The sequence below is a fragment of the Mycolicibacter heraklionensis genome, from assembly GCF_001021505.1.
Lineage (GTDB): Bacteria > Actinomycetota > Actinomycetes > Mycobacteriales > Mycobacteriaceae > Mycobacterium > Mycobacterium heraklionense.
Map to the genome: position 1 here is coordinate 1 of NZ_LDPO01000004.1, position 226,393 is coordinate 226,393.

Below are 226,393 nucleotides of genomic sequence, written 5' to 3' on the forward strand. Positions count from 1 at the left end.
CGACGGGCCTCAAAAATCAAACGACTCATCGCGACTCTCCAACACTAGAAACCCCACCCAACTCAGCGGTGGCACGACGACCCGGACGCGCATCCGGCGCCAACCCGTCATGCGCCAACAACGCATCCGAACGCGACAACGCAGGACCAACAGCAAACTGCGACAACACCGACCACGGAATCGGCACAGCCGGCTCACTCAAACCCAAAGCAGAAACCGTGTCACCACCACTCTCGCTACTGATTCCGTAGCGCACACCGGTGTCCGAAATCCAGAACAACGACCCAGCCGGCGACGATGCTGGGCTTTGTCCCACGCTTTGCGCGACGTAGCCACTGCCCGGCGTCAAGGCGACCCGGGCGGCGGTCCCGCCCACACCAGCACCCACCAGATCCAAGGTCCGCACACCCTCACGCAACGGCAACGTCGAACCCGACAACAACGTCAACGAACTCGTACTCGCCCCCGCAGGCTTACTCCAATGCGCGCACGTCACCGGCGCCGACACCGCATCCACCACCTTCACCGGCTGCTCAGGAAAACGCGACACATCCAACTGCCGCGAAACCGGCAACCGCGCAACATCATCCGCACCCAACACCGGCGGCCGCTCCAAACCCTGCGAATCCGTATTACGCAACACCGCCGCAACCACACCCGAAATCGGCTGCAACCCATCCTCCAACACCGCGTAATAGCGCAACGCGCTGTCGGAACTGCCGTCGATCTCATGCGCGACGACCACCGAGCCGACGGGTACCGGCACCGGCAATGCGAACGGCAGCGGGGTCCCCGCACCGGGGATCACCGGCGCCACCAATGCCGGCGCCTCCGGAATCACGTTGAACAGTCCGGGAGCGATCGGCCGCGGCTTCGACGCAGCCGTGTCCAAGCCCAGCGCGGCAGTGACGGCCCGGTCGCCGAGGTCGACTCGGCTGCGCTTGCCGTCCCACAACAGCCATGCGCCGGAACCATTATCGACCAGCACCGCATCCTGCGCACCTAAGGCGTCAGCGCGACTTCCGTCTGTGTCCAATCGCCCGGCGATCAACGTCACGCCCGAGGCGCTGCCGGACACCGCGTCGCACACCGTCCAGTTCGCGTCGGTATCAGCGCTTTGCACCAACCGTTCCGGTGCACCCGGAATGCCCAGGAGGTTGCCTCGCGGGAAGTTGTCCAACACAGCAGCTCTCACTGCTGTGGGGTTCACCGCGCGGCCCGCAACCAGCCGCGCGGAGGTCAGGTTCAGCACCGGGTGCAGCTGGTCTCCGACCCGCACATACAGCGCCGAGGTGGAACGGTCCGCCAGCACCGGGTCGTTGCCGGCTGATCCTCCTGGGCGGATCAGAGACAGGGCAAAGCTGCCGGCCAGCCCGGTGGCCAGCAGCACCACCCCCATCAGCACCGCACGGGACTGGGATCGCAGCGGCTCCACCAACATCCGGGTGTCGTGCAGGGCAAGGCCCGCGGCGATGCGCCGCATCACGAACCGCCAACCGCTGACCTGATGCTTGGTGACGAACCCGCGCCGGTACTCGACCCGATCCGGGTTCTCGTTGACCGGGGTGCGCGACGCGAACGAGCGCCGCCCGTCCTCTGCGAAATCGGACCGGTCCGGCTGTGCGCTCATACCTTGGCCTCCAGGCCCAGGCCACGCAGCAACGGCGCCACCGAGTTACGAACATCTTCGGCAGTAATGGTCATGAGCTCCTCATCGGTGAATGCCTCGGTGCCGGCTTGTTCGGAATGGTCAAGCCGGAATTCGCGCTCCTCCTCGGAGCGTTCGACGAGGTTTCGCACGAACCGGCCGTTGCCCGCGATGTCCAGGCTGCGCCGGGCGATGCCGTTGGCGTCGGGATGCGACGCCTCGGCCAGCTGACCGAACAGCGCCTGCAGGTCTTCTCGCGCACTCGGTTCGAAGACACTGTCCCGGTGCTCCGCCATCACCGTGGCGATCTCGACCAACTCGGCCGCTGTGTAGGACGGGAAGTCGATGCTGCGGGTAAAGCGCGACCGCAGACCTTCGTTGGTGTCCAGGAACCGGTCCAGGTCGGCGCGGTACCCGGCGATGATCACCACCAGCCGGTCACGGTCGTTCTCCATCCGTGCCAGCAGCGTGTCGATGGCGATCAGTCCGAAGTCGTTCTTGGCGCCGGTGGCCACCAACGCGTAGGCCTCATCGAGGAACAGCACCCCGTCCAGCGCACTGTCGATGACCGCGTTGGTCTTGGCCTCGGTCTCTCCGATGTGCTGGCCGATCAGGTCGGCACGGTGCACCTCGCGCACGTTTTCCTTCTTCAGCAGCCCCAGGCCGCAGTAGATCTTGGCCACCACGCGGGCAATGGTGGTCTTACCGGTCCCGGGCGGACCGGCGAACACCAGATGGTGGGCGCGCTGGGCTACCGCCAGACCGTGCTGCTCACGCCGGATAGCCATCGCCACCGAGCTTTTCAGCCGCTGCACCTGATCCTTGACCTCGTCGAGGCCGATGAATTCGCCGAGCTCACGTTCGGCCTCGGCCAGCAGTTCGGCCTTGCGCTCATGCGCACCGGGATCGATGAAGTCGGCTTCGGTCGGCTCGGTGCCGCGGTCCCAGGGGTCGGTGCGCGCGGCGATCCGATCCGCGGTGGTGGTGATGATCCCGAAGCTGTGGTCCAACAAGGCCTGTTGAACCTGCTCGTTCTCCGGGTTGGCGGCATAGAGATCCTGCAAGACCTCGGCCGCGGTCTCCTCATCGTCCTGAGCCCGCAGGATCAGCCCCTTGGCCAGCGCCCCGTCGGTGGCGGCCGCCGCGATGGGGCCCTCGGGCTCCTCCAGGTAGGACAACGCCGGGGCATACATGCCCAGCCGCGCCAGCGCAGTTCCCAGGGCGATCTTGGCGGCGTGGGCGAACAACTCGTCCAGCTCGGGGTCGTTGACGATCGGAGTCAGCAGCTTCACGACATCCGACCACCGCTCGGCGCGATAGTGGATCACCGTGGCGATCCAGCGCGCGTCGCGGAAGCCAGGCCTGCGCTCGGCGATTTCGATGACGATCCGATTCGCTTCGCCATATCGGCCGGCCGCAACCAGCGCGCTGGCGTATGCCAGCCGAAAGTCATCGGGTTCGGTGGCACGGAACTGCAGGTAGAGACCCGAGTCGTAATGGAAGCCGAGCGCACCCGGCTTCAGGTCGAGCTGCCGCTGCAGGGCACCCACCGTCGGCACGGTTCGCCAGACTTCCTCGATCACTCGTGGCGACGTGTCACCAGCGGCCGCCAGGCCGATCCACGCATCGCATTGTTCGTGTGCGATACGGGTCAGCGCGGCGAAGCCGGTACGGGCCGCGGCCAGGTCGGCGGGCCGTTTCCGACCATGGACCGCGATGCCCAGCGCCCGACTGCAGGTGGCGAACCGGCTGACGATGTCGCCATCCACCCTGGATGTGAGGGTGCGTGCCTCCAGCACACCCACGTCTCGATTACTCATCCTCGAATCACTTTCCACTCAAAGCTGTACGGCCCGAAACGATTTGGTGGCGGCTTACGCCACCGCTCGAGGCTCCCCGATGACGGAGTACGCCGAAGCGTCGCCTTGGATGACGCGGCTGTGTTCACCGTGGACGCTGACCGGAATGTCGCCGGCAAGGGTGATTCGGTGCAGCCGCCGGTGCTCCTGCCCGAAGTCGGCGACTCCGTAGTGCTGGGTGGCCCGGTTGTCCCAGATCGCCAGGTCGCCCAGCTGCCAGTTCCACCGGATGGTGTTCTCCGGCCGAGTGATCCGCTCCTGGAAGAGCTGGAAGAGCAGGCGTGACTCGGAGTGCTTGACGTCGGCGATGCGTTGCACGAAGTTGCCCAGAAGCAAGGAGCGTTCCCCACTCTCTGGGTGCACGCGCACCACGGGATGCTGCGTCTCGTACGTGGTGGAGTTGAATGTCTGGACGTATGCCTGGAACTCCTCCGACTGCAGCAGATCGGCGTACTTCTCGAGCTGCTTGGAGTCCGTCAAGTCGAGCTGCGTGTAGTCGAAGGCGTTGCTGTGCACCGCCCAAAGCTCTTCCGCCAGCCGAGCCAGCGGGTCGGGCAGCTGCTCGTAGGCGGTGACGGTGTTCGCCCAGAGGGTGGTTCCGCCGTAGGACGGCAGCTCCACGGCCCGCAACAGCGACGCCTTGGGAACCCGATCCACGAACGTGACGTCGGTGTGCCAGCTGTTCGCGCTGGTGCCGCCGAACGAGTCGATCGGAAGAATGGCGCCCTCGCCCTTCAGCAGCGGGTGCGGGGCCGTCGGGGTACCCAGGAGCTGAGCGAACTCGAACTGGCTGACATCGTCCAAATGATGCTGCCCGCGGAAGAAGATGACCTTGTGGGTGACCAACGCGTCGTTGATCGCGGTGACGGTCTCGTTGTCCAAGTCACCGCCCAGCTGGACTCCGTCGACTCGGGCGCCGATGTATTCACCGAGTTTCACCACATCCAAGTCGGAACGGGCGGACAGCGATTGGCTGGACATGAGACTTCTCCTTTATTGGTCTAGCTAGTTTTTGAGAGGTTGAAGCCGACGTGCGGATGTGGAATCCAGCACGCCAGCCTGCCGAGTTTGTTGCGGCAAAGTTCTTTTCGGTCAGATGAATGTTCGGTGGCGGGCGTCTTCGACGCGCCCGGCCCTACGTCAGCCCCACTTGGCGGCTTCGGCGGTGTCGCGGGCGAGCATCCCCAGGGTGTTGGTCTCGTGTGTGGTGGCCATCGCGTGATAGGCCCGCACCAACTCCTCCATCGCCTGATTCCACTGCGCCTGCCACGCCTGATACGTCAGACCGGTATCGCCCTGCCACGCCGCCGACAACGCCGCCTGCTCACTGGCGATATCGGCACCCACCGCCTGCAACGTGCCCGCATAGCCATTCATCTCCGCGGCATGCGCCAGCATCGCCGGGTAGTTGTACAGAATCTGTGACATCAGATCATCCCTTCTCGTCAGAATCCGGTGTAGGTGCTCGCCGCGGCCGCGTCGGCAGCCACATACGTCGAACCGGCATCCGCCAAATTGACCTGCGCCACATCCAGCAACGCATTCACCCGCGCCGCCAACGCCACAAACCGCGCATGCGACCCCTGAAACGCCGCAGCCGCCTCACCCACATGAAACGCCTGCGCCGACAACGCCGCCTGCTCCGCCTGCGCCATCGTCGACCGCATCAACGCCGCCTTGGCACCAAACGCCGACTCCGACGCCACCAACTGCGGAATATCCGCATCCAACAAACTCATCGCTTATCTCCCTATCCAGATCGATTGCCTTGTGTTCACCGACGATCAGCTCTCTGCGTTGTGATCCACTCCTTCGGTCGACTGGCCGGTCCAGCTGGCCGGCAGCAGCGGCTCACTCGGAACGCCATTGAACGAGTCGCCGGCCAGGGTGGCCAATCCCGCTTCTCGCACACCGTGTTTGACGACGTTTCCTCCGAACCCGAGCCCGCCCGCGCTGCCCTGCGAGGCGATCGGGCCGCCCCATTGGGCGTCCACGTCGACGTTCATGTCGGCGTACTGCTCGCCGTGCTCGCGAATCTGCGTCCGCCGCCGGCGCCGCGTCCGTGACGCCCGTCGCGCGGCCGATTCCTCCGAGGCAGATGCCGCTGCCGGGCTCTTCGCCTGTGAGCCGGTGCCGCTTCCGGTCTTGTTGCTCGAATCGAAGCCGGCGTCTGGGCCGCCGCCGAATCCGATCATGTACGGAAAGGCGAATCCCGGGGCGGTGGCAGGCGCAGGCGGCGCCGGAGGTGACGCACCGCCGGGCACGCTGGCCGGCGGGCCGGCTGCGGGAGATCCGGTGGCCGGCACTGACCCGGCCACACTCACCGCGTGCAGGTTCGACGCGGTCGTGGCCGGTGCGGTAGGCGCCGCGACGGCTTCGGGAACCGCGTCGATCACCATGGGCAGGTCGAACGGCCGTGGCAGCGCTGCCAGTGCCGCAAAGGCGCTCATGCTGGCCAACGGCGCGGCGAGGCTGGAGGAGACCGCGACACTCACCTCGATGAGGGTCAGCGGATGCGCGAGCAACCACGGCGCGAGGGTCACCGGGTTCAGGAGCAGCAGGCCCACTTCCGGCTTCGTCGAAAGATTGGCGACGATGTAGTCGATCTCCTGGATCTGGGTCAACGTGTTCTTGAGCCACCAAGCCAGCGACAACGGGTTGGTGTAGCTGCTATAGGGCAGCCCGTCGATGGTGCCCGTCACCGGATCCCAGCTGAGTCCGAAGACCGAACGCACCACATCCGCGACGCTTTCCAAGAATGGGTCATTCCAGGTGTGGGCAGGGCCCCACGGGTCCGACGAATCCGCGGGCCCCGCCGAAGCCTCGGACTTCAGGACTGCCGGCGCTGCCGGGGTCGGCGGGATTGACGCGGCAGCCAAGCCCGCGACCGCCTGGTAGGTGCTCATCGTGGTAGCGGCCTGGACCCACATCCGTGCGTAGTCAGCCTCGTTGAGTGCAATCGGGACGGTGTTGACCCCGAAGAAGTTCGTCGCCAGCAGCACCCCGTGAACGGCGTGATTGGCAGCCAGTTCAGCCATCGTCGGCATCGCCGCCAACGCGGTGACGTAGGCGGCCGCCACGGTCTCATGCTGGGCGGCCGCCGTGGCACTGTCGGCGCCGGCCTGCGTCAGCCACGCCAGGTAGGGCGCGTTGGCGGCCACGTAGGATTCCGCGCTCGGTCCTTGCCAGGCACCGGCTTGTACCGCTGTCAGCACCTCGCTGAGTTCCGCGGCCACCGCGGAGTACTCGGCGCTCAGTGTGTTCCAGGTCCCGGCCGCCGCCAGCACCGAGCCCGGGCCCGGCCCACTGCTCAACAATGTTGAATGGACCTCCGGCGGCAACGCCATCCACGCCGGCGCGGTCATGCTGGCCACCCCGGTTCGGCTAGCTCAGCGCGGCCCTTGGCCCCAAACGCCGATTCCGCCACCAACCGCGGAACAGGCGCATCCAACAAACTCACGGTCCATCTCCATTTCGACATCGATTGCCTTGCGTTCACCGACGATCAGTGGTCGGGTCGGTGATCCACCCCTTCGCCCGACTGACCGGTCCAGGTGCTCGGCATCAACGGTTCAGTCGGAAGACCACTGAACGAATCACCGGCGAGGGTGGTCAAACCCGCTTCTCGCACATCGTGTTTGACAACGCTGCCTCCGAACCCGAGCTGTCCTGCGCTGCCGTGCGAGGCATTCGGGCTGTCGTCCGGCGACGCCCATTCGGGGTCCACGTTCATGTCGGCGAACTGGTCGCCGTGGTCGTGCAACTGCGTTCGCCGGCGGCGGCGCCTCCGTGCCTGCCGGCGTGCGGCGGATTCCTCTGCCGCGGAGTCTGATGCCGGGCTTTTGGCTCGTGCGCCGGTGCCGCTTCCGGTCTTGTTGCTCGAATCGAAGCCAATCCCAGGACCGCCACCGAAGCCGATCAAGTAGGGCAACGCGGCTCCCGCTCCCCCGACTGCCGCAGGCGCCGGTGCCGGCGCCCCTGCGCCGGCGGAAGCGCTCGCCGGGAGCCCGGCCGCGGGGGATCCCGTAGCGGGCACCGACCCGGCAACGCTCACCACGTGCAGGTTGGAGACCGTCGTGACCGACGGGACGGGCGCCGCGACGGCGTCGGGAACCGCGTCGACCAGAATGGGTACGTCGGACAGCCATGGCAGAGCTGCCAGTGCCGCGAACGCGCTCAGACTCCCCAAGGGAGCGGTGAGGCTAGAGGATATTGCGGCACCCAGTTCGATGGCTACCAGCGGGTGCGCGATCAGGAACGACGAGAGGGTCGCCGGGTTGAGCAGGAGCAGGGCGACTTCCGGGTGAGCCCCCACGTTCGCAATGACGTAGTCGACCTCTTGGATGAGGGTCACGGTGTTCTTAACCCAATACAAGCCGGTCAGTGGGTTGGTGAAGGTGGAGTAAGGCAGCCCGTTGATAGTGCCGGTCCCAGGCTCCCAGTTGACCCCCACGTACCGCAGCACCTGCGCGATACCTTCCAGGAAGGGATCGGTCCAGGTATGGGCGGGGCCCCATGGGTCCGCCGGATCCGAGGTCTCCGCCGACGCCGCCGACTTGAGGATCGCCGGTGCCGCAGGGGTCTCCGGCGTTGAGGCCGCAGCGGAACCCGCGACCGCCTGGTAGGTGCTCATCGTGGTGGCGGCCTGAACCCACATCCGCGCGTAGTCGGCCTCGTTGAGCGCGATCGGGACGGTGTTGACCCCGAAGAAGTTCGTCGCCAGCAATACTCCGTGAACCGTGTGATTGGTGGTCAATTCCGCCAGTGTCGGCATCGCCGCCAAGGCGGCGGTGTAGGCGGCGGCCACGGTCTCATGCTGGGCGGCCACCGTGGCACTGTCGGCGCTGGCCTGCGCCAGCCACGCCAGGTAGGGCGCATTGGCAGCCTCGTACGATTCCGCGCTGGGGCCTTGCCAGGCACCGGCTTGTACCGCTGTCAGCACGTCGCTGAGTTCCGCGGCCACCGAGGCGTATTCGGCGCTGAGCGCATTCCATGTCCCGGCCGCCGCCAGCACCGGACCCGGGCCCGGCCCACTGCTCAGCAATGCGGAGTGCACCTCCGGCGGCAACGCCATGAAAGCGGGCGCGGTCATGTCAACCGCCCCAGTTCGGATAGACAGACGCCGCTGCGGCGTCACCGACGGCGTAGTTGACGCCCGCCTCGCCGACGCCGAGACCGGAAAGCCCGAGCTCCGCTGTGCCCTGGGCCGCGACCGCAGCATGCCGCCCACCGAAGGTGCTCAACGTGGCCGCGCTCTGCAGCGATACCGGGTCAGCGGCCGGGGGTACCACCGCGGTGATCACGGGCACCGCACCGGCATGCGCTGCGGCGAGCCTCGCGGTGAGCGCCTCTACCCGTGCGCAGGCGGCGGCCAGTCCTTCGGGGACGACATGTAGCGGCATGACCAATCTCCTTCCGAACTGGGTGACAAATCCTTGGCAACTGCCTCGTGGGTACTCATACGACCACCAGCGCCGAATACGTGTCGACCACCGACGCGAGGCGGCCTACCTGTCGGCGCCAGACACCCGACATACATCAACTGCGTCAGACTAACGAATTATGTTGCTGTAGAAGTCTTTTCATTATCCAACACGGTTATGTTAATCCCTGGAAGCAACTTGCGTCGAGTTTGAATCAGCAGTCTCCGAAAGGCCCACCGGCACTTGGCGATCGGCCGCGATGAGCGCGGCGCTCTTCGTGCCGATCCCCATGTCAGGGCAGCCTTAGTCGAACCGGCGGATGAACATCGGGAAGAAAGATGTGACGAATTATGCTGTCCCGCAGCGTTTTAGCGCCGTCACGCGACTATCTGTCGCATGTCGATCAGCATGTCAGGTTCGCGGACAGTGTGATGCCCTCGACGGCATGAGGGTGCCCGCCAAGGAGCTGCGCGGCGCCGCCGATCTCAGCGGCGAGCAAGAAGATCCGGCCGCCTTCGCTATCAGACCCGTCGGGCAGACCGCGAAGATGGGCGTCGAAAGTAAGGGCCGCGAAAGGCCCGGAGAATTGGCAGCGCAGTCAGGGCGCGGGGTGCCGGACACGGCGATATTGGTATGGGTGCCCGCTTGCGGTCAACGTGTACCCGCCCCGTGACGTCACCCGAAGCAGCGGCGACATCGCCCCTGGCGGTTCAGCTGACGATCCCGCGATTCCTGGCCGTCCGGCAGGACTCGGCCGGCGGCCCGCCTCGGAGCGGCCATCAGGACCTCCATGAATTGGCGGATCAATGGCGAGCCCGCCGCGGCTCGCCGCGACGCGCGCTCGCTAGTCAAGCGACTACACCGATGTAGTGCGGCTAGCGTAGCTATGTGGCTGACAAGAATGCAACAGGTGCCCGAGTCGACGAGAACGCCTCGGCGGCCCGCGAAGAAGCCGTTGCCGCGGTGCTGATCCATGCGGCCGACCTGTTCGCCGAACGTGGGCCGGCGGCCACGTCGATTCGCGACATCGGCACTCGGTCGGGGGTCAACCATGGCCTGGTGTTCCGGTACCTGGGAACGAAAGATCAGCTGGTCAAGGCGGTTCTGAATCATCTGGCCGACGAGGTTTCTGCAGCGGCGCAGGCCGGCGCGTCGGCGGAGGTGATCGCGGCTAAGGCCGAGCTGCAGTGGCGAGTGCTGGCCCGCGCCATCCTCGACGGTTTCCCGGTCGGGCAGCTCCAGGAGCGATTCCCCATCGCAGCAAATCTGGTGAAGCACGTCCGACACAGCTATGACGAGGAACTCACCGGTCGTCTTGCCGCCGCCAATGTCATAGCGCTCCAGCTGGGTTGGCAGTTGTTCGAGCCGTTCCTGCGCTCGGCAGCGGGGATCGAAGACCTATCGCCAGCCGACCTACGGCAAAGCCTCAACGGTGAGATCGCGCGAATGCTGAAAGCCAGCCCCAAAGACGTGTACCGGATTGCATTCCCGGTGAGCTAAAACCGGCGTGCCCCGGGATCGCTTATTCGGTTTCGAGGGCGGCGAGCACTTCGTCGGACAAATCGACGTTGGTCCACACGTTCTGCACGTCGTCACTGTCCTCAAGGGCCTCGACCAACTTGAACACCTTGCGGGCCCCCTCGACATCGACCGGGACGCTGACCGACGGCTGGAAACTGGCCTCGGCGGAGTCGTAGTCGATCCCGGCCTCCACCAGCGCACTGCGCACCGCCACCAGATCCCCCGGCTCCGAAATCACCTCGAAGCTCTCCCCCAAATCGTTCACATCCTCAGCACCGGCATCCAACACCGCCGCCAACACGTCATCCTCGGTCAACGCGTTCTTCTCCAGGGTCACCGTGCCCTTACGGCTGAACAAATAGGCGACCGAGCCAGGATCAGCCATCTGACCGCCATTACGCGTCATCGCCACCCGCACCTCACTGGCAGCACGATTGCGATTGTCGGTCAGGCACTCAATCAACACCGCCACCCCATTGGGCCCATACCCCTCATAGGTGATGGTCTGATAATCCGCCCCACCAGCTTCCTCACCCGCACCACGCTTCCGCGCCCGCTCAATATTGTCATTGGGCACCGAACTCTTCTTCGCCTTCTGAATGGCGTCATACAACGTCGGATTCCCCGACGGATCCCCACCACCAACCCGCGCCGCAACCTCGATATTCTTGATCAACCGCGCAAAATTCTTGCCACGACGAGCATCAATGACAGCCTTCTTGTGCTTCGTGGTAGCCCACTTGGAATGGCCACTCATCGATTGCCTACCTCACTGTTGCGTCAAAACTTTGCGCGACGAGTCTACGTGTCAGTCCTGGTCGCGCGCCGGGGGCTGACCGGGCGGGAAGAACCCGGGCGCCCATCGCTCGATCAGGGCGGCGTAGTCGACGTGCGCGTCGAGCTGCACCGCGACCCCCAGTAAGCCTCCCAGGGTGCGCAGCAACATGACGTAACCGGCCGGAATGGTCAACCGGCGAGCCATCTTGAATCGGTCGGCGAAGCCTTCCGCCATCGGGTCGGTGGTGACGAGCGCGGATTTCTGGAACCACTTGCGGGTGAAATGGAACTCCCCCGAGCGCAGCGGGTCGATGTAGGGCCACAGCGGCTGGATGTACTCCACCAGCTGCTCGGCGGTCAGGTCATAGTCGGCCGGCATGAACCCGAGTTGCTTGAGCAGCCGGATCGCCTCGTCCCACTGCTCGTCACGCGCCCAGCACAGCAGTTCGGCGAATCCCGGGGGGATGCCGCCCTGATGTTCGGCCACCGCGCCGAAGTCAATCACGCCCAGCCGGCCGTCGGGCAGCACCATGAAGTTGCCGGGGTGCGGGTCGGCATGCACCAGCCCGACCCGCGCCGGTGAGCTCAGGGTGAACTCCAGCAGCAGCGCGCACGCGGAGTCCCGCTCCTCCTTGGTGCCACTACGGATTATCTCCGACAGGCGCCGGCCTTCGATCCACTCCGACACGATCACTTTCGGCGCGCTGGCGATCACCGCCGGCACGAAGAACTTCGGGTCCCCGGCGAAGGCCTTGGCGAAGGCCCGCTGGTTGTCGGCCTCCTGACGGTATTCGAGTTCGGCTTCCAGGGTGTCGTTGATCTCCGAGACCAGCCGGTCCACGTCCGCGCCGGGAACGACTTGCTTGGCGACCCAGTTGAACCGCTGAATCAGTTTGAGGTCGGCGCGCAGCGCCTCGTCTGCACCGGGATATTGGATCTTCACGGCGACGTCACGGCCGTCTTTCCAGACCGCCCTGTGCACCTGCCCGATACTCGCCGAGGCGGCGGGGGTGTCGTCGAAGGACGCGAACCGCTCGCGCCATTTGGTCCCGAGCTGCGCGTCGAGCACCCGATGCACCTTGGCGGCCGGCAGCGGTGGAGCCTCGCTCTGCAACTTGACCAATGCCTCGCGGAATGGCTCGGCGAACTGCGGAGGAATCGCGGCCTCCATCACCGACAGCGCCTGGCCGACCTTCATGGCGCCACCCTTGAGCTCGCCGAGCACCTTGAACATCTCGTCGGCGGCCTTCTCCAGGAGTTCGGCGTTGACCTCGTCTTTGGTCTTGCCGGTCATCCGTTTGCCCACACCGAGCGCCGCGCGACCTGCTACCCCGGCCGGGAGGCTCGCCAGTTTTACTGCGCGGCGAAATCCGCCCCGCGCGAGATCTGCCATGCGCACATCATGCCTGGCCGGTCCCGGCAACGGTATTCCCGGTCGCCCCATGGCGGCCGACTGCGGGTGCGACGGTCAGGCCTGGCCGGTGACAATGTCGACGAAGAGCCGGTGAATACGCCGGTCGCCGGTCACCTCCGGGTGAAACGAGGTGGCCAATACGCGACCTTGCCGCACCGCAACCGGATGCCCGGCGGCCTCGGCGAGCACCGCAACACCGGGGCCGATCCGCTCCACCCAGGGGGCCCGGATGAACACCGCGTGCACTGGCTCCTCCAAACCGTCGAAGGCAACGTCACCCTCGAAAGAATCGACCTGGCGGCCGAAAGCGTTGCGCCGCACGGCCATCTCGATCCCTGACAACGGAATGGCAGCGCGCCCCGGCGCACCGGCATCGATGATCTCGCTGGCCAGCAGGATCATTCCCGCGCAGGACCCGTAGGCCGGCATCCCGTCGGCCAGCCGGGCCCGCAGCGGGTCCACCAGCTCCAGCTCGCGCAACAGATGACTGATGGTGGTCGACTCGCCGCCGGGAATCAGCAGCGCGTCGACCGCGTCCAGTTCGCCGCGGCGGCGTACCGGCACCGGATCGGCACCCACCGCGCTCAGGGCGGCGAGGTGTTCCCGGACGTCGCCCTGCAGTGCGAGCACGCCGATGTGCGGGCCGCTCACTGGCCGGTCGGCTGGTATCCGGACGGGTATCTGGTCAGCCCCTCCTGCATGACGGCGGCCACCATGTCCCCGGATCGGTTGTAGATCTTGCCCTGAGTCAACGACCGACCGGCTCCCGCCGACGGCGACGACTGGTCATACAGCAGCCATTCGTCAGCACGGAACGGGCGCATGAACCACATCGCGTGATCCAGCGACGCCACCTGCAGGTGGTCGCGCTCGCCCGGGTGGATCGCCCAGGAGGTGCCGAGCAGGGTCAGGTCACTCATGTAGGCCAGGGCGCAGATGTGCAGTACCGGGTCGTCGGGCAGCGGGTCGCGGTGGCGAAACCAGACCTGCTGCTCGGCGACCTTGCCGGGTATGTGCGGCAGCTGCTCGCGGGGCACCTTACGCAGATCCCACTCGGCGAACGCCTTGAAGCCTTCGTCGTCGAAGGCCTTCATCGCACCGATGTCGGGCAGATCCCTCGGGTCGGGTGCGTCGGGCATCACATCTTGGTGCTCGATGCCCTGTTGCTCCGTCTGGAAGGACGCCGACATGTTGAAGATGGTTTCGCCGTGCTGGATGGCGTTGACCCGCCGAGTGCAGAACGAACCGCCGTCGCGGACCCGCTCCACCAGGAACACCGTGGGCGCCTTGGCATCTCCGGGACGCAGAAAATATCCGTGCAGCGAGTGGACCCGATAACGCGGGTCCACGGTGCGCACCGCCGACACCAGTGCTTGACCGGCGACGTGCCCGCCGAAGGTGCGCTGGTTGTCCGCGGAGAGCGGGCTGAACACGCTGCCGCGGTAGATGTTGACCTCGAGTTGCTCCAGGTCGAGGATCTCTTCGATCGCCACGCTATGAAACTTCTACCAGCCGCGTTCGGCAAGCCGGTGCGGTTGCGCGATGTCCTCCACATTGATGCCGACCATCGCCTCGCCCAGCCCGCGCGACACCTTGGCCAGCACGTCGGGGTCGTCGTAGAAGGTGGTGGCCTTGACGATGGCCGCGGCGCGCGCCGCCGGGTCGCCGGACTTGAAGATGCCGGAGCCGACGAACACGCCCTCGGCGCCCAGCTGCATCATCATCGCCGCATCCGCGGGGGTGGCGATGCCGCCGGCGGTGAACAGCGTCACCGGCAGCTTGCCGGCCCGGGCCACCTCCGCCACCAGCTCGTAGGGCGCCTGCAGTTCCTTTGCGGCGACGAACAATTCGTCTTGCGACAGCGATGAGAGCCGGCGAATCTCGCCACCGATCGACCGCATGTGCGTAGTGGCGTTGGACACGTCGCCGGTGCCGGCCTCGCCCTTGGAACGAATCATGGCCGCACCTTCGGTGATCCGGCGCAGCGCCTCACCCAGGTTGGTCGCCCCGCACACGAACGGCACGGTGAACTGCCACTTGTCGATGTGGTGGGTGTAGTCGGCGGGGGTGAGCACCTCCGACTCGTCGATGTAGTCCACGCCGAGGCTCTGCAGGATCTGCGCCTCGACGAAGTGCCCGATCCGCACTTTGGCCATCACCGGGATGGTGACTGCGGCGATGATGCCCTCGATCATGTCCGGGTCGCTCATCCGCGAAACCCCGCCCTGGGCACGGATGTCGGCGGGCACCCGCTCCAATGCCATCACCGCGACAGCGCCGGCGGCCTCGGCGATGCGGGCCTGATCCGGGGTGACGACGTCCATGATGACGCCGCCCTTGAGCATCTCGGCCATGCCGCGCTTTACTCGCGCAGTACCCGTTTGTCCGTCGGGTGCCGAACCGTTCTGCGCCGCGCTGTCCACTGAATGCTTCTCCTTGCTGGCCTGTAATACCCGCTCAGTGTAGTGGGCCGACGGCAGCCGTTTTCCCGCTCAGTACCGCTGCGCGGTGAACACCGGCCCCGCCGGCGGCGGATCGGCGAGCAGCGCGGGCAATACGAACACCCGCACATAGCGGCGGACCTGGTCGGCGTCATGGACGCCGGGGATAAGGCCCAGCAGCAATCCGAGTGCGGTCGAAAGCACGAACCGGGCCGCGTCGCCCGAATGCAGGCCGGCCCGCAGTTGCGGGCCGGCCTGCCGGAATCCCATCTCGTAGAGTCCGGCCAGCAACTCGCCCAGCGTTGCCGACCGGGCGATCAGGGCGGCGACGTTGCCCTCGTCGGTGTGCTCGGAAATGACCCGGAGCAGTGGGTCATGGCCAACTTCGGTGGCCACGATGACCAGCGACTCCGTCACCAGCGTGGCGGGATCTGTCGCCGCCTGCAGCCGGGCGGTGATCTCGGCGATCTTGCGTCCGGCCACCCGCACCACCAAAGCGTCCAGCAGCTCGTCACGGGTGGCGAAGTGGCGGTAGATCACCGCGCGGGTGTAACCCGCTTCCCGTGCGATGGCCTGCATCGTCGAGGCTCGGTAGCCACGTCGGGCGAAGGACCGCTCTGCGGCGTCCAAGAGCAGTTCTCGGGCGTGCTCGGGCGCATTTCCACCACCGGGCGGTCGACCCCGCCGCCGGCCCGTCATCCCGGCCCCGCCCCGCATATATGGACATTCTCACCCATATGTCTATTATTAGCCCCAGTGCATTCCGGCGCATTTCCGATGAGGGGATTCGGCATGGCTGCAACGATCACCGGTGTTCCCGAGCAACGCGACTGGCGGGCCGTGTTCGGCTCCTGGCGTCTGCTGGCCAATCCCGGCAAGAACGGCGGATCCGCCTTCGAACTGATCGTCGGCCTGGCGGCTCCGATCCTGGCCCGTAGCTATCACCAATTGCGGGCACATCCCAATGGCCGGCGGCTGCTCGCCGAGAAGCCGGATCTGTTGGCGCTGCTCGGTGATGACGACTACCTGGCCTCACTGCCGGAAGGCTCGCTCGGCCACGCCTACCGGTCGTTCCTGCGCACCAACCGGTTGGATGCCGGCGTGTTCGACGTGGACACCGTGATCCGGCCGATCGCTGAGCGCCGCGGCTGGGACGACGATTTCTTCTACATGATGCGGCGCGGCACCGCCCTGCACGACATGTTCCACACCTTGGGCGGTTACGGCCCGGACATGGGCGGAGAGTTCGGCAATCTCGGGTTCCACTGCGGCCAGATGGAACCCTCCGGTGCCCTGAAAACGCTGACCCTGGGGCTGCTCGGACCCCTTATCCCCGCTTCGCCGGGGCGCAAGATCCGTTACTTCCGCGAAGCGGTCCGGCGCGGCCAGCGCGCCGACAACTTGATGGCGGCCCCCTACGAGGAGCTGCTGGACCAGCCGATCAACGAGGTTCGGGAGGCGTTGGGCGTCATGCCGACGCGGCGCGCCCACCCGGCCGGTCACATGTTCATCGGCTGGATGCCGCCGGGCATGAAACCCCCCACCCGCTGGGACTACGACGCGACGCTGCCCGCCGCCTGAACCCGGCCGTCGGTCAGACCGTCAGAACCATGCGGTAGCGCGCCCGCCCCTCCGCCATGGCGGCGTAGGCCTCGGCGGCCTGGGCCAGCGGCCGTTCTTCGATGCGGGCCCGCACCCCGGACAACACCGCGAAGCGCATGGTCTCCTCGATATCGCGAGCGGTGCCCGACGGGTGGCCGGTGACGCTGAGCCCCGGGGTGATCAGCTGCACGGGCGCGATCGGTAGCGGTTCGGGAGTGACCCCGATGATGACGAGTTCCCCCCGCGGCGCCAGACCGCCGAGGGTGTCAGCCATCGCTCGTGAATTGGCCGCCGTGGCCAGCACCACCGACACACCCCCGAGTGCCGCCATCGCCTGCGCGACGTCCCCGGCGGTCGAGTCGATGTAGTGATGGGCGCCGAGCGCGAGGGCGTCGGCTTCCTTGGCGGCTCCACGCGCGATCGAGATCGTCTCGAAGCCCATCGCCCGGGCGAACTGCACGCCCAGGTGCCCCAATCCACCCAGGCCGAGCACCGCGACCCGGTCCCCCGGCCGCGCCCGGGTCGATCGCAGCGCGTGGTAGGTGGTGACTCCGGCGCAGCCCATGGGTGCGGCGTCGACGAAGGACAACTCATCGGGTATTCGGGCCAGTGCGTTGGCCGGAACCGTCACCGATTCGGCGTAGCCGCCCGGGTAGTGCCAGCTGGGCACCTGGCCATTGGCGCAGTGGATGAAATCGCCTTTGCGGCAAGGGATGCAGTGGTTGCAGTGCCCTCCGAACCAGCCGACCGCAACCCGCTCGCCGACCTGCCAGTCGGTCACGCCGGACCCCAGTTCGGCGATCGTGCCGGCAATCTCGTGCCCGAGCGTCAGCGGCCACGTGATTCCGGGGAAGTCACCGTTGACGAAGGCGTGGTCGGTGCCGCAGACACCGCAGGCGACGACAGCGATACGGACCTGGCCGGGGCCCGGCTGGGAGGTGTCGACATCGACCAGAGTCAGCGGTGCGCCCGCGGACGCTACCTGGACAACGCGGTGAGAGGCCATGGCCGGATCCTATGCCGCGACCGGACGCCCATCCACGGCGCGAGCAGACACAAAAGCCCCGTATTCGGACACGGTGGCGCTGGTGCGGGGGCACCCTCCCACCCGCTCGCGGTGGCCGACCCGCGGTCAGGAAATGCGGCGCAGCACCGGTTGCCGGTCTGCGCCGTCGGCCGACTGAGCGGCCTCGGCCAGGCGATCGCCCAGTTGCAGCGGGTAGACCTTCTGACCGCCGGCCGCCAGCGCCGCGATCTCTGCGGCACCGCACCAGCGGTGACCGTGCAGGTAGCGATGCTCCAGCCCGGTCCGGCCGACCCCAGACGGCTCGAACCGCGCCGTGCGGTAGACGAAGAAGAACTCCTGGCTGTCAATGCGCTCACCGTTGAACTCGAACACCGCGTCGCGGCGCCAGATCGGTCCGATCAGCTCGGCCGGGTCGACCTGCAGACCGGTCTCCTCGGCCAGTTCGCGGGCCGCCGCGTCGGCGAGCGGCTCGTCAGGCAACACCTGCCCGCCGACGGTGAACCACCAACGTGGCGCGGGGCTTGCCGCATCATCCGGCAGCGCCGGATCGTGACCGCACAGCAGCAGCACCGATCCGGCTTCGTCGAGCAGCACCACCCGCGCCGAGACGCGCGGGTCCAGCACGCCGCGACCACCGTGGGCAACCATTCCCGCCCGCTCGACGATCTCGAAATACGTTGGCATCGGCGCTGTTCCACCCAAGTGCAGGGCTCTGACCAGCGGACGTTCCCGCAGTGCCACGGTGTCGCGGACCGCGTCGTTGTGGAACCGGCGTGCCAACAGAACCCGAGCTTCGGCGTCGGCCAACTCGGCAACCATCACATGCGGCAGCGACTCGGCATCGACCATCGCCAGCTCGGCCGACAGCGCATTCTCGGCGGCCTCCCGCGCGTCGCGCGGTGCCCGCTCGGCAACATCGGCCAGGGCAGCCAGTCGGCGGCCGGCCACCGCATCCCCGTAGGCATCGATCGCGACGGCCCGGGCGACCACCGCGCGACGAGCCAGCGCCCCGTCCAGCGCCTGCCACGACAGGTCGCAGCGCACGTGCAGCCGGTTGAGCCGGCTGGCGGTCTGGTATGCCCAGGCCACCGCGGCGGCCAGCACCGCCACCCCGACCAGCACCAATACGGTCGCCACGATGGTCAGCCCCATCAGTCGCCCACCGTCACCTTGCTGCCGACCCCGGCGACCGTCTCGTAGACCCGGATGATCTGATCGGCCACCACCGGCCAGTCGAAGCGGCGCACCGCCTCGGTGCCGGCCGCCACATACGACGCCCGCAGCGTGTCGTCGTCGAGTACCTCGATCAGGGCGGCGGCCAGTGCCGCGGAGTCGTCGACCGGCACCAGCTGGCCGGCCGCCCCGTCGTTGAGCACCCGGCGGAAGGCGTCCAAGTCACTGGCGACCACCGCGGTGCCGGCGGCCATCGCCTCGGCCAACACGATGCCGAAGCTCTCGCCGCCGGTGTTGGGCGCGCAGTACACGTCGGCGCTGCGCAGCGCCGACGCCTTCTCGGCGTCGTCGACCTGCCCCAAGAAGCGCAGATGGCTTGCCAGTTTCCCTGCGTTACGGCGTAATTCGTCTTCGTCGCCGCGGCCGACTATCAGCACCTGGACATCGGGGAACTTCTCGACCAGCGCCGGAAGTGCTCCCAGCAGCACCGCCATTCCCTTGCGCGGCTCGTCGTAGCGGCCGAGAAACAGCACCGTCCGCCCCGCTCGCGGATAACCCGGCAGGGGCTGCGCCGTGGCGAACGCCGCCACGTCGACCCCGTTGGGGATCTCCACCGCGTCAGACCCCAGGGCCTCCATCTGCCAGCGCCGAGCCAAATCCGAGACCGCGATGCGGCCGATGATCTTTTCGTGCATCGGCCGCAGTAGGCCCTGCACCACGCTCAGCGTCAACGATTTTGTCGTCGAGGTGTGAAAGGTGGCCACGATGGGCCCCTCGGCTATGTTCAGCGCCATCATCGACAGGCTCGGGGCGTTGGGCTCGTGCAGGTGCAATACGTCGAAATCGCCTTTGGCCAACCATTTCTTGACCTTGCGATGCGCGGCCGGGCTGAACTGTAGTCGGGCCACCGAGCCGTTGTACGGGATCGCGACGGACTTACCGGCCGACACCACGTAGTCGGGAAGTGCGACGTCCGGCGATGCCGGCGCCAGCACGCTGACCTCATGTCCGCGGGCGCGCAGCACCTCCGCCAGCTGCAGCACATGGGCCTGCACCCCGCCCGGTACATCGAACGAGTAGGGGCAGACCATGCCGATGCGCATCAGGTCTCCCCCAAGCGCGCCCGTCGCGATTCGGGAAGATCTGCCATCCACTGCGGCTGCATCATGTGCCAGTCCTGCGGGTACGCCGCGATGCCCTCGGCGAAGGTGTCGGCCAGCGCCTGGGTGATGACGCCGACATCGCCGCTGGAGCAGTCCAGCGGCGGCCCGATCCGCACCGCCCACCCGGCGCCCTCGAACCAGCAGTGCGCCGGCAACAGCGCCGCACCGGTCGCAAGAGCGAGTTTGGCCGGCCCGGCCGGCATCCGGGTGGACTCACCGAAGAAGTCGACCGGTACGCCGCTGCGCGTCAGGTCGCGGTCGGCCATCAGACACACCAGGCCGTTGTCACAGAGTCGCTCGGCGAGGATCTCGAACGGCGGCCGGGGTCCACCGGACAGCGGCAGCACCTCGAAGCCCAGGCTCTCCCGGAAGGCGAGGAACCGCCGATACAGCGACTCGGGTTTGAGACGCTCGGCGACGGTGGTGAATCCGCCGTGGGTCTGGGCCAGCCACACCCCGGCCATATCCCAGTTGCCACTGTGCGGCAGTGCCAGCACGGCCCCGCGACCGGCCGCCAGCGCCGCTGTCACGTTGTCACGGCCACGCACCGACTCGTGCAGCTGCACCGCCAGCGCCGCATGGTCCATGGTCGGCAGCCGGAACGCCTCCCGCCAGTACCGGGCGTAGGACGTCAGCGAGGCCCGCATCAGCTCCGACGGCACGTCGTCGGGCGCCGTCCCGATCACCCGGGCCAGGTTCTTGCGCAGCTGCTCGGGACCGCCGCCGCGGGCCGCGAAGAGGGCGCCCGCGTCGAACGCGTTGCGGGCGAGGAATTCCGGCATCGCACGCACCAACATCCAGCCCGCGGCGAATCCGGCGTCGGTGGCCCAGGCGTCTAGCTGACTGAGCCCGGGAACTCGCAACCCGCTCGGGATGAAGGTCACGGTCCCGTGGTTTCCTGGCCATCGGAGCCGTCGGCCACCGGTGGCAACGGCTCCACGGCGCCCGGCGAGGTCCGCACGGTGTGCAGCCGCTGGGCGCAGGTGATCAGGCTGGCCACCGCCAGCAGCCACATCGCCACGGGCAGCGCCCACGGCAGCGGGAAGACCGGCAGGCCGGACAAGCCGGCGCCGACCAGCACGATGATCAGCCGTTCGGGACGTTCGATGTAGCCGCCGTCACCGCGCAGCCCGCTGGCCTCCGCGCGGGCCTTGATGTAGGAGATCACCTGCGAGGTGACCAGGCAGATCAGGGTCGCCACCACCAGTGGCGGGTCGTCCAGACCGAACGCCGCCCACCAGGCCAGCCCGCAGAACACCGCGCCGTCGCTGATCCGGTCGCAGGTGGCATCCAGGACGGCGCCGAACGCGCTGCCGCCGCCGCTTTGCCGGGCCATCGCCCCGTCGACCATGTCGAAATGCACGAAGAACCAGACCACCAGGGTGCCGGCGAACAGCTGACCGGTCGGGAACAGCGTCAGCGCTGCCAGCACCGCGCCGGCGGTGCCCACCATGGTGACGATGTCGGCGGTCAGGCCGGCGCGCAACAGGACGCGCGCCACTGGCGTGGTGATGCCGGCGAACGTTGCCCGCGACAGGAACGGCAGTCTGCTCATTGCTGTCTGGCCCACTCGTCGGCGAGCAGCCGGCGGGTGTCGCGCAGCAGTTGCGGGATCACCTTGGAGCCGCCGACGATCGTGATGAAGTTCGCGTCACCGCCCCAGCGGGGCACCACGTGCACGTGCAGGTGTTCGGCCAGCGACCCGCCGGCCGACTCGCCGAGGTTCATCCCGACATTGAAGCCGTGTGGGCGTGAGACGGCCTTGATGACGCGGATCGCCTTCTGGATGAACGCCATCAGCTCACTGCCCTCATCATCGGTGAGGTCTTCGAACTCGGAGAACCGTCGGTAGGGCACCACCATCAGATGTCCCGGGTTGTACGGGTAGAGGTTGAGCACCGCGTAGACGTGCTCGCCGCGTGCCACCACCAGCCCGTCCTCATCGGACAACGTGGGGATATCGGTGAACGGTTGAGTGGATCGGGCCGACGACCCGGAATCCGCACGCTTCAGCGGCGCCTCGGCCAGATAGTTCATCCGGTACGGCGTCCACAGCCGCTCCAGCCGGTCGGGCTCACCGGCCCCGGTGTCGACGATCGTCTCCTCGCCCGGCTGGTCGCCGCTCATTGGGCCTCACCCTCCCCGAGACCCACCTTGAGCGTCTCCGCGGTCGGCACGGTGTTGTCTCGTGCCGCGATCCAGCCGGCGATGGCGGCCACCGCCTCGTCGCGTGGCACCCCGTTGATCTGGGTGCGGTCACCGAACCGGAAGCTGACCGCACCCGCCTCGACGTCGCGGTCGCCGGCCAGCAGCATGAACGGGACCTTCTGGTTGGTGTGATTGACGATCTTCTTGGGCATCCGGTCGTCGCTGGCGTCCACCTCGACCCGCACCCCGTGGCTGCGCAGTTGCGCGGCAACGTCTTCCAGGTAGGTGATGTGCTGGTCGGCGACCGGGATGCCGACCACCTGCACCGGCGCCAGCCAGGCCGGGAAAGCACCGGCGTAATGCTCGGTCAGCACACCGAAGAAGCGTTCGATCGAGCCGAACAGCGCCCGGTGGATTAGGACCGGCCGCTGGCGGGTGCCGTCGGAGGCGGTGTACTCCAGCTCGAAGCGATCGGGCATGTTGAAGTCGAGCTGGATGGTCGACATCTGCCAGCTGCGGCCGAGGGCATCCTTGACCTGCACCGAGATCTTCGGCCCGTAGAACGCCGCGCCGCCCGGGTCGGGCACCAGGGTCAGCCCGGACGCCTCGGCGACCTCGCGCAGGGTGTCGGTCGCCTCCTCCCACACCTCGTCGGAGCCGACGTACTTCTCCGGGTCTTTGGTGGACAGCTCCAGGAAGTAGTCGTCCAGGCCGTAGTCGGCGAGCAGGTCCAGCACGAAGCGCAGCAGCGAGGTCAGCTCGTCGCGCATGCTCTCCCGGGTGCAGTAGATGTGCGCGTCGTCCTGGGTCATCCCGCGCACCCGGGTCAGCCCGTGCACCACGCCGGAACGCTCGTAGCGGTAGACGCTGCCGAACTCGAAGAGCCGCAACGGAAGTTCCCGGTATGAGCGCCCACGCGACCGGAAGATCAGGTGGTGCATCGGGCAGTTCATCGGCTTGAGGTAGTAGTCCTGGCCGGGTTTGCGCAGGGTGCCGTCCTCGGCGAATTCCGCGTCGATGTGCATCGCCGGGTACATCCCCTCGCGGTACCACTCAAGGTGCCCGGAGGTCTCGTAGAGTTCGGACTTGGTGATGTGCGGGGTATTGACGAACTGGTAGCCGGCCTCGATGTGCTTGCGCCTCGAGTACTCTTCCAGCTCCCGGCGGATGATGCCGCCCTTGGGGTGGAAAACCGGTAGGCCCGAACCGATCTCGTCGGGGAAGCTGAACAGGTCCAACTCGACGCCGAGCTTGCGGTGGTCGCGGCGCAGCGCCTCCTCGATCACTTCGAGGTGGTGGTCGAGAGCCTCCTGCGATTCCCACGCGGTGCCATAGACGCGCTGCAGGCTGGCGTTCTTCTGGTCACCGCGCCAGTAGGCGGCCGAGGACCGGGTGAGTTTGAAAGCCGGGATGAACCGGGTGGTCGGAATGTGCGGGCCACGACACAGATCACCCCAAACCCGTTCCCGGGTACGGGGATTCAGGTTGTCGTAGGCGGTGAGCTCGTCGCCGCCGACTTCCATGATGTCGCTGTCGCCGGACTTGTCGTCCACCAGCTCCAGCTTGTAGGGCTCGCCGGCCAACTCGGCGCGGGCGGCGTCCTTGGACTCATAGACCCGCCGGGAGAACAGCTGCCCGTCTTTGATGATGGCGCGCATCCGCTTCTCCAGCTTGGCCAGATCCTCGGGAGTGAACGCCTCGGGTACGTCGAAGTCGTAGTAGAAGCCGTCGGTGATCGGCGGGCCGATGCCGAGTTTGGCGGCCGGGAACAGGTCTTGGACCGCCTGGGCCAGCACGTGGGCGCAGGAGTGCCGGATCACGCTGCGGCCGTCGTCGGTGTCGGCCGCCACCGGGGTCACCTCGACGTCGGCCTCGGGAATCCAGCTCAGGTCGCGCAGCCGGCCCTGGGCGTCGCGCACCACCACGATGGCATCCGGCGCACCCCGGTCGGGCAGGCCCGCCGCGCGCACCGCTGCGGCCGCGGTGGTCCCGGCGGGAACCCGGATCGGGCTTGCCGGGGCGGGGATGGCGGGCGCGCTCATGACGTGGTCTCCAAGGGGGTGCTAGGGGGTAGAAACGTCCGCGACCATGCTATCGGGGCGCTGGTGGCGAACCGTTCGGGAGTACACCGGCGTCATGGTTGGCCGGGTTTGAGCACCACGAACAACGCTTCCCCGTCGGTCAGCACGGTGTCGCCGTCGCACAGCCTGGTCTCGACGAAGATCTTGCGTCCCTCCGTCCGGCTGACCCACGCCTCGACCTGCAGCTCCTTGTCGATCGGGACGATCTGACGGTAGTTGAGGTGCAGGTAGGCGGTGCGCTGATAGGGGCCGCCGGTGAGCAGCCAGGATGCGGTTCCCAGCACCGAGTCGAACAACAGCCCGATGGCCCCGCCGTGCGCGGCGCCGTTGCGTCCCAGGTGGAATCGCCGGAACCGGGCCCAGCCGCGCAACCGTCCGTCGCCGTCTTTCTTCAGCTTCATCGGCACCGCTAGCAGGTTGCCGCGCATCGGCAGGTCCAGCCGCCGCCCGGACGGTGAGGACCATTCGTCGGTGTCGAACGGGGCCAGCAGGTCGCACACCTCTTGCAGCGCGTCGGCGGCCCGGCTGATCACCTCGGCGGGGGCGTCGGCGGCGCGCGCGTGGTCCTGCAGGGCGCGCACGTTGTCCAGGAACCGGCCGTAGTCCGGCCCGCCCTTGTCGGTCGGTTCGGGCGGGTTGAAGCCACCGCCGGCGTGTGAGGCACTCACCCCCCTATTTAACGTTCCGGCGATTGCGGTGCCGGCGGCGCGCCCGCGATGGCATGGTTGGGCCGTGGACTTGAGCACGCTGCGTGACTTGCCGCTCACCTACGCCGAAGTGGGCGCCACCGCGACAACACTGCCCGCCGGGTATCACCACCTCGACCTGACCGCCCCGATCGGTAAGGGACGGCGGCGTTTCGAGCAGGCCGGCGACGCGGTGCTGCGCTGGGGCATGCTGCGCGGCGCCGGGCTGGGTGTGCGGGTGGACGCCGACAGCGATATCGCCGCGGTGGATGCGGTGGCGCGGGTTCGGCTGGGTGTGCTGAGCGCGCCGTGCCGGGTGGTCTACGTCGTGTCCGAGCCCGACCGGCGCGGCTTCGCCTACGGCACGCTGGCCGGGCATCCCGAATCCGGCGAGGAGCTGTTCTCGGTGCGCTACGACCCGGCCGATGAGACGGTGTACGCGCAGGTACGCGCGTTTTCCCGGCCCGCCACCTGGTGGATCAGGGCGGCCGGCCCGCTCGGACGGTTGGCGCAGCGCACCATCGCCAAACGCTATCTGCGAGCGGTGTGACGCTCCGGTGGGTCAGTTCCAGCGCGACAGCAGGCGTTGCGCTCCAGCGCACAACTCGTCGAGGACCACTGCCACCGGACGGCTGCCGGTGAGCATGCCCACGCCCTGACCCGCATCGACCGGGGCGACGCGCTGATCGCCGGTGGCAATCCCGGCGGCCAGTTCCGCACCCGCTTCCCGATCACCGGCCAGCGCGTCCTCGCGGCCGGTCCAGCGCCCGGCGAAGTCGTTGCGCAGCACCCGCGACGGGAACCGCGCTGGCCAGTCCAGCCGCTGTCCGACGTCGAAGACCCGGGTGGTCATGGTGTCGGTGCCGGCAGCCGCGATCAGCGCGTTTCGGGCACTGTCGCCGGTCAGGGCCTCGGGGCATGCCGAGAGGACCGTGCCCAGCCACGCCCCGGCGGCACCGGCGGCCAACACGGCCGCCAGGCTGCGCGGACCGGCGATCCCGCCGGCGGCCAGCACCGGAACCTCGACGGTGTCCAGGACCGCGTCGAGCAGTGGCAGCGTGGCCAGCCGGATCTCGCCGTGGCCGCCGCCCTCGGCCCCGCGCGCCACCAGCACGTCCAGACCGGCGTCCTGGGCACGTCGGGCGGTCTCGGGGTCATAGACCTGAGTGGCAGCCAGGATCCCGGCCTCGTGGGCGCGCTGAACCCAGGACAGGTCGGCTCCGAAGCTGACCGAGAGCAGCGTCGGGCGGGCAGCCAGTGCCGCCTCGAGCAGGTCAGGCCGATCGCGGATCACCCAGTCCACCAGGCCGATCCCGAACCGCGGTACGTCCCCGAGCGCGGCCAGCTCGGTGGCCAGCGACGCCGCCGTGGCGGTGCTGCCCATCCCGATCATGCCCAGCCCGCCCGCCGCAGTGACGGCGGCGGCCAGCCGACCACCGGCCACCCCGCCCATCGGGGCATTCAGGATGGGCAGCCGCAGACCGGTCCCCTGCGACCAGGGTGTGCTCAGCGGCACGCTCAGTGCGAGGCGCTCTTGGCGACAGTCAGCAGCACCACCGAATCTTCCAGCGACTCCAGCGCGTGACGGGTGCGCGGCAGGGTGACGAACTCGCCGGCCACGCCCTCCCAGCTGTCGTCGCCGGCGGTCAGCCGCACCCGACCGCGCAACACCTGCAGGGTCGACTCCCCCGGGCTGTCGTGTTCGGCCAACGACTGGCCGGCCTGCAGTGCGACCAGGGTCTGGCGCAGGTGATGCACCGAACCGCCGTAGACGGTGTGGGCCGCGCGACCGCTGTGGTGCTGAGTGGCCTCGGCGAGCTTCTCGTCGGCCAACACATTCAGCGAGGTCGATTCCATCGGTACTCCTTCGGCTCGGTGAGTGGGTGAAACGGTGTGGGACAGTTCAGCGAGACAGCAGCAGGATGCCCAACGGCACCAGCGCGGCGACCTTGATCAGCTCCAGTGCGACATAGGCGTAGTGCGCACGCGAGCGGGGCCCTTCCAGCCCGGACAGCACCTGATCAGCGCGGCGGCCCAGGGCCGGGCGCACCGCGAACACCTGAGCCACCAGCATCGCCAGGGCGACCGCGTACGTCACAGCGATGCCGGCCGTCGGCCGCTCGCTCACGAACGCGACCGCGATGACCGCGGCCAGCACGAATTCGGCGGTGTTGAGCGCCCGAAACACCAACCGGCCGATGCTGAGGCAGATCGGGACGGTCGCGTTGGGCGCCCGGAACTTCAGCGGCGCCTCCATGAACGAAATCGCGGTCACCATCCCCAGCCAGACGAATGTCGCTGCGATCGCAACCGAGGCGCCGACACTCACCCGGTGGCCCCTTCCGCACGCACCGCGGTGGGAGGTGACGGGTCGACCGGGATTCCGTTGAGGGTCGCCGATTTCAGATGCGCCACACACAGATCGGGTTTGGCGAACGGGTCGAGTCGGTCGACGGTCACCGGCGCCTCCCAAGCCTCCAGCGCGCCCTGCATCAGCCCCAGATGGATCGGGCAGATTACGTCGGCGGCGTTCTCGGCGAGCTCCAGGAACGGGCAGTGCCGCAACCCGAGTTGCTCTGCTCCGGTGGCATCGGGTTCCAGGCGTTCGGGTTCGAAACCCAACTCATCGAGCATCTCGAGCAGATGGCCGGTGGATTCCTCGGCGTCCACCGGCCCGGACGGCTGGTGCAGCGGCCGCAGCCGATGACCCCATTCCCGGCCGGCAGCCAGCGCCTTGCCGCTGGGATCGGAGTCAGCGGCCAAACCGATGGTGAGGATCTCGGCGAGCAGCCGGAACCGGCGGGTTCCGCCCCGGTCCATCTGCCGAATGGCCCGGAACATCAGCGCCGGCCGTCCCCGCCCCTTGTGGTCGGGTTCGGTGTGCTCGACCCGGCCTTCCTCAACCAGGGTGTCCAGGTGAAAACGCACCGTGTTCGGGTGCACCCCCAACTGGTCGGCGATCTGCGCGATGCTCAGTGGTTCGTCGGCGGCCTGTACCAGCCGCAGAACGTCGAGGCGACGTCCTCCAGGTGGCACAGGCGGCTTGGCGATGTCGGTCACTCCCCCTGGGGAGGAAAGCTGGCCACCAGCGGGGTGTCGATGCCGAGCGGACCGATCTTGGCGGCGCCGCCGGGTGAGCCGAGCGCCTCGTCGCGTCCCGGCAGGGCCTCGGCGAAGAACGCCGCGTTGTCGGCCTGGTGCGGTTGGAGCTCGTCCGGGAGGTCATCTTCGTAGTAGATGGCCTCGACCGGGCACACCGGCTCGCAGGCTCCGCAGTCCACACACTCATCCGGGTGGATGTAAAGGGCTCGACCGCCTTCGTAGATGCAGTCAACCGGGCACTCCTCCACGCAGGCCCGGTCCATCACGTCAACGCACGGCTTCCCGATCACATATGCCATGGGCACAGAGTTTACACAAGGGATTTTGTAGAAACTAGAAAGGCGAACCTAAATCTCAAGGGCCGAAGACGACACCTCGACGCCGCCCCCGAGCCGCTGCCCTACCAACCCGAGAACGATTGCGTTCGTTGAGGATTCACTCAAATCAGCAGCTCCGGTGGAACGGTTCCCCGGGCGCGACAGGCGAGACCTGGCGGGGGCGGCGCGCAAGCCGTCGAGTAGAAACGAATGATGACTGATGCACCCCGCTACCGTGCCTCCTCCGACTTCCCCAGCCTTCGGTTCGAGCCCGGCGACAACGGCGTGCTGCAGCTGGTGCTGGACGCGCCCGGACTCAATTCGGTGGGCCCGCAGATGCACCGCGACCTCGCCGATGTGTGGCCGGTGATCGACCGCGACGACGACGTGCGCGCGGTACTGGTCCGCGGTGAGGGCAAGGCGTTCTCCGCCGGCGGCAGCTTCGAGCTGATCGAGAAGATCGTCGGCGATCACGCCGGACGGATGCAGGTGCTGCGGGAGGCCCGCGACCTGGTGCTGAACATGGTCAACTTCTCCAAACCGGTGATCTCGGCGATCAACGGGCCCGCCGTGGGCGCGGGCCTGGTGGTGGCACTGCTCTCGGACATTTCGGTGGCCGGGCGCACCGCCCGGTTGATCGACGGCCACACCAAGCTCGGGGTGGCCGCCGGGGATCACGCGGCGATCTGCTGGCCGTTGCTGGTGGGCATGGCCAAGGCCAAGTACTACCTGCTGACCTGCGAGACGCTGCACGGTGAGGAGGCCGAGCGGATCGGCCTGGTCTCCACGTGCGTCGACGACGACGAGGTGCTGGCCACCGCGACCCGCATCGCCGACGACCTGGCGCACGGCGCCCAAGACGCGATCCGCTTCACCAAGCACAGCCTCAACTACTGGTATCGGCAGTTCGCGCCGGCCTTCGAGACCGCATTGGGGCTGGAGTTCCTCGGCTTCTCCGGTCCGGACGTACACGAGGGCCTGGCCGCCATCCGGGAGAAGCGCAAGCCGCAGTTCGGCTGAGTCAGCCGGCGCCGCCGCTCAGACTCGTTGCGCGGCGAGCGCCTGCTCCTTGGCCCAGCGGTAGTCGGCCTTGCCCGACGGCGAGCGCTGCACCTGGGCGCAGAACACCACGTCTTTGGGCAGCTTGTAGCGCGCGATGTAGTTCGCCGCCTCGGTGACGATGTCGTCGGCGCCGGCGTCGGCGCCGGGCGCCAACTGCACCACCGCGACCACCTCGTTGCCCCACCGCTCGCTGGGCCGGCCCACCACCACCACGTCGTAGACGGCCGGATGGTGCGCAATCGCGGCTTCGACCTCCTCGGCGAAGATCTTTTCGCCGCCGGAGTTGATCGTCACCGAGTCTCGGCCCAGCAGCTCAATCCCACCGTCGGCGTCCCAGCGAGCCCGGTCACCGGGAACCGAGTGCCGGATCCCCTCGATGACCGGGAAGGTGCGCGCGGATTTCTCCGGGTCGCCCAGGTACCCCAGCGGCACATGTCCCTGCTGCGCCAGCCAGCCGATCTCGTCGTCGCCGGGCTTGAGAATGCGGGTCATGTCCTCGCTGACCACCACCGCGCCCGGGTTCGGGGTGAATCGGCCAGTGGAGGCCACATCGCGGCTGGTGGTCTGTCCCATCTGCGCCCCGGTCTCCGAAGAACCGCCGGCGTCCAGGATCGACAACTGCGGCAGCAGATCCACCATCCGCTGCTTGACCGGGACGGTGAGCGATGCACCGCCGCTGGCCAGCACGAACAGTCCCGACAGGTCGTCAGCCAGCTGGGGGCCACCGGCTGCCAGCGCGTCGGCGAGCGGACGTGCGAAGGCATCGCCCACGATCGACAGCGAGATGACCCGCTCCTTGGCCGCCAGTTCCCACGTGCGCACCGGGTCGAACCGGTCGGTGGTCGCCGACATCACGAACGGCCGCCCGCCCAGCAGCGTGATGAAGGCGGCCCACTGGGCTGCGCCGTGCATCAACGGCGCCACTGTCATCGAGCCCGCCGGCACGGCGGCGCAGGCGCGGTCGACGATCTCCTCCACCGTGGTGGGCACGGCACCGGTGCCGAACTCCCGGCCGCCCATCGCGCCGACGAAGATGTCGTGCTGACGCCACAGCACCCCCTTGGGCATGCCGGTGGTGCCGCCGGTGTAGAGCAGATACAGGTCGTCCGGGGACAGCGCCAGGCCCAACGGTTCGGCGGAAGTGGCGGCCAGCAGCTCCTCGTAGCGGACCGCACCGGGCAGCGGCTCGTTGCCGGAGTCGTCCTCGACGTGGATCAGCGGCATCGCGGGCAGCCGGTCACCGGCCTGCTGCAACGCTTCGGCCAGCGTGGGCGCGTACCGAGCGTGGTACATGATCGCCTCGGTGGAGGCATTGGTCAGCAGGTAGACCAGTTCGTCGGCGACGTAGCGGTAGTTGACGTTGAACGGCGCGACCCGGGCGTGGTAGGCGCCGAGCATGCCTTCCAGATACTCGTTGCCGTTGGCCAGGTACAGCGCGAGGTGGCTCTGCCCGGATTCGTGGCCGGCCAGCTCGGAGCGTTCGCGGCGCACCCCCAGGCCACGCTCGTGCAGGGCCCGCGCCAGCCGGCGGGACCGGTCCTCGATCTGCTGGTAGCTGAATCGACGGTCGCCGAAGACGATGCAATCCCGCTCTGGCACGGCCGCCGCCACGGCCGAGAACACTTGGGCGAGGTTGAATTCCACTGCCGCTCCTCGATTCGATCGCAACGCCTGGGTAACGCTACTAGGTGATTCCTATTCGGCCGCCGACGGTCGCGACGGGCTTTCCCGCCCGACGTCAGGCATGCTTGGCCGCATGTCGGTGGATGTCCTGCTGTACTCGATCCCGCCCGTGCTGGTCTATCTGCTCGTCGGCGCGGTTATCGGGATAGAGAGCCTGGGCGTGCCGTTGCCGGGCGAGCTCATGCTGGTCGGAGCGGCGCTGTTGTCGTCGCGGCATGAGTTGGCGGTCGACCCGGTCGGGGTCGCGGTGGCGGCGGTGATCGGCGCGGTGATCGGTGACTCGATCGGCTATTCGATCGGCCGGCGATTCGGTATGCCGCTCTTCGACCGCCTGGGCCGGCGATTTCCGAACCACTTCGGTCCCGGCCACATCGCTTTCGCCGAACAGTCCTTCGGCCGCTGGGGCGCCAGTGCGGTGTTCTTCGGCCGATTCGTGGCACTGCTGCGCATCCTGGCCGGCCCGCTGGCCGGAGCGTTGAAGATGCGTTACCCGCATTTCCTGGTCGCCAATGTGACCGGCGCGATTTTCTGGGCCGGGGGGACCACCGCCCTGGTGTACTACGCCGGGGTCGCGGCCGAGCACTGGCTGTCCCGGTTCTCCTGGGTGGCGCTGCTGATCGCGCTGCTCGCCGGGCTGATCGCGGCCCTTGCGCTGAGGGGCCGCGTCGGCGCCCGGATCGCAGAACTGGACGCCCAACATCGGGCCGAGCCGGACCCGGTCACCGAATAGCCAGCGAATTGGGGGCGAATAAGGGTTGTCCCCGCACCGAAGCGAGAGCATGGTGGAAGGGAGACCGGCGGCGCCGCCGGGGCGTCGCCCCGATCACTCGGAGGCCCCTATGTTCGCGCGCGCAACCACCATTCACGCCCATCCTTCCTTCCTCGATGAGGGGATCACCCACGTCCGCGGCGTGGTGATGCCGGCCCTGGCCGATATGGACGGCTGCGCGGGAATGTCCATGCTGGTCGACCGCGACGCCGGCCGGTGCATCGTCACCTCATCCTGGCTGGATGAAGACACCCTGCGAGCAAGCGAGGCCGCCGCTCAGCAGATGTGCGACCGCGCCGCCGAGATCTTCCACGCCACCGCCGAGATCACCCGCTGGGAGATCGCCGCGGCGCGCCGCGATCATCGGTCTCGGCGGCATGCGGGCGTGCGCGTCACCTGGCTGCGGACCGACCCGGCGGGCTGCGAGCGGATGATCGACACTTACAAGCTGGCGCTGATGCCTGAGCTGGAGGATCTGAACGGCTTCTGCAGCACCACCCTGCTGGTGGACCGCCATTCGGGCCGCGCGGTGTCTTCGGTCAGCTTCGACGACCGGGCGGCGCTGGTGGCCAGTCGCAGCGGCGAGCAGGCGATCTGGGCCCGGGCCGTCAACGATGCCGGCGCAGAGATACTGGAAGTCGCCGAATTCGATCTGGCGATCGCCCACCTGAACGTGCCCGAGATGGCGTAGGCCCCATCAGGCGCGAGGACTGACCCGCGAAACTTCGGCACGCCCGAACGCGTGGCGCTGGCTACGCTCGGCCTCATGACACGCCGACGGCGACCGCGCCCGGCCCCGAGTTATCCGAAGACTCGGCGGATCCGTTTCCGCTTCGACGACGGCTTCGACAGCAGCGACGGCTACGGCAAGTATTTCGCCGACGACGACATGGTGCTCAGCCACTTCCTGGCCGGGTTGTCCGGTGGCTTTCCGGCGGGGGAGGAATCTTTCATCCGCTCGGTGCGCCGCTTTGCCGATCGCGTCACCGACCCGGTGCTGAAAAAACAGGTGGCAGGGTTCATCGGTCAGGAGTCCACCCACGGCCAGGAGCACCGCCGGCTCAACGCGGTGCTCGCGGCCAAGGGCTATCCGATCCGCTGGCAGGACTCGGATGCGGTGCACCGCTGGCGGATTCGCGCCGAAGAACGCACCCCGGCCATGGTGCACCTGGCCCAGACCGCGGCGCTGGAGCACTACACCGCGGTCCTGGCGGAGCGCATTCTCTCCACTGACGAGATCCAGGCCATCCCGGGGACGCCCGAGGTATGGAACCTGCTGAATTGGCATGCGGTGGAAGAACTCGAGCACAAGTCGGTGGCCTTTGACCTCTATCGCGCCGTCGGGGGTTCCGAGACGATCCGGATCGCGGCGATGGCGGTGGTGATCGCCGCCACGGTTCCGCTCATCGCACTCGGACTGCTTGTCTCGCTGGGCCGCGACCCGGTGGCACGCCGGCAACCGCGGCGGGCGTTGCGGGGAATCGCCGACCTGTACCGCGGGCCGTTCTTCCGTGGATTTCTGCGGGACGCGGCGGTGTACCTGCGCCCGGGATTTCACCCCGACGACGTGGATACCGTTGCACTACTTGACCATTGGCGCTCGCGCCTGTTCGGCGCCGGGGGCACCCTCAACGACCATCTGCGCTGAAAGCTCATGGCGGCCTGCGTCGCTAGCCGTCGTTCGCTTTCAGCGCCGCAGCCAGTCTGGCGCGCGAGCGGATGCCGAGTTTGCGGTACACACTCGACAGCGTGCTCTCGATGGTCTTTTCGGACAGAAACAGTTCGGCGGCGATCTCGCGGTTGGTCAAACCGTGAGCCGCGAGAACGGCGGCGCGTCTTTCGGCGGGAGTCAGTCGCTGGCCATCACCGCGCGCGCCGCTCAGTCGAGCTAACTCCGCCCGCGCCCGCTCCGCCCAGAACGGCGCGCCGAGCTCCTCAAAGGCATGGAGCGCGGCGGTGAGAGTCGTGGTCGCGCTCCCCCGTTGGCGCCGGCGGCGTTGAAGTTGGCCCAACAGCAGCTGCGTGCGCGCTTGCTCGAAGGGCATCGGAAGCCGCTGGTGGTGCGCCATGGCGCGCTCCAGGGCGCGGAGTGCTGCGGCAAGGTCGCCACGAGCGGCCAGCACCGCGGCCCGCCCGCGTGCCCCGACCGCCAGCATCCAGGGACGATCACGGTCAGCGCCGTGCGTCTCGAGTGCGTCGACCAGCACTTCGGCCTCTGCGACGTGATCGAGTGAGGTGAGCGCTTCGATGGCGTCGGGAAGATGTTCGCCGCCCTCGATCTCCAGTTCGTGGGGCGGATCGAATTCGTCGAGCAGCGGCCGTAGGACGGCCAGCGCCGCAGCGTAGTCACCAAGGGATACCTCGAGGAAGGCCAGGACTCTGGTCGGTTCCTTGAGTTGGCGAAGCGCGCCGACGGAGCGGGCCGCCTCGATCGCAGCGCCGGCGTCGGCGCGGGCATCGACAGCGCGCCCCTGGAATGCCGCGACGGCCGCGCGCTTGGTCCATGCGGTTGCGCAGGACAGCCGCCCACCGAGTTGTTCGGCACGCTGCACAGCCGCGTGCGCGGCGCGGCCCGCGTCGTCGTACCGGCCCGCCCAGATCGCCACCGCGGCAATGCGATTGTCGACCCAGACGAGATCCACCTCGCTGCCGTCGGTAGTCATGCCGTGGCGAACCGCGTGTATCTGGGCGTCGGCGGTCTCGAGGTCACCGACGTACGCCGAGATCACCGCTTCGGTGGCTCGAGCGCGCAAGAACGTGGTGGCACCGCTGCGGGGGTCTTCGAGCTGCACGGCCAGCTGCAGCGCCTGACGGTCGACACCCCCGCCCCAGATGAACGTCGCTGTCACCCAAATCGCCAATGCCTGGCTGCGCAGCCCGGGCGCGTCGAGTTCCTCAGCCAACGCGATGGCGCGCTGAGCGTGTTCGATCGTCGCGCTCATCCGGCCGGCGATGGCCAGCGCCAAGGACAAACGCAAGAGGCACACGAGTCTCAGCATGGGCGCATCGGCAGCCTCATCGGCGGCCGCCGACAGCGCCTCGATAGCGCCGGACAAGTCGTCGTCGTAAGCCTTTACCGCGCCCAGGTGCGCCAGCGCCAAGGCACGCAACGGCCCAGGTGGCTGATCGACGAGTACGGACTGCAGATGGGTGCGCGCCAGCACTATCGATCCCGAGCGAAAGTGCAGTTCCGCCGAGCGGATACGACGCTGCGGACTATCACCACCGCGGTCCAGGACCAAGTCGATCAGCTCGGCAGCGGCGGCCAGCGCGCCCCGCGCCGCCAAGGTGTCGGTAGCCGCGTCTATCTCAGCCAGGGTGCCCGCGTCACTGGTTGTCGCCGCCAACGCCAGGTGACGTGCCCGTAGCCCGGAGTCGGCGACGACACCAGCCAGGGCTCGATGGGTGGCGCGACGGCGCGCCGGAGAAGCGTTGGCGGACACGCCATTGGCGTAGAGCGGATGGGCGAATCGGACGTGGTGACCGTCAAGGGTGACCACACCGAGTTTCTCGCAGGCTTCGATCGACTCCACCACACGTTCGGGTGACAGCGTGGTGACCCGACTCAGCTCCTCCGCCGTCGGCGATGCAGAGCAGGCCGCGGCCAACAGCACCGCGTGCGCGTCGTCGCCTAAGCGTTCGAGGCGGCGGCACACCAGGGCGGCCAGACTGTCCGGCAGATCGGCCGCGGCTCCCGGCATGTCCAGCTCGGCGCGGGCCAGTTCGAGCGCAAACATCGGGTTGCCGCCTGAGATGCCATGGACCCGCTTAAGTGCCGGGCGCGGCAGCGTGCGGCCCCACCGTGCGGCGATCAGATCGTGCACGCCGTCCAGATCCAACGGGCCCATCCGGACACGCGTGGCGACCGCGGGGTTGCGAAAGGTCAACCACTGAGCCAAGTCAGCGAGATTGGACTCACCGACGCGGACCGTGACCAGAAGCGCCGCCCCCTTCGGCAGGCGCCGGGCGGTGAACCCGATTACCGCACGACTGGAAGGGTCGAGCCACTGGACGTCGTCGACCGCCAGCAACACCGGCGATCTCGCGCTGAGGCGCTCGACAGCCGCGCAGAACGCAACGGCGAGCGCCCGTTCATCGATGCCCGGCACACCCGGGGTCAGGTCGCCTCGTGCCCGGTCCAGCGCAAGGCGCTGCTGACTGGGCAGTTCACCCAACACCGTGTCATCGATCCCGTCGAGCAAATCAGCAACCGCGGCGAACGCATACTCGACCTCCGTCACTGATCCCTGCGCCGACAGCACCGAAAACCCTTGAGAGCGAGCTGCTTCGGTGGCGCTCAGCATCAGCGTGGTCTTGCCGATGCCGGCCTGTCCCTCGACCACCAACGCCGCAGGCCCCGGTCGAGCACGTGCCAGCAAATCCGACACTGCCCGCGTCTCCGCGCGCGGCACCGTCGTTGACACCGTTTCATCCTCGCACCGCGGGTTAATCTTTGGGCACGGCGCGTTGCCGCGTTTGCTAGGAGGTATCACCCATGCGCTCTTTCAGCCTGGCCGTGGTCGCCACGGTTGCCGTCATGTTCGGTTGCGTGGCCGTGGCTGTGGCGGCCCCGAAGGATTACTGCGCCGAGCTCAAAGGCGGCAATACCGGCCGCACGTGTGAGATCCAGCTCTCCGACCCCGGGTACAGCGTCGACATCAGCATGCCGCTGAACTACCCGGATCAGAAGTCGGTTGCCGAGTACATCGCCCAGACACGCGACGCGTTCCTCAACTCGGCCAAGTCTGGCGCGCCAGGCAGCGCACCAGCCAAGTTGAGCATCAAGCCGACGGAGTACACCTCGTCGATTCCCCCGCGCGGCACGCAAGCGGTGGTGTTCACGGTGGACCAAAACGTCGGCGGGGCCCAGCCACAGACGACGTACAAAGCGTTCAACTGGGACCAGACCTATCGCAAGGCGATCACCTTCGCGGCCGCATCGGACGACAAGGAACATGCGCCGTTGTGGCAGGTGGATGATCCGCTCAAGACCGTCGCGCCGATCGTCCAGGCGGAACTGCAGCAGCAGCTGGCACCGGCGCCCACGCAATCAGGACAGTCGACTACCTCCACGTCCACGTCCACCACGGCGCCACCACCGTTGCCGTTCGCGCAAGCCGCGCTGTATGACCCCGCCAACTATCAGAATTTCGCGGTGGTCAACGACGGGGTGATCTTCTTCTTCGACCAGGGCGTCTTGTTGCCCGCTTCGTCGGGGGCGTTACACGTGCTGGTGCCCCGGTCGGCGATCGACCCGATGATCGCCTAACAACTCCGGACTCGAGTTTGCCGGAAGGGACACGAACCGTATCAACCTCCGGTGCAAGCGGATTACGAAGCTGATGTGTCACATTGCGTCAGCTTGCGACACCTGGCATACGCCCGCAAAACAAAAAAGCCACCTGCTTGCAGGTGGCTTTTTTGTGGTCCCGGCTGGGATCGAACCAGCGACCTTCCGCGTGTGAGGCGGACGCTCTCCCCCTGAGCTACGAGACCGGATGAACGAGGACGAACACTAGCACGCCGTGCCCGCTAAGCATCAATGCGCAGGCCCACTTTCGCGCGACTCGCCGCTCTGACATGCAAAGTTGTGTTGTCTCACATGTGTCCGCTAATGTTCTGCATCGCGACGGGCGACGATCTCGCCCGTGGCACGCGGATGTAGCGCAGTTGGTAGCGCATCACCTTGCCAAGGTGAGGGTCGCGGGTTCGAATCCCGTCATCCGCTCGAGGGTGTCAAGTGGCATCAACCCCTTGCGGTGGAGTGGCCGAGTGGTGAGGCAACGGCCTGCAAAGCCGTGCACACGGGTTCGATTCCCGTCTCCACCTCCGTCCCAAGGCTCTAAGCGCGGTTAGCTCAGCGGGAGAGCGCTTCCCTGACACGGAAGAGGTCGCTGGTTCAATCCCAGTACCGCGCACCAGGCTCAACCCAGCAAAAACCCCTGCCGCCACCGCGTGACGACAGGGGTTTTTCGGTTCAGCGGACTAGCTCTTGTTGGCCTTGACCACCATGCCGACGAGCGCGGTGACGATGGTGCCCAGCACCCCGCCGCCGACCAGGCTGCCGGCCGCGTTGGCGAGGTCGAACCCACCGGCAGCACCGCTGGTGAGAATGCTGTTCAAGAGGCCACCGCCGGCCAAGCCACCAAGGCCACCACTGATCAAGCTCCCGAGCCCGCCCGGACTGGGGATCTTTGCCGACATGTCGGCCCCTTTGCCCCCGAGCGCGCCCCCGATAGCCCCTGCGATCAGCGATTCGAGCATGGTGTACCCCTTTGTGAACGGTGCGCCGCTTTGTTAGCTGCGCCTACAGATCAGTTATAACGAAGATCACACTTCGCGAAGCTGCATTTGCGCAGATCTACCGGAATTCTGGGCCGGGCCGAGACCACGAGCCGGCAGGCACCACAATCGGTAGCACCGCACGAACCGGGAAAAGTCGCGAAAGGTGGTCCCATGAATCGACCCATCGTCGCCCTGTCGGTGTTCGCCCTGGCAGCCTCCGCTTTGTCGGCGGCGTGTTCGGGCCACACCGATCAGACGAGCGGGCCTCCCTCGGCCGCCACATCCGGCGAATCGGGTACGGCAACCCCGAAACCCGCCGGGCACGCCGGCGACGCCCTGACCCTCACCCGCGTCGACGGCAGCACCGTCACCGTCACCTTGGAGAAGGTGATCAACCCCGCGACCGTCACACCCGGCCCCGGCGATCCGGGCGTCACCTATGTCGCGACGCAGTTCACGATCGCCAACCCGGGAACCGCAACCATGAACGGCGACGTCAACACCAACGTCTGGGCGTTCGGTTCCGACGGCCGGCGCTACGCGCCGGATCTGAAAGATGTCGGCGAATGCACGAACTTCGACTCCGGCATGTTCCACGTCGCCCCGGGCGAGTCCGCGACCGGTTGCGTGGTCTTCGCGCTGCCGGCCGGTGTGAGCCCTGCGAAAGTCAGGTACGCGCCGTCGTCGGGATTCGCCGAAGGCTTCGGGGAATGGCTGCTTCCCTCCCCCACCCGAGCCACGCCGGCCCCCAACGTCAACTAACGGTTGACGCAAACCATGCCGTCAACCTAGAGTTGACGTCATGGTCGATCCCACCCCGCTCACCCAGTCGGTCCGTCTCGACGACCTCATCAACGCCATCACCGGCGTGCACGACAACCCGCTCGAGCGGTTGACCGACGCCGTGCTGGCCGCCGAGCACCTCGGCGAAGTCGCTGACCATCTGATCGGGCACTTCGTCGACCAGGCACGCCGATCGGGAGCGTCATGGACCGATATCGGCAAGTGCATGGGCGTCACCAAGCAAGCGGCGCAGAAGAAGTTCGTCCCGCGCCCCGAGGCCGCCACGCTCGATCCCGAACAGGGCTTCGCTCGCTTCACCCCACGGGCACGCAGTGCGGTGGTGGCGGCCCAGAACGCCGCCCACCGGGCACGCAACGCCGAGATCACCCCCGACCATCTGGTGCTGGGGCTGCTGCACGATCCCAACGCACTGGCCACCGCATTGCTCACCGCCCAGCGCGTCGACCCCGACGCCCTCGCGGCCTCGGTCACCTTGCCGCCCGGCGGTGCCGAATCACCCGCCTTGATTCCGTTCAGCGGTCCGGCCCGCAAGGCCCTGGAGTTGACTTTCCGCACCGCACTTCGCCTCGGCCACAACTACATCGGCACCGAGCACCTCCTGTTGGCGCTGCTGGAAGCAGAGGATGACACCGGTCCCCTGCATCGCGCCGGGGTCGACCGCGAGCGGGCGGAAGCCGACCTGGCCAAAGCCCTGGAGGCGATCACCGCGAACCTGGCCGCCCCCGGCACGGAAACCACGAACTGACCGGCGAAACCGCCTGTCTGCGAACCCGCCAGGCCAAGGCTGCTGCACCCGCGATCCCGATGTGCCATCATGCCCAGATGCATCGCTGGATTCTGGCCCTGGTCACTTCCGTCGTCACCGCGTTGGCTGCCCTGCTGACGCCCGCCGCCGGACACGCCACGCCGACCACCACCGCGGAGGCGCCGATCGGGCGCCTCGGCGACACGCTGCGCATCCAATACCACGACGAGGCATTCGGCCCGATCGTCGCCGATGTCACCGTCCACGACGTGGTGCCCAGCGAGATCCCCCCGGGCTGGGGCGCGAACGGCACGCCGCGCTGGCGCAACCAGGGCGGTCCGTGGCGGGCGAACGTGACCATCCACCCGATCGCGGTGCCCAACCCCTACATCATGGCGGCCTCGGTCACCTTCGACGGTGTCACGCCCGGCGGCGACGCCTACGTGTCCAAGCACACCGACGACCCCACCACCCTGGATGCGGTGCTCACCAACGCTCCCGCGGGCTCCACCGTCAACGGCGGTGTCTACTGGGATGTCTACCGCGGCTTGGTCACCCACGTGGTGATGCTGTCGCGCAACACCGGACTGCGCCTGGCGCAGTGGAATCTGTGAGCTAACCCCCCGGGTTTGATGCGGTGGTCGAGCCTCGCTAACCCCCGCTGCTCAACGCGAGCAGTCGCGAGGTGGCCCGCAGGTACTTCTTGCGATAACCGCCGGCCAGCATCTCGGCGCTGAAAATCTGGTCGAGTTTGGCGCCGGAAGCCACCACCGGGATGCCCGCGTCGTACAGGCGATCGGTGAGTGCCACCAACCGCAGCGCCACATTCTGGTCCTCAATGGCGTGCGCACCGGTGAGGAACACCGCGGTGACGCCCTCGATCAGCGTCAGGTAGCGCGACGGATGCATGGTGGCCAGGTGGGCGCACAGGCCGTCGAAGTCGTCCAGCGTCGCTCCCGGCCGCGCCGCGGCGCGCTGCGTGACCTGTTGCGCTGAGGGCGGTTCGGGCGCCGGCGGCAGGTCCCGGTGCCGATAGTCGGGGCCGTCAACCCGAACCGGGGTGAAAATGCTTGCCAACGCACTGATCTCGCGCAGAAAGTCCTGCACAGCGAAGCGGCCTTCGCCGAGCTGCTCGGGCAACGTGTTCGATGTCGCGGCAATCGAGACCCCGCGCGCCACCAGTTCGGACAGCAGCCGCGACACCAAGGTGGTGTTGCCGGGATCGTCGAGTTCGAACTCGTCGATGCACACCACGGTGTAGCCGCCGAGCAATTCGATGCACTCGGTGAAACCGAATACCCCGGCCAGCTGCGTCAGTTCCATGAACGTCGCGAACGCCGTGCCAGGCGCCTGGGCAGCGCCATGGCCGCTGCCGGTATCGGTGATCTCGTGGTAGACGGAGGCCAGCAGGTGGGTCTTGCCGACACCGAAGCCGCCGTCGAGGTAGATGCCCACGCCCGGCAACACCTCGCGTTTGCCCAGCAGCTTGCGCCGTCCGGCGCGCCGGGCCACCGCCTGAGCGCAGAACGCGGTGCACGCCGTCACCGCGGCGGCCTGGCTGGGTTGCGCCGGGTCCGGGCGGTAGCTGGCGAAGCTGGCCCCGGCGAACGTCGGGGGCGGTTTGAGCTGCGCGATCAACCGTTCCGGAGAGACCGCCGGCTGCCGGTCCACCAGGTGGTCGATCGACTCGGCGGCTGGATTGGGCACGCACGAACTGTAGTCACATGGTGCAATCGAGGCCATGTCCGACCTCAGCGCAGACCCCGGATTCACCCTGCTGGGCTCCACGGCGCCCGTCGACGACGCCGAACTGGGCCGGCTGTACGCCTATCCCGAAACCGGCGAGCCGCGCGTGTGGGTGCGGGCCAATTTCATCGGCAGCATCGACGGCGGCGCGACGGTCGCCGGCACGTCCGGTGGACTGGCCGGGCCCGGCGACCGGTCCCTGTTCATGCTGCTGCGGGCGCTGGCCGACATCGTCGTGGTCGGTGCGGGCACCGTACGGGTTGAGAATTACGGCGGAGCGCGGCTGAGCGTCGCGCAGCGCCAGGGCCGCCGCGACCGCGGACAATCCGAGGTACCCCGGCTGGCGATCGTGACCCAGTCGGGACAGCTGGACCGCAACCTGCGGGTGTTCAACGACACCGAACTGGCGCCGCTGGTCTTGACCTGCTCCGCAGTCGCCGACGACACTCGGCGGCGGCTGGCCGGGCACGCCGACGTCCTGGACTGCTCCGGTGATAACCCTGGGCGGGTGGACGAGGCCGTGCTGCTGGCCGCGTTGGCGCAGCGCGAGCAGTTCCGAGTGCTCACCGAAGGCGGACCGACCCTGCTGGGATCGTTCATCGAACGCGAGCTGCTCGACGAGCTCTGCCTGACCTTGGCCCCCTATCTGGTCGGCGGCCTGGCCCGCCGTATCGCCACCGGTCCGGGCGAGCTGACCACGCCGATGCGCTGCGCGCATCTGCTCGCCGACGAATCCGGCTACCTCTACGGCCGCTACGTCAAAAGCGCGCGCCTATAAGGTGACAGGCATGACCAGCTCTTCGAGGTTCGCCCGGATCGCGGTGGTGACGGCTGCGGCCGTACTGGCCGGGTCCGCGCCCCTGCTGGCCGGATGCGCGCCCGGGCTGGCCGCCAACCCGCGGTTTGCAACCAACTCCGGCGCTGGGGCCCAGGGCCAACCCGAGTCCACCTCGGACCACGCCGGACCCCCTCCGGTGGAGGTGCCCAAGAACGACCTGCCGTGGCATGACTGCACCGCCCGGGTCTTCGGCGACGCCGCGGTGCCCGCCACGCCCGGTGTGCGGCTGGACTGCGCCAGCTACGACGCCGACATCGATCCCCTCGGCGGCGGCTCCGGGGCGATCAGCATCGGGGTGGTGCGGGCCCGGTCCGTGCAGACCCCGGGCGACGCCGGCCCCGTGGTGTTCACCACCGGCTGGGATCTGCCGTCGTCGCTGCAGCTGCCGATCTGGCTGGCGCGGGCCGGCGCGGACGTGCTCAAGAGCCACCCGGTCGTCGCCGTGGACCGGCGCGGCATCGGAATGTCGAGCCCGGTGGACTGCCGCAATCGCAGCCAGCGCGACGAAATGTGGAACCAGGCGCAGTTCACCCCCGGCGACGACCCGGTGGCCAGCCTGGGCACGGTCACTCAGGAGGCCACCACCGACTGCACCGACTCCATCTCGCCGGGTGAGTCCTCCTACGACAACACCCACGCCGCCACGGATCTCGAACGACTGCGCAGCATCTGGGACATTCCCGCGCTGTCGCTGCTCGGTATCGGCAACGGCGCCCAGATCGCCTTGGCGTACGCCGGCTCTCATCCGGGGAAGGTGGCCCGGCTGGCACTGGATTCCCCCATCCCCCTCGGAGTCGCCGCCGAGGCCGCGGCCGAGGAACGGGTCAAGGGCCAGCAGGCGGCCTTCGAGGCGTTCGCCGCGCAGTGCGTCGCAGTCAGCTGTGCGCTGGGCCCGGACCCGAAGGGGGCCGTCGACGCGCTGCTGGGCGCGGCGCGCTCCGGGCATGGTCCGGGTGGCGCCTCGGTGGCCGCGGTGACCAACGCGATCGTCACGGCCCTGGGCTATCCCACCGGCGATCGGGTCAACACCACCAACGAGTTGGCCAAGGCACTGGCCTCGGCCAACTCCGGCGACGCCAATCTGTTGAACAACTTGATCAACCGGTCCCAAGGCACCACCGGCAGCGACGGGCACTTCATCAACTCGTGCGCCGACGCGCTCAACCGGCCCACGCCCGATCGGGTCCGGGAGCTGGTGGTCGCCTGGGGCAAGGAGTACCCACAGTTCGGCGCGGTCGGCGCGCTGGCGATGGCACAGTGCCTGAGCTGGCCCAGCAGCAGCACCCCCGACCTGCCGAAGGAACTCAAGATCGACGTGCTGCTGCTCGGCGCGCAAAACGATCCGATCGTCGGAGAGGAGGGCGTGGCGGCCACCGCCGCGGCCGTCATCAACGCCGGGTCGGCCAGCAAGCGGGTGATGTGGCAGGGCATCGGCCACGGCGCCGCGGTGTACTCGGCGTGCACGTTGCCGCCGCTGATCGGCTACCTCGACAGCGGCAAGCTGCCCGACACCGATGTGTACTGCCCGGCCTGACCCAACCTGATCCGGGCCCCCGGGCCCGGTCCGGGGTACGGTTCGCTGGTGACGGCAGCCGACTCCTTGATGCACCGGGCGAGCACCGCCCTGCTGGCCGCATTCCGGCCCCCCACGTCCCCGCCGAGCACCGCGACGGTACTGCGTTCGGTGCTGTGGCCGGTGGCCATCATGTCGTTGATCCACCGCGCCGTGATACTGCCGCTGAACGGCAACATCACCGACGACTTCAAACCGGTGTACCGGGCGGTGCTGAACTTCCGGCACGGCTTGGACATCTACAACGAGCACTTCGACTACGTCGATCCGCACTACCTGTACTCCCCCGGCGGCACCCTGCTGATGTCCCCGTTCGGGTACCTGCCGGAAACCCTGTCGCGGTACACCTTCATCGCCACCAACACGATCGCGATCGTCCTGGCCGCTTACCTGCTGCTGCGGATGTTCGGCTTGCGCCTGACCTCGGTGGCGGCCCCGGCCCTGCTGGCGGCGATGTTCCTCACCGAGAGTGTGAGCAGCACACTGGTGTTCACCAACATCAACGGCGTCATCCTGCTGGCCGAAGTGCTGTTCTTCCGCTGGCTGCTCGACGGCCGGGAGAGCCGCCAATGGTGGGCCGGTGTCGCGGTCGGGCTGACCCTGGTGGTCAAACCGGTGTTGGCGCCGCTACTGCTCTTACCGCTGCTGAGCCGGCAGTGGCGGCCGTTCGTCGGGGCGATCGGGGTGCCGGTGCTGTTCAACGTGGCGGCGTTCCCGCTGACCAGCGATCCGCGCAGTTACTTCACCCAGACGGTGCCCTACATCCTGGGCACCCGCGACTACTTCAACTCCTCGATCCTGGGCAACGGGGTGTTCTTCGGGCTGCCCTCGGGTCTGATCCTGTTCATGCGGGTGCTGTTCACCGTTCTGGCCGCCGTCAGCCTCTGGTTGCTCTACCGCTACTACCGCACCCGCGACCCGCGGTTCTGGATGCTGACTTCTTCGGGGGTGCTGCTGACCGCGTCGTTCCTGGTGCTGTCGCTGGGACAGGGCTACTACTCGATCGTGTTGTTCCCGTTCCTGATGACCGTGGTGCTGCCGAACTCGGTGCTGCGCAACTGGCCGGCGTGGCTGGGGGTCTACGGGTTCATGACCCTGGACAAGTGGCTGATCTTCCGGTGGATGAACATCGGGCGGCCGCTGGACTACCTCAAGATCACCTACGGCTGGTCGCTGCTGCTGATCGTGGTGTGCACCGTGCTGTGCTACCGCTACCTCGACGCCCGCGAACAGGGCCGCCTGGACGACGGAATCGATCCGGCGTGGCTGGCGCCCGAGCGTCAGCGGGCTAACGTGGAGGCATGACCCCCGAACCGACGGTGTCACTCACCGACGACGAGTGGCGCGCGAAACTGACCCCCGAAGAATTCGCCGTACTGCGCCGCGCCGGAACCGAGCCGCCGAACACCGGTGAATACACCGACACCACCACCGAAGGTGTCTACGAGTGCCGGGCGTGCGGTGCCGAATTGTTCCGCAGCACAGAGAAATTCCACTCGCACTGCGGCTGGCCGTCGTTCTTCGACCCGGCCGACTCCGACGCGGTGATCCTGCGCGCCGACAACTCGCTGGGGAGGCAGCGCACCGAGGTGTTGTGCGCGTCCTGCCACAGCCACCTGGGCCACGTGTTCACCGGCGAGGGCTACCCCACCCCCACCGACCAGCGCTACTGCATAAACAGCATCTGCCTGCGGCTGGTGCCGTCGTCATAGCCGCCGGGCTCACCACTGCCCGGTGAAGATGTCCTCGAAAACGTTGTAGGTCAACAGCGGAACCTGCTCAAGCGATGCACCGATGTTCTCCGCGCCGTCCACGAAGGCGTTTCCGATGCTGGTCGGGTCCCCGGACAGGGTCGCCTCGAGGAGGTTGTACGCGGCGAGCTGCGGCGGCAGGACCAGCTCGCGCCAGAGCAGGAACCCGTCGCCCAGCAGGCCCATGTCCGTCGAGACGGGTTGTCCGGCCCAGTTGACCAGCGTCCAGCCGTCCTCGGGGTTGCCGGTCAGCTCGACGATGCCCGCGTTGGGCAGCGGCTGCGGCACGCCGGTCGAGGAGACGTCGAACAGGCCCTTGAGCAGCACTTCGATGTCGGGGTTCTTGACGGTGTTCATCACCCAGATCATGGTGACCGCGGAGCTGCTGAAGACGGCCTCGTTGATCGCCCCGTTGTCACCGATGACGGGGTTGTCCATCGCGTGGTTGTACACGGCGTCGATCGCTTCGTTGTACTTCTCGAGCACGATCAGGCCGTTGTAGTCCAGGGCGCCCGGGATAGGCAGCACCGACGGCAGGGCCAACGTCCACAGCGCGCTGGACAGGGCGTAGAGGATCCCGGCGGGGCTGAGGTTGGGCAGGTCGGAGTAGATGCCACCGTCGACCTCGGTCAGCCCGTACAGGATTCCGATGTCGTCATGCGAGATGCCCATGAGGTCGGCAAACGGGTAGGCGGTTTCCTGCGCGTCGGTGTCGGGACCGGAGAAGATTCCGGCGACCTTGCCCAGGCCGATCTCGTCGAGGAGTTTCTGCGCCGTGTCGAGCGCTTCCTGTTCTCCATTGGCGCTGATTCCGGCCCCGGGAAAACTCGGGGCGAACGTGACCCGCTCGTTGCCCGGCGGCGCGTCTTCGGCATGCCGCACGATGTCCATGACGATGTCTTGGGCGGCCAGCAGAATATCGGCGAGCTGGACCGCGGGGAGCTGGACTGCCGCCGGGTTCGCGGCGAGCAGGCCGGCGGTCAGCAGCGCGGGGCCGGCGGCCGCGAAGCGGGGTGTCGAGCTAGCTGTCTGGGATCGACCGAGCATCGTTCGACACCTCCGTGAGGACGGGACCAAGGCGCAGCCTTAGAAAATAATTAGCGTCCCGGAAGATATCTTATGTTTGCTATCTACACAAGATGGCGACAGCTGTCGCGTCGGCTGTTATGGAAGTGCGGCCACCAGCTGCTCGACCTCGACCCGGGGGCCGGTGAAGAACGGCGTTTCCTCCCGCGCGTGCAAGCGGGCCTCGGTGTTACGCAGGTCGCGCATCAGGTCGACGATCCGGTCGAGTTCGGGCGCCTCGAACGCCAGGATCCACTCGTAGTCACCGAGCGCGAACGCGGGTACGGTGTTGGCCCGGACATCCTTGTACTCCCGGGCCGCCATCCCGTGCTCGGCCAGCATCCTGCGACGGTCCTCTTCGGGCAGGACGTACCACTCGAGCGACCGCACGAAGGGGTAGACGCAGACGTAGGCGCCGGCCGGTTCACCGGCGATGAACGCCGGGACATGACTGCGGTTGAACTCGGCCGGCCGGTGCAACGCCACGCTGCTCCACACCGGCTCGCAGAGCCGGCCCAGCGCGGTGCGGCGGAACCCGGAGTAGGTGGCCTGCAGGTCCTCGATGCGCTCGGCGTGGGTCCAGATCATAAAGTCGGCGTCCGCACGCAGACCGGCGACGTCGTAGATACCGCGGACCACCACGCCGCGCTCTTCTTGCTGCTTGAAGTAAGTGGCGGCCTGGTCGGCGATCGCCTCGCGGGTCTCAGTACCTGCGTCGAGTCCACCCGGATTCACCGAGAACACCGAGAACATCACGTAGCGGAGGGTGGAGTTCAGCTTGTCGTAGTCGAGGTGCGCCATGGCCCATATGCTGCCACGATGCGCTGTGAAGGTCGCTAGGGCGCCGGGGTGGCGCTGATCACGGCCGCCACCGCCCGATCAGCCGCAGCGATGCAGGCCGGTACTCCGATGCCGTCGAGATAGTTGCCGGCGACCGCCACGGTCGGTGGCAGGGCGGCGCGCAGCCCGGCGACCAGGCCGGCATGGCCGGACCGATATTGCGGCATCGCCGCAGGCCAGCGCTGCACGCGCACGTCGATCGGGTCCACCGTGACGCCGAAGACGGCCTCCAGGTCCTGCACCGACCACCCCACCAGCTCCGCGTCGGAGGCGCTGGTGCGGGAATCGCCGAACCGGCCGAAGGACAACCGCAACACCTCGACCCTGCCGCCGTAGCCGCGGTCGCCCCATTTGCGCGAGGTCAGGGTGATCGCCTTGGCGTGCAACCGCTCCCCGGTGGCAACCAGCACCCCGGAGTTGTTCGGGAACGCCGCGCCGGCGGGTACCGCCATCGCCACCACCACCGACGACGCGTTGCCGATCCGGCTGGCCGCCGCCGCGGCACGCGGAGCGAACCCGGTGGCCAGCCGGGCCAGCACGGGGGCGGGCACCGCGACGACTACCCGGTCGGCGCGGTGGTGGCCGCCACTGGTGTCCCGCAACAGCCATCCGTCGCCGACCGGGTCGATCTGGGTCACCGCCGCCTGCACCCAGCGCAGCCGGGCGCTGCGCACCAGCGCGTTGACCAGCACCTGATATCCGCCGGTGATTGCGCCGAAGACCGGTACGCCGGTCGTCGTGGGCAGTGCCCGCCGCACCGCCTCGGTCAGGCTGGGCACGCCTTCATCGAGCAGGGTGGCCAGGCCGGGCACCGCCGAGCGCAGCCCGACCGTCGCCGCCGAACCCGCGTACACCCCGCCGATCAGCGGGTCCACCGAGCAGGCCACCACCTGTGCACCGAACCGGTCGGCCACCAGCGCACCCAGCGCCGGATCACTGCCCGGTTCGAACGCCAACGGGCGGGTGGGCTCACCGGCGATCCGGGCAAGGGTCTCCGAGTCGACCAGCCCGGCCATCGACTCCGGCGACGACGGAATCCCGCTGAGCGTGTCCGGCGGCAACCGATGCAGCAGCCGGCGGCTGTACAGCAACGGCCGCACCCCGGTGGTACCGCGCTGCCGATCGGCCAAACCGAGCTCGGCCAGCAGGGCGGGCACTTCGGGCCGGCGGGCGACGAAGGCCTCGGCGCCCACGTCCACGCCGATCCCGCCCAGGGTCTCGGTACGCAACAACCCGCCGAGCCGGTCGGCCGGATCGAACACGGTGATGTCGACTGCGTCGCCGAGCGTAGCCCGCAGCCGGTAGGCGGCGGCCAGACCGGAGATGCCGCCCCCGACGACGCAGTACGACGTGGTCACAATGAATGAACCAGCGATACCAGGTCGGTCAGCACCCCGGGGTCCGTTTCCGGCAGCACGCCGTGGCCGAGGTTGAACACGTGCCCCGACGCTCCGGCGGCCACAGCGGCGCGGCCGTCGGCGACGACGGCCCGTGCGGCACGCTCCACTACCGGCCAGCCCGCCAGCAGCACCGCCGGGTCCAGGTTGCCCTGCAGGGCGGTGCCGGCACCCACGCGGGCGGCGGCGTCGGTCAGCGAGGTACGCCAGTCCACACCCACCACCGTGGCACCAGCCTCGGCCATGGCGCCCAGCAGCTCGCCGGTCTGCACCCCGAAGTGCGTCATCGGCACGTCCCGGTCGGCCAGGGTGGCGAACACCCGGGCACTGTGCGGTGCTACGAAACGCTGGTAGTCGGCCAGGCACAGCGTGCCGGCCCAGGAGTCGAACAATTGGATCGCGTCCACACCGTGGTCGAGTTGCACCGTCAGAAACGCGATGGTCAGGTCCGTGAGCCGCGTCATCAGCTCGTGCCAGCTGTCCGGGTCGGCCAGCATCATCGCCTTGGTGCGGGCGTGAGTCCGGCTGGGCCCGCCCTCGACCAGGTAGGAGGCCATGGTGAACGGCGCGCCGGCAAAGCCGATCAGCGGCACCGTGCCAAGCGCGTCCACCAGCAGTGATACCGCCGCGGCGACGGCCGTCACCTGCTGCGGGTCCAACGGCCGCAGGGCTGCGACATCGGCCGCACTGCGCACCGGGTTGGCGATCACCGGACCGACATCGGGGACGATGTCCAGATCCACCCCGGCGCCGCGCAGCGGCACCACGATGTCGGAGAACAGGATCGCCGCGTCGACGTCGTGGCGGCGCACCGGCTGCAGGGTGATCTCGCAGACCAGTTCGGGGTCGAAACAGGCCGCCAGCATGCTGTGCTGCGCGCGCAGCTCACGGTATTCGGGCAGGGATCGGCCGGCCTGGCGCATGAACCAGACCGGCACCCGGCTGGGTTGCCGGCCGGCAGCGGCGGTCAGGTACGGGGAATCAGGCAGTTCACGACGGGCACTCATCGTGCTCAATGCTGCCACGCCCGATTGCGGCAGGCCGAACCGTGCCGTTTCATGCGGCGGTCCCCCGGCTTCCGCTTGCCAATTCGGCGCGCCTGTCTGCGCCGACCGGCGCCGGGGGTTAGCGTGAGATTCGGTGACCCGCGTCGCGGCGGTGCACAACAGAACCCTGGGTGCCGGCCGCTGGCGACGCGGCGCACAGCGACCAGTTAAGGAGCGGCACCCGTGACATCAGCCGAGCCTGCCCCATTCCGGGAAGCGGTGGCGACGATGCACGCCGCAACCGTGCGGTCGGAAATCGAATTGGGCCCGATCCGTCCGCCGCAGCGCCTGGCGCCCTACAGTTACGCGCTGGGCGCCGAGGTCAAGCATCCCGAGACCGACTTCGTCCCGGAGGACTCCGACGGCGATGCCTTCGGGCGGCTGATCCTGCTGTATGACCCCGACGGCACCGACGCCTGGGACGGCACCATGCGGATGGTGGCCTTCATCCAGGCCGACCTGGATCCGCACGAGGCGATCGACCCGCTACTGCCCGAAGTCGCGTGGAGTTGGCTGGTCGAGGCGCTGGGCGCCCGCACCGAGCACGTCACCGCATTGGGCGGGACCGTCACCGCCACCACGTCAGTTCGGTACGGCGACATCTCCGGGCCGCCGCGGGGACACCAGTTGGAACTGCGTGCATCGTGGACCGCGACCACCCCGGAGCTGGGCACCCATGTCCAGGCGTTCTGCGAGGTGCTGGAACACGCCGCGGGCCTACCGCCGGTCGGAATCACTGATCTGAGCTCGCGAACCCGCGTCTGAGATGTCCGAGCAGACCACCGAACCGGCCACCGAAGAGCCCGAGCCGACACCGCTGCCGCATCCTGCGGAGGGGGTGCCGGAGGTGTCGGTCACCCGCACGCAGATCGGTGCCGCCGCCGATCTCCTGGCCGGCGGTCACGGCCCGTTCGCGGTGGATGCCGAGCGGGCATCAGGCTTCCGCTACTCCAACCGGGCCTACCTCATCCAGATCCGTCGTGCCGGTGCCGGGACGGTGCTGATCGATCCGGTCGGCGCCGGCGAGGATCCGGCTGCCCTGCTGCGCCCGGTTGCCGAGGTACTCGACGACGACGAGTGGATTCTGCACGCCGCCGACCAGGACTTGGCCTGCCTGGCCGAGGTCGGCATGTGGCCCAAAGCGTTGTACGACACCGAGCTGGCCGGGCGACTGGCCGGCTTCGACCGGGTGAACCTGGCCGCGATGGTTCAGCGACTGTTGGGACTGGGTCTGGCCAAGGGGCACGGCGCCGCGGACTGGTCGAAGCGGCCGCTGCCCGCGGATTGGCTCAACTATGCGGCGCTCGACGTCGAGGTGCTCATCGAACTGCGCCAGGCGATCGCTGAGGTGCTGTCCGAGCAGGGCAAAACCGATTGGGCGGCACAGGAGTTCAATCACCTTCGAGTCACCGACTTCACCACGACGACGCGCCGGGACCGCTGGCGGCGCACGTCGGGCATCCACAAGGTGCGCGATCGGCGCGGCCTAGCCGCCGTCCGTGAGCTGTGGACGGTGCGCGACCAGATCGCAGCGCGCCGCGACATCGCGCCCGGACGCATCCTGCCCGACTCGGCGATCATCGCCGCGGCCGTCGCCAACCCGACCACCGTTGACGAGCTGCTCGCCCTGCCGGTCTTCGGCGGGCCCAAACAACGTCGCAGCGCGGCGACCTGGCTGGCGGCACTGGCCGCGGCCCGCGACAACCCCGAGCCGCCGGAAGCCGGGGAGTCCACCAGCGGTCCACCGCCGCCGTCGCGCTGGGCGCGGCGCAAACCCGAGGCGGCCGCGCGGTTGGAGGCGTCCCGCGCCGCCCTGACTGCCGTGTCCGAGCAGGTGCAGGTGCCGACCGAGAACCTGCTCACCCCCGACCTGGTGCGCCGACTGTGCTGGGACTTCAAACCGGCGACACCAAACACCGCGGTGGTGATCGAGGAGTTCCTGGCCGCCGGCGGCGCACGCCCCTGGCAACGTGAGCTGACGGTGCCGGTGCTGACGGCGGCTCTCGGCCACCCGTAGCCGGGCCGGGTTCTGCGCGCCCGGTCGGGCCGGCTACTCCAGCCGCTCGCTGACCTCGTCGACGCAGTTGGAGGCGCCCATCGCCGCCACCCAGCCGGTGATCTGGCGAGCCACATCCTGTGCGGTCAGGCCGACCTCGGCCAGCAGCTGACCGCGCGAGGCGTGGTCGTAGAAACGCTGCGGCAGACCGACATCGCGGCAGGGCAGGTCGACCTCGGCACGCCGCAGCGCCGCCGACACCGCCGAGCCGATACCGCCGGCCACGCCGTTGTCCTCGCAGGTGACCACCAGCTTGTGCGCACCGGCCATCTCGACGAGCACCTCCGGCACCGGGAGCACCCACCGCGGGTCGACGACCGTCACCCCGATGCCCTGGTTGTGCAGCCGGTCGGCCACCGCCAGCGCCATGGGCGCGAAGGCGCCGACCGCGACCAGCAGGACGTCTTGGGGCAAACCGTCGGCCGGGACCGCGAGCACGTCCACCCCGGAGCGCCGCTCGATGGCGGGAATGTCTTCGCCCACATCCCCCTTCGGGAATCGCAGGGCGGTGGGCCCGTCGTTGACCTCGAGCGCTTCGCCGAGCTCCTCGCGCAGTCGGACGCCGTCGCGAGGCGCGGCCACCCGGATGCCGGGCACGATCCCCAGCACCGACAGATCCCACATACCGTTGTGACTCGCACCGTCGGGCCCGGTGATCCCGGACCGATCCAACACCAGCGTGACCGGCAGCTTGTGCAGCGCGACGTCCATCACAAGCTGGTCGAAGGCGCGGTTGAGGAACGTCGAATACACCGCCACCACCGGGTGCAGGCCGCCCATCGCCAGCCCGGCCGCGGAAGTCAGTGCGTGCTGCTCGGCGATCCCGACGTCGAACATCCGGTCCGGGAAGCGCTGCCCGAACGGCGCGAGCCCGGTGGGGCCGGGCATAGCGGCGGTGATGGCGACGACATCACGGCGCTTGGTGCCGTACTCGATGAGCGCGTCGGAGAACACCGCCGTCCAGCCGCGCCCAGCGGTTTCGGTGGCGTAGCCGGTCAGCGGATCGATCACCCCGCAGGCGTGCATCTGCTCGGCCTCGTCGTTCTCGGCCGGGCCATAGCCCTTGCCCTTGCGGGTGACCACGTGCACGATCACCGGCCCGCCGAAGCCCCTGGCGCGGCGCAGCGCGGACTCCACCGCGGCCTCGTCATGACCGTCGATCGGGCCCAGGTACTTCAGGCCCAGGTCGGTGAAGAGCGCCTGCGGCGCCAGCGCATCCTTGAGCCCCGCCTTGAAACTGTGGATCACCTGGTAGCCGAGTTCGCCGACGACCGGCATCCCGCGGATCGCGGTGCGGCCCCGCTCCAGCAGGCGCTCGTAGGCGGGCTGCAGCCGCAGTGCGGCCAGGTGGTCGGCGAAGCCACCGATGGTGGGCGCGTAGCTGCGGCCGTTGTCGTTGACCACGATCACCACCGGGCGGTTGCCCGCGGCGATGTTGTTCAGCGCCTCCCAGCACATCCCGCCGGTCAGGGCGCCGTCACCGACGACGGCCACCACATGCCGGTTGCGGTGCCCGGTCAGCTCGAAGGCTTTGGCCAGGCCGTCGGCGTAGGACAGCGCCGAGCTGGCGTGGCTGGACTCCACCCAGTCGTGCTCGCTCTCGGCGCGCGACGGGTAACCCGACAGCCCGCCCTTCTTGCGCAGGGTGTCGAACTCGCGACTGCGCCCGGTCAGCATCTTGTGCACGTAGGCCTGGTGCCCGGTGTCGAAGATGATCGGGTCGTGGGGCGAGTCGAACACCCGGTGCAGCGCCAGGGTCAGCTCCACCACACCCAGGTTGGGGCCCAGATGCCCGCCGGTCGCGGCGACCTTGTGGATCAGGAACTCACGGATTTCCGCCGCCAGATCGGTCAGCTGAGCCTGCGAAAGGTGCTGCAGATCGGCGGGGCCGCGGATCCCTTCAAGCATCCGGCCAGTCTACGCATGGCCGGAGGTGGCCACCGTATCGTCGTCGTGTGCACGCCGAACAGATCGCCGAGGAATTCCCGGTGGTGGCCATCGACTCCGACGCCTTGGACGCGGCCCGGTTGCTCGCTGAGCACCGGCTGCCCGGCCTCGTCGTCACCGACGCTGCCGGCAAGCCTTATGCGGTGCTGCCGGCCTCCCAGGTGGTGCGCTTCATCGTGCCGGGCTACATCCAGGACGACCCCGCCCTGGCGGGTGTGCTCAGTGAGAACGCGGCGGACCGTGCGGCCGAGAAGCTGCGGGGCAAGACGGTGCGCGACGTGCTGCCCGAGCACCTGAGCGACGTGCCGGCCGTCCACGCCGACGAGACCATCATCGAAGTCGCCGCCACCATGGCCCGTTTTCGCAGCCCCCTGCTGGCCGTCGTCAAGGACGGCGAGCTGACGGGCGTGATCACCGCATCGCGGCTGCTTGCCGCGGCGCTGAAAGTCTGATCCCGCGGATGGCATTCATCGCGGTCGCGGTGTTCCTGATCGCCTACGCGTTCATCGCCGCCGACCGGGTCAACAAGACCCTGGTGGCGTTGACCGGCGCGGCGGCCGTCGTCATCCTGCCGGTCATCTCGTCGGACGACATCTTTTACTCCCGCGAGACCGGAATCGACTGGGATGTCATCTTCCTGCTGCTGGGCATGATGATCATCGTCAGCGTGCTGCGCCAGACCGGTGTGTTCGAGTACATCGCGATCTGGGCCGCCAAGCGCGCCAAGGGTTCCCCGCTGCGGATCATGGTCCTGCTGGTGTTGGTGACCGCGGGGGCCTCGGCGCTGCTGGACAACGTCACCACGGTGCTGTTGATCGCCCCGGTCACCCTGCTGGTCTGCGACCGCCTCGACATCAACGCCGCGCCCTTTCTGATGGCCGAGGTGTTCGCCTCCAACATCGGCGGCGCCGCCACCCTGGTCGGCGACCCACCCAACATCATCATCGCCAGCCGAGCGGGGTTGTCGTTCAACTCCTTCCTGCTACACCTGGCGCCGATCGTCGCCATCGTGATCGTCGTATTCATCGCCATGCTGCCCCGGCTGTTTCCGGGATCGTTCGTCGTCGAAGCCGAGCGGGTCGCCGACGTGATGGCACTGGAAGAGGGCGAGGCGATCCGCGACCGGAGCCTGCTGATCAAGTGCGGCCTGGTGCTCGCCGCGGTGTTCGCCGCGTTCATCGGGCATTCGGCGCTGCACCTGGAGCCGTCGGTGGTGGCGTTGCTGGGCGCCGGGGTGCTGATCGTGGTCTCCGGGTTGGAGCGCTCGGACTACCTGTCCGGCGTCGAGTGGGAGACGCTGCTGTTCTTCGCCGGCCTGTTCGTAATGGTCGGCGCCCTGGTGGACACCGGCGCAATCGCCGCCCTGGCCAAGGCCGCCACCGAGGTGACCGGCGGCAACGCGCTGTTGACCACGATGGGAATCCTGGGTGTGTCCGCGCCGGTGTCCGGGATCATCGACAACATCCCCTACGTCGCGACCATGACGCCGATCGTGGCCGAGCTCAGCACCACCCTGCCCACCAACCTGCACCCCGATGCGCTGTGGTGGGCGTTGGCGCTGGGCGCCGACTTCGGCGGCAACCTGACCGCGGTCGGGGCCAGCGCCAACGTGGTGATGCTCGGAATCGCCCGCCGCGCAGGCAGTCCCATTTCATTTTGGGAGTTCACCCGCAAAGGGATTGTGGTCACCATCGTCTCGGTGGCATTGTCCGCGTCGTACCTGTGGTTGCGCTATTTCGTCTTCGGCTGATATCGCCCGCGGCGGCTCAGCGCGTCAACAACGCCACGCACTCCACGTGATGGGTCAAGGGGAACGCGTCGAACACTCGGATCTGCTCGACGGTGTAGCCGTGCCCGCGATACAGGCCGATGTCGCGAGCGAAGGCCGCCGCCTCACAACCGATATGCACCACACGCGGCACGTCCGCGGCCGCCAGCAGGTCGATGACCTCGCGACCGGCACCGGCGCGCGGCGGATCCAGCACCGCGACTCCGGCCGTCGCACGCTCGGCCCCGAGCACCCGGCGCACCGAGTCGGTGCGTACCGATACCTGCGGCAGATCGGCCAGCGCCGCCCGTGCGGCGCCCGTCGCGGCCCGTGAGGTGTCGACGCTGATCACCCGGCCGGACTCCCCCACCTGCTCGGCCAGCGCTGCGGCGAAGATTCCCGCTCCGCCGTAGAGGTCCCAGGCGGTGCTGCCGGGGTCAGGCTGCGCCCATTCGGCGATCAGCGCGCTGTACAGCGAGGCCGCGCGGCGGTGCGCCTGCCAGAACGCGGTCACCGGGATCTGCCAGCGGCGCCGGCCCACCCACTGAGTGGCGTGATAGTCGCCTTCGACGACCTCCGGCCGGTGGTCACGGCCGGTGCTCACCACGTGACGGACACCGTCGTCGTCGGCGACCACGTGCACGTGGTCGCCGGGCCGCCAACTCTGCTCGGCCAGTCCTTTGGTCATGCCGGTCGGCAGCTGACCGCATCGCAGGTCGGTGACCAGCTCATCGCTGTGGTAGCGGTGAAAGCCGGCCTGCCCGTCGGCGCCCACCTCCAGGCGAACCCGGCTGCGCCAGCCCGTCGGGCCGTCATCGCCGAGCGGTTCGGCCTCGCCCTGCCACTCGTGGCCACCGAGCCGGGCCAGCTGGTTGGACACCACCTCACCCTTGAGGGCGCGCACCGCGGCCGGGTCGGCGAACGCCAGATCGCAGCAGCCGGCACCGTCGACCCCCGCGATCGGGCAGAGCGAGTCGATGCGGCCGGTCGCGGGTTCGAGCACCTCGACACATTCACCGTGCCAGTACGAGCCCCGCTCGGCGGTGATCCGCACCCGCACCCGCTCGCCGGGCAGCGCGTACCGCACGAATACCACCCGACCGCCGGAGTCCGGGGGGCGGGCCACACAACTGCCGCCATTCGCCGGCGCCCCGGTTGTCAAGACCAATTCCTGGTCGATCACTCTAGGAAACCTCTCCGGGTGTCGCCGGGAGCGTGGTGCGGCTCCAAGACTTTGCGCCGCTCCGAGGAGTTCAGCTGCCAGGGCACCGAGGTGACCATGACCTGCGGCATGAACAACAGCCGGGTCTTGAGCCGCAACGCACTCTGGTTGTGCAGCAACTGCTCCCACCAGTGGCCCACCACGTATTCGGGGATGTAGACGGTCACCACGGTGCGCGGCGACTCCTTGCTGATGCGTTTGACGTATTCGAGCACCGGCCGGGTGACCTCCCGGTACGGCGATGCGATCACCTTGAGTGGAACGGTGATCTCGCTATCCTCCCACTCCCGCACCAGGGCCCGGGTCTCGGTGTCATCGACGTTGACGGTGATCGCCTCCAGGGCGTCCGGACGCGTCGCCCGCGCGTAGGCCAGCGCGCGGCGGGTCGGCAGATGCAGCTTGGACACCAGCACCAGGGCGTGGTTGCGGCTGGGCAGCACCGCCTGGTCGTCCAGCACGGCGGACTGTTCGGCCAGCTCCTGGCTGACGGTGTCGTAGTGCCGGCGGATCATCTTCATCATGGCGAACAGCACCGACATGGCGACGATCGCGATCCACGCGCCGGCCACGAACTTGGTGATGATCACCACGATCAACACCGTCCCGGTAGCGATGAAGCCGATGGTGTTGACCACCCGGGAGCGCATCATCTTGACGCGGGCCGCTCGGTCGGTTTCGTTGCGCAACAACCGGTTCCAGTGCCGCACCATGCCGATCTGACTCAGCGTGAAGGAGACGAACACCCCGACGATGTAGAGCTGGATCAGCGCGGTCACCTCCGCCCCGAATGCCACGATGAAGGCGATGGCCACCACCGCCAAGAACACGATGCCGTTGGAGAACGCCAGCCGGTCACCGCGGGTGTGCAGCTGACGCGGGAGATAGCGGTCCTGCGCCAGGATCGAGCCCAGCACCGGGAAACCGTTGAACGCGGTGTTGGCGGCCAGCGCCAGGATCAGCGCAGTCACCCCGGCGATGATCCACAGACCGGGCGGAAAGCCCCGGAACACCGTCTCGGCCAGCTGAGCCAGCAGGGTCTTCTGCTCGTAGTCCGCCGGCGCCCCGATCAGCTGTTCGTGCGGGCGGGCGGCGATCTTCACCCCGGTCTCGCGGGCCAGCACGATGATGCCCATCATCAGTGTCACCGCGATCACACCCAACATCAGCAGCGTGGTGGCGGCGTTGCGCGACTTGGGCTTGCGGAAGGCGGGCACGCCGTTGCTGATCGCTTCCACCCCCGTCAGTGCGGCACACCCCGACGAGAACGATTTCGCCACCAGGAACACCAGGGCCACGCCGACCACCTCACCATGAGTGGAGTGGATCTTGAACGCCGCCGACTCAGCCTGCAGCGGGTGGCCCAACACGAAGATCTGGAATAGCCCCCAGCCCAGCATCGCAAAGACACCGATCATGAACGCGTACGTCGGGAAGGCGAACGCGGTACCCGATTCGCGGATGCCGCGCAGATTGGCCGCCGCCACCAACACAACGGTGCCCACCGCGAACACGACCTTGTGGTCGGCGATGAACGGTATCGCCGAGCCGATGTTGGCTATTCCCGCCGAGATCGAGACCGCAACCGTCAGAACGTAATCCACCATCAACGCGCTGGCCACCGTCAAACCCGCGGTAGCACCCAGGTTGGTGGTGACCACCTCGTAGTCGCCGCCGCCGGAGGGGTAGGCATGCACATTCTGGCGATAGGAGGCCACCACCGTGATGAACACGAAGGAGACAGCCAGGCCGACCCACGGGGTCATCCGATAGGCCGCGAGTCCCGCCACCGACAACACCAGAAAGACTTCTTCGGGTCCGTAGGCCACCGAGGACAGCGCATCGGAGGCGAATACCGGCAGGGCGATGCGCTTGGGCAGCAGCGTGTGGCTCAGCCGATCACTGCGAAAGGGCCGGCCCAGAACCAAGCGCCGAGCAGCGGTGGAAATCTTCGACACGAGAGCCAAGGGTAAGCCAGCCGGGCACTGGCGGTAGCGTTCACCGAATACGGGCACTACTGCAGTCGATAACCAGCCGAAAGTCGGCCCAGAGGACCTGAAGGGACACAGCACGTGCGGGTAGTTGTGATGGGTTGCGGCCGGGTGGGCGCCTCGGTCGCCGACGGGCTGTCCCGGATCGGCCACGAGGTCGCCATCATCGACCGAGACAGCACCGCGTTCAACCGGCTCAGCCCGGAGTTCAACGGTGAGCGAGTGCTCGGCATGGGCTTCGACCGCGACGTACTGCTGCGAGCGGGCATCGAGGAGGCCGCTGCGTTTGCCGCGGTGTCCTCGGGTGACAACTCCAACATCATCGCCGCGCGGCTGGCCCGGGAGACGTTCGGCGTCTCGCGGGTGGTCGCCCGTATCTACGACGCCAAGCGGGCCGCGGTCTACGAACGCCTGGGCATTCCGACCATCGCCACCGTGCCGTGGACCACCGACCGGCTGCTCGACGCCCTGACCCGGGAAAGCGTGACCACGAAGTGGCGTGATCCCACCGGCACGGTCGCGGTGGCCGAGGTCGTCCTGCACGAGGACTGGATCGGTCGCCCCGTCACCGATCTGGAGGCTGCTACCAATGCCCGGGTGGCGTTCTTGATCCGATTCGGCACCGGCATCCTGCCCGAGCCCAAGACGGTGATTCAGGCCAGCGACCAGGTGTACATCGTGGCGGTGTCCGGCCGGGTCGCCGAAGCGATCGCCATCACCGCCCTGCCGCCCAGCGAAGACCTGGACAAATGAAGGTCGTGATAGCCGGGGCCGGCGCGGTCGGGCGATCCATTGCACGCGAGTTGCTCGACAGCGACCACCAGGTGACGTTGATCGAGCGCAACCCGGAACACGTCGACACCGAGGACATCGCCGATGCGCAGTGGCATCTGGGCGACGCCTGCGAGCTGAGCCTGCTGGAGACCGTGCACCTGGAGACCTTCGATGTGGTGATCGCGGCAACCGGCGACGACAAGGCCAATGTGGTGCTGTCGCTGCTGGCCAAAACCGAGTTCGCGGTGCCCCGGGTGGTGGCCCGGGTCAATGATCCCCGCAACGAATGGCTGTTCACCGACGCTTGGGGGGTGGACGTCGCGGTGTCCACGCCACGCATGCTGGCGTCGCTGGTCGAGGAGGCCGTCGCGGTCGGAGACCTGGTGCGGCTCATGGAGTTCCGCAAGGGTCAGGCCAATCTGCTGGAGATCACGCTGCCCGACGACACCCCGTGGGGCGGCAAGCCGGTGCGCAAGCTGACCCTGCCTCGCGACGCTGCACTCGTGACGATCCTGCGCGGGACACGGGTGATCGTGCCGCAGGACGACGAGCCCCTCGAGGGCGGCGACGAGCTGCTGTTCGTCGCGTCCAGCGGTGTCGAGACCGAACTGCGCGCGCTGTTGCTACCGGCCCACTGACCGGGGTTCGCGCTCGGGCTCGCCCGCGACAGGCCGCTCGTCCAGTGCGCGCTGCACGTACTTGACCGCCAGGTAGGTGGCCACCGCCGCCACCGCGGTCAGCGGCCAGCCCATGGCGATGCGGGCCACTCCGAGCCAGCCGGTCTGATCGGCGTTGTACAGCAGTCGCTGGACCACGAAACGAGAGCCGAACACCAGCACCCAGGTCAGCGTGGCGAGATCGTAGGCGTAGATCGCCGCCCGCAGCTCGCGCCAGGTCTGGGGCTGGCCGCTGGCCCACGACCAGATGTAGCCGACCACCGGGCGGCGGATCACCATCGACGCGGCGAACACCACCGCCCACACCAGCGACATCCAGATTCCGAGCAGGAAATAGGCCTTCGAGTCGCCCATCCGATAGGCGATCAGGGCGCAGACGGCCACCCCGAGGAAGCCGGATACCGCCGGCTGGCTGGATTGGCGCCGGATGAGGCGCCACACCAACACGGCCGCGGCCACCCCCAACGCCGCCAGGACTGCGACGCGCAGTCCGAAGAGACTGGAGGCCGGCACGAACACCACGATCGGCAACGAGGAGTAGATCACTCCGGCCAGCCCACCGATCTGCTCCAGGAGCCGCTGCGGTCCCTGGGCGCCCTCGGCGCTGTAGTCCTCGCTCATCGCTGCGCCGGCCCGACCGGAGGCGCGATCACTGCTGGATTTCGTAGTGGGGGTTGTAGATGGCCTTGCAGCCGCTTTCGAGTTTGCCCAGCCGGCCGTGCACCCGCAGCGTGCGGCCGGAGTCGATTCCGGGGATCCGTCGCTGCCCCAGCCACACCAGCGTCACGGTGTCGGTGCCGTCGAACAGCTCGGCGCGGACGCCGCCCACGCAGCCCTTGGCGTTGGCTTCGACGCTGCGCAGTACCCCGACCATGGTGACCTCTTGGCCGCGTTGGCAGTCGATCGCGCGCTGCGCGCCGGTATTGAGCGCCTCATCGGACAACTCTTCGACGTCACGCAGCTCGGGATCTTCTGTCAATCGCCGAGTCAGCCGGCGCAGGTACCCTTTCGGAGCAGCCATTGCCCTCTCCCTCATCCGTATGCGCACGCTACGGTAGACCTGTTGATTACCTAATGCCACATGACCTGCCCACGGGGTGGCTGACAACGCCCGAGACGATCAAGAGGTGGCATTGGTTCTGCGCGGCGTGACGGCCGTTCTGCTGCCGGGGACCGGATCCGACGACGACTACATCGGCCGGGCGTTTCGGCGCCCGTTGCAGCAGGTGGGTGCCGAATTGGTGACGCATCGCCCGCAGCCGGGCCGACTCATCGAGGGTTATCTGGAGGCGCTGGATGCGGCGGCCGCGCGATCCGGCCCGATCCTCGCCGGTGGTGTCTCGATCGGCGCGGCGGTGGCCACCGCGTGGGCACTGCGCCATCCCGAGCGAGTGGTCGGAGTGCTGGCCGCGCTGCCCGCCTGGACCGGCGCCCCCGATGACGCACCCGCCGCCCACGCCGCGCGCTACAGCGCCGAGCAGTTGCGCAACGACGGCCTGGCGGTGGTGGTGGCCCAGATGCGGGCATCGAGCCCGGGGTGGCTCGGCGACGAGTTGACCCGCTCGTGGACCGCTCAGTGGCCGCAGCTGCCCGACGCTTTAGAGGAGGCCGCGGCCTATGTCGCGCCGACGCACGCCGAGCTGGCGGCCCTGACCGTGCCGATGGGAGTGACCGCCGCGGTCGACGACGCGGTCCATCCGTTGCAGACGGCCTCCGAATGGGCCGCCGCCGTGCCGCGCGCGGCGCTGTGCACCGTCACCCTGGACCAGATCGGCGCCGACCCGACCGCCTTGGGCACCGCCTGCGTGACCGCGCTGACGATGGCGCAGGCGGATTGACTAACCGCCGGTGTTGACTCGGCGGTCCAGCTTCGGCTCTCCTGCGTCGAGCCTCGCTAACCGCCGGTGTTGATTCGGCGGTCCAGCTTCGGCTCTCCTGCGTCGAGCCTCGCTAACCGCCGGTAATAGTGCGCAACTGCTGCATCGCGGATCCCTCCACGCTGCGGCGAGCGGCCGGCGCGGGCGGTATGTCTCCGCCTCCACCGAACATGGTGGCCTCCTGCAGCGCGGCTGCCTGCTGCACGGCGGCCTGCTCGGCCGCCGCCTGCTGCGCCGCAGCCGCTCGCAACTGCTCGGCCATCGGCTCGGGCAGTCGTACCGGCAACGGGGTGCGCACCGGCAGCGGCGTGTCGCCGCGGCGGACGACGGTGTCGGCCAGCGCCTCTCGCGCCTGCTGGGCGAGCACCTCCATGGTCTCGGGCCGACCGTTGATCACGCAGCGCACCATCCAGCGGTAGCCGTCGACCCCGATGAACCGGACCGCCCCGGTCGCCGAACCGAGCACCTCCCGGCCCCACGGACCGTCGACGATGCTGACGTTCGCGTTGTCCCTGCGCAGCGCCTCGGCCAGCTCACCGGCCACCTCACGCCACAGACCCGCCGACTTGGGCGCGGCGTAGGCCGCGATGTTGAACCGGCCGTGGGACGTCACCAGCCACACCGCGCTGGGGACACCCGCCTCGCTCAACTCGACCTGGACCTGAGCGCCCGGCGGCATCGGCACCAGCACCGAGCCCAAGTCGAGCCGGGCCGTCGTCGCCGCCGCGGGGTCGTCGAAGTCCTCGATGTCGAAGGGGCCCTCCAGCTCTTCCGACTCGGATACGAACTCGTCCCCTTCTCCGTAGGCTTCCGGCCCGGCGCTCATCGGCTCGTCGGCCTCGCCTTTGCCTTTACCCCTACCGAATGCCATCACAGCCGCCCATCTTCGTCACTTCGTCATCACTAGCCGTCACAAACTCGCGTGCCCCCCTGAGGAGCCGTGACCACCGGCGCCGCGGGTCGTCGGGGCCAGCCCGGCCTCGTCGAACGACGCCACCTCCACCAGCTCCGGAAGCTCGACTCGCTGCACCAGCAACTGCGCAATCCGGTCGCCGCGGTGGATCTCGATCGGCGTCGCCGGGTCCAGGTTGATCAACGAGACCTTTATCTCACCACGATAGCCCGCGTCGACGGTTCCGGGACTGTTGACGATCGAAAGGCCCACCCGCGCAGCCAAACCCGACCGAGGGTGGATAAGGCCGACCATGCCGAACGGAATTGCCACCGCGATCCCGGTGGGCACCAGGGCACGCTGCCCCGGGCCCAACTCGACGTCGACCGCACTGAAGAGGTCGACGCCGGCATCGCCGGCGTGAGCACGGCTCGGCAGTGGAAGATCCGGATCCAGGCGAACAACCGCAAGACTGGGTGACACGAGGCGCAAGACTACTCTTAGCCGGATGTCGGGATCGCGCCTGAACCATCGGGCATCGCAGACAGTGCGCTACAGCGAACAGCTGTGGGTGCCGTGGTGGTGGTGGCCACTGGGGTTCCTGGGCAACGGCCTGATGGCCTACGAAGTCCGCTTGGGCCTGCGCACGCTGCCCGGCTGGCTGCCGTTCGCGGTGTTCTTCGCGATCACCGTCGCCGCCCTGCTGTGGCTGGGGCGCATCAAGGTGCAGGTCATCGAGAGCGGCGGGGAAACGCAGCTGTGGGCCGGTGACGCGCACCTGCCCGCGACCGTGATCGCACGCTCCGCCGAGGTCCCGCGGTCGGCCAAGTCCGCAGCACTGGGCCGCCAGCTCGATCCGGCGGCATACGTCCTACATCGCGGCTGGGTGGGGCCCATGATCTTGGTCGTCCTCGATGATCCCGACGACCCGACGCCGTACTGGCTGGTCAGCTGCCGCAACCCACAGCGGATGCTGGCGGCTTTGCGCACCTAAGCAGGATTGAGCGGGACAGGCCTGGTCAGGCCGCGCAATCGGTGCAGATCATCACACCGTTCTTCTCACTGGCCAGACGGCTGCGGTGCTGCACCAAAAAACAACTCGAGCAGGTGAACTCGTCGGCCTGCTTGGGCACGACCCGCACCGACAGCTCTTCGCCGGACAGGTCCGCGCCGGGCAGCTCGAACGACTCGGCCGATTCCGACTCGTCGACGTCGACCACGGCGGACTGCGCCTCGTTGCGCCGCGCCTTGAGTTCCTCCAACGAATCCTCGGAAACGTCGTCGGTCTCGGTGCGACGCGGGGCGTCGTAATCGGTAGCCATGGTCTTCTCCCCTCAAGTCCCCTCGAAAGCCTGCGCGAGCTTTGTACCAGCGTCGAACGCATCCACCAAATGATTCGTGCCCGGATCGCGGTCGGATCAAGTGTGATTTGCGTCACATTGCATTGCTGACCACGGTCATCGTCCGCGCGCGCGCCCTCTAGAGTGCGTACGTGGTCGCGCAAATCACTACCGGTACCGAGTTCGACAAACACGGTCGGCCGTTCCGGCGACGCAACAACCGACCGGCAGCCTACGCCTTGGCGGCGCTGGCGCTGCTGACCGCGGTGGCATGGGCGGTGGCGCTCACCCGGCCGGCCGACGTCCATGAGGTCGCGGTCTGCAATGCCCCACCGGCGCCGACCGAGCCGGACCAGCCGCGGCTGGGCACCCAGGTGCCGCGCGCCGCGATGATCAGCACCACCCCGGCCAAGCTGGCCGACATCAAGGCCCGGGTCCTCAACGCCAGCGGCCGCGCCGGACAGGCCGCCGACGTCGCCGATGCGTTACGCGACGACGGCTTCGCCCAGCCGACCGCCGCCAACGACCCCATCTACATCGAGGACCGGCTGGACTGCCAGGGCCAGATCCGCTTCGGCCCGGCGGGCCAGGCCGCCGCGGCGGCGCTCTGGCTGGTGGCGCCTTGCACAGAGCTGTTCCGCGACGACCGCGCCGACGATTCGGTGGATCTGGCGGTCGGCAGCGACTTCGTCAGCCTGGCCCACAGCGATGACATCGAGGCCGCGCTGGCCGGCCTGCGCCCCGACGCCACCGGGTTGCCCGACCCTGCGCTGCTGACCAAGATTCACTCCGGCACCTGCTGACGACCGATCGCCGAAGAGGAGATCCATGACCGGCACCGACCCCGCCCCTTCCCCGACTGAGGACCGTCCGACTGCCGGCGCACGGCGGCAACGACGCGGCTTCGGCGTCGACGTGGGCGGCAGCGGTATCAAGGGCGGCGTCGTCGATCTGGACACCGGTGCGCTGATCGGTGAGCGGTTCAAGCTGCCCACGCCGAGCCCCGCCACGCCCGCCTTGGTCGCCCAGACCGTCGCCGCTGTGGTCCGGGACTTCGGTTGGACCGGCCCGCTGGGCGTCACCTATCCGGGCGTGGTGGTCAACGGCGTCGTGCAGACGGCCGCCAACGTGGACAAGTCCTGGATCGGACTGAACGCGCAGGACACGATCGCCGCCGAACTCGACGGCCAGCAGATCGTCATCCTCAACGACGCCGACGCCGCCGGGCTCGCCGAGGAGCGCTTCGGAGCAGGCAAGAACAACAGCGGCGTGGTCGTATTGCTCACCTTCGGGACCGGGATCGGCTCGGCGGTGATCCACAACGGAAAGCTGCTGCCCAACACCGAACTCGGACATATCGAGGTGGGCGGTAAAGAAGCCGAGCACCGGGCCGCCGCGTCGGTCAAGGAGCGGAAGAACTGGTCCATGGAGAAGTGGGCCAAACAGGTGACCATGGTGCTGATGGCGATCGAGGATGCACTCTGCCCGGATCTGATCATCGTCGGCGGCGGTATCAGCCGCAAAGCCGATCGGTGGGTGCCACTGCTGGCCAACCGGACTCCGGTGGTCGCCGCGACACTGCAGAACACCGCGGGGATTGTCGGGGCCGCGATGGCGTCGTCGGCCGACGTGACCCGCTGAATAACGCCCGCTCGGCGATTACCGCCTCGCCCTGTCGTTACAATGGTCGACGGCGGCCGCCTAACCGATAGCGGCGACTATCCCAGTTGATCACCAACTGAAATAGAGCCGACATTCGACATACCCGACACTTTCGGTTGCGCACAACGCTGCAACCCGGAAGTCAGTCCGACCGAAGGGGTGGACGTGGCAGCGAGCAAGGCACAGCCGGCGACTGAGGAGCCCAAGAAGGGCAGCGCCACCAAGGCGCCCGCCAAAGCCGCCGTGAAGTCGCCTGCCAAGGCTCCCGCCAAGTCTGCCGCTGCAGCACCCGCCAAGCGGACCGCGGCCAAGGCCACCAAGGCAGCAGCGCCCGCCAAGAAGGCCACCAAGTCGACGGCGCGCGGCGCCGGCGCCGACGGCGAGGCCAAGCCCGCGACCCGGTCGACCCGGGGCCCGGCGAAGAAGGCCACCAAAGCCACCAAGGCAGGCGCGAAGAACGCCGATGCCGACTTGGCGCCCGAGGATCTCGACACCGATGTCGAGCTGGACGGCGAGCCCGGTGTGGACGACATCGACGAGGCCGACCTGAGCCTGGACGAACTCGACGACGACACCGAGGCGGCTGCCGACGGCGACGACACCGCGGCGACCGCGCCCGCCGACTCGGCCGACGAGGGCGAGGAAGGCGACGACGACGAGATCACCGAGCCCAGCGAGAAGGACAAGGCCTCAGGCGACTTCGTCTGGGACGAAGAGGAGTCCGAAGCGCTGCGGCAGGCCCGCAAGGACGCCGAGCTCACCGCGTCGGCCGACTCGGTCCGCGCCTACCTCAAGCAGATCGGCAAGGTGGCGCTGCTCAACGCCGAAGAGGAAGTCGAGCTGGCCAAGCGGATCGAAGCCGGCCTGTTCGCCACGCAGAAGATGGCCGAGCACGCCGAAAAGGGCGACAAGCTGGCGGTCGCCTACCGGCGTGACATGGCATGGATCTGTCGGGACGGCGATCGCGCCAAGAATCACCTGCTCGAAGCCAACCTGCGCTTGGTGGTGTCGCTGGCCAAGCGCTATACCGGCCGCGGAATGGCGTTCCTGGACCTGATCCAAGAGGGCAACCTCGGCCTGATCCGCGCGGTGGAGAAGTTCGACTACACCAAGGGCTACAAGTTCTCCACCTACGCCACCTGGTGGATCCGCCAGGCGATCACCCGGGCCATGGCCGACCAGGCACGCACCATCCGCATCCCGGTCCACATGGTCGAGGTGATCAACAAGCTCGGCCGCATCCAACGCGAGCTGCTGCAGGACCTGGGCCGCGAGCCCACCCCCGAGGAATTGGCCCGGGAGATGGACATCACCCCGGAGAAGGTGCTGGAGATCCAGCAGTACGCCCGCGAGCCCATCTCGCTGGACCAGACCATCGGCGACGAGGGCGACTCGCAGCTGGGCGACTTCATCGAAGACAGTGAGGCCGTGGTCGCCGTCGACGCGGTCTCGTTCACCCTGCTCCAGGACCAACTGCAGTCGGTGCTCGAGACGCTCTCCGAGCGCGAGGCCGGTGTGGTGCGGCTGCGGTTCGGCCTCACCGACGGCCAGCCACGCACCCTCGACGAGATCGGGCAGGTCTACGGCGTCACCCGGGAGCGCATCCGTCAGATCGAGTCGAAGACGATGTCGAAACTCCGGCACCCCAGCCGGTCTCAGGTCCTGCGCGACTACCTCGACTAGCCTGCAGCGACATGGCCAAGACACCCCCGGCGGCAGTACTCAGTGCCGTCAACGCGTTTCGTGGCGGTCTGCAGCGCCTGCGCCAGGCGACCGTCCCCGCCTCTGTCGCCGTCGTGGAGCTGGGGTTCGGCGGATGGCTGACCCAGGCGCTCAGTGCCGCGGTGCGACTCGGGATCGCCGATGCGCTCGCCGCCGGTCCGCTGACGGCCGACGAGGTCGCCCACCGAGTGGGCACCGACCCCCGCGCCACCTACCGGTTGATGCGCGCCTTGGCCAGCAACTCGGTGCTCAAGCTGCGCCGCGACGGCCGGTTCGCGCTGACCCGCACCGGGCGCGCCCTGGTCTCTGACAATCCGGCCAGTGTGGCCCCGATGATCGCGTTCGTCGGCCACCCGGCGCACCGGGAACATTGGTCGCACCTGGAACACTCCGTGCGCACCGGCGAGACCGCCGTCGGCAAGGTTCGCGGCATGCCCTTCTTCTCCTACCTGGACACCGATCCCGAACTGGCGCAGGTGTTCAACGACGCGATGACCGGGGCGTCGGCCGTGGCGATCGAAAGCGCTGTCCCCGCATATGATTTCAGCGCCAGCAAGCTGATCGTGGATGTGGGTGGCGGCCATGGCGCACTGCTTGCCGCGGTACTGCGTCAGGCGCCCGACGCTCGCGGTGTGCTGTTCGACCTGCCGCAGGTGGTGGCCGGCGCCGACGCGACGGTGGCGGACGTGGCGTCACGCTGCGACATCCAGGGCGGATCGTTCTTCTCCTCGGTCCCCGCCGGCGGCGACACCTATCTGCTCAAGACCGTCATCCACGACTGGGACGACGAACAGTCCCTGGCAATTCTGCGCAATGTCCGGGCCGCCATCGCGCCCGGCGGCAAGGTGCTGCTGTTCGAGATGGTGCTGCCCGAGGGAGCGCCCGCCCACTTGGGCCTGGTGCTCGACCTGGAGATGCTGGTTGCCGCCGGCGGACAGGAACGCACCCGGCGCGAGTACGCCGAGTTGCTGTCCCAGGCGGGATTCGAGCTGCAGCGCGTGGTGCCCACCACCAGCCCGCTGGCGATCGTCGAGGCCCGGGCTGTCTGAGACGCCGAGGCCGGCACCGCGGCGTAGGATCGCCCAGCATGCCGACCGATGACGCGTCGCCGGCGACTTTCGCCGCGTTGTTGAAGCGCGCGGCCACCCATGGCCACCGGGTGCCGCCCGAGGCCGATCTGAATCCCGCTGTGCTCGACGCGATCAACGCGGTCGCAGCCGCCTGGCCGCGCGTGCCCGCAGTTTTGATCAACAAGGCGCAAACGACGTTCGCCCGTAGCGAACTCACTCGGGCGTCCGCGGCCAAGCCGACCACCCCGATCAACCTCAACCAGCCGGGCCGAACACGCCGTCCGGACCGGGCCGATAATCACTGACACCGATCACGGCGTCAACCGGCAACGGCCCGTACAGATGCGGGAACAGCATCGCCTCCGGATCGCTTGGCACGCCCGGCTCCCAGCGCACCGGCGCACCGACTTTGGCCGGATCCACCTGCAGCAAAACCAGATCCGTGCAGCCTCGATACAGCCGGTTGGCGGGCAGGTGCACCTGCTGGGGCGTCGACATGTGCACGAATCCCACACTGTTCAACGACTCCGGACGCAGCGCCCCAGTCACCTGCGCCTGCGCCCAGTCGCCGGCACTGCACAGGTGGACCAAGACACCGGGCGGGTTCGCGGACTGCGTCATGTCACCGATCCTGCCGCACCCCGTCGCGAGGTGAGACACGACACAGCCGAACCGGGGAACAACGCCGAACGTGCAAGCGTCTGACACACTTGAGGACAACCGCGAGAAACGGAGGAGCCCATGAACGCGACTCTGACCAGTCCCGAACTCACTCGGGCTGATCGATGCGACCGGTGCGGCGCCGCCGCACGGGTACGAGCCACGCTGCCCTCCGGTGCCGAACTTCTCTTCTGCCAGCACCACGCCAACGAACACGAAGCCAAGCTGATCGAGCTGGCCGCCGTGATTCAGGTCAGCGCAGCCGCTGAGGCGTAACCAGAGCCGGCAGGCAACACGCCGTCTGCGCCGATTGTGCAATAGCAGCGCCCGTCAGGAATGCTGGGCTGGTCATGAGTGACCAGATCCCCAAACCTTCCCGTCATCACCTGCTCCGCATCGCACGTCGCACCCTGGTCAAGAGCTGGGACGATTCGATCTTCTCCGAATCGGCACAGGCGGGGTTCTGGTCGGTGTTGTCGCTGCCACCACTGCTGCTGGGGATGCTGGGCAGCCTGTCCTACGTGGCGCCGCTGTTCGGACCGGACACGCTGGCCACCATCCAGGATCGGCTGATCGGCATGGCCAGCAGCTTCTTCTCCAAGAACGTCGTGGTGGAGATCATCGAGCCGACCGTGCGGGACATCGTGGCCAATGCCCGCGGCGAGGTGGTCTCGCTGGGATTCGTGATTTCGCTGTGGGCCGGGTCGTCGGCGATCTCGGCGTTCGTCGACTCGGTGGTCGAGGCCCACGATCAGACCCCGCTGCGCCATCCGGTGCGGCAACGCTTCTTTGCGCTGGGCCTCTATGTCGCGATGCTGGTGATCGCCGTTGCTGCGGCCCCGTTCTTGGCGCTGGGCCCGCATGCGGTGGCCGAGCACCTGCCGGAGCGGTGGACCGACCTGCTGCGGTTCGGCTACTACCCGGCGCTGGTGTTGGGCCTGCTGCTGGCGGTCACCGTGCTCTACCGGGTGTCGCTGCCCAAACCCCTGCCCTCGCATCGCTTGGTGTTCGGCGCATTGCTGGCCACCACGGTGTTCGTCGTGGCGACCATGGGCTTGCGGATCTACCTGCGCTACATCACCAGCACCGGCTACACCTACGGGGCGCTGGCGACGCCGATCGCCTTCCTGTTGTTCGCGTTCCTGCTGGGCTTCGCCATCATGCTGGGCGCGGAACTGAACGCGGCGGTCCAAGAGGAGTGGCCGGCGCAGGCCACCCACCTGCACCAGCTGCGTACCTGGGTGGTGTCAGGACGGGGGCGTACCGACCCCGACAATGGCGCCACCGACCCGGTCAACCCTGCTTGAGAGTTGCGTAGATCCGCTTGCAGTCCGGGCAGACCGGGGAGCCCGGCTTGGCCGACTTGGTCACCGGGAAGACCTCACCGCACAGCGCCACCACGTGGGTGCCCATGACCGCGCTCTCGGCGATCTTGTCCTTCTTGACGTAGTGGAAGTACTTCGGGGTGTCGCCGCCGGTCCCGTCGTCGACGCGTTCCTCGGAATCGGTGCGTTCGAGGGTGTCGGTCTCTATGCCCATGTCCCCATTGTGCCCAGAACTGGAGATGATCCAAAACCCCACGTGCCACCAAATCCGTCGTGTGGGACAGTGGAGTAATGAAGCACGGCCCCGAGCTGGGTTTCGACGACGACGGTCGACCGGTCCTGATCACTGCGGCCGCCCCGTCCTACGAGCAGCAGCACCGCGAGCGGGTACGCAAGTACCTGACCTTGATGGCGTTCCGGGTGCCTGCGCTGATCCTCGCCGCGATCGCCTACGGAATATGGCACAACGGCCTGGTTTCCCTGCTGATCCTGGTGGCGTCGATACCGCTGCCGTGGATGGCAGTGCTGATCGCCAACGACCGGCCGCCCCGCAGCGCCGAAGAGCCCCGCCGGTATGACGCGGCTCCCACGAGAACTCCGCTTTTCCCCACCGGCACCCGCCCCGCCCTGGAACGGCCGGAGCGCCCGGAATCGGGCGGCAGCGCCAGCGGCGAAGCGCCGTACGGTACCGGTTCTTAGCACATTCTCAAAGTCATCGCCGTATTTCCGCACGTCAAGTGGTGTGGAAAAGCGATCGGCCGGGAACTCTGCACTCGTGTCGGGCGTTGACACGTGTGACAGCTGAAGCCGATCAACGGGAGGCCGCAATGGCAAAGGCAGATGCCACCACCAGTCGGATCGACGGCGATCTGGACGCGCAGAGCCCAGCCGCAGATCTGGTGCGGGTGTACCTCAACGGGATCGGCAAGACAGCATTGCTCAATGCCGCCGACGAGGTGGAACTCGCCAAAAGGATCGAGGCCGGGCTGTACGCCCAGCATCTGCTCGAGACCCGCAAGCGCTTCGGCGAGAAGCGCAAGCGCGAACTCGCCGCGGTGGTACGCGATGGTGAGGCCGCCCGCCGGCACCTGCTGGAAGCCAACCTGCGCCTGGTGGTCTCGCTGGCCAAGCGCTACACCGGCCGGGGTATGCCGCTTCTGGACCTGATCCAGGAGGGCAACCTGGGGTTGATCCGCGCGATGGAGAAGTTCGACTACGCAAAGGGTTTCAAGTTCTCCACGTACGCGACCTGGTGGATCCGCCAGGCCATCACCCGGGGGATGGCGGATCAGAGCCGCACCATCCGGCTGCCGGTCCACCTGGTTGAACAGGTCAACAAGTTGGCCCGGATCAAGCGGGAAATGCACCAGCAGCTGGGCCGGGAGGCCACCGATGAGGAGCTCGCCGCCGAATCCGGTATTCCGGCGGAGAAGATCAACGACCTGCTCGAGCACAGCCGCGACCCGGTCAGCCTCGACATGCCGGTCGGCTCCGACGAGGAGGCCCCGTTGGGTGACTTCATCGAGGACTCCGAGGCGATGTCGGCGGAGAACGCGGTGATCTCCGAGCTGCTGCACACCGACATCCGCAGTGTTCTGGCCACCCTCGATGAGCGCGAACACCAGGTGATCCGGCTGCGGTTCGGCCTCGACGACGGCCAGCCCCGCACGCTGGACCAGATCGGCAAGCTGTTCGGTCTGTCTCGCGAGCGGGTCCGCCAGATCGAGCGCGAGGTGATGGCCAAGCTGCGCCATGGCGAGCGCGCCGACCGGCTGCGCTCGTACGCCAGCTGACGCAGGCCGGGTCCGCCGTGGGCGGCCCCGGCCCGTCTGTCCCGCGCTCCGGCGGGCCGCCGATCTCGGTGGCCCGCCGGACGTGCGTTATCGCCGGAGCGCCGGGCGTCGCTTGCTCACCGTGTACTTGGCTGTCGAAGTAGACTCAGCTGCGACGGAAGGTGCCGAATGAATGACCTGGTTGATACCACCGAGATGTACCTCAGGACGATCTACGACCTTGAGGAAGAGGGTGTCACCCCGCTGCGCGCGCGGATAGCCGAGCGGCTGGAACAAAGTGGGCCGACCGTCAGCCAGACGGTGTCCCGGATGGAACGCGACGGTCTGCTGAAGGTGGCCGGCGACCGTCACCTCGAGCTCACCGAGAAGGGCCGCACGCTGGCCGTCTCCGTGATGCGCAAGCACCGGCTGGCCGAGCGCCTGCTCGTCGACATCATCGGGCTGCCGCTGGAAGAGGTGCATGCCGAGGCATGTCGCTGGGAGCACGTGATGAGCGAGGACGTCGAGCGGCGCCTGGTTCAGGTGCTCGACAACCCGACCACGTCGCCGTTCGGCAACCCCATCCCCGGCCTGCCGGACCTCGGATTCGGCGCGGGCTCCGCCGGTTGGGATTCCGACCTGGTACGGCTGACTGAATTGCCGGCCGGCTCCCCGGTGGCGGTGGTGGTCCGCCAGCTCACCGAGCACGTCCAGGGCGACATCGACCTGATCACCCGGCTGAAGGAAGCCGGTGTGGTGCCCAACGCCAGGGTGACCGTCCAGACCGATGGCGACGACGGCGTGACCATCGTGATTCCCGGCCACACCGACGTGAGCCTGCCCTACGAGATGGCCCATGCCGTGAAGGTCCAGAAGGTCTGAGCACCGCCGCTTCAGCCGGCTTGCTGGCCGAACCCCTGCCGCCCAGGCAGTTTCACCCCGATCTGCTTCGCCAGTCGATAACCGGTGTCCGCCAGTCCGCGGATGCGCTCGGGCCGCAGCCCCGACTGCAACGCGGTGTCGAGCAGGCCCGCCATCCGATGCCCTGGTTCGCCGCGCAAGGCGGCCTCCAGTGACACCCCGGCCAGCGGCCCGTCGCCGCGTGCGTAGGCGCTGAACGCCAGCAGAACCAGCGCCTCGGCCCGCCACGGCTCGGGCAGTGCCCGGGCCAACGCCGACCAGAGCCGCTCGGCTTCGACAGCGTGATCGCCGATTGCCAACGCACACAGGGTGTCCCGGACCAGTACATCGGTGAGCGGGCAGCCGAGCCGGGCCAGCTCCGCGGCGGTCGGCTCCCGGCCGCCCGCCAGCGCAACGATGGCGGCCAGCACCTGCTCGACGTCGCGGCGGGCCCGATCCCGGGTGTCGCCCTCCCCCGCCGCCCACTGCGCCGCACAGTCCCCGATCACTGCGGCAACCGCGGCACAGCGTGCCGGGTCATCGGGGGTGATCACCGCCTGCAGGTCCGCACGCCGGGCATAGAGCCGCCTGCCTTCCAGCACGGCGGCGGCCGCCAGCGGCGACGCCTCCGGGTCGTCGACCGGTCCACCGGCACCACAGCCGTCCGCGCAGTGCCACCGTCCGCCGTGGGCCACCTGGTCCACCACGTGCGCGCTGAGCAGCACGATGCCGTGGCCGGACAACTCCTCGGTCAGCGCAGCGATCAGCCGGCGGTGCTGGTCGTTGCAGACCGGGCAGCACGCGCCCGCGGCGTCGACGATCACCGCGATGGCCGCTGCCGGAGCGGCGGCCGCGGCGACGTCGGCGAGCCGACCGATGGTGTCGACGAGCGCGTCGGACAGGTCGACTCGCAGCACCGAGCCCAGTTCACCCCCGTCGACCGCCACCAGGATCAGGGATTTCTCCGGCACGAAGCCGAGGATGGCCGGCAGCGCAGCGATAAGGGCTCCGGGCCGATTCAGCGTGAATTCCGGTTGCTTCGTTGTCATGGCAGCAACGTTGACGACCTCCCCCGTCATCGGGGGCGCGTCCGCGCCTCGCCGCCCACCAGGTTGGGGATGAACCGGCAACTGTGAACAGATGGTGTTCGAGATGCATGACCGGACGAATGAGCGTAAGTGTCAGTGTCATGGATTCGAAGCGCGAGTACGACATCATCGTGATCGGTTCAGGTCCAGGGGGGCAGAAGGCGGCCATCGCATCGGCCAAACTCGGTAAGTCGGTCGCGGTGGTCGAACGCGGCCGAATGATCGGTGGCGTCTGCGTGAACACCGGCACCATCCCGTCCAAGACACTGCGCGAGGCGGTGCTGTACCTGACCGGGATGAATCAGCGTGACCTCTACGGCGCCAGCTACCGGGTCAAGGACAAGATCACTCCCGCGGATCTGCTGGCGCGCACCCAGCATGTGATCGGCAAGGAAACCGAGGTGGTGCGCAACCAGCTGATGCGTAACCGGGTCGATCTGCTGCTGGGACACGGCCGGTTCATCGACCCGCACACCATTGTCGTCGACGGTCACGGTGGCGCCGAAAAGACCACTATCACAGGCGATTACATCGTCATCGCCACCGGAACCAAACCGGTCCGCCCCGCCGGCGTCACGTTCGACGAGGAACGGGTGCTGGACTCCGACGGGATCCTCGACCTGCGATTCATCCCGGCCTCGATGGTGGTCGTGGGCGCCGGCGTGATCGGGATCGAGTACGCCTCGATGTTCGCTGCGCTGGGCACCCGCGTGACGGTGGTGGAGAAACGGGACTCGATGCTGGAATTCTGCGACCCGGAGGTCGTCGAGGCGCTGCGTTTTCACCTGCGCGACCTCGCCGTCACTTTCCGGTTCGGTGAGGAGGTGACCGCTGTCGACGTCAGTTCGAGCGGCACCGTCACCACGTTGGCCAGCGGCAAACAGATTCCCGCCGAGACGGTGATGTACTCGGCCGGGCGCCAAGGCCACACCGCCCACCTCGACCTGGCCAACGCCGGCCTGGCGGCCGACAAACGGGGCCGCATCGTCGTCGACGAGATGTTCCAGACCTCGGTCGACCACATCTACGCGGTCGGTGACGTGATCGGTTTCCCGGCGCTGGCGGCAACGTCGATGGAGCAGGGCCGGCTGGCCGCCTACCACGCGTTCGGCGAACCGACCGACGGGATCACCGACCTGCAACCGATCGGGATCTACTCGATCCCCGAGGTCTCCTATGTGGGGGCGACCGAATTGGAGCTGACCCGAAGCGCGATCCCCTACGAGGTGGGGGTGGCGCGATACCGGGAGCTGGCCCGCGGCCAGATCGCCGGTGACTCCTACGGAATGCTCAAGCTGCTGGTGTCGACGACCGACCTGTCGCTGCTCGGCGTGCACATCTTCGGCACCAATGCGACCGAGATGGTGCACATCGGCCAGGCCGTCATGGGATGCGGCGGCACGGTGGAATACCTGGTGGACGCGGTGTTCAACTACCCGACGTTCTCCGAGGCATACAAGAACGCCGCACTGGACGTGATGAATAAAATGCGGGCCTTGCAGCAATTCCGCAGTTGAGGCACCATCGGCAGACTTTTTCATCGCTCAGCGAACGCCGCCGGCGCCACGGAATGCCCGCGGTGCCCACGTACGTTGTCCACCACATGCGCGCACCGTTTTCGGCGCGCGGCCCCCGGTGGGGGAAAATAGACGGTGCGACCCGTTGCGGTCCGCACAATGAGGAGGCAGAAGACGATGGCCGACTACCCGGACAACGGTCCCGACCGGGGCCGGCACTACCAGGCCGACCAGAGCGGCATGTACGAGCTGGAGGTTCCGGCGCCGCAGCTGATGTCGGCGGACGGCGAGGGGCCGGTCCTGATTCACGCGCTGGAGGGTTTCTCCGACGCCGGCCACGCGATCCGGCTGGCCGCCAAGCACCTCAAGAGCAAGCTGGACAGCGAGTTGGTGGCGTCGTTCGCGATCGACGACCTGCTCGACTACCGGTCGCGCCGGCCGCTGATGACATTCAAGTCCGACCACTTCACCCACTACACCGAACCCGAGCTCAGCCTGCACGCGTTGCGGGACAGTGCGGGCACCCCGTTTCTGCTGCTGGCGGGCATGGAGCCCGACCTGAAGTGGGAGCGCTTCATCACCGCGGTGCGGCTGCTGGCCGAACAGCTCGGGGTGCGCCGGACCATCGGCTTGGGCACGATCCCGATGGCCGTTCCGCACACCCGGCCGGTGACCCTGACCGCGCATTCCAACAACCGTGAGTTGATCAGCGAATTCACCCCCTGGATCACCGAGGTTCAGGTTCCGGGCAGCGCGTCCAACTTGTTGGAGTACCGGATGGCGCAGCACGGCCATGAGGTCGTCGGCTTCACCGTGCATGTGCCGCATTACGTGGCCCAGACCGACTACCCCGAGGCCGCCGAGGCGCTGCTCAAGCAGGCCGCCCAGACCGGCGCCCTGGAGCTGCCGCTGACCGAGCTCCGCGACGCCGCGGCCGAGATCCGCGCCAAGATCGACCAGCAGGTCGAGGCGAGCGCCGAAGTGGCCCAGGTGGTCACGGCCCTGGAACGCCAGTACGACGCGTTCATCACCGCCCAGGAGAACCGGTCGCTGCTGTCGCGCGACGAGGAACTGCCCAGCGCCGACGAGCTCGGCGCCGAGTTCGAGCGCTTCCTGGCGCAGGAGGCGAAGAAAAACCTCGACGGCGACGACTGAGGTCCGTGCCGCGCGCTACCCGGTTCGACGCAGCGTGGCGGTGAGGTGGTTCTGCGCGGGCTGGCCGACTGCCCCCATGTCCAGCGTGTAAGACAACTCGTCGCCGTCGAGGCGATAGTGGCGGCGAAGCACGGTCACTTCTTTGGCGGTCGGCGCCAGCCCGATCGTCGGTGCCGACATTTGCAGTTCCACGCCGTTGGCGGTGACCGTGTAGCTGCCGACCTCGATCTCCGTGATGCCGCTGGGGTGCGCCAGCACCCACTCGATCTGGCCCAGTTGCGGCACCCGCAGGTAGCCGGCTTCGGCATGCAGAGGCAGGCCCTCGACGGGTGACTTGGTCTTCTGGCCGTAGACCAGGAACGGCTTGCCGACGTGTGAGAACACCACCTCTTCGAGGTAGTCGAATGACGCGATCGTGGGATACACCCCGGATCCTCGGCCTGACCAGGTGCCCAACAGCGGGGCCAGCTCCACAAGGTTGGGATGCAACTCGGGTGCCATGCCGCCAGCCTAGTGCGCGGGGTCGGCCCGCACCGCTCAACTGGTGCTGGGCATCTCGCGGTGTTCGCGCAGGGCCGCGATCTCTCGCTCGAAGTCGGCGGCCGAGGAAAACGACCGGTACACCGAGGCGAATCGCAGATAGGCCACTTCGTCGAGTTCGCGCAGCGGACCCAGAATCGCCAGGCCCACCTCGTGGCTGGGAATCTCCGGCGAACCCGCCGCTCGCACAGCGTCTTCCACCTGCTGCGCCAGCAGGTTCAGCGCGTCGTCATCGACCTGGCGGCCCTGGCAGGCCCGGCGCACCCCGCGCATGACCTTCTCCCGGCTGAACGGCTCGGTGACGCCACTGCGTTTGACCACCGCCAGCACCGCGGTTTCCACGGTGGAGAAACGGCGGCCGCATTCCGGACAGGAACGACGGCGGCGGATGGCCTGTCCTTCATCGGCTTCGCGGGAATCCACCACCCGGGAGTCTGGATGGCGGCAAAACGGGCAGTGCATTGCCGCTCCTTCGCCGTGCCGGGAACCCAGGCCCTCAGACAGCTGAGGCACCGTGGACCACTGGGACAACTGCGAGCGTACCTGCGCGGGTTGCCCGCGGCGCCCCGCAGTGGCTGCAATCGGCGGCCGAACCGACACTTCGACCTCAGCCCAACGGCGCGATCAGCGTCTGGCCGGCGTCCAGGGCCACCGACTCCAGGCTGTTGAGCTCGCGGATGCGCTCGATGACCTGTCCGGCCGGCGCGTCCGGTGCGACGCGGGCCGCCAGGTGCGCCAAGCTCTCCCCGCTCTGGACGCGCACCACACCGAGCTGGTCGGGCACGGCGGAGGCGCCGCCGGCCGCTGCCGCGCCGAACTGCGCGATCAGCCCGAGCCACACCGTGATCCCGGCCGCGAGAAGGGCCAGCACGACGGTGGTCGCCGGGGTGATGGCCTTGACTGGCTGTGGCCGGTGCGGAGCACGTGACATCAGCACCCCGGAACCGCGGTGGCGTAGCGGGGCGCCTCCCGGGCGCTGCCGGACCAGCCGTGCCGGTTGGGTGCGGATCGGGTACGCGCGACCCGACGTCCGGGGACCGCGCGGCTGCCGGGCTCGCTCGTACCCGGCCGGCTCGAACGTCGGAGCGATCGTGTCGATGAGCATCATGTGCGGTTCTCCCTCACTCGGCGTCGGCGACCCTGTTCGCTCGACTGTTCGAATACTAATCGATTGTATGTTCGATGTCCGAACATGTGATCGAATCGTTGTCGAAAACATTAGCGAAAGGGTCCGACAAGTCGCCGACCGTTTCGAACGTCCGCGCGACACACCTCGAACACATGTTTGATTAATCGCAGCGATGCGACTAGATTCGCCCCTATGAGTGACAGCAGCAGTAACCCGGCGAGCCCGGACTCAGCGCTCACCGCCCGGCAACGCACGATCCTGAACGTGATCCGCGCTTCGGTGAACGAGCGGGGTTATCCGCCGAGCATCCGCGAGATCGGCGACGCCGTCGGACTGACCTCGACCTCCTCGGTCGCTCACCAGCTGCGCACGCTCGAGCGCAAGGGCTACCTGCGCCGTGACCCCAACCGTCCCCGCGCTGTCGATGTCCGTAGCCAGGAGGACGCGGCCGGCGCCGCCGAGGCCGCGCAGCGGACGGAATTCGCCGGATCCGACGCGCTGCCGGAGCCCACTTTCGTTCCGGTTCTGGGCCGGATCGCGGCCGGCGGGCCGATCCTGGCCGAGGAAGCCGTCGAGGATATCTTCCCGCTCCCCCGCGAGCTGGTCGGTGAAGGTGAACTGTTCTTGCTGAAGGTGGTCGGCGAATCGATGGTGGACGCCGCGATCTGCGACGGCGACTGGGTCGTGGTGCGCCAGCAGAACGTCGCCGACAACGGCGACATCGTGGCCGCCATGATCGATGGCGAGGCGACTGTCAAGACGTTTAAACGCACCGGCGGCCAGGTCTGGCTGATGCCGCACAACCCCATTTTCGATCCCATTCCCGGTAACGACGCGGTGGTGCTGGGCAAGGTCGTGACCGTCATCCGCAAGATCTGACCAACACCGGAGATCCGCTGGCCTACACGGGGATCAAGGTTTTTCCGCGGCTGTCAGTACGAGTGCCGCGCCGCGGCGGTCAGCCGGCCCTGGTGAAGCCGTTGAGCCGCGCCGCGTCCTCGGTGGCGAACCAGATCTCGGCGAGGGTGTCGTCATACAGGGCGTTCTGCGGCGTGTAGTAGAGCCCCGACCCGATGTTCGCCTTGATCGGGTAGCCAGTCGGCTGCTGGTACGGGTCGTCCAGCGGCAGGTGCATCACCGGATGTACCGATTCGTCCATCCCGAACGTGCGCGTGTCCGCACTACCGCCGAAGGTGCGCGTGTCCGCACCACCGCCGAACCTGCGGGGCTCCGCGACAGAGCCGAACCCGCGCGGGTCCGGCCCGGCACCGCCGTGGCCCACGGCATGCCGACCGGTGCCGAAATCTTCTTCGGTCACCACCCGGGTGGGCGCGGTGTCGGCGTCGTCATCGTCGTCGGCTTCCGGCTCGGACTCGTGCTCGCCGTAGTGCAGCCACGGCGCATCCGGGATCGACGAAACCGGCAGCTCGGGCTCGGACGCATACGGCGACGCGCCATAGCGGCTCGGCAACCGGACCGTGCCCTCGTGCTCGCGGTGGTCCTCGCGCCGGTCGTGGTGGGCCCACTGCTCGTCATCGTCGTCGTAGTCGTCGGCGACCGGAGCCGGCACAGCGACCGGAGCGCCCGGCAGCACCGCGGCCGGCCGGCGCCGCTGCCACCACATCGCGGCCCCGGCGAGCGCGCCCAGCACCGCCAGTACCACGACCGGGATCAGCACCCACAGCCAGTTCCAGTGCGTCTCTTTGGCGACGCCGGTCGATGTGGCCTTACTGCCGTCAGGCAGGTTGGTCCCGGGAATCTGCAGGCCCGACAGCGATTGCGCCAGGTCGGCCGGTTCCGTGCTGAACGTGTTGGTGGCCTGGTTCCAGGCGATCGATCCGCCGGTGAACTTCTGCGACACCACGTCACCGTCGACGGTCTGGTCACCCACCGGGGCGCCCAGCTTTCCAGACGCGCCGTCGAGCTTGTCCCAGGCCGCCTTCATCGCGCTGCGCACCACGAAGGCGCCGTTGTCGGGGCTGAAGAAGATCACCGGCTCGTCGTCGGCGGCGAACGAGTTGAACTTGCTGCCTGCGATGGCTCCGTCAGCCGTGCTGGTGATCGGGAAGCCCAGATCGCTGCCGGCCGGCCCGCCCAGCGACTCGTACTTGGCCAGCACGTCGCCTTCGACCGCGTTGGCTCCGGTGACCGGGCTGAAATAGACCTTGCCGTGGGCGAAGTCCTGGCCCGCGCCGCCGTTGTCGCCTATCGCGTACTGGCCGCCCTGCTTGGCCCCCAGCGCTCCGGCGGGACCGCCGGCGGTTCGCCAGGTCTGGTCGATGGCCGCTGTCGGGTCGACCTGGGCCTGTAGATCGGCCAGCTGCGCCGCCAGCTCGGGCGGAACCGTGGTGAAAGTCCTGGTCGCGCTGTCGAAGGACAATGTCCCGGCGCTGAACTTCTGGGTGACGACGGCGCCGTCGTAGCTCTCGTCCTCGACCGGCACGCCGAGCGCACCGGTAGAGCTGCCCAGCTTGTCCCAGCCGGCGTTGATCGGTCCGCGCACCACATGAGCGCCGTGCTCGGGCGTCCAGAAGATCACCGGGTTGTCGGCGCCGGACAGGATGGCCACCCGACTGCCGGGGACCAGCCCGGGCACTTCGTCGCTGCTGGGGAATCCGAGGCCGTTGTCCGCCGCGCCGCCCAGCGCCTCGTACTTGTCCAGGATCGCGCCGTAGAGCGCCTTGGCGCCGGTTTCGGGCGTGAAGAAGACGGTGCCACCGGCGAAGTCCTGGGCGAACCCGACGCCGGCCGGGTGCACATCCCCCTTGGGGGCGCCCAGCGGCGATCCGTCGCCGCCGGCCGCCTGCCATGCCGCCGTGATGGCGTCGTGGGCATCGCTGTCGGGCGTCGCCGCGGCGGTCTGCACCGACAAGAGCACGGTGACCGTCGCTGCCAGGCCGAGCGCCATGCGCACCGCCGTCTTGCCGAACCGATCTTTCCGACTAGTCACCAGCCCTCCCAGGCATCATTATCGACGTTATCGACGCAAATGTTTCCGGCATAGACTTTCCCGCAATCGGCCCGTGTTTCGAAGCCAAGTCATCGATATTGCGGAAACAGATACCCACCCGATGCTGAAATGATGCGAAAGCCGGCGCCCGGAACGGAACGAGGGGCGCTACCAAACCTGCAGGTAGCGCCCCTTGCAGCACCCAGTTGGGCGCCGTAATCGTTCCCGGTTGCCTCGGCTAGACGCCGAGGCTGCGGCCGATGATCTCTTTCATGATCTCGGTGGTGCCGCCGTAAATGGTCTGAACGCGGGCATCCAGATAAGCCCGCGCGACCGGGTATTCGCGCATGTAGCCGTATCCGCCGTGCAGCTGCAGGCAGCGGTCGATCAGGTGCACCTGCTTCTCGGTGGAGTACCACTTGGCCATCGCTGCCTGCTCCACCGTCAGCTTCTTGTCCAGGTGCAGCTTGATGAACTCGTCGACCATCATCCGCACCACGGTTGCCTCGGTGGCCAGCTCGGCCAGCAGGAACCGGCTGTTCTGGAAGCTGCCGATCGGCTTGCCGAACGCTTTACGTTCCTTGGTGTACTGGATCGTCTGCTCCAAGACCGCCTCCATGGCGCCGGCGGCCATGATCGCGATCGAGATCCGTTCCTGCGGCAGGTTCTGCATCAGGTAGATGAAGCCCATGCCCTCCTGGCCGAGCAGGTTCTCCACCGGGACGTGCACGTCGGTGAACGACAGCTCGGCGGTGTCCTGGGCGTCCAAACCGATCTTGTCCAGGTGCCGGCCCCGTTCGAAGCCCTCCATCCCGCGCTCGACCACCAGCAGGGAGAACCCCTGCGCGCCCTTGTCGGGGTCGGTCTGGGCGACCACGATCACCAGGTCGGAGTGGATGCCGTTGGTGATGAACGTCTTGGAGCCGTTGAGCACGTAGTGGTCGCCCTGCTTGACGGCGCGGGTCTTGATGCCCTGCAGGTCGCTGCCGGTGCCCGGCTCGGTCATCGCGATCGCGGTGATCAGCTCACCGGTGCAGAACTTGGGCAGCCAGCGCTGCTTCTGCTCCTCGTTGCACAGTTCCAGCAGGTACGGCGCGCAGACGTCGTTGTGCAGGCTGAATCCCAGGCCGCTGTAGCGGCCCGCGGTGACTTCCTCGGTGATGATCGTGTTGTACCGGAAGTCCGGGTTGCCGCCGCCGCCGTACTCCTCCGGGACGGCCATGCCCAGGAAGCCCTGTTTGCCGGCTTCGAGCCACACCGAGCGGTCGACGATCTTGGCCTTCTCCCACTCCTCCTGGTAGGGAGCAGCGTGCCGGTCCAGGAAGGCGCGGAACGACTCCCGGAACAGCTCGTGCTCGGGCTCGAACAGGGTTCGCTGGTACTTCACTGCGGCACTCATTGCCTGACCTCCGGTCGACGGATCTTTCCGACGAGAATAGACCAACCGGATGGTTGGGCAGCTCAGTGGTGGGTGTCGGCGCTAGCGCCCGGCCGTGGTGGCCGCCGAGGCCCGGCCACCGCCCCGCTGCCGGCGCCGGGCGTCGACCTGGCCAGCCGGCTGCTGAGCACCGCCACCGCCACGGCGGCGGCGCGGGCGGCCGGGTTGGCCCGGCGACGTCTTGGCACGGCCCGGCGGGGCCTTCGGGGCCACCGGGGCCGGCGCCCGCAACGGCGCGACCTCCCCCACCAACTCGAGTACCGAAACCGAATCGGCGGCCACCTGTTGCGGAGCGACGGAGATGCCCGCGCGACGCAACAGCACCTGGGTCTCCTTGCGCTGCTCGGGCAGGACGACGGTGACGACGTCTCCGGCGCTGCCGGCCCGCGCCGTGCGCCCGGAACGGTGCAAGTAAGCCTTGTGCTCGGCGGGCGGATCCACGTGCACCACCAATTCGACCTCATCGACGTGGACACCACGCGCGGCGATGTCGGTGGCCACCAGGACCCGGACGTCCCCGTCGGCGAAAGCCGCGAGATTGCGCTCGCGGGCCGGCTGCGACAGGTTGCCGTGCAGATCGACCGACGGCACGCCGGACTCGGTGAGCTGCCGAGCAAGCTTGCGGGCCTGATGTTTGGTACGCAGGAACAGGATTCGTCGCCCGGTGCCCGATGCCAGCAGCTGTACCAGGTCCTTCTTGTCCTGCAGCCCGGAGACGTGGAACACGTGATGGGTCATCGCGGGAGGGGGCGCGTCGAGTTCATCGACGGAGTGCGACACCGGATTCCGCAAGAAACGCCGTACCAGCTTGTCGACGCCGTTGTCCAGGGTCGCCGAAAACAGCAGTCGCTGACCGGTTTCGGAGGTGGCGGCCAGAATGCGGGTGACCCCGGGCAGGAAGCCGAGGTCGGCCATGTGGTCGGCTTCATCCAGCACGCTGATGCGTACCGCGTCCAGGGTGATCAGCCGCTGCTTCATCAGGTCCTCGAGCCGGCCCGGGCAGGCCACCACGATGTCGGCGCCTGCGTTGAGCGCAGCCACCTGCCGGCTCTGCGCCACCCCGCCGAAGATGGTTGTCACCTTCAGCCCACTGGCCGCCGCCAACGGTTCCAGCGTTGCGGCGATCTGGGTGGCCAGTTCGCGGGTGGGGGCCAGCACCAGACCGCTCGGCCGGGCGGGGCGCCGCTTCTCGCCGGCCAGCCGAACTACCAGCGGCAGCGAGAAGGCCAGCGTCTTGCCGCTGCCGGTCTTGCCCCGGCCGAGCACGTCACGGCCGGCCAGACTGTCGGGCAGGGTCGCGACCTGGATGGGAAAAGGAGCAGCAATGCCGCGGTCGGCGAGCACACCGACAAGTGCGGCGGGCACGCCGAGGTCGGCGAAGGAATTGGTAGTCATGACATGCCTTTCCGGCATCGGCTGTGCGGCAGAGGCGCCACGACGGCGCCGATCTGTCTGCAACACAGGGGTTGGCGAAATTGCCTGTTGGCAATAACTTTCGCCGCGAGAAGAGCTCCACACGCCAGCTGAATCGGCACCAGGGGGCCGCGACGGCGGTGAGTAAGCGTTCCACGACGCGTGAGCACCAGCCTATCGCACCGGCGCGAGAATGCCTAAAACGCGGCGAATTCCCGCAGACTGGCCGCCAGCGCGGCGGGAACCCGTGCGCGGATGCGGGTACCGCCCTCGCCGTGCTCGGCCTGCTGCACCCGGCCCTGTTCATGCACCCTGGCCACCAAATCACCACGACCGTAAGGGATGACGACATCGACCGCGGTGTCGACCGGCGCCACTAGCTGGCTCATCCGTTGGCGCAGCGCGTCGATGCCCTCGCCGGTGTGCGCTGAGACGAACACCGCTTCCGGCAGGGCGCGGCGCAACTGGGCCAACGCGAGGTCTCCGGCGGCATCAATCTTGTTGACCACCAAAAGTTCCGGGGCAGACCGACCATTATGTTCGGCGATGACTTCGGAGATCACCTCGCGCACCGCGCTGATCTGCGCGAGCGGCGCGGGGTCGGAGCCGTCGACCACATGCACCAGCAGGTCGGCGTCGGCGACCTCCTCCAGCGTGGAACGGAACGCCTCCACCAACTGGGTGGGCAGATGCCGCACGAACCCGACTGTGTCGGTCAACACAAACGGCCGCTCGTCGTCGAATTGCCCACGGCGCGTAGTGGGTTCCAATGTGGCGAACAGTGCATCCTGAACCAGCACTCCGGCACCGGTCAGTGCGTTGAGCAAGCTGGACTTGCCGGCGTTGGTGTAGCCGACGATCGCCACCGAAGGGACGTCACTGTGCCGGCGGCGGCTACGCTGGGTGTCGCGCACCTGCTTCATCGCCTTGATTTCGCGGCGCAGCTTGGACATCCGTTCCCGGATCCGGCGCCGGTCGGTTTCGATCTTCGTCTCACCCGGACCGCGGGTGCCGACCCCGCCGCCGGCGCCGCCGGCCCGCCCACCGGCCTGCCGCGACATCGACTCACCCCAGCCGCGCAACCGCGGCAGCATGTACTGCATCTGCGCGAGCGCCACCTGCGCCTTGCCTTCGGCGCTGGTGGCGTGCTGGGCGAAGATGTCGAGAATCAGCGCGGTGCGGTCGATCACCTTGACCTTGACCGCCTTTTCCAGTGCGGTCAGCTGCGCCGGGGACAGCTCACCATCGCAGATGACGGTGTCGGCGCCGGTGGCCAGCACCATCTCCCGTAACTCCTGGGCCTTGCCGGAGCCGATGTAGGTGGCCGGGTCGGGCCGTTCGCGACGCTGGATCAGACCCTCGAGCACTTCTGAGCCGGCGGTTTCGGCCAACGCCGCCAGTTCCACCATGCTGGCGTCGGCCTCGGCGGCGGTGCCCTCGGTCCACACCCCGACCAGCACCACCCGCTCCAGGCGCAGTTGGCGGTATTCGACCTCGGAGATGTCGGCGAGCTCGGTGGACAGCCCGGCGACCCGGCGCAGCGCAGCGCGGTCGTCGAGGTTCAGCTCACCGGTGCTGGGCTGTTGCCTCGAGTCGGGGTGGCTCACTGCGCCGCCCACCACCTCGGAGCGATGTCGCCACGCGCCACCAGTTCCGACGGACCGCGCAGGTAGCTGCCGGCCTCGGTGACGGTGACGCTGACCTGCCCGCCGGGGATGTTGACCCGCAGCGTGCCGGTCGAGGCTCCGGTATGGGCCAGGGCCGCCACGACGGCGGCCACCGTGCCGGTGCCGCACGAGCGGGTCTCGCCGACGCCGCGCTCATGCACCCGCATCGCTACCGCGCCGTCCCGCGGCGCGGTCAGGATCTCCACGTTCACCCCGTTCGGGAACTGGGCGGTGTCGAACGACACCGGCGCCCCGACATCCAGGGCGGCCAGCTCGGCCTCGGACAACTCCGGAGCCACACAGGCCAGGTGTGGGTTGCCGACGTCGACGCCCAGACCCGCGAACCGCCGCCCGCCGACCAGTGCCTCGAATGCCGGGCCGGAACTCCCGAGCAGGTTCGGCTTGCCCATGTCGACGGTCACGTCGGCACGCACGTCGTCGGCGTGGTGCACGATCACCGGTCGCGGCCCGGCCAGCGAGCCGACGACGAACTCATCGCGGGATTCCAGGCCGGCGGCGCGTAGGTAGTGCGCGAAGACCCGGACGCCGTTGCCGCACATCTCGGCCACCGAGCCGTCGGCGTTGCGGTAGTCCATGAACCAGTCGCCGGGCGCCACCCCTTCGGGCAGCTGGTCGAGCACCCCCGCGGCCGACGCCGCGCCGGCGGTGGTCACCCGCAACAGACCGTCGGCGCCCAGCCCACGGCGGCGGTCGCACAGCGCGGCCACCGCAGCAGGAGTCAGCTCCAGTGCCGCGTCGAGGTCCGGCAGCAACACGAAGTCGTTCTGGGTGCCGTGGCCCTTGGCGAAAAGCATGTGCTCAGGATACGTGCCGCACCGCGGCCAGCGCGGCGTCCAGCAGGCCGCCGGCCGCGGCATCGAGCCACTGGATGCGGTGGTCGCGGCGGAACCAGGATCGCTGCCGACGTACGTAACGGCGAGTGCCGATGAAGGTCTGGTCCCGGGCAGCCGCAAGATCCCGGTCGTCGCCGCCCGCATCAAGCGCGGCGATCACCTGGGCGTAGCCCAATGCTCTGGCGGCGGTGACCCCGTCCCGCAACCCCGACTCCAGCAGTCCCTGGACTTCGGCGACCAGCCCCTGAGCGAACATGGTGTCGGTGCGGGCCGCCAATCGCTCATCGAGAATGACTGTGTCGCAGTCCAATCCGAGAATCACGGTGTCCCAGCGCGGCGCGCCGATAGTGGGTGCGGAGGCGGCGAACGGCTGCCCGGTCAGCTCCACCACCTCCAGCGCCCGCACGATCCGCCTGCCGTCGGTGGGCAGGATTGCCGCGGCAGCAGCGGGGTCGGCGCCGGCCAGTTCGGCATGCATCGCGGCGACCCCGACCTCGGCCAACCGCTGCTCGTAGCGGGCTCGCACCACCGGATCGGTGGCCGGGAAAGACCAGTCGTCGAGCAGGGCCTGCAGATAGAGCATCGACCCGCCGACGATGATCGGCACCGCGCCGCGGTCCATGATCGCCTCGACATCCGCCGCCGCGGCCTGCTGATAGCGGGCCACCGTCGCCGTCTGTACGACGTCGAGCACATCGAGTTGATGATGCGGGATGCCGCCACGCTCGGCCGGCGGCAGTTTCGCGGTGCCGATGTCCATGCCGCGGTAGAGCTGCATGGCGTCGGCGTTCACGATCTCGCCGCCCAGCCGCGCGGCCAGGTCCAGCGCCAGTTGTGATTTGCCGGTGCCGGTGGGCCCGACGACCGCGATCGGCCTCACGGCTGCCAGACCCCCACGAAGTAGCCGACTCCGTACGGGGCGTCCCGGTAGAGCTGCGTGACACCGCGCGGTGCGGTGCCGACCAGCCCGGCCAGGGCCGCGAACCCCGCCCGCCCGACGACCTGCGGCGGCAACCCGGTCAGTGCGGCGACGTCGCCGCCGGCCAGCGCGTCGTCCAGGGCGCGCTGGCGCTCGACGTCGGCCGGGTGGTGCCCGCCCGGGGCTGCCGGGCTCACGGTGTTGGCGCCGTCGGCAAGCACCAGCACGCCGGTGAGCTCGCCACCTCGGTCAATCTCGGTGCGCAGCCGCCCACCGGTGGCCAACGCCGCGCCCGGATCGGCGCAGCAGTGCACCACCACCTCGGCGTCCGGACAGACCTGACCGCGCACCCATCCGGCGACCAGTGCACACAACGGCAGATCGACGGGGTGCTGGGCGCCCGGTGACAACCGCACCGCGACGTCGGCGCCGAATCCGGCGAAACTGCCGGCACTGTCGGGCCCGTACACCGCATCCGGTCCGGCACCGACGGCCACCCAGCTGGCCGGCAGCGACCGGGCAGCGACCAGCGCTGCGGCCCGCAACTCGGCGGCCTCGGCGGCGGCGCCGGCCAGCTCGGGCACCAGCACCGGCGCCGACGGCATGATCGCGATCGGTCCCAGCACGGCACCCAAGCTAGCTGCTGGTCGGCGCAGCCACCGGCTCGGCCAGGTCGGCGCCGGCATCGGCGACGATGGTGGCTGCCTCACCGCGGGCCAGTGCCGCCGTGGCGATCACGATCAGCACCACCCCGATGATGACCGCAACGTCCTCTGCGCCGCCGGCCTGAATGGTCTCGTTGAGCAGCAGTACGCCCAGCGCACTGGCCACCAGCGGTTTGGCCACGGTCATGGTCGGCATGGACGCGGTCAGCGCACCGGCCCGAAACGCCGACTGCTGGAAGATCATCCCGGCCAGCGTCGCCACCAGCCAGGGCGCCAGGGCGGGTGCCCGCAGCACCGCGGCGACGCCGTCGGCCTTGAGCACCTCCACCAGAACCTTCGTCAGCAAGGCGAACACCGCCAGCGAGGTACCGGCCACCACCGCCAGCAGTACCGCCGCGGCCGGCCGGCCCTTGTAGATCCGGGCGGCCAGCACACAGCCCACGAGCACCGCCGCCAGCACCACCGACACGATGATCCAGGTGATCGCCGGCGCGTGGCGCTTGCCTTCGGTCGGGTCGCCGACGACCACCACCACCGCCAGCGCCGACGCCAGCAGGATGGCCCAGATCCATTCCCAGTTGGTCACCCGGCGATGGGTCAGCCAGGCATACATCGGCAGCGCGAACAGCAGCGCGGTCACCTGCAAACCGGTGACCAGCATCACCGAACCGACCGCCAGCGCCACCGCCTGCAGGGCGTAGTTGGCCACCGCCGCAGCACCGCCACCCCACCACCGCGGGTCGCGCAGCGACAGCCAGAACAGCTCCAGGTGGCCTACCTGCTGGTCGGTGATCTCCTGGGCCGACCGCTGGCGGATCACGTCGCCGATCGCGGACGCCAATGCAGCGCACAGCGCGAGCAACGCCGCTAGGACGTTTCCTGTCGACATGACCCCCTCCTCAGAGGGGCAACGATACCCGCTGTTCACCTTCCCGCCGGGTAACCGCTAGGCCGCAGCGACGGCCGGGTCGCCCGCGGTGGCCGCCTGGTCACGCGAGAGCGCCGCGACCGCGGCGACCAGCGTGGCCACCGCCAACGCCAGGGTGAACACGGCATCGCGGCCGGGCTTGAGCACCTCGCCGAGCAGGACCATGCCCAGCGTCGCGGCCACCATGGGCTCCAACACCGTGATCGTCGGCAACGAGGCTGTCAGGGAGCCGGCCCGAAACGACGATTGCTGATATACCGCGCCGGCCAGGGCGACGGCTCCCCATGCGTACAGCTCCGGTGCCGCGAGCAACGCGCGCGGGCCGTGGCCGATCAAGTCGACCACGCCCTTGGTCAGCACCGCGAAGATGCCCCACGAGATCGCCGACACCGCCGCCAGCAGCACGGCCGCCGCCGCGCGTCCCGCGTAGGCCCGCGCCCCGATCAGGCACAGCAACACGGTCGGCGCCAGCACCGCGACGACCCAGACCCAGGACTCCAGCGAGGCCCGAGCCTGTCCGGCAGTGGGATGACCGACGGTGATGATGATGGACTCGGCCGCCACCAGCAGCGCCGACCACAGCCAGACCGAACGCCCCAGGCGACGACCGGCTTGGCGGGCCCCGAGCGGCAGCGCGAACAACAGCGATGTGACGAGCACCGACTCCACCAGCAGTACCGACCCGAGTCCCAGAGCCACGGCCTGCAGACCCAAACCCACCAGGCCTGACATGGTGCCGACCCACCACCGCCGGTCGGTCAACAGCCGGGCGAACAGCGCTGCGGCTCCGATCCCCTGGTCACCAACCCGGTGGGCGCTGCGCTGCTGGATCACGTCGCTGATCGCGCTGAACAGCGCCGCCCCCAGTGCAAGCAGCACGGCGACGGTCTCTTTCGCCATTGCCGGCCTCCTCGGGAGTCTGCGGGTGCCGCGGATAACACCGGTGGCGATCGGACAGGCTACCGCCAGCTTCGCCTCTCCTCCGTCGAGCCTCGCTGAACCGCCCGGTCCAAGCGGCGGTCCCAGCTTCGCCTCTCCTCCGTCGAGCCTCGCTGAACCGCCCGGTCCAAGCGGCGGTCCCAGCTTCGCCTCTCCTCCGTCGAGCCTCGCTGAACCGCCGAGTTGGCGGCGCAGTGTGGCGGGCAACTGCTTCAATACTCTTGAATGCTTCTAGGCAGATCGAAGGCGCCGCGGTGCGCGGCAGATGCGCGGGTTATCCCGCGAAGGGTTAGGTGACGACAGCGATGACCACTGACAGCGGTTCGTCCGCCCCCGCCCCACGCCCGGGTCCGCGTCCAGGGCCCCGCCCCGGACCCAAACCGGGTGCCCGGCCTGCCCCGGTCGTCATCGGGCCGCCCACCGCTGATCCGCATCGATTCGGGCGGGTCGACGATGACGGCACGGTGTGGCTCATCACCTCGACCGGCGAGCGACAGATCGGCTCCTGGCAGGCCGGTGACCCTGAGGCCGCGTTCGCCCACTTCGGCCGCCGCTACGACGACCTGAGCACCGAAGTGACCCTGCTCGAGGAGCGGTTGACGTCCGGCAGCGGTGACGCACGCAAGATCAAGGCATCCGCGGCAGCACTGGCCGAGCAGTTGCCGACGGCCAGCGTGCTCGGGGACATCGAGGCGCTGGCGGCGCGGATCGCGGCGGTCAGCGAGCACGCCGACACCGTCGCCGCAGCCGGGCGCGCGCAGCGCGATGAGCAGCGGGCGGCGGCGACCGCACGCAAGGAGGCGCTGGCGGCCGAAGCCGAGGAATTGGCCGCGAACTCGACGCAGTGGAAGGCCACCGGCGACCGGCTGCGGGCCATTCTCGACGAGTGGCGCACGATCACCGGCCTGGACCGCAAGGTCGATGACGCGCTGTGGAAGCGCTACGCCGCGGCGCGGGACGGCTTCAACCGGCGGCGCGGCTCGCACTTCGCCGACCTCGACCGCGGCCGGGCCGGGGCGCGCGAGGAGAAGGAACGGCTGTGCAAGCGCGCCGAAGAACTGTCCGGTTCCACCGACTGGGCAGCGACCAGCGCCACGTTCCGGCAGCTGCTCGCCACCTGGAAGACGACCGGGCGGGCCTCGAAGGACGTCGACGAGGCACTGTGGCAGCGGTTCAAGGCCGCCCAGGACACGTTCTTCTCCGCCCGGAACGCCGCGAACGCCGAACGTGACGCCGAGCTGGAAGCCAATGCCACCGCCAAGGAGGCCCTGCTGGCCGAGGCGGAGCGGATCGACCCGTCCAACCAGAACGCCGCGCGTGCCGCCCTGCGCTCGATCGTCACCAAGTGGGATGCCCTCGGCAAGGCGCCCCGGGAACGTTCCGCCGAGCTGGAACGGCGACTGCGGGCGGTGGAGAAAAAGGTGCGCGACGCCGGTGCCGCCGCCGAGGCAGCCGTGGTGGACCCCGAAGCCGAAGCGCGGGCCGCGCAGTTCCGTATCCGCGCCGAACAGTTCGAACGTCAGGCACTCAAGGCACAGGCCGCGGGCCGCGCCAAAGAGGCCGCCGAGGCCAGCGCCAACGCTGAGCAGTGGCGGCAATGGGCCCAGGCCGCCGAGCAGGCGCTCAACCGGCGCTGACAACCGGCCGATGTTTGAGCATCGGCAACCTCGGGCTACCACCCCCAGTGACGGCAACAACCAACTCACTGGAGGTGGCAGATGAGCAATATCACCGCAGCACTCGACGTCAAGCGCCCGATCCGGACGGTCTACAACCAATGGACGCAGTTCGAGTCGTTCCCGAAGTTCATGGAGGGCGTCGAACAGGTACAACAGCGCGACGCCACCCACTTGCACTGGAAGATCAAGGTGGGTCCCGCGTCGCGCGAGTTCGACGCGACCATCACCGAGCAACATCCCGAAGAACGGGTCGCGTGGCGATCCGACACCGGGCCGAGTCACGGCGGGGTGGTCACGTTCCACAAGATCGATGACGGCACCACCCGGGTAACCACTCAGATGGACATCGACCCCGATGGCGTCCTGGAGAACGTGGCCGACAAGCTGAACATCCTCGACCACCGGGTCCATGCGGATCTCAAGCGGTTCAAGGACTTCATCGAGAACCAGCCCGCCGAAACCGGTGCCTGGCGCGGAGACGTGCCACGACGCTGATCAAGCCGTGCCGAGGACGGGCCTACTCGCCCGGCGGCTGGTCCTCGGGACGGCTGAGGTCGTCCAACAGGTTTCGTGACTGCAGCTGCGCGGTGCTCTGCCTGCGCTCGGCCTCGGCGGCGAGCTGCAGCGCGGTGCGTGACCAGACCACGCGCGCCCAGTGAAACGTCAGCACGATCAGCGTGATCCAGGCCAGGATCAGTCCGAAGCCCGGGCCCGGGTGGCCTTGTACCGCGGTCTGCCGGGCCCAGACGGCCAGCAGCCCCACCGCGCTGGCCACCGCCGAGCCCGCCAGTGCCACCCAGGCCACCGTCCAGCGCCGGGTCACCAAGGCCAGCAGCGAAAACCCCACCCCGAACACCAACGCCAACCACATGAACAGCTGCGACGGCAGCGTCACCAGGGCTTCGTCGGTGCCGTCGCCCGGGAACAGGACGTCCCAGCCGCGGACCGAGCCGGTGTGCGGCAACAGGAACGACCCCAGCAGCACGAATACGCAGATCGCGACGACCAGCCCTCGGCCGCCCGGGTCGATTTCCCCGGCGACGCGCCGTTCGGCGGCTTCCATGTCGGCGCGGTAGGCCTCCAAGTCGTGCTGGTTGTCCCCGCGGCCGCTCATCGCGCCACCTCCGGCATTTTGGGCATGCCCAGTCCGACACCGGGCGCTGGTTGGGCATGACTGTCACCGGCCCTGGTGCGCCGGTGGCTCAGCAGAGCGCCGTCGGCCAGCAGATGGTGCGGCGCCGCACCGGTCACCGTCGTGGTCACCACGTCGCCGGGACGCACCTGCGCGGTTCCCGGAGCGAAGTGCACCAGCCGGCCGTCGCGCGCTCGGCCGCTCATCCGCGCCGTCTGGGCGTCCTTGCGGCCCTCACCGACCGCCACCAGCAGTTCGACGGTGCGCCCGATCTGGGCCCGATTCTCGTCCCACGAGATCTGTTCCTGCAGCTCGATCAGCCGGTCGTAGCGTTGCTGGACAACCTCTTTGGGCAGTTGATCGGGAAGCTCGGCGGCCGGGGTTCCGGGCCGCTTGGAGTACTGGAAGGTGAACGCGGCCGAGAACCGGGCCGCGGCCACCACCTCGAGGGTCTCGGCGAAGTCCTGCTCGGTCTCACCGGGGAACCCGACGATCAGGTCGGTGGTGATGGCCGCGTCCGGGATGGCGGCCCGGACCCGGTCGAGGATGCCCAGGTAGCGCTCGGCCCGGTAGGAGCGGCGCATCGCCCGCAGAACCCGGTCCGAGCCGGACTGCAGCGGCATGTGCAGTGTGGGACAGACGTTCGGGGTCTGCGCCATCGCCTCGATGACGTCGTCGGTGAACTCGGCGGGATGCGGGGAGGTGAAGCGGACCCGCTCGAGGCCGTCGATGTCCCCGCAGGCCCGCAGCAGCGACGCGAACGCACCGCGGTCGCGCGGCAGGTCCGGGTCGGCGAACGAGACACCGTAGGCGTTGACGTTCTGGCCCAGCAGGGTCACCTCCAGGACGCCTTCGGCGGCCAGCGCCCGCACCTCGGCGAGGATGTCGTCGGGGCTGCGGTCCACCTCGCGGCCACGCAGCGACGGCACGATGCAGAAGGTGCAGCTGTTGTTGCAGCCGACGGAGATGGAAACCCAGGCTGAATAGGCCGAGTCCCGGGCGGCGGGCAGCGAGGACGGGAACTCCCGCAGCGATTCGACGATCTCGACCTGGGCGCTCCGGTTGTGCCGGGCACGCTCCAGCAGCACCGGCAACGACCCCAGGTTGTGGGTGCCGAAGACGACGTCCACCCACGGCGCGCGACTCAGCACGCTGTCCTTGTCTTTTTGCGCCAGGCAGCCGCCGACAGCGATCTGCATGTCGGGGTTGCTGCGCTTGTTGGGGGCCAGGTGGCTCAGGTTGCCGTAGAGCTTGTTGTCGGCGTTCTCCCGCACCGCGCAGGTGTTGAACACCACCAGGTCGGCGTCGGCGTCGGCGGAGGCGCGGCGGTAACCGGCCGCCTCCAGCATGCCGGCAATGCGTTCGGAGTCGTGAACATTCATCTGACAGCCGTAGGTACGCACCTCGTAGGTGCGTACCTGTTCGGAAATCGCCGGCGAACTCACCCGGTCTATGGTACGGCGGCGGGTGACGCCCGAGTCGGTGGGAGTGACCCGGCCGATAGCGGCGTCCCCGCGGTGGCTTCCTGGGTAGGGTCAGATCCCATGACCAGCGGCGGACCGGATCCGGTGCCGATGATCGCCATCCGAGACGTCAACAAGTACTTCGGCGGCCTGCATGTGCTCAAAGACATCAACCTCGAGGTCGCCCGCGGCGAGGTGGTGGCGATCCTCGGCCCGTCGGGCTCGGGCAAGTCCACCCTGTGCCGCACCATCAACCGACTCGAAGTCGTCGACTCCGGCGCGATAGCCGTCGACGGGCAGCCGCTGCCGGCTGAAGGCGCGGCGCTGGCCCGGCTGCGGGCCCAGGTCGGCATGGTGTTCCAGTCGTTCAACCTGTTTCCGCACAAGACCATCCTGGACAACGTCACACTGGCACCGATGAAGGTGCACAAGATGTCCCGGGCGCAGGCGCAGCGCCAGGCGATGGCCCTGCTGGAGCGGGTCGGGGTGGCCGATCAGGCCGGCAAACACCCGGCCCAGCTGTCCGGCGGACAGCAGCAGCGGGTGGCGATCGCACGTTCACTGGCGATGAACCCGAAAGTGATGCTGTTCGACGAGCCGACCAGCGCCCTGGACCCGGAGATGATCAGCGAAGTGCTCGATGTGATGACCACGCTGGCCGACGACGGGATGACCATGGTGGTGGTCACCCACGAAATGGGCTTCGCCCGCCGCGCAGCCGATCGGGTGGTGTTCATGGCCGACGGTGCCATCGTCGAGGAATCCGCCCCCGCGGAGTTCTTCGGCGCTCCGAAATCCGCACGCGCCCAAGACTTTCTCGCCAAGGTCCTCGACCACTGATGCTGACGGCGCGAACCCTGCACGTGCTGGCACGGGTCTGTGCCGTACTTCTGGCGTCACTTCTGGCGTCGGCACTGGCTGCGCTCTGCGGTGCGTGTGCGCCCCATGACAGCGGCAAGATCACCGTCGGCGTCAAGTTCGACCAGCCCGGATTGAGCGTCAAGAGGCCCGACGGCACGCTCAGCGGATTCGATGTCGACGTGGCCCGCTACGTGGCAGCCCGGCTGGGTTACCCGCCCGACCGCATCACCTGGATCGAGGCCCCGTCCGGCCAGCGCGAGATGCTGCTGCGCAACGGCCAGGTCGATTTCCTGGTGGCCACCTATTCGATCACCGATTCCCGGCGCCAGAAGGTCGACTTCGCCGGTCCCTACCTGCTGACCGGGCAGTCGCTGTTGGTGCGCGCCGACAACACCGACATCGCCGGTACCGCGTCGCTGCAGCGACACAAGAAACTGTGTTCGGTGTCGGGCTCGACCCCGGCCCAGCGGATCAAGGACCGTTATCCGGGCGTGCAGCTGCAGCGCTACGACACCTACTCGGCTTGTGTGGAGGCCCTGCGCAACGGTGCGATCGACGCGGTGACCACCGATGATGTGATCCTGGCCGGCTACGCCGCCCAGAGCCCCGGAGCCTTCAAGCTGGTGGGCGAGCGATTTTCCGAAGAGCTCTACGGGATAGGCGTGCAAAAGGGCAACGACGGGTTGCGGCAGCGGATCAACGACGCCCTCGAAGAGATGGAACGCGACGGTTCGTGGCGGGCGGCGTTCGTGGACAACTTCGGCCCCGCCGGGTTCGCGGTGCCCGAGCCTCCCCCGATCAGCCGATGATGTTCGACGAGTATCGGGGCCAGATCCTCCAATCCTTCACCGTCACTGTCGAGTTGGCGGTGTTGTCCGGCACCCTCGCGCTGGTCTTGGGCACCGGATTGGCTGCGATGCGACTGGCTCCGGTGCCGGTGCTGCGGTGGCTCGGCGGCGGCTACGTCCATCTGGTGCGCAACACCCCGCTGACCCTGCTGTTGCTGCTGTGCTCGTTCGGCCTGGCCCAGACACTGGGAGTCACCCTGACCGACCCGCAGTCGCCAACGTCGATCGACGACAGCAACTTCCGGCTGGCGGTGCTCGGGCTGAGCGTGTACACGGCATCATTCGTCTGCGAGGCGGTGCGCTCCGGTGTCAACACCGTGGGGATCGGGCAGGCCGAGGCCGCCCGCTCGCTGGGACTGAGCTTCACCCAGAATCTGCGGATCATCTTGCTTCCCCAGGCTTTTCGGGCTGTGATCATCCCGCTGGGCTCGGTGCTGATCGCGCTGACGAAAAACACCACGCTGGCCTCAGCGATCGGGGTCGCCGAGGCGGCGCTGCTGATGAAGTCGATGACCGAGAACACCGCGGCGCTGCTCGGGGTGGGTGCGGTGTTCGCCGCCGGCTTCGTCGTGCTCACCCTGCCGCTGGGCCTGTTGTTCGGATATCTGGGCCGGCGCTGGGCGGTGTCGCGGTGAGGCCCGCACCCCGCGCGACGGTGCTGTTCGACACTCCGGGGCCGCGGGCCCGCGCCCGCTACCGCGCCATGTCAGTGGCGACGGTCCTGGCGGCCGGACTGCTGGGCTGGGTGCTGTACTCGCGGATGTCAGCCAAAGGCCAACTGGCCGCGGAGAAGTGGACGCCGTTTCTGACCGCGGACCTGTGGCGGACCTATGTGCTGCCCGGGGTGGTGGGCACGCTGACCGCGGCGGCCTGGTCCATCGGTCTCGCGCTGATCCTCGGGGTCGGCCTCGGAGTCGGCCGGCTGTCGCAGGCCAGGCCGGTTCGCTGGAGTTGTGCGGTGGTGGTGGAATTCTTCCGGGCGATTCCCGTGCTGATCATGATGATCTTCGCCTACTTCGTCTATGGCCTGCTCAACGCATTCCCGCCGCAGCAGATCGCACTGGCCGGGGTGGTCACCGGCCTGACCCTCTACAACGGAGCCGTCATCGCCGAGATCGTGCGAGCCGGAGTGAACGCCCTGCCCGGCGGGCAGGGCGAGGCGGCCGCCGCACTGGGGCTGGGCTGGGGCCAGTCGATGCGGCTGGTCCTGCTGCCGCAGGCCGTCACCGCAATGCTGCCGGTGCTGGTCTCGCAACTGGTGGTGGTGCTCAAGGACACCGCCATCGGTTACCAGATCACGTTTGTCGAGATGGTGCGCCAAGGCACCGTCGTCGGCTCCCAGTACAGCAATTACCTGCCCGCACTGCTGGTGATCGCGGCACTGATGATCAGCGGAAACCTGGTGCTGTCGGCCGGTGCCAACGGGCTGGAGCGCCGGCTGCGCCGGGCCCGCCACTCCGCCTTGGAGGCGGCCACAATCGAGCCGGAGGGCACCCCCGGCGCCCGGGTCGTTTAGACACTGCGCGCACGGTGCCCGGCGTCTAGAGTCAGACTCGACAGCTACGACAGGAGACTCGGATGGCCATCACCCCCAAGGACGCATTCAACGCCGCACGCGACATCGCCGCTCACGCCGTAGAGAAGGCCTCGGACATCGTCGAGGACGCCAGCGACATCATTCGCGGCGACGTCTCCGGCGGCGTCAACGCGATCGTCGCGGACTCCATGGAGATCGCCACGCACGCCGTGGAGCGGACCCGGGAAGCCTTCACCGGCAAGGACGAGGCCGAAGCAGCCGAGGCCGAGGAAGACGCCTAGCGGAGACCCCTCACACCCGGCGACGTTCTCGTTCAGCGGCCAATTCGGTGCTGACCACGTCATAGGACATCGACGGGCTGTAACCGCGCCGGGCGAGCATAGCCACCAGCCGGCGGGTGATCTTCACGTCGTCGTCGCCGAGCGTCTCCCGGCGAAGCTTGGCATGCACCAGTTGCTCGGCCCGGTCACGCTCGGCGGCGGCGTCGATACTCTCCAGCGCTCCGGCGATCACGTCCTCGTCGACGCCTTTGGTGCGCAGCTCGGCGGCCAGCGCCTTGCGCCCTTTGCCCGCGTGCTCGCGCCGGGACCGCACCCATTGTTCGGCGAAATCGGCGTCATCGATCAAGCCGGCGGTGGCCAGCCGGTCCAGCACCCGGTCACTGACGTCGTCGGGGTAGCCGCGCTGGGCCAGCTGGCCGGCGAGCTCGGCGCGGGTGCGGGCCCGGGCGGTGAGCAGGCGAAGGCACAGTGACTTCGCCTGCTCCTCGCGTTTGGGCCCTGCTGCCTCGACCGGCTCAGAAGTCGACGGGGGCGGGCAGGACTTCATCGGCCAGCTCATCGGTCAGCACGGCGCCGATACCGAGCTTCTCCTTGATCTTCTTCTCGATCTCGTTGGCCACGTCGACGTTGGTCAGCAGGTAGTTGCGGGCGTTCTCCTTGCCCTGCCCCAGCTGTTCGCCGTCGTAGGTGAACCAGGAGCCGGACTTACGGATGAAGCCCTGGTCCACACCCATGTCGATCAGTGAGCCCTCACGGCTGATGCCCCGGCCGTAGAGGATGTCGAACTCAGCCTGCTTGAACGGCGGCGAGACCTTGTTCTTGACCACCTTGACCCGGGTGCGGTTGCCGACCGCGTCGGTGCCGTCCTTGAGGGTCTCGATCCGCCGAACATCCAGGCGCACCGAGGCGTAGAACTTCAAAGCCTTTCCACCCGTGGTGGTTTCGGGCGAGTTGTGCACCATCACCCCGTCGACGAAGTAATTGTGATTGCCCTCCACTTCGATGTCGAAGCGGTGCATCGAGCGAGTGGGCGGTTTGACGTGCACATCCAGCACCCGAGACGGCACCAGCCGTTGGGTGGGCTCGATGAACTGCGGTGTCACGGCACTTTGACCCCGGAATCGCGGCAACAGCTTGTACTCCATCGACGGGGCCATGTAAGGCGCCACCATCTCCTGGAACTGGGTGGTCGCCGCAGTCGAGAACACCAGCACCGCTTTACCTGCCGAGCCCGACGAACGCAGGCGCACATCCAGGCCATGGGTGTCGCGCAGATAGTCGCACAACCGGGTCCGGGTGCCTTCCGTCATCGCCTCGACGCAGATCTCGATGCGCCCGCTGCCGCCGGCGGCGCGTTCCTGCAATCCCTTGGAACGCAGGGAGAATGAACCGTCGTCCATATACCAGATGGCCAGCGCCAGCGGAGTGAGCGCCTTGAGATAGTCCTCGGAGAGGAACTTCTTGCCGTCCCCGAGATACACCGCGCGCTGTAATTCCCCCAGCTCGGGCAGTGGCTTGAAGTCGACGAAAGTCGCCCCCTTGGCGTTCTCCCGCACCGAGTGGCCGATGTTGCCCATCAGCGCGGTCTTCCACTGCAGGTACTCGATCTGCTTGGCGCCGTGCCCCAGCCGGAACCGGACGCCGTTGCGGTCGCGTCGATTGGGCGAGAGGTTCCCATCGCCCATCAGCGAACCAAGCACAACCTGGAATTGCTGGTCGCTGAGCAGGTGCGGTTCCGCGGTCAGAACCCGGTCGCCGGCGATGATCTCACCGGCTTCGGTCCAGCCCCCCGGAGTGCGAATGAGGTGGTTGGACGTCGCGGCGAACTGCGATTTGCCGTTCCCGCCGGACTTCTCAACCGTGAACTGCAAGAACTGCTCGGTGGGTCCGTTGTCGAACCAGTTGACCACCTTGTGCGGAACCACGCGATCGGTGTCGGGGTCGTAGGACAGCACCTCGACGTCCATCTTGTTGTTGACGATCTTGCCGATCTTCTCTGTCGTTCCGTCGGCGAGAGTCACGCGGGTGCTGTAGTTCATGCACCCGAACATCACCCCGATCTTCTCCCGCAGCTGGTTGATGAAGATGGCGGTGGTGCCCGAATTGTTCAGCGCGCCGGTCATCTTGCGCAGCGCCTGGCTCATCAGCCGGGCCTGCAGGCCGACGTGGCTGTCCCCCATCTCGCCTTCGATCTCCGCGCGCGGCACCAGGGCGGCCACCGAGTCGATGACCAGGATGTCCAGCGCGCCGGAGCGGATCAGCGTGTCGGCGATCTCCAGCGCCTGCTCGCCGGTGTCGGGCTGGGACACCAGCAGCGAATCGGTGTCCACGCCGAGCTTCTTGGCGTATTCGGGATCCAGTGCGTGCTCGGCGTCGATGAACGCCGCGATCCCGCCGGCCGCCTGGGCGTTGGCCACCGCGTGCAGCGCCACGGTGGTCTTGCCGGAGGACTCCGGGCCGTAGATCTCGACGACCCGGCCCCGGGGCAGGCCGCCGATGCCCAGCGCCACGTCCAGGGCGATCGAGCCGGTCGGGATGACCGAGATCGGCTGACGCACCTCGTCCCCGAGGCGCATCACCGAGCCTTTGCCGAAGTTCTTGTCGATCTGGGCCATCGCCAGTTCGAGTGCTTTTTCGCGATCGGGCGCTTGCGCCATGATGCCTCTCCTGTGGTTCGGTAGTTCGGTTGACCGGTTCTCGGTCGGTTGGCCGTGACGCTAGCGACGGGGTCTGACAAACCCGCCAGGCCGAACGAACTGCCTCCACAGTAGGCGAACGAATGTTCGAATCAAGTCAGACACGCGGCGTGTCGGCGTGCCGACTTTCCACGCGAGGTTAGGCCACCGCCATGACGTGCGCGGAAGCCCCGATGGTGGTGTCGTCGGCACCCATCATGGTGCGCATGAACGCCTCCTGCTCGCGCCGGCCGCGAACGGCCGCGCGCCGCGCCCCACCCGGCAGCAGCAGGGCCGCGCTGCGGACCAGGTTGACCGGTATACGCACCAACTGGTACCACGGCGGCACGTAGGGCGGCAGACCCAGCTCGCGCATCGTCCGCGGCCCCAGAAAGCCGCTCGTCACCGACAGATGCTGAGCTCGCGCGATGCGCCGACGCAATCCGGGCAATCGGCGGTAATGCCAGGCCAGCGGGTCGTCGGCCATCGGCACCGCCAGCTGCCTGGTGGTCTCGTCGGGCCTCGAGAGCGCACCGAGGGTGTGGTAGAGGATGCGCACCCCGTCCCGGAAGTTGCGGGGCAGCCACTCGTCTTGAAGCCCCATCAGCCAGCCGACATAGCGGGCCATATGCGCGATGTCGTCACAGTCGCGCCGAGACAGCAGCAGTCCGAATCCCACCCCGCCGATGGGTGGCGCGATCAGGGCTCCCACCAGGGTGGCGGCCATGTCGGTCTGGTTGACCGGCAGGCCCCATTCGTCAGCGCGCCAGTCCGGCAGCGCGGCCACGTGCCGGCGGACGTACTCGTGGATCAGACGCACCCGGATGGTGGCCTGATAGCCCACGCCGAGCGGGTCCAGGCCCCCTTCGGCGGTGATGTCCAGTGCCCATTGCAGGGTCTCGGCGAATCGCTTGTTCGAGCCCTTCTCCAGCACACCGGTGCGCAGCAGGGTCTGGTTGAACGAGGAGAACTGGTAGCCGCCCAGGAACGAGACGTCCCGCGCGATGTAGGTGCCGTCGGCGCCGCCCCGGCACAGCACCCGCTGGCCGCGTCGCACCCGGTCCAGATCCGCCCAGTCCGGGATCGGCTCGAACTCGCCGAAGAACTCCCGCAGCGGCTCGGGCGCGTCCGGCACGGCGGCCAGGCCGTGGGCAAGTATCCGCTCGAAGATCGGGCGGGTCTCGTTGGTGCCGGCACTCGACATCCACTCGACCAGCCGCGCCATCGGCTCGTCGCCGACGGTCAGCGCAGCACCGATCCGATCCCACTGCTCGGCGGTGGGCTTGGCGATACCCATCGCCGTCGCGATCATCCGAATACCGGACGGAATCGGGCCCGGGCTCACCGGATGGCGGGTAGGGATGACCGGTGCGGGTGCGTTCATCGGGCGGCCTCCAGCTATTTTGGATAACATCCGTATTCCGAATTTAGGGCCGCGAGTAGGGTGATGTCAATGAAACGCCCTGAGGTGGTGCGTGACTACGGCGGCATCAGCGCGGTGGACCGCCGCGCCGAGCGCCGTAGCAAGCTGCTGGCTGCCGGCCGCCAGATCTGGGGCGAATCGGGCATCGGCGAGGTCACGGTCCGCGGCGTGTGCACGGCCGCGGGGCTCACCCCGCGCTATTTCTACGAGCAGTTTCCCAGCCGGGACGCGCTGTTCTTTGCGGTCTCCGACGACGTCCGCGACCAGCTGCTCGAAGCGATGGTCACCGCCGGCGTCGGCGACCCCGGCACGCTCTCGGACAAACTCCGTTCCGCGCTGACGGCCTTTCTCGACCTCATCGCCGCCGACCCCTGCATCCACCGCATCGCCACCAGCGACCTGTCCGCGATCCCGGGGCTCAACGAGCATCGTGCGGGCATCCTCGACATGATCACCGACGCCATCGTCGAACATGCCCCGGGAGTTCTCGACGGTCAGGACCTCGCGCCCGAGGAGTTACGCCGCGGTGCGCTGTTCATCGTCGGCGGCGTCAACCAGATCATCGAAACCTGGCTCGCGAACCCGGTCGAGAGCACGACCGAACTGGCCGCGGTCTGCTCAGACCTGTCCGTCGCCCTGGTCCGCAGCATCGTGGCGCGCAGCGATCAGCCTCACCACTGATCGCGCGGCACGTCGAAGTCGGAACACAGCGCCCACCAGACATCACGCGGCTCCACACCGTCCTCGATGGCCTGCGCCGCGGTGCGTCCGCCCACCGCGGCCAGCACGTGGTCTGCCAGCACCGAGGTGCCGTAAGCGGCACCGAAACGCGCCGTGACCCGTTCGTGGAATTCGGTCAGGCGCACTCACCCAACCTACCCAGTGCCCGACAGTGCGTCGTGGCACACCCGTACCGGATCCGCGACGTCGGTGGCAGTGCTTGCGGCCCGCCGCGCAGCGTCGCGGTAGCTCGGCGACGCCAAGACGGCGCCCACCGCCTCGGCCAGGGCCGGCCCGGTCAACGGCCGGATCAGCCGCCCACTGCCCTGGCGCACCACACGATTGGCGATCTCCCACTGATCGCCGCCACCGGGCACCACCACCAGCGGCACCCCGCTCAGCAGCGTCTTGGCCACCATCCCGTGCCCGCCGCCGCAGACCACCACATCGGCGTGCGTCAACAGTTCGTCCTGGCGACCCAGGCCGGCGACGGCCCACGACGGCAGCTCCAGCGGCGGGCCACCCAGGCGCGACACCGCCAGCCGGGCGCCGTCGGGCAGTCCGGCACCGGGCACCAGATGCTCCAGGGCGAGCTCGGCCAGCCCGGCGGCCCCGGTCGATGCGGTGGAGGGCGCCACCACCACCAGCGGGCCGGAACCCGGCGGCACGGCCAGCACCTGCTCGGTGGGCTCGAAGTGCAGCGGCCCGACGACGACGGCCTCCGCGGGCCAGTCCGGCCGCGGCACCTCGAGTGCGGGCAGGGTGGCGATCAGGCGCCGCAGCGGCCCGGGGTCGTGACCCGGCAGGCCGATACCCACCCGCGCCTCGGCGCGCTGGCGCAGACCGCTGCGCACCGAGCGTGCCGTCAGCGAGCGCATCACCGCATCCCGCAGCCGGCCGCGCACCCCGGTTCCCGGCGCCAGCCCGCTGCCGATCGGCGGCAGTCCCTTCGACGGCAGGTACAGCGGGTGCGGGCTGAGTTCGACCCACCGGATGCCGAGCAGCTCGGCGGCCATTCCCCCACAGGCCGTGATGACGTCGGAGACCACCAGGTCCGGCGCCAGAGCCCGCACCTGATCGCGGTTCTCCACCGCCATCCGCGCCGCGCGGTGATGCAGCTTTGCCCCGTCGTCCGCGTCGTCATCGGCCGCGGTGGGATCGAGTCCCAGCAGCTCCGCGGCGTCCACCCCGGCGGCCCGCGCGGTGTCGAGCCACTGCACCCCGGTCAGCAGTGTCGGCGTGTCCCCGGCCGCCACGAAGCGCTTGCACAGCGCGATCGCCGGGAACGCGTGACCGGGATCTGGGCCGGCTACCACTACGACTCGCATCGGCCTACCGTGCCACAGCCCCACAGGCCTAGGGTGGCAGGCATGACCGAACTGACTGGCCAGCCCAGCGCTGTCGAGGCTGCCGCCAACATCCGCACCGTAGAGACCTTCCTCGACGCCCTGCGCGACGACGATCTCGACACCGCGGCCGCGGCACTCGCCGAGGACGTGGTGTATCAGAACGTCGGGCTGCCGACCATCTACGGTCGCAGCGCCACGATCGGGGTTTTTGGACGGATGGCCGGCCGGGCGGCCTTCGACGTGAAGATCCACCGCATCGCCGCCGACGGATCGGCGGTGCTCACCGAGCGCACCGACGCGCTGACGCTGGGACCGCTGCGGCTGCAGTTCTGGGTGTGCGGGGTCTTCGAGGTGCACCACGGTCGTATCACGTTGTGGCGCGACTACTTCGACTTCTTCGACATGTTCAAGGCGACGCTGCGGGCGGTGGCTGCCACCGTGTTCCCGGCGCTGCGACCGACGTTCTAAAGTCACCGCTGTGCGTCAAAGTCCCAAACCTCAGCGCCCTACTCCGATCCAATACTTCCGGTACTGCTACGGACGCCCGTTGCCCCCAGAGCTGCTGGACTGGGTCCGCAACGACCTGGCCGGCCCGGGTGCCACGGTCCGGATGATCCTGCGCGCCGCCGTGCCGACGACGCTCATCCTGATCCCGTTCTGGTTCTTTCCGACAGACTTCATGACGCGTTTCAGCATGACGTTTCCGATCTGGTTCATGGTGATTCTGTTCGCGCACGCGCTCAACAAGGTATGGCGCACGCACATGCTGCGGATGCACGGCCTGGACCCGGAGCTGGCCAACGCACGCAAGCGCCAGCGCGACGCCCACATTCACCGGTCCTACGTCGAACGCTACGGTCCGCGGCCGGAATCGGTCGATCAGCGCAGCGACGACATCTAGACGACCCGCGGCAACTCAGCCAGTTCGTCGAATGCCTGCGCCCAGCCCAGCATCTTCTCGGTCGCGCCGACCAGCTCCTCACGGTAGCGCCGCTGCGACATCGGAGAGTTCGCCGGATCGCCGGTAGACGTCGACGCGCCGTCGTTGGCCGAGGCCACCAATTGCGCTGCGGCGGTGACCATCTCGTTGTACTGGCGAACACCGGCACTGAGCTGAGCGGTGAACGCGTTAATGGTCGGCACCAGGTACTGACGTGACTGGGCGCTGTGCTGCACGGCGCGCTCCATGGACACCACCTCAGCCGCGGTGGCGGCCATGGTCGACGCGGCGCGGTTGACCGCGGCCGTCAGTTCGGTGATCTCGTCGGCGGGCAGCAGCCGGCCGCGCTCGAGCACGCCCAGCAGCGAGATCATCCCGCGCTCGGAGGCGCCCAGGGCGTACATCGCCGGTCGTGCCGCCGAGCCGGGCGGCGGCAGGCGCCGCGCGGCGGTGGACCGCACGGCCGGCAACGGCACCGCACGCAGCCAGCGGTAGCGCAGCAACAACAGCGTCGCCGGCGCCGCCGCCCCCGCGGCCACCAGCCCGGTGATCAGCAGCACCCACACCGGCGTCGACCACGATGCCAGCACGGCCGTCACCAGCGTCCAGAATCCGCAGGTGGCACCGAAGAACAGGCCCAGCCGCAGCGCCCACCGGCGCTTGCGCAGCATCCTGGCCCGCGGGTCGGCGATCGCACCCAGCTTGTCGGCGAGGATGTCGGCAGCCTCGCTGGCACGGTCTACGGCGCGCTGCAGCAGTGGGTGCCGAGCGCTGCCTCGGAGCACGGCGGCCACCTGACTAGCGTCCCAGCGGGTTCTCGGGAGTGGGATTGGCGCCGGACTGCGGAGTGGCCGGGGTGGCCTGGCCGGGGGCGGTGGCGGCTCCACCCGCGGGCAGCGACTCGCCCCTCATGGACGCCCGGATCTGCTCCAGCCGGGAGTGGCCGGCCATCTGCACACCGGCCTGCTCGACCTCGAGCATCCGGCCCTGCACCGAACCCTGCGCCAGCTCGGCCGCTCCGATCGCGTTGGCGTAGCGCCGTTCGATCTTGTCACGCACCTCGTCGAGGCTGGGAGTGGTTCCGGGAGCGGCGATCTCGCTCATCGAGCGCAGTGAGGCGCTGACCTGCTCCTGCATCTTGGCCTGCTCGAGTTGGCTGAGCAGTTTGGTGCGCTCGGCGATCTTCTGCTGCAACACCATGGCGTTCTGCTCGACGGCCTTCTTGGCCTGCATCGCCGCCGACAGCGCCTGGTCGTGCAGCGCCTTGAGGTCTTCGACGCTCTGTTCGGCGGTGACCAGCTGGGCCGCGAACGCCTCCGCGGCGTTGGTGTACTCGGTGGCTTTCGCGGCGTCCCCGGCGGCCGTGGCCTGGTCGGCCAAGGTCAGGGCCTGGCGCACGTTGACCTGAAGCTTCTCGATGTCGGCCAGTTGCCGGTTCAGCCGCATCTCCAACTGCCGCTGGTTGCCGATCACCTGCGCGGCCTGCTGGGTCAGCGCCTGGTGCTGGCGCTGCGCCTCTTCGATCGCCTGCTGGATCTGCACCTTGGGATCGGCGTGCTCGTCGATCTTCGAGTTGAACAGCGCCATCAGGTACTTCCACGCCTTGACGAACGGGTTGGCCATCAGTCAGCTCCGTCTGCTTGTTTTCCAGTGTTGTCGCACTACCGCCGGTACCGGTGATCAATTTATCGGGTCAACGGTGCTCGGGTGGGTGTTCAGGCCGGGCGCGTCACGCCGAGGCCACCGATGCCAGCGTACGAATCGGCGGGATCACCACCTTGGTGCCGGCATCGATGCGGGTCACTGCGCCGCTGCGGGCGGACCGCGCACTCAGTTCGGCCCGCTCCGCCTGAGCAAGCCGGGTTCCCGCGTCGAAGAGCACCGTCGACAACGGGATCCGCAACGCCGCGCAGATCGCGTTGAGCAGCTCACTGGACGCTTCCTTGCGGCCCCGTTCGACCTCGGAGAGGTAGCCGAGGCTGACCCGCGCCGAGTCCGACACCTCACGCAGCGTGCGGCCCTGGGCAGTCCGGGCTTGGCGCAGCACCTCGCCGACCGACTCCCGCAGCAATGTCGTCATCGTGCACTCCCCCTTAAGGGTCAACCCTGGAAATCTGACAGTCACCAAGGTCAACGCGCGCTACGCCCGTAAGGGTTCCCGAAACGGTGGTTTCATTCGGCGGTCCCAGCTTCGCCTATCCTCCGTCGAGCCTCGCTGAACCGCCGGTTTCATTCGGGTCAGCTTGCGCCCGATCCGCTGCGCAGGTCAGTGACCGCCGAAACCACGTAGTCCACGCCGGTCAGCACCGTCAGGATCACCGCCGCGGCCATCACCGTCCAGGCGGTCACCAGCCAGGGGCCTTCCATCGGCAAGATGAGCAGCCCGATACCGATGGCCTGCACCAGTGTCTTGAGCTTGCCGCCGCGGCTGGCTGGGATCACGCCACGGTGCAGCACGGCGAATCTCAGCAGGGTGATCCCGATCTCCCGGACCAGAATCAGCACCGTCACCCACCACCACAGGTCGCCCAGCATCGACAGACCGATCAGCGCTGCGCCGATCAGCGCCTTGTCGGCGATCGGGTCGGCCAGCGTGCCGAACTCGGTGACCATGCCGTAGTTGCGCGCCAGAGTGCCGTCCAGCCGGTCGGTGATGATGGCAACGGCAAAGATGACGAACGCCGCGATACGGGTCTTCGGATCGTGGCCGTCCTCGGCGAACAGCGCCAGCAAGAAGACCGGAACAAGTCCCAACCGCAGGACGGTCAACGCGTTCGCAAGATTGACCACCGGGACATGCGTCACCGTTGGACCGGTTTTAGGCTGCCCCGACACGGCAGTCAGACTATCTGTTGCCCAGCCCGAAATGAGAAACCGATACTGTGCAGCTGTGAATCTTGCGGCGGATCGACCGGCGGGGCAGCCCCTGGTTCGGCGCGCGCGCACCTCGGATGTTCCGGCGATCAAGAAGTTGGTGGACATCTACGCCGGCAAGATCCTGTTGGAAAAGAACCTGGTCACGCTGTATGAGGCGGTCCAGGAATTCTGGGTGGCAGAAGACGCCGATCGGCAGGTGGTGGGCTGCGGTGCCCTGCACGTGTTGTGGTCGGACCTCGGCGAGGTACGCACGATCGCGGTGGACCCGACCCTGACCGGTCGCGGTATCGGACACGCCATCGTCGACCGCCTGCTGCAGGTCGCCCGCGAGCTCGAGTTGCAGCGGCTGTTCGTGCTGACCTTCGAGACCGAGTTCTTCGCCCGGCACGGCTTCACCGAGATCGACGGAACGCCGGTGACTGCCGAGGTGTTCGAGGAGATGCAACGCTCCTACGACGTGGGCGTGGCCGAGTTCCTGGACCTGAGCTATGTCAAGCCGAACACCCTGGGCAACACCCGGATGTTGCTGATCCTTTAGTCGGCGACCATGTCGCGGATCCGGCGTGTCGCGCCGACGAGAAAGCTGAACTGCCCGTCGGATTCCATCCGGCCCTCACGGACGACGGAAAGGTCCGCAATCCCCTGTTTGCGAGCCTGCTCGCGAACCTGCTCCTCGGTGATCATCTCTTTGCGCATATTGGCGTAGAGGAACGCGCCCTCGTAGATCACCAGCAACGGCCCCGGCCGCAGCAGCCTCGCCACCGACGGCCAGCGGTGCGCCATCCAGTTCAGCAGGTAAGACCAGCCGATGATCACCCCGACGAGCAGGATGCCGTCGCTGATCGATCGGTAGCCGCCGGCCATGCCGTTCTGCGCCGCGTCGGCGATCAGCACCACAACGATCAGATCGGTGATGCCGTTGGTGCCCGCCTCACGTTTCAATACCACCCGCAGCAATGCGTAAATCGCGATGTAGATGACAGTTCCGCGGATAAAGATCTCCGACGGAGGTGTGTCGAAAGAGAAAAGTCGTGCCCAATCCACGTGGCGAGATTACGCGCACAACCCGGCCCGGGAAAACCACCGGTGTCTGGTGTGTGGCCGGTCCGTGTCCAGTCCGTGTCCCGCGCACGTCGAGCGCGCCCAGCTGGGGACTTCCGGCCCTGCCGCGGCACCGCCCGGACAAGCGATAGTGATACTGACAGTTGCAGATAACTGGAGGTAGCCATGGCCGAGCACCTGACCCCCTTGGACGCCGGCTTCCTGGGCGTTGAGGATTCCGACCACAACGTCAGCATGGCCACCGGAACACTGGCGGTGTTGGACGGGCCGCTGCCGGAACACTCCGAGCTGGTGGCGACACTGGCCGAGCGTCTGCGCGGGTGCCCCCGGTTCGGGCAGCGGCTGGTGCGCCATGCCTTGGATCTGGGCGCACCGGAATGGGTGGACGACCCCCACTTCGACATCGCCCACCACATCGGTCGGGTCGCGGTGCCGACTCCAGGCGGGGACGCCGAGCTACACGGGGTGGTCGCCGACGTGATGTCCTGGCGGCTGGACCGCGACCGTCCGCTGTGGGAGATCTGGGTGATCGGCGGGCTCAGCGGTGACCGCTGGGCGCTGCTGATGAAGGTCCACCACTGCATTGCCGACGCCAGCGCCACCGCACACATGCTCACCGGCCTATCGGACAACGGCGTCACTCACCACCGTGCACCGGCCGCCGGAGCGCCGCACGATGCGGCGCGACCGGCGCACGGCCGACCGCTGCTGGACCTCAACCCGGTGCATTGGCTCTACAACCTGCGCGGCGTCGTTGAGCTCGCGGCCGGTGTGCTGCAACCGGCCGCGTCGTCACCGAACGGGCCGATCACCAGCCGGCGCCGCTATAGCGCCGCGCGGGTCTCGCTCGACGATGTCCAGCAGATCTGCCAGCGTTTCGGCGTGACCGTCAACGACGTGGTGTTGGCGGCTCTGACCGACAGCTACCGCGACTTCATGATCCGGCGCGGTGAAGTGCCCCAACCCGATTCGCTGCGCACCCTGGTGCCGGTATCGATGAGGTCTGCGGAAGCACCCGAGCCCGATAACCGGGTTTCGTTGCTGTTGCCGAGTCTGCCGATCGAGGAGTCGAACCCGGTTCAGCGGCTGCTGACCGTACGCTACCGACTGTCGCAGGCCAAGGTCGGCGGGCAGCGCTACGCCGGACGCGCGGTCATGTCGGCGGCCGGGCTCTTCCCTGTCTCGTTGTCGTCCTGGGCGGCGCGGTTGCTCGGCCGGTTCCCCCAGCGCGGCGTCGTGGCGTTGGCGACCAGTGTCCCCGGCCCGGTGGAGCCGTTGCAGATCATGGGCTGCGACGTGGTTCAAGTGCTGCCGGTGCCACCGATCGCGATGCAGCTTCGCACCGGCGTGTCGATCCTCAGTTACGCCGGGAACCTCTTCATCGGGGTGCTGGCCGACTTCGAGTTCGCCGGTGTCGACGAACTGGCCCGCGGGCTGGAATCCGCGGTGGCCCGGCTGGTGGCGCGCAGCAAACGCCGCAAGCCGCTGCGCGACTGGCATGGGCTCACCCTGGTGCACAGTGCCTAGCCGGCCCGCCTAGAACTCGTCGTCGCCGCCATCGTCGTCGGGTGAGCCGCCACCGCGGATGGCCATCAGCGTCGCCGCCAGCTCATCCGGTTTGACCAGCACCTGCCGGGCTTTGGAGCCCTCGGAGGGGCCGACGATGCTGCGGGTCTCCATCAGGTCCATCAGCCGCCCGGCCTTGGCGAAGCCCACCCGCAGCTTGCGCTGCAGCATCGAGGTGGAGCCGAACTGGCTGGACACCACCAGCTCGACGGCCTGCAGGAAGACCTCCATGTCGTCGCCGATGTCGGGGTCGACGTCGGCGCGGTCACCACTGGGCTTCACGGCGGTGACGCCCTCGGTGTACTCGGGTTCGGCCTGGTCCTTGCAGGCGCTGACGACGGCCTGGATCTCCTCGTCGGAGATGAAGGCACCCTGCAGCCGGATCGGCTTGTTGGCGCCCATCGGCAGGAACAGGCCGTCGCCCATGCCGATCAGCTTCTCCGCGCCCGGCTGGTCCAGGATGACTCGGGAATCGGTCAGCGACGAGGTGGCGAACGCCAGCCGGGACGGCACGTTGGTCTTGATCAGGCCGGTGACGACGTCCACCGACGGCCGCTGGGTGGCCAGCACCAGGTGGATGCCGGCGGCGCGGGCCTTCTGGGTGATCCGCACGATCGCGTCTTCGACGTCGCGGGGGGCGGTCATCATCAGGTCGGCGAGCTCGTCGACGACCGCCAGGATGTAGGGGTAGGGCCGGTAGACCCGTTCGCTGCCCAGCGGTGTGGTGATCTCCCCTGAGCGCACCTTGGCGTTGAAGTCGTTGATGTGGCGCACCCGGGACGCCTTCATGTCCTGGTAACGCTGCTCCATCTCCTCGACCAGCCAGGCCAGCGCGGCCGCGGCCTTCTTCGGCTCGGTGATGATCGGGGTGATCAGGTGCGGAATACCTTCGTAGGGAGTGAGTTCCACCATCTTCGGGTCGATCAGGATCATCCTGACCTCTTCCGGGGTGGCCCGCGCCAGCAGCGACACCAGCATCGAGTTGACGAAGCTGGACTTACCCGAGCCGGTGGAGCCGGCCACCAGCAAGTGCGGCATCTTGGACAGGTTGGCACAGATGAAGTCGCCCTCGATGTCCTTGCCCAGCCCGATCACCAGCGGGTGGTGGTCGCCGCGGGTGGACGGCGCGGTCAGCACGTCGGCCAGCCGCACCAGTTCGCGGTCGGTGTTGGGCACCTCGATACCGACGGCGGACTTGCCCGGGATCGGGGCGAGCATCCGCACGCTCTCGGTGGCCACCGCGTAGGCGATATTGCGCTGCAGGGCGGTGATCTTCTCGACCTTCACCCCGGGACCCAGCTCCACCTCGTAGCGGGTGACGGTGGGACCGCGGGTGCAGCCGGTGACCGCCGCGTCGACCTTGAACTGCTCCAGCACCGAGGTGATGGCGTCGGCCATCTGGTCGTTGGCGGCGGTGCGGGTCTTCGGTGGGTCGCCGGCGACCAGCAGGCTCAGCGCCGGCAGCGTGTAGGGGCCCTCCACCACCCGGTCGAGCACGACGGTGGTGTCGGTGGGTTTGGACGTCTTGGGTTCCTTGGACGTCTTGCGGCGCGCGGGTTTCACCGGGGGCGGCGCAGCAGCGGGCTCTTCGTCGAGCGGGTAGTTGTCCAGCGGGGTGCGCGACTGCCAGTCCGGGGTGTCGTCGGTGACGTCTGGCTCGAGGGCTCCGAACCGGCTGGTGCCGCCGGCCGACGCACCCAAATCGGTGTCCTCGTAGGGCTCGTCGTCGTAGTACGCCTGATCGTCGTAGTCGTCGTAATCGTCGTAGTAGTCGTCGCCGTAGTCACCGCGGAACATGGTGCGCAGGGTTTCGGGCGCCTCGCGCAGCGTGGTCCCGGTCAGCAACAGGACGCCGAACAGCACGCCGATGCACAACAGCGGTGCGGCGATCCACGCCGTGAGTCCGTCGGCCAGTGGCCCACCGATCGCGAACCCGACAAAACCGGCGCCATGCAGACGGCCGTCGGGGGTCTGCGGGGAACCCGACCACAGGTGCCACAGACCCAGGATCGGCAGCCCGATCATGGCCGACCCGAGGATCAGCCGGGGCCGGTTCTCCGGGGCGGGTTCGGTGCGCATCAGCAGCACGGCGCCGGCCGCGGCCAGCACCGGAAGCAACACCACCGCGCCGCCGATCACGGTGCGCAGGCCGGTGTCGACCCACGCACCGAGCGGCCGGGCGGCGTCCACCCAGCAACTGGCGGCGGTCACCACGGCAAATCCCAGCAAAGCCAATGCGATGCCGTCGCGGCGATGGCCGGGGTCGATGTCGTGGGCACGGCCCACCGAGCGTGCCGCGCTACCAGCGCCCTTGGCCACCATCAGCCAGGTGGCGCGGGCGAGGCGCCCGCAGGCCATCCCGAGCGCCACGGGACCCGAATGCTGCCGGGTGGCGCGGCGGGGCTTGGCCGCCGAGCGGGACCGGGCGGGCCGCGATCCACCTTTGGCGGCCTTGGGACCGGCTTTGGCCCTGGTCGTTCGGGCGCCGGAACGCGCGGGGGCCCTACTAGTAGCGGTCTTACTAGCCATGTCGGCAAGCCTAGTCGCAATTACCCCATCTGCACCATAAGCCACACTGGCCCCGGCCGATCGGTTCACCGCGCATTCGGTCGGGGGCTGGGTAGGGTGGCCGGTGAATCCCTTTCAGCCAAGGAGCCGCATATGCCCGTGGTCGTCGTCGCCACCTTCGCCGTCAAGCCGGAATCGGTCGAGGCCGTCCGTGAGATCTGCACCAAGGCGGTGGCAGAGGTGCACGACGAACCGGGCTGCCAGCTGTACTCCCTGCACGAAGCCGACGGCGCTTTCGTGTTCGTGGAGCAGTGGGCCGACGCCGACGCGCTGAAAGCGCACTCGACGGCCCCGGCGATCGGCACGCTGTTCGGCAGCCTCAGTGAGCACCTGGTCGGCGCGCCCGACATCAAGATGCTCGCCCCGGTGCCCGCAGGCGACCCGGCCAAGGGCCAGTTGCGACCGTGACAGCCCGGCCCCTGCAGGGGAAGGTCGCGCTGATCACCGGCGCGGCCCGCGGCCAGGGCCGCGCCCATGCCCTGCGGCTGGCCGCCGATGGCGCCGACATCATCGCCGTCGACCTGTGTGGGCAGATCGCCAGCGTGCCCTATCCGCTGGCGGACGCCGAGGACTTGGCGGCCACGGTCAAGCTGGTCGAAGACACCGGTGCGCGCATCGTCGCCCGGCAGGCCGATGTGCGTGACCAGGCGGCGCTGGGCGCCGCCCTGCAGGCCGGCCTCGACGAGCTGGGCCGGGTGGACGTCGTGGTGGCCAACGCCGGCATCGCCCCGATGGCCGCGGCCGACGGCTGGCGCGACGTCATCGACGTCAACCTGACCGGTGTCTACCACACCATCGAGGCGGCGATCCCGACGATGATCGACCAAGGCGACGGAGGGTCGATCGTGCTGATCAGTTCGGCCGCGGGCCTGGCCGGCATCGGCAGTCACGACGCGGGGGCCATCGGTTACGCCGCGGCCAAGCACGGACTGGTCGGGTTGATGCGGGTGTACGCGAACCTGCTGGCGCAGCACAGCATTCGGGTGAACTCGGTGCACCCGGCGGGTGTCGACACGCCCATGATCAACAACGATTACGTCCGAGGGTGGCTGGCCCAGCTCACCGCCGAAACCGGGACGCCACCGGACATGGGCAATGCGCTGCCGGTAGCGGTGCTGCAACCGGAGGACATCGCCAATGCGGTGGCCTGGCTGGTATCGGATGCGGCCCGCTACGTCACCGGCATCACCTTGCCCGTGGACGCCGGCTTCATCAACAAGAGGTAATCCGTGGCACGCAACCAGGCAGCACAGACGGCCTACGGCCCGATGCTGCTGGCCGCCGTCGAACAGCACGAGCCGCCGAGCCGCCGGCTGGTCGACGACGACCTCGCGGCGGCGTTCCTGCCTGCCCGAATCCGCTGGCTGGTGGCGGCGACGCGGCCCGCGTTGCTGCGCAAGTGGGTCATCGCCGCGATGGATCGCTCCGGGCCGGGCCTGTGGGTCAACCTGACCTGCCGCAAGCGGTTCATCGCCGACCGGATCGATGAGGCCGGCGAGAACATCGACGCCGTGGTGATCCTCGGTGCCGGCCTGGACACCCTGGCCTACCGGCTCGCCCGGCGGACCCGTATCCCGGTCTTCGAAGTGGACCAGGCGGTCAACGTCGCCCGCAAGGCCACGACCGTACGCCGGGCGTTGGGCGCCCTACCGCTGTCGGTTCGGTTGGTGGCACTGGATTTCGAGCGCGACGACTTGTTGACCACACTCGCCGAACACGGTTATCGAACGGCGTTTCGCACTTTCTTCGTCTGTGAGGGGGTGACTCAGTACCTGACCGAGGCCGGAGTCCGCCGGACCATGGAGGGCCTGCGCCCGGCGGCACCGGGCAGCCGACTGGTGTTCACCTACGTCCACCGCGACTTCATCGACGGTAAGAATCTGTACGGCTCGCAGCGGTTGTATCGCAGGGTGGTCAAGAAGCTGTGGCACTTCGGGCTGCAGCCCGATCAGGTGGCGGATTTTCTCGCCGAATACGGCTGGCGACTGATCGAGCAGGCCGGACCAGAACAACTTCTCCAGCGCTACGTCGAGCCCACCGGCCGCGACCTGGACGCCAGCGACCTGGAATGGTCGGTGTACGCCGAGAAGCTCTGAGGCCGGGCCGGCTCAGATCTCGATCACCGTCGGCACGATCATCGGCTGACGCCGGTAGACCTCGCCCACCCACTTGCCCACCGTGCGGCGCACCGCCTGGGCGATCCGGACCGGATCGGTGACCTGTTCTGCGGCAAGGGATTCCAGCTCCGCCTCGACTTTTCGGGCTGCCGGCTCCAGCGCCTTGGGGTCTTCGGAGAAACCCCGCGAATGCAGGTGCGGCGGGGCCACCGGCTTGCCGGTCCCGCGGCGCACCACCACCGTTATCGCGACGAACCCGCTGGACAGGATCAACCGCTCCCCCAGCGTCGCATCGCCGACATCGCCGTCGACGAGACCGTCGACGAACATCTTGCCCACCGGCACCGCCCCGGCGATGCGGGCTTGTCCGGCAACCAGGTCGACGCTGACCCCGTTCTCGGCCAGCAGGATCGACTCCGCCGGCACCCCGGTACGGACGGCCAGCGCGGCGTTGGCCCGCAGCATCCGCCAGGTGCCGTGCACCGGCATCACATTGCGGGGCCGAATCCCGTTGTAGAGGAACAGTAGCTCGCCGGAGTAGGCGTGCCCGGAGACGTGCACCCGGGCCGCGGCGTTGGTGACCACTCGGGCACCGATCTTGGCGAGTGCGTCCATCACGCCGTAGATGGCTTCCTCGTTGCCGGGGATCAGCGACGACGACAGCACCACCAGGTCACCGGCGGTCAGCGTGATGGACCGGTGCTCGCCGCGCGACATCCGCGACAGCGCTGACAGCGGTTCGCCCTGGGTCCCGGTGGTGACCAGCACCACCTTCTCCGGCGGCATCATCTCGGCCGCCCCGATGTCCACCAGGTCCGAATCCGACACCCGCAGGAAGCCCAAATCCTTGGCAATGCTCATGTTGCGGACCATCGATCGCCCGACGAAGGCCACCCGGCGGCCCAGTGCGACCGCGGCGTCGACGATCTGCTGCACTCGGTCCACGTTCGAGGCAAAGCAGGCCACGATCACCCGGCCCTCGGCGCCGCGGATCAGCCGGTGCAGGGTGGGGCCGACTTCGCTCTCGCTCGGACCGACACCGGGAATCTCGGCGTTGGTCGAGTCGCACAGGAACAGGTCCACGCCCTTGTCGCCCAGACGTGACATCCCGGGCAGGTCGGTGGGGCGTCCGTCCGGAGGCAGCTGGTCGAGCTTGATGTCGCCGGTGTGCAGCACGGTGCCCGCGCCGGTGTGCACCGCGATCGCCAGTGCATCCGGGATGGAGTGGTTCACTGCGAAGTACTCGCATTCGAACACCCCGTGGGTGCTGCGCTGACCTTCGGCAACCTGGACGAAGACCGGCTTGATGCGGTGTTCCCGGCACTTGGCGGCGACCAAGGCCAGGGTGAACTTCGAGCCGACCACCGGGATGTCGGCCCGCAGCTTGAGCAGGAACGGGATCGCGCCGATGTGGTCCTCGTGGGCGTGGGTCAGCACCAGCGCCTCGACGTCGTCGAGCCGGTCTTGGATATGGCGGATGTCCGGCAGGATCAGGTCGACGCCGGGCTCGTCGTGGCCCGGGAACAGCACGCCGCAGTCGATGATCAGCAGCCGGCCGAGGTGCTCGAAAACGGTCATGTTGCGGCCGATTTCGCTGATACCGCCGAGCGCGGTGACGCGCAGCCCGCCTTCGGTCAGCGGCCCCGGCGGGGTGAGATCCTCAGTCACCCGCACCTCACCCGAGAACGGACGCGGCGCGCATGTCGATGGCAAGTTCGTCGACCTCGGCGGCGGTTGCCGGCACCATCGGCAACCGGGGGTCGCCGGCCTCGAAACCCTGCAACCTCAGACCGGCCTTGACGAAGGTCACCCCGCCGACGCGACCCATCGCGTTGGACAGCGACGCGATCGAGACGTTGATCTTGCGGGCGGTCTCGACGTCGCCGGCGGCGAAGGCGGTCAGCATGTCGCGCAGCTGGCCGGCCGCGAAGTGCGAGATCACGCTGACGAATCCGGTGGCGCCCATAGCCAGCCACGGCAGGTTGAGGGCATCATCGCCGGAGTAGTAGGCCAAGTCAGTCTCGGCCATGATCTGCGCTCCGGCATGCAGGTCCCCCTTGGCGTCCTTGATCGCGACGATGTTGGGGTGTTCGGCCAATTCGAAGATGGTGTCCGGCGCGATCGGCACCACCGAACGGGCCGGGATGTCGTAGAGCATCACCGGCAGCGCGCTGGCGTCGGCGACAGCGGTGAAATGCGCCAACAGGCCGGCCTGCGAGGGCCGCGAGTAGTACGGCGTCACCACCAGCAGGCCGTGCGCGCCGACCCCGGCGCAGGCCTCAGCCAGACGCACACTGTGCTCGGTGTCGTTGCTGCCGGCGCCGGCGATGATGCGAGCGCGGTCACCGACCGCCTCGACCACCGCACGCAGCAGCGTGAGCTTCTCGTAGTCCGCGGTGGTCGGCGACTCGCCGGTGGTGCCCGAGATCACCAAACCGTCGCAACCGGCGTCGATGAGGCGATTGGCCAGGCGTACGGCGGCGTCGGTGTCCACCGAGCCGTCCGCGCCGAAGGGGGTCACCATGGCGGTCAGCACGGTGCCGAACTGCGCCTTGGCGTCGAATCCGCTGCTGCTCACGGCCCTAAGATTACCTGGCCCCTGGAGTTGCTCAGACCTCGGTGGCGAGCGGACTGGTCGCGACTTCGGTGCCATCGGCCAGCGCGCTGATCTGGAAGTCCCCGAACGCCGCGGGGGCCACGTCGGTGAGCTGTCGCAGACACTCGACGGCCAGCCTGCGGATCTCGACATCGGCGTGCTCGCTGGCCCGCATCGCGATGAAATGCCGCCACGCCCGGTAATTGCCCGTCACCACGATGCGGGTCTCGGTGGCGTTGGGCAGCACGGCACGAGCGGCCTGCCGGGCCTGCTTGCGCCGCAGCGCACCCATGGTCTCGGTCGGCTGGCCCGCAGCGAATTTGGCTTCCAGGCGGGCCAGCAGCTCGGCGTAGGCGGCGTGACTGGCGTCGGCGGCTTCGGTCAGGATCCGCTGCAGCTCCGGGTCGTCCTCCATGCCGGGCGGCACCACGACCCGCGAGTCCGGTTCCGGCACGTAGCGCTGCGACAGCTGGGAGAACGAGAAATGCCGGTGCCGGATCAGCTCGTGGGTGGCCGACCGCGAGATACCGGTGATGTAGAAGGTCACCGAGGCGTGCTCGAGCACCGAGAAATGCCCGACGTCGATGATGTGCTTGAGGTAGGCCGCGTTGGTGGCGGTTCGCGGGTTGGGTTTTGACCAGCTCTGATAGCAGGCCCTGCCGGCGAATTCCAGCAGGGCCTGACCGCCGTCGGCGTCGGTGCTCCACGGCACGTCCGGCGGCGGAGTGAACTCGGTCTTGGCAATCAGTTGCACGCGCAGCGGCGCCGTCTCGGCCACGGCACTCACCTTAAGGCGTGCCGGGCCGGTGTCAGCGCCACCGCGCCCACACGTAAGGCACCAGCGAGCGCAGGAAGTCCAGATCCGGGCCGGGGCGGGCATCGGCGAACGCCTGCTCGAAGTACTCCTGGGCCGCCAGCAGAATGCCCTCGGCGTACTCACGGGTGAACGCGATGCTGCCGTAGTCGTCCATCATGGTGCGCACCCGCGCCACCAGCTCGGCTGAGCGCTGCGATCGACTGCGGCGCAGGTAGTCCGCCAGCAGGTCCCGGTCGGGTGTCCGCGCCACCGACAGCAGATGGACCAGCGGCAGTGTGCGCTTCCCTTCGTAAAGATCGCCCAGGATCTCCTTGCCGTAGACCCGTTCGTCGCCGACCAGGTTCAGCAGATCATCGCGGATCTGAAACGCCGCACCGAAATGAAATCCGAACCGCACCAGCGTCCCCAGTTCCGCGGTGCCTCGCGACCCCACCATCGCCCCGACCCGCAGCGGATGGATGGTGGTGTACCAGCAGGTCTTGTGCAGGATCAGGTTCAGGTAGTCCTCGGGCCGCAGGTCGTCCACCTGGTCGGCCTGCCAGCCCACTTCGATCGCCTGTCCCTCCAGGGTCCGCAACGCCATCGTGTCGAACTCGGCCCACACCAATTCGGCCAGGTCTCGGTCGAGCTGCCGGGTCGCGCGCCGCAGTACCTGCCCGGCGACCAACGCCAACGCATCACCGGTGTTGATCGCCGTCGCCATGCCGTACAGGGCTCCCAACGTCGGCCTGCCGCGGCGCATTTCGCTGCCATCGGCGATGTCGTCGTGCACCAGGAAAGCGTTGTGCAGCAACTCGATCGCCACGGCGATACCGAGTAAGGCGTCGGTGTCCGCGCCGAAGGCCCGGCCGGCCGACAGGCACAGCGCGGGCCGCAGCGCCTTACCCGGCCGCTGCGGATAAGCCCGCAGCGGTGCGTATAGCCACTTGGCAGGCTCACCGTCGGGCAGCGCGTCGAGCATCGAACGGCGGACCATCCTGGCGACCTCACCCAGTCGCTCATCGACCGCGGCCACCGATGCGCGGTCGGCGATGTCAGTCACGATTCCCGCGCCGCGACGGTGAGCACCACGGGCAGCCACAGATCGGGATACCCGACCGCCAGCAGGGTGCCGCGATAGGTGCCGGGACACACTTGAGGGCCGACGTCGACGGTGATCTGCACGCCACGGCTGGACCGGCGCGGCATCGGCACCGCGGCGGGGTCCAGCCGCACCGCGCCGGTCCCGATCACCTGGCCGCCGTGGCCGAGCAGCTCACTACAGCGCAGCCGGACCGCCGCGCGGTCGTCGGTCCCGCGGTTGTGCAACCAGACCTCGCCGGTGGCCGAGCCCGGGCCGGTGGCTTCCAGCCTGACGGCGTCCTTCGACGCCGGGTCATTGACGTCCAGTGTCACGGCCCCCGCGTCACCCTGCGGCCGCGCCGGAGACGACCGCAGCAGGAACTGCCCGGCCGTCGACCACCAAGCTCGGGTGAACCGTTCGAGGTCCGGCGGACCGGTGGGATCCGCGGCGGCGGCACCGTCGCGCGGCGCCGCAACTGCCTGAGCGAATTCGTCGATGATTCGGCGGGCAGCACGGAAGCCCTCGGCCTGGATCGCATTGAGTGCTCGCGCATTCGCAGCGGGATCAAAAATTGATGCCCAGGGTAAGTCGTCGATGGTGCCGTCACCGAGCGCTTTGTCCGACACCGATTCCCTCCTTAAGGAAATCAGCTGTGCTCTGCAAAAGAATTCACTTTCGGGGCTGCCGAGAATCAACCCGACCGCCGTATACTACCTGCTTACTTGGGTGATCGGAGACGCAATGGCGGCAACCGATATGGCAACTGCGGCGCAATCTCTGCTGGCGCTTTACGGCGCTCTCGATCAAGCGGTCATCAACACCTCAGACCCGGAAATCGAAGCTATCGTCGAGCGTTATCTTCCGGGCAGCACCGGTGCTAATGCGGGCTGGTACGACGAATTACTCGGCTTCCTGCGCCGGTCGGACCCGACCGATCCCGAGCGGCCGGAATCACCGGCCGTGCCCGATCTGGGCGAGGCGCTGACCGTACTGCGGAACCAGGGGTCGACGCCGGCACAGTCCCGGCGGATGACAGACGCCGGCCAAGCCGCTGCCGCCGACGCACCTGGGGCCGCGCAGCTGACACCGGTTGTGTTGTCCCGCATGGTGTATGCGATCGGTGCGCTTAGTCATCTGCCCGCCTACTACCCGCCCAGCGAGTGGGACGCGGCCTTCAGCCAGACCCTCGCCCTGGCCGGGACTGACGGCGGCGAGCTGCTCGATCTGCTGCGGCACGACTTCAACGGCCGCAGCGACTGGTCGCAGGTGGTGCTGTCTGGGTCGGTAAAGGCCGACATCGCGATGGTCCCGCTGTGCAACGCCAAACCCAAGTGGGTGCGGGGCCGGCTGTGCGTCGTGCTGACCACCGACTTCACCAGCACGAAGGTGTCGCTCAATGATTTGAAGGACGTCATCGACCCGCTGAACTGGGCGCGTTGCCTGCCGTTCTTCTGCTCGATGGACGCGATGCCGATCCGCCCGGACGGCTGGAGCCGGGTCCTCGAGCACTTCAGCACCACGTGCGGGATCGTCGGGATGCCTCAGATGCTGACGCCGCTGAAGTACTGGAAGGGGCCGGGGGTTGGCGAGCCGGTGTCCCCACCCACGGCGTGGGTCAACTACATGCTCGACGACGACCCGGCGCCCGGGGAACACGGCGACGGCGCCATGGTGATCGATGAAGGCTTCATCAGGATGACGTCGACGGTCGGCGATCCGACGCTGCACGGTGTGCAGGTGCGCACCAGGAAAGTCGTCGGCTTCCGCGACCTGGGCTGGTTCCCCACCGCCTTGTTCGCCTGCGTGCTGGGCTACGGCGACCAAGGCGTCGAGATGCTGCTCGGCGGAGTGGCCAAGCGGGCCAAGGACGGTCCAGTGGGCTGGACAGCGTGGGAACCGTCTACGCCGGCTGCCGGCCAGCCGAAGATCCCGGCCCCGCCGGCCCAACCGGACCCGACGCAGCGGGCTGTCGCAGTGGCGATCGAGATGCTCAATGAATGCATCGACGAGATGTCGCAGCGCAGTGCAGCATTGGCCGCCAAATGTGCGGGCGGAGTGCCGCCGGTTGAGGAGTCCATCGCGTTCGCCGCCGATCTGACCGCCCGGCTGGCGACCGACCCGTGGCGCTACCTGCAGCGGCTGCGCACACCACCCCAGGGCGGCGGCACATGAGAGACATCAACGAGGGCATCCACCGGTACGCCCAGGCGTCTCGGCAGCTGGTCGATGAGGCCGGCGCAATCGTGCTCGACGCCGACCACCGGATCGGCGAGGGCGCGTTCGGTTCCGCGCAATGGGCACAGGCGGTTCGCCGGCTGATCAACCTCGCAGCCACCGCAGGTTACGAGGTGTCCGACGCGCTGATGTCGCAGTGCGGCTCGCAGTGCGCCGACGACGTCGAACTCTCCGACTTCCTCGAGGCTCCACCCGGCACCGGATGCGAGCGGATGCTGTCGATCACCGCACCGTTCGTCGCCATCGGAACCTCGTACGCCATTCCCCCGCAGGCGATGGTGTTGGTGCCGGGCGTGCTACGGACCTTCGCCACCCGATTCCGGGTGGGGGTACGCGGACCCGATTACGTCAGCGGCACCTACCGCGGCCGAATTCGGTTGACCTGCTTGCCGGCCGGATCCGGGCAGGCCCAGGAAATGGACGTCGTCGTCGACCTATGAGCATCACCGACGAGCCCGACGAGATCGACGACCTGCTGGATCAAGCGATTCAGGCGGCGAACAGCGGCGACCGTGCCACCGCCAGCGCGCTCGCCGAGCAGGTGCTCACCGTCGACACCGGCAATCAGGACGCCGAAGACCTGCTCTGCGCGCCGCTCGCCGGCTCTGGTGAACTACGGCGGCTGACAATACTTTTCGCTGACGTAGTGAACTCGACCGCGTTGTCGACCCGCATCGAGCCGGAGATCTACCGGACGGTGATCGGTCGTTACCGCCAGCAGGTGGATGAGATCGTCAACCGCTATGAAGGCCACGTCTTCTCCACCAAGGGCGACGGTCTGCTCGCCGTGTTCGGCCACCCCAGCGCCCATGAGAACGACGTCCGGCGAGCGGTGCAGGCCGGCCTGGACGTCACCCGCGAAGTGGACCGGCTCAGCGATCGGGTGCGAGCGCGCTTCGGCTTCGACATCTCAGTACGGGTGGGCGTGCATCGGGGCATGGTGTATCTCGATGTGGCGCAGGACGACGTGTACGGCCTGGGCGCCAACCTGGCCTCTCGGGTATCGGGCCTGGCGCCCCCTGGAGGTGTCGTAGTGTCTGCGGCGGTGGCGCCGCTGGTGGCCGGCCACTTCGAGCTCGAAGCCCAACCCGCCCAACCGGTCAAAGGCATCGACGAGCCGGTCGAACACTACCGGGTCGTCAAGGAGCACGTCGGCCGCTCGCGGGTCCCGCTGGGGCAGTTGGTCGGCCGCGACGTCGAGCTCGCTCACCTGCACGAGGCCTGGAATCACGCCCGGCACGGCACGCTGAGTGTTCCGGGGGTCTGCTTCAGCGGCGAGGCGGGCATGGGCAAGAGCCGGTTGGCCACCGCCGCAGCGGATCTGGCCGAGCAGTCCGGCAGGCCGGTGCTCGCCCTGATCGGATCGCCGTTTCACGCCGACGCCGGGCTCCACCCCGTTCGTACGCTGCTGGAACAGCGGGCCGGGATCGAGCGGACGACGGCACCGGCCGACCGGCTGCGGCTGCTCGAAGACGAGGTCGCCGCGCGCGGACTCGATCCGGTCGCGACGGTGCCGTTGCTGGCGGCCGCGTTGGAGATCCCGGCCGAAGGCGGCTATCAGCCCACCCGTGTCGAGGGCGCCAAGCTCTACGGGCAGATCATCGATGCCGTCGTCCGTTACCTGCTCGCCTGCGCAGGCCAGGGCCCGGCGGTCCTGTTGGCCGAAGATCTGCAGTGGTTCGACCCGTCGACGCGTGACGTGGTCGCCTCGCTGCTCGCAGCCGACCCGGGCACGCTGCTGGTGGTGTTGACCGCCCGCGAGCTCAGCTCGCTGCCGGACCTCCCCCAGCTCAAGGCCTTCGAGCTCGCACCGTTGACGGCAGCACAGACCGACGAGTTGATCACCGCGCTGAATCCCGCCTTGTCCGGCGCGGAACACACCGAGGTCCGGCGACGCTGCGACGGCGTGCCGTTGTACATCGAAGAGGTGGTCGCCAAGCTGCACGAGCAGCCGCACGACGCAGCGGGGTGGGCGCGGGTTCCGGACGCCCTGTATGAGCCGCTGTTCTCGCGGCTTCGGGCCAGCAGCAACACGATCCAGGTCGTCGAAGCGGCCGCCACCATCGGCCGGGAATTCGATCGGGCCATGCTCAAAGCCGTCCTGGACATGACCGAGGCCGATCTCGATGACGCCGTTGCGGCGCTGGTGGCCGCGCGGGTCTTCCAGCCGATAACCAAGGACTGCTGGCGTTTCCGACATGAACTGCTCCGCGAGGTCGCCTACGAGCTGCCGCCGCCGAGTGTCCGGCACCAACTGCACGGCCGGGTCGCCGACACCCTGGTCGGCGATTCGGACAATCCGGATTGGCATCTGGTCGCTCTGCACTACCGGGTGGCGGAGCGATTCGAGGCCGCCGCCGACGCCCACCAGAAGGCGGCGCATGACGCCCGGCAGCGCGGCGCCCTCGACGAGGCCCGCGTCTGCCTCACCCAGGCCATCGAGCAGCTGCGCCGAGCCCCGGTCGGAGCGTCCCGCGATCGCCGCGAAGTGCTGTGCCGGCTTCGGCGCGGCTTCCTCACCTCGGCCGTGGAGGGAACTGCCAGCCCCAAGGCCGCCAAGGACTTCGAACGCTGCCTGAAGCTCGGCGCCACCGACCCACGCCAAGACGGCTTCCTGTCGACCATGACCGCGTTGTGGGCTTATTACCTGCCGCGAGGTGATCTGCGCCGCGCCCTGCGGGTGGCCGAGTACGCCCGATCGAAGCGACCCAACGAGCAGAAGTTGTTCGGGCCGACCAATGCCGCCGCATTCGGCATGGTCGCCTGGTTTCTCGGTGACTTCGGCAAAGCCCGGGCGCTGTTGGAGGAAGCCGTCGCGGCAATGAAAGACGCGCAGCTGCCCGATTTCGAATCCCTGTGGTTCATCCCCAGCGATGCGCTCGCGTCGATGCACATGCACCTGGCGATGGCGCGATTCATCCAAGGCGATCTTGCCGGCGCCGACGAGCAGTTCACCGAAACCGTCCGGCGGGCAAGGGATATCGGGTTTCCGCAGGGACCGTTCAGCCACTGCTATCAGCGGTTCACCGAAGTCTTCATGTGTATGGAAGCCGGCCTGCTCGACCGCGCCGGCGACGTGGTCGCAGCCCTGCGTGCGCAGGCCGAACGGCACGGCTTCGAGTACTGGACGATGATCGCCACCACTCAACAGGGTGCTATCGACGCATTGTCGGCGCTTTCGGGCCAGGACACCGGCCCTGACCGGTTGGCGCCGCACATCGCGACTATGACCGCGCTCGGGGCGGCGCTGCGGACAGCCGAGGTCAAACTGTTCTCCACCTACTACGACGGCGTGCTGGCCCGGCTGCTGCTGGCCGCCGGCGACACCAGCAGGGCACGCGAATGCCTCGACGGCGCGCTGGCACTGGCCGACGAGACCGCGGTGAACTTCTACCGCGCCGAGTTGCTGCGATTGCGCTCTCACACCTCCGGGGACGCGCAGGCCCGCGCCACCGACCTGCACTGCGCCATCGACACGGCACGCCGGCAGGCGGCGCACGTTTACGAACTGCAAGCGGCGATGGATCTTGTCGATCTGCGGGACGATTCCGCACGCGAACTGCTGGCCGAGGCGGTGGCACGCTGCCCAGCCGGCAGCGACTGGCCGCAGCTGGATCGAGCCAGAACGCTGCTCGGGTGAATCGGCCGGGTGGCAAGGTAGCCATCCTTGGCGGCGGTATGGCCGGGCTGAGCGCCGCCTGGCGGCTGAGCGAACCCGGCTGGCGAGACCGCTTCGACTCCATCACCGTCTACCAGCGCGGTTGGCGTCTCGGCGGCAAAGGCGCTTCCAGCCGTGGCCGGCACGGCCGCATCGAAGAGCACGGCCTGCACATCTGGCTGGGCTCCTACCAGAACGCCTTCACTCTGCTTCGTGAGTGCTATGCCGAACTCGACCGGGCCACAACCGATCCGGCAGCGCCGATCAGCATCTGGGACCAGGCCCTGATTCCGGCGGACAACGTGGGGCTGGCCGACCGGGTCGGCAGCGATTGGTTGGTCTGGCTGGGCAGCTTCACCCGAACCGACGGACTGCCCGGTGACCCGGACGGCACCGGCCTGGAGATGACGGTGGTGGAATTCACCGTCCGGGCGCTGCGACTGGTCCGCGATTTCGCCGAATCCCTGCGCGGCACCGTCGCTCCCGGACTCACGTTGTCCATCCACCCGGACCCGCCGCCCACCGAGCGATGGATCGACGCGGTCATCGACGCGACGCTGGCAGCACTGCTTGCGCTGGGCGATCCGCAGACGGCCCGCCGGGGCCTGTCCGCGGTGATCGACGGCGCGGTGGCGGCGGCGCGCGCCGCGCTGGACTACGAGCGGCGGCCCGACCATCGACGGTCGTGGCTGCTGCTGTCTCTGATGACCGCGGTGATCCGCGGAATCCTTGCCGACCACCTGGTGACCGACCCACGCGGGATGCGGGCCATCAACGACGAAGATTTCAACGACTGGATCCTGCGCCACGGTGCGCACCCCGACGTCACCGAATTCGCGCTGGTGCGTGGCATGTACGACCTGGTCTTCGGGTACCGCGACGCCGATCCCGGCCAGCCGGCGTTCGCCGCCGGGCTGGCGGTCTTTCTGACCGGTCAGGTGCTGTTCGGCTACCAGGGGTCGATCTTCTGGAAGATGACCGCCGGGATGGGTGACGTCGTCATCGCTCCGCTGTACCAGGCGTTGCGGCGGCGCGGTGTGGAGTTCGAGTTCTTCCACCGACTCGACGCGCTGCAGCTGGACGCCGCGCGACAAGCGGTCGACACCATCACGTTTGGCCGGCAGGTGCGGCTCGCGGACGGCCTCACCGGCTACCAGCCGTTGACTACGGTGCACGGCTTGCCGGTGTTCCCCAGCGCTCCGCTGACCAACCAACTCGCCACGCCCGACCAGATCCCCGAGGGTGGTTGGCATGCCTTGGAAACCCATTGGTCGGACAGCGCCGACGCCGAGTCCCGGGTGCTGCGGCGGGGTGTCGACTTCGACCACATCGTCCTGGCCGTGTCCCTGGGCATGCTGCCGGTGGTCGCCGCGGAGCTGATCGAAGACCAGCCGGAGTGGCGGCAGATGACCACGAAGATACAAACCGTCGCCACCCAGGCCTTCCAGATCTGGTTGCGCGCGTGCGAACCGGCGCTGGGCTGGAACGATCCGGGCGTGACGCTCAGTGCCTACGTTCCCCCGTTCGAGACCTGGGCGTCCATGCCGCAGACCCTGTGGGCCGAAGACTGGCCCGAGCAGGATCGCCCCGCAACGGTGGCCTATTTCTGCGGCACCCTGGATGCGGCCTGGCCCACCGACGAGGTCGGGCCGGGTTACCTGCACCGACACCAGCAGCGGGTCCATCGGCAGGTCGCCGACCACCTCGACAAGCACCTGCACCGGTTCCTTCCCGGCGCGGCCGGTGAAGACGGATTCGACTGGCGGTTGCTCAGCGGCGCCGACGGCGAAACCGGCTGCGCCGCAGTGGAAACCCAGCATGTCAGCGTCAACGTCGATCCCTCGGACCGGTATGTGCAGTCGATCCCCGGCACCGACCGATACCGGCTGCGCGCGGACGAGAGCGGCTACGACAACCTGGTTCTGGCCGGCGATTGGACCGACTCCGGAATGAACGCCGGGTGCATCGAGGCGGCCGTCATGTCGGGCCTGCAGGCCGCGAACGCCCTGGCGGGACGGCACCGGTACCACCGCATTCGCGGCCTGTACCTGCCCTAGCCGTTCGGTACTTTCGCCGCGATCTGCCGGGCGATGACCACCGCGGAGTCCTTGGGGTCCGCGCTGCAGGTGTTGACATCAACCACGACGTTGTTGGCCACGGTCAACGCCCGGCCGCAGGCCCAGCTCACGTCGTTGCCCGCGTTGTCCTGGGTCGCGACGGTGCTCAGCATGCCGTCGGCGTTGACGATAGGCCCGGCGGTCCAGGTGGTGCCGCTCTGCAGGTGGCTGTATTCGTGGCAGGCCGGCCATTGTCGGGCGGCGTCGGCAAAGAATGCGGCGGCCTGCTGGGCTGACGGAAACGCGACGACGGCCTGCTCGACGAAGTGCTCGAAGTCGTCGCCCTCACTGAGCGCCTGCTCCCGCACCCCGGTGTAGCCGCTGTCGGCGTATACCGGGGCCTGGGCCGCACCGTCGATGGCCAGGCATTCTTGCGGTTGCATGGTGGCGCTGTCATCGGACAGGGCGGTGTGGGTGCGAGTGACGGCCATGTCGGTCGCCGCCATGATCGGGTTGATCTGTTCGGGGGTGAGCAGCAGAGCGCGCAGGGCGTCCTCGGCGACGGGCGCGACGGCATGGGTCGTCGCCGGCGACGTAGGGGTGGTGGCGGCCGGTTTCAAGACGCCCCCCGGGCGGCCACACCCGGCGGCCAGCACAGCGCCCGCGACAACAAGTACCCACGCAGAAGAAACCCGCATGCGATCACCCCGACATCCCGACCCCCGGACCAGCGCGCCAGTCATCAGCGTCGCCGATCAGCTCCCGTCGCCACCCTAGCGCCGTCCGGGCCGCTTCGCCGGTCTCACCGCCGGGGCGACGGCCCCGGACGATCGAAGTTTACGTCGTAAGCATCGGCGGGTATCCCGAGCCAATCGGCGGCCACCCCGGCCCGCCGAAGGAGGGAGACACACCCCATGAGCGACCAGGACAGTGGGCCCGAGGCCGGCATCAAAGGCGTTGTCGAAGATGTCAAGGGCAAAGCCAAAGAAGCTCTAGGCACAGTGACCGGTGACGACTCACTGAAGCGGGAAGGCCAAGCGCAGCAGGACAAGGCCGAAGCTCAACGCGAGGTTGCGGCCAAGGAAGCGGAGGCCGAAAAGGCCCGCGCCAAGGCCGCTGCGGACGAGGCACGCGAGCGTGCCGAACAGTAATCCCACCGGCGACAAGGGGCTCCCGTGTTGATGCGAAAGATCGCCCGTCCGCTGCTCGCGGCAGCGTTTATCGGTCAAGGCGTGGACGCGTTGCGCCGGCCGCAGCAAGCCGGGCAGACGGCCCGTCCGGCGTTCGACGGACTCAAACAGTTGCCCGACGAGATAGCGGCGAAGGTGCCCTCCGACGTCGAAGCATTCGCCAAAGCCAACGCGCTGGTGCAGATCGGCGGTGGCGCTTTGCTGGCCAGCGGCAGGCTGCCGCGGGTTGCGGCTGCGGTGCTGGCATGCACGGTCGTTCCGGGCAGCGCAGGGGGGCACATGTTCTGGGCGGAGTCCGATCCGCAACGCAGGACCGAACAGCGCCAAGCGTTCCTGACCGACGTCAGCCTGATCGGCGGACTGATGATCGCCGCCGCCGACACCGAAGGAAAACCTTCGCTGGGCTGGCGGGCCCGTCGGGCCGCGCGTCGCACCTATCGGCGGGCCGCCACCGCCTTGCCCACCACGTCCGGTGATACCGCGCTGGAGGCAGTCGGCGACAAGGTGAGCGCAGGCTTGCTGACCGGCCTGGAACACGGTCGCGAACTCGCCGAGCGGGTGAGTGCGAAGGCCGGACCGTTGCTCGAGTCGGCCGGCGAACGGGGAGCACAACTCGCCGAAGTCGCCGCCGACCGCGGAACCGAGCTGGCGCAGGCGGCCCGAGAAGGCGCGACCACACTGGCTGGCAGCGCCCGGCGGCGCCTGTTCAGTTGACGAGCACCCGCCGGCGCAGCTCGGCTGCCAGGTCCCCGCGCTCCCCCACGCTCACCTGGCTCAACCCGAGCCAGGACGCCATCGACCTCAGCTCGTCGATCAGCGCCTCGGCCACCCGCCCGCGCGACCGCCCCTCTTCGGCGAACGCCCCGACCACGTGCAGGGCATCGTGTTGCCGGTCGGCCTTGAGGTCCACCCGGCCCACCAGCTCCCCGTCCAGCAGGAACGGCCACACGTAATAGCCGTACTGGCGTTTGGGCGCCGGGGTATAGATCTCGATGCGATAAAAGAAATTGAACAGCCGCTGCACCCGCGGCCGGAAGAAGATCAGCGGATCGAACGGGCAGAGCAGCGCGGTGCCGCGGTCGGTTCGCGGAATCGACTGCCCGGAACGCAGATAAGCGGCAGCGTTCCAGCCATCCACCTGTACGGGTTCCAGTTCGCCGTCTGCCACCAGCTTCGCGATCGCCGGTTTCACCTGGGCGGCCGACAGCCGGAAATAGTCGCGCAGGTCGGCCTCGGTCCCCACCCCCAGCGCGCCGGCGGCGCGGCGGACCAGCTCTTGTACCGCTTCGTCGTCGTCGACCTCTCGGGCCAGCACCTGGGCCGGGAGCACGTTCTCCACCAGGTCGTAGTGCCGGGCGAACCCGACCCGGGTGGCGGTGGTCAGCACTCCGGCGGCGAACAGCGCCTCGGCCACCCATTTGGTGTCACTGCGGTTCCACCAGGGCCCACTGCCCGCCCGACCCGAGCCGGCGGCCAGGTGCTCCTCGATCTCGCCGGCGGTGGCCGGGCCCAACTCGGAGACCGCTGCGACGATGCCGTCGGCCAGCTCAGGGTTGGGTCGTACGTTGCCCCACCGGCCGTGGGTGTAGTGCCGCATCCGCCACCGCAACAGCGGCCAGTCCTCGACGGCCATCAACGCCGCCTCGTGTGCCCAGTACTCGACCAACAACCGCGGCGAGCGAGCGCTGTGGCTCCACGCGGCACGGTCCAGCACGGTCCGGTCATAGGGGCCGAGCCGGCTGAACACCGGCGCGTAGTGGGCACGTACCGCCACCGACACCGAGTCGAGTTGCAGTACCTGAATGCGGGAGACCAGCCGCTTCAGGTGCGCCCTGGTGACAGTCGCAGCGGGCTTGGTCTGCGTGAAACCCTGTGCCGCAACGGCGATTCGGCGCGCCTGCGCGGCGGTCAGGACCGGCACGAAGTCCGGTGATAGGTCAGATAGCGGTAGCGCAGACCGGTTCGGCTGGTCAACCACTCCCCGGTGCTGGCCTGCCAGGACTGGTCGAGCACCGGCGCCACGGTGTCGCCGTCCTGCACCGGCAGGTCGATATCGACCTCGGTCACTTCGCAGCGGCTGGCCAGTGGCAACGCCAGCGCGTAGATCTCCGCGCCGCCCACCACCCAGATGTCGTCGCCGTCGAGGGCTTGTTCCAGGGTCGGCACGACGGTGGCGCCGTCGGCGACATAGTCCGGCTGTCGCGTGAGCACTACATTGCGCCGGTCCGGCAACGGCCGGACCTTGGCGGGCAGCGATTCCCAGGTCAGCCGCCCCATCACCACGGTGTGGCCCACGGTGAGCTGCTTGTAGCGGGCCTGGTCCTCAGGCACCCGCCAGGGGATGCCACCGGCACGGCCGATCACCCCGGACTTCGACTGAGCCCAGATCAGACTGATCGTCATACCGCCACGGGCGCCTTGATCGCCGGGTGCGGATCATAGTCGCAGATCTCGATGTCGTCGTAGGTGTAATCGAAGATCGAATCACGTTTCCCCAGAACCAGTTTGGGGTATGCCCGGGGCTGCCGGGACAGCTGCTCGCGCACCTGATCGACGTGATTGTCATAGATGTGACAGTCCCCGCCGGTCCAGACGAACTCACCGACGCCCAGCCCGGCCTGCGCGGCCATCATGTGGGTGAGCAGCGCGTAACTGGCGATGTTGAACGGCACGCCGAGGAACAGGTCGGCGCTGCGCTGATAGAGCTGGCAGGACAGCTTCTGATCGGCGACGTAGAACTGGAACAGGGCGTGGCAGGGCGCCAGCGCCATCTTGTCCAGTTCGCTGACGTTCCACGCCGAGACGATGATGCGGCGCGAATCCGGGTCGGTGCGCAGCAACTCCACCGCGCGCGCGATCTGATCGATGTGTTCTCCGGATGGGGTCGGCCAAGACCGCCACTGCACGCCGTAGACCGGTCCGAGATCACCGGTCGCGCTAGCCCATTCGTCCCAAATGGTGACCCCGTGTTCGTTAAGCCAGGCGATGTTGGAGTCACCGCGCAGAAACCACAGCAGCTCGTAGATCACCGACTTGAGGTGCACCTTCTTGGTAGTGATCAGCGGGAATCCGGCGGCCAGGTCGTAGCGCAACTGGTGGCCGAACAGGCTGCGGGTGCCGGTGCCGGTACGGTCCGCCTTCGGGGTTCCGCTCTCAAGCACCAACCGCAGCAGATCCTCGTACGGGGTCGCGATCGGCACGCCGCCAGCTTAGCGGCGATCGCAAGCGCGGCGAAGCCACGCGCCGCGGGTCGCCGCAATCAACACAGCGGCGATCGGTCGGAGTACAACGGAGGCCATGCCCACGATCACCGACACCATCACCACGCCCGACGGCGACTGCCCCGTTCACCTGTTCACGCCGGAGGGGCCCGGGCCCTGGCCCGGCGTCGTGATGTATCCCGACGCCGGCGGGGTCCGGGCGGCCTTCGACCAGATGGCCGCCGAACTGGCCGGCTACGGCTACGCCGTGCTGCTTCCCGATGTGTATTACCGGCAGCCCGGCTGGGCGCCGTTCGACATGGCCACGGTGTTCGCCGACGCCAAGGAGCGCGGTCGGCTGTTCTCGATGATCGGGCAGGTGACCCCGGACCGGATGGCCACCGACGCCCAGGCGTTCTTCGACTATCTGTCCGGCCGGCCCGAAGTGCGCGGGGAGAAGTTCGGCGTGTGCGGCTACTGCATGGGCGGACGCACGTCGGTCGTGGTCGCCGGGCGCGTGCCCGACCGGGTGGCGGCGGCGGCGTCGTTCCATGGCGGCGGCTTGGTCACCGACGCCGCGGACAGTCCGCACCTGCTGGCCGACCGGATGACGGCCACCGTCTATGTGGCCGGCGCCGAGAACGACGCGTCGTTCACGCAGGCGCATGCCGCGACCCTGGACGAGGCGCTCAGTGCCGCGGGCGTCACGCACACCGTGGAGTTCTATCCGGCCGCGCACGGTTTCGCGGTGCCCGACAACGCGCCCTATGACGCCGACGCCGCGGCCCGGCACTGGGCGGCGATGCGGCAGGTGTTCGGCGCCACGCTGACCGGATAGATTCGGTCCAATATTTGCCTTAAAGGCATTTTTGCCTAGTGGGCAATATTTCTGTACGCTGGCGCCATGACCGGGTTGCGTGAACGCAAGAAAGCCGACACCCGTCGTGCCCTCTCCGACGCCACCCTCCAACTGGCCCTCGATCGCGGTCTGGAGAACGTGACCCGGGAAGACATCGCAGGTCTCGCCGGAGTGTCACTGCGGACGTTCAGCAATTACTTCTCCACCAAGTACGAAGCGCTGGCCTACCGGCAGACCGAGCGTCTGCGCCGCAGTGTCGCCCTGCTGCGTGAGCGTCCCGATCACGAGCCGCTGTGGACATCGATCACCGAAGCCATCCTCGGGCCGATCCAAGACAACTTCGCCGCCGCAACCGGTGACGCGAACAGGCCACCGAACCGCGCCGAACTTGCCGCGCTCCGCACGATGCTGGCGAACAGCGACCTCCGTAACACCTTTCCCCGCACCCTGTTCGACGACTTCGCCACGGCGATCGCCGAGCGCACCGGCACCGATTCGGAGCGTGACACCTTTCCGCGCCTCGCCGCAGCGGTGGTCCACGCGGTCGTCGAGGCCACCATGGACAGCTACGTGATGCTGGACCCGCCGGTCGCCTACCCGCGGTTGCTGCGCGCCGCGTTCGCCGACGTCGCCGCGGGGCTTCCCGCACCCGCCGACAGGAAGGCCGAAGCGTGACCGCTGCAGCAGAGCACCCCGTGATCGTCGCCGGCGCCGGGCCCAACGGGCTGATGTTGGCGTGCGAGCTCGCCCTGGCCGGAGTCCACCCCGTGGTGCTCGACCAGCTGCCCGGCCCCAGCTCGGAGCCCAAGGCTAATGGCCTTGTCGGGCAAGTGGTTCGGATGCTCGACCTGCGAGGGCTCTACAACAGGTTCAGCGGCGTAGCCGGTCCCCCACAGCCCGTCCCCGCGTGGATGTTCTCCGGGATGGCCCTGGATCTGTCGATGAGCTTCACCGGCGCCCGGCCCAACCCGATGTATCTACTCCCGGTGGCCCAGCCGCAGTTGGTGCGCCAGCTCCTGGAGCGGGCCGGCGAGCTCGGCGTCGAAGTTCGCTGGGGCCACCGGCTCACCGGCCTGGCCACCCGGGACGACGCAGTGGTGGCTAAGGTCAGCTCCCCCGACGGCGACTACCTCCTGCGCACCGACTATCTGGTTGGCGCCGACGGCGGCCACAGCATCGTGCGCAAGACGGCCGGAATCGCCTTTCCCGGGACCACGGCGCCGACGGTTTCCCGGTTGGCCCATGTGCACATCCCGGAGCGCCTGCGCGCCGCCGATCGCAGCCTTCGGATACCGGGATTCGGTCGGATCGCCCATGGCCACAACCGGTTTGACAACGGAATGGTGATCTTCGGCGAGCTCGAACCCGATCGGTCACTGTTGGGCACACTGGAGTTCGGCCGGTCGGGGGACACCGGCCCGATGACGCTTGCCGAGCTCCGGCAAAGCCTGCAGCGCATCCTGGGCGTCGACGTCGCGTTCGCCGAGCCGCCCGGGCCCGGCCCGCACGCGTTGCGCCGGATCGACGGGCAGAACAGCCGCCAGGCCGAGCACTACCGCGCTGGACGGGTGCTGCTCCTGGGCGACGCCGCTCATGTCCACAGCGCAATGGGTGGCCCGGGTCTGAATCTGGGATTGCAGGACACTGCCAACCTCGGCTGGAAGCTGGCCGCTCAGATCAACGGTTGGGCGCCCGACGGGTTGCTGGACACCTACGAGTCCGAGCGTCAGCCGCTGGGACAGCGGGTGATGATGCACTCGATGGCCCAGACCGCACTGATATCTCCCGGACCGCATGTCGCCGCGCTGCGGGAGCTTTTCGGTGAACTGACCGCGATCCCGGCGGTGTCGGCACATCTTGCCGAACTGCTCGCCGGCAGCCATGTCCGTTACGACGTCGGCGACGACCACCGATTGTCCGGCTGGCATGTCCCCGACCTCACCTTCGATGACGGCAGCCGGGTCGCCGAACTTTTGCACCGTGGTCGTGCGGTGCTGCTCGACCTGTCCGACGGCACCGCAGCAGCTGCCGCACGGCCGTGGGCCGATCGGGTCGACGCCACCACGGCTGCGATGTCCGAGCCCCCGGCTGCGGCCATGCTCATCCGTCCCGATGGCTACGTCGCCTGGGCGACCGATGACTTCGACTCCAGCCGGCGGCCTTCCCTGGAGGCCGCGCTGAGCCGTTGGTTCGGCGCGCCACGCCCCTGACCTCGCCAGGCACCCGCGAAGATCAGCCGGGGTGCAGGGCGTCACCGACGTGGTCGGCGACTCCGACGTCATGCAGCTCGGTATCCCGAGTCTCATGCATCGCCAGCAGCGCGACGAACGATAGGGCGGCCGCCGTCGACAGATAGCCGCCCACCCAGGCCACGCCGTGGCTGGCGGCCAGCCAGGTGGTGATGAACGGCGCCACCGCCGCCCCCAGAATGCTCGCCGCGTTGTAGGCGACGCCGGAACCGGTGTAGCGAACATTGGTCGGGAACAGTTCGGGCAGCACCGCACTCATCGGACCGAACGCCAACCCCATCAATGTCATCCCGATGATCAGGAAGGCCAGCATCGCGCCGGTGGATGCGGTCGGCTTCAAGAATGCGCCGAAAGTGGTCCCGTACACCATGATTCCGGCGGTGAAGATCAGCAGCAACGGGCGCCGGCCGAAGTGGTCGGCCAGCCTGCCGACGATGGGCAGCACGCAGACGAAGAACAGCACGGCGATCAGCTGGAGTCCGAGGAAGTCGGCGTAGCCGTAGCCCAGTCCGAAGCCCTCGGGCGGGCGTTTGGCGGTGCCGTAGCTCAGACTCCAGGTGGTCACGGTGTAGAAGAGCGTGTAGGGCACCACCATCACCAACGTGCCGATAATCAGCCGGCGCCAGCTCCTCCGCAGCAACTGGGCGATCGGAGCGTTCACCGGCGCGCCGGTGGCGATCGCCTGCGCGAAGACCGGGGTTTCGGTGAGCCGCAGCCGGACATACAGTCCGACGGCCACCATGACGGCGCTCAGCAGAAACGGAATGCGCCAACCCCAGGTGAGAAATGCACCGTCCGGGGCCGCGCCGCCGGTGACCGGTCCCAGCCACGCGAACAGGATCAGGAAGATCGCGGTGGCGATCAGATAGCCCAGGGGCGCACCCAGTTGCGGCCAGATGCCCGCCGTCGCCCGGCGGCCCGGTTTGGCGGTCTCGGTGGCCAGCAGCGCGGCACCGCTCCATTCACCGCCGAGCGCCAAGCCCTGGCAGAACCGCAGGGCAGCCAGTAGCACCGGGGCGAGCAGACCGATGTGGTGGTAGGTGGGCAGCACACCGATCAGGAATGTGGCGACACCCATGAGCAACAACGAGGCGACCAGGGTGGATTTGCGGCCCAGCCGATCACCGTAGTGCCCGAACAGGATCGAGCCCAGCGGTCGGGCCACGAACGCCAAGCCGAACGTCGCCAACGAGGCCAACAGCGCCGCAGTGGGGTTGCCCTTCGGAAAGAACAGCTGCGGGAAGACGGTGACCGCGGCCGCCGCGTAGACGTAGAAGTCGTAGAACTCGATCGTGGTGCCGACCATCGCCGCCACCGCGATTCTCCGGCGCGGGACACCGTCGACGAGGTCGGCCCCGCCGGCGGCGGCGCCGGCGCGATACGACGTGCTCACCTCAGATACCCGCCTCGTCGGCGACCTCACACGCCTTGTCCGCCAGGGCATCGATCCACGCGGTGATCGGGGTGCCCGCGGCGGCCTTGTTCGCCGGGTTGTCCAGCACCCGCCGCACGATGCCCTCGGCGATGATCGCGACCTTCCACAGCCCCAGCGCATGCCAGTACTGCAGCGACGCCGCGTCACGTCCGGTCTCTTCCAGATAGACCCGGGCCAACTCGGCCCGGTCCGGGAAGCCCTCCAGGGTGCTGATGATGAATTCCCCGGCGATGTGCTCCTCGCCGACCTGCGGCCAGTACGCGAGCAGGCTGCCCATGTCGGCCAGCGGGTCGCCGAGAGTGGACAACTCCCAGTCGAGCACCGCGATCACCTCGCCGCTCTTCGGTGAGGTGATCACGTTGCGCAGGTGAAAGTCCCCGTGCACCAGAGTCAGTTCCTGCTGAGGCGGAACAGCGGCGGTCAGACGCCGGGTCAGGTCATCGAGTGCGGGCAGCTCTCGCGTCTTGGACTTCTCCCACTGCCCGGCCCAGCGTTTGAGCTGACGCTGGGCGTAGGGCTTGTGGCTGGCCAGATCATCCAGGCCCACCGCGGTGATGTCGACGGCGTGAATCTTGGCCAGCGTCTTGGGCATCGACAGCCCGATCTGCCGACGCCGCTCGGGAGAAAGCGACTGCGCCACCGACATCCGGTCGGCCACCACGCCGTCTATGAACTCCATCAGCAGCAACGGCGTGTCTTCTGCGTCCCGCGTCAGCCCGTACACCTTCGGGGTGGGGACGTCGGTGTCGTCCAGCGCCGCGAGGATCCGGGCTTCGCGGGCCACGTCGTGGGCCGAGGCCAGCAATGTTCCCAGCGGGGGCCGGCGCAGCACCCAGCTGTGGCCGGCGCCGTCGGACACCCGGTAGGTCAGATTCGACTGTCCGATCCCGATCCGCTCGAAGCTCAGCGGCCCGCGCACCGGCAGGCCTAGCTCGGTGATCCACGCGGTCGCAGCCGCCGGGTCGATCCCCAGTGGCTCCTCAGCCACCGAGACCTGCCCGGAATCCGGTTGCGTCGCCGAGGATCTGGCCACCGTCCATGACCAGGGTCTGTCCGGTGATCCAGCTCGCCGCGTCCGATGCCAGGAACAACACCGCGTCGGCCACGTCACCCGGCTCGCCGATCCGGCCCAGCGGTATGGCACCCGAGAGCCCCTGCTCGTGTTCCTTCCAGAGCACCTCGGCCAGCTTGGTGCGCACCACACCCGGACAGATCGCGTTGACCCGGATGCCGGGCGAAAGCTCCAGCGCCAGCTGTTTGGTGACATGGATCAGCGCCGCCTTGGTGGCGTTGTACATGCCCATCAGCGGCGCGAAACTCATCCCGCCGATGGAGGCCGTGTTCACCACGACGCCACTGTGCTCGCCCATCCACGCCTTGACCGCGCAGGACGTCCACAACAGTGGCCCCCACAGGTTGATGTCGAAGATCTTAGCGAACCGGGCGTGGTCCTGGTCGATCAGCGGTCCGAACGCCGGGTTCGTGCCGGCGTTGTTGACCAGGACATCGATGCTGCCGAACCGTTCCAGGGTCAGGTCGATGCAGCGCTGGGCGGCGTCGTCGTCGGCGACATGGGCGGCCACGCCCAGCGCGTTGCCGTTGACCTGGGCCGCCGCCGCGTCGGCACTCTCCTGGTCGCGTGAGGTCAGGACCACGTTGGCGCCCGCCTCGGCGAGCCGCTGCCCGATCGCCAGCCCGATCCCCCGCGAGCCGCCGGTGATGACCGCGGTGCGCCCCGCGAAATCCTGTGTCGTCATCGGGCGTCCTCGCGGTACTTGTGCAGCTCCTGGCGGGCAATAGCACGCTTGTGCACCTCATCGGGGCCGTCGGCCAGCCGCAGGGTGCGCAGGTGGGCCCAGAACCCGGCCAGCGGGAAGTCTTCGGTGACCCCGCCGCCGCCGTGCACCTGGATGGCCCGGTCGACGATCTTGAGCGCGATGTTGGGCGCCGCGACCTTGATCGCCGCGATCTCGACCTGTGCCGCCTTGTTGCCGACGGTGTCCATCAGGTAGGCGGTCTTGAGCGTCAGCAGCCGGATCATCTCGATATCGATGCGCGCCTCGGCGATCCAGTCGCGGATGTTGGCGTTGTCGGAGACCGGCCGGCCGAACGCGACCCGTGACCGTGCCCGCCTGCACAGCAGCTCCAGGGCCCGCTCGGCCATGCCGATGGCCCGCATGCAGTGGTGGATGCGGCCGGGGCCGAGCCGGGCCTGGGCAATCGCGAACCCCTCACCCTCACCCTTCAGCACGTCTTTGGCGGGCACCCGAACGTCTTTGAAGTCGATCTCGGCGTGGCCTTCGCGGTCCTGGTAGCCGAAGACCGGCAGCCCGCGCATGACCGTAACGCCCGGGGCGTCGATGGGGACCACCATCATGGACTGCTGCTGGTAGACATTGGTGTCGGGATCGGTCTTGCCCATCACGATCATCACCTTGCAGTTCTGATGCAAGGCGTTGGAGGCGAACCATTTCCGGCCGTTGAGCACGTAGCCGTCGCCGTCGCGCACCATCGACAGCTGCACATTGGTGGCGTCCGAGCTGGCCACCTGCGGCTCGGTCATCGCAAATGCCGACCGGATGGTGCCCTCCAGCAACGGCTTGAGGTAGCGCTCCTTGTGCTCGTCGCTGCCGAACAGCGTTAACACCTCCATGTTGCCGGTGTCCGGCGCGCTACAGTTACAGGCTTCGGGAGCCAGATGCGGGCTGCGGCCCATGATCTCGGCCAGCGGCGCGTATTCCAGATTGGTCAGGCCCGGACCCCATTCCGGGTGGGGGTGAAACAGATTCCACAGACCGCGCTGGCGCGCCTGCGCCTTCAGCTCCTCCAGGATCGGCGGCTGAAAGTGCGGATTGCCGGATTCGGCCATCTGCGTCTCGTAGACCGACTCGGCCGGATAGACGCACTCGTCCATGAACTCCAGCAGATCCGTCTGGTATTTCGTTGCGCGCTCAGACATTTCAAACAGGGACATACAGGCTCCTCACCTAGGACACTTCGGAGTCGAGCAGGCCGCGCTGGTAGCGGCGCATGCCGCGCAGCCAACGGTCGTAATCGCCTGCCTTGTGCCGGAACATCTCCAGCACCACCGGGTGCGGCAGGATCAGAAAACGCTCGTCGTCGATGGCGGCGAGCACCTCCGCGGCGACGTCGGCGGGCTCCAGCACCTCACCGGCGGTGGTGACCGCACGGGTGGCCAGATCGCCCAGCCGGTCGCCGGATTGTTCACCGGCGTAGAGCAACTTGGTGTTGACACCCATCGGGCACAGGCAGCTGACCCGCACGCCCTGGTCGCCGTAGGTGATGTTGAGCCATTCGGCGAATCCGACCGCCGCGTGCTTGGTCACCGAGTAGGTGGCGGCGCCGAGTTGGGTGAGCAGTCCGGCGGCGGATGCAGTCGAGACGAAGTATCCCTCCCCGCGGCTTACCCAGTCGGGAATCAGCAGCTGCGCGGCGCGGATGTGCGAGCGCAGATTGACGTCGATGGCCTGGTCCCAGTCGGCTTCTCCGGGCAGGCCGGGGGCACCGGTGATCCCGGCGTTGGCGAAGTAGAAGTCGACCGGACCGTACCGCTCCTGCGCCAACGCGATCAGCTCGCGAATGGTCTCGGTGTCGGAAACGTCGCCGCCGCGAGCGACCGCAGTGCCGGGATGCTCGGCGTTGATCGCCTCGGCTACCGCCGCCGCGGCGTCCGCGTCGAGGTCGACGACCACCACTTTTGCTCCGGCCTGGACCAGCGCCGCGGCCAGCGCTCCACCGATGCCGCCACCGCCACCGGTGACGATCGCGACCCGCTCGGCAACCTTCATAAGCAACGACCCCGTTCTTCAGTGCGCAGCGGCAGTGACACTAGTTGAATCCGATCTCATGTTCGACTTTTGGTGGTTTGGAATTGCAGGGCATTGGCCCACAGCCGGGTGACGGTCGCGACCAAGGCCTCAAAGTCGGTGCCCGAACTGTGCGCGGCCTCCTCACCCACGAAGGTGCCGTATGCCAGTCGGCTGACCATCCCCGACAGTGCCCGCGACGCCAGCAGCGGATCGACATCGGCGGCGGCGATTCCGCGTTCCTGCAGATCGGCGATGCCGGCGGCATTGCGTTGGACGAACGCGTCGGCCCGTCGCGCGCGGAAGGCACGGAATTTCGGATCGATCTGGGCCACCTGCTCGAGCAGCCCCATCAACTGTGCATTGCGCCGATACGCCTCCAAATAGGCGCGATTGCTCGCTTCCAGCACCGCATAGGGGTCGTCGGAGTCACTGACGCGGCCCATGCCCGGATGCATCATGTCCTGCTGGGCCTGCTCGAGGACCGCGGCGAAAATCTCTTCTTTGTTCGCGAAGTAGGTGTAGAACGACCCGGTCGCACAACCGGCGGCCTTGGTGATGTCGGTCAGCTTGGCGTCGAGGTAGCCGTCGCGCTCGAAGACCTTGCGCGCCGCGGCGACCAGCCCCGCCCGGGTGCGTGCCCCGCGTACCGTGGCCGGCAACTGGCGGGCCGGGGCGGTCGGGACGGCATCCATCCGGGCAGACTAACTGAATTCGATGTCAACTTCATTGACTTCTTCCGAGTCGTTGCCGAGTTCACCGAGCAAGGCTTCGACCTCTCGTTCGGGCAGCGACTCCACCCCGCGCAGCTTGCGTTCGATGGCGCGGGTGCGGACTCCGGCGGTGTCGATGGTGTTACGAGCGGTGTCGAGTTGCTTGCGGGTCTTCTCCAGCACCGCCGCGAACTTGCCGAATTCGGTCTTGACCGCTCCGAGCACCTGCCAGACCTCGCTGCTGCGCTGTTCGATCGCCAGGGTGCGAAAGCCCATCCGCAGGCTGTTGAGCAGCGCGGCCAAGGTGGTCGGTCCGGCCAGCGTGACGTTGTACTTGGCCTGAATCTGCTCGAACAGCCCAGGCTGACGCAGCACCTCGGCGTACAGACTCTCGGTGGCCAGGAACAGGATCGCGAAGTCCGTGGTGTGCGGCGGCTCGAGGTACTTGTCACAGATATCGCCGGCCTCGGCTTCGATCCGCCGGATCAGCGCCTGACGCGCGGCGGCCTCCCCGGCGATGTCGGCGTGCTCCTGTGCGTCGAGTAGGCGCTCGAAGTCCTCACGCGGAAACTTGGCGTCGATCGGCAACAACACCTCGCGAGCGCCGGTGGCGCCGGGCAATCGGATCGCGAACTCCACCCGGGCGTTCGAACCCGGCACGGTGATGACGTTGGTGGCGTACTGCTCGGGCGTCAGCGTCTCGGCCAGCAGCGCGGCCAATTGCGTCTCACCGAAGATGCCGCGGGTTTTGACATTGGCCAGCACCCGCTTCAGATCACCTACCCCGGTGGCCAGCGTCTGCATTTCGCCCAGGCCCCGTTGCACGGCTTCCAGGCGCTCCGAGATCTGCGTAAAAGACTGCGCCAGGCGGGTTTCCAGCGTGGCCTGCAACTTTTCGTCCACCGTGGCGCGCATCTTCTCCAGTTGCGCGGTGTTCTCGGTCTGCAGGCTCCGCAGCTGACGATCCAGCGTGGCGCCCAGCTTGTCTTGTGTTCCCTGCAGGGTCGATCCGAAGCGGTGCAGGGTCAGCTGCCATTGGTGGAATGCCTGCGCGAGTTCGGCACGCCCGGCATGCTGCTCTTCGCGCAGGGTTCGCTCCACGCGTTCACTGTCACCGCGCAGCGCGGCGAGCTGTTCCGGCGAGATCGCCCCGCCGGCGGGGCGCACGAGCACCACCACCTGCAGGATCACCGCCAGTAGCGCCAGTGAGGTGAGGAGGATCAGCAGTGCTGTGTCCATGCCGGCAAGGTAACGCGCCCCACCGACATTTCCGGCGTTACCGCAGCGGCGAGCCCCATCGCACCTGCTCGCGCAGCTGCGCCTTGAGCAGTTTGCCGCTGGCGGTGCGTGGCAGCGCCTCGGTCACCACGCTGATGTACTGCGGCACCTTGAAGTCCGCCAGTTGGCCGCGGCAGTACTCCAGTACCGCGCCCACGTCGATCTCGTGCTGGTCGCCGAGCAGCACCGCGCCGACCTTCTCCCCCATCACCTCGTCGGGCACCGCGAGCACACACGCGTCGGCCACGCCGGGCGCCGACAACAGTGCGGCTTCCACCTCGACGCTGGAGACGTTCTCGCCGCCGCGGTTGATGATGTCTTTGAGCCGGTCGATGATGTGCACCCGGCCGGCCTCGTCGACGCGCACCACATCGCCGGTGTGTAGCCAGCCGTCGATGATCGTGGCGGCGGTCGCCTCGGGCCGGTTCCAGTAGCCCCGCATCACATTCGCGCCGCGCACCACCAGTTCACCGGTGCTCGGGTCATCACCGAGCGGGACGATGCCGATGTCTCCCGAGGGCACGGCGTAGCCGACCGAGTCCGCGTGCGCCACCGCGTCGGAGTCCGGCAGCACCGTCATCAGCGAGGCGGTCTCGGTCATGCCGTAGCCGTTGAACACCGTTGCCGCGCCGAATGCGTCGCGCAGCGACCGCACCAGCGCCGGTGCCGTTGGCGCCCCGCCGTAGCCGACCCACCGCACTCCGCTCACGTCGACCGCGGCGAATTCGGGATGCCGAAGCAGCAGCGCGTAGATCGCCGGTACCGTCACCATCGATGAGATCCGTTGTGCGGGAAGCGTTGCGATCAACTCGGGAAGATTCAGCGATCCCATGATGACCGCCGTGCCGCCGGTGTAGGCCGCGACCAGCAGTTGGGAATTGCAGCCGGTCACATGGAACAGCGGCACCGAGATCAGCGTGCGATATTCCTCGCCCAGCGCCCGGGACCGGCCCAAGGTGCGCATCATGTTCTCGGCGTTGGTCACAAACGCCTCGTGCGTGGTGGGCACTCCCTTGGGGCTGCCGGTGGTGCCGGAGGTGTAGAACAGCGCCGCGGTGTCGCCCGCTTCGAGCCCGTCCACCACATACGGTTGGCCGTCGGGCAGTGCAGTGCCGGGCGCCAGGTCCACGCTGACTCCGGCATCGGTGAGCACAAACTCGACTTCCGGTGCGGCCGAGCGGGTATTGACGGCCACCGGTATTCCGCCGCCCATCAGCGTGCCCCAAAACCCCAGCACCCAGTCCAGCCCCGCCGGGTAGCGCAACGCGACCCGGTCACCGCGCGTCAGTCCGTCGGCACGCAGCCCGCCGGCCACCCGCGCGGCCCGCTGCCACAACTGCCGGTAGGTCAGCCGGTCACCCCCGAGTTCGACCACGGCCTCACTGTCGGGCCGCTGCTCGGCCTGCTCGGCCAGCACATGGAGCAGCGTCGCCGGCAGCTGTTGGTAGTGCGCAACACCGTTGTGGTCGCGAATCAGCCCGGTCGCCGGAAAAGGGTTGTGGCTCCGCGTTATTTCGACGACGTGTGTCATGAGCAGCCCGTCATCGCCGACGCCGCCAGCCGTGCGTCACCACCCGCAACGTCCCGCGCAGTGCGTAGGCCGCGGACACGATGCACGCGAGGATCAGCACGACGAACATCGGCAGCCAATTGCCGCGGTCATGGTTGACGTGCCACCAGACATAGGTGAACAGCAGCGAGGACACGAAGAAGACCACGTCACGCCAGTTGCCCTGATAGGACAGCGCCGCCTCCCGCAGCGCCCTGGCGCGATCGGAGGCGGCTACCAAGTCGTCGATGCGCTCATCGATGGTGCGCTGCAAATCCGCTCGCCGCTGCGTCTGCTCCGCGGGAAGCCGGTCAAGCAGATCGAGGTCCTGTTTGATCAGCGCGCGTACGTCCGGGCCTTTGAGCTGCCCGGCCGCCGCCGTCAGCAGGGCTCCGCCGAAGATCGGTGCCGCGCCCAGCGCCGTACTCAGCAGTGAGGGCATCGTCGTGGGGGTTCCTTTCCCGTTGCTCCCGGCCACCCTACGACGTCAGCCGAGACTTACCGTGCCATCGGGCGCGATCCGCCAGCCGGGGTTGTGGGCGATCTCCCAGATGAGTCCGTTGGGGTCTTGGACATGGGCGTGGAATACCCCACCGAACTGGCCGGGTTGCGGCGGTTTGATGACGACACCGCCCGCGGCGGCCATGGCGTCGGCCAGCGCGATGACGGCGTCGGGACTGCCGACGTTGTGCGCCACGGTGATCCCCGAGACCCGGGAATGATCGCCGGGCAGCGCCAAGTCTTCGTTGAACTTGTCGGCGTCGAAAAAGCCCAGCACCTGGCCCGGCGCCGCCTGGTAGAAGACGATCTCGCCCTCGACGTCCAACAGGGGCTGCCAGCCCAGCGCAGCGTAGAAATTCCTGGTCGCGGCCAGATCGGTGGCCGCGATGGTGACGAAGTGCACCTGTTGTTCCATGCGGCCGAGCCTAAGACTCACCGCCGTGTCGGACCCCCTCGCTAGAATCGCACGTATGTTCGAATCGAAGGCGCTGGAGCCGGAGTCGTTGGCCGAGGCCGACGACAAGGCCCTGGTGGCGGCCATCTCGGGGTGGGCCCGACTGGAGGCCGCCGCAGCTGCGCGCCGGCTGGCCGTCATCGGCGAATTGGTGGCACGGCGCACCCGCGGGGTCGATGCGGTGAACCGGTCACGCTGGTCATGCGACTACTGGGATGCCGCAGCCGCCGAGGTCGCCGCCGCCGAGCAGATCAGCCACGGTATGGCGTCCTCGCAGATGTATCTCGCCTCGGCATTGCGGGACCGCCTGCCGAAGGTCGCCGCATTGTTTCTCGACGGGGCGATCAGCACCCGCCTCGTCGCCACGATGGTCTGGCGCACGACCTTGATCACCGACCCCTACGTGCTGCATGTCATCGACACCGAACTCGCCGAGATCGCCACCGGCCTAGGACCGCTGTCCGCGGCCAAAACTGCTGCCGCCATCGATGCCCTCATCGACCGGCACGACCCCGAAGCCATTCGGCGTTACCAGCGGGGCGCCCGCGGCCGCGAAGTGGTTGTCGATACCCGCAACAGCGAAAACGGCACCACTGCGCTGTGGGGCCGGTTGCTCTCCACCGATGGCGCCGCACTCGACCGGCGCCTGACACAACTGGCCCATACCGTCTGCGACGACGATCCTCGCACTCTCGCCCAACGCCGCGCCGACGCCCTCGGTGCCCTGGCCGCCGGTGCCGACAACCTGGCCTGCGCCTGCGGCAACAGCGACTGCCCGGCAGCCGGCGCCGACGCCCGCGCGACCAACGTCACCGTCTACGTCCTCGCCGACCAAGCCGCACTGAACAACCCGGCCGACCCCAGGTTCGGCGCCGGCGCCCCCGACCAAAACTCCGAGCCAGCCGGTGCGGCAACCACGCCGGCGCCCCAGACGCGTCCGGCACCGTCCGGGCACATCATCGGCGGCGGCACCATACCCGCACCGCTGCTGGCCCACCTCGTCAACAACGGCGCCACCGTCAAACCGCTGCGGCACCCGACCGACCTGCCGGCCGAACCGCACTACCGGCCCTCTACAGCGTTGGCTGCTTTCGTCCGGGCCCGCGACCTCACCTGCCGATTCCCCGGCTGCGACCAGCCCGCCACCCACTGCGACATCGACCACGCCGTGGCCCACCCGCGGGGGGCCACCCACCCGGCCAACCTGCGCTGCCTGTGCCGAAAACACCACTTGCTGAAGACTTTTTGGACCGGTGCCCACGGCTGGAGCGATATTCAGTACCCGGACGGCACGGTGAAATGGACCAGCCCCACTGGCCACACCTACACCACCCGGCCTGGCAGCACTCTGCTATTCCCTGCCCTGTGCCAAGCCGCCGCCACACCAGCGGTAACACCGTCACCAGCGACATCGACCGCCGACCGCGGCCTGATGATGCCTACGCGCAAGCGCACCCGCATCCAAGACCGCGCCCACCGCATCAACAGCGAACGTGCTCTCAATAAGGCGCCACCCTGACGAGGGCGGGCAACTAGCTCTTGAAGGGCAGGATCTTGTTGAGCTGGTCGAGTTGCTTGCGCAGGTCGTGGATCAGCGCGGTGCCCCTCGCGGTCTGGGCAACGGCGTAGATGCCGTTCTGTTGCTCTGCCAGCTCCGCGATGTTGTCGTGGGCGACGCGGACAGACTCCAGGGTGCGCGCAAGCAGGTCCGTAGTGGACTCCGTCGTGGACGCAGTGTCGTTTGCATGGCTCACGGCATCGCAGCCTATCGCTTCACGATAGGAACTGTGTGGGAACCGCGGGCATAATCTGCGACAAACATCGGCCGCGTCCGGCATAGTCACTCGACAACACGACGCACTGAGGAGGGGTCGACCGTGAAGCGCTACCTCACCGGAGGCCTGGCCACCGCGCTGGCGGCAGCCGGACTCGCGACCGGGTGGCTGATCGCCTCGGCGCCGGCGGCCCATGCCGGTTGTCAGGACAACCCGCTGCTGTTCTTCTCCACCGCCCAGAAGTGCGACGGCCCGATTCAGCCCGACGGCAGCTGGCAGCGCTGCGTCATCTATTACTACGAGCCGCCGAAATCACCACCGTCGCAACAGGACTGCCATCAGATGGGGCCGGTGGGCCAGCAGTACCCGTTCCACTCGTTCTACATGCCGGAAACCCACATCGACCCGTAGCGGGGCTCAGTCCATCAACTGCGCGGCCACCGTCGCGCCAAGCTCCCAGCACGCTTCCAGGTCGGACTTGTCCGGCTTGCCCGAAACCACCACGTAGTCGGCCGCTTTGACCCATCCCAGCCCCGTCGTGATGGAGTCGACGGCCCGTTCGGCGCCTTCGGTGCCTTCGTTGCCGTGCAGGTAGAGGCCGAACGGCCTGCCGCGGGTCGAGTCCAGGATCGGGTAATAGCAGACGTCGAAGGCGTGCTTGAGCGCCCCGCTGATATAGCCCAGGTTGGCCGGGCTGCCCAGCAGGTAGCCGTCGGCGGCCAGCATGTCGCTGGGCGACACCTCGAGCGCGGCGCGGCGCACCACGTCGACGCCCTCGATCTGCGGGTCCGTCGCCCCGGACAGCACCGCCTCGAACATCGCCTGGCAGAACGGCGAAGGCGTGTGATGCACCACCAGCAACGTCTTGCTCACTGCTGCCCCTGCAGCTGGACCGCGGTCTTCATCGCCTCCCGCGCGCGACGACGGTCCCCGGCGAACTCGTAGGCCCGGGCCAGCCGGTACCAGCGCCGCCAGTTGTCCGGGTCGGCATCGAGCTCGGCACGAACGGCGTGGAACAGGGCATCGGCGGCGTCGCGTTCGATGCGTCCGGACGGACGCCGCGGCAAGGCGCCGGCGTCGAGTTCCATTCCTTCCTCGGCGATCAGCCGCGACAGCCGCTGGTGGGCGAACCCGTCCCGCAGGGTGGCGATCATCGCCCACAGCCCGAGGAACGGCATGATCAGCAGCGCCAGCCCCATCCCGATCGCCGGCACCGAACCGGAGGCGATCAGCAGCACCGCGATCCGGCCCAGAAACGCCAGATACATCAGCAGCGCCAGGCACATGAAGGCGATGAGCACCTTCACCCGGGCGGCCGGCGACACCTTGTTCACGACTACTTCAGGTCGAGGAGGGACTCGATGCCGATCGTGAGCCCGGGGAATTCGGCGACCCGGCGCACCGCCAGCAGCACCCCGGGAACGAATGAGGTCCGGTCAATGCTGTCGTGCCGGATGGTCAGCGTCTCCCCCATGGTGCCGAACAGCACTTCCTGGTGGGCGACCAGCCCGGCCAGCCGAACCGAGTGCACCGGCACGCCGTCCACGTCTGCGCCGCGCGCTCCGGGCAGGCCGGTGCTGGTGGCGTCGGGGTTGGGCGGAAGCCCTTTCCGGGCTTCGGCGATCAGCGCGGCGGTGCGAGCGGCCGTACCCGACGGCGCATCGGCCTTCTGCGGGTGGTGCAGCTCGATGACCTCCACCGATTCGAAGTACTTTGCGGCCTGGGTCGCGAAATGCATCGACAGCACCGCGCCAATCGCGAAGTTGGGTGCGATCAGCACCGCCGAACCGGGCTTGGCCTCGATCCAGGAACGCACCTGGGCCAGCCGCTCGTCGGTGAACCCGGTGGTGCCCACCACCGCGTGAATCCCGTTGTCGATCAAGAACTTCAGGTTGTCCATCACGACGGCGGGGTGGGTGAAGTCGATCACCACCTCGGTGCCGCTGTCGGTCAACAGGCTCAGTTCATCGCCGGCGTCGACCTCGGCGGACAGGGTGAGATCTTGCGCGGCGTGCACCGCCGCAACCATCGTGGCACCGACTTTGCCCTTGGCGCCCAGTACTGCTACTCGCATAGCTGCCACCCTAGTGGCAGCGGGCTTCAGGACACCTCTCGGCGGGTCTCGCCGGACTCACCGGGGTCAGCAAGGCGTTCGGCGACGAAACGGACGATCAGGTCAAACGCCGCCCGACTCTCGGGCAGGAAGGGGAACAGTGCCGGGAACGCGTGCACCTGATGAGCCCACAGCTCGAGCCGGCTGGACCGGCCGTGCTGAAGCAGTGCCGCGTGTAACCGTTCGTTATCGCAGCGCAGGATCTCCGACTCGGCGGCGATCAGCAGCGCCGGCGGCATGGTTTCCAGCTGGCCGTTGATCGGAGAGAGCTCATACCGCATCGGCGGTGACGGGCACACATGGTCGACGAGGTCGGGCAGCGCGTCCGCGATGCCGAATGCGTCGGTGCCCATGTTCGGGTGAGTACTGCGGGCCGTTCCGTCGAGCTCCAGCAGCGCTGAGATCCCGATGACGCCGGCCGGTGCCGGCAACCCCTCCTGCTGGGACCGAAGCGCGGTGGCAAACGTGAGAAAGCCTCCTGCGGAGTCTCCGGCGATCACCGTTTTGGCCGGGTCTGCCCCCTGTTCCAGCAGCCAGCGGTAGGCGCCGACGCAGTCCTCCACCGAGCCGTCCACGCTCACGTCGGGGAATTGCCGATAGTCGACGTGCACTACCGGCAACCCGGTGCGCCGGGCCAGGGCCGCCACGACATGCAGGTGGGTGTCGAAACCGCCGGTGAAGAACCCACCGCCGTGAAAGTACAAGATGGCGCCGTCGCCCAGCGGGGCGACGCAGTCTGCTCTGCGAACAGTCTCGACCGGAACCCCTGCGGCGAGTTCGCGGGTGAAACGGATCCTGAAGTACGGGCGCAGCCGTTGCAGGCGGGCGACGGTGTTGGTACGCCGGCCCAACTGCGCCAACATTCCGGGCATGGCCTCGGGGCCCCCGCGGCGGCTGACCCACCGCACCAACCGCGGCATCACCGCCGCGAAGACGGCGTAGATGATCCTGGCCCGCAAACTCGCGCGATGGATCTCAGCAACACCAGACATCCGGGCATCCTATCGCCACCGATACGGCTCGACTCACGCGTCGATGACGATCCGCCCCCCATTGGCCCGCGAGACGCAGACCAGCATCTCGTCCTCGCCCTCTGCGGTGCGTCCACGCCGGTCGACTTGTCCCGCACTGCCGGCAATGACCTTGACCTTGCAGGTGCCGCAGAATCCCTGCCGGCAGGAGTATGCGGTCGTCGGATCGGCGTCGAGCATCACGTCCAGCGCCGAGCGGTCCGCGGGAATCTTCAGTACGCGGCCCGACCGGGCCAGCTCCAACTCGAAGGGCACCCCGTCGACCACCGGTGGCGGACTGAATCGTTCATAGTGCAGCGGGGCTTGGATATTCGAGGCCTGCCCGTCGCGGGTGACGCGCACCGCCTCGAGCATCGCGGTCGGCCCGCACACGTACACCGCGGTGTGCGGTCCGGCTCCGGCCAACAGTTCGTCGGTGCCGGCGAAACGGCCGTGCTCGTCGTCGGCCCACACCGTGACCCGCCCGGGATCCACGGCCAGCACCTCGTCCAGCAACGGCATGTCGGCTCGGCTGCGGCCGGCATACACCGCGCGCCAATCGATTCCGCGCTGGGCAGCCTCGCGCAGCATCGGCAGCATCGGGGTCACGCCGATTCCGCCGATGACGAACAGCACGTCGCTCTCACCGGTGCCCAGATAGAACGCGTTGCGCGGCCCCTCAAACAGCAACGTGTCGCCTTCGGCGTAGGACTCGTGCATCTCGACCGAGCCGCCGCCGCCGTCATCGAGCCGGCGCACCGCGATGCGGTACTCGGTGCGACGTCCCGGCACGCCGCACAGCGAGTACTGCCGGCGGCGGCCCGACGGCAGCTGCACATCGATGTGACCGCCCGGCGTCCAGGACGGCAACAGTCCGCCGTCGGGGTCTGCCAGGGTGAGGGCCACCACGTCGCTGGTCACCATCTCCCGCTTGGTGACGACGGCCGCGATCGTCCGGGACACCGGGGCTACTCGGGACGGCTTCCACCGCGAAAGTGCGGCCATGCCACCGAATACCGTGACCGCTGCCCAGAGCGCGTTGAACAACCGGTCATGCTTTCGCCGGCCGTACAGGTCGGCGGGACGCGAATCCCAGATCTGCGGCGCCATGTCAGGCGTGTCGAAGGTCATCGCCGGACGCGCCGGCACCGCCGGCCACGCTCTGTTGCACCCACTCGTCGGTGAGCCGGGCGATGACCTCGGGGCGATCGATGACCACCCAGTGGCCGCCGTCGATGTCGAGCACCCGATGGTTGGCCGGGATCGATCCGGTGTACCGCTGCAGGGCCGGGCTGACGAACAGATCCAAGCGGGGCGCGAGCACCTGCACCGCGACATCGGTGGCGGGCAGCGGCCGCGACGGCTTCAGAAAAGGCCTCGGCATGTTCGCGCGGTACAGGTTGAGCCCGTTGACGTAGTCGTTCTCGCCTCGGGGCATGGTCGGCTGCGGCTTGCCAGAGCGACCGATACGGTCAAGCCAGCCAAGGACTCTGACGCCCAGACCGGACCGGAAGGCCGCCTCGGGAACCCGCGGGGTCAGGAACAACCAGATGTAGCTCGACTCCAGCAGCTGCCTGACGACGTCGGCGAGCGTGCGAAGGTTGCGCGCCGAGCGCAGGAACCGGCCGGCGTAATCCAGGTGTGGACCCGAAATCGAGGTGTAGGAGCCGACTTTGGCCGCCACGGCCGGGTCGGTGATGGCGGCCCAACCCTGGATCGAACCCCAGTCGTGGCCTAGGAGGTGAACCTGGTTCACACCCAGTCGGCCCAAGTGTTCGATCACCGCGGCGACATCGGCGATCAGGTGCGGGAATCGGTAACCCGACCGATCCGCCGGCGCCGAGGACGTCCCCGCACCGCGTACGTCGTAGGCGACGACGTTGTAGCGGCCCGGGTGCTGTTCGATGAGCTCACGAGCCACCCCGTCCCACACGTGGTGGTTGTCCGGGTAGCCGTGGATCGCCAGGATGGTCGTCCGCTTCGGGTCCAGATCCGTGTAGGCGTGCACCGCCAGGGTCACACCGTCGGCTGACGTCACAGTGGTAGTGGTGGGGGTGGTCATCGACTGCACTCCTCGTTGTTCGCCTGCGGTACCGGTCAGTGCGTGGCGCGGGCAGCGGGCGAAATGGCCAGGTAGTTGACCGCCTTCTCCACCCCGCCCAGTTGCGACGGGTGAAAACCCGGACGGTAGTAGGAGGCGATCGCGGGCAGGAACTCGAACGGCGAGGGCACCAGCCCACGGCGCGCAGCGATGAACCAGTCCCGCCAGCGCGGCTTGGTTCCGGCCGACAGTTGCGGGTCCACCTTGTACATGAACCGCAGGCCGCGCACCCACAACAGCAGCATCAGGGGGGTGACGGCCAACTGCGTACGGACCTGCCGGAAGAAGCCGGCCTTCAGGTGCTTCATCACGTCGAACGCGACAGCCTTGTGCTCGACCTCTTCGGCGCCGTGCCAGCGCAACATGTCCAGCATCACCGGATGGGTGCCGATCTCGTCCAGCGCGGGGCTCTCCAGGACCCACTCGCCGAGAATCGCCGTGTAGTGCTCGACCGCGGACACCAGGGCCACCCGTTCCAGCAGCCAGCGCTGCTGACGGCGCTCACTCCAAGTCGGCCGGTCACCGAGCAACTTGTCGAACAGCCACTTGATCTGGCCGGTGAACGGCGACATGTCGACACCGCGGGCGGCCAGGTGGTCGACGACTGCGCTGTGCGCCTGGGAGTGAGTGGCCTCCTGCCCGATGAACCCCTGGACGTCGAGCCGCAGCTGGTCGTCCTTGATCAGCGGTAGCGCCTGCTTGAACACCTCGACGAAGAACTCCTCGCCGGCGGGCAGCAGCAGGTGCAGCACGTTGCAGAAGTGGGTGACGAAGGGCTCGCCGGGCACGTAGTGCACGGGCAGGTCCGACCAGTCGAATCCGACGTCGCGGGCCTGCAGGACGATGCGTTCGTGGTCTAGCGATCCGTCGTGCGGACCCGCGGCGCTGTCGTCGACCTTGAGCATGCCCAACCCCTCGTCAGATTTACAAACCAGTCTGATTTGTACAACGGTACCACCGGTACCGCATTCACGAAATGGCCGCCGTTGTCACGGACAGGCGTCAGCGCCCTGACTCTGCCTTCTGCTTGAGCCGGTCCAGGGTGAGCCGGATGTGGTCGGCGTTGGCGGCGCTCCGATCGGCGACGCCGCTGACCAGCCGGCTGATCCCGAGGGCCCAGCGGGGCCGGTGGTCCCACGTGCTCTCGGTGACCTGGCAACCTCCATCGACGGGGGTGATCTCGTAGGCCCAGCGGGCCACCGGGATGACCGACGAGCGCACGTCGAAGGAGAACAGGCGGCCGGGTTCGGCGTCAACGACGGTGCAGACGGTGTTCCAGCTGTGCGAACCGTTGCGGTTGGCGCCGCTGAACTTCGCCCCGGGACGCACTGAATCGCCTTTGCGCCACCGCATGGCGACGGTCTCCTCGGCGCAGTCCGCCAAGGCGGACAGGTCGGTGATCAGCGCATAGACCACCTCGGGGGCGGCGTCGATGTGCACGGTGCCGGTTGCTGACGGGCCGGATGTATCAGTCATGCGGCGATCATAACGACGCGGTACCGCCGGTTCAGGGTGTCAGAGCGGCGATGATCTCGGCGGCGGGAGCCGAGCGGGCGGTCCGGTAGGCGGTCCCGGCCCACAGGCTGGTCCCGTGCGGGTCGTCCAGGGCCACCGCCGCCGCCCGGATCGGGGTGGTCATGTGGTTGATCTCGGGGTATCCCACCGGAGCCACATCCTCGAAGGCCCGGGTGAAGTCGTTCTCCAGGCCGCGTGCGTAGCGGCCGGAGAACGCACACGTCACCGTGGTGTTGGTGAATTCCGGGTTGGTCAGGGCCGCACGGTGCGTCGGGTTGGTCCCGGCTTCGTGCGCCAGCAGCAGCGCGGTGCCGACCTGGGCTGCCACCACACCGTCGTGCAGTACCCCGGCCACGTCGGCCGCGGTGCCGAGCCCGCCCGCCGCCACCAACGGGACATGGCCGTGGGCGTGGGTGATCTCCGCCAGCACATGCTCCAGGGAGTCGGTGCCCGGGTGCACGTCCGGTGCGAAGGTGCCCCGGTGTCCGCCCGCCTTGGGGCCCTGCACCACCAGTGCGTCGGCACCGTGTCCCAGGGCGACACCGGCCTCGTAGGCCGAGGTCACCGTGACCATCGTCAGGATGCGCAACGCCCGCAGCGCCTCCAAGTCATCGGGCGACGGCGTCCCGAACGTGAACGACACCACCGTGGGCCGCAGGTCGGCGATCACCTCGAGCTTCTCCGGCCAGCAGTCGTCGTCACCGAAGCGCGGCCGGCCCAGCTCCACGCCGTAATGTTCGGCCAGCGGATCCAGGAGGTCGGCGTACTCGTCGAGCAGCACCACATCGGCGCCACTGGGTTGGGGCACAAACAGATTCACCCCGAGCGGGCCGCTGGTGGCCGCGCGCGCGGCGGTGATCTCGTCGGCCAGCTGTTGAGCGGTGCGATAGCCGCCGGCGACAAACCCCAGGCCGCCCGCCTCCGACACCGCGGCCGCCAGCGCCGGTGTGCTGGGACCGCCTGCCATCGGCGCGCCGATCAATGGGACAGTGAGCTCAGAGAAGCTGAACGCCATTCCCCTAGCCTGCCATCAACCGGCAAGCGCCCGCAGACGGGTTGGCAGCGCGCCTTTCGAGCGGTAGGGACCCAGAACCGCGACGCCGTAGGGCTGTCGCAGCAGTTTATGGGCCACCGCGTTGACCTCGTCGACAGTGACCGCGGACAGCTCCCGCAGGGTGCGCGCGATGGGCCGATGCCGACCGTAGTTCAGTTCGGTACGGCCCAAGCGGTTCATCCGGGAACCGGAATCCTCTAGGCCCAGCACCAATCCCCCACGCAACGATCCCTTTGCGATCCGGCACTCTTCGGCGGTGATGCCATCGCGCGCCACCGAGTCGAGCACCTCGGCCGTCACGGCCGCCACTTCGGCGAACCGGTCCGGCTGGCAGGCGGTGTACACCGACAGCGCACCGGCGTCGGCAAAGGTATCCACCGATGAGTAGATCGAGTACGCCAGGCCGCGGGTTTCCCGAACCTGTTGGAACAGCCGGGAACTCAGGCCCCCGCCCAGGGCGGTGTTGAGCACCGCCAGCGCCTGACGGTGCTGCCAATAGCGTCCGGGCGCGCGTACCCCCAGGGACATGTGCGTCTGATCGGCGTCGCGGTTGACCACGGTCAGCCCGGGCGAGCCCGGAACCCGGGCGGCGCCGCGCCGCGGCGGGGCGGGCTGCTGGCCACGAATCAGCCGGTGCCCGAAATGTTCTCGCACCAACGCCACCACCGTGTCGTGGTCGATGTTGCCGGCAACGGCGACCACCATGCGCTCCGGTGTGTAGCGGCGCTGGTGGAACGACCGCAACTGTGCGCGAGTCATCGTCGACACCGACTCGACGTTGCCGATCACCGGCCGTCCGATCGGATGGTCGCCGAACAGCGTCGACAAGAACACATCGCCCAGCGCATCCTCGGGGTCGTCATCGCGCATCGCGAGTTCCTCAAGGACCACGTCGCGTTCGAGGTCGACGTCGGCAGCCGCGCAGGATCCGTTGAGCACGACGTCGCTCACCAGCGCGACCGCCAGCTCCAGGTCGGTGTCCAGCACGTGGGCGTAGTAGCAGGTGTGCTCTTTGCCGGTGAAGGCGTTGAGTTCACCCCCGACGGCGTCCATCGCCTGGGCTATGCCGGCCGCCGTGCGGGTCGGGGTGGCCTTGAACAGCAGATGCTCCAGGAAGTGCGCCGCGCCGGCCACCGTGGTGCCTTCGTCGCGCGATCCGACGCCCACCCAGACGCCCACCGACGCCGAACGAACCGCGGGGAGGTACTCGGTAACCACCCGCAGTCCGCCCGGCAGGGTGGTGCGTCGCAGGGCGCGCGACGGCGGGATGTCAGCTTTCGACAGCCGCGGCATCGGCAGGCTCAGCGGACCCCGCGTCTGGGACTGGAGCGGCGTCCGCTGCGTCTTCTACGGGCACCAGCGAGATCTTGCCGCGGTTGTCGATGTCGGCGATCTCCACGCGCAGCTTGTCGCCGACCTTCACCACGTCTTCGACCTTGGCCACCCGCTTGCCCTTGCCGAGCTTGGAGATGTGCACCAGGCCGTCGCGACCCGGCAGCAGCGACACGAAGGCGCCGAAGTCGGTGGTCTTGACCACGGTGCCCAGGAACCGCTCGCCGATCTTGGGCAGCTGCGGGTTGGCGATCGCGTTGATCTTGTCGATCGCGGCCTGCGCCGACGGGCCGTCGGTGGCGCCGACGAACACGGTGCCGTCGTCCTCGATGGAGATCTGGGCGCCGGTCTCCTCGGTGATCGAGTTGATCATCTTGCCCTTGGGCCCGATCACCTCGCCGATCTTGTCCACCGGAACCTTGATGGTGGTGACACGCGGCGCGTACGGGCTCATCTCGTCGGGGGCGTCGATGGCCTCGGCCATGACCTCGAGGATGGTCAGACGCGCGTCCTTGGCCTGCGCCAGTGCTCCGGCGAGCACCTGGGACGGGATCCCGTCGAGCTTGGTGTCCAGCTGCAGCGCGGTGACGAAGTCCTTGGTGCCGGCGACCTTGAAGTCCATGTCGCCGAACGCGTCCTCGGCGCCCAGGATGTCGGTGAGCGCGACGAAGCGACGCTCGGTCTTGCCGTCGACCTCGACGTCGTCGGAGACCAGGCCCATCGCGATACCGGCGACCGGAGCCTTCAGCGGCACCCCGGCGTTGAGCAGCGCCAGCGTGGACGCACAGACCGAGCCCATCGAGGTGGATCCGTTGGAGCTCAGGGCTTCCGACACCTGACGGATGGCGTAGGGGAACTCCTCGACGCTGGGCAGCACCGGGACCAGGGCCCGCTCGGCCAGGGCACCGTGGCCGATCTCGCGGCGCTTGGGCGAACCGACCCGGCCGGTCTCACCGGTCGAGTACGGCGGGAAGTTGTAGTGGTGCATGTAGCGCTTGGACTTCTCCGGCCCGAGCGAGTCGATCTGCTGCGCCATCTTCATCATGTCCAGCGTGGTGACGCCCATGATCTGGGTCTCGCCACGCTCGAACAGCGCGCTGCCGTGCGCCCGGGGGATCACCGCGACCTCGGCGGACAGCGCCCGGATGTCGGTGATGCCACGGCCGTCGATGCGGAAGTGGTCGGTCAGGATGCGCTGGCGCACCAGCTTCTTGGTGAGGCTCCGGTAGGCCGCGCTGATCTCCTTCTCGCGACCCTCGTAAGTCTCGGCGAGGCGCTCGATGACCTCGGCCTTGATCTCGTCGGTGCGGTCGTCACGCTCGGCCTTACCGGCGATGGTCAGTGCCTTCGCCAGCTCATCGGTCGCGATGGAGGCCACCGCGTAGTAGACGTCCTCGCCGTAAGGCGGGAACAGCGGGTATTCGGCGGTCGGGCGGGCGGCCGCGTCGGCCAGCTCCTGCTGGGCCTTGCACAGCGCCGCGATGAACGGCTTGGCCGCTTCGAGGCCCTCGGCCACCACGGTCTCGGTCGGCGCCTGGGCGCCGGCTTCGATGAGCTCGATGACGTTCTCGGTGGCCTCGGCTTCGACCATCATGATGGCGACGTCTGTGCCCCCGCCTGCGGCATCTACCGCACGTCCGGCCAGCACCATGTCGAACGCCGCGCGCTCCAGCTGCTCGACGGTGGGGAACGCCACCCAGGTGCCGTCGATCAGGGCCACCCGCGCGGCACCGACCGGGCCGGAGAACGGCAGGCCGGCGAGCTGGGTGGAAGCCGACGCGGCGTTGATCGCCACCACGTCGTACAGGTCGTTCGGGTTGAGGCTCAGCACGGTCACCACGACCTGGACCTCGTTGCGCAGGCCGTCGACGAACGACGGGCGCAACGGGCGGTCGGTGAGACGGCAGGTCAGGATCGCGTCGGTGGACGGCCGGCCCTCGCGGCGGAAGAACGAGCCGGGAATGCGGCCGGCCGCATACATCCGCTCCTCGACGTCGACGGTGAGCGGGAAGAAGTCGAAGTGCTCCTTGGGAGCCTTGCTGGCGGTGGTCGCCGACAGCAGCATGGTCTCGTCGTCGAGGTAGGCGACGACGCTGCCGGCGGCTTGCTGGGCCAGCCGGCCGGTCTCGAAGCGGATGGTGCGCTTGCCGAAGCTGCCGTTGTCGATGACAGCGGTCGACTCGAATACGCCTTCTTCAATTTCAATTGCAGACATGGAAGCCCGTGCGGCCTTTCCTGGTTCGTTCAGCTGTTTCGCAACGTCAGACGTGCGTCAGCCAACGACCTGGATGCGGCTACGGTCGTCGATCGAAGCGGCCGGATCTTTTGAAGACGTACTTTTCAGACCCGGCTGCCACTACCGAAGACCGCCCGATGCAAGTCTGGCTGTTCGCAGGGACATGTCCCGTCGTGACGTGCCGGAGTGGCGCACGCGGATGCGGGGCCACACCGATGTCCGGGCCTGGCAGGCCCGGAACGGTCTCACTCTACACGGCAGCGGCTGACGCCGGCCGGAATGTCAGCGACGCAGGCCCAGGCGCTCGATGAGCGAGCGGTAGCGCGCCACATCGGTCTGGGTCAGGTACTTGAGCAGACGACGCCGCCGGCCGACCAGCAGCAGCAGTCCGCGCCGGGAGTGGTGGTCGTGCTTGTGCTTCTTGAGGTGCTCGGTGAGGTCGACGATCCGCTTGGTCAGCAGGGCGACCTGAGCTTCGGGCGAGCCGGTGTCGGTCTCGTGCAGGCCGTAGTTGGCCAGGATCTCTTTTTTCTGCTCGACGGTCAGCGCCACGAAAAAATCTCCATCAATCGGTCCCGCGAATATGCAAGTCGGCGGCCACCGCGGACTGCAGCACGCCGAGGGGCGAGTCTAGCAGCGCCCTGGGCAGCCGTCCCAATCGCGCGGGCGGTCAGTCGCCGGAGAGCAGGCCGCGGGTTTTCTCGACATCGGTGTTCATCACCGCCACCAGGTCCGCCACCGAGTCGAACTTCTCCTGGCCGCGGATCCGGCTGACGAAGTCGACGGCGACGCGCTGTCCGTACAGGTCGGCGGTTTCGTCGATCAGGAACGCCTCCACGGTCCGGGCCCGCCCGGAGAACGTCGGGTTGGTGCCCACCGACACCGCGGCCCGGCAGCGTTGACCTGCGACGACCGTGCCCGGCACCTGACCGTGGCCCAAGACGGTGAACCATGCGGCGTACACCCCGTCGGCCGGAATCGCCGCAAAGGCCGACGGGGCCACGTTGGCGGTCGGGAAGCCCAGGCCACGCCCGCGACCGTCACCGCGCACCACCAGACCTTCGACCCGGTGGGGCCGGCCCAGCGCCTCAGCGGCGGCCGACACATCGCCGGCGTCGACACAGGATCGGATGTAGGTCGAGGAGAAGGTGACCGACTGGGTGGCGTCGGCGCGCTCGGCCACCAGCGACACCGATTCGACCCCGAACCCGAACTGCTCGCCGGCGCGGCGCAGGGTCTCGACGTTGCCGGCCGCCTTACGGCCGAAGGTGAAGTTCTCCCCCACCACCACTTCCACCACGTGCAGGTGCTCGACCAGCAGTTGGTGGATGTAACGGTCCGGGGTGAGCTTCATGAATTCGGGCGTGAACGGAATCACCAGGAAGACGTCGATGCCGAACTGCTCGACCAGCTCGGCACGGCGCGCCAGCGTGGTGAGCTGCGCGGGATGGTTGCCGGGGTAGACGACCTCCATGGGATGCGGGTCGAAGGTCATCAGCACCGTCGGCACGCCGCGCGCCTGGCCGGCCTTCACCGCATGGGCAATCAGCTCCGCATGACCACGGTGCACACCGTCGAACACGCCGATGGTGAGCACGCACCTGCCCCAGTCTGTGGGGATCTCGTCCTGCCCCCGCCACCGCTGCACGAGGACAGCCTAAACTGTCCCGTTGTGAGCCCTTGGGAGCAGTCGGATGGGCTGAGTAGCGTCGCCCAGGACTATCTGAAAGTCATCTGGACCGCCCAGGAATGGTCACCGGACAAGGTCAGCACCAAGATGCTGGCGGAGAAGATCGGCGTGTCGGCCAGCACCGCCTCGGAGTCGATCCGCAAGCTCGCCGATGCGGGCTTGGTGGACCACGAGAAGTACGGCGCGGTGACCCTGACCGACGAGGGGCGCCGGGCCGCGCTCGCCATGGTGCGCCGGCACCGCCTGATCGAGACCTTTCTGGTGCGCGAACTGGGCTACAGCTGGGATGAGGTGCACGACGAAGCCGAAGTCCTCGAGCACGCGGTGTCCGACCGGCTGATCGCACGTATCGACGCCAAGCTGGGCTTCCCGCAGCGCGACCCGCACGGCGACCCGATCCCGGCGACGGACGGTCAGGTGCCGACTCCTCCGGCCCGCCAACTGTGGGCGTGCGCCGAGGGCGAGACCGGCACGGTGGCCCGCATCTCCGACAACGATCCGGAGATGCTGCGCTACTTCGCCCAGGTGGGCATCAGCCTCGATGCCCGGTTGCGGGTGCTGACTCGCCGCGACTTCGCCGGGATCATCTCGATAGCCCTTGATTCGCCCGCGGGCTCCGATCGCGAGCAGGCCACCGTTGACCTGGGCAGCCCTGCCGCCCAGGCGATCTGGGTGGTCTAGCCCTTACTTCACGTGGTCGGCCAGCTGGCCTTCCGCCCCGAAGAGTTCCTGCTGCCAGTACGCGATGAGTTCGGTGGTGTCGATCTGGTCGGGGTGAAAGTCACGCTTCTTGAAGGGCCGCATATCGAAGTAGAAGCCCTTCCACATCGGGTTGCGCAGCATCTGCACCGTTTCCTTGAGGATCCGGAACGGTTGACGGCGGCCCTCGACGTCGGTGGTGGCGATCGAAAGCCAAGAGAACAGCACCAGAATCGGGATTCCGCAGTTCTGCGCGAAGCGCATCCAGCGGATACGCGTCGACTCCGGTACGCCGACAGCCCGGTACACGTCGAAAGCAACCGACTTGTGCTCCAGCTCTTCCAGCGCATGCCAGTTCAGCAGATTGCGGATCTCGGGGTCGTACATCATCGCCTGGACCGCCGGGCGTTTCAGGATGTTCTCCGCCCACACCGCGGTGAAATGTTCTGCGGCCACCGTGAACCCGAGGAAGAAGTGGCGAAGGCGAGGCAGCCGGTCCGGGTTGGGGAACTGCTGGTCGAGGAACTTCTCCATCCGCTCGGTGCTGCCCAGCAGGTACTCGAACCACGCGGTCGGGTATCCCATGACCGCGAGTTGCTCATTGAGCTCACGGTGCTGGCGGCCGTGCGTCTTCTCCTGCCCGACGAAGCCGGCCACCCGCTTCTTCAAGTCGGGGTCGGTGAGCTGGTCGGAGTAGCGGCGCACCGAGCGCACGAAGATGTCCTCGCCCGGCGGGAAGATCGCCGACAAGATGGCCACCAGATGGCTGAACACAATGCTGCCGTCGGCGAAATACCGGTCGCCGGCGGGCTGTTCACCGAAACCGAAGTTCAGTCGTCGGACGGCCGGGTATGTCATCACGTTCGTCATGCCAACGACGCTAGGTCCGACTTCCGGGCGGGCGGAATGTGCGAGCCGGACAAGGATTTGATGTTTTCGGACAGCCGACCGTCAGGGCCTTCGTCCCCGGTGTTTGCTGGGCGGTGTGCCGACCCACCGGATAAAGGCACGACTGAAAGCGGCCGTCTCCGAATATCCCAGTTGACGGGCCGTTTCCTCGACGGTGAGGCCCGATTCGAGCATGGCTGCCGCCAGGGTCACCCGCACCTCGTCGACCAACGCGCGGTAGCTGGTGTGTTCGCCTGCAAGGCGGCGATGCAGGGTGCGCTCGGTGATGCACAGTTCGTCGGCGATCACCGCCATCGACGGCAGCACGCCGGGGTCCCGGACCAGCCGGGAGCGCACCTGTGCGGCGATTCCCCGCCGCCGACGACGGGTCTGCAAGAGCTCTTCGCACTGCAGGGCGCACGCCTCGGCGGCAGCGGGGTCCGCCGCCGGCATCGGTAGCGCCAGCACTTCGACGGGGATGGTGATCGCACTGCGCTTCGCGGCGACGTCGACTTCGATTGTCACCCAGGGAAACTCGAGACGTTCGACGGGAAATTCGATGCCCGGCAGCTCGACCTTGATCGGCGCGTCCGAGTTCAGCTGGCCGATCAGCAGCGGCACCATGTTGGTCAGCGCGAACAGATCCCGTTCCAACATGAAGGTCCGGACGTCGGCGGGCACGGCACTGTCGTCGAACTCGAGCACGGCGCCCTCAGGGGTGTCGTGGCGGGTCAGCCGCAGAAACGTCGACGACAACGTCGCGTACCGGCAGGCCGTGTTGACCGCATCGCCCAGGGTCGGGCTGGCCAGCAGCGCATAGCCGAGCACACCGGTGTTCGCGAAGTTGTACTGCAGACCGACGTCACGGGCGAACTCGTGTGGATCTGTTACCCGGCCAAGGATGTTACGCAGGATCGCGAGTTCCTGGCCGGCTTGGACCTCGATCGCACTGTCCTCGATGTCAGCCGGCGTGACACCGGTACCCGCAAGACACCCCGCCGCATCGATGCCATGCAGGCGGGCGGCCTGAAGAAGATGCCGACAGGTCGCCACCGGCCGGGGAATGTCCCAATCCGCCTGCGCGGCACCGCCGATCGACACGTGTCCGAATATATCAAATTTGGATCGGCGCGCACCTACCGCTCTACGATTTGCCGATGGCCAAACTTGAGTTGTCCCGCGAGCTGTCACTGCCTCCCGACGAAGCCTGGTCTCATGCGTCGGATCTGGCCGAATTGGGTGACTGGCTGTCCCTGCACCAGGGCTGGCGCTGTGAGATACCGGCCGAACTCGAGGCAGGAACCACCTTGATCGGAGTGGCGGGAGCCAAGGGCATGCGTAACCGCGTCACCTGGACGGTCCGCAGGGTCGACCCGCCCGCCCTGCTGGAACTGACCGGCGACGGAGTGGGCGGTACGAAGTACGCGCTGACCCTGGCCATCGCCCCAGCCGTCTCCGGTTCGAAGTTCACTCTGCGGATGGACCTGGGTGGCCGGCCGCTGTTCGGCCCGATCGGGGCCACCGCCGCCCGCGCGGTCAAGGGCGACATCGAGCGGTCCATCAAGCACTTCGAATCGCTGTACACCTGAGTGAGCTTCCTCATGACCTGGTCCCGCCGGCGGTCGTTCTCGACGGTAGCGCCGCGACTACGTACTCCCCCAGCTCGTAGTGTTCGGCGTCGGGAGTCGCGGCGAGCCGGCGTCGATACGTATTGGGTGTCCATGGCCACAACTCGGGCAGGCCATCGGCACCCAGATACCAACTCGTGCAACCGGTCGCCCACACGGTGCCCGGCATGGCGTCATGCATGCTCGCGTTGAACTCGTCGGTGGCATGCAATGTGGGTGCGACGGTGTCGAATTCACCATCGCACCAACGCTGGATCCAGCCCAGAATGTACCCGGCCTGCGCCTCGGCGATCGCAGTCAACGAGTAGTTGCCGACCGGGCTATGCGGCCCGATCAGCATGAAGAAGTTCGGAAAGCCGGGCAGTGCCACGCCCAGGTGGGCCTTGGGGCCGGCTGCCCACAACTGCTCGACGGTGAGCCCACCGGGACCCGCCACCGCCATCGGCCGCATGAACGCATGGGCGTCGAACCCGGTGGCCAGCACGATGGCGTCGAGTTCATGCAACATGCCATCGCGGGTGACGATGCCGCGTCGCTCGATGCGGTCGATCCCGGTGTCGATCAGGTGCACGTTGCGGCGTTGCACGGCCGAATAGAAGCCCGCAGAGATCACCAGCCGCCGGCACATCGGCTGGTAGTCCGGAGTGAGCCTGCGACGCAGGTCGGGCTCACGCACCGTGCGCAGATTGATCCGGCAGGCGCGAGATAAGAACGTGCGCCGCCACCCCGGGCGCACCAGGGCGCGAGCGAAGAACTCGAATGCGTGGTCAAAGCCACGGTAGGCCAGGGCGTCCAGCACGGGGAACCGGCGGTGCAACGCGCCGGTCCAGCGCCGGTAGCTCGGATTGGGCAGCGGCAGAATCCATTGCGCACTGCGCTGATACAGCTCCAGAACGCCGACCGAGTCGGCCAGACCGCACACCAGCTGCACACCGGTTGACCCGGTGCCGATGACCGCGACGCGCTTGCCGGCCAGCTCCGCGCTGTGGTCCCACCTCGCCGAGTGCATGACCGGTCCGCAAAAGTCCGACAGCCCTTCGATGTCGGGCATCCGCGGTTCCCGCAGCACCCCGGCGGCCGAAATGAGGAAGTCGTGCGTAGCCGTCTGCCCGGTCGTGGTGGAAAGCTGCCAGCTGCGACCGTCGAAACGCGCCTCGGTGATCTCGACACCGAATCGGATCCGGTCCCTCAGGCGGTATTCGTCGGTCACCCAACGGAAGTAGTCGAAGATCTCGCCGCCCGGGGAGAAGAATCTGCTCCAGCCGGGTTTGGACGCGAAGGTGAATTGATAAAACCGGGACGGCACGTCGCAGGACAGGCCGGGATAGGTGTTGTCCCGCCAGGTTCCGCCGACGTCGTGCGCCTTCTCGTAGAGGGTGACGTCGCAGATACCGGCCCGAAGCAGCATGATCGCCTGACACAGACCCGACATGCCGGCCCCTACGATGCCGACCGAAGGCTTGCGTCGCGTCACGGGCCGTCCTCCCCCTGTTCTGCGGCGCGCACCGCACGGCGCATCACGGGCGACCACGCCAGCAACCGGTCGCCCAGGACGAGCGGTGCCCGCAGGTCGACCAGGAGGGGCACCCAGCGGGGCGCATAGACCCGACGGGCGCGTCGGGCGATACCGGCGACGATCTGCGCGGCCGCCACCTCGACCCGGATGGGCTTGCCGACCGCTCCCGGCAGTCTCGCCATCACCGCGCCCAGTCCGGGGCGATTCAGCATCTCCTGCGCCAATCCGGTGTCGATCAACCCGAAGTAGCCGATACCGACGTCGACCCCACTGCCACCGAGTTCGATGCGCAGGGAGCGAACCAGCGACTCCACTCCGGATTTGGACGCCATGTACGCGCTGACCGTGGGCCCCGGTATCACCGCTCCGATGGACGCGACAGCCAGCAGATAGCCGCGCCGTTGCCGCAGGTAGGGCAGCGCAGTCGCCATGGTGTGGAACACGCCCACCAGGTTGACGTCGATGACCGCCCGCCAGTCGCTCGGGTCGACCACCGTGACGGTGGCGGACGGGCCGGGGATGCCGGCGTTGGCCACCACGGCATCCAGCCCGCCGAAGTGCTCGGCCGCCGCCGCGCAGGCGATCGTCATCGACTCAACGGACGTCACGTCGGCCTCGAACGCGGCTGCGGCGCCGCCGAGTTCACCGACCAGCCGGTTCGCACGCGCGATGTCTCGATCCAGGATTGCCACCCGCGCCCCATGGTCGACCAGTTGCCTGGCGACTTGAGCACCGATCCCCTGCGCCCCACCGGTGATCAGGACCGTGGTGCCGGCAATTCGTTGCCGCACGGAGGCTCTCATGCGGTCTTCCTGACCCGCAGCGGCACCGACACCGGACCCTGCAGCGACGGCGTTGTCCCCCACCGCACCGGTCCGGCCAACTCCAGACCGTCGACCTCGTCGAGTAGGTAGTCGATGGCGGTAACGACCTCGAGTCGTGCCAGGTGCGCTCCGAGACAGAAGTGGATGCCATGCCCGAAGCCGAGGTGGGCCGCCGTCGCTCGGTGGACGTCGAATCGGTTCGGGTCGGGGAACTTACGCGGGTCGCGGTTGGCCGATGCGTAGAACAAGACCACCCGGGCGTCGCGCGGCACAACCGCTCCGCCGATCTCGCAGTCCGCGGTGGCGATCCTGGTCACCCATTGCACCGGCGAGCCCCAGCGGGCGGTTTCCTCGACCGCCGCGCCCAGCAGGCTGCGGTCCGCACGCAACGCGGCGAACAGTTCCGGGTCTTGCGCGAGCCGGATCAACAGCATGCCCAGCAGGTTGGTGGTGGTCTCATTGCCGGCAACCAGCACGATCAAGGCGTAGTAGAACGCCTCTTGGTCAGAGATTTCTCCGGTATCGACGGCCAGCCGCAGCCTGTCCAGCACTTCGGCGCCCGCACTTCCGGCGCGGCGTTTGAGTTCGGCCGCGACGAAGCTGCGGTATTGGATGTAGGCCGAGAAACTCGTCGATGTGAGACGAAGAACCTCGAAAATCGTTCTGGGGCTGAATATCTGCGCCCACCGATCGGAGACGGCCCGAAACTGTTCCCATTGATCGCGGGGTACCCCGAGAACTCGGGCGATCACGTTGACCGGCAACGGGATGGTCAACGCCGGCACCATGTCGACGACTTCGCCACGTTGAAGCTGTTTGACTCCGTCGGCGGCCAATTCCCTGATGTCGTCGGTGAAAGACGCGATCGACTTCTTACTGAACATGGGCTGGGTGACCCGCCGCAGCCGCTCGTGGTTCGGCGGATCAGTGGTGATGATCGAGGGACCCGGCGTAGAGCGCAGCATGATCCCGTGCGACGACGAGAAGATCTCGTTGTCGCGGGCGGCGGCGTGGACGTCGGCATAGCGCCCGAGCATCCACACGCCGAGTCGTTCGTTGACCACCACCGGGTGCTCCCGGATCCGTTCGAAGTCCGGATGCGGGTTCGCGATGCTCTCCGGCAGTGTGGGATCGAAGGTGGTGCGCGGTACGGCGGCTGGCGCGAGCCGGGCGCGCGGACGACGGAGATCGCGATAGGCACCGACGGCGAAGGGGCGCCCCAGATCGCCGATCGCGGTGCGGGCCGCCGCCGCGATCGCTCTGGCCGGGGGGTGCAGCAGGTCGCTGGGCATATCCCGACGTTAGGACTGTTGAGCCCGGACCGGAATGCGCGGAACGGACACCTATTTGATCGTTTCAGACAGACTGCGCGTCATCGTCGTGGCTCAGCGACAGGACACCCGGGCTTGGGTGACGGTCACCGATCAGCCGCCCAGCAGCCCCTTGGCGATGTGGGTGACCTGAACCTCGTTGCTGCCGGCGTAGATCATCAGCGACTTGGCGTCGCGGGCCAACTGCTCGACCCGGTATTCGGCCATGTAGCCGTTGCCGCCGAACAGCTGCACAGCGTCCATCGCGACCTCGGTGGCAGCCTCCGAGGAATACAGTTTCATCGCCGACGCCTCGGCCAGCGACGGAATCTTGCCGGCCTGCACTTTCTCCAGCGTCTGAAACACCATGTTCTGCACGTTGATCCGGGCAACCTCCATCTTGGCCAGCTTGAGTTGGATCAGCTGGAACTGGCCGATGTTCTGGCCCCACAGCGTGCGGGTCTTGGCGTAGTCGAGGCAGAGCCGATGGCATTCGTTGATGATGCCCAGCGACATCAGGGCCACGCCCGCGCGTTCGGCGACGAAATTGGCTCGGGCGCTTTCTCGCCCGTCACCACCGGTGTGCTGTTCGGTCTCGCCGAGCAACCGGTCCGGGGTGAGCCGCACGTTGTCGAAGAACAACTCACCGGTCGGTGAGGACATCATGCCCATCTTCTTGAACGGCTTGCCCTGAGTCAGTCCCGGCATCCCGGCGTCCAGAACAAAGGTCAGCACCGGCCGGTTGCGCTTGTCGATGCTCGGATCACCCTCGTCCAGCTTGGCGTAGACGATCAGCACGTCGGCGTAGGGGCCGTTGGTGATGAACGTCTTCTGCCCGTTGAGGATGTAGTTGTCACCGTCGCGTCTGACGTAGGTCTTCATTCCGCCGAACGCGTCCGAGCCGGCGTCGGGTTCGGTGATGGCCCAGCAGGCAATCTTCTCCAACGTCATCAATTCCGGCAGCCAGCGCTCCTTCTGCGCCAGCGTGCCACGGCTGAGGATCGTGGCCGCGCCGAGCCCGAGGCTGACGCCGACGGTGCTCAGCAGCCCGATGCTGACTCCGGACAGTTCGGAGACCATGATCGCGGCCATCGACAGTTGCCCGCCGAGATCGCCCATTCCGCCCGAGGATTCGCGGTCGGCCGCCGGCGCATCGGACTCGGCCTTGGCGCGTTGTTTGTCCAGCATGTTCTTGACCGCTTCGCCGGCCAGCACGTCCAGGCCGAACTCGCTGAACAGCTTGCGTGCGATCGGATAGGGCGGTATCTCTCCGGTTTCCAGTGCGTCCAGGTGCGGGCGGATCTCTTTGTCGATGAAGCCGCGAACTGTGTCGCGCATGATGAGGTCGGTTTCGGACCACTCGAACATGGCTGTTCTCCCCGGGGTCAGTGCGGCAGCCGTGCCGCGATGTCGTCGAGCTGCCAGATGCCGTCGGTCTCGATGGTGTCGGTGTCGTGCCAACCGGACAGCCGCGAGATGGCGCCACCCTGTACCGCGTACACGGTGCCGGTGACCGGGCACTTCTCGGTGGCCAGATAGGCCACCAGCGGGGAGATGTTGGCCGGGCTGAACAGGTCCAGCTCCCCTTCCTCGGGCTCGGCCATCAGCGCACCCATGCCGGGCGTGGCCAGGGTGAGGCGGGTACGTGCGATCGGAGCGATGGCGTTGACGCGCACTCCGTAGCGGTCCAGTTCCTCCGCCGCGATCAGGGTCAGTGCGGCAATCCCTGCCTTGGCCGCACCGTAGTTCGCCTGCCCGGGGTTGGGCAGCGTGACCCCGGACCCCGAGGCGGTGTTGATCACCGCGGCGTTCGGCTGGTCACCGGCCTTGGACTGCGCCTTCCAATACGCCGCGGCGTGGTGCAGCATCGCGAAATGCCCCTTGAGGTGCACGGCGATCACCGCATCCCATTGTGATTCCTCCATACCGGGGATGAAGGCATCACGCAGAATGCCGGCGTTGTTGACCAGCACGTCCAACCGGCCGAACTCGTCGATGGCCTGCTGGACAATGCCTTTCGCGGCACTCCAATCTGCGACACTGTCGGTGTTGGCGACCGCTCGTCCGCCGGCCGCCACGATCTCGTCAACGACCTGCTGCGCGGTGGTGGTGTCGGAGCCCTCGCCGGCATTACTGCCGCCCAGGTCGTTAACCACGACGCTGGCGCCCTCGCGGGCGAACAGCAACGCGTGTTCCCGGCCGATTCCTCGGCCGGCTCCGGTGATGACGGCGACACGGCCTTCCAATACACCCATGTATGACTCCTTGCTGTGTTCTAGTCTGCGATGACGGCCAAGCCGTCGGTAATGGCCAATTCGTCGGTGCCGACGCGCGCCGTCTCGAATGCGTAACTGGTCGTGTTGTCCGCCGATCCGGTTTTCCAGATCCGGGTCTCCAGGTCATCGCCGGGCAGCACCATCTTGGAGAACCGCACCGCAAATCGCTTGAGCCGAGATACATCCGACCCACCGACCTCGGTGAGCACCGCCCAGGACGTGAACGCCATGGTGCATAGGCCGTGCGCGATGATGCCCGGCAGTCCGGCCGACTTCGCAACCTCCTCGTCGAGGTGGATCGGCATCGGGTCACCGGAAGCCGGTGCGTAGCGGAACGTCTGGTCGGCATCGACGTGCTGGACGACCTTGGCGATGGGCGCCCCGTCCTGCAATGTCGGGTCGAACTTGTGCTCCGGACTGAGCTCACCGATCTTCTTGCCGGCGTTGTGTCCGCGGAAAAAGCAGGTCACGTACTGCTCGTTGACCAGTTCGCCGTCCTCGGTGCGGCATTCGAGCAGAATCGCCGCGCGAGTGCCCTTCTCCAGTCCTTCGTAGCCGATCATCTTGCCGCGAGAGACCAGCTTGTCTCCCGGTCGGATGGGCCGGTGGAAATGGAAGTCCTGTTCGCCGTGCACCACCCGCGGGATCAGCTCGACCGGTGCTACCTCGACCGCTGGAACCAGCAGTGACTCGAACACCGGCACGATCGCAAACACCGGCGGTGCGAGCTCACCGCTGCGGTGCGCGGCGATCGGATCGTTGGTCGCCGCGGCGTACTCGGCGATCCGATCCCGGGTGACCTCGAAGCGGTCCTCGTCGCTCCACTTGTCCAGCCCGGCATCGTCGAATGCCAGATCGTCGTCCACCTCAGGCCGCCGCCGACGCCAACGCCTCGAGCTGCACAAGGGTCTTGTCGAGTTGCTTGGCGCCGTCCTTCTCGACCGCCTTACCTAGCGCACCCTTGATCAGCGCGCCCTCGAAGTCGCCGGCCACGCTGAATTGGGAGCCGTCACCATCGGGTGTAACGGTGAAGTCGAAGCGGCACTTCACGCCCGCCATACCGGTCCCCGAGAGCGTCAGGCTGGTCGGGGCGTCGACCTTCTCGACGGTCCATTCGATCTTGTTCGCCATCCCCAGCATGACGATCTTGGCGGTCAGCGCCGATCCCTCGGCCAGTGCGGCCGGTGGTTCGGTGAGCCACTTCTCGTGGATGGTGAACCACTGGTCCCAGCTGGACAGGTCGCTGATGGTGTCCCACAGCGCGTTCGGGCTGACGGCCAGGCTTTTGGTGGCTTCGATGTGTCCCATGGGGTGTTCTCCTCGGCTATCGATGGTTTAGCGCTCGGCGCGCTGGTAGGCGGTGACCACGGCGGCTCCGCCGAGGCCGATGTTGTGTTGCAGGGCGGCGGTGACGCCCGGCACCTGGCGTTTGTCGGCGTCGCCCCGGAGCTGCCAGGTCAGTTCGGAGCACTGCGCCAACCCGGTGGCGCCCAGCGGATGTCCCTTGGAGATCAAGCCGCCAGAGGGGTTGACCACCCAGCGCCCGCCGTAGGTGGTGTCGCCGGCGTCGATCAGCTTGGGCGCGTCGCCCTCGGCGCAGAGCCCCAGCGCTTCATAGAGCAGCAGCTCGTTCGCCGAGAAGCAGTCATGCAGCTCGATCACCTGGAAGTCTTCCGGACCCAGGCCGGACTGCTGGTAGACACGTTGCGCGGCTTGCACATTCATGTCGTAGCCGATCAGGTTCTTGGCGCTGCCGTCGAAGGTGGAGGCGAAGTCGGTGGTCATCGCCTGCCCGACGATTTCGACCGCTCGCCCGGCCAGGCCGTGCTTGTCGACAAACGCCTCGCTGGCCAGAATCGCCGCACCCGACCCGTCCGAGGTCGGCGAGCACTGGAGCTTGGTCAGCGGGTCGTAGATCATTCGCGAGCCCAGGATGTCGTCGAGGCTGTATTCGTCCTGGAACTGGGCGTAGGGGTTGTTGACCGAATGTTTGTGGTTCTTGTAGCCGATCTTGGCGAAATGCTCGGCGGTCGAGCCGTGTTGCTTGATGTGTTCGCGGCCCGCGGCGCCGAACATCCACGGCGCAACCGGGAACAGCACTTCGGAGATCTCGGCCATCGCGAGCACATGCTTTTCCATCGGCTGGGCACGGTCGTCGTAGGTGGACTCCAGCGAACCGGGCTTCATCTTCTCGAAGCCCAGCGCGATGGTGCAGTCGGCCAGCCCGCCCCGGATCGCTTGGGCGGCGAGGTAGAGCGCTGTCGACCCGGTCGAACAGTTGTTGTTGACGTTGACGACCGGGATCCCGGTCAGCCCCAGCTCGTACAGGGCCCGCTGACCGGAGGTGGACTCGCCGTAGACGTAACCGACGTAGCCCTGTTCCACCTCGCGGTAGTCGATCCCGGCGTCGGCCAGCGCCTTGGTGCCGGATTCCCGGGCCATGTCCGGGTAGTCCCATGCCGACCCGTCGTCGTTGAGTCGACGGCCCGGCTTCTCGAACTTCGTCATGCCAACGCCGATCACATACACCTTGTTCGCCATCAGGCTCCTCCCGTATTGCGCATCAGGGCCGACTCCAGCCCCTACACATAGAAACATACAAGCCAGATTGTATCTTGACTAATTCTGCCAGATGGTGGACCGTATGGGCGTGAAGGGCAGCTGAGGACACCCTGAGCTTCTGCTCATCGTTCGAAGCTGAACGTGGTTACTTTGGCTCCGCGGAGGTCGCCATGACAGCTCGCAGAATCGGTTCGTCGCGCGCCGCGCCCTGGGCGATCGCGGGCTCCACTCTGCTGGCGGCGGCCTCCACGGTCGCGTCAGCGCCTGCTATCGGGACAACGCCGTGGACGGTGCAAACACTGTTGCTCGCCGGCGACACGGCATTGGTGATGGGCGGCACCGGAATCCAGGTCCCAAACCCCAGCCCCGACTACATCGTTGATGTCACCACCAAATACATCACCCCGAATTTCCCGGACTTCACCGCGGACCAAGCACAAGGCCTGTTCACGCCCGAGAACCTGTACCCACTGACCGGCACCAAGAGCTTGACTCTCGACCAGTCACTGGACCAGGGGGTCCAGATCCTCCATGACGCGATCATGCAGGAAGTCGGCACTGGAAACCGCGTCGCCGTCCTGGGCTATTCGCAGAGCGCCGTGATCGCCAGCTTGGAAATGCAGAAGCTGGCCGGACTGCCGCCCGGGGAGCAACCAAGCCCCGACGACCTCCACTTCGTGCTGATCGGCGATCCCAGCAATCCCAATGGCGGGTTCTTCGAGCGCCTCGTCGGGTTCACCGCGCCGAGCCTGGGTGCGACCCTGACCGGCGCGACACCGTCCGATACCCCCTACCCGACCGATATCTACACGATCCAGTACGACGGCTATGCCGACTTCCCGAAGTATCCGCTCAATCTGCTGTCGGACCTCAACGCACTCTTGGGCGTCTTGTACGGGCATGGCATGTACCCGGCCCTCACGGCCGAACAGATCTCTGACGCCAGGGAATTGGCGACGTCACCGGGGTACGACGGTGCCACCACCTACTACATGATCCCGACCGAGAATCTGCCACTGCTGGAACCGCTGCGGTCGATCCCCGTCGTCGGCGATCCGTTGGCCGATCTGCTCCAGCCGGCCTTGAAAGTCCTCGTCGACTTGGGCTATGACGATCCCTTTGCGGCGACCACCTACGCCGACGTTCCCACCCCGATCGGATTGTTCCCCAACATTGACGTCGGCACGGTCCTCGACGACCTGGCGCGTGGGGCGCAGCAAGGATTCCAACAGTTCGTGAACGATCTCGGGTCGCTGTCCATGCCGGACCCGGCGGCGCTGGTCGCGGCGACTCTGCCGTCGATACCCTCTGGCCCCGGCGATCTCGTATCGGAGCTCACCCACATCGTCAATACCGTCACCTCGGTAGTCGCGACCAACTACGCGGCGCTGCTTCCCACCGCGGATCTGCTCCTGACATTGCTGACCAGTGTGCCGCTGTACAACGCCCAACTGTTCATGGCCGGCATCGAGGCCGGCAACCTTGTCGACGCGATCGGTAACCCGCTCGCAGCCGACGCGGCGCTGATCTCGATGGGGCTGGGCCTTCTTGGCTTAAACGTCTTGAATACAGCCACATTCACCGTGGACGCACTCGCGGGACTCTTCTCATGACCTTCGCGCCGCACCCGAATGGGCCGATCCGGGCAGGTCTCCGGCTTGCCGCCGCCGCGGGTATCGGTCTCTTGGCGCTGACCGCAACGATCAGCGTGCCGTTCGCGTACGCCGACGACGTCACGTTGGTCCTGGGCGGCACCGGGCTTTCGGTACCCAACCCGCCGCCCGGCTTCATCATTGGCGGCACCGACAAATTCGTCACACCGAATTTCCCCGGTTTCACCAGCGCCCATGCGCAGGGTGTCTATACCCCCGAACAACTTTATCCGTTGACCGGAGTCAGCAGCCTCACGCTGAACCAGTCGGTAGCCGCGGGCGCCAACACGCTGAACAATGCCATTCTGCGTCAGATCGCTGAGGGGAACCATGTCGTCGTCCTCACCGACTCGCAAAGCAGCGTCGTCGCCGGCGAAGTGATGCGCCTGCTGGCCGCCCTGCCCGCCGACCAACAACCCAGCGCCGACGCGCTGGGATTCGTGCTACTCGTCGACCCGAACAATCCGAACGGCGGGCTCTTCGCCCGCTATCCCGATCTTGCCTTCCCGGCGCTGGGCGTGACATTCAACGGTGCGACGCCACCGGACACGATTTACCCGACGGCTGTCTACACGCTTGAATACGACGGCGCCTCAGACTATCCGCAGTACCCGATCAATATCCTGGCCGACCTCAATGCGATCGCCGGCTTTCTGTTTGTACACCCGACCGCCGGCAATCTGACACCGGAACAGATCGCGTCGGCGATCGAGCTGCCGACCGACCCGGCCTACGGCACCGCGACCACCTACTACATGGTCCCCACGGAGAACCTTCCCCTGCTGGAGCCGCTGCGTGCCCTGCCGATTATCGGAAACCCCCTGGCCGACCTGATCCAGCCGGATCTGAGGGTGCTGGTCAACCTCGGTTACGGGGATCCCGACTTCGGCTATTCGACGGGGCCGGCGAACGTGCCCACGCCGGCCGGCTTCCTGCCCAACGTCGACCTCATCGATCTCTTGACCGACTTGGTCAAGGGCGCGCAGCAGGGTTGGAATGACGCGTTTAACAGCGTGACCTTCGAAGCGTTGGGATCGAACTTCGCCGCGGCTGCGACGGGTTCGCCGCTGGACATCCTCACCGGGGTCACCGGCATCACCGCCCCTCCGGTTCCGGTACCCACGATCATTCCGGGTGACACCGTCGGCAACATCATTTCGGTAGTACAGGCGCTGGGTGCCAATACGTTCGCAAATCTGACCTTGGCGCTGGGAGTTAACGCCGCGGCGTTCCTGCCGCCGGTGCAGATGGCCCTAGAGGCCGTGACCACCCTGCCGTCGGTCAACATCAACGCCGTCCTCTCTGCGGTCGACGCGCTGGCCGGGGGCGACGTCGCCGGTTTCATCAGCACTCTTGGTGCCATACCCGGCGAGGACATCACCATCGGCCTTTTCGCGGCGCTGGTGTTCGCCGACGACATTCTCAATGCCGTGGCGGCCGACCTCGTGGCGCTGCAGGGAGCTGTTGACGGTGGCCTCGAAATCCTTTCCGCCGTTGTGCCGTAACCGGGAAACCGCACTGCCGCCATCTCCTGAGGAGGTCGGGTAATGACATCGCCGAGGCGCCTTTCTGGTCTGCCCTGCGCCATCGCCGGCAGCGCCCTGCTGTGGCTGACGGCGTCCACACCAATCCCGTTCGGGGTGCCGACAACCCGGGTAGTGACGTTGCTGGACAGCGAGGCGTGGATCATGGGCGGCACCGGACCGTGTTGCAGGACACCCGAATCGCCGTGGCCGCAGCCGCCGGCGGAGCTGATCCAGCCGGTGATCGACCGTTTCATCACCGGCACCATTGCGCCGGCGAACGTCGGCCCGCATTACTCCATCGACAGCTCCTACGGTCTGGCCACCCCCGAGCAGCTTCACCCGTTCACCGGCTTGGAAAGCCTGTCCTTCGACACGTCGGTGCAGTGGGGCGCCGACGTCCTCGACGAACAGATCCGGACCCAGATCGCCGCCGGCAACAGCGTGGTGGTGTTGGGCGTCTCGCAGAGCGCGTCGATCATCACCCGTGAGATGAGCTACTTGGCCACCCTTCCCGCCGATGAGCGGCCGGACATCGATCAGTTGGCCTTCGTCCTGCTCGGGGACGGCAACAATCCCAACGGCGGCCTGCTGGAACGCTTCGACGGTGCCGACATCCCCGCCCTGCTGACGTTCTCCGGCGCGACCCCGAACAATCTGTATCCGACGGACGTCTTCACGCTCGAGTACGACGGGTGGGCGGACTTCCCGAAGTACCCGCTCAATATCGTGGCCGACCTCAACGCCCTGCTGGGCATGGCTACCGTGCACGGCACCTACGCGGCTCTCACGCCCGAGCAACTTGCGACGGCTATCGAGCTGCCGACGGCCGGCGACACCATGACCCACTATTGGATGATTCCCACCGGTTATCTGCCACTGCTCCTACCGTTCCAGCAACTCGGCGTCCCGGCGTGGCTGATTCACCTGATCGAGCCGGACTTGCGGGTGATCGTCAATCTTGGCTACGGCGACCCCGACCATGGGTGGTCAGCCGGACCGGCGAACGTTCCCACCGTGGCCGGACTTTTCCCCACGGACGTCAATCCGTTCGCGGTCCTCGAAGATCTGGTCGACGGCGCCCTACGCGGAGCAGACGCGGCGCTCACCGACCTCGGGCTGCCAACGTTGCCGTCGCTGATCACCGACCCCGTCACTTACCTGGCGACTGCTCTCGGTTCCTTGGCTGATCAGACCGATCCGCTTATCCACGCCGTGAGTTCCGGTCTGCACGACGCGGTGAACAGTGTCGTCATTCCCGACTGGCTCGCGGCCGCACTCAGTCCGGTGTCCGGCGCGCTCAATAGCCTCGACAGCGTGGTCGGCCATGTCATCAACGATCAGCTCGATCCGCTGATCCAGCAGGCCGTTTACGCCCTCGGCGACCCGCTGCGAGACGCCCTCACCGACATCGGCGCCGACGACCGGCTCACCAATGCCGTCTACGTCATCGAGCAGCTGTTGCCCGTCGTTCTGGGCGCGCCGGGCAACTTCGTCACCAACGACCTGCATTTCCTCGCCGAAGGGACGAACCAGTTAGTCGCCGGTGACTTCGGCGGGTTTGTGGACCAACTCGAGCTCATCCCCGCCGGCGACATCACCATGGCCGCGCTGATGGGCCTCGGGTTGCCGTTTCTGGCGCTGCAGTCCATCCTCGCCGGCGTTCCGCTCACCATCTGACCCGGGCTGGGCTCGGCGGTCCGATGGCGAATCACGGATCGCGTCTGCCGCAATCTGGCGCAGGTGGCCGCAGACGCGTTCCCAACGCCGCCGCGCGCGCTCAGTGTCCTGATCCACGAAGCTTGCCACCAGGATTCCGCGCAGCGCGTCCATGGCGGTGTAGACGACGTTGCGGATCTCCTTTTGCGCGGGATGCCCGGGCATCAGCTGGGCGATCGCAGCGACCAGGGTGCCGTTGACGACGGCTTCCACCCTCTCGATGTGCTGAGCGAGGACCCGGTCGGTGCGGGCGGCGACCCAAAGTTCCACGGTGGCAATGAACATCGGCCCCTGGTGGGCCTCCCACAGGAAGTCGAGGGCCGTCGCCACCGGGTCCGGGATCGACCGAATCTGACCGAGCTCCCGAATGGCGGCCTGGGTGCGCTGCTGGGCGAGATGTTCGATCGCGGCGACGACGAGGTCTTCCTTCGACCGGAAATGGTGGATCTGGGCGCCCCGGGTGACGCCGGCCAACTCGGCGATGCGCGGCGTGGTGGTGCCGGCGTAGCCGTAGGTCACCAAGCATTCGATGGTGGCGTCGAGCAGTCGGGTCCGCATCGCTGCACTGCGCTCTGCCTGGGTGCGCCGTACTGGAGGTGCAGTGCCGCTCGCGGCCATCCACCCACCTCCCCGATTGGTCCTGTCGCAGCTCCCTGCGTCGGCCTAACTTTGCAGAGAAGCGTTTACATACGTTCCCGAGGGTATGCAACTTCCTCAGCATAACCGCGCCGGACGGGGACGCCTCCCACGCCACGCGGAGGTCGCGGACTGCCTCGCCTGCGCAGCATTCGGGGGTCTGAGCCAGCTCCGCTCACCAGAGCATGTGCACCTGCTCGGCCCAGCCGAGCAGACCGTTGACGGCAACACTCGTCCCGTCGTCGGTGCGGATCCGACCGTCGTAGTGCCCGAAACACTGGTGGGTGCCGGGCAGCGGTGACCGGTGGTGGAACGGGGTGAACGTCAGCTCCACCTGGTCGGAGCCGGGCGTGCGGATCGTCCACGGCCCGGCGTATTCGGGGTAATGCCAGTCCAGTTCGGCACCGATCTTGCTCAGTCGGCCGTCGACGCAGAGCGCATTCTCGGTGCTGCCGGTGCCCACCGTCCACTTGCCGCCCAGCTGCAGGCCGACCGTGTGGCCGTCGGTGGGCCCGGAGGCGGCACCCCAGTTCCATACGGTGTTGGCCGGCCAGCGGCCGCGCCCGTGGTCGAGCACACCCCATCCGCCGTCGAAGTCGTAGCTGGTGTCACCGACCCGCACGACGCCCGACGCCGGCCGCGCGGTGTGCTTGGCGGTGTACTGGAATCTCCGCTCGCCCCACGGCACCACCACCGCCAGCGTCTCGTGTCCGGGCGGCAATGCCACCAACAGGTCACCGGTCATGGGTCCGGCAGAGGTCTTGCAGGAGAACCGGATCCGGGTGCCGTCGGGCTCGGTGGTGAGGTCGATCGTGATCAGGCCGCGGGCGGCGGCCGGTCCGTCTCCGAGACTGGGCGGCAGGGTGATTCCCCAGCCGGCCGGGTGCAGACAGCTCCGACTCACCTCACGGCCGGAATAGTCGAAGAAGTACACATTGCTCACGCCGAGATAGTCCAGGCTCGCGACGGTCACCGCGATCAGGTGGGTGGGCGTCGTCACGCACCAGTACTCCCACCGCTTGGTGCGGCCCCACCCGCGAAGATTACTGCGGTGCAACGGGGTTCGGGTCCAGCCCACCGCGGCCGGGTTCAGCGACCCGGATGGGGTGCACAGATCGACCGGGTCGGTGATCTCGCGCTCATGGGTCACCATCGGCGAACTATAGCGTTGCCGGCCGGACGACGACCACCGACTTGGTCCGTCGTCCCGAGTCCTCCAGTAATGCGATCACTCGCCCCTCGGCGTCGGTTGCCGCGTAGATGCCGTCGATGCCTGCCGGTGCCAGCGGCCGGCCGTGACTGACGTCGAGTGCCTCGTCGACGGTGAGGTCCCGGCGCGGAAAGGTTTGCAGGCAGGCGGCATCCAGGCTGTAGCTCAGCGCTGCACTCTCCCCCAGTTCGTCGAGGGTGCGAGCCTGGTCCAGCCCGAAGCTGCCGGCGCGGGTGCGCCGCAGTGCCCTCAGGTGCCCGCCCACTCCCAGCTCGCTGCCCACGTCACGGGCCAGTGCCCGGATGTAGGTTCCCGCCGAGCAGTCCACCTCGACGTCCAGATCGACGAACGGCTCGTCGCGCCGTACCGCCAGCAACTCGAAGCGTTCGATGCGTACCGGCCGGGCGGGCAGTTCGACGGCGCGGCCTTCCCTGGCCAGCTGGTAGGACCGCTTGCCGGCGACCTTGATGGCGCTGACCGCGGAGGGGACCTGCTCGATATCACCGCACAGTCCGGCGATTGCCGCGGCGATCTGGTCATCGGTGATGTGCGCCGCCGAAGTCGTCGCCAGCACCTCGCCCTCGGCGTCCTCTGTCGAGGTGGTTTGGCCCAATCGGATGGTGGCGGCGTAGGACTTCTGCGAGGTGGTCAGTAATCCCAGAATCTTGGTCGCCCGTTCGATGCCGATCACCAGCACACCGGTGGCCATCGGGTCCAGCGTGCCGGCGTGGCCGACCTTGCGGGTCCCGAAGAGCCTGCGACACCGCGAAACGACGTCGTGACTGGTGATTCCGGCGGGCTTGTCGACGATCACCAGGCCGGCCGGCGGCGGCGCGCTCACAGCACGATCGCCGTCAGCACCAGACCGCTCGCCACCGACCAGCGCCCGCGCAGCTCGGTCAACGGCGGCCCGGACAGCGCCGCGGGGTCGATCAGGATGCGGGAGGCAAAGGTTCCGTCGGGGTCAAAAGTGATGTGGGCATCCTCGAAGCCCAGCCACCGCCTGGTCAGCGGAAACCACGCCTTGTAGGTGGCCTCCTTGGCGCAGAACAGGATTCGGTCCCAGTGCCGGTCCTGCGGCAGCGCCTCAAGCTCGACACGCTCGGCGGGAAGGCTGACCGCGTTGAGCACGCCGTCGGGCAACACGTCATGCGGCTCGGCGTCGATACCCACCGACCGCACGTCGACGCTGCGGCCCACCACCGCGCCGCGGAAACCCGCGCAGTGCGTCAGGCTGCCGACAACGCCGTCCGGCCAAGCAGGCTCGCCCTTCTCCCCTTTGAGGATCGCGACCGGCGGTTGCCCGAGTTCTTCCAACGCCAGCCGGGCGCAGTAGCGCGCGGTGACGAATTCGTTGCGGCGTTTGGCGACCGAGCGGGCAACCAGCGGCTCTTCCTCGGGCAGTGGAGCCAGCCCGGGCGGATCGTCGTAGCGCTCGGCCCAGGCCAGCGAACCTGTCGGCGCTCCTTCGAGCACCCCGTCCAGCAGCTTGCTCATCGCGCCTGCCGTTGGCGTAGCCGTTCGGCGAACTTCGCACTGGCCTCGCGCATCTCGTCGGTGATGGCGAAGTGGCCGCCGAACTCGTTGAGGTAACCGGGCGGGTACTGCGGATCGGGCAGTATCTGGCGCAGCCACCGATGTGGCCGGCGACGACGCCATTCCCGCGGATAGCCCACCGAGACCTCTTCGAAGCGCACGCCGTCGTAGAACGTGGTGCGCGGGATGTGCAGGTGGCCATAGACCGAACACGTCGCGTTGTAACGGGTGTGCCAGTCGGCGGTTTCGACGGTGCCGCACCACAGCGAGAACTCCGGGTAGAACAGCGCGTCGCAGGGCTGGCGCACCATCGGGAAATGGTTGACCAGCACGGTCGGCGTCATCCAGTCGAGGTCTTCGAGGCGTTTGCGGGTCACCGCGACCCGGTCGCGGCACCACGCGTCACGGGTGCCGTAGGGCTCGGGCGACAGCAGGAACTCGTCGGTGGCCACCACGTTGTTCTCCCGCGCGATGGCCAGACCTTCGGCCTTGCTCGTCGCGCCGGCCGGCAGGAAGGTGTAGTCGTAGAGCAGGAACATCGGCACGATGGTGGCGGGGCCACCCTGCTCGGTCCAGACCGGGAAGGGGTGCTCGGGCGTGATGACGCCCATCTGGTCACACATGTCGACCAGATAGTCGTAGCGCGAGCGCCCGAATATCTGCATCGGATCCTTGTTGGTGGTCCACAGCTCGTGGTTGCCGGGAACCCAGATCACCTTGTCGAAGCATTTCCGCAGCAGATCCAGTGCCCAGCGGATCTCGTCGGTGCGCTCCGCGACGTCGCCGGCGACGATCAACCAGTCGTCCCCGGTGGCCGGATGCAGCGCCTCGGTGATCGGCTTATTGCCCAGGTGGCCGGTGTGCAAATCGGAGATCGCCCACAGGGTCGGGCCGTCTGCAGCCCTTGGCTCGTGGGTGTTCACGAGGGTCGAGCCTAATAGGTGCGCAGAATTAGAACGTGTTCTCGCCTTCGGGGCAGTGGCCGCCGCCACAACTTGTACACTCCCGGCAGAACACCGGGCGGAAGCGAGGAGTGTCATGCTCACCAAACTGCGTCTGATCACCGCGTTGGGGGCGCTGGTGATGGCCGTCGTGATGGTCTGGCAACAGACACCCCCCAGCACAGACGTCGCCGGCAGGTCCGGGGTCCAGTTGCGGTCCACCGCGATGCCGCTGGCACCCCCGACTACCTCGAGCAAAGCGGTTAACATCACCAACCCACGCCCGTTCGACGCCTGCGAGGACATCCCCTACGACGTCATCGCGCAGTTGGGGCTGGCGTTCACGCCGCCCAAGCCGGTCGAGGGCGTGCGCTGCGAATTCGACGCCGGCAACTACCAGATGGCCGTCGAGACCTACGTCTGGCGCAGCTACGACGAGTCCATCCCGGCCGATGCGATCGAGATGGACATCAACGGGCACCGGGCGGCGCAGTACTGGGTGATGAAGCCCACCGAGTGGAACAACCGGTGGTGGTTCTCCTGCATGGTGGCGTTCAAGACCAGCTACGGCCTGATCCAGCAGTCGCTGTACTACTCGCCGGTGTACTCCAGCCCGGACGTGGACTGCCCCACCGAGAACCTGATGCGCGCCCACCAGTTGGCTCCGCACTACAAGTACTGACCTGCATGGCGAGTACCTCACCCCGTTTCGCCGACGCCATCGTCAATCGGGCGCTGCGGCGGCTGCCGCCGCCCACCACCGGCTACACCGTGCGCCGGGAGCACATCCCGATGCGCGATGGGGTCCAGCTGCGCGCCGACCACTATCAGCCGACCGGCAACGTGGCCGGCACCCTGCTGGTGCGCTGCCCCTACGGCCGCAAATTTCCGTTCTCGCTGGTGTTCGCTCGGATGTACGCCGCCCGCGGGTACCGGGTGATTCTGCAGAGTGTGCGCGGCACCTTCGGCTCCGGTGGGGTGTTCGAGCCGATGGTCAACGAGGCCGCCGACGGTGCCGACACCGTGGCCTGGCTGCGCGCCCAGCCGTGGTTCACCGGGTCCTTCGGCACCATCGGGTTGTCGTATCTGGGTTTCACTCAGTGGGCGTTGCTGGCCGACCCACCACCGGAGCTGACCGCGGCGGTGATCACCGTCGGGCCGCACGATCTGTACCAGTCGACGTGGGGCGTCGGGTCGTTCGCGCTCAACGACTTCTTGGGCTGGAGTCACATGATGGCCCACCAGGAGGTTCGGCCACGGATCCGTGCCGGCTTGGCGCAGCTGACCGCGCAACGCCGGGTCAAACGTGCCGCGGCTGCGTTGCCGCTGGGCTCGGCCGGCCGGGCGCTGCTGGGCGGCGGCTCCCCCTGGTACGAGTCGTGGGTTGAGCACCCCGATCGCGATGACCCGTTCTGGGACCGCTTGCGTCACCCGGTGGCGCTGGAGCGGACCCAGGTGCCGGTGCTGCTGCTCAGTGGCTGGCAAGACCTGTTCTTGGATCAGACGCTGGCTCAGTTCGCGACACTGCGCGACCGGGGAGCCGAGGTTGCGCTGACCGTCGGCCCGTGGACCCACACCGAGATGCTGACCAAGGGATTGCGCACTGTCACCGCGGAATCCCTGGACTGGCTCGACACTCATCTGGCCGGCGCGGACGGGCCGTCGCGAACCAGCCCGGTCCGCGTCTACGTCACCGGCGGCGGGGGCTGGCGTGAATTTCCGGACTGGGCCCCCGAACCGACCGGCCGAAGCTGGTGGCTGCAGACCGGCGGGCGGCTGGCCGACTCACCCGTGGCCGACGGTGCGACCGACTCGGCCAGCTTCAGCTATGACCCGGCCGATCCCACGCCGACGGTGGGCGGGCGGCTGCTCGCCCCCGGCGGCGGCTATCAGCGCGACGACGCGCTGGCGCGCCGTGCCGACGTGCTGACCTTCACCGGGGAGCCCCTGACCGAGGATGTCTACGTCTTCGGCAGCCCGGTGGTGGAGCTGGCGCATTCCAGCGACCACCCGCATGTCGACGTGTTCGTCAGGGTCAGCGAGGTCGACGGTCGCGGACGCTCACGCAATGTCAGTGACGGCTACCGTCGGTTGGACCAGAACACTGGCACGGTTCGTATCGACCTGGACCAGATCGCCCACCGTTTTGCGGCCGGCTCTCGCATCCGGCTGCTGATCGCCGGCGGCTGTCATCCCCGGTTCGCCCGCAACCTGGGCACCGGCGAGCCCGCGATCAGCGGCGCCGCCGCGCGACCGGCAACTCACACGGTGCGGCTGGCCGGCTCACGGTTGCTGCTGCCCGCGGACCGCCGAGACCGCCTTGACCAGTAGGTCTGACATCAGCCGCTGCGGATCCAACTGCGCATCCGCACTGCCCATGACGACCACCGACGTTCGTTGGTCGAGCGCCGCCGTGTACAGATAGTCGGGGTCCTCCTCGGGGTCCGCCACGCTCAGCTTCACCCCGGTCGTGGTGGCGCCGGCAATGGCGGGTGCCGCGATACGCTCCACGGTCCCGGTCGCCTCCGGCGAACCGGACAGCGAGATCCGGTCACAGCCGTCCGGATCAGCCGCAGCCACAATGGGATTGGGTGATCGCAAGGCCACGACGTACATGTTGCCCTGGTCTCCCTGCCCGATCACGCCGGCAGCTTCGGTGCCGACCGTTGGATCGACATACGGCGGGATAACCACCGAGCGGCACTGCGGCGGGTCGACCTGGGCGTCGGTGAACGCGGCGACCGCGGACCCGTCGATGTCGGACTGCCCCAGTGTCTTTGCCGGGTGCGCCTGCGGCGTGAAGCCCTGCGGAAAGTCGTTGGAGACGGCGTCGACTCGTGAGATGTCGTACGGCGCCGGGCTCGGCTCAGCGGCGGGCGGCTGGGACGCAACCGGCCCGGCCGGGGCGACTTCGGCACTGGTACCGCACCCGGCGAGGGTTGCCCCGACGCCGAGTGCGGCCAGCAGTGCCAGCCCATTCCGGGTAGCACGCAGCCCACCGCGGTCAAAGGCCGACATCTCGATCACCACCACCACCACCAGCGGTGCCAGAAGTGGTGATGACGCCACCAGTGGTGCCGGCCCCACTGCGGCATGGGCGCCGAGCGCCAGTCGGTGGCGAACACGGTATCGGCCGGTGCGCGATCGATGGCGACGCGATTCCCGACCGCGGCCGGGAGCCCGAGCGGGGTCCCGGCCATGTGGACCGCCGCGGGCGGTTGTGCACCGACCTCCCCCGGGGATGCCTGCGCCGGGCCCGCGGCGCCGACCAACAGCGCACCGGCGACGGTGCCGGCACTGATCGCTCCGGCGGCCACGCGTCGGCACGAATTGCGTGAAATCAACATGATTTCCTCCCTCGTCAAGATTCCCGAATCATCTTGATATTCGGAGAGTAGCACCGGCACGAGTGCTCAACAACGGTCTGATTGACAATTTTTTTGTGTGCCGGATATTTCGCACCAGACGCGCCACATCCGTGTAGAAGACGTCTATATATGCAGCTCAAAACCCATCTACTGATCTACTGACCCACTGATTCACGGAGGTCCGTATTTAATGGAATCATCACCGATAGAGCTCATCTAACATTTCTTTAATCTTGTATAGATAATGGCGCGAAGAATTGCCACACCGTGGCTTTGTGCGCATCCGACCGGTGAGCGGGCCCCTGCGCGACGCCATCACCGGGGCGAGGGCCCGCTTAGGCCGCTCTGGTCTTACCCGACGGGTGACGGGCTACTCTGGCGTTAGTACCAGGGTGAGGTTCCACCGCAACCGAAGGTCCACACGATGAGCGCTGCCAGCGATTCCCTCAATAACCGCAGTTTCAGCGCCCCGGCCACCGGCTGGGCACCGCCACGCGAGACGGGAATGAAGCCGACGGAGCCGATTCCGCTGCGTCAAACCCGGACCCGCCGCACCGTCGATCTGTCGCCGGCTCAACATCGCGGGCTCGACCTCTGGCAGCGCGATGCCGCCGACCGAGTGGGATGCGCTCGCATCACCGGGCAGGAAGTCATGACGGCGCTGATCGATCAACTGCTCGCCGACCCGGAACTCTCAGCGCAGATCATTCGGACCCTGCGGTCCCGCCGGTAACACCCGCCGGAGGTCACTCGGCCTGGATCGCGGCGCAGTTCGAGTTGGTCGGCACACCGTTGAAGCGATCGCTGACCCACGCCATACTCCGCTCACCGTCGACGAACTGCGGCAGCAGGATGTTGATGTCCATCTTGTTCAGAAACGGCGGCTGTTCGTTGGTCCACAGTTCTACGTCTGCACCCAGTCGGCACCAGTCGCGCGCCGTGTCATGGGCCGACGTGTAGGGCGCCAACGGATCCCAGCGGTTGTGCGAGATATACACCGGTCCATGGGGTTTGATGTTTCCCACCCGTTGGGAGGCGAAAATCGTCTTCAGCGGTTCAGCGGAGGCGACCGCATTCAGGTCGTCCTTGAACCAGAACTCAAGGTGACGGAACGCATAGTCGACGCCACCCTGCACCAGGCAGGTGTGTCCACTCCAGTCCAGCATCTGGACCCCGCGCGGGGTCAGTGCATCCCAAATGGCTTGTTCGGTCTCCGGATAGGACGCCTGGATGCCGCGCAACAGATAGCCCGCGAGCACCGCCAAGAAGTTGCCGTCTACGGCGGGGATCGCCTCGACCACGTTGGTCAGCGGCGCGTTGGCGTAGCTACCCACCACGTTGAGTTCGGGTGCATAGGTCGACGCCAGCTCGGCAGCCGACAACGATGCTTGCCCGCCGGATGCCCAGCCCCAGAACGCGACCGGTCCGTGCGGATCCAGGGATGTGCCGGGCAGCTTCTGAGCCGCGCGGGCCGCGTCGATCAGCGCGGTCCCGGCCGCAACCCGGTTCAAGAACTGGGGCGACTGCGGCCCATGAGTGCCCAATCCGATTCCGTCGGTCACCACGATGGCGAAACCGCGGGCCAGCAGCGTCGCGATGAAGCCCTCTTCGTAGTTGAAGGTCAGGTCGAAGCCTTGCGAGAAGTGAATACCCTGGTCCAACAGTCGCGACGGCGCGCACTGCTCGCCGACGCCGTACGGTCCTGTCGCATAGGCAATCAGCGGGCGCGGTCCGCGCCCCGGCCAGGGCACGTCGGGCTCGATATAGGCCCCGGTGACCGCCACCGGATGCGCCTGAGCATCCGTGCCCCGGTACATGATTCGGGTACCGGACCCGACGAAGGCGCCCAATTGACCGGATGGTTCCAGTACCAGGTGCAGCGGCTCGGTCCGGAGCAGATCACCGGGACTCCCGGCCGGAAGCGGAGCCGGCGGCGTGTAGAACGCTTCGTATTTGATGTCGTCGGCGCGCGCCACCGGGTCGGCCACCACGGTCAGCGAACCGGCGGCCACCAAGACGGCAGCAGCTGCCGCTGCCACGCGGATTCCCGCTCGCCACCGATCGATCACCCTGGACCAGTCCCCACGATTAATCGAAACCCTCATTGGCTCTTCCTCTTTGGATGATCGGGATGGTGGCGGGACTCCAGACGCGCGAGATCACCGTGCGTCGGAAGGCGATTCAGCACCGAATGAAATTTCAGTCGCCGCTCATCCGCAACAGGCCGTCTGCTGGCAGCCACAGGTCACGGAGTCGTGAACAGCGGCTTAGCGTTTGATAACGATTAGCTCCAGGGCGAGCGGAATTTGGCACGTCGGCCAGCCGGACCGCCGGTAGCCGCCGGGAGCGCCGCACCCGGGCCTTCCGAGTTCCCGCCTGGTTCGAATCAGCTTGTTTCTAGCACCATCGGCGGCAAAAGCGCTGATCAGGGGGGGTTAGAGCGGCGCAGTCGGCAAATGCCCGTCTTGCTCGAGGACGAAGAGTCCGCGTTGTATCTCGTTCAAGTCTCGTCAAATCGAGTTATCCGTTGTGCCACACATAGTCCGCGAGGAGCACCCATGACCGTCGTCACCGAGCGCACCGCAGCCAGCGACGGGGCGATCGCCGACGTGCTGGCTACCGCCGACCGCGTCGCCGAGCAGCTGCGCCAGACCGCTGCCGCCCGGGACCGGGCCAACGCGACGCCACGCGCCGAGATCGAACTGCTGCGCGACAACGATCTGCTACAGATTCAGGAGCCGGTCGAATACGGCGGCTCTGGACTCGATTTCGCGCAGGCCGCCCAGGTCACCCGGCGAATCTCTCGTGGCGACACCTCAATTGCTCACCTGCTCGGCTATCACTACGCCCAAACCCGGGTCGCCACGCTGTTCGGCACGCCGGCGCAGGCGGACGCCCAGTCTCGTCGCAATGCCGCCGAAAAGCTGTTCTGGGGCGGGATTCAAAACCCGCGCGGCAGCGCGGGCCTGGTCTTGACCCGCGACGGCGACGGCTTCCTGCTCAACGGCAGCCGGACGTTCGCCAGTGGCGCCAGCACCGGGGATCAACTCTCGGTCACCGCCTTGCTGGACGGCTCGCAGGTGTTCCTGTCGCTCGACGCCCGCGGGGGTCGACAAGGTTTCACCTTCCTCGACGACTGGGACAACATCGGTCAGCGCCTGACGGACTCCGGCGGGGTCCGCGTCGTCGACGCGCGCATCGAACATCACGAGGTGCTCGGCGAGGAGCCATTCACCGGAGGCACCCTGAGCCCCTACCAGACGCTGATCACCCCGCACTGGCAGCTGGCATTCGTCAACTTCTATGTCGGCACCGCCGAGGGCGCGCTCACCGAAGCGGTGAATTGGACCCGGGACCACGCCACACCGTGGGAGTCCTCGGGTGTAGGCCGAGCCACCGACGATCCCTACATCCTGCAGACCGTCGGCGAATTGGTCAGTCAGGTCCGTGCTGTGGGGCTGTTGGCCGACCGGGCCGGCGAGGCCCTGCAGGGAGCCGTCAATATCGGCCCGGGACTCACTGAGGATCAGCGCGCCGAGGCCGCCATCGCCGTGTACGAAGCCAAATATCTCGCTACCGAAGTCGGCTTGCAGACCGTCAGCCGACTCTTCGAAATCCAGGGCGCCCGCGCCACCACCAGCGCGTACGGTTTCGACCGGCATTGGCGCAACCTGCGAACCCACACCCTGCACGACCCGGTCGCCTACAAGGCACGCGAGGTCGGCGACTGGGTGCTCAACCATCGGCACCCCGAGTTCTCGCTCTACCGCTGATGCCCATCACCCTGCACTGGTTCCTGCCCACCAACGGAGATTCCCGCAGTGATCTCAGTCTGGGAAACGCCGTCGGTGTCGCGGGTAGCCGCGCGAACGCCTACGGAGCCGACCGCGCCCCAGATCTGGACTATCTGCGCCTGGTCGCGGGATCGGCGGAGAAGCTGGGGTTCACCGGGGCCCTGACACCGACCAGCAGTTGGTGTGAGGACGCCTGGGTGTTCACCGCCGCGCTGAGCCAACTCACCACACGATTCAAGTTTCTGGTGGCCTTCCGTCCGGGGTTGCAGGCTCCGACGCTGGTGGCCCAAGCAGCGGCCACCTTCCAGCGGATATCGGGGGGACGGCTGCTGCTGAATGTCGTGACCGGCGGTGACGACGCCGAGCAGCGGCGGTTCGGCGACGACTTGGACAAGACCGCGCGCTATCGGCGGGCCGGCGAGTTCCTCACCGTCTTCCGGCAGCTGTGGTCCGGGGAGCCCGTCACCTTCCGCGGCGATCACCTGTTCGTCGACGATGCGACCATCGTGCCCGCAGCCACGTGGCCCGACATCTATCTCGGCGGATCGTCGGCGGAAGCGATGGATGTGGCGGCCGAGCACGCCGATGTCTACCTGACCTGGGGCGAACCGCCCGCGCAGGTCGCCGACAAGCTCGATGCGGTTCGCCGGCGGGTCAAGGATCTGGGCTCCGCTCGGGCAGCCTCCGGCGAGCTGCGGTTCGGGATCCGCCTGCACGTCATCAGCCGGCCCACCGCGGCGGAGGCGTGGGCCCAGGCAGATCGGTTACTGGCCGGAATCAGCCCCGAGCAGATTCACCGCGCTCAGCAGGTCCAGCGCAATTCCGGATCCGAGGGCCAGCGCCGGATGACCGAGCTACACGGCGGCCGAACCGACCAGCTCGAAGTCTCACCGAACCTGTGGGCCGGTGTGGGCCTGGTGCGAGGAGGCGCCGGGACCGCACTGGTGGGCAGCCATGAGGAGGTCGCCGACCGCATCGAGGAATACCACCGCCTGGGGCTGGACGAGTTCGTCCTGTCCGGCTACCCGCACCTGGAGGAGGCGTTCTCGTTCGGGGAGGGTGTGCTGCCGATCCTGGCCGAGCGGGGCCTGCTCGCCCACCCCCCTGCCCCACTGACCACGTAAGGAAGACAAGCCATGCCGACCGACCCCACCACACCGCTGAGCTTCGCCTACTGGGTGCCCAACGTCAGCGGCGGGCTGGTCACCTCGACGATCGAGCAGCGCACCGACTGGAGCTATGACTACAACGTCGCCCTGGCCCGGATCGCCGAGGAAGCCGGCTTCGAATATGCGCTGACCCAAGTCCGCTACACGGCCAGCTATAGCGCCGAATATCAGCACGAGTCAACCAGTTTCAGCCTGGCCTTGCTGCTGGCCACGCAGCGACTCAAAGTGATCGCCGCGGTCCACCCGGGATTGTGGCAGCCGGGCGTGCTGGCGAAATGGCTGGCGACCGCCGATCATCTGTCGAACGGACGGGCGGCGGTCAACGTCGTCAGCGGCTGGCTCAAGGACGAATTCACCCAGCTCGGCGAGCCGTGGCTTGAGCACGACGAACGCTACCGGCGCAGCGCCGAATTCATTCAGGCGCTCCGGGCGATCTGGACCGAGGACCCCGCCAACTTGGCCGGCGACTTCTACCGCATCCGCAACTTCCGCCTGCAGCCCAAGCCACTTTCGTGGGATGGCCGGCCCCACCCGGAGATCTTTCAGGGCGGCAACTCCACCGCAGCCCGCAACAACGGCGGCCGCTACTCCGACTGGTATTTCTCCAACGGCAACGACTTCGACGGGGTCAACGCCCAACTGGCCGACCTTCGCCGGGTCGCTGCCGATTCCGGCCGCGCAGCACCGCCCCGCTTCGGCCTCAACGGCTTCGTCATCGTCCGTGACACCGAGGCAGAGGCCAAAGAGGTACTGCGGGAGATCATCGCCAAAGCCGATGTTCCCGCGGTCCAGGGATTCGGTGCGGCGGTGCGGCAGGCCGGCGCGTCGACCGCCGACCATCGTGGCATGTGGGCTGATTCCAGCTTCGAGGACCTGGTGCAGTACAACGACGGCTTCCGCACGCAGCTGATCGGCACCGCCGAACAAGTCGCCGAACGCATCGTCGAGTACCGCAAACTGGGGGTGAATCTGATCCTGGCCGGCTTCCTGCACTTCCAGGAGGAGGTTGAGGCTTTCGGCCGAAACGTGCTGCCGCTGGTGCGCGAACTGGAGGCACATGCCGGCTTGGCACCCGTGCCCGCGCCGGCGCTGCCGTGACGGCGGGCCGCGTGCGGTGCCTCGGTAGCCACGCCGAAGCCGTCGCTGCCGCTGAGGCATTCGCCGCCGCGGTGCGCCCCGGCGCCGCCGAGCGGGACCGGGCCGGGGGTGTGCCGCGCGGCGAGCTGGCCGATTTCGACCGTTCGGGTCTGCCGGCCATCACTGTCCCGGTCGCCGACGGCGGATCCGGTCTGGGCCCGGTGACCCTGGCCGAGGTGATCAGAACCATCGCCGCCGCCGACCCGGCGCTGGCGCAGATCCCGCAGGGCCACTTTCTGGCCATCGACATCCTGCGCCGGCTCGGTACGCCAGAACAACGCAGCCGGATCCTGCCCGCGGTCACCGAAGGCGGACGCATCGCCCCGGTGCTGGCCGAACGCGGCGGCACACACGCGCTCGACTTGAAGACCCGGCTGGTTGCCGACGGACCAGGCTGGCGGTTGGACGGCGTCAAGTACTACAGCACCGGCGCCATCACGGCCCGTTGGCTGGCCGCCAGCGCGCTGGACCCCGACGACAAGCTGGTGCTGGCGCTCATCGAACGCGACAGTCCCGGAGTCGCCATCGGTGAGGACTGGTCGGCGATGGGACAGCGCGCCACGGTCAGCGGCACAACAACTTTCGTTGGTGTGCGCGTCGAATCCGGCTTCGTGGTGCCGTACTGGACGGCGTTCACCGAACCACAGCTACTCGGTGCACGAACACAGCTGGTGCACGCGGCTATCGAAGCAGGGATCGCCGAGGGGGCGCTGGCCGACGCCGCGGAATTCGTCCGCACCCGCAGCCGGCCGTTCTTCGAGGCGTACCGGTCCGACCAGGCGCCGACGGCGGCCGAGGACCCGCACATCCGGTTGCGGTTCGGCCGGTTGGCCACCCGCACGCGTGCCGCGGTGCAGCTGCTGCGCTGGGCGGCCGAAGTCCTCGAGGAGCTGGGCCTGATCCCGGCCGGTCCCGACACCGCAGCGCAGGGGTCGATCGCCGTTGCCCAGGCCAAGGCGTTCGCCAGCGAGGTGGCCGTCGAGGTGGCCAGCGAGCTGTTCGCGCTGACCGGAACCAGCGGAACCGACCTCAAGTACGGATTGGATCGACATTGGCGCAATGCCCGAACGCACAGCGTGCACGATCCGGTGGACTGGAAGTATCACCACATCGGAGCCTGGGAGCTCACCGCGGTCCGGCCGCCGAGTCACGGGCAGATCTGACCCGCCGAGTGCGTCAGCCGACGGTGTCGCGAACCCGGGTGGCCACCGCCTCGAGCTGTTCGCCGGTGTACACCGGGGACCCGAGCTCAGGGTCGGCGATCGGTAGCCGCACCCAGCTGGCACAACCGGCATAGTCGGGGCTGCGCGGAAGCCGCACCGGTGTGGACAGCGGGAACACCTGGACCACCAGCGCCGTCAGCCGATGCTTGGGCCGGAAATCCAGCCGATCGGCGCGCACCGAGTCGGCGGTCCAGATATGCAGGTCCGCGATCTCCTCCAATGCGTCGGGGCGCTCGACGGGCAGCGCTGCAACGACTTTCGCCGCGGCCCGTACCAGCACCTGCTCAGCGGTGGAATCGACGGCCGCCGGCGCGAGCAGGTCGCGGTGTTCGGGACGGACCCGCTCGGCGTGGCTGTGCACCGAGGTCGGAAACAGCAGAAACTCCTCAGCATGGGTGTCGAAGCGCTTCTCGTGAATGCCGCCTTTACGCAGCAGGATTCGTTGCCGGCCGGCCAGCAGCGCGGCAACGACAGCGCTCCACTCCTTCAACGCCATACCGTGCATTCCCCTCAGCGTAGCCGGGGCTACGGTGAACCGGTGAGCGACAACATTCTGCTGGTCCAGACACAGGACCGCGTCCGCACCCTGACGTTCAACCGCCCGCAGGCCCGCAATGCGCTGTCCGGCGCGCTGCGGGACGCCATCTTCGGTGCGCTGGCCGACGCTGACGCCGACGACGACGTCGACGTGGTGATCCTGACCGGCGCCGATCCGGTGTTCTGCGCCGGGCTGGACCTCAAGGAGTTCGGCGAATCCACTGCACTGACAGACATTTCCCCGCAGTGGCCACCGATGACCAAGCCGGTGATCGGCGCCATCAACGGTGCGGCGGTGACCGGCGGGCTCGAGCTGGCGTTGTACTGCGATGTCCTGATCGCCTCGGAGCAAGCCCGATTCGCCGACACCCACGCCCGGGTCGGTTTGCTGCCGTCCTGGGGACTCAGCGTCCGGCTCCCCCAGAAGGTCGGCGTGGGCTTGGCCCGCCGGATGAGCCTGACCGGCGATTACCTCTCCGCTGCCGACGCGCTGCGGGCCGGGTTGGTCACCGAGGTGGTGCCGCATGCCGAGCTGCTGTCCGCGGCGCGCCGGGTGGCTGCCTCGATCGTCGGCAACAACCAGGCCGCGGTACGGGCACTGCTGGCCTCCTATCACCGCATCGACGAGTCGCAGACCGCCACCGGACTCTGGATCGAAGCGATGGCGGCCAAGCAGTGGCTGCACACCGTGACCGGCGCCGACGTCGCCGCCAACCGGGCGGCCGTGTTGGAACGTGGGCGCGCCCAGGTGCAGTGACACGACACGTCCCGGGCGGCGCTTGCGCACCGCCCGGGACGTGTCAGGTGTGGCGAACCGCTAGAAGTCGAGACCCAGGAACGCAGCGCCCGGGTCCATCAGCGCCGAGGCGTCGAAGCCACCGAACAACCCGCTCAGGTCGAAGTCGCCGAACGGGGTCACGAAGGTGTCCGTGACGGTGCTGTCGGCGCCGTCCAGACCGGGGATGGCCGAGTAGACGTTGGCGAAGCCACCACCGATGTTCAAAACGCTGTACACCGAACCGAGCACCGGCAGGTCCGCGGCCTCGCCATCACCGGGAGTCACACCATCGATGACGAACTCCGTGGTGGTCAGGCCCAACAACTGGGTGACGGTCTCCTGCGCATGCGCGGTGCCCAGCAGGTCCGTGCCGTCATAGATGTTGAAGTCCTGTCCGGTCACCGGCAGGGGGAACCAGGTGCCGCCGAGGTTGAGTCCCGGGTATCCGCCGCCGATGTTGAGCAAGGGCAGCGCGCCGACCGTCTGGTAGACCGGCGCGAATCCCGGGCTGGTGTCGGCTCCGGACCCGGTGAACGGGTCGAAAGTGGTGCCGCCGATGCTGAAGGCTTCCGCGCCCACGGCACTGTCGCTCAGGGCGGCGAATGCGGCGCCCGGGTCCATCGAGACCCCGGTGGCCATGCCACTGAACAGCGAGCTCAGGTCCATGCTGCCGAACGGCGTTACGAAAGTGTCGGTGATGGTGCCGTTTTCGCCCGGGGTGGCCACGTAGACGTTCGCGAAGCCGCCACCGAAGTTGAACGCGTCGTAGATCGTGCCCGCGGCCGGCAGGCCGTCGCCGGTGTCCGAACCGTCGGTGACGACGAGCTGGGTGTTGGTCATGCCGAACAGATTGGTCACGTCCACCGCGGTGTTGATGGTGCCGAGGTGCGTGGCGTCGTCGCCGGTACCGCTGTAGACATCGAAATTCTGTGGCGCGAGACCGTTGCCCTGGTGGCTCGGGTCACCCAGCGATGCGCCGCCGATGGCCAGCAGGGGCGCGGCGCCACCGAGCGCGGCGACCGGGGTGAAGCCCTCCCCCACATTGGCGCCGTTGCTGTCGACCAGGAACGGGTCCAGCGTCAGGCCACCGATGGCGAAGGCGTCGTCGCCACCGCCCGACGCCCCGGCCTGCAGCGCGGCGAAGGCGTCACCCGGCTGCAGCGGGTCCGCCGCGTTGAAGCCGGCGAACATCGAGCTCAGGTCCATGCTGCCCCAGGGCGTCACGAAGGTGTCGGTGACGGTCCCGTCCTCGCCCGGGGTGGCGATGTAGACATTCGCAAAGCCACCGCCGAAGTTGAACACGTCATAGACCGACCCCGACGTCGGCAGGTCCGCCGCCGACCCGCCGGATGCGGTGTTGACGTCGGTGATGGTGAACTGAGTGTTGGTCAAGCCCGCCAGGTTGGTGACGACCACGCTGGAGTTGACGCTGCCCAGGCTGGCGCCGTCCGCGCCGTACACCTCGAAGTTCTGGGGTGCGATCGGCAGCAGGCCGCCGGGGCTGCCACCACCGAGAGTCAACAGCGGCGCAGAGCCGGTGAGCGTGTGAACAAGGTCGAAGCCCTCCTGCGCGGAGGAGCCGGTTCCTGTGTACGGGTCAAACGTATATCCGCCGAGCGTGAAGGCGTCGGCACCGGTGGCACTCGGCGCCACAGCGTCGTCGCCCGGGCCCGCCACGGCGACCGCAGCCTGCAAAAACGCCGCAGTAAGCAGCCCACCCCCGGTGGCCAGGCCTGCGGCGATCAGTCGGTAATGCATCATTTTCGAGCTTCCCCATCTCGGTCGTTTTCCCATGCCGGTGGGTTACATCCGGACAGTCAGATGTATGCCACCGGTAACAACGAGCAGAATGCTACCCACGAGTAACCTAAATGTATAGATAGGGATTGTAGGTTTTTCCTGTCAGTTAGCTGGACAAACAGAACGCCCCGGCGTGCTGGAACACCGTTACCGTGGGACAGCAAACCGGACCTACTCAGGTGGACTCAGTCGTGGCACAGAACTACCCGCCCTATCCCCCGTGGCCCTATTGCGACGTCGCTTCGCCGTGGGAGTCTGACGGCTGGTGGGCTAGTGGATCGGCCGAAGGATCCGGCACGGATTTCCTGCAGCCAGTACACCGGCCGGCAAATCCCGAGTCACCACGCTGCCGGCCCCCACGACCGTGTCGTCTCCGATCGACACCCCGGGGCAGACGATCACCCCCGCCGCCAGCCAGACGTTGTCGCCAAGGGTGACCGGAGCGGCTGATTCCCAGCCGCCCCGCCGCGCATCGATGTCGTCGATGGGATGCAGCGCCGTCAGCAGTTGGGCGCGGGGTCCGATCGACACGTGGTCGCCGATGGTAATGGGCGCGCAGTCCAGAAAGACCGCGTCATAGTTGACGAAGCAGTTGGCACCGATGCTGATGTATGTTCCGTAGTCGCAACAGAATCGGGGCAAGATCTCTGAGTTCGCCCCGAATGATCCCAGCAGTTTGTCCAGGAGTTCACGGCGGGCGTCCGCGTCGTCTGGACCGGTGGCGTTGAACGCCGCCACCACGCGTTGGCAATCCCGCCGGCCGGCGACCAAGTCCGGGTCGTCGGGCCGATACAGCGCCCCGCGCAGCATCCGATCTCGCTGACTGCTCACTCCAGCCGATCCTACGGCCGTCCGGCTCGCACCCAGCGCCCGGAAAGCGCCCGCCACCCGACGAACAGCAACCGCAGCATGATGAACGTGGTCAACCCCGACCAGATCCCGGCCAGCCCCCAACCCAGCGCCAACGACAGCCAGATCAGCGGCAGGAACCCGATCAAGGCGCTGATCACCGTGGCGGTACGCATGAACGCGGCGTCCCCGGCGCCCAGCAGCACGCCGTCGAGCGCGAAGACGATTCCGGCGACGGGTAACTGAGCCACCATGAACCACCACGGCACCGCGACGGCGGCCAGCACCGCGCCGTCGCCGGTGAACAGGCCGGGCAGCGTGCCGGAGCCGACGGCAAGCAACACGGCCAGCACCCCGGCGGCCATGCCCGAGAACACGGTAGCCCGCATGGCCACCGACCTGGCTTGATCGGCCTCTCCGGCACCCAGTGCCGCGCCGACCAGGGCCTGGGCGGCGATCGCCAGCGAATCAAGCACCAACGCCAGAAACATCCACAGCTGCAGCACAATCTGGTGGGCGGCCAACGCTGCCGCCCCGAACCTGGCCGCCACTGCGGCTGCCGAGACAAAACACGCCTGAAAAGCCAGCGACCGCACCATCAAGTCTCGGCCCATCGCCAGCTGCGCGCGTAGCACCGCAGTGTCGAACCGCAGCGAAACCTGCTCGGAGGCAAGCGCACGCAAGAACAACAGTGCCGAAAGCCACTGGCCCGCACAGTTGGCCACCGCGGAGCCGGCCAGGCCCCAGTGCGGCATGCCCAGCGCCCCGAAGACCAGCAGCGGGCACAGCAGCGCCGAAAGCGCAAAGCCTGCAACCACATAGCGCGGAGGGCGCGAGGTGTCTTGCACTCCGCGCAGCCATCCGTTTCCGGCCAGCGACACCAGGATCGCCGGAGCGCCGAGGATCGCGATCCGCAGCCACGGCAAGGCGGCCTGCGCGATGGCGTCACGACCTGCGGCAGCCGAGACCAGCGGCACCGCTGCAGCCTGCACCACGACGACGATCAGCACCCCCAGGCCCAGTGCCAGCCAGGTCGCCTGCACCCCCTCGGCGACCGCGGCGCGACGGTCACCGGCCCCGAAGTGGCGTGCCGCCCGTGCCGTGGTGCCGTAGGACAGGAATGTGCCCTGCGAGCCCACCAGGCCCAGGATCAACCCGCCGATCGCCAGCCCCGCCAGGCCCAGCGCACCCAGTCGGCCGACCACCGCGGTGTCGAACAGCAGATACAACGGTTCAGCGGCCAGCACCACCAGCGCCGGCAACGCCAGCGCCATGATCTGGCGGCCGCCGGCCGCGGCGCGGTCCGTCACCGCTCGAGCGCGGTGACCAGGGCGGCGATCACGTCCTGCGCCGTTCCGGTCGCCGTGTAGCCGGCGGCCAGCCGGTGTCCGCCACCGCCGAATGAGACGGCCACTGCGCTCAGATCCACCGCCGACTTGGCGCGCATCGACACCGCCCAGCGCCCCGGCTCGGTCTCCTTGAACACCGCCGCCACTTCGGCCTGTGCGGTGGTGCGCACGATGTCGACGATGCTCTCCACCTCCTCGGACCGCGCCGCGGTCCACTCGGCGTGGTCGACCGCCGCATAGACCAGCCCGCGCCCGCCCGCCGCGTCAGGCAGCAGTCGCGCATTGGCCAGCACGCGCGACAGCATCGTCAGCCAGCCGAAAGGGTGGGTGTCCATCACGGTCCGGGTGATCGCCGCGTTGTCCACGCCGACGTCCACCAGCCGCGCCGCCAGCCGGTGCGCGCGGGCACTGGCCCAACGGAACGACCCGGTGTCGGTGGCCAGCCCCGCATACAGGCAGTGCGCCACCTCCACGTCGATCGGCTCGCCCCAGGCGTCGATCAGTTCAGCCACCATCATCGTGGTCGAATCCGCGGACGCGTCAACGAAGTTGGCGGTGCCGAACAGCTGGTTCGATGCATGATGGTCGATCACCAGCAGCTCGCGGCCGGCGGCCAGCTCCCGCAGCTCCCCGAGCCGATCCGCGCTCGAGACGTCGACTGTGACCACCAGATCGACGTCCCGGCGCATCGCATCGGCAGCGACCAGCAGGTCGCCGCCCGGCAACGACTGCAGCGTCTGCGGCAGCACCGCCGGGCGGGCGAAACTGACTTCGACCGCCTTGCCGCGCCGTCGCAGGACCGACGCCAGCGCCAGCCCCGCACCGATGGTGTCGGCGTCGGGATTCACATGGCAGATCACCGCCAGCGTGCTCGCGCCCGCCAGCAGTGCCACTGCTCCGGCGGCGTCGACCCGCCGGCCCGTGGGCAGCGGGTCAGTCGCCCGATTGCTCACCGTCACCGCTGTCGTCGGCGCCCGCTTGTCCGGGCGCCTCCCGGTACGGGTTGGGGTCCCCGACCGGTTGCTTGCCCTCCCGTATCCGGGCCAGGTCGGCGTCGGCGGCTTGGGCTGCGGCCAGCAGTTCCGCCATCCGATGGGCAGCGTCGGGCACGGTGTCCCGGACGAACGTCAGGGTCGGGGTGAACCGCACCCCGGTGCCTGCGCCGACCTTGGACCGCAGCACCCCCTTGGCCCCCTCCAGCGCGGCAGCGGCCCCGCCGTAGTCGGGGTCCTCGTCCAGGGAGGGGCCCAGCACCGTGTAGTACAGGGTCGCGTCGTGCAGATCGGCGGTCACCTTCGCGTCGGTGATCGTCACGCCGGCCAGCCGCGGATCTTTGATCTCGTACTCGATCGCCGAGGCGACGATCGTGGAGATCCGCTTGGCCAGCCGGCGTGCCCGTGCCGGGTCAGCCATGATGACCGCGCCTACACACGTGCTTTTTCTACGAGCTCGTAGGTCTCGATGACGTCGCCTTCCTTGATGTCGCTGTAGGTCAGCGTCAGACCACACTCGTAGCCGTCGCGAACCTCGGTGACATCGTCCTTCTCCCGGCGCAGCGAGGAGACCGTGATGTTTTCGGCGACCACCACGTTGTCACGCAGCAGCCGCGCCTTGGCGTTGCGGCGGATGAGACCGGAGGTGACCAAGCAGCCGGCGATGTTGCCAACCTTGGAGGACCGGAAGATGGCGCGAATCTCCGCCCGCCCCAGCTCCTTCTCCTCGTAGATCGGCTTGAGCATGCCCTTGAGCGCGCTCTCGATCTCTTCGATGGCCTGGTAGATGACCGAGTAGTACCGGATCTCCACACCCTCGCGGTTGGCCAGCTCGGTGGCCTTGCCCTCCGCACGCACGTTGAACCCGATGATGATCGCGTCCGACGCCGACGCCAGGTTGACGTTGGTCTCGGTGATGCCACCGACACCGCGGTCGATCACCCGCAGCTGCACCTCGTCGTCGACCTGGATTCCCATCAGGGCCTCTTCCAGCGCCTCGACGGTACCGGCGTTGTCGCCCTTGAGGATCAGGTTCAGCTGACTGGTTTCCTTCAGCGCCGAGTCCAGGTCCTCCAGCGAGATCCGCTTGCGCGAGCGCGCCGCCAGCGCGTTGCGCTTACGCGCGCTGCGCTTGTCGGCGATCTGGCGAGCGATCCGGTCCTCGTCGACCACCAGCAGGTTGTCGCCGGCGCCCGGCACCGAGGTGAACCCGATGACCTGCACGGGCCTCGACGGCAGCGCCTCTTCCACGTCGTCGCCGTGCTCGTCGACCATGCGCCGCACCCGGCCGTAGGCATCCCCGGCGACGATCGAGTCGCCGACTCGCAGCGTGCCGCGCTGGATCAGCACGGTGGCCACCGGACCGCGGCCGCGGTCCAGGTGGGCCTCGATCGCCACACCCTGGGCCTCCATGTCGGGGTTGGCCCGCAGGTCCAGGGCCGCGTCGGCGGTCAGCAGCACCGCCTCTTCCAGGGCCGCGATGTTGGTGCCCTGCTTGGCGGAGATGTCGACGAACATGGTGTCGCCGCCGAAGTCCTCGGCAACCAGTCCGTACTCGGTGAGCTGCCCCCGGATCTTGGCCGGGTCGGCACCTTCCTTGTCGATCTTGTTGACCGCCACCACGATCGGCACATCGGCAGCCTGGGCGTGGTTGATCGCCTCCACCGTCTGGGGCATCACACCGTCGTCGGCGGCCACCACCAGGATCGCGATGTCGGTGGCCTTGGCGCCACGGGCACGCATGGCCGTGAACGCCTCGTGACCCGGGGTGTCGATGAACGTGATCAGCCGTTCGGAGCCGTCGAAGTCGACCGACACCTGGTAGGCGCCGATGTGCTGGGTGATGCCACCGGCCTCGCCCTCGCGGACGTTGGCCTTGCGGATGGTGTCCAGCAGTCGGGTCTTGCCGTGGTCGACGTGACCCATGACGGTCACCACTGGCGGCCGGCTCTGCAGGTCCTCCTCGCCGCCCTCGTCCTCGCCGTAGGTCAGGTCGAAGGACTCCAGCAGCTCGCGGTCCTCGTCCTCGGGCGAGACCACCTGCACCACGAAGTTCATCTCGCTGCCCAGCAGCTCCAGCGTCTCGTCGCCCACCGACTGGGTGGCGGTCACCATCTCACCGAGGTTGAACAGCGCCTGCACCAGGGCAGCCGGGTTGGCGTCGATCTTCTCGGCGAAGTCGCTCAGCGATGCGCCGCGGGCCAGCCGGATGGTCTCGCCGTTGCCGTGCGGCAACCGCACACCACCGACGACCGGCGCCTGCATGTTCTCGTACTCGGCGCGTTTCGCCCGCTTCGACTTGCGTCCGCGCTTGGGTGCACCGCCGGGCCGGCCGAAGGCACCGGCCGCGCCACCGCGCTGGCCGGGACGACCGCCGCCGCCACCACCGCCGGGACGACCCCGAAAACCTCCGGCACCGGCGCCTGCGGGGGCGCCTCCGCCGCCGGGACCACCGGCACCGCCACCGCGGTAGTTACCACCGGGACCGCCGCCGGGACCGCCCGGGCGACCGCCGGGCGCACCGGGTCGGCCACCGCCACCGGGACGCGGCGGACCGCCGGGGCGCGCCGGGCGACCCTGCGCGCCGAAGTTGCTGGTGCGACCGGGCATGTTGCCCGGTGTCGCGCCGCCGCCGGGACGCGGCATGCCGGGCCGGGGTGCGCCCCCAGGCCGGGGCGCCTGCGGGTGCGGACGCGGAATGGCGCGCTCAACCGGCTGCGCCGAGGAGAACGGGTTGTTGCCGACGCGCGGGGTGCGGGCGCCGGGCTTGGGGCCCGGTGCTGCCGGCCGCGGGCCGGGAGCGGGCGGCGCCGCCGGGGACGGTGCCGCAGCTGCCGGCGGCGGGGCCTCGGCCGCAGGCGGAGCCGCCGGGGCTGCCGGAGCGGACGGCTTGGCCGCGGGTGCGGCGGGCTTCGCAGCCTCGCCGTCAGCCGCAGCGGCCGGTGCCGGCTTCGCCGGTCCCGGAGTCGCCGCCGGGGACGGAGCCGGAGCGGCCTTGGCAGGCGCCGGGGCCGCGGGCGCTTCGGCCTTCGGCGCGGGCTTACCGCCGCCGAAGGACTCGCGCAGCCGCCGCGCGACGGGGGCTTCCACGGTTGAGGACGCCGATTTGACGAATTCGCCCTGCTCGCTCAGGCGGGCGAGGACTTCCTTGCTGGTGACACCGAGTTCCTTGGCCAACTCGTGTACGCGGGCCTTTGCCACTACATCTCCTGTCTATGAGGCGACAGCGGTGGTGGGCCGCGCCTCGGGTTTAGCTATGACGCATGGTCATCGGGACTTCACGGTGTGCTCATGTTCTTCGCTACCTGTTCTGTTGACCGGGGCGGTGAGCCGATCTTCGAATCCTTCGAAGTACTCCTCCACCCCGGATACATCCGGAGAACCGCTGATCCGCAGCGCGCGCACGAATGCCCGTCTCCGAATCGCCGCGTGCAGGCACTCCGACGCGGGATGCAACCACGCACCCCGCCCCGGTTGGTTGCCCGCGCGGTCAACGATCACGGCACCGTTGCCGTTCTCGGTTGACACCGCGACCACCCGAAGCAATTCGACGGTCAACGCACGTTTCCGGCATCCGACACACGTGCGCACCGGTCCCTCTGGGGAGCGGTGCGTCCGCGAGGCGGCTGTCGAAGTCTCGCGCTGGATCACGGCTCAGTCTACCCATACAACGGGGATCACCCGAACCACCCGAATCCGTGCCGGTGGTTCAGCGAGGCTCGACGAAGGAGAGGCGAAGCTGGGACCGCCAAACAAACCCCGTAGCGCCCCGCTCAGCGCCCCGCCGGTCCGTGTCCCGCTCAGTGTTCCTGCGGCACGCCCCGGCCGGCCTCGTGCTCGGCGCCGTTGGCGCCGGGCTCCGGGGTATCGCTGCGGATGTCGATGCGCCAGCCGGTCAGCCGGGCCGCCAACCGGGCGTTCTGGCCCTCTTTGCCGATGGCCAGGGACAGCTGGAAGTCCGGAACCACTACCCGGGCGGCCCGGGCAGCCTGGTCGATGACGGTCACCGACATCACCTTGGCCGGCGACAGCGCGTTGCCGACGAAGCGCGCCGGGTCCTCGTCGTAGTCGATGATGTCGATCTTCTCGCCGGCCAGCTCGCTCATCACGTTGCGCACCCGCTGGCCCATCGGACCGATGCAGGCGCCTTTGGCGTTCAGGCCGGGCACCTGCGAGGCCACCGCGATCTTGGAGCGGTGGCCGGCCTCGCGGGCGACCGCGACGATCTCCACCGACCCGTCGGCGATCTCGGGGACTTCCAGGGCGAACAGCTTGCGGACCAGGTTCGGGTGGGTACGGGACAGCTCGATACGCGGCTCGCGCAGGCCGCGGGTCACCCCGATCACGTAGCAGCGCAGCCGGTCGCCGTGCTCGTAGGCCTCGCCGGGTGCCTGCTCTGCGGGGCGGATGACGCCGTCGAAACCCTTGGCTTCGGTACCCAGGCGCACCACGATGACACCGCGGGCGTTCTCCCGGGCGTCGCGCTGGACGACGCCGGCGACGATGTCGCCCTCCCGCGCGGAGAACTCGCCGTAGGCCTTCTCGTTCTCGGCGTCACGCAGCCGCTGCAGGATCACCTGGCGCGCGGTGGTCGCCGCGATCCGGCCGAAGCCCTCGGGGGTGTCGTCGTATTCGCTGATCACGTTGCCGTCGGCGTCGGTCTCGCGGGCCAGCACCCGCACCACGCCGCTCTTGCGGTCGACGTCGATCACCGCGTCGGCCTGATGACCTTCGGTGTGACGGTATGCGGTGAGCAACGCCGATTTGATGGTGTCCACGACCACGTCGACCGAGATGCCCTTGTCGGCCTCGATCGCGTGCAGCGCGGCCATGTCGATATTCATGCTCCGGCCTCCGTTCCCGCCTCGGGGGCCTGTAGGCCCGCCAACTCCAACTCACGTTCGCTCGGCGGCGAGAACTCGACTTGTACCACCGCTCGGCTGATCTCGCTCAGTGGCAGGCGGCGACGGTTCCAGTCCCGCCCGGCACGCACCACCAGCGTCAGGACGTCGTCATCGACGACGCCCACCCGACCGGTCAGACCCGACCCGTCGGACAGCGTCAGCTCAACTTTGCGACCGTGCGCGCGCCGAAACTGCTTCGCTGTGGTCAGCGGCCGCCCCACACCGGGCGAGCTGACCTCCAACACGTATTGGCCGTCGAACTCCAGGGTGTCGAGCAGTTCCGACGCCGAACGCGCCAGCGCCGCGGCAGTGTCCAGATCCAGCGGAGTGTCGCCGTCGGCGACCACGGTGATTCGCGGCAGCGGGTCCTGATCATCGACGACGACGTCTTCGATCTCGTATCCGGCGCGGGTGAACTCAGCATCGAGCAGCTCGATCACCTGTGTCTGGGAAGGTAGCCCGGTGGCCACGGCGAGCTCCTCGTCTTGAGTTGTTCAGTCGGCGCGTTCCCACGCGCCAGGCGCGGCCGGGAACCAGTCATCAACGATACGCCGTGGGAAACACAGCCACAGCAAACCGGCAAAAGCGCCCGTCAGCGTACCGCGGCCCGGTCCCGGCCACGTCACGTCCCTCCGCTTCTGTCGCAATGGCAGGATGTCAGGGTGCCTGGCCCCCTGTCCGTCATCGACCGCCGGCGCGTGCTCACCGGCGCCGGGATGTTCGCCCTGCTGGCCCTCGCGGCCCCGGCCTGCGGCTCTGCTCCTACGACGCCCGTCGTGGACGACCTGGAAGCCCAACGACAGCTGGCCCTACACGACAGTGAACTGGCCACCGCAGCCGCTGCGGCGCTGACCGACCCGGACTCCAAGGTGCTGGCCGCAGCACTGGAGCAGGTGTCGCAGGAGCGAACTGAGCATGCCCGGGCGCTGGCAGCCGAGATCGCCCGCGCCGCCGGAAAGACGCCGGCGGATGAGACCGAAACCACCACCGCCAACGCTGCGCCGGACGCGCCGGCCCCGACGGTCTCGCAGGTGATCAACGCGTTACGGGCCGCCGCCGACAGCTCCGGAAAGCTGGCGGTCGCCTCGTCGGGTTACCGGGCCGGGCTGCTGGCCTCTATCGCCGCGGCGTGCACCGCCGCCTACGCGGTCGCCTTGGTGGCGCAGACATGACATCTCCCGAGCCCAGCCCGGCCTCCGGCCCCGAATCGGCCCTGATCGATGCCCTGGCCACCGAATACGGGGTCGTCTACGGCTACGGGCTGGTGTCGGCGTACTCGCTGCCGGAATTCAACGATCTGGTGGTCACCACCATCCGTCAGCACCGCGAACGCCGGGACCGCACCATCGCGATCCTGACCAGCCGCTCGGTTGCGGTTCCACCCGCCGCCGCCGGATATCAGGTGCCCATGCCGGTGACCACGTCCAATGACGCACTGCGGCTGGCGGTCCGGATGGAAGACGACACCGCGGCAGCCTGGCGTGCAGTCGTCGAGCAGGCCAGCGAAGCCACCGACCGGGAATTCGCGGCGACCGCGCTCGGCCAGAGTGCCGTGCTGGCCGCGCACTGGAACCGCGCGCTCGGGAATTGGCCGATCACCCAGGCCTTCCCGGGCGGCCAGGACTAGACGGGGACTAGACCGGGACCAGCTAGCGGCCCAGCGCCGCCAGAATCTCCCCGGCCAACTCCGCACCGACGGCCAGCTCACGGGTCTGCCCGGAGAAGCGATCCCGCAGTTCGACAACCCCCTCGGCCCAGCCACGCCCCAGCACCACGATCCACGGCACCCCGAGCAACTCGGCGTCTTTGAACTTCACTCCCGGCGAAGCCTGCCGGTCATCGAAGAGCACCTCCAGACCGAGCCGGTCCAGTTCGGCGGCCAGCTCGGTCGCGCCGGCGCGGGCGGCGTCGTCCTTGTTGGCGATCACCACGTGCACGTCGAACGGCGCGACCTGCGACGGCCAGCGCAGGCCCAGCTCGTCATGCTGCTGTTCGGCGATGACAGCCACCAGCCGGGACACGCCGACACCGTAGGAGCCCATGGTGAGCCGCACCGGCCGGCCATCCTCGCCGAGAACGTCGACCGCGAACGCGTCGGTGTACTTGCGGCCGAGCTGGAAGATGTGGGCGATCTCGATCCCCCGGGCACTGACCAGCGGGCCGGCCCCGTCCGGTGACGGGTCCCCGTCCCGGACCTCGGCCGCCTCGATGGTGCCGTCGGCGACGAAATCACGCCCGGCGACCAGCCCCACGACGTGCTTGCCGGGTGCGTCGGCGCCGGTGATCCAGCTGGTGCCGTCCACCACACGCGGATCGACCAGGTAGCGGACCCCGTTGTCCTGCAATGCCTTCGGACCGATGTAGCCCTTCACCAAGAAGGGGTGTTTGGCGAAATCACCGTCATCGAGCAGTGCGTGCTCGGCGGGCTCGAGCGCCGCGCCGAGCCGCTTCTCGTCGATCTCGCGGTCGCCCGGCACTCCGATGCCCAGCAGCTCCCAGTCGCCGTCGGGTTGGCGGACCTTGAGCAGGACGTTCTTGAGGGTGTCGGCGGCGGTGACCGTACGGTCCAGCGCGCCGTTGGCCCAATCCACCAGGGTGGCAATCGTCGGAGTGTCGCCGGTGTCGTACACCTTCGCCTCGGGCAGGCCCTCGATCGATTGCGGTTCGGGGCGGGCGGTGGTCACCGCTTCGACATTGGCGGCGTAGCCGGACTCATGGCAGCGCACGAATGTGTCTTCACCGACCGCGCTCTCGGCGAGGAACTCCTCGGAGGCCGATCCGCCCATGGCGCCGGACACCGCGGAGACGATCACGTAGCGCACACCGAGCCGGTCGAAGATCCGCTGATAGGCCACCCGGTGCGCCTCGTAGGCGGCGGCCAGGCCGGCATCGTCCACGTCGAAGGAATACGAATCCTTCATCACGAACTCGCGGCCGCGCAGGATGCCGGCTCGCGGCCGCGCCTCATCGCGGTACTTGGTCTGGATCTGATACAGCACCACCGGGAAGTCCTTGTAGGAGTTGTACTCCCCCTTGACTGTCAGGGCGAACAGCTCCTCGTGGGTGGGGCCCAGCAAGTAGTCGTTGTCGCGGCGGTCCTTGAGCCGGAACAGGCCGTCGCCGTATTCCGTCCAGCGGTTGGTGGTCTCATAGGGTGCGCGGGGCAGCAGCGCCGGGAACAGGATCTCCTGGCCGCCGATGGCGTTCATCTCCTCGCGCACCACTTGCTCGATGTTGCGCAGCACTCGCAGACCCAGCGGCAGCCAGCTGTACAGACCGGGTGCGATCGGCCGGATGTAGCCGGCCCGGATCAGCAGCTTGTGGCTGGGGACTTCGGCATCGGCGGGGTCGTCGCGCAGGGTGCGCAGGAACAGTTGGGACATCCGGGTGATCACAGGCCGAGAGCCTATCTTCAGCCGCGAGCAGACGCGGACTTGCCCGGCGCGCCTACAGCTCCCCGGCCTCCACGGCCTCACGGGTGCGCTGGGCGCGGGCGATCTGGTCGGCCGAGAACCCGATGAGCAACGCCGCCCCGCCCACCAGGATCGCGATCGCCGCCACCCACAGCAGCGAATACGTGTAGCCGGCGCCCAGCGCAGCAGGCCGGCTTAGCGGGGACCGTAAGTGCGGTGAAGCCAGGCGAAGTTACAGGTCGCCGAAGGCGTCCTGCACATCTTGGGCGTGCGCGACCTGCTTGGCGGTGTAACCGATCAGCAGGGAGATCGCGCCGACCAGGACGGCCACGGCCGCCACCCACAGCAGGCCGTAGGTATACCCGGCGTCCAACGCGGCGATCTGCGCGGGATTCATGGTCTTGACCGGCATGTTGGTGCCGCCCAGGTAGAGCGTGCGCGAGGTGATGACGGCCTGCACGACCGCCAGCACGATCGGCCCTCCGAGGTTCTGCAGCATCAGCGCGATCGCCGAGGTCGGGCCGATCTGGTCGAAGCCCACACCGGTGATCGCCGACAAGGTCAGCGGCACCACGATCATGCCGATGCCGAACCCGCCGAGCACGATCAACGTCACGAAGTTCGGGAAGTACGGGAGGTTCCGGTCGACGGTCGAGCCGTAGATCATCGCCCCGAGCACCACGATGCCACCGGCGATCACCAACGCCCGGGGCGGGAACCGCCGGACCAGCTGCGAGGACGCCGCCAGGCCGATGCCCAGCCCGATGACGAACGGGATGAATCCGACTCCGGCGCGCAGCGCCGAGTAGCCCATCAGATCCTGCACGTACAGGCCGATGGTCACAGTCACGGTGAACAGCACCCCGCCGGCCAGGAAGATCGCCGCGAAGGTCGCCACCCGGTTGCGGTCCTTGAACAGGCTGAACGGCACCACCGGGTTCTGGGCGGTGCGCTCGACGACGACGAACGCCAGCATCGCCACGATCGCGACCACGCCCGAGCCGATGGTGATGACCGAGATCCAGCCCTTCTCCGGGCCGATCGTGAACGCGAATACCGCGGCGGTGCAGCCCAGGGTCGCCAGCAGCGCCCCGGCGGCGTCGAGCTTCATCCGCTCCCGATGGGTCTCGGTCAGTGCGGTGCGGGCCAAGTAGATCATCAGCAGGCCGATCGGCACGTTGACACCGAACGCCAGCCGCCACGACAGCTCGGTCAGCGCACCACCGACCACCAAGCCCATCACCGAACCGACGGCGGTCATCGCGCCGAATACCGCGGTTGCGGCATTACGGGCCGGCCCCTTCGGGAAGGTGGTGGCGATCAGCGCCAGTGCGGTCGGTGAGGCGATGGCCGAGCCGACCCCCTGCAGCAGTCGGGCGATGACCAGCGTGGGCGCATCCCAGGCCACCGCGCACAGGACCGACGCGATGGTGAACAGCGCGACCCCGCTGATGAAGGTGCGCTTGCGGCCGATGGTGTCGCCGAGTCGGCCGCCGAGCAGCATCAGGCCGCCGAAGGTCAGCACGTAGGCACTGATCACCCAGCCGCGACCCGCGTCGGACAGGCCCAGATCGTCTTGGATCTTAGGAAGCGCGACGATGGCGACCGTGCTGTCCATGGTGGCCAGCAGCTGCATGCCACCGATCGCGATCACGGCGTAGATAAAGCGACGAGACGGCAGCCAGGACGACACATACTTGCTGGTCCAGCTCACGAGATCGGAGCCGGCTCGCCCCCGGGGAACCTGCCCGGCAGCGCCTTCGGACCGCTGCACGGTCGCACGCCCTGCATCATCAAGTGCAGTCATAACCGGCTACCCTACAGTAATATTAAGAGCTGTTTAAACCCCGAAACCTGCGACGGCCCCGATAATGACGATCGCGGGAGGTCGGATGCCCTCCGCGCGGATTTTCTCGGGCGCGTCGGCCAGGGTCGCTCGTAGCGTGTGCTGGGCCGGCGTGGTGCCGTGTTGCACCACCAGAACCGGCGTATCCGCAGGTCGTTCGCCTTTTTGCAGCACCGCGCAGAATTGTTCGATGCGTTCGATAGCCATCAGCAACACGATGGTTCCGCGCAGTGCGGCCAGGGCGTCCCAATTCACTAACGATTCGGGATCGTCGGGTGCGACATGCCCGCTGACCACCACAAACTCGTGGTTGACAGCCCGGTGGGTGACCGGCACTCCGGCCAGAGCCGGTACCGCTATGGCACTGGTCACACCCGGTACCACCGTCACCGGGATACCGGCCTCGGCGCAGGCCAGGACCTCTTCGTAGCCGCGGGCGAACACGAACGGGTCGCCGCCCTTGAGGCGCACCACGAACTTGCCGACCTTGGCGCGTTCGATCATCAGCGCGTTGATGGCGTCCTGCGCCATTGCCCGCCCGTAGGGAATCTTGGCGGCGTCGATGACTTCGACGTTCGGCGGCAGTTCGGCGAGCAGTTCGGGCGGGGCAAGCCGGTCGGTCACCACGACGTCGGCGTGCGAGAGCATGCGACGGCCGCGCACCGTGATCAGTTCCGGATCGCCGGGTCCGCCGCCTACCAGCGCCACACCGCCGCGCACCACGTCGGAGGTCTCTGCGGTAATGGCTCCGGACTGCAGGGCCTCCCGGATCGCCGAGCGGATCGCCGCCGACCGGTTGTGCTCGCCGCCGGCCAGAACGCCCACCGACAGACCGGAGTAACCGAAGGTGGCCGGGGTGACCGCGGATCCCTCGACGGCCAGATCGGCCCGCACACAGAAGATCTGGCGACGATCGGCCTCAGCCACAATGGCGGCGTTGACCTCCGGGTCGTCGGTGGCCGCGATCGCATACCAAGCGTCGGCCAGATCTCCGTCGCGGTAGGCGCGCGAGACCAGCGTGATGCCGGGCTTGCGCTCCCCCAGCGCTTCGACCGCCGGGGTGGCGCTGGGTGCGATCACCAGCACCTGCGCGCCGCTGTCCACCAACAGCGGAAGTCGTCGCTGCGCGACGCTTCCCGCGCCCACAACGACAACCTTGCGGCCGGCCAGCCGTAAACCGGCCAGGTAGGGGTTCTCGGTCACCCGGCAACTCTAGTGGCCCATCAGGTGAGCTGAAGCTGTCGGCTGCCCCACTGCCACACCTGCTCGTATAACGCGGGCTCTTCGGAGAGTCGCGTGCCCAACGAGGGCACCATCTCTTTGAGCGTCGGCAGCCACTGCGCGAACTTCCCGGCGAAACAGCGCGCCAGCACCTCCAGCATCGCCGGCACCGCGGTCGAAGCGCCGGGTGAGGCACCGAGCAGTCCCGCGATGCTGCCGTCGCCGGCGCTGACGATCGTGGTGTCGAAATCGAGTTGTCCGCCGCGGATCACCTGCACGCGCTGGCCGGCCCGGATCTCATGCCAGTCCGCTTGATCGGCAGGCGGCAGGAACTCCCGCAGCGCCTCGACACGGGTGGCGTGTGTCCGCCGCAGTTGGCCGAGCAGGTACCCGACCAGTTCGCGCTCCCGGATCCCGGCGCTCAGCAGTGACTTCACGTTGTCGAAGCGGACCGATCTCGGCAGGTCCGTGGCGCGCCCGTGCTTGAGGAACTTCGGAGACCAGCCGGCAAACGGCCCGAACAGCAGCCACGACGCACCATTGACCATCCGGGAGTCCAGGTGCGGGGCCGTCGTCGACGGCGCACCCGGGACCGGGGCGCCGTACACCTTGGCGCGGTGTCCGGCGGTCAGCTGCGCGGCGCCACAGCGCAGGAACACCCCACCGATCGGGAAGCCGCCGTAGCCCCGCACTTCGGGGATCCCCGCGCGCTGCAACAAGCCCAGCGTCGCTCCCCCGGCGCCGATGAAGACGAATTTGGCATTGAGCCTTCGGGTTTCGCCGGTTCGGCGGTTGGCCAGGCCCAACGTCCAGCTGCCGTCGGACTCCCGGCGCAGCGAGCGCAACTCGTGGCCGAAGAACACCGCAGTGCCGTGGCGCACGCCGTAGCCGATGAGCTGGCCGGCCAGCGCACCGAAGTCGACGTCGGTGCCATGCGGCGCCCAGTCCAGGGCCACCGGCACGTCGGGATCTCTCCCGGCGGCCATCGCGGGCAGGCGCGCGGCGAACTCGCCGAAGTCGGTGATGAACTCGGTTCCGGCGAACAACGGGTTGCCGGCCAGCGCACGATGGCGCCGCCGCAGGTAGTCCACGCCCTCGGTGCCGTACACGAAGCTGACGTGCGGGATCGGATGCACGAAGTCGCGCGGTTGCTCCAGCAGGCCGTTTTCCACGGCATACGCCCAGAACTGCCGGGTCACCTGGAACTGCTCGTTGACGCGCACCGCTTTGGCGGTGTCGATCGAGCCGTCGGGCTGCTGCGGTGTGTAGAACAGTTCGCACAGTCCGGCGTGGCCGGTTCCGGCGTTGTTCCACGGATCGCTGCTCTCGCCGGCGGCGGATTCCAACCGCTCAACGATGGTGATTGCGGCGTTGGGTTCCAGGCGGCGCAGGATCGCCCCCAAGGTGGCGCTCATGATGCCCGCGCCGATCAGCGCTACGTCGGTCATCTCGGTCTGAACCGATGTGGACACGCCATCAGATTAGCCCGCACACCGTTTAGGCTGACGCAATGGAGAGCTACGACCTGGCGATCATCGGAACCGGTTCGGGCAACAGCATTCTCGACGAGCGCTACGCGGACAAGCGGGTGGCGATCTGCGAGCAGGGCACTTTCGGCGGCACCTGCCTCAATGTGGGCTGCATCCCGACCAAGATGTTCGTCTACGCCGCCGAGGTCGCCAAGACGGTGACCGAGGCGTCGCGCTACGGGATTGACGCTCACATCGACGGTGTGCGCTGGGACGACATCGTCTCGCGGGTGTTCGGGCGGATCGACCCGATCGCCGCCGGCGGCGAGCAGTACCGCCGCAGCCTGCCAAACGTCGACGTCTACGGCGAGCACACCCGGTTCGGCCCGGTCGGCGCGTGCGGCCGGTACCTATTGCTCACCGCCGGCGGCGAGCAGTTCAGCGCCGAGCAGGTGGTGATCGCGGCCGGGTCGCGCTCGGCAATCCCGCCCGCCATCGCCAACAGCGGGGCGCATTACTACACCAGCGACGACATCATGCGGATCGCTGAGCTGCCCGAGCATCTGGTGATCGTGGGCGGCGGCTTCATCGCCGCCGAGTTCGCCCACGTTTTCTCCGCCTTGGGAGTCCGGGTCACGGTGGTGATCCGCGGCTCGACCTTGCTACGGCACTGCGACGAGACCGTGGCCGAACGCTTCACCCGGATCGCCGCGGCCAAGTGGGAGCTGCGCTCGCACCGCAACGTGGTCGCAGCCCGCCAGGAAGGATCCGCCGGGCCGGGTGTCGTCGTGGAGCTTGACGACGGCTCGGTGCTGCGGGCCGACGCGATGCTGGTGGCCACCGGGCGGGTGCCCAACGGTGACCTGCTGGACGCCGAGCAGGCCGGTGTCGTCGTCGCAGGCGGGCGGGTGACCGTCGACAAGTACCAACGTACTTCGGCGCGCGGAGTTTTCGCGCTCGGCGACGTGTCCTCGCCCTACGAGCTCAAGCATGTCGCCAACCACGAAGCCAGGGTGGTGCAACACAACCTGCTGTGCGACTGGGACGACGTGGACTCGATGCGGATCACCGACCACCGCTATGTGCCGGCCGCGGTCTTCACCGATCCGCAGATCGCTGCGGTCGGACTGACCGAAACACAGGCGTTGGCAAAGGGTCTCGATATCTCGGTGAAGATCCAGGATTACGGTGACGTCGCCTACGGCTGGGCGATGGAGGACAGCAACGGATTTGTCAAGCTCATCGCCGAACGCGGCACCGGACGGCTCCTCGGCGCACACATCATGGGCTACCAGGCGTCGTCGATCATCCAGCCGCTGATTCAGGCGATGAGCTTCGGTCTCACCGCGCCGGAGATGGCCCGCGGTCAATACTGGATCCACCCGGCGCTGCCCGAGGTCGTGGAGAACGCACTGCTCGGCCTGGAGTGAAAGGTTCGCCAGATGAAGTCCACCCTGCTGTCCCGCCAAGACCTCGATTTCCTGCTGTTCGACTGGCTGCGCGTCGACGAACTCACCGGGCGAGACCGCTTCTCCGAACATTCCCGGGAAACCTTCTCCGACACACTCGATTTGTGCGAGCAGTTGGCCACTCGCTATTTCGCCCCGCACAACAAGAAGAGCGACGCTCACGAGCCCACCTTCGACGGGACGAAAGTCACCATCATCGGTGAAGTCAAGGAGGCACTGGCGGCCTGCGCCGAGGCTGAGCTGATCGGCATGGCCATGGACTACTCGCTGGGCGGTGCGCAATTGCCGGCAACGGTGGCCCAGGCCGGCTTCGCCTGGCTGTTCGCCGCCAACGTCAGCACCGCCGGCTATCCGATGCTGACCATGGCCAACGCGAACCTGCTCGCCAAGTTCGGCAGCGAAGAACAGGTCACCGCCTTCGTCAAACCCATGCTCGCCGGCCGCTTCTTCGGGACGATGTGCCTCTCGGAGACTCAGGCCGGTTCATCGCTGGCCGACATCACCACCCGTGCGGAGCCCCGGGCCGACGGCACCTTCCGGCTGTTCGGATCGAAGATGTGGATCTCCGGTGGCGAACACGACCTGACCGACAACATCGTCCACCTGGTGCTGGCCAAGATCCCGGGCGGCCCGGCCGGCACCAAAGGGATCTCGCTGTTCATCGTGCCGAAGTATCTGGTGAATACCGACGGCACGCTGGGTGAGCGCAACGACGTCGTGCTGGCTGGGCTCAACCACAAGATGGGCTATCGCGGAATCACCAACACCGTGCTCAACTTCGGGGAGGGCGGCCACCGACCCGGCGGCGAGCCGGGCGCGGTCGGCTATCTCGTGGGCGACGAGCACCGCGGCTTGACCTACATGTTCCACATGATGAACGAAGCCCGCCTCGGCGTGGGCATGGGTGCCATCGCGCTCGGCTACACCGGCTACCTGAAGTCGCTGGACTACGCGCGCAGCCGTCCACAGGGGCGTCCGGCGACCACGAAAGACCCTGCGATGCCGCAGGTTCCGATCATCGAGCACGCGGATGTCAGGCGGATGCTGCTCGCGCAGAAGTCCTACGTCGAGGGAGCGCTCGCCTTGGCTCTCTATTGCGCGCGGGTCGTCGACATCGCGCACACCGCCGAATCCGCTGAGGAACTTGACCACGCCACCGCGCTGCTGGACATCCTCACCCCGATCGCCAAGAGCTGGCCGTCGCAGTGGTGCCTGGCGGCCAACGATCTGGCGATCCAGGTGCACGGCGGTTACGGCTACACCCGCGAGTACGACGTCGAACAGCACTACCGGGACAACCGGCTCAACCCGATCCACGAGGGCACCCACGGCATCCAGAGCCTGGACCTGTTGGGCCGCAAGGTGGTGCAACGCGACGGGGCCAGCCTGGCCGCGCTACACCGGACAATGACCGAGAGCACCGCGGCCGCGCATGGGGCCGGCGGCGAACTGGCCGATATGGCCACCCAACTCGACACGGTGATCCAGCGACTGGTATCCGTCACCGCGGGCATGTTCGCCGCCGGCGACATCGATGCCGCGCTGGCCAACAGCGCGGTCTATCTGGAGGCCTTCGGCCATGTGGTGATCGCCTGGATCTGGCTGGAGCAGCTGTTGGCCGCCCAGGGGCGCACCGGGGACTTTTTCGACGGCAAACGCCAGGCGGCCCGGTACTTCTTCCGGTATGAGCTGCCGAAGACCGGTCCGCAGCTCGACCTGCTGGAAAGCCTGGACCGCACGACTCTGGAGATGCGGCCGGAGTGGTTCTGACGTAGGCCGAAGCGGCTTTAGGGCGTGAAGACCACCCGGGTGCCCGACGGCTCCCGCTGAGTCCACACCTGCTCGACGTCCGCCAAGGGCTGCCGCTGGGTCGCGAGCTGAAGTTGGCCGTCGGCGAGCATGGCGAACAGCCGGGGCAGGAATTCCTGGTTGGCCTGCCGCAGCACGTCCATCGGGACACTGCCGAGGCCCACCCCGCGCAGCGTCACCGCGGCGCTGCGCAGAATTCCACCGGCGAGGTTGATGGTGGGGCCGGCCATCGTGCCGACCTGGATGAACTGTGTCGCGTGGGCGACTGCGCCCAGTCCCTGATTGCCCAGGGCGGCCAGCACCTGCTCGGCCGGTTCCCCCCACAGGTAGTCGATGACCACGTCGAACGGGCGGTCTCGGTGCACCGCGGCGACCCGGGCCGCCAGGTCGTCGTGGCCCAGCCGGATGGTGTCGGCGCCGAGACCGCGCAGCCAGTCGAGCCTGTCGGCGTCACGTCCGACAGCGACCACCCGCTCGACCCCGAACTCGGACTTGGCCAACTGAACCGCCAGTGACCCGGTGACGCCGGTCGCGCCCAGTACCAGTACGTGATGTTCGGGGCGGACCTGTGCGGCGTGCTGTAGCGACACCCACGCCGACACGCCGGGGTTGGGCGCGGCCGCAGCGAGTACCGGATCGATGCCGTCTGGCAGCTCGACGATCCGGCCCGGGGCAAGCAGGGTGCGTTCGGCCATCATTCCGTATGGCGTGACCGCGGTGCCGTACACCCGGCGGCCGTCGGCGAGGCGGGCCACCCCGTCCACTCCGGCCACCCCGGGCAGCGTCAAACCCGAACTGCCGTAGTGCGTACCGGCGACCAACCCGCGGGTGAGGTTGGTCAGTGCCGACGCCTCCACTGTCGCAATGACCGCGCCGTCATGTGCTTCGGGCTCGGGGAAATCGGTGTATACCGGCACCCGCCCCAACGCCTCGATCACTGCTGCCTTCATCGGTGCCTCCTTTTGGTTTCTATGGAAACCATACTCGGAGAGTGTCAGCCGTGGCAATATGGTTTCGGTGAAAACCAAAGCGGACGTGATCGCCCGGATCGGCGACCTGGTCCAAGCCGTGGGCGACAAGTTCGACGACTCCGGCGGCGACGCCGAGCGTGACTTCATGGCGCAGCACTGCCCTCGGCGGCTAGAGGCGGCAGTGCGCGAACTGCCCACCCTGAGCATGCATCTGCTCGATCGCATCGGCGACGATCCGGTCAATATCGTCACCCTGGCCGCCCGATCCGGGCAGCTCAAGGGCACCGTATCCAAGCATGTGCAGCGCTTGGTGGCGGCCGGCCTGGTCGAACGCCTGCCCGTGCCGGGCAACCGCAAGGAGATCGCCCTGCGACTCACCGCGGACGGCCGCATCGTGGTGCGCGCCCACCGCCGCCTGCACGATGAGATGAACCTCGGCATGAGCGACTTCTTGTCCCGCTACACCCATGCCGAATTGGCGACGGTGGCGAAGATCCTGGGCGACCTGCTGGCGACCGAGCGGGTGGGTGTGCGGCTGGCGCCGTAGCCGAATGGTTCCGAGGAACGCCTACTAGAACTCGGTCGAAGGGAGAGTGTCGAAGAGGGTGAAGTCCTGGCCGCCGAAATCGATGACATCCGACATACCGATCACGACTCCAGAGGAGTTCAACTCCTCGGTGAAGGTGTTGCCCCACAGCTCAGTCCCGGTGGCGTCGGATGCGACGAAGTTGGAATACTCCTCGATGTAGTCATGGCTGTCGGCGCCGTTGACGTACAGCTCGTAGCCGGCGGTATTCGAGTAGAAATCCAGTCCAGCGAAGATTTGATTGGTCGCGATCCAGTTGCCGACCACCCCGTCTCCGTGAATCCCGACCGTCGGATGAGATAAGTCTTTGACTCCACCTGTGAAGAAGTACTCTCCCGGTTGACCGGCGTCGGGACCGTTGGACGATATCGGCTCGTATACGACGTAATCGGGGTCGGCGGCCGCCAGGGCGCTGGTGGCCAGCGCGATCAGCGGTGCGCCCAAAGCGAAGCCAAGCAGTGTCGCGCGGCGAATCGTGTGAGTAATCATGGTGAGCCCCCAATGCTTTGCTGTGTTTATGCTAAGAATTCGGGACGCTATCGGGTTGCTGTCGCAGCGATCAACACACCGTTCCACTCAATGGAACACCCACGACACAGCCCGTTCAGCCCAACCCTTCCCGGTCCGGTACTGTCACCGTATCCACTTGTGTCACTGTGGTTTTGGTTGTGGATAGCTTCGGCGACGTGGATCGGGCGCCGGGGCTGGATTTCGAGGCCCTGACGGCACGGGAATGCCTGGCTTTGTTGTGGCGCTGCGAGACGCTACGGCGGCGGCTCCCGGCGGTGGAACATCCCCTGGTCAATCAGATCGCCGCCGCCGACCCCGCCGAGATCGGTGGCAGCGCCCGCTGGGCCCTAGCCGGGCGACTACAGCGGCGTGACGTACGCCGAGCTGATCCCACCGTCCACCAGGAACGTCGAGCCGGTGATGAACGACGCGTCATCGCTGGCCAGGAAGGCGACGGCGGCGGCGATCTCCTCCGGTTCGGCAAACCGGCCCACCGGCACGTGCACCAGCCGGCGGGCGGCGCGCTCCGGGTCGGCGGCGAACAGCTCCTGCAGCAGCGGGGTGTTCACCGGCCCGGGGCACAACGCGTTGACCCGGATGCCTTGCCGGGCGTACTGCACCCCGAGCTCACGCGACATGGCCAGCACGCCGCCCTTGGAGGCTGTGTAGGAGATCTGGGAGGTGGCCGAACCCATCACCGCCACGAACGATGCGGTGTTGATGATCGACCCGCGTCCGGCGGGCGCCATGTGCCGCAGTGCCGCCCGGCAGCACAGGTACACCGACTTCAGGTTGACATCCTGAACCCGTTGCCAGGCAGGAAGTTCCGTGGTTTCAATCACGTCGTCGTCGGGCGGCGAGATGCCGGCGTTGTTGAAGGCGATCTCCACCGAGCCGAACGTCTGGGCCGCGGTGTCGAACAGCGCGTCGACCTGGTCCTGATCGGAGACGTCGACCTGAACGAACAGGCCGTCGAGCTCATCGGCGACCGCGGTGCCGGCCGCCTGGTCGAGGTCGCCGACCACGATCTGGGCGCCTTCGGCGCGCATCCGCCGCGCGGATGCCAAGCCGATTCCGCCACCGGCGCCGGTCACCACGGCTACCCGTCCGGCCAGGCGTTGGGTCAGATCGGTCACTGCATCTCCTTCACTGCGATGAATACGTTTTTGGTCTCGGTGAACGACAGTGGGGCGTCCGCGCCCAGCTCCCTGCCCAGCCCCGACTGTTTGAAGCCGCCGAACGGCGTGGTGAAGCGCACCGAGGAGTGCGAATTCACCGACAGGTTCCCGGCTTCCACCGCCCGCGAGACGCGCAGCGCCCGGGACAGGTCGTTGGTCCAGATCGAGCCCGACAGCCCGTAGACGGTGTTGTTGGCCAGGGCGATGGCGTCGGCTTCATCGTCGAACGGCAGCACCGTCACCACCGGGCCGAATATCTCCTCGCTGACGCACCGGTCGGTGGCCGCGGGAGTCAGGACCGTGGGCGGGAACCAGAAACCGGGGCCGGTGGGAGCCTGACCTCGGAAGGCGACCGGCGCGTCGTCGGGCACGTAGGAGGCCACCTTTTCCCAGTGGGGGCGCGACACCAGCGGGCCCATCTCGGTGTCGCGGGACGTCGGGTCGCCGACGACCACACCGGCCACCGCGGGCTCCAGCAACTCCATGAAGCGGTCATAGACGCTGCGCTGCACAAGGATCCGGCTACGCGCACAGCAGTCCTGCCCGGCGTTGTCGAACACGCCGTAGGGTGCCGTCGCGGCCGCATGCTCCAGGTCGCAGTCGCCGAACACGATGTTGGCGCTCTTGCCGCCGAGTTCCAGCGTCACCCGTTTGACCCCGGCCGCGCCGGCCTGCAGGACCCGGGTGCCGGTGGTGGTGGAACCGGTGAACACGATCTTGGCCACGCCCGGGTGGGTGACCAGGCGCTCCCCCACCTCTGCACCGCGACCGGGCAGCACCTGCAAGAGGTCGCCATCCAGACCCGACTCCACAGCCAGCTCCGCCAACCGCAGTGTGGTCAGCGGCGTCCACTCGGCGGGCTTGATCAGCACCGCGTTTCCGGCGGCCAGCGCCGGTGCGAAACCCCACGCGGCGATCGGCATCGGGAAATTCCACGGGGTGATGATCCCGACGACGCCCAGCGGCTCGTGGAAGGTGACGTCGAGCCCGCCGGCGACCGGTATCTGCTTGCCGGACAGCCGTTCCGGGCTGGCCGCATAGAACTGCAGCACGTCGCGGACATGCCCGGCTTCCCATTCGGCGGCCGACACCGGATGGCCGGAGTTGGTGACCTCGAGCGCGGCCAGCTCGTCGATGTGGGCGCCGACAACCGCGGCGAAGTCTCGCAGCGCCGCGGCCCGCTCGGCCGGGGCACGTTTGGCCCACCGCTTCTGGGCGGCCTGTGCGCGGCGCACCGCATCGTCGACGGCGGCGGCGTCGACGTGGTCGACGGTGCCGAAGACTGCCCCGGTGGCCGGGTTGATCAGTTCGTGGATCATTCGCTCACCCGAGCCAACGCGTACTTGCCCGCTTCGGCCACGATCGCGGCGAACAGCCGCAGATCGTCCGGGGATTCCTCGGGATGCCACTGAACCGCGAGCACGAAATCCTCCCCGGGAAGCTCGATCGCCTCGATGACCCCGTCGTCATCGCGCGCACTGACGACAAGTTTCGCACCCACGTCCGCGATCGCCTGATGGTGGTAGCACTGCACCTGGCAGGTCTCGCCCAGAAGCTCGGCCAGCCGAGTGCCGGCCACGGTGCGCACCGACATCGGGGTGAAGACACCGCCGCCCGCCCGGTGCCCGGTGCTACCGATGACGTCGGGCAGGTGCTGGTGCAGCGTCCCGCCGAGCGCCACGTTGAGCACTTGGGCGCCACGACAGATCCCCAGCACCGGCATCCCGCGCCGCATCGCCTCCGCCAACAGGGCGAATTCCCAGGCGTCCCGGGTGGTGTCGGGCCGATCAGTCTCATCGTGCGGGGTCTGGCCGTACCCGGCGGGGTCCAGGTCGCGGCCGCCGGTGATCACCAGGGCGCTGACACCGGCGAGCACACGCGCCGCGATGTCGGGTGTCACCGGCTGCGGCGGCAACAGCACCGCGATTCCGCCTGCGGCGGTGATGCTCTGGATGTATTGGGCGGGCAGCAGGCCGGCCCGCGCATCCCAGACTCCGAACTTCGCTCGGTCCAGATAGGTCGTCAGTCCGATAACGGGTTCAGAAGCGCTCAAAACCCCGGACCCTCTCCCAGTCGGTCACCGCGGTGTTGAATGCGTCCAACTCGACCCGGGCACTGTGCAGGTAATGCTCGACGACCTCATCGCCGAACGCCTTGCGCGCTAACGCCGATTCGGCGAACAGCTCCACGGCGCCGCCGAGCGTCGTGGGCAGGTGCGGCAGTCCCGCCCGGTAGGCGTCGCCGTCGACCGGCTCGGGCAGCGCCAGATCATTGTCGATGCCGTGCAGCCCCGCCGCAATCAGTGCCGCGACCGCCAGATAGGGGTTCACGTCGCCGCCGGGCACCCGGCACTCCACCCGCATCGAGTTGCCGTGGCCGAGTACTCGCAGCGCACAGGTGCGATTGTCCAGGCCCCACGCTATCGCCGTGGGGGCGAAACTACCGCCGACGAATCGCTTGTAGGAGTTGATGTTCGGGGCATAACACAGGGTCAGCTCGGGCAGCGTGGCCAGCACGCCGGCCAGGAAACCCCGGAACAACGCCGACATGCCGTGCGGCGCCTCGGGATCAGCGAACACCGGAGATCCTTCGGTGTTGCGCAGTGACAGATGTACATGGCAGCTGTTGCCTTCGCGTTGGTCGAACTTCGCCATGAACGTCAGGCTCTTGCCGTGCTGGTCGGCGATCTCCTTGGCGCCGCTCTTGTAGACGCTGTGGTTGTCGCAAGTGGTCAGCGCCTCTTCGTAGCGGAAGGTGATCTCCTGCTGGCCGTTGTTGCACTCCCCTTTGACGCCCTCGCAGCGCAGGCCCGCGCCGGCCATCCCCAGCCGAATGTCACGCAGCAGCGGTTCCAGCCGCGTGCCGGCGACCAGACCATAGTCGGCGTTGTAGTCGGTCCCCGCGGTCAGGCCGCGATACCCACCGGCCCACGCCTGCCGGTAGCTCTCCTCGAAGACCAGGAACTCCAGTTCGGTGGCGGCGTAGGCGATCAGCCCGCGCTCGGCCAGCCGGGCGAGTTGGGCGGCCAGTATCTGGCGGGGCGCCACCGTGACCGGACCGCCGTCCGGCCAGTGCGCGTCGGCCAGCACGTGCGCGGTGCCGGGCAACCACGGGATGCGCCGCAGTGTGGCGAAGTCCGGTTTGAGCACCAGATCGCCGTAGCCGGTGCCCCAGTCGGCGATCGAGTAGCCGGGGACGGTGTGCATCTCCACGTCGACGGCCAGCAGGTAGCTGCAGCACTCCACGCCGTGTTCGGCAACCTCGGCGACGAAGTGCTCGGCCGCGACTCTCTTGCCGACCAACCGGCCCTGCATGTCGGCGAACGCCACCACAACGGTATCGATCTCCCCGGAGGCGACCAGTGGTTGCAGCTCTGTCAGGGACAGCATCGTAGGCCGACTCATTGTGCTCCTTCGCCGACGACGATCTTCCCTGACAGTTGAGTGCTGTCAGGCTACCCGCCCGCGGTCAGTCGACGGTCTCCAGCCGACGGAACTGCGCCGCACGGTAGCAGTCGGCGCATGTGGAGCGGCGGATCTTGCCACTGGTGGTGATCGGCAGCGAGCCGGGAGCGACCAGTACGAGGTCGGCGACCCGGACCCCGTGGGACCGCGAAACCGACGCCGCCACATCCTTTTTCAGAGCCGCTATCCGGTGCAATTGCTCTTCGACGGTATTGCCCCGGTTCTTGACCTCGGCGATGACCACCAGCTGCTCACCACCGTCACCGGCGACCGGCACCGCGGCGACGCGACCCCCGGTGAGCTCCTGCACGGTGGCCTCGATGTCATCGGGGTAGTGATTTCGGCCGTCGACGATCAACAGGTCCTTGATACGCCCGACCACCAGCAGCTCGCCGTCGTGGATGACGCCCAGGTCGCCGGTGCGCAACCACGGCCCCACCGGTGTGCCGGCGGACGGAGACTCGAGGTGCCCGCCGAAGGTGCGCTCGGTGGCCTCCGCGTTGTGCCAGTAACCGCCGGCGACGTTGGGCCCGTGCACCCAGATCTCCCCGACGCGCCCGTCCGGGTTCTCGGTGTGCACCTCGGGGTCGACGATCCGCACCGTGCAGGCCCGCGGAGCGCCGATGCTGACCAGCTCGGCCCCGCCCGGACCGGCCTGCGCGGTGCCGGCCACCAGTTTCTCGTAGTCGAGCCGGACCGTCACCGGACGGTTCGCGCGCGGCGCCGAGGCGACGTAGACCATTGCCTCGGCCAGCCCGTACGACGGTGCCAGTGCACTGGCGGGCAGATTGAAGCGGGTGAAGCGGTCGGTGAAACGGCGGATCGTCGCCGCGTGGATGCGCTCGCTGCCGCTCAAGATGGTGTGCACGCTTCCCAAGTCGAGACCGGCCATGTCCGCATCGGTGGTCCGGCGCGCGGCCAGTTCGAACGCGAAGTTGGGTCCGGCGGTGAACGCACAGGAGTTGGTGGCCAGCTGTTGGATCCATCGGGACGGCTTCTGCAGGAACGCTATCGGGCTCATCACCACCGAGTGGCGGCCCAGCAAGACGGCTCCCATCACACCGAGCAGCAGGCCCATGTCGTGGTAAAAGGGCAGCCAGGACACCAGCGTGGTGTCCGGCGGTGGCGCTCCCCCGTCGTCGCCGAAGTAGTCCGCGATCACCTGCTCGATGTTGGCGAACACGTTGCGGTGCGAGACCACGACGCCCCTCGGCGAGCCGGTTGACCCGGAAGTGTATTGCAGCAGTGCGGTTTTCGTTGTCAACGCACCGGTCCCGCGCCAGGAGACGGGGGCGTCGAGATCGATCAGATCCACTTCGATGATCGCGGGCGAACTTCCGCCGACAGCACTGACGCATCCGTGGATGTCGCCGGCGACCGCCGACGTGGTGAGAACCGCCGCCGGTGCGCAGTCTTTCAACGCCGCGGTGACTCGCTCGTCGTGGCTGCCGAACGCCGGTACCGGCAACGGCACCACGATGCAGCCCGCCTCCATCGCACCGAAGAAGCCGGCGATGTACTCGAGGCCTTGCGGCGCGAGCAGCGCGACGCGGTCACCCGGCGAGGCAACCGCGGCCACTTCCACGGCGACGGCCTCAGTGCGCGCCAAAATCCGGGACCACGTCAAGGTGTCGGCGTAACCGGCCGGATCGACCTCGTAGTCGATATAGGTGAACGCCGGCCGGTCAGGCCACTGTTGGGCGCGTTCACGCAGCAACGCCGGTATTGATTGCCCCCACGACAACATTTGGTATCCCCCCAGATACGTATGTGATTTTTCCCCCGCCGACGCACCACCCCCGGTCGTCGGCTACGCCGGAACCTACTCTTCCGCGCCTGGCATTACCAGGTACTGGCCCGCAACACGATCTCCATCGCCAGTTGTGCGGTGAATTCCTGGGCGCTGCGCCGCCCGGGCAGCATCACCAGGCGATGTTCGCCGTAGACAAACCGTTGGCTGGCGTTGGCCACCGCTGCCGTGGCCCGGGAACTGACCAGAACGGTGGTGTTGATCTCCACCGGAGGGCAGCGCTCGTCACGGATCACGCCGCTGAGATCCGGCGCGCGCGGATGGCCCCGGTCGAGCGCCACCAGACCGGTGAAGCGGTCCGGGCGCGTCGCCGCGAGTTCCCAGGCATTGTCCGCGCCGGTGCGGTCGCCCACCAGAACGCCGCACTGCACGCCCAGCGAATCGAGAATGCCGATCACCGACTTGGGTGTCAGACGCGGATCTGCGCCGATCACGATGGTTCGCAGGGAGGCGGTGTGCAACCGTTGGCAGACCGCGTCGTAGGCGGTGAGGGGGTGCTGCGCCGCGGCAAGCACGACGACGACGGGCCCGTTTTGCGGACCTGCCACATCGACCGGGATCGGGAACCCGTCGATGGTCATCATCGTGCCCGGCATTTGCGCCACGCTACAGCCCATCGGGCGGCACGGGGCGATTTTGGCGGGCCCCTCAGCGGCTCAACAGACTGTGCCTTAACAGCGGCCAGCCGGAAGTCACGGCAGGGTGAGGATCTCGGCTCCGTCGTCCGTCACCACCAGGGTGTGTTCGAACTGGGCGCTCCACTGTCCGTCGCTGGTGACCACCGTCCAGTCGTCGTCCCAGATGTCGTAGTCCAGGCTGCCGAGGTTGATCATCGGCTCGATGGTGAAGGTCATGCCCGGCTCGATGATGGTGTCGACTTCGGGCTGGTCGTAGTGCAGGATCACCAGACCGTTGTGGAAGGTCGGGCCGATCCCGTGGCCGGTGAAGTCGCGGACCACGTTGTAGCCGAACCGGTTCGCATAGGACTCGATGACCCGGCCGATCACCGACAGCGCGCGGCCGGGTTTCACCGCCTTGATGGCACGCATGGTGGCCTCGTGGGTGCGTTCGACCAGCAGCCGGTGTTCTTGTGAGACGTCACCGGCCAGGAAGGTGGCGTTGGTGTCGCCGTGCACTCCGTCGATGTACGCGGTGACGTCGATGTTGACGATGTCGCCGTCGGCGATCACCGTCGAGTCCGGGATGCCGTGACAGATGACTTCGTTGAGCGACGTGCAGCACGACTTGGGAAAACCCTTGTAACCCAACGTCGAGGGGTAGGCGCCGTGGTCGACCATGAACTCGTGGGCGATGCGATCCAGCTCATCGGTGGTCACACCGGGCGCCACGGCCTTGCCCGCCTCGGCAAGCGCACCCGCCGCGATCCGGCTTGCCACCCGCATCTTCTCGATCACCTCAGGCGTCTGCACCCAGGGCTCGGACCCCTCGGCGGCCGTGGCGCGGCCGACGTATTCCGGACGCGGGATGGAGCGGGGCACCGGCAGCGTCGGAGACAGCACGCCAGGGGAAAGTGGGGCACGAACGGGCATTACGCCAGCTTAACGGAGCTGGTCAGCGCCGCCAGCGGAGCTTGCGCCGTGGGCCCCTGATGTCCACCGAGCCGCACACCACCCGCCCGGTCAACACCAGGTGCGGGGCTCCTTCGGCGGGCGGGTCGGGGCGACGGTCCCGGGCGCTGCCGCCGTAGACCTCGACGTCGTCGATCGAGGCACTGGCGCCGTCGGGCAGGCGGATGTCGACCGAGCCGAATCGCATGTCGAGCTCGATGACGACGACCGGCCCGGCGAACCGCGCCTTGGTGAGGTCGAGGTCAACCGAGCCCAGGCGCCGCACCAATGCCAGCCGGGTCGGCACGATCCATTCCCCGTGGCGCTTGAGCGAGCCGGCCCAGCCACGCAGCTCGACGCGGTCGGCCGCCGAGGTGACGATGGCGCGCGGTCCGGGCAGGTCACCGATCAGGGTGTCGAGGTCCGAGCGCATCCGCGCCTGCGACACCTGCGCCGCGCGCTCCTCGAACTCCCCGATGTCGATCAACCCGAGGGAGACGGCATTGTGCAGGCGCCGCAGGGTGCCGTTGCGGTCCGCATCCGAGATACGCAAGGCCACGTCGGCCATGTCGTCGCTGAGACCCGTCATGGCTTCTCAATTTACGCCGCTACAGCAGGAAGTTGTCCGGCAGCGAGTCGAACATCACCTTGGTCATCCGGACCGCGTACTGCGAGCTGCCGCCGCCGACGATCAGCGACGCGAAGGCCATGTCGCCCCGATATCCGGCGAACCAGGAGTGCGAACCACCGGCGAATTCGGCCTCTCCGGTCTTGCCGTAGACCGGGCCGCAGCCGGCGATGTCGCGTGCGGTCCCGTCGGTCACCACCAGCCGCATCATCTCGCGCAGTCCGTCGAGCATCTCCGCGCTCACCGGGGCAGCGGCCGGACCGTTGACCGCGGTCGGTCGGCCCTCGATCAGTCGGGGTACCGGTGTCCGGCCCGCGGCCACCGTCGCCGCAGCCAGGGCGACGCCGAACGGGCTGGCCAGTACCTTGCCCTGTCCGAATCCGTCCTCGGTGCGTTCGGCCAGGTCGACGGTCGGCGGAACCGAGCCGGTGACCGTGGTGATCCCGTCCACCAGGTAGTCCACCCCGATTCCGTAGCGACTGGCCGCCTGCGACAGCGCCCGCGGCGGCATCCGGCTGGCCAACTCGGCAAAGGTGGTGTTACACGAGTTTGCGAAGGCCCGCGACATCGACACCAGGCCCAGGTCGAACCCACCGTAGTTGGGGATGGTGCGCTGGCCGATGTCGAGTTCGCCGGGACAGCCCACCATGGAGTTCGGTGTCGCCATGTCCCGTTCGATCGCCGCGCCCGCGGTGACCATCTTGAACGTCGACCCGGGCGGGTACAGACCGCTGGTCGCGACCAGGCCGTCGGCATCAGCCGCTGCGTTCTGCGCAACGGCGAGCAGTTCTCCGGTCGATGGCTTAATCACCACCATCATCGCCTTGTCACCGCGGGTGTTGACCGCGTTCTGGGCGGCGCGCTGCACCGATCGGTCCAAGCTGATCGTCAGCGAAGGTGCCGGTGCGGGATCGACCTCGTGCAGTACCGCGACGTCGACGCCGTTCTGGTTCACGCTGACCACCCGCCAGCCCGCAGCACCTTCGAGTTGGGTCCCGACGGCTTTTTTGACCTCGCTGATGAGCATCGGCGCGAAGTGGTCATCGGTGGGCAGCAGGTCGGGGCGCGGAGTGACCACGACTCCCGGAAGGGCGCCGATGGCGGCTTCGACACGGTCGTGGTCGGCCTTGCGCAGCGTGATCAGGTCGAGCGGAGACCTCAAGGAGCTGGCCTGCTCGGCCAGTCG

Annotated in this window: 225 protein-coding genes, 4 tRNA genes and 3 pseudogenes (1 of these 232 cut by a window edge); 83 read left to right on the forward strand and 149 right to left on the reverse strand. The window is 68.0% G+C overall.

All coding sequences use genetic code 11. The features are described from left to right. Positions 1-25 precede the first annotated feature (25 nt). The 8 genes from eccB to ABW16_RS06790 all read right to left on the reverse strand — a co-directional run bounded on the left by eccB (position 26) and on the right by ABW16_RS06790 (position 8,909). Positions 26-1,630 (reverse strand): type VII secretion protein EccB, encoded by a 1,605-nt coding sequence (eccB, locus tag ABW16_RS06755; RefSeq protein WP_047318396.1) that lies wholly within the window; start codon positions 1,628-1,630, stop codon positions 26-28. Then, positions 1,627-3,468 (reverse strand): type VII secretion AAA-ATPase EccA, encoded by a 1,842-nt coding sequence (gene eccA / locus ABW16_RS06760; RefSeq protein WP_047318397.1) that lies wholly within the window; start codon positions 3,466-3,468, stop codon positions 1,627-1,629. Before eccA ends, eccB begins: the two co-directional genes overlap by 4 nt. 54 nt (positions 3,469-3,522) lie before the next feature. After that, the gene (locus tag ABW16_RS06765) at positions 3,523-4,488 is read right to left on the reverse strand and encodes a TauD/TfdA dioxygenase family protein (protein WP_047318398.1); all 966 of its coding nucleotides are present in this window, start codon (positions 4,486-4,488) and stop codon (positions 3,523-3,525) included. Positions 4,489-4,647: 159 nt separating this feature from the next. Further along, entirely contained in the window at positions 4,648-4,935 is a 288-nt protein-coding gene (locus tag ABW16_RS06770) for a WXG100 family type VII secretion target (RefSeq protein ID WP_047318399.1), read from the reverse strand. 17 nt (positions 4,936-4,952) lie between these two features. Further along, a complete protein-coding gene (locus ABW16_RS06775) occupies positions 4,953-5,246 on the reverse strand; it encodes a hypothetical protein (RefSeq protein WP_047318400.1) in 294 nt (97 codons plus the stop codon). A gap of 45 nt (positions 5,247-5,291) precedes the next feature. After that, positions 5,292-6,872: a PPE domain-containing protein gene (locus ABW16_RS06780; protein WP_047318401.1), complete on the reverse strand. Its 1,581-nt coding sequence runs from the start codon at positions 6,870-6,872 to the stop codon at positions 5,292-5,294. Positions 6,873-7,012: 140 nt separating this feature from the next. After that, entirely contained in the window at positions 7,013-8,599 is a 1,587-nt protein-coding gene (locus tag ABW16_RS06785; protein WP_047318402.1) for a PPE family protein, read from the reverse strand. A 1-nt stretch (position 8,600) separates the two neighbouring features. After that, positions 8,601-8,909, reverse strand: a complete 309-nt coding sequence (locus tag ABW16_RS06790; RefSeq protein ID WP_047318403.1) for a PE family protein — start codon at positions 8,907-8,909, stop codon at positions 8,601-8,603. 909 nt (positions 8,910-9,818) lie between these two features. On the opposite strand from ABW16_RS06790, the gene ABW16_RS06795 reads away from it, so the two are divergent. Further along, positions 9,819-10,430: a TetR/AcrR family transcriptional regulator gene (locus ABW16_RS06795; RefSeq protein ID WP_047318404.1), complete on the forward strand. Its 612-nt coding sequence runs from the start codon at positions 9,819-9,821 to the stop codon at positions 10,428-10,430. A 22-nt stretch (positions 10,431-10,452) separates the two neighbouring features. Here ABW16_RS06795 and ABW16_RS06800 read toward each other — a convergent pair whose 3' ends face one another. From ABW16_RS06800 to ABW16_RS06825, 6 genes are all read right to left on the reverse strand, one after another. Next, positions 10,453-11,208, reverse strand: a complete 756-nt coding sequence (locus ABW16_RS06800; RefSeq protein WP_047318405.1) for a YebC/PmpR family DNA-binding transcriptional regulator — start codon at positions 11,206-11,208, stop codon at positions 10,453-10,455. Between the two features lie 51 nt (positions 11,209-11,259). After that, positions 11,260-12,621 (reverse strand): ABC1 kinase family protein, encoded by a 1,362-nt coding sequence (locus ABW16_RS06805; protein WP_047318406.1) that lies wholly within the window; start codon positions 12,619-12,621, stop codon positions 11,260-11,262. A gap of 75 nt (positions 12,622-12,696) precedes the next feature. Beyond that, a complete protein-coding gene (pdxT, locus tag ABW16_RS06810; RefSeq protein WP_047318407.1) occupies positions 12,697-13,293 on the reverse strand; it encodes a pyridoxal 5'-phosphate synthase glutaminase subunit PdxT in 597 nt (198 codons plus the stop codon). Then, positions 13,290-14,135: an acyl-CoA thioesterase II gene (gene tesB / locus ABW16_RS06815; protein WP_047318408.1), complete on the reverse strand. Its 846-nt coding sequence runs from the start codon at positions 14,133-14,135 to the stop codon at positions 13,290-13,292. Before tesB ends, pdxT begins: the two co-directional genes overlap by 4 nt. 12 nt (positions 14,136-14,147) lie before the next feature. Beyond that, on the reverse strand, positions 14,148-15,065 hold the full coding sequence (gene pdxS / locus ABW16_RS06820) for a pyridoxal 5'-phosphate synthase lyase subunit PdxS (RefSeq protein ID WP_082133986.1): 918 nt from the start codon (positions 15,063-15,065) through the stop codon (positions 14,148-14,150). 69 nt (positions 15,066-15,134) lie between these two features. Further along, positions 15,135-15,800, reverse strand: a complete 666-nt coding sequence (locus ABW16_RS06825) for a TetR/AcrR family transcriptional regulator (protein WP_047318410.1) — start codon at positions 15,798-15,800, stop codon at positions 15,135-15,137. 75 nt (positions 15,801-15,875) lie between these two features. Here ABW16_RS06825 and ABW16_RS06830 point away from each other — a divergent pair, with 75 nt between their 5' ends. Then, on the forward strand, positions 15,876-16,664 hold the full coding sequence (locus ABW16_RS06830) for a Coq4 family protein (protein WP_047318411.1): 789 nt from the start codon (positions 15,876-15,878) through the stop codon (positions 16,662-16,664). 13 nt (positions 16,665-16,677) lie between these two features. Here ABW16_RS06830 and ABW16_RS06835 read toward each other — a convergent pair whose 3' ends face one another. The 8 genes from ABW16_RS06835 to ABW16_RS06870 form a co-directional block, all read right to left on the reverse strand. Then, the gene (locus ABW16_RS06835) at positions 16,678-17,691 is read right to left on the reverse strand and encodes an alcohol dehydrogenase catalytic domain-containing protein (protein WP_047318412.1); all 1,014 of its coding nucleotides are present in this window, start codon (positions 17,689-17,691) and stop codon (positions 16,678-16,680) included. Between the two features lie 126 nt (positions 17,692-17,817). Further along, positions 17,818-18,864 carry an NUDIX hydrolase gene (locus tag ABW16_RS06840; protein WP_047318413.1) on the reverse strand — a complete coding sequence of 349 codons (1,047 nt, stop codon included), beginning with the start codon at positions 18,862-18,864 and terminating at the stop codon, positions 17,818-17,820. Beyond that, positions 18,864-19,988, reverse strand: coding sequence for a glycosyltransferase family 4 protein (locus ABW16_RS06845; RefSeq protein WP_047318414.1), 1,125 nt, complete (start codon positions 19,986-19,988; stop codon positions 18,864-18,866). The genes ABW16_RS06840 and ABW16_RS06845 overlap by 1 nt, the downstream gene beginning before the upstream one ends. Beyond that, entirely contained in the window at positions 19,988-20,911 is a 924-nt protein-coding gene (locus ABW16_RS06850; protein ID WP_233424717.1) for a phosphatidylinositol mannoside acyltransferase, read from the reverse strand. The genes ABW16_RS06845 and ABW16_RS06850 overlap by 1 nt, the downstream gene beginning before the upstream one ends. 17 nt (positions 20,912-20,928) lie before the next feature. After that, a complete protein-coding gene (gene pgsA / locus ABW16_RS06855; RefSeq protein WP_047318416.1) occupies positions 20,929-21,603 on the reverse strand; it encodes a phosphatidylinositol phosphate synthase in 675 nt (224 codons plus the stop codon). After that, a complete protein-coding gene (locus tag ABW16_RS06860) occupies positions 21,600-22,175 on the reverse strand; it encodes an ATP adenylyltransferase (RefSeq protein WP_047318417.1) in 576 nt (191 codons plus the stop codon). The genes pgsA (ABW16_RS06855) and ABW16_RS06860 overlap by 4 nt, the downstream gene beginning before the upstream one ends. Next, on the reverse strand, positions 22,172-24,238 hold the full coding sequence (thrS, locus tag ABW16_RS06865; protein WP_047318418.1) for a threonine--tRNA ligase: 2,067 nt from the start codon (positions 24,236-24,238) through the stop codon (positions 22,172-22,174). The genes ABW16_RS06860 and thrS overlap by 4 nt, the downstream gene beginning before the upstream one ends. A gap of 92 nt (positions 24,239-24,330) precedes the next feature. Then, positions 24,331-24,945: a PaaI family thioesterase gene (locus ABW16_RS06870; RefSeq protein WP_047318419.1), complete on the reverse strand. Its 615-nt coding sequence runs from the start codon at positions 24,943-24,945 to the stop codon at positions 24,331-24,333. Between the two features lie 64 nt (positions 24,946-25,009). On the opposite strand from ABW16_RS06870, the gene ABW16_RS06875 reads away from it, so the two are divergent. After that, a complete protein-coding gene (locus tag ABW16_RS06875; protein ID WP_047318420.1) occupies positions 25,010-25,513 on the forward strand; it encodes a DUF1990 domain-containing protein in 504 nt (167 codons plus the stop codon). A 12-nt stretch (positions 25,514-25,525) separates the two neighbouring features. On the opposite strand, the gene ABW16_RS06880 is transcribed toward ABW16_RS06875, so the two are convergent. The 5 genes from ABW16_RS06880 to fdxA form a co-directional block, all read right to left on the reverse strand. Further along, positions 25,526-26,416 carry an NAD(P)H-dependent flavin oxidoreductase gene (locus ABW16_RS06880; RefSeq protein WP_047318612.1) on the reverse strand — a complete coding sequence of 297 codons (891 nt, stop codon included), beginning with the start codon at positions 26,414-26,416 and terminating at the stop codon, positions 25,526-25,528. 65 nt (positions 26,417-26,481) lie between these two features. After that, positions 26,482-26,820 carry a cupin domain-containing protein gene (locus tag ABW16_RS06885; RefSeq protein ID WP_047318421.1) on the reverse strand — a complete coding sequence of 113 codons (339 nt, stop codon included), beginning with the start codon at positions 26,818-26,820 and terminating at the stop codon, positions 26,482-26,484. 46 nt (positions 26,821-26,866) lie between these two features. Then, positions 26,867-27,292 (reverse strand): hypothetical protein, encoded by a 426-nt coding sequence (locus ABW16_RS06890; RefSeq protein ID WP_047318422.1) that lies wholly within the window; start codon positions 27,290-27,292, stop codon positions 26,867-26,869. Beyond that, on the reverse strand, positions 27,289-28,023 hold the full coding sequence (locus tag ABW16_RS06895; protein WP_047318423.1) for a helix-turn-helix transcriptional regulator: 735 nt from the start codon (positions 28,021-28,023) through the stop codon (positions 27,289-27,291). The genes ABW16_RS06890 and ABW16_RS06895 overlap by 4 nt, the downstream gene beginning before the upstream one ends. Then, positions 28,020-28,364, reverse strand: coding sequence for a ferredoxin (fdxA, locus tag ABW16_RS06900; protein WP_047318424.1), 345 nt, complete (start codon positions 28,362-28,364; stop codon positions 28,020-28,022). Before fdxA ends, ABW16_RS06895 begins: the two co-directional genes overlap by 4 nt. Positions 28,365-28,595: 231 nt before the next feature. Here fdxA and ABW16_RS06905 point away from each other — a divergent pair, with 231 nt between their 5' ends. After that, on the forward strand, positions 28,596-29,402 hold the full coding sequence (locus ABW16_RS06905; RefSeq protein ID WP_047318613.1) for an enoyl-CoA hydratase/isomerase family protein: 807 nt from the start codon (positions 28,596-28,598) through the stop codon (positions 29,400-29,402). Positions 29,403-29,420: 18 nt separating this feature from the next. On the opposite strand, the gene ABW16_RS06910 is transcribed toward ABW16_RS06905, so the two are convergent. Next, positions 29,421-31,088: an acyl-CoA synthetase gene (locus ABW16_RS06910; protein WP_047318425.1), complete on the reverse strand. Its 1,668-nt coding sequence runs from the start codon at positions 31,086-31,088 to the stop codon at positions 29,421-29,423. A gap of 112 nt (positions 31,089-31,200) precedes the next feature. On the opposite strand from ABW16_RS06910, the gene ABW16_RS06915 reads away from it, so the two are divergent. The 3 genes from ABW16_RS06915 to ABW16_RS06925 all read left to right on the forward strand — a co-directional run bounded on the left by ABW16_RS06915 (position 31,201) and on the right by ABW16_RS06925 (position 33,544). Further along, the gene (locus tag ABW16_RS06915; protein WP_047318614.1) at positions 31,201-31,857 is read left to right on the forward strand and encodes a DedA family protein; all 657 of its coding nucleotides are present in this window, start codon (positions 31,201-31,203) and stop codon (positions 31,855-31,857) included. Positions 31,858-31,966: 109 nt separating this feature from the next. Further along, positions 31,967-32,587, forward strand: a complete 621-nt coding sequence (locus tag ABW16_RS06920; RefSeq protein WP_047318426.1) for a hypothetical protein — start codon at positions 31,967-31,969, stop codon at positions 32,585-32,587. Between the two features lie 75 nt (positions 32,588-32,662). Beyond that, positions 32,663-33,544, forward strand: a complete 882-nt coding sequence (locus ABW16_RS06925) for a metal-dependent hydrolase (RefSeq protein ID WP_047318615.1) — start codon at positions 32,663-32,665, stop codon at positions 33,542-33,544. A 22-nt stretch (positions 33,545-33,566) separates the two neighbouring features. On the opposite strand, the gene ABW16_RS06930 is transcribed toward ABW16_RS06925, so the two are convergent. Further along, positions 33,567-36,320 carry an AAA family ATPase gene (locus ABW16_RS06930; RefSeq protein ID WP_047318427.1) on the reverse strand — a complete coding sequence of 918 codons (2,754 nt, stop codon included), beginning with the start codon at positions 36,318-36,320 and terminating at the stop codon, positions 33,567-33,569. A 71-nt stretch (positions 36,321-36,391) separates the two neighbouring features. On the opposite strand from ABW16_RS06930, the gene ABW16_RS06935 reads away from it, so the two are divergent. After that, complete coding sequence (locus ABW16_RS06935) at positions 36,392-37,165, forward strand: esterase (protein WP_082133989.1); 774 nt, start codon at positions 36,392-36,394, stop codon at positions 37,163-37,165. Positions 37,166-37,320: 155 nt separating this feature from the next. On the opposite strand, the gene ABW16_RS06940 is transcribed toward ABW16_RS06935, so the two are convergent. After that, positions 37,321-37,392: transfer RNA gene (locus ABW16_RS06940), tRNA-Val, on the reverse strand. 159 nt (positions 37,393-37,551) lie between these two features. Here ABW16_RS06940 and ABW16_RS06945 point away from each other — a divergent pair. From ABW16_RS06945 to ABW16_RS06955, 3 genes are all read left to right on the forward strand, one after another. Beyond that, a tRNA-Gly gene (locus ABW16_RS06945) sits at positions 37,552-37,624 on the forward strand. A gap of 30 nt (positions 37,625-37,654) precedes the next feature. Further along, a tRNA-Cys gene (locus ABW16_RS06950) sits at positions 37,655-37,725 on the forward strand. Between the two features lie 17 nt (positions 37,726-37,742). Next, positions 37,743-37,817: transfer RNA gene (locus tag ABW16_RS06955), tRNA-Val, on the forward strand. Between the two features lie 64 nt (positions 37,818-37,881). On the opposite strand, the gene ABW16_RS06960 is transcribed toward ABW16_RS06955, so the two are convergent. Continuing rightward, complete coding sequence (locus ABW16_RS06960) at positions 37,882-38,160, reverse strand: hypothetical protein (RefSeq protein WP_047318428.1); 279 nt, start codon at positions 38,158-38,160, stop codon at positions 37,882-37,884. Between the two features lie 192 nt (positions 38,161-38,352). On the opposite strand from ABW16_RS06960, the gene ABW16_RS06965 reads away from it, so the two are divergent. The 3 genes from ABW16_RS06965 to ABW16_RS06975 all read left to right on the forward strand — a co-directional run bounded on the left by ABW16_RS06965 (position 38,353) and on the right by ABW16_RS06975 (position 40,344). Next, the gene (locus ABW16_RS06965) at positions 38,353-38,943 is read left to right on the forward strand and encodes a DUF4352 domain-containing protein (RefSeq protein WP_047318429.1); all 591 of its coding nucleotides are present in this window, start codon (positions 38,353-38,355) and stop codon (positions 38,941-38,943) included. A gap of 40 nt (positions 38,944-38,983) precedes the next feature. Continuing rightward, the gene (locus tag ABW16_RS06970) at positions 38,984-39,730 is read left to right on the forward strand and encodes a Clp protease N-terminal domain-containing protein (protein WP_047318430.1); all 747 of its coding nucleotides are present in this window, start codon (positions 38,984-38,986) and stop codon (positions 39,728-39,730) included. Positions 39,731-39,807: 77 nt separating this feature from the next. Then, positions 39,808-40,344: a hypothetical protein gene (locus tag ABW16_RS06975; RefSeq protein ID WP_047318431.1), complete on the forward strand. Its 537-nt coding sequence runs from the start codon at positions 39,808-39,810 to the stop codon at positions 40,342-40,344. A gap of 21 nt (positions 40,345-40,365) precedes the next feature. On the opposite strand, the pseudogene zapE reads toward ABW16_RS06975, so the two are convergent. Next, a pseudogene (zapE, locus tag ABW16_RS06980) lies at positions 40,366-41,473 on the reverse strand (cell division protein ZapE); the annotation flags it as partial. On the opposite strand from zapE, the gene ABW16_RS06985 reads away from it, so the two are divergent. The 4 genes from ABW16_RS06985 to msrB all read left to right on the forward strand — a co-directional run bounded on the left by ABW16_RS06985 (position 41,472) and on the right by msrB (position 45,599). Then, positions 41,472-42,254: a pyrimidine reductase family protein gene (locus ABW16_RS06985; RefSeq protein WP_047318433.1), complete on the forward strand. Its 783-nt coding sequence runs from the start codon at positions 41,472-41,474 to the stop codon at positions 42,252-42,254. The pseudogene zapE and the gene ABW16_RS06985 sit on opposite strands and share 2 nt — an antisense overlap. Positions 42,255-42,264: 10 nt before the next feature. Further along, complete coding sequence (locus ABW16_RS06990; protein WP_082133990.1) at positions 42,265-43,848, forward strand: alpha/beta hydrolase; 1,584 nt, start codon at positions 42,265-42,267, stop codon at positions 43,846-43,848. Positions 43,849-43,917: 69 nt separating this feature from the next. Further along, a complete protein-coding gene (gene aftC, locus ABW16_RS06995) occupies positions 43,918-45,192 on the forward strand; it encodes an arabinofuranan 3-O-arabinosyltransferase (RefSeq protein ID WP_047318618.1) in 1,275 nt (424 codons plus the stop codon). Continuing rightward, the gene (msrB, locus tag ABW16_RS07000; RefSeq protein WP_047318434.1) at positions 45,189-45,599 is read left to right on the forward strand and encodes a peptide-methionine (R)-S-oxide reductase MsrB; all 411 of its coding nucleotides are present in this window, start codon (positions 45,189-45,191) and stop codon (positions 45,597-45,599) included. Before aftC ends, msrB begins: the two co-directional genes overlap by 4 nt. 9 nt (positions 45,600-45,608) lie before the next feature. On the opposite strand, the gene ABW16_RS07005 is transcribed toward msrB, so the two are convergent. The 4 genes from ABW16_RS07005 to hemE form a co-directional block, all read right to left on the reverse strand. Beyond that, the gene (locus ABW16_RS07005) at positions 45,609-46,685 is read right to left on the reverse strand and encodes a histidine phosphatase family protein (RefSeq protein WP_047318435.1); all 1,077 of its coding nucleotides are present in this window, start codon (positions 46,683-46,685) and stop codon (positions 45,609-45,611) included. A 117-nt stretch (positions 46,686-46,802) separates the two neighbouring features. Then, on the reverse strand, positions 46,803-47,504 hold the full coding sequence (gene hemQ, locus ABW16_RS07010; protein WP_047318436.1) for a hydrogen peroxide-dependent heme synthase: 702 nt from the start codon (positions 47,502-47,504) through the stop codon (positions 46,803-46,805). Between the two features lie 35 nt (positions 47,505-47,539). Continuing rightward, on the reverse strand, positions 47,540-48,904 hold the full coding sequence (locus ABW16_RS07015; RefSeq protein ID WP_047318619.1) for a protoporphyrinogen oxidase: 1,365 nt from the start codon (positions 48,902-48,904) through the stop codon (positions 47,540-47,542). Beyond that, on the reverse strand, positions 48,898-49,947 hold the full coding sequence (gene hemE, locus ABW16_RS07020; protein ID WP_047318620.1) for a uroporphyrinogen decarboxylase: 1,050 nt from the start codon (positions 49,945-49,947) through the stop codon (positions 48,898-48,900). The genes ABW16_RS07015 and hemE overlap by 7 nt, the downstream gene beginning before the upstream one ends. 222 nt (positions 49,948-50,169) lie before the next feature. On the opposite strand from hemE, the gene ABW16_RS07025 reads away from it, so the two are divergent. Both ABW16_RS07025 and ABW16_RS07030 read left to right on the forward strand, forming a co-directional pair. Then, the gene (locus ABW16_RS07025) at positions 50,170-50,751 is read left to right on the forward strand and encodes a DUF3000 domain-containing protein (protein WP_024441578.1); all 582 of its coding nucleotides are present in this window, start codon (positions 50,170-50,172) and stop codon (positions 50,749-50,751) included. 1 nt (position 50,752) lies between these two features. After that, positions 50,753-52,003, forward strand: a complete 1,251-nt coding sequence (locus ABW16_RS07030; protein WP_047318437.1) for an HRDC domain-containing protein — start codon at positions 50,753-50,755, stop codon at positions 52,001-52,003. Positions 52,004-52,036: 33 nt separating this feature from the next. On the opposite strand, the gene dxs is transcribed toward ABW16_RS07030, so the two are convergent. After that, complete coding sequence (dxs, locus tag ABW16_RS07035; protein ID WP_047318438.1) at positions 52,037-53,950, reverse strand: 1-deoxy-D-xylulose-5-phosphate synthase; 1,914 nt, start codon at positions 53,948-53,950, stop codon at positions 52,037-52,039. Between the two features lie 47 nt (positions 53,951-53,997). Here dxs and ABW16_RS07040 point away from each other — a divergent pair, with 47 nt between their 5' ends. Both ABW16_RS07040 and ABW16_RS07045 read left to right on the forward strand, forming a co-directional pair. Next, positions 53,998-54,441 (forward strand): CBS domain-containing protein, encoded by a 444-nt coding sequence (locus tag ABW16_RS07040; RefSeq protein WP_047318439.1) that lies wholly within the window; start codon positions 53,998-54,000, stop codon positions 54,439-54,441. A gap of 8 nt (positions 54,442-54,449) precedes the next feature. Next, entirely contained in the window at positions 54,450-55,739 is a 1,290-nt protein-coding gene (locus ABW16_RS07045) for an ArsB/NhaD family transporter (protein WP_047318440.1), read from the forward strand. Positions 55,740-55,755: 16 nt separating this feature from the next. Here ABW16_RS07045 and ABW16_RS07050 read toward each other — a convergent pair whose 3' ends face one another. Both ABW16_RS07050 and ABW16_RS07055 read right to left on the reverse strand, forming a co-directional pair. Continuing rightward, entirely contained in the window at positions 55,756-56,940 is a 1,185-nt protein-coding gene (locus ABW16_RS07050) for a class I SAM-dependent RNA methyltransferase (protein WP_047318441.1), read from the reverse strand. Beyond that, a complete protein-coding gene (locus tag ABW16_RS07055) occupies positions 56,937-58,934 on the reverse strand; it encodes an APC family permease (protein ID WP_047318442.1) in 1,998 nt (665 codons plus the stop codon). Before ABW16_RS07055 ends, ABW16_RS07050 begins: the two co-directional genes overlap by 4 nt. A gap of 114 nt (positions 58,935-59,048) precedes the next feature. Here ABW16_RS07055 and ABW16_RS07060 point away from each other — a divergent pair, with 114 nt between their 5' ends. Further along, positions 59,049-59,720 (forward strand): potassium channel family protein, encoded by a 672-nt coding sequence (locus ABW16_RS07060; protein WP_200900628.1) that lies wholly within the window; start codon positions 59,049-59,051, stop codon positions 59,718-59,720. Beyond that, complete coding sequence (locus tag ABW16_RS07065; RefSeq protein ID WP_047318444.1) at positions 59,717-60,379, forward strand: potassium channel family protein; 663 nt, start codon at positions 59,717-59,719, stop codon at positions 60,377-60,379. The genes ABW16_RS07060 and ABW16_RS07065 overlap by 4 nt, the downstream gene beginning before the upstream one ends. Here the strand turns inward: ABW16_RS07065 and ABW16_RS07070 are convergent. Continuing rightward, positions 60,365-61,039: a DUF3159 domain-containing protein gene (locus tag ABW16_RS07070; RefSeq protein ID WP_047318445.1), complete on the reverse strand. Its 675-nt coding sequence runs from the start codon at positions 61,037-61,039 to the stop codon at positions 60,365-60,367. The two genes, ABW16_RS07065 and ABW16_RS07070, sit on opposite strands and share 15 nt — an antisense overlap. A 28-nt stretch (positions 61,040-61,067) precedes the next feature. Then, the gene (locus ABW16_RS07075) at positions 61,068-61,439 is read right to left on the reverse strand and encodes an OB-fold nucleic acid binding domain-containing protein (protein ID WP_024441567.1); all 372 of its coding nucleotides are present in this window, start codon (positions 61,437-61,439) and stop codon (positions 61,068-61,070) included. A gap of 106 nt (positions 61,440-61,545) precedes the next feature. Between ABW16_RS07075 and ABW16_RS07080 the strand changes: the two genes are divergently transcribed. After that, the gene (locus ABW16_RS07080; RefSeq protein WP_047318621.1) at positions 61,546-62,256 is read left to right on the forward strand and encodes an alpha/beta fold hydrolase; all 711 of its coding nucleotides are present in this window, start codon (positions 61,546-61,548) and stop codon (positions 62,254-62,256) included. Between the two features lie 112 nt (positions 62,257-62,368). Here the strand turns inward: ABW16_RS07080 and ABW16_RS07085 are convergent, their stop codons facing one another. Then, a complete protein-coding gene (locus ABW16_RS07085; RefSeq protein WP_412178185.1) occupies positions 62,369-63,169 on the reverse strand; it encodes a DUF3710 domain-containing protein in 801 nt (266 codons plus the stop codon). Positions 63,170-63,205: 36 nt separating this feature from the next. Then, the gene (dut, locus tag ABW16_RS07090) at positions 63,206-63,670 is read right to left on the reverse strand and encodes a dUTP diphosphatase (RefSeq protein WP_047318447.1); all 465 of its coding nucleotides are present in this window, start codon (positions 63,668-63,670) and stop codon (positions 63,206-63,208) included. Between the two features lie 25 nt (positions 63,671-63,695). Between dut and ABW16_RS07095 the strand changes: the two genes are divergently transcribed. After that, complete coding sequence (locus tag ABW16_RS07095; RefSeq protein WP_047318448.1) at positions 63,696-64,181, forward strand: DUF3093 domain-containing protein; 486 nt, start codon at positions 63,696-63,698, stop codon at positions 64,179-64,181. 25 nt (positions 64,182-64,206) lie between these two features. Here the strand turns inward: ABW16_RS07095 and ABW16_RS07100 are convergent, their stop codons facing one another. Continuing rightward, entirely contained in the window at positions 64,207-64,509 is a 303-nt protein-coding gene (locus tag ABW16_RS07100) for a DUF4193 domain-containing protein (protein ID WP_013829371.1), read from the reverse strand. Between the two features lie 170 nt (positions 64,510-64,679). Between ABW16_RS07100 and cei the strand changes: the two genes are divergently transcribed. The 5 genes from cei (at position 64,680) to ABW16_RS07125 (ending at position 69,286) form a co-directional block, all read left to right on the forward strand. Beyond that, complete coding sequence (gene cei, locus ABW16_RS07105; protein WP_047318449.1) at positions 64,680-65,330, forward strand: envelope integrity protein Cei; 651 nt, start codon at positions 64,680-64,682, stop codon at positions 65,328-65,330. Between the two features lie 25 nt (positions 65,331-65,355). Further along, entirely contained in the window at positions 65,356-66,168 is an 813-nt protein-coding gene (gene ppgK, locus ABW16_RS07110) for a polyphosphate--glucose phosphotransferase (protein ID WP_047318450.1), read from the forward strand. Positions 66,169-66,354: 186 nt separating this feature from the next. Then, positions 66,355-67,872, forward strand: coding sequence for an RNA polymerase sigma factor (locus ABW16_RS07115; protein WP_047318622.1), 1,518 nt, complete (start codon positions 66,355-66,357; stop codon positions 67,870-67,872). Positions 67,873-67,883: 11 nt separating this feature from the next. Beyond that, positions 67,884-68,960: a methyltransferase gene (locus ABW16_RS07120; RefSeq protein ID WP_047318451.1), complete on the forward strand. Its 1,077-nt coding sequence runs from the start codon at positions 67,884-67,886 to the stop codon at positions 68,958-68,960. Positions 68,961-68,998: 38 nt separating this feature from the next. Then, positions 68,999-69,286, forward strand: a complete 288-nt coding sequence (locus ABW16_RS07125) for a hypothetical protein (RefSeq protein WP_047318452.1) — start codon at positions 68,999-69,001, stop codon at positions 69,284-69,286. Here ABW16_RS07125 and ABW16_RS07130 read toward each other — a convergent pair. Beyond that, positions 69,237-69,602 (reverse strand): DUF952 domain-containing protein, encoded by a 366-nt coding sequence (locus ABW16_RS07130; RefSeq protein WP_047318453.1) that lies wholly within the window; start codon positions 69,600-69,602, stop codon positions 69,237-69,239. The genes ABW16_RS07125 and ABW16_RS07130 overlap by 50 nt on opposite strands. Positions 69,603-69,722: 120 nt before the next feature. Here ABW16_RS07130 and ABW16_RS07135 point away from each other — a divergent pair, with 120 nt between their 5' ends. Both ABW16_RS07135 and ABW16_RS07140 read left to right on the forward strand, forming a co-directional pair. Then, positions 69,723-69,917 carry a DUF7455 domain-containing protein gene (locus ABW16_RS07135; RefSeq protein WP_047318454.1) on the forward strand — a complete coding sequence of 65 codons (195 nt, stop codon included), beginning with the start codon at positions 69,723-69,725 and terminating at the stop codon, positions 69,915-69,917. A gap of 74 nt (positions 69,918-69,991) precedes the next feature. After that, positions 69,992-70,948 carry a YihY/virulence factor BrkB family protein gene (locus tag ABW16_RS07140; protein WP_047318455.1) on the forward strand — a complete coding sequence of 319 codons (957 nt, stop codon included), beginning with the start codon at positions 69,992-69,994 and terminating at the stop codon, positions 70,946-70,948. Here ABW16_RS07140 and ABW16_RS07145 read toward each other — a convergent pair. Next, on the reverse strand, positions 70,935-71,174 hold the full coding sequence (locus ABW16_RS07145) for a DUF3039 domain-containing protein (protein ID WP_047318623.1): 240 nt from the start codon (positions 71,172-71,174) through the stop codon (positions 70,935-70,937). The two genes, ABW16_RS07140 and ABW16_RS07145, sit on opposite strands and share 14 nt — an antisense overlap. A gap of 65 nt (positions 71,175-71,239) precedes the next feature. On the opposite strand from ABW16_RS07145, the gene ABW16_RS07150 reads away from it, so the two are divergent. The 3 genes from ABW16_RS07150 (at position 71,240) to ABW16_RS07160 (ending at position 73,620) form a co-directional block, all read left to right on the forward strand. Then, positions 71,240-71,665 carry a DUF3099 domain-containing protein gene (locus tag ABW16_RS07150; protein WP_047318456.1) on the forward strand — a complete coding sequence of 142 codons (426 nt, stop codon included), beginning with the start codon at positions 71,240-71,242 and terminating at the stop codon, positions 71,663-71,665. A gap of 128 nt (positions 71,666-71,793) precedes the next feature. Then, positions 71,794-72,759 carry a sigma-70 family RNA polymerase sigma factor SigB gene (gene sigB, locus ABW16_RS07155; protein WP_047318457.1) on the forward strand — a complete coding sequence of 322 codons (966 nt, stop codon included), beginning with the start codon at positions 71,794-71,796 and terminating at the stop codon, positions 72,757-72,759. A 168-nt stretch (positions 72,760-72,927) separates the two neighbouring features. Then, a complete protein-coding gene (locus tag ABW16_RS07160) occupies positions 72,928-73,620 on the forward strand; it encodes a metal-dependent transcriptional regulator (protein ID WP_047318458.1) in 693 nt (230 codons plus the stop codon). A gap of 11 nt (positions 73,621-73,631) precedes the next feature. Here the strand turns inward: ABW16_RS07160 and ABW16_RS07165 are convergent, their stop codons facing one another. Continuing rightward, entirely contained in the window at positions 73,632-74,687 is a 1,056-nt protein-coding gene (locus tag ABW16_RS07165) for a DUF4192 domain-containing protein (protein ID WP_047318459.1), read from the reverse strand. Positions 74,688-74,827: 140 nt separating this feature from the next. Between ABW16_RS07165 and sthA the strand changes: the two genes are divergently transcribed. Then, positions 74,828-76,243 carry a Si-specific NAD(P)(+) transhydrogenase gene (gene sthA / locus ABW16_RS07170; protein WP_047318460.1) on the forward strand — a complete coding sequence of 472 codons (1,416 nt, stop codon included), beginning with the start codon at positions 74,828-74,830 and terminating at the stop codon, positions 76,241-76,243. A 177-nt stretch (positions 76,244-76,420) separates the two neighbouring features. Next, positions 76,421-77,398: a proteasome assembly chaperone family protein gene (locus tag ABW16_RS07175; RefSeq protein WP_047318461.1), complete on the forward strand. Its 978-nt coding sequence runs from the start codon at positions 76,421-76,423 to the stop codon at positions 77,396-77,398. 15 nt (positions 77,399-77,413) lie between these two features. Here the strand turns inward: ABW16_RS07175 and ABW16_RS07180 are convergent, their stop codons facing one another. The 3 genes from ABW16_RS07180 to ABW16_RS07190 form a co-directional block, all read right to left on the reverse strand. Beyond that, a complete protein-coding gene (locus tag ABW16_RS07180) occupies positions 77,414-77,899 on the reverse strand; it encodes a peroxynitrite isomerase (RefSeq protein WP_047318462.1) in 486 nt (161 codons plus the stop codon). Positions 77,900-77,935: 36 nt separating this feature from the next. Next, entirely contained in the window at positions 77,936-78,400 is a 465-nt protein-coding gene (gene nrdR, locus ABW16_RS07185) for a transcriptional regulator NrdR (protein WP_047318463.1), read from the reverse strand. Positions 78,401-78,545: 145 nt separating this feature from the next. After that, positions 78,546-79,046: a LysM peptidoglycan-binding domain-containing protein gene (locus ABW16_RS07190; protein ID WP_047318464.1), complete on the reverse strand. Its 501-nt coding sequence runs from the start codon at positions 79,044-79,046 to the stop codon at positions 78,546-78,548. A gap of 213 nt (positions 79,047-79,259) precedes the next feature. Here ABW16_RS07190 and lexA point away from each other — a divergent pair, with 213 nt between their 5' ends. Next, positions 79,260-79,946 carry a transcriptional repressor LexA gene (lexA, locus tag ABW16_RS07195; RefSeq protein ID WP_047318465.1) on the forward strand — a complete coding sequence of 229 codons (687 nt, stop codon included), beginning with the start codon at positions 79,260-79,262 and terminating at the stop codon, positions 79,944-79,946. A 79-nt stretch (positions 79,947-80,025) separates the two neighbouring features. Here the strand turns inward: lexA and ABW16_RS07200 are convergent, their stop codons facing one another. The 9 genes from ABW16_RS07200 to ABW16_RS07240 form a co-directional block, all read right to left on the reverse strand. Further along, the gene (locus tag ABW16_RS07200) at positions 80,026-82,017 is read right to left on the reverse strand and encodes an LGFP repeat-containing protein (protein WP_230987118.1); all 1,992 of its coding nucleotides are present in this window, start codon (positions 82,015-82,017) and stop codon (positions 80,026-80,028) included. A gap of 238 nt (positions 82,018-82,255) precedes the next feature. Beyond that, a complete protein-coding gene (locus ABW16_RS07205) occupies positions 82,256-83,416 on the reverse strand; it encodes an acyl-CoA dehydrogenase family protein (protein ID WP_047318467.1) in 1,161 nt (386 codons plus the stop codon). 81 nt (positions 83,417-83,497) lie between these two features. Continuing rightward, positions 83,498-84,850 carry a DEAD/DEAH box helicase gene (locus ABW16_RS07210; RefSeq protein ID WP_047318468.1) on the reverse strand — a complete coding sequence of 451 codons (1,353 nt, stop codon included), beginning with the start codon at positions 84,848-84,850 and terminating at the stop codon, positions 83,498-83,500. A 215-nt stretch (positions 84,851-85,065) separates the two neighbouring features. Continuing rightward, entirely contained in the window at positions 85,066-86,475 is a 1,410-nt protein-coding gene (gene hflX / locus ABW16_RS07215; RefSeq protein WP_047318624.1) for a GTPase HflX, read from the reverse strand. After that, complete coding sequence (dapF, locus tag ABW16_RS07220) at positions 86,472-87,350, reverse strand: diaminopimelate epimerase (protein WP_047318625.1); 879 nt, start codon at positions 87,348-87,350, stop codon at positions 86,472-86,474. Before dapF ends, hflX begins: the two co-directional genes overlap by 4 nt. 4 nt (positions 87,351-87,354) lie before the next feature. Then, positions 87,355-88,269, reverse strand: coding sequence for a tRNA (adenosine(37)-N6)-dimethylallyltransferase MiaA (gene miaA / locus ABW16_RS07225; protein ID WP_047318469.1), 915 nt, complete (start codon positions 88,267-88,269; stop codon positions 87,355-87,357). Then, the gene (locus tag ABW16_RS07230; RefSeq protein ID WP_047318626.1) at positions 88,266-88,934 is read right to left on the reverse strand and encodes a class III extradiol ring-cleavage dioxygenase family protein; all 669 of its coding nucleotides are present in this window, start codon (positions 88,932-88,934) and stop codon (positions 88,266-88,268) included. Before ABW16_RS07230 ends, miaA begins: the two co-directional genes overlap by 4 nt. A gap of 10 nt (positions 88,935-88,944) precedes the next feature. Beyond that, a complete protein-coding gene (locus ABW16_RS07235; RefSeq protein WP_047318470.1) occupies positions 88,945-89,862 on the reverse strand; it encodes a DMT family transporter in 918 nt (305 codons plus the stop codon). Between the two features lie 57 nt (positions 89,863-89,919). After that, positions 89,920-90,801, reverse strand: coding sequence for a DMT family transporter (locus ABW16_RS07240; RefSeq protein WP_047318471.1), 882 nt, complete (start codon positions 90,799-90,801; stop codon positions 89,920-89,922). 344 nt (positions 90,802-91,145) lie between these two features. Between ABW16_RS07240 and ABW16_RS07245 the strand changes: the two genes are divergently transcribed. Both ABW16_RS07245 and ABW16_RS07250 read left to right on the forward strand, forming a co-directional pair. Then, on the forward strand, positions 91,146-92,477 hold the full coding sequence (locus ABW16_RS07245; protein WP_047318472.1) for a DUF349 domain-containing protein: 1,332 nt from the start codon (positions 91,146-91,148) through the stop codon (positions 92,475-92,477). Positions 92,478-92,558: 81 nt separating this feature from the next. Further along, the gene (locus ABW16_RS07250; protein WP_047318473.1) at positions 92,559-93,014 is read left to right on the forward strand and encodes an SRPBCC family protein; all 456 of its coding nucleotides are present in this window, start codon (positions 92,559-92,561) and stop codon (positions 93,012-93,014) included. Positions 93,015-93,036: 22 nt separating this feature from the next. On the opposite strand, the gene ABW16_RS07255 is transcribed toward ABW16_RS07250, so the two are convergent. Beyond that, a complete protein-coding gene (locus tag ABW16_RS07255) occupies positions 93,037-93,633 on the reverse strand; it encodes an Rv2732c family membrane protein (protein WP_047318474.1) in 597 nt (198 codons plus the stop codon). Next, complete coding sequence (gene miaB, locus ABW16_RS07260; RefSeq protein ID WP_047318475.1) at positions 93,630-95,105, reverse strand: tRNA (N6-isopentenyl adenosine(37)-C2)-methylthiotransferase MiaB; 1,476 nt, start codon at positions 95,103-95,105, stop codon at positions 93,630-93,632. The genes ABW16_RS07255 and miaB overlap by 4 nt, the downstream gene beginning before the upstream one ends. Positions 95,106-95,195: 90 nt before the next feature. Between miaB and ABW16_RS07265 the strand changes: the two genes are divergently transcribed. The 5 genes from ABW16_RS07265 to ABW16_RS07285 all read left to right on the forward strand — a co-directional run bounded on the left by ABW16_RS07265 (position 95,196) and on the right by ABW16_RS07285 (position 98,641). Then, positions 95,196-95,954, forward strand: a complete 759-nt coding sequence (locus ABW16_RS07265; protein WP_047318476.1) for an amino acid ABC transporter ATP-binding protein — start codon at positions 95,196-95,198, stop codon at positions 95,952-95,954. Beyond that, on the forward strand, positions 95,954-96,784 hold the full coding sequence (locus tag ABW16_RS07270; protein WP_082133992.1) for a glutamate ABC transporter substrate-binding protein: 831 nt from the start codon (positions 95,954-95,956) through the stop codon (positions 96,782-96,784). Before ABW16_RS07265 ends, ABW16_RS07270 begins: the two co-directional genes overlap by 1 nt. Then, entirely contained in the window at positions 96,781-97,458 is a 678-nt protein-coding gene (locus tag ABW16_RS07275; protein ID WP_047318477.1) for an amino acid ABC transporter permease, read from the forward strand. Before ABW16_RS07270 ends, ABW16_RS07275 begins: the two co-directional genes overlap by 4 nt. Before the next feature lie 68 nt (positions 97,459-97,526). Then, positions 97,527-98,339 (forward strand): amino acid ABC transporter permease, encoded by an 813-nt coding sequence (locus ABW16_RS07280; protein ID WP_047318628.1) that lies wholly within the window; start codon positions 97,527-97,529, stop codon positions 98,337-98,339. A 62-nt stretch (positions 98,340-98,401) separates the two neighbouring features. Beyond that, positions 98,402-98,641: an Rv1893 family protein gene (locus ABW16_RS07285; protein ID WP_047318478.1), complete on the forward strand. Its 240-nt coding sequence runs from the start codon at positions 98,402-98,404 to the stop codon at positions 98,639-98,641. A 10-nt stretch (positions 98,642-98,651) separates the two neighbouring features. Here ABW16_RS07285 and recX read toward each other — a convergent pair whose 3' ends face one another. The 3 genes from recX to ABW16_RS07300 all read right to left on the reverse strand — a co-directional run bounded on the left by recX (position 98,652) and on the right by ABW16_RS07300 (position 102,700). After that, entirely contained in the window at positions 98,652-99,188 is a 537-nt protein-coding gene (gene recX / locus ABW16_RS07290; RefSeq protein WP_047318479.1) for a recombination regulator RecX, read from the reverse strand. Beyond that, positions 99,157-101,298: an intein-containing recombinase RecA gene (recA, locus tag ABW16_RS07295; RefSeq protein WP_047318480.1), complete on the reverse strand. Its 2,142-nt coding sequence runs from the start codon at positions 101,296-101,298 to the stop codon at positions 99,157-99,159. Before recA ends, recX begins: the two co-directional genes overlap by 32 nt. Positions 101,299-101,476: 178 nt before the next feature. Then, the gene (locus tag ABW16_RS07300; RefSeq protein ID WP_047318481.1) at positions 101,477-102,700 is read right to left on the reverse strand and encodes an oxygenase MpaB family protein; all 1,224 of its coding nucleotides are present in this window, start codon (positions 102,698-102,700) and stop codon (positions 101,477-101,479) included. Positions 102,701-102,769: 69 nt separating this feature from the next. Between ABW16_RS07300 and ABW16_RS07305 the strand changes: the two genes are divergently transcribed. Continuing rightward, positions 102,770-103,420, forward strand: a complete 651-nt coding sequence (locus ABW16_RS07305) for a TetR/AcrR family transcriptional regulator (RefSeq protein ID WP_047318482.1) — start codon at positions 102,770-102,772, stop codon at positions 103,418-103,420. Here the strand turns inward: ABW16_RS07305 and ABW16_RS07310 are convergent. Together ABW16_RS07310 and ABW16_RS07315 are read right to left on the reverse strand one after the other, a co-directional pair. Beyond that, entirely contained in the window at positions 103,411-103,605 is a 195-nt protein-coding gene (locus tag ABW16_RS07310; RefSeq protein WP_047318483.1) for a DUF3046 domain-containing protein, read from the reverse strand. The two genes, ABW16_RS07305 and ABW16_RS07310, sit on opposite strands and share 10 nt — an antisense overlap. 9 nt (positions 103,606-103,614) lie before the next feature. Next, on the reverse strand, positions 103,615-104,787 hold the full coding sequence (locus ABW16_RS07315; RefSeq protein ID WP_047318629.1) for a glycosyltransferase: 1,173 nt from the start codon (positions 104,785-104,787) through the stop codon (positions 103,615-103,617). 42 nt (positions 104,788-104,829) lie between these two features. Between ABW16_RS07315 and ABW16_RS07320 the strand changes: the two genes are divergently transcribed. Beyond that, positions 104,830-105,276 carry a limonene-1,2-epoxide hydrolase family protein gene (locus ABW16_RS07320; RefSeq protein WP_047318630.1) on the forward strand — a complete coding sequence of 149 codons (447 nt, stop codon included), beginning with the start codon at positions 104,830-104,832 and terminating at the stop codon, positions 105,274-105,276. 10 nt (positions 105,277-105,286) lie between these two features. Next, positions 105,287-105,709 (forward strand): DUF5313 domain-containing protein, encoded by a 423-nt coding sequence (locus ABW16_RS07325; protein WP_047318484.1) that lies wholly within the window; start codon positions 105,287-105,289, stop codon positions 105,707-105,709. On the opposite strand, the gene pspM is transcribed toward ABW16_RS07325, so the two are convergent. The 4 genes from pspM to pgsA (ABW16_RS07345) form a co-directional block, all read right to left on the reverse strand. Further along, on the reverse strand, positions 105,706-106,542 hold the full coding sequence (pspM, locus tag ABW16_RS07330; RefSeq protein ID WP_047318485.1) for a phage shock envelope stress response protein PspM: 837 nt from the start codon (positions 106,540-106,542) through the stop codon (positions 105,706-105,708). The two genes, ABW16_RS07325 and pspM, sit on opposite strands and share 4 nt — an antisense overlap. 4 nt (positions 106,543-106,546) lie before the next feature. After that, positions 106,547-107,371: a phage shock protein PspA gene (gene pspA / locus ABW16_RS07335; protein ID WP_047318486.1), complete on the reverse strand. Its 825-nt coding sequence runs from the start codon at positions 107,369-107,371 to the stop codon at positions 106,547-106,549. A gap of 106 nt (positions 107,372-107,477) precedes the next feature. Then, a complete protein-coding gene (clgR, locus tag ABW16_RS07340) occupies positions 107,478-107,828 on the reverse strand; it encodes a transcriptional regulator ClgR (protein WP_047318487.1) in 351 nt (116 codons plus the stop codon). Positions 107,829-107,986: 158 nt separating this feature from the next. Further along, the gene (gene pgsA / locus ABW16_RS07345; protein ID WP_047318488.1) at positions 107,987-108,583 is read right to left on the reverse strand and encodes a CDP-diacylglycerol--glycerol-3-phosphate 3-phosphatidyltransferase; all 597 of its coding nucleotides are present in this window, start codon (positions 108,581-108,583) and stop codon (positions 107,987-107,989) included. A gap of 31 nt (positions 108,584-108,614) precedes the next feature. On the opposite strand from pgsA (ABW16_RS07345), the gene ABW16_RS07350 reads away from it, so the two are divergent. Then, positions 108,615-109,163 (forward strand): amino-acid N-acetyltransferase, encoded by a 549-nt coding sequence (locus ABW16_RS07350; RefSeq protein WP_047318489.1) that lies wholly within the window; start codon positions 108,615-108,617, stop codon positions 109,161-109,163. Here the strand turns inward: ABW16_RS07350 and ABW16_RS07355 are convergent. Further along, complete coding sequence (locus tag ABW16_RS07355) at positions 109,160-109,669, reverse strand: DUF421 domain-containing protein (protein WP_047318490.1); 510 nt, start codon at positions 109,667-109,669, stop codon at positions 109,160-109,162. The genes ABW16_RS07350 and ABW16_RS07355 overlap by 4 nt on opposite strands. A 183-nt stretch (positions 109,670-109,852) precedes the next feature. On the opposite strand from ABW16_RS07355, the gene ABW16_RS07360 reads away from it, so the two are divergent. Continuing rightward, a complete protein-coding gene (locus ABW16_RS07360; RefSeq protein ID WP_047318491.1) occupies positions 109,853-111,214 on the forward strand; it encodes a wax ester/triacylglycerol synthase family O-acyltransferase in 1,362 nt (453 codons plus the stop codon). A 9-nt stretch (positions 111,215-111,223) separates the two neighbouring features. Here ABW16_RS07360 and ABW16_RS07365 read toward each other — a convergent pair whose 3' ends face one another. Continuing rightward, entirely contained in the window at positions 111,224-113,782 is a 2,559-nt protein-coding gene (locus tag ABW16_RS07365; protein ID WP_082133993.1) for an FtsK/SpoIIIE family DNA translocase, read from the reverse strand. A 132-nt stretch (positions 113,783-113,914) separates the two neighbouring features. Here ABW16_RS07365 and ABW16_RS07370 point away from each other — a divergent pair, with 132 nt between their 5' ends. Genes ABW16_RS07370 through ABW16_RS07380 form a run of 3 tightly spaced genes read left to right on the forward strand, consistent with a single transcriptional unit; the run spans position 113,915 to position 115,917 of the window. Continuing rightward, the gene (locus ABW16_RS07370; protein ID WP_047318493.1) at positions 113,915-114,229 is read left to right on the forward strand and encodes a putative quinol monooxygenase; all 315 of its coding nucleotides are present in this window, start codon (positions 113,915-113,917) and stop codon (positions 114,227-114,229) included. Further along, positions 114,226-115,047, forward strand: coding sequence for a mycofactocin-coupled SDR family oxidoreductase (locus ABW16_RS07375; protein ID WP_047318494.1), 822 nt, complete (start codon positions 114,226-114,228; stop codon positions 115,045-115,047). Before ABW16_RS07370 ends, ABW16_RS07375 begins: the two co-directional genes overlap by 4 nt. 3 nt (positions 115,048-115,050) lie before the next feature. Continuing rightward, positions 115,051-115,917 carry an SAM-dependent methyltransferase gene (locus ABW16_RS07380; RefSeq protein ID WP_082133994.1) on the forward strand — a complete coding sequence of 289 codons (867 nt, stop codon included), beginning with the start codon at positions 115,051-115,053 and terminating at the stop codon, positions 115,915-115,917. 12 nt (positions 115,918-115,929) lie between these two features. On the opposite strand, the gene ABW16_RS07385 is transcribed toward ABW16_RS07380, so the two are convergent. From ABW16_RS07385 to ABW16_RS07405, 5 genes are read right to left on the reverse strand one after another with little or no spacing between them, the layout of a single operon-like run. Next, complete coding sequence (locus ABW16_RS07385) at positions 115,930-117,606, reverse strand: ribonuclease J (RefSeq protein ID WP_047318632.1); 1,677 nt, start codon at positions 117,604-117,606, stop codon at positions 115,930-115,932. A gap of 7 nt (positions 117,607-117,613) precedes the next feature. After that, positions 117,614-118,516: a 4-hydroxy-tetrahydrodipicolinate synthase gene (gene dapA, locus ABW16_RS07390; protein WP_047318495.1), complete on the reverse strand. Its 903-nt coding sequence runs from the start codon at positions 118,514-118,516 to the stop codon at positions 117,614-117,616. Positions 118,517-118,547: 31 nt separating this feature from the next. Then, a complete protein-coding gene (gene thyX / locus ABW16_RS07395) occupies positions 118,548-119,312 on the reverse strand; it encodes an FAD-dependent thymidylate synthase (RefSeq protein ID WP_047318633.1) in 765 nt (254 codons plus the stop codon). Between the two features lie 31 nt (positions 119,313-119,343). Continuing rightward, on the reverse strand, positions 119,344-120,393 hold the full coding sequence (locus tag ABW16_RS07400; RefSeq protein ID WP_047318496.1) for a polyprenyl synthetase family protein: 1,050 nt from the start codon (positions 120,391-120,393) through the stop codon (positions 119,344-119,346). Continuing rightward, positions 120,390-121,040 carry a hypothetical protein gene (locus ABW16_RS07405; RefSeq protein WP_047318497.1) on the reverse strand — a complete coding sequence of 217 codons (651 nt, stop codon included), beginning with the start codon at positions 121,038-121,040 and terminating at the stop codon, positions 120,390-120,392. The genes ABW16_RS07400 and ABW16_RS07405 overlap by 4 nt, the downstream gene beginning before the upstream one ends. Positions 121,041-121,155: 115 nt before the next feature. Between ABW16_RS07405 and ABW16_RS07410 the strand changes: the two genes are divergently transcribed. From ABW16_RS07410 to ABW16_RS07425, 4 genes are read left to right on the forward strand one after another with little or no spacing between them, the layout of a single operon-like run. Continuing rightward, the gene (locus tag ABW16_RS07410; RefSeq protein ID WP_131721477.1) at positions 121,156-122,586 is read left to right on the forward strand and encodes a hypothetical protein; all 1,431 of its coding nucleotides are present in this window, start codon (positions 121,156-121,158) and stop codon (positions 122,584-122,586) included. Further along, positions 122,583-123,089 (forward strand): hypothetical protein, encoded by a 507-nt coding sequence (locus ABW16_RS07415; protein WP_047318499.1) that lies wholly within the window; start codon positions 122,583-122,585, stop codon positions 123,087-123,089. Before ABW16_RS07410 ends, ABW16_RS07415 begins: the two co-directional genes overlap by 4 nt. Next, positions 123,086-126,289 (forward strand): adenylate/guanylate cyclase domain-containing protein, encoded by a 3,204-nt coding sequence (locus ABW16_RS07420; protein WP_047318500.1) that lies wholly within the window; start codon positions 123,086-123,088, stop codon positions 126,287-126,289. Before ABW16_RS07415 ends, ABW16_RS07420 begins: the two co-directional genes overlap by 4 nt. Continuing rightward, on the forward strand, positions 126,286-128,364 hold the full coding sequence (locus ABW16_RS07425; RefSeq protein ID WP_047318501.1) for an FAD-dependent oxidoreductase: 2,079 nt from the start codon (positions 126,286-126,288) through the stop codon (positions 128,362-128,364). Before ABW16_RS07420 ends, ABW16_RS07425 begins: the two co-directional genes overlap by 4 nt. On the opposite strand, the gene ABW16_RS07430 is transcribed toward ABW16_RS07425, so the two are convergent. After that, on the reverse strand, positions 128,361-129,062 hold the full coding sequence (locus ABW16_RS07430; protein WP_047318502.1) for a sensor domain-containing protein: 702 nt from the start codon (positions 129,060-129,062) through the stop codon (positions 128,361-128,363). The genes ABW16_RS07425 and ABW16_RS07430 overlap by 4 nt on opposite strands. A 216-nt stretch (positions 129,063-129,278) precedes the next feature. Between ABW16_RS07430 and mbp1 the strand changes: the two genes are divergently transcribed. Beyond that, the gene (mbp1, locus tag ABW16_RS07435) at positions 129,279-129,515 is read left to right on the forward strand and encodes a microaggregate-binding protein 1 (RefSeq protein WP_047318503.1); all 237 of its coding nucleotides are present in this window, start codon (positions 129,279-129,281) and stop codon (positions 129,513-129,515) included. Positions 129,516-129,545: 30 nt separating this feature from the next. Continuing rightward, positions 129,546-130,268 carry a DoxX family protein gene (locus tag ABW16_RS07440; protein ID WP_052956807.1) on the forward strand — a complete coding sequence of 241 codons (723 nt, stop codon included), beginning with the start codon at positions 129,546-129,548 and terminating at the stop codon, positions 130,266-130,268. On the opposite strand, the gene ABW16_RS07445 is transcribed toward ABW16_RS07440, so the two are convergent. The 3 genes from ABW16_RS07445 to ABW16_RS07455 are packed head-to-tail and all read right to left on the reverse strand — an operon-like array spanning position 130,261 to position 132,754. After that, on the reverse strand, positions 130,261-131,475 hold the full coding sequence (locus ABW16_RS07445; protein WP_047318505.1) for a winged helix-turn-helix domain-containing protein: 1,215 nt from the start codon (positions 131,473-131,475) through the stop codon (positions 130,261-130,263). The genes ABW16_RS07440 and ABW16_RS07445 overlap by 8 nt on opposite strands. Further along, a complete protein-coding gene (locus ABW16_RS07450) occupies positions 131,463-131,957 on the reverse strand; it encodes a dihydrofolate reductase (protein ID WP_047318506.1) in 495 nt (164 codons plus the stop codon). Before ABW16_RS07450 ends, ABW16_RS07445 begins: the two co-directional genes overlap by 13 nt. After that, on the reverse strand, positions 131,954-132,754 hold the full coding sequence (locus ABW16_RS07455; protein ID WP_047318507.1) for a thymidylate synthase: 801 nt from the start codon (positions 132,752-132,754) through the stop codon (positions 131,954-131,956). Before ABW16_RS07455 ends, ABW16_RS07450 begins: the two co-directional genes overlap by 4 nt. Positions 132,755-132,851: 97 nt before the next feature. Between ABW16_RS07455 and ABW16_RS07460 the strand changes: the two genes are divergently transcribed. From ABW16_RS07460 to ABW16_RS07470, 3 genes are all read left to right on the forward strand, one after another. After that, positions 132,852-133,592, forward strand: a complete 741-nt coding sequence (locus ABW16_RS07460; RefSeq protein ID WP_047318508.1) for a dienelactone hydrolase family protein — start codon at positions 132,852-132,854, stop codon at positions 133,590-133,592. A gap of 66 nt (positions 133,593-133,658) precedes the next feature. Beyond that, positions 133,659-134,288: a TetR/AcrR family transcriptional regulator gene (locus ABW16_RS07465; RefSeq protein WP_047318509.1), complete on the forward strand. Its 630-nt coding sequence runs from the start codon at positions 133,659-133,661 to the stop codon at positions 134,286-134,288. Next, on the forward strand, positions 134,285-135,823 hold the full coding sequence (locus ABW16_RS07470; protein ID WP_268768023.1) for an FAD-dependent monooxygenase: 1,539 nt from the start codon (positions 134,285-134,287) through the stop codon (positions 135,821-135,823). The genes ABW16_RS07465 and ABW16_RS07470 overlap by 4 nt, the downstream gene beginning before the upstream one ends. 22 nt (positions 135,824-135,845) lie before the next feature. Here ABW16_RS07470 and ABW16_RS07475 read toward each other — a convergent pair whose 3' ends face one another. Genes ABW16_RS07475 through ABW16_RS07520 form a run of 10 tightly spaced genes read right to left on the reverse strand, consistent with a single transcriptional unit; the run spans position 135,846 to position 145,580 of the window. Beyond that, on the reverse strand, positions 135,846-137,255 hold the full coding sequence (locus ABW16_RS07475; protein ID WP_047318510.1) for an MFS transporter: 1,410 nt from the start codon (positions 137,253-137,255) through the stop codon (positions 135,846-135,848). Between the two features lies 1 nt (position 137,256). Then, the gene (locus ABW16_RS07480; protein WP_047318511.1) at positions 137,257-138,285 is read right to left on the reverse strand and encodes a phosphotransferase family protein; all 1,029 of its coding nucleotides are present in this window, start codon (positions 138,283-138,285) and stop codon (positions 137,257-137,259) included. Then, positions 138,278-139,054, reverse strand: coding sequence for an SDR family oxidoreductase (locus ABW16_RS07485; RefSeq protein ID WP_047318512.1), 777 nt, complete (start codon positions 139,052-139,054; stop codon positions 138,278-138,280). The genes ABW16_RS07480 and ABW16_RS07485 overlap by 8 nt, the downstream gene beginning before the upstream one ends. Further along, the gene (locus ABW16_RS07490; protein ID WP_047318513.1) at positions 139,051-140,271 is read right to left on the reverse strand and encodes an acyl-CoA dehydrogenase family protein; all 1,221 of its coding nucleotides are present in this window, start codon (positions 140,269-140,271) and stop codon (positions 139,051-139,053) included. The genes ABW16_RS07485 and ABW16_RS07490 overlap by 4 nt, the downstream gene beginning before the upstream one ends. Positions 140,272-140,284: 13 nt before the next feature. Beyond that, positions 140,285-141,106 (reverse strand): SDR family oxidoreductase, encoded by an 822-nt coding sequence (locus ABW16_RS07495; protein ID WP_047318514.1) that lies wholly within the window; start codon positions 141,104-141,106, stop codon positions 140,285-140,287. Positions 141,107-141,162: 56 nt separating this feature from the next. Further along, positions 141,163-141,819: a TetR/AcrR family transcriptional regulator gene (locus tag ABW16_RS07500; protein ID WP_047318515.1), complete on the reverse strand. Its 657-nt coding sequence runs from the start codon at positions 141,817-141,819 to the stop codon at positions 141,163-141,165. Between the two features lie 9 nt (positions 141,820-141,828). After that, positions 141,829-143,076 (reverse strand): DNA recombination protein RmuC, encoded by a 1,248-nt coding sequence (locus ABW16_RS07505; RefSeq protein WP_047318516.1) that lies wholly within the window; start codon positions 143,074-143,076, stop codon positions 141,829-141,831. 37 nt (positions 143,077-143,113) lie between these two features. Further along, a complete protein-coding gene (locus tag ABW16_RS07510) occupies positions 143,114-144,646 on the reverse strand; it encodes a class I adenylate-forming enzyme family protein (protein ID WP_047318517.1) in 1,533 nt (510 codons plus the stop codon). Between the two features lie 10 nt (positions 144,647-144,656). Further along, entirely contained in the window at positions 144,657-145,106 is a 450-nt protein-coding gene (locus tag ABW16_RS07515) for a hypothetical protein (RefSeq protein WP_047318518.1), read from the reverse strand. A gap of 45 nt (positions 145,107-145,151) precedes the next feature. After that, on the reverse strand, positions 145,152-145,580 hold the full coding sequence (locus ABW16_RS07520) for a VOC family protein (protein ID WP_047318519.1): 429 nt from the start codon (positions 145,578-145,580) through the stop codon (positions 145,152-145,154). 55 nt (positions 145,581-145,635) lie between these two features. Between ABW16_RS07520 and ABW16_RS07525 the strand changes: the two genes are divergently transcribed. After that, entirely contained in the window at positions 145,636-147,138 is a 1,503-nt protein-coding gene (locus ABW16_RS07525) for an HNH endonuclease signature motif containing protein (RefSeq protein WP_052956801.1), read from the forward strand. A 13-nt stretch (positions 147,139-147,151) separates the two neighbouring features. On the opposite strand, the gene ABW16_RS07530 is transcribed toward ABW16_RS07525, so the two are convergent. Continuing rightward, positions 147,152-147,373 (reverse strand): hypothetical protein, encoded by a 222-nt coding sequence (locus tag ABW16_RS07530; RefSeq protein WP_047318521.1) that lies wholly within the window; start codon positions 147,371-147,373, stop codon positions 147,152-147,154. Between the two features lie 123 nt (positions 147,374-147,496). Here ABW16_RS07530 and ABW16_RS07535 point away from each other — a divergent pair, with 123 nt between their 5' ends. Further along, on the forward strand, positions 147,497-147,805 hold the full coding sequence (locus tag ABW16_RS07535) for a CDGP domain-containing protein (protein WP_047318522.1): 309 nt from the start codon (positions 147,497-147,499) through the stop codon (positions 147,803-147,805). A gap of 6 nt (positions 147,806-147,811) precedes the next feature. On the opposite strand, the gene ABW16_RS07540 is transcribed toward ABW16_RS07535, so the two are convergent. From ABW16_RS07540 to ABW16_RS07600, 13 genes are all read right to left on the reverse strand, one after another. Then, positions 147,812-148,213: a flavodoxin family protein gene (locus ABW16_RS07540; RefSeq protein WP_230987619.1), complete on the reverse strand. Its 402-nt coding sequence runs from the start codon at positions 148,211-148,213 to the stop codon at positions 147,812-147,814. A gap of 50 nt (positions 148,214-148,263) precedes the next feature. Then, a complete protein-coding gene (locus tag ABW16_RS07545; protein ID WP_412178187.1) occupies positions 148,264-148,680 on the reverse strand; it encodes a tetratricopeptide repeat protein in 417 nt (138 codons plus the stop codon). A 50-nt stretch (positions 148,681-148,730) separates the two neighbouring features. After that, on the reverse strand, positions 148,731-149,468 hold the full coding sequence (gene dapB, locus ABW16_RS07550) for a 4-hydroxy-tetrahydrodipicolinate reductase (protein WP_047318524.1): 738 nt from the start codon (positions 149,466-149,468) through the stop codon (positions 148,731-148,733). 26 nt (positions 149,469-149,494) lie between these two features. Then, the gene (locus ABW16_RS07555) at positions 149,495-150,499 is read right to left on the reverse strand and encodes an alpha/beta hydrolase (protein WP_047318525.1); all 1,005 of its coding nucleotides are present in this window, start codon (positions 150,497-150,499) and stop codon (positions 149,495-149,497) included. A 33-nt stretch (positions 150,500-150,532) separates the two neighbouring features. After that, a complete protein-coding gene (locus ABW16_RS07560) occupies positions 150,533-151,627 on the reverse strand; it encodes a PDR/VanB family oxidoreductase (RefSeq protein ID WP_047318636.1) in 1,095 nt (364 codons plus the stop codon). Between the two features lies 1 nt (position 151,628). Further along, on the reverse strand, positions 151,629-152,579 hold the full coding sequence (locus ABW16_RS07565) for an alpha/beta fold hydrolase (protein WP_047318637.1): 951 nt from the start codon (positions 152,577-152,579) through the stop codon (positions 151,629-151,631). A 35-nt stretch (positions 152,580-152,614) separates the two neighbouring features. Further along, a complete protein-coding gene (locus ABW16_RS07570) occupies positions 152,615-153,523 on the reverse strand; it encodes a metal-dependent hydrolase (RefSeq protein ID WP_047318526.1) in 909 nt (302 codons plus the stop codon). A 97-nt stretch (positions 153,524-153,620) separates the two neighbouring features. Further along, positions 153,621-154,094: an SRPBCC family protein gene (locus tag ABW16_RS07575; RefSeq protein WP_047318527.1), complete on the reverse strand. Its 474-nt coding sequence runs from the start codon at positions 154,092-154,094 to the stop codon at positions 153,621-153,623. Positions 154,095-154,125: 31 nt separating this feature from the next. Next, complete coding sequence (locus ABW16_RS07580; RefSeq protein WP_047318528.1) at positions 154,126-155,148, reverse strand: nitronate monooxygenase; 1,023 nt, start codon at positions 155,146-155,148, stop codon at positions 154,126-154,128. A 15-nt stretch (positions 155,149-155,163) separates the two neighbouring features. After that, on the reverse strand, positions 155,164-156,480 hold the full coding sequence (locus ABW16_RS07585) for a M16 family metallopeptidase (protein WP_047318529.1): 1,317 nt from the start codon (positions 156,478-156,480) through the stop codon (positions 155,164-155,166). Beyond that, positions 156,458-158,734, reverse strand: a complete 2,277-nt coding sequence (locus tag ABW16_RS07590; RefSeq protein WP_047318530.1) for a polyribonucleotide nucleotidyltransferase — start codon at positions 158,732-158,734, stop codon at positions 156,458-156,460. Before ABW16_RS07590 ends, ABW16_RS07585 begins: the two co-directional genes overlap by 23 nt. Before the next feature lie 303 nt (positions 158,735-159,037). Further along, positions 159,038-159,307: a 30S ribosomal protein S15 gene (gene rpsO, locus ABW16_RS07595; RefSeq protein ID WP_047318531.1), complete on the reverse strand. Its 270-nt coding sequence runs from the start codon at positions 159,305-159,307 to the stop codon at positions 159,038-159,040. Between the two features lie 118 nt (positions 159,308-159,425). Continuing rightward, positions 159,426-160,403, reverse strand: a complete 978-nt coding sequence (locus ABW16_RS07600) for a bifunctional riboflavin kinase/FAD synthetase (RefSeq protein ID WP_047318532.1) — start codon at positions 160,401-160,403, stop codon at positions 159,426-159,428. A 24-nt stretch (positions 160,404-160,427) separates the two neighbouring features. Here ABW16_RS07600 and mntR point away from each other — a divergent pair, with 24 nt between their 5' ends. After that, positions 160,428-161,126, forward strand: a complete 699-nt coding sequence (mntR, locus tag ABW16_RS07605; RefSeq protein WP_047318533.1) for a manganese-binding transcriptional regulator MntR — start codon at positions 160,428-160,430, stop codon at positions 161,124-161,126. Positions 161,127-161,129: 3 nt separating this feature from the next. On the opposite strand, the gene ABW16_RS07610 is transcribed toward mntR, so the two are convergent. Together ABW16_RS07610 and ABW16_RS07615 are read right to left on the reverse strand one after the other, a co-directional pair. Further along, positions 161,130-162,014: a metal-dependent hydrolase gene (locus tag ABW16_RS07610; protein WP_233424711.1), complete on the reverse strand. Its 885-nt coding sequence runs from the start codon at positions 162,012-162,014 to the stop codon at positions 161,130-161,132. Between the two features lie 81 nt (positions 162,015-162,095). Beyond that, a complete protein-coding gene (locus ABW16_RS07615) occupies positions 162,096-163,133 on the reverse strand; it encodes an AraC family transcriptional regulator (protein ID WP_052956802.1) in 1,038 nt (345 codons plus the stop codon). Positions 163,134-163,189: 56 nt separating this feature from the next. On the opposite strand from ABW16_RS07615, the gene ABW16_RS07620 reads away from it, so the two are divergent. After that, positions 163,190-163,621 (forward strand): type II toxin-antitoxin system Rv0910 family toxin, encoded by a 432-nt coding sequence (locus ABW16_RS07620; protein ID WP_047318534.1) that lies wholly within the window; start codon positions 163,190-163,192, stop codon positions 163,619-163,621. 10 nt (positions 163,622-163,631) lie between these two features. On the opposite strand, the gene ABW16_RS07625 is transcribed toward ABW16_RS07620, so the two are convergent. The 8 genes from ABW16_RS07625 to ABW16_RS07660 all read right to left on the reverse strand — a co-directional run bounded on the left by ABW16_RS07625 (position 163,632) and on the right by ABW16_RS07660 (position 172,127). Then, entirely contained in the window at positions 163,632-165,134 is a 1,503-nt protein-coding gene (locus ABW16_RS07625; RefSeq protein ID WP_047318535.1) for a flavin-containing monooxygenase, read from the reverse strand. Beyond that, positions 165,131-165,979 (reverse strand): SDR family NAD(P)-dependent oxidoreductase, encoded by an 849-nt coding sequence (locus ABW16_RS07630; protein ID WP_047318640.1) that lies wholly within the window; start codon positions 165,977-165,979, stop codon positions 165,131-165,133. The genes ABW16_RS07625 and ABW16_RS07630 overlap by 4 nt, the downstream gene beginning before the upstream one ends. After that, entirely contained in the window at positions 165,976-167,292 is a 1,317-nt protein-coding gene (locus ABW16_RS07635; protein WP_082133998.1) for a cytochrome P450, read from the reverse strand. The genes ABW16_RS07630 and ABW16_RS07635 overlap by 4 nt, the downstream gene beginning before the upstream one ends. Positions 167,293-167,424: 132 nt before the next feature. Next, positions 167,425-168,678, reverse strand: coding sequence for an acyl-CoA dehydrogenase family protein (locus ABW16_RS07640; RefSeq protein ID WP_047318536.1), 1,254 nt, complete (start codon positions 168,676-168,678; stop codon positions 167,425-167,427). 17 nt (positions 168,679-168,695) lie between these two features. Continuing rightward, positions 168,696-169,565 (reverse strand): SDR family oxidoreductase, encoded by an 870-nt coding sequence (locus tag ABW16_RS07645; RefSeq protein ID WP_047318537.1) that lies wholly within the window; start codon positions 169,563-169,565, stop codon positions 168,696-168,698. A 20-nt stretch (positions 169,566-169,585) separates the two neighbouring features. Next, a complete protein-coding gene (locus ABW16_RS07650) occupies positions 169,586-170,452 on the reverse strand; it encodes a MaoC/PaaZ C-terminal domain-containing protein (RefSeq protein WP_047318538.1) in 867 nt (288 codons plus the stop codon). Between the two features lies 1 nt (position 170,453). After that, positions 170,454-170,894: a type II toxin-antitoxin system Rv0910 family toxin gene (locus tag ABW16_RS07655; protein ID WP_047318539.1), complete on the reverse strand. Its 441-nt coding sequence runs from the start codon at positions 170,892-170,894 to the stop codon at positions 170,454-170,456. Between the two features lie 27 nt (positions 170,895-170,921). Beyond that, complete coding sequence (locus tag ABW16_RS07660) at positions 170,922-172,127, reverse strand: lipid-transfer protein (RefSeq protein WP_047318540.1); 1,206 nt, start codon at positions 172,125-172,127, stop codon at positions 170,922-170,924. Positions 172,128-172,318: 191 nt separating this feature from the next. Between ABW16_RS07660 and ABW16_RS07665 the strand changes: the two genes are divergently transcribed. Genes ABW16_RS07665 through ABW16_RS07675 form a run of 3 tightly spaced genes read left to right on the forward strand, consistent with a single transcriptional unit; the run spans position 172,319 to position 177,003 of the window. Then, positions 172,319-173,761: a PE-PPE domain-containing protein gene (locus ABW16_RS07665; RefSeq protein ID WP_047318541.1), complete on the forward strand. Its 1,443-nt coding sequence runs from the start codon at positions 172,319-172,321 to the stop codon at positions 173,759-173,761. After that, positions 173,758-175,305 (forward strand): PE-PPE domain-containing protein, encoded by a 1,548-nt coding sequence (locus tag ABW16_RS07670; RefSeq protein WP_052956804.1) that lies wholly within the window; start codon positions 173,758-173,760, stop codon positions 175,303-175,305. Before ABW16_RS07665 ends, ABW16_RS07670 begins: the two co-directional genes overlap by 4 nt. A gap of 42 nt (positions 175,306-175,347) precedes the next feature. After that, positions 175,348-177,003 carry a PE-PPE domain-containing protein gene (locus tag ABW16_RS07675; RefSeq protein ID WP_047318542.1) on the forward strand — a complete coding sequence of 552 codons (1,656 nt, stop codon included), beginning with the start codon at positions 175,348-175,350 and terminating at the stop codon, positions 177,001-177,003. 39 nt (positions 177,004-177,042) lie between these two features. Here ABW16_RS07675 and ABW16_RS07680 read toward each other — a convergent pair. From ABW16_RS07680 to ABW16_RS07700, 5 genes and pseudogenes are all read right to left on the reverse strand, one after another. After that, positions 177,043-177,660: pseudogene (locus ABW16_RS07680) on the reverse strand (TetR/AcrR family transcriptional regulator); the annotation flags it as partial. Positions 177,661-177,853: 193 nt separating this feature from the next. Next, positions 177,854-178,831 (reverse strand): DUF2804 domain-containing protein, encoded by a 978-nt coding sequence (locus tag ABW16_RS07685; RefSeq protein WP_047318543.1) that lies wholly within the window; start codon positions 178,829-178,831, stop codon positions 177,854-177,856. A 7-nt stretch (positions 178,832-178,838) separates the two neighbouring features. Then, a complete protein-coding gene (truB, locus tag ABW16_RS07690) occupies positions 178,839-179,729 on the reverse strand; it encodes a tRNA pseudouridine(55) synthase TruB (protein WP_047318544.1) in 891 nt (296 codons plus the stop codon). After that, positions 179,726-180,385, reverse strand: a complete 660-nt coding sequence (pptT, locus tag ABW16_RS07695; RefSeq protein WP_047318545.1) for a 4'-phosphopantetheinyl transferase PptT — start codon at positions 180,383-180,385, stop codon at positions 179,726-179,728. The genes truB and pptT overlap by 4 nt, the downstream gene beginning before the upstream one ends. Further along, positions 180,382-181,347, reverse strand: a complete 966-nt coding sequence (locus ABW16_RS07700; protein WP_047318546.1) for a metallophosphoesterase family protein — start codon at positions 181,345-181,347, stop codon at positions 180,382-180,384. Before ABW16_RS07700 ends, pptT begins: the two co-directional genes overlap by 4 nt. A gap of 115 nt (positions 181,348-181,462) precedes the next feature. On the opposite strand from ABW16_RS07700, the gene ABW16_RS07705 reads away from it, so the two are divergent. Further along, a complete protein-coding gene (locus ABW16_RS07705) occupies positions 181,463-182,047 on the forward strand; it encodes a DUF3558 domain-containing protein (protein ID WP_047318547.1) in 585 nt (194 codons plus the stop codon). Between the two features lie 5 nt (positions 182,048-182,052). Then, positions 182,053-183,696 (forward strand): CocE/NonD family hydrolase, encoded by a 1,644-nt coding sequence (locus ABW16_RS07710; protein WP_047318548.1) that lies wholly within the window; start codon positions 182,053-182,055, stop codon positions 183,694-183,696. Here ABW16_RS07710 and ABW16_RS07715 read toward each other — a convergent pair. Both ABW16_RS07715 and ABW16_RS07720 read right to left on the reverse strand, forming a co-directional pair. Continuing rightward, positions 183,649-184,434: a DUF5642 family protein gene (locus tag ABW16_RS07715; RefSeq protein WP_233424713.1), complete on the reverse strand. Its 786-nt coding sequence runs from the start codon at positions 184,432-184,434 to the stop codon at positions 183,649-183,651. The genes ABW16_RS07710 and ABW16_RS07715 overlap by 48 nt on opposite strands. Continuing rightward, a complete protein-coding gene (locus ABW16_RS07720; protein WP_131721478.1) occupies positions 184,389-184,712 on the reverse strand; it encodes a hypothetical protein in 324 nt (107 codons plus the stop codon). Before ABW16_RS07720 ends, ABW16_RS07715 begins: the two co-directional genes overlap by 46 nt. Before the next feature lie 445 nt (positions 184,713-185,157). Between ABW16_RS07720 and ABW16_RS07725 the strand changes: the two genes are divergently transcribed. Continuing rightward, entirely contained in the window at positions 185,158-185,466 is a 309-nt protein-coding gene (locus tag ABW16_RS07725) for a hypothetical protein (protein ID WP_047318551.1), read from the forward strand. Between the two features lie 13 nt (positions 185,467-185,479). Here ABW16_RS07725 and ABW16_RS07730 read toward each other — a convergent pair whose 3' ends face one another. Beyond that, positions 185,480-186,772: a lipase family protein gene (locus tag ABW16_RS07730; RefSeq protein WP_047318644.1), complete on the reverse strand. Its 1,293-nt coding sequence runs from the start codon at positions 186,770-186,772 to the stop codon at positions 185,480-185,482. A gap of 519 nt (positions 186,773-187,291) precedes the next feature. Here ABW16_RS07730 and ABW16_RS07735 point away from each other — a divergent pair. From ABW16_RS07735 to ABW16_RS07750, 4 genes are read left to right on the forward strand one after another with little or no spacing between them, the layout of a single operon-like run. After that, complete coding sequence (locus ABW16_RS07735) at positions 187,292-188,506, forward strand: acyl-CoA dehydrogenase family protein (RefSeq protein ID WP_047318552.1); 1,215 nt, start codon at positions 187,292-187,294, stop codon at positions 188,504-188,506. Further along, positions 188,506-189,651 carry an LLM class flavin-dependent oxidoreductase gene (locus tag ABW16_RS07740; protein WP_047318553.1) on the forward strand — a complete coding sequence of 382 codons (1,146 nt, stop codon included), beginning with the start codon at positions 188,506-188,508 and terminating at the stop codon, positions 189,649-189,651. The genes ABW16_RS07735 and ABW16_RS07740 overlap by 1 nt, the downstream gene beginning before the upstream one ends. Before the next feature lie 12 nt (positions 189,652-189,663). Then, positions 189,664-190,794: a dimethylsulfone monooxygenase SfnG gene (gene sfnG, locus ABW16_RS07745; protein ID WP_047318554.1), complete on the forward strand. Its 1,131-nt coding sequence runs from the start codon at positions 189,664-189,666 to the stop codon at positions 190,792-190,794. A gap of 11 nt (positions 190,795-190,805) precedes the next feature. After that, on the forward strand, positions 190,806-191,996 hold the full coding sequence (locus ABW16_RS07750) for an acyl-CoA dehydrogenase family protein (protein ID WP_233424714.1): 1,191 nt from the start codon (positions 190,806-190,808) through the stop codon (positions 191,994-191,996). A gap of 13 nt (positions 191,997-192,009) precedes the next feature. Here the strand turns inward: ABW16_RS07750 and ABW16_RS07755 are convergent, their stop codons facing one another. Continuing rightward, positions 192,010-192,561, reverse strand: a complete 552-nt coding sequence (locus tag ABW16_RS07755) for a DUF1802 family protein (RefSeq protein ID WP_047318556.1) — start codon at positions 192,559-192,561, stop codon at positions 192,010-192,012. Between the two features lie 33 nt (positions 192,562-192,594). Between ABW16_RS07755 and ABW16_RS07760 the strand changes: the two genes are divergently transcribed. Then, a complete protein-coding gene (locus ABW16_RS07760) occupies positions 192,595-193,350 on the forward strand; it encodes an enoyl-CoA hydratase (RefSeq protein WP_047318557.1) in 756 nt (251 codons plus the stop codon). 60 nt (positions 193,351-193,410) lie between these two features. On the opposite strand, the gene ABW16_RS07765 is transcribed toward ABW16_RS07760, so the two are convergent. The 9 genes from ABW16_RS07765 to rimP form a co-directional block, all read right to left on the reverse strand. Further along, a complete protein-coding gene (locus tag ABW16_RS07765) occupies positions 193,411-195,132 on the reverse strand; it encodes a hypothetical protein (RefSeq protein WP_047318558.1) in 1,722 nt (573 codons plus the stop codon). Between the two features lie 309 nt (positions 195,133-195,441). After that, entirely contained in the window at positions 195,442-196,002 is a 561-nt protein-coding gene (locus ABW16_RS07770) for a sugar O-acetyltransferase (protein WP_109519526.1), read from the reverse strand. Between the two features lie 11 nt (positions 196,003-196,013). Further along, positions 196,014-197,294, reverse strand: coding sequence for an MATE family efflux transporter (locus tag ABW16_RS07775; protein ID WP_047318645.1), 1,281 nt, complete (start codon positions 197,292-197,294; stop codon positions 196,014-196,016). Between the two features lie 32 nt (positions 197,295-197,326). Further along, positions 197,327-198,322, reverse strand: coding sequence for a DHH family phosphoesterase (locus ABW16_RS07780; RefSeq protein ID WP_412178186.1), 996 nt, complete (start codon positions 198,320-198,322; stop codon positions 197,327-197,329). Next, on the reverse strand, positions 198,303-198,782 hold the full coding sequence (gene rbfA / locus ABW16_RS07785) for a 30S ribosome-binding factor RbfA (RefSeq protein ID WP_047318561.1): 480 nt from the start codon (positions 198,780-198,782) through the stop codon (positions 198,303-198,305). Before rbfA ends, ABW16_RS07780 begins: the two co-directional genes overlap by 20 nt. An 11-nt stretch (positions 198,783-198,793) precedes the next feature. Further along, complete coding sequence (infB, locus tag ABW16_RS07790; protein WP_047318562.1) at positions 198,794-201,562, reverse strand: translation initiation factor IF-2; 2,769 nt, start codon at positions 201,560-201,562, stop codon at positions 198,794-198,796. Between the two features lie 66 nt (positions 201,563-201,628). Then, entirely contained in the window at positions 201,629-201,889 is a 261-nt protein-coding gene (locus ABW16_RS07795) for a YlxR family protein (RefSeq protein WP_327083211.1), read from the reverse strand. 272 nt (positions 201,890-202,161) lie between these two features. Then, positions 202,162-203,205, reverse strand: coding sequence for a transcription termination factor NusA (gene nusA / locus ABW16_RS07800; protein WP_047318564.1), 1,044 nt, complete (start codon positions 203,203-203,205; stop codon positions 202,162-202,164). Next, the gene (gene rimP, locus ABW16_RS07805; protein WP_047318565.1) at positions 203,202-203,735 is read right to left on the reverse strand and encodes a ribosome maturation factor RimP; all 534 of its coding nucleotides are present in this window, start codon (positions 203,733-203,735) and stop codon (positions 203,202-203,204) included. Before rimP ends, nusA begins: the two co-directional genes overlap by 4 nt. 246 nt (positions 203,736-203,981) lie before the next feature. Between rimP and ABW16_RS07810 the strand changes: the two genes are divergently transcribed. Together ABW16_RS07810 and ABW16_RS07815 are read left to right on the forward strand one after the other, a co-directional pair. After that, positions 203,982-204,437 (forward strand): hypothetical protein, encoded by a 456-nt coding sequence (locus ABW16_RS07810; protein WP_167344265.1) that lies wholly within the window; start codon positions 203,982-203,984, stop codon positions 204,435-204,437. Continuing rightward, the gene (locus ABW16_RS07815; RefSeq protein ID WP_047318567.1) at positions 204,434-204,892 is read left to right on the forward strand and encodes a ferritin-like domain-containing protein; all 459 of its coding nucleotides are present in this window, start codon (positions 204,434-204,436) and stop codon (positions 204,890-204,892) included. The genes ABW16_RS07810 and ABW16_RS07815 overlap by 4 nt, the downstream gene beginning before the upstream one ends. Before the next feature lie 22 nt (positions 204,893-204,914). Here the strand turns inward: ABW16_RS07815 and ABW16_RS07820 are convergent, their stop codons facing one another. The 5 genes and pseudogenes from ABW16_RS07820 to mqo all read right to left on the reverse strand — a co-directional run bounded on the left by ABW16_RS07820 (position 204,915) and on the right by mqo (position 211,193). Further along, complete coding sequence (locus ABW16_RS07820) at positions 204,915-206,660, reverse strand: proline--tRNA ligase (RefSeq protein ID WP_047318568.1); 1,746 nt, start codon at positions 206,658-206,660, stop codon at positions 204,915-204,917. Positions 206,661-206,712: 52 nt separating this feature from the next. Then, a pseudogene (locus ABW16_RS28130) lies at positions 206,713-206,865 on the reverse strand (MFS transporter); the annotation flags it as partial. A 45-nt stretch (positions 206,866-206,910) separates the two neighbouring features. Continuing rightward, positions 206,911-208,314 carry an MFS transporter gene (locus ABW16_RS07825; protein ID WP_412178188.1) on the reverse strand — a complete coding sequence of 468 codons (1,404 nt, stop codon included), beginning with the start codon at positions 208,312-208,314 and terminating at the stop codon, positions 206,911-206,913. Positions 208,315-208,518: 204 nt separating this feature from the next. Then, positions 208,519-209,727, reverse strand: a complete 1,209-nt coding sequence (cobA, locus tag ABW16_RS07830; RefSeq protein WP_047318570.1) for a uroporphyrinogen-III C-methyltransferase — start codon at positions 209,725-209,727, stop codon at positions 208,519-208,521. Between the two features lie 20 nt (positions 209,728-209,747). Beyond that, a complete protein-coding gene (gene mqo / locus ABW16_RS07835) occupies positions 209,748-211,193 on the reverse strand; it encodes a malate dehydrogenase (quinone) (protein WP_047318646.1) in 1,446 nt (481 codons plus the stop codon). A gap of 62 nt (positions 211,194-211,255) precedes the next feature. Between mqo and mtr the strand changes: the two genes are divergently transcribed. Beyond that, positions 211,256-212,644 (forward strand): mycothione reductase, encoded by a 1,389-nt coding sequence (gene mtr, locus ABW16_RS07840; RefSeq protein WP_047318571.1) that lies wholly within the window; start codon positions 211,256-211,258, stop codon positions 212,642-212,644. A 12-nt stretch (positions 212,645-212,656) separates the two neighbouring features. Beyond that, the gene (locus tag ABW16_RS07845) at positions 212,657-214,453 is read left to right on the forward strand and encodes an acyl-CoA dehydrogenase (RefSeq protein ID WP_047318572.1); all 1,797 of its coding nucleotides are present in this window, start codon (positions 212,657-212,659) and stop codon (positions 214,451-214,453) included. Between the two features lie 17 nt (positions 214,454-214,470). Here the strand turns inward: ABW16_RS07845 and ABW16_RS07850 are convergent, their stop codons facing one another. Continuing rightward, the gene (locus tag ABW16_RS07850) at positions 214,471-215,442 is read right to left on the reverse strand and encodes a quinone oxidoreductase family protein (RefSeq protein WP_047318573.1); all 972 of its coding nucleotides are present in this window, start codon (positions 215,440-215,442) and stop codon (positions 214,471-214,473) included. A 67-nt stretch (positions 215,443-215,509) separates the two neighbouring features. Between ABW16_RS07850 and ABW16_RS07855 the strand changes: the two genes are divergently transcribed. Next, on the forward strand, positions 215,510-216,010 hold the full coding sequence (locus tag ABW16_RS07855) for a MarR family winged helix-turn-helix transcriptional regulator (RefSeq protein WP_047318647.1): 501 nt from the start codon (positions 215,510-215,512) through the stop codon (positions 216,008-216,010). 24 nt (positions 216,011-216,034) lie between these two features. Here the strand turns inward: ABW16_RS07855 and ABW16_RS07860 are convergent, their stop codons facing one another. From ABW16_RS07860 to ABW16_RS07905, 10 genes are all read right to left on the reverse strand, one after another. After that, positions 216,035-216,538 carry a hypothetical protein gene (locus ABW16_RS07860; RefSeq protein WP_131721479.1) on the reverse strand — a complete coding sequence of 168 codons (504 nt, stop codon included), beginning with the start codon at positions 216,536-216,538 and terminating at the stop codon, positions 216,035-216,037. 380 nt (positions 216,539-216,918) lie between these two features. Continuing rightward, the gene (locus ABW16_RS07865; protein WP_047318575.1) at positions 216,919-217,695 is read right to left on the reverse strand and encodes a 3-oxoacyl-ACP reductase; all 777 of its coding nucleotides are present in this window, start codon (positions 217,693-217,695) and stop codon (positions 216,919-216,921) included. Next, positions 217,692-219,056, reverse strand: coding sequence for an aldehyde dehydrogenase family protein (locus ABW16_RS07870; RefSeq protein ID WP_047318576.1), 1,365 nt, complete (start codon positions 219,054-219,056; stop codon positions 217,692-217,694). Before ABW16_RS07870 ends, ABW16_RS07865 begins: the two co-directional genes overlap by 4 nt. Then, positions 219,053-219,790, reverse strand: coding sequence for a gamma-glutamyl-gamma-aminobutyrate hydrolase family protein (locus ABW16_RS07875; RefSeq protein ID WP_047318577.1), 738 nt, complete (start codon positions 219,788-219,790; stop codon positions 219,053-219,055). The genes ABW16_RS07870 and ABW16_RS07875 overlap by 4 nt, the downstream gene beginning before the upstream one ends. Continuing rightward, on the reverse strand, positions 219,777-221,141 hold the full coding sequence (locus ABW16_RS07880; protein ID WP_047318578.1) for a glutamine synthetase family protein: 1,365 nt from the start codon (positions 221,139-221,141) through the stop codon (positions 219,777-219,779). Before ABW16_RS07880 ends, ABW16_RS07875 begins: the two co-directional genes overlap by 14 nt. Before the next feature lie 64 nt (positions 221,142-221,205). After that, positions 221,206-222,948 (reverse strand): AMP-binding protein, encoded by a 1,743-nt coding sequence (locus tag ABW16_RS07885; protein WP_047318579.1) that lies wholly within the window; start codon positions 222,946-222,948, stop codon positions 221,206-221,208. Between the two features lie 95 nt (positions 222,949-223,043). Next, entirely contained in the window at positions 223,044-223,607 is a 564-nt protein-coding gene (locus tag ABW16_RS07890; protein WP_047318580.1) for an alpha/beta fold hydrolase, read from the reverse strand. A 96-nt stretch (positions 223,608-223,703) separates the two neighbouring features. Then, positions 223,704-224,561 carry a type I methionyl aminopeptidase gene (map, locus tag ABW16_RS07895; protein ID WP_047318581.1) on the reverse strand — a complete coding sequence of 286 codons (858 nt, stop codon included), beginning with the start codon at positions 224,559-224,561 and terminating at the stop codon, positions 223,704-223,706. Positions 224,562-224,583: 22 nt separating this feature from the next. After that, the gene (locus ABW16_RS07900) at positions 224,584-225,168 is read right to left on the reverse strand and encodes a DUF1707 SHOCT-like domain-containing protein (protein WP_047318582.1); all 585 of its coding nucleotides are present in this window, start codon (positions 225,166-225,168) and stop codon (positions 224,584-224,586) included. Between the two features lie 19 nt (positions 225,169-225,187). Further along, positions 225,188-226,393: the 3' portion of a penicillin-binding transpeptidase domain-containing protein gene (locus ABW16_RS07905; protein WP_109519517.1), read on the reverse strand. The gene runs 615 nt beyond the window's last position; the window shows 1,206 of its 1,821 coding nt (coding positions 616-1,821); its start codon lies beyond the right edge, outside the window; the stop codon is at positions 225,188-225,190.

Excerpts from the sequence above, each read along its gene's own strand:
- eccB (WP_047318396.1), bottom strand. The coding sequence starts at position 1,630 with ATGAGCGCACAGCCGGACCGGTCCGATTTCGCAGAGGACGGGCGGCGC.
- eccA (WP_047318397.1), bottom strand. The coding sequence starts at position 3,468 with ATGAGTAATCGAGACGTGGGTGTGCTGGAGGCACGCACCCTCACATCC.
- ABW16_RS06765 (WP_047318398.1), bottom strand. The coding sequence starts at position 4,488 with ATGTCCAGCCAATCGCTGTCCGCCCGTTCCGACTTGGATGTGGTGAAA.
- ABW16_RS06770 (WP_047318399.1), bottom strand. The coding sequence starts at position 4,935 with ATGTCACAGATTCTGTACAACTACCCGGCGATGCTGGCGCATGCCGCG.
- ABW16_RS06775 (WP_047318400.1), bottom strand. The coding sequence starts at position 5,246 with ATGAGTTTGTTGGATGCGGATATTCCGCAGTTGGTGGCGTCGGAGTCG.
- ABW16_RS06780 (WP_047318401.1), bottom strand. The coding sequence starts at position 6,872 with ATGACCGCGCCGGCGTGGATGGCGTTGCCGCCGGAGGTCCATTCAACA.
- ABW16_RS06785 (WP_047318402.1), bottom strand. The coding sequence starts at position 8,599 with ATGACCGCGCCCGCTTTCATGGCGTTGCCGCCGGAGGTGCACTCCGCA.
- ABW16_RS06790 (WP_047318403.1), bottom strand. The coding sequence starts at position 8,909 with ATGCCGCTACATGTCGTCCCCGAAGGACTGGCCGCCGCCTGCGCACGG.
- ABW16_RS06800 (WP_047318405.1), bottom strand. The coding sequence starts at position 11,208 with ATGAGTGGCCATTCCAAGTGGGCTACCACGAAGCACAAGAAGGCTGTC.
- ABW16_RS06805 (WP_047318406.1), bottom strand. The coding sequence starts at position 12,621 with ATGGCAGATCTCGCGCGGGGCGGATTTCGCCGCGCAGTAAAACTGGCG.
- ABW16_RS06825 (WP_047318410.1), bottom strand. The coding sequence starts at position 15,800 with ATGCGGGGCGGGGCCGGGATGACGGGCCGGCGGCGGGGTCGACCGCCC.
- ABW16_RS06830 (WP_047318411.1), top strand. The coding sequence starts at position 15,876 with ATGGCTGCAACGATCACCGGTGTTCCCGAGCAACGCGACTGGCGGGCC.
- ABW16_RS06835 (WP_047318412.1), bottom strand. The coding sequence starts at position 17,691 with ATGGCCTCTCACCGCGTTGTCCAGGTAGCGTCCGCGGGCGCACCGCTG.
- ABW16_RS06840 (WP_047318413.1), bottom strand. The coding sequence starts at position 18,864 with ATGGGGCTGACCATCGTGGCGACCGTATTGGTGCTGGTCGGGGTGGCG.
- ABW16_RS06845 (WP_047318414.1), bottom strand. The coding sequence starts at position 19,988 with ATGCGCATCGGCATGGTCTGCCCCTACTCGTTCGATGTACCGGGCGGG.
- pgsA (WP_047318416.1), bottom strand. The coding sequence starts at position 21,603 with ATGAGCAGACTGCCGTTCCTGTCGCGGGCAACGTTCGCCGGCATCACC.
- ABW16_RS06860 (WP_047318417.1), bottom strand. The coding sequence starts at position 22,175 with ATGAGCGGCGACCAGCCGGGCGAGGAGACGATCGTCGACACCGGGGCC.
- thrS (WP_047318418.1), bottom strand. The coding sequence starts at position 24,238 with ATGAGCGCGCCCGCCATCCCCGCCCCGGCAAGCCCGATCCGGGTTCCC.
- ABW16_RS06880 (WP_047318612.1), bottom strand. The coding sequence starts at position 26,416 with ATGGGCGGGGTGGCCGGTGGTCGGCTGGCCGCCGCCGTCACTGCGGCG.
- ABW16_RS06885 (WP_047318421.1), bottom strand. The coding sequence starts at position 26,820 with ATGGAATCGACCTCGCTGAATGTGTTGGCCGACGAGAAGCTCGCCGAG.
- fdxA (WP_047318424.1), bottom strand. The coding sequence starts at position 28,364 with ATGGCATATGTGATCGGGAAGCCGTGCGTTGACGTGATGGACCGGGCC.
- ABW16_RS06905 (WP_047318613.1), top strand. The coding sequence starts at position 28,596 with ATGACTGATGCACCCCGCTACCGTGCCTCCTCCGACTTCCCCAGCCTT.
- ABW16_RS06915 (WP_047318614.1), top strand. The coding sequence starts at position 31,201 with ATGTCGGTGGATGTCCTGCTGTACTCGATCCCGCCCGTGCTGGTCTAT.
- ABW16_RS06920 (WP_047318426.1), top strand. The coding sequence starts at position 31,967 with ATGTTCGCGCGCGCAACCACCATTCACGCCCATCCTTCCTTCCTCGAT.
- ABW16_RS06925 (WP_047318615.1), top strand. The coding sequence starts at position 32,663 with ATGACACGCCGACGGCGACCGCGCCCGGCCCCGAGTTATCCGAAGACT.
- ABW16_RS06935 (WP_082133989.1), top strand. The coding sequence starts at position 36,392 with ATGCGCTCTTTCAGCCTGGCCGTGGTCGCCACGGTTGCCGTCATGTTC.
- ABW16_RS06960 (WP_047318428.1), bottom strand. The coding sequence starts at position 38,160 with ATGCTCGAATCGCTGATCGCAGGGGCTATCGGGGGCGCGCTCGGGGGC.
- ABW16_RS06965 (WP_047318429.1), top strand. The coding sequence starts at position 38,353 with ATGAATCGACCCATCGTCGCCCTGTCGGTGTTCGCCCTGGCAGCCTCC.
- ABW16_RS06970 (WP_047318430.1), top strand. The coding sequence starts at position 38,984 with ATGGTCGATCCCACCCCGCTCACCCAGTCGGTCCGTCTCGACGACCTC.
- ABW16_RS06975 (WP_047318431.1), top strand. The coding sequence starts at position 39,808 with ATGCATCGCTGGATTCTGGCCCTGGTCACTTCCGTCGTCACCGCGTTG.
- ABW16_RS06985 (WP_047318433.1), top strand. The coding sequence starts at position 41,472 with ATGTCCGACCTCAGCGCAGACCCCGGATTCACCCTGCTGGGCTCCACG.
- ABW16_RS06990 (WP_082133990.1), top strand. The coding sequence starts at position 42,265 with ATGACCAGCTCTTCGAGGTTCGCCCGGATCGCGGTGGTGACGGCTGCG.
- aftC (WP_047318618.1), top strand. The coding sequence starts at position 43,918 with ATGCACCGGGCGAGCACCGCCCTGCTGGCCGCATTCCGGCCCCCCACG.
- msrB (WP_047318434.1), top strand. The coding sequence starts at position 45,189 with ATGACCCCCGAACCGACGGTGTCACTCACCGACGACGAGTGGCGCGCG.
- ABW16_RS07005 (WP_047318435.1), bottom strand. The coding sequence starts at position 46,685 with ATGCTCGGTCGATCCCAGACAGCTAGCTCGACACCCCGCTTCGCGGCC.
- hemQ (WP_047318436.1), bottom strand. The coding sequence starts at position 47,504 with ATGGCGCACCTCGACTACGACAAGCTGAACTCCACCCTCCGCTACGTG.
- hemE (WP_047318620.1), bottom strand. The coding sequence starts at position 49,947 with ATGAGTGCCCGTCGTGAACTGCCTGATTCCCCGTACCTGACCGCCGCT.
- ABW16_RS07030 (WP_047318437.1), top strand. The coding sequence starts at position 50,753 with ATGTCCGAGCAGACCACCGAACCGGCCACCGAAGAGCCCGAGCCGACA.
- dxs (WP_047318438.1), bottom strand. The coding sequence starts at position 53,950 with ATGCTTGAAGGGATCCGCGGCCCCGCCGATCTGCAGCACCTTTCGCAG.
- ABW16_RS07045 (WP_047318440.1), top strand. The coding sequence starts at position 54,450 with ATGGCATTCATCGCGGTCGCGGTGTTCCTGATCGCCTACGCGTTCATC.
- ABW16_RS07065 (WP_047318444.1), top strand. The coding sequence starts at position 59,717 with ATGAAGGTCGTGATAGCCGGGGCCGGCGCGGTCGGGCGATCCATTGCA.
- ABW16_RS07070 (WP_047318445.1), bottom strand. The coding sequence starts at position 61,039 with ATGAGCGAGGACTACAGCGCCGAGGGCGCCCAGGGACCGCAGCGGCTC.
- ABW16_RS07075 (WP_024441567.1), bottom strand. The coding sequence starts at position 61,439 with ATGGCTGCTCCGAAAGGGTACCTGCGCCGGCTGACTCGGCGATTGACA.
- ABW16_RS07095 (WP_047318448.1), top strand. The coding sequence starts at position 63,696 with ATGTCGGGATCGCGCCTGAACCATCGGGCATCGCAGACAGTGCGCTAC.
- ABW16_RS07100 (WP_013829371.1), bottom strand. The coding sequence starts at position 64,509 with ATGGCTACCGATTACGACGCCCCGCGTCGCACCGAGACCGACGACGTT.
- ppgK (WP_047318450.1), top strand. The coding sequence starts at position 65,356 with ATGACCGGCACCGACCCCGCCCCTTCCCCGACTGAGGACCGTCCGACT.
- ABW16_RS07120 (WP_047318451.1), top strand. The coding sequence starts at position 67,884 with ATGGCCAAGACACCCCCGGCGGCAGTACTCAGTGCCGTCAACGCGTTT.
- ABW16_RS07125 (WP_047318452.1), top strand. The coding sequence starts at position 68,999 with ATGCCGACCGATGACGCGTCGCCGGCGACTTTCGCCGCGTTGTTGAAG.
- ABW16_RS07130 (WP_047318453.1), bottom strand. The coding sequence starts at position 69,602 with ATGACGCAGTCCGCGAACCCGCCCGGTGTCTTGGTCCACCTGTGCAGT.
- ABW16_RS07135 (WP_047318454.1), top strand. The coding sequence starts at position 69,723 with ATGAACGCGACTCTGACCAGTCCCGAACTCACTCGGGCTGATCGATGC.
- ABW16_RS07140 (WP_047318455.1), top strand. The coding sequence starts at position 69,992 with ATGAGTGACCAGATCCCCAAACCTTCCCGTCATCACCTGCTCCGCATC.
- sigB (WP_047318457.1), top strand. The coding sequence starts at position 71,794 with ATGGCAAAGGCAGATGCCACCACCAGTCGGATCGACGGCGATCTGGAC.
- ABW16_RS07160 (WP_047318458.1), top strand. The coding sequence starts at position 72,928 with ATGAATGACCTGGTTGATACCACCGAGATGTACCTCAGGACGATCTAC.
- ABW16_RS07165 (WP_047318459.1), bottom strand. The coding sequence starts at position 74,687 with ATGACAACGAAGCAACCGGAATTCACGCTGAATCGGCCCGGAGCCCTT.
- sthA (WP_047318460.1), top strand. The coding sequence starts at position 74,828 with ATGGATTCGAAGCGCGAGTACGACATCATCGTGATCGGTTCAGGTCCA.
- ABW16_RS07175 (WP_047318461.1), top strand. The coding sequence starts at position 76,421 with ATGGCCGACTACCCGGACAACGGTCCCGACCGGGGCCGGCACTACCAG.
- ABW16_RS07180 (WP_047318462.1), bottom strand. The coding sequence starts at position 77,899 with ATGGCACCCGAGTTGCATCCCAACCTTGTGGAGCTGGCCCCGCTGTTG.
- nrdR (WP_047318463.1), bottom strand. The coding sequence starts at position 78,400 with ATGCACTGCCCGTTTTGCCGCCATCCAGACTCCCGGGTGGTGGATTCC.
- ABW16_RS07190 (WP_047318464.1), bottom strand. The coding sequence starts at position 79,046 with ATGATGCTCATCGACACGATCGCTCCGACGTTCGAGCCGGCCGGGTAC.
- lexA (WP_047318465.1), top strand. The coding sequence starts at position 79,260 with ATGAGTGACAGCAGCAGTAACCCGGCGAGCCCGGACTCAGCGCTCACC.
- ABW16_RS07205 (WP_047318467.1), bottom strand. The coding sequence starts at position 83,416 with ATGAGTGCCGCAGTGAAGTACCAGCGAACCCTGTTCGAGCCCGAGCAC.
- ABW16_RS07210 (WP_047318468.1), bottom strand. The coding sequence starts at position 84,850 with ATGACTACCAATTCCTTCGCCGACCTCGGCGTGCCCGCCGCACTTGTC.
- dapF (WP_047318625.1), bottom strand. The coding sequence starts at position 87,350 with ATGCTTTTCGCCAAGGGCCACGGCACCCAGAACGACTTCGTGTTGCTG.
- ABW16_RS07235 (WP_047318470.1), bottom strand. The coding sequence starts at position 89,862 with ATGTCGACAGGAAACGTCCTAGCGGCGTTGCTCGCGCTGTGCGCTGCA.
- ABW16_RS07240 (WP_047318471.1), bottom strand. The coding sequence starts at position 90,801 with ATGGCGAAAGAGACCGTCGCCGTGCTGCTTGCACTGGGGGCGGCGCTG.
- ABW16_RS07245 (WP_047318472.1), top strand. The coding sequence starts at position 91,146 with ATGACCACTGACAGCGGTTCGTCCGCCCCCGCCCCACGCCCGGGTCCG.
- ABW16_RS07250 (WP_047318473.1), top strand. The coding sequence starts at position 92,559 with ATGAGCAATATCACCGCAGCACTCGACGTCAAGCGCCCGATCCGGACG.
- ABW16_RS07255 (WP_047318474.1), bottom strand. The coding sequence starts at position 93,633 with ATGAGCGGCCGCGGGGACAACCAGCACGACTTGGAGGCCTACCGCGCC.
- ABW16_RS07265 (WP_047318476.1), top strand. The coding sequence starts at position 95,196 with ATGACCAGCGGCGGACCGGATCCGGTGCCGATGATCGCCATCCGAGAC.
- ABW16_RS07270 (WP_082133992.1), top strand. The coding sequence starts at position 95,954 with ATGCTGACGGCGCGAACCCTGCACGTGCTGGCACGGGTCTGTGCCGTA.
- ABW16_RS07275 (WP_047318477.1), top strand. The coding sequence starts at position 96,781 with ATGATGTTCGACGAGTATCGGGGCCAGATCCTCCAATCCTTCACCGTC.
- ABW16_RS07280 (WP_047318628.1), top strand. The coding sequence starts at position 97,527 with ATGTCAGTGGCGACGGTCCTGGCGGCCGGACTGCTGGGCTGGGTGCTG.
- ABW16_RS07285 (WP_047318478.1), top strand. The coding sequence starts at position 98,402 with ATGGCCATCACCCCCAAGGACGCATTCAACGCCGCACGCGACATCGCC.
- recX (WP_047318479.1), bottom strand. The coding sequence starts at position 99,188 with ATGAAGTCCTGCCCGCCCCCGTCGACTTCTGAGCCGGTCGAGGCAGCA.
- recA (WP_047318480.1), bottom strand. The coding sequence starts at position 101,298 with ATGGCGCAAGCGCCCGATCGCGAAAAAGCACTCGAACTGGCGATGGCC.
- ABW16_RS07300 (WP_047318481.1), bottom strand. The coding sequence starts at position 102,700 with ATGAACGCACCCGCACCGGTCATCCCTACCCGCCATCCGGTGAGCCCG.
- ABW16_RS07305 (WP_047318482.1), top strand. The coding sequence starts at position 102,770 with ATGAAACGCCCTGAGGTGGTGCGTGACTACGGCGGCATCAGCGCGGTG.
- ABW16_RS07315 (WP_047318629.1), bottom strand. The coding sequence starts at position 104,787 with ATGCGAGTCGTAGTGGTAGCCGGCCCAGATCCCGGTCACGCGTTCCCG.
- ABW16_RS07320 (WP_047318630.1), top strand. The coding sequence starts at position 104,830 with ATGACCGAACTGACTGGCCAGCCCAGCGCTGTCGAGGCTGCCGCCAAC.
- pspA (WP_047318486.1), bottom strand. The coding sequence starts at position 107,371 with ATGGCCAACCCGTTCGTCAAGGCGTGGAAGTACCTGATGGCGCTGTTC.
- clgR (WP_047318487.1), bottom strand. The coding sequence starts at position 107,828 with ATGACGACATTGCTGCGGGAGTCGGTCGGCGAGGTGCTGCGCCAAGCC.
- ABW16_RS07350 (WP_047318489.1), top strand. The coding sequence starts at position 108,615 with ATGAGAAACCGATACTGTGCAGCTGTGAATCTTGCGGCGGATCGACCG.
- ABW16_RS07360 (WP_047318491.1), top strand. The coding sequence starts at position 109,853 with ATGGCCGAGCACCTGACCCCCTTGGACGCCGGCTTCCTGGGCGTTGAG.
- ABW16_RS07365 (WP_082133993.1), bottom strand. The coding sequence starts at position 113,782 with ATGGCTAGTAAGACCGCTACTAGTAGGGCCCCCGCGCGTTCCGGCGCC.
- ABW16_RS07370 (WP_047318493.1), top strand. The coding sequence starts at position 113,915 with ATGCCCGTGGTCGTCGTCGCCACCTTCGCCGTCAAGCCGGAATCGGTC.
- ABW16_RS07410 (WP_131721477.1), top strand. The coding sequence starts at position 121,156 with ATGGCGGCAACCGATATGGCAACTGCGGCGCAATCTCTGCTGGCGCTT.
- ABW16_RS07415 (WP_047318499.1), top strand. The coding sequence starts at position 122,583 with ATGAGAGACATCAACGAGGGCATCCACCGGTACGCCCAGGCGTCTCGG.
- ABW16_RS07420 (WP_047318500.1), top strand. The coding sequence starts at position 123,086 with ATGAGCATCACCGACGAGCCCGACGAGATCGACGACCTGCTGGATCAA.
- ABW16_RS07430 (WP_047318502.1), bottom strand. The coding sequence starts at position 129,062 with ATGCGGGTTTCTTCTGCGTGGGTACTTGTTGTCGCGGGCGCTGTGCTG.
- mbp1 (WP_047318503.1), top strand. The coding sequence starts at position 129,279 with ATGAGCGACCAGGACAGTGGGCCCGAGGCCGGCATCAAAGGCGTTGTC.
- ABW16_RS07440 (WP_052956807.1), top strand. The coding sequence starts at position 129,546 with ATGCGAAAGATCGCCCGTCCGCTGCTCGCGGCAGCGTTTATCGGTCAA.
- ABW16_RS07450 (WP_047318506.1), bottom strand. The coding sequence starts at position 131,957 with ATGACGATCAGTCTGATCTGGGCTCAGTCGAAGTCCGGGGTGATCGGC.
- ABW16_RS07460 (WP_047318508.1), top strand. The coding sequence starts at position 132,852 with ATGCCCACGATCACCGACACCATCACCACGCCCGACGGCGACTGCCCC.
- ABW16_RS07465 (WP_047318509.1), top strand. The coding sequence starts at position 133,659 with ATGACCGGGTTGCGTGAACGCAAGAAAGCCGACACCCGTCGTGCCCTC.
- ABW16_RS07485 (WP_047318512.1), bottom strand. The coding sequence starts at position 139,054 with ATGACGACACAGGATTTCGCGGGGCGCACCGCGGTCATCACCGGCGGC.
- ABW16_RS07490 (WP_047318513.1), bottom strand. The coding sequence starts at position 140,271 with ATGTCCCTGTTTGAAATGTCTGAGCGCGCAACGAAATACCAGACGGAT.
- ABW16_RS07495 (WP_047318514.1), bottom strand. The coding sequence starts at position 141,106 with ATGAAGGTTGCCGAGCGGGTCGCGATCGTCACCGGTGGCGGTGGCGGC.
- ABW16_RS07500 (WP_047318515.1), bottom strand. The coding sequence starts at position 141,819 with ATGGATGCCGTCCCGACCGCCCCGGCCCGCCAGTTGCCGGCCACGGTA.
- ABW16_RS07505 (WP_047318516.1), bottom strand. The coding sequence starts at position 143,076 with ATGGACACAGCACTGCTGATCCTCCTCACCTCACTGGCGCTACTGGCG.
- ABW16_RS07510 (WP_047318517.1), bottom strand. The coding sequence starts at position 144,646 with ATGACACACGTCGTCGAAATAACGCGGAGCCACAACCCTTTTCCGGCG.
- ABW16_RS07515 (WP_047318518.1), bottom strand. The coding sequence starts at position 145,106 with ATGCCCTCACTGCTGAGTACGGCGCTGGGCGCGGCACCGATCTTCGGC.
- ABW16_RS07520 (WP_047318519.1), bottom strand. The coding sequence starts at position 145,580 with ATGGAACAACAGGTGCACTTCGTCACCATCGCGGCCACCGATCTGGCC.
- ABW16_RS07525 (WP_052956801.1), top strand. The coding sequence starts at position 145,636 with ATGTTCGAATCGAAGGCGCTGGAGCCGGAGTCGTTGGCCGAGGCCGAC.
- ABW16_RS07540 (WP_230987619.1), bottom strand. The coding sequence starts at position 148,213 with ATGTTCGAGGCGGTGCTGTCCGGGGCGACGGACCCGCAGATCGAGGGC.
- ABW16_RS07545 (WP_412178187.1), bottom strand. The coding sequence starts at position 148,680 with ATGTGCCTGGCGCTGCTGATGTATCTGGCGTTTCTGGGCCGGATCGCG.
- dapB (WP_047318524.1), bottom strand. The coding sequence starts at position 149,468 with ATGCGAGTAGCAGTACTGGGCGCCAAGGGCAAAGTCGGTGCCACGATG.
- ABW16_RS07555 (WP_047318525.1), bottom strand. The coding sequence starts at position 150,499 with ATGTCTGGTGTTGCTGAGATCCATCGCGCGAGTTTGCGGGCCAGGATC.
- ABW16_RS07560 (WP_047318636.1), bottom strand. The coding sequence starts at position 151,627 with ATGGCGCCGCAGATCTGGGATTCGCGTCCCGCCGACCTGTACGGCCGG.
- ABW16_RS07565 (WP_047318637.1), bottom strand. The coding sequence starts at position 152,579 with ATGACCACCCCCACCACTACCACTGTGACGTCAGCCGACGGTGTGACC.
- ABW16_RS07570 (WP_047318526.1), bottom strand. The coding sequence starts at position 153,523 with ATGCTCAAGGTCGACGACAGCGCCGCGGGTCCGCACGACGGATCGCTA.
- ABW16_RS07575 (WP_047318527.1), bottom strand. The coding sequence starts at position 154,094 with ATGACTGATACATCCGGCCCGTCAGCAACCGGCACCGTGCACATCGAC.
- ABW16_RS07580 (WP_047318528.1), bottom strand. The coding sequence starts at position 155,148 with ATGGCGTTCAGCTTCTCTGAGCTCACTGTCCCATTGATCGGCGCGCCG.
- ABW16_RS07585 (WP_047318529.1), bottom strand. The coding sequence starts at position 156,480 with ATGCCGCGGCTGTCGAAAGCTGACATCCCGCCGTCGCGCGCCCTGCGA.
- ABW16_RS07590 (WP_047318530.1), bottom strand. The coding sequence starts at position 158,734 with ATGTCTGCAATTGAAATTGAAGAAGGCGTATTCGAGTCGACCGCTGTC.
- ABW16_RS07610 (WP_233424711.1), bottom strand. The coding sequence starts at position 162,014 with ATGACGAACGTGATGACATACCCGGCCGTCCGACGACTGAACTTCGGT.
- ABW16_RS07620 (WP_047318534.1), top strand. The coding sequence starts at position 163,190 with ATGGCCAAACTTGAGTTGTCCCGCGAGCTGTCACTGCCTCCCGACGAA.
- ABW16_RS07630 (WP_047318640.1), bottom strand. The coding sequence starts at position 165,979 with ATGAGAGCCTCCGTGCGGCAACGAATTGCCGGCACCACGGTCCTGATC.
- ABW16_RS07635 (WP_082133998.1), bottom strand. The coding sequence starts at position 167,292 with ATGCCCAGCGACCTGCTGCACCCCCCGGCCAGAGCGATCGCGGCGGCG.
- ABW16_RS07640 (WP_047318536.1), bottom strand. The coding sequence starts at position 168,678 with ATGTTCGAGTGGTCCGAAACCGACCTCATCATGCGCGACACAGTTCGC.
- ABW16_RS07645 (WP_047318537.1), bottom strand. The coding sequence starts at position 169,565 with ATGGGTGTATTGGAAGGCCGTGTCGCCGTCATCACCGGAGCCGGCCGA.
- ABW16_RS07655 (WP_047318539.1), bottom strand. The coding sequence starts at position 170,894 with ATGGGACACATCGAAGCCACCAAAAGCCTGGCCGTCAGCCCGAACGCG.
- ABW16_RS07660 (WP_047318540.1), bottom strand. The coding sequence starts at position 172,127 with ATGGCGAACAAGGTGTATGTGATCGGCGTTGGCATGACGAAGTTCGAG.
- ABW16_RS07665 (WP_047318541.1), top strand. The coding sequence starts at position 172,319 with ATGACAGCTCGCAGAATCGGTTCGTCGCGCGCCGCGCCCTGGGCGATC.
- ABW16_RS07670 (WP_052956804.1), top strand. The coding sequence starts at position 173,758 with ATGACCTTCGCGCCGCACCCGAATGGGCCGATCCGGGCAGGTCTCCGG.
- ABW16_RS07675 (WP_047318542.1), top strand. The coding sequence starts at position 175,348 with ATGACATCGCCGAGGCGCCTTTCTGGTCTGCCCTGCGCCATCGCCGGC.
- ABW16_RS07685 (WP_047318543.1), bottom strand. The coding sequence starts at position 178,831 with ATGGTGACCCATGAGCGCGAGATCACCGACCCGGTCGATCTGTGCACC.
- pptT (WP_047318545.1), bottom strand. The coding sequence starts at position 180,385 with ATGAGCAAGCTGCTGGACGGGGTGCTCGAAGGAGCGCCGACAGGTTCG.
- ABW16_RS07705 (WP_047318547.1), top strand. The coding sequence starts at position 181,463 with ATGCTCACCAAACTGCGTCTGATCACCGCGTTGGGGGCGCTGGTGATG.
- ABW16_RS07710 (WP_047318548.1), top strand. The coding sequence starts at position 182,053 with ATGGCGAGTACCTCACCCCGTTTCGCCGACGCCATCGTCAATCGGGCG.
- ABW16_RS07720 (WP_131721478.1), bottom strand. The coding sequence starts at position 184,712 with ATGTTGATTTCACGCAATTCGTGCCGACGCGTGGCCGCCGGAGCGATC.
- ABW16_RS07725 (WP_047318551.1), top strand. The coding sequence starts at position 185,158 with ATGAGCGCTGCCAGCGATTCCCTCAATAACCGCAGTTTCAGCGCCCCG.
- ABW16_RS07735 (WP_047318552.1), top strand. The coding sequence starts at position 187,292 with ATGACCGTCGTCACCGAGCGCACCGCAGCCAGCGACGGGGCGATCGCC.
- ABW16_RS07740 (WP_047318553.1), top strand. The coding sequence starts at position 188,506 with ATGCCCATCACCCTGCACTGGTTCCTGCCCACCAACGGAGATTCCCGC.
- sfnG (WP_047318554.1), top strand. The coding sequence starts at position 189,664 with ATGCCGACCGACCCCACCACACCGCTGAGCTTCGCCTACTGGGTGCCC.
- ABW16_RS07755 (WP_047318556.1), bottom strand. The coding sequence starts at position 192,561 with ATGCACGGTATGGCGTTGAAGGAGTGGAGCGCTGTCGTTGCCGCGCTG.
- ABW16_RS07765 (WP_047318558.1), bottom strand. The coding sequence starts at position 195,132 with ATGATGCATTACCGACTGATCGCCGCAGGCCTGGCCACCGGGGGTGGG.
- ABW16_RS07775 (WP_047318645.1), bottom strand. The coding sequence starts at position 197,294 with ATGGCGCTGGCGTTGCCGGCGCTGGTGGTGCTGGCCGCTGAACCGTTG.
- rbfA (WP_047318561.1), bottom strand. The coding sequence starts at position 198,782 with ATGGCTGACCCGGCACGGGCACGCCGGCTGGCCAAGCGGATCTCCACG.
- nusA (WP_047318564.1), bottom strand. The coding sequence starts at position 203,205 with ATGAATATCGACATGGCCGCGCTGCACGCGATCGAGGCCGACAAGGGC.
- ABW16_RS07810 (WP_167344265.1), top strand. The coding sequence starts at position 203,982 with ATGTTCGCCCTGCTGGCCCTCGCGGCCCCGGCCTGCGGCTCTGCTCCT.
- ABW16_RS07815 (WP_047318567.1), top strand. The coding sequence starts at position 204,434 with ATGACATCTCCCGAGCCCAGCCCGGCCTCCGGCCCCGAATCGGCCCTG.
- ABW16_RS07825 (WP_412178188.1), bottom strand. The coding sequence starts at position 208,314 with ATGCAGCTGCTGGCCACCATGGACAGCACGGTCGCCATCGTCGCGCTT.
- mqo (WP_047318646.1), bottom strand. The coding sequence starts at position 211,193 with ATGACCGACGTAGCGCTGATCGGCGCGGGCATCATGAGCGCCACCTTG.
- mtr (WP_047318571.1), top strand. The coding sequence starts at position 211,256 with ATGGAGAGCTACGACCTGGCGATCATCGGAACCGGTTCGGGCAACAGC.
- ABW16_RS07845 (WP_047318572.1), top strand. The coding sequence starts at position 212,657 with ATGAAGTCCACCCTGCTGTCCCGCCAAGACCTCGATTTCCTGCTGTTC.
- ABW16_RS07850 (WP_047318573.1), bottom strand. The coding sequence starts at position 215,442 with ATGAAGGCAGCAGTGATCGAGGCGTTGGGGCGGGTGCCGGTATACACC.
- ABW16_RS07860 (WP_131721479.1), bottom strand. The coding sequence starts at position 216,538 with ATGATTACTCACACGATTCGCCGCGCGACACTGCTTGGCTTCGCTTTG.
- ABW16_RS07870 (WP_047318576.1), bottom strand. The coding sequence starts at position 219,056 with ATGATCCACGAACTGATCAACCCGGCCACCGGGGCAGTCTTCGGCACC.
- ABW16_RS07880 (WP_047318578.1), bottom strand. The coding sequence starts at position 221,141 with ATGAGTCGGCCTACGATGCTGTCCCTGACAGAGCTGCAACCACTGGTC.
- ABW16_RS07885 (WP_047318579.1), bottom strand. The coding sequence starts at position 222,948 with ATGTTGTCGTGGGGGCAATCAATACCGGCGTTGCTGCGTGAACGCGCC.
- ABW16_RS07890 (WP_047318580.1), bottom strand. The coding sequence starts at position 223,607 with ATGCCGGGCACGATGATGACCATCGACGGGTTCCCGATCCCGGTCGAT.
- map (WP_047318581.1), bottom strand. The coding sequence starts at position 224,561 with ATGCCCGTTCGTGCCCCACTTTCCCCTGGCGTGCTGTCTCCGACGCTG.
- ABW16_RS07900 (WP_047318582.1), bottom strand. The coding sequence starts at position 225,168 with ATGACGGGTCTCAGCGACGACATGGCCGACGTGGCCTTGCGTATCTCG.